The following is a 225,983-nucleotide window of genomic DNA, read 5'->3' as shown; positions in this document are numbered from 1 at the left end:
CCCGGCGTAAGAGAGCCCGCGGACCTTGCGGGACGCATTCCGCGGCCGGAACATCGCACTCTGCCCCAGGGTGTGCGCGAGTCCCAGCGCGTTGCCGCGCCAGGCGTGCAGGTCGGCGGCGAAGTCGCCCGGGGCGATCGTGCGCCGCACGACGATGCGATCGGCGAGGTCCGGGATGCCGCACCACTCGGAGATCTGCTGGATCACGCGGTCCGCGGCCGTCTCGACCGCGGCGTCGCCGTCGCCGTCGAACCCGCCGCGCCCGATCGTCGGATCGGCGGGGATCGGCACCAGGACGAACAGGTTCTCGTGACCCGGCGGGGCCACGTTCGGGTCCGTGGCGCTGGGCCGGCACACGTACAGCGACGCGGGTGCCGGGATCCGGCTCGGCTCCTGGAAGATGTCCTCGAAGTTGGACCGCCAGTCCTCGGCGAACAGCAGCGTGTGATGAGCCAGCTGCGGCAGCTCGCCGTCCACGCCGAGGAGCAGCAGGAGCGCGCCGGGGCTGGGTGTCCGCTTCGCCCACCATTTCTCGGGGTAGGTCTGCAGATCCGGGGGCAGGAGCGCCGTCTCGGTGTGATGCAGGTCGGCCGTGGACACCACCAGCGGCGCCGCGATGTGGCGACCGTCGGAGAGACGGACTCCGGTGGCCGCGGCATCCGTCGTGGTGATCTCGACGACCTCGCAACCGGTCTGGATCGTCGCGCCGTTCGCGAGCGCCAGTCGTTTCACCGCCGCGATCACCTCGGTGAATCCGCCGCGCGGGTAGAGCACGCCGTCGTCGAGGTCGAGGTGACTCATGAGGTGGTAGAGGCTGGGCACGCCGTACGGCGAGCCGCCGAGGAACACCGCCGGGTAGCCGAGGATCTGGCGCAACCGCGGGTCGGTGAACCGGCGCTCGACATGGCTGGCGAGCGAACGCGTGAGCAGGGGGGCGAGTTGGCCGGCGCGGCGCAGAAGCACGGGGTCGCGCAGGCCGGCCGTCGTCTCGTAGGTGTCGTAGAGGAACCGCGACACCGACAGCTCGTAGGCGTCGGCGGCCGAGTCCAGATACACATCGAGCTTGGCGCCCGCGCCCGGCTCGATCTCCTCGAACAGTGCGGTCGCGGCATCCCGCCCGGAACGGACGTCCGTCGGCGGGAGGGTGCGCTCGGCAGAAGGCTCGCTGTACACGCGATAGGCCGGGTCCAGGCGGACGAGATCCAGCTCGCGTGCGGCGGACGTGCCCAGCAGCCGGAAGAAGTGGTCGAAGACCTCGGGCATGAGGTACCAGCTCGGCCCGGTGTCGAAGCGGAAGCCCTCGTGCTCCCAGGATCCGGCGCGCCCGCCGACTTCATCCCGTGCCTCGAGAATGGTCACCTCCCAGCCCTCCGCGCCGAGCAGCGCGGCCGTTGCCAGCCCCGCGATCCCGGCACCGATCACGATGGCGGCGCCCTTCTGGTCGTCAGCCATGTGCCGATCCTCCGTCGTCTGGTCACTCCTAGTCTTGCTCATGCTCGTGGGGCACCGGACCGCGGTGCGAAACCCAGCCAGGCGCGGGCGGCGAGGGCCGCCTTCACAGGGTCGGGGACGCGCACGCGCGCGGTGGATGCCGATTCCCGGCGCAGCCGGGTGGACAGCGACGCGAACAGATCGTGAGCCGCGGTCACTGCGCGACGGCTGTCGGCGGGCAGCCGCGGGATCACGGCCGCCGCAGCGGCGAGGTCGGCGTCGATGCGATCCAGAACGTGAGCTCGCGTGGCCCCGCCGGACGCCAGACCCAGATAGTCGCGACCCAGTGCGTCTTCGTCGTGGTGCTGGTCGCGCAGGAAATTGACGTCCTGGAAGGCGGCACCGAGGCGTCGGGCTCCGTCGACGAGATCCGCATCGGGAACGGTGGGATGCCGCGCTCCGGCGTTGACGAAGACCTGAAGGCACATCAGCCCGACCACCTCGGCAGAGCCGTACACGTAGTCGTCGTGCGAGGCCCCGTCGTGACGAGTGGTGAGCAGGTCGGTGCGCATCGAGCGGAAGAACGGCTCGATCAGCGCCTCGCCGATGCCGCATTCGCGCGCCGTGCGGGCGAAGGCATGCACGACGAGATTGGAGCTGAAGCCGCGTTCGATCGCCGCGATCGCCTCCGTTTCGAGTTCGTCCAGGACCGCGGCCACCGCGACGGAATCCAGTCCTGCCGCAGTGGCGGGCCCGTCCACGATCTCGTCGGCGATGCGCACCAGAGCGTAGACGTTGCGCACGTGCGGCCTCGGTCGCGGGCCGAGGAGGCGCGTCGCCAAGCCGAAGGACGTGGAGTAGGAGGAGATCACTGCGGCCGCGGCATCCTCGGCCGTCTTGTCGTACACGGCCAGCCCGGTCGGCTCGTGGCTCACGGAATGCGCTCCTGCACGCGGTCCGCCAGTTCACGCAGCAGCGAACGGGCCGCGGGCGGGAACGCCGGAGCCTCCACGGCTGCGCGGACCTCGCCGAGCGTGTCGTCGATCAGCGTGCGCACACTCCGCCGGGCACCGCTCTCCTCGAGAGCGAGCTGCGCCTCTCGCACCGCGATCGGCCCCGTGTAGGCCAACGCCAGCGCGTCGTTCACCCGGGCCCAGGACGGCGTCTGGCGCGCGAGCTCGATCAGCGGCGTGCGCTTGGATTCGCGGAGGTCGCCTCCCTCGTCGCGTCCGGCCTGCTCGGCCGATCCGAACGCGCCGATGAGGTCGTCGACGAGCTGGAAGGCCAGCCCGAGCCGACCGCCCTCGGTCTCCAGCGCAGCGAGCGCCTCCGGGGGTGCCCCGGCCAGCAGCGCGCCCGCGCAGAGCGGAGCGCTGAAGGAGTACACCGCCGTCTTGTTGAACGTCGCGTCGAAGACCGCCTCGGCCTCTGCATAGTCCGGCATGACGGCGTGCTCGACGTCGGCGAGCTCGCCGGCGGCGGAGACGTACATCGCTTCGTCGAGCAGCCCGTAAAGGCCCGCCCGGACGTCGGCGGGGACGTCCGCCAGAGCGACCAATCGGGACGCCTCGTGCAGCAGCAGATCGCCCGCCAGGATCGCCGCCGCGTCGCCGACGAGCGCAGCGTCCTCGGCATCCGCACCCCGCGCGCGAGCGCGCGCACGGAACTCTCCGGCCACGTTCGGGATGCCGCGGCGCACCGTGTCGTGGTCGATGACGTCGTCGTGCACGACGAATGCCGTGTGCAGCAGTTCGAACGCCGCCGCGATGGAATAGAGCGCGGAGGAATCTGCCGGATCTCCGTCGAATGCCTGGAAGGATGCCGCCACCAACGCCGGACGGGTGCGCTTGCCCCCCCCGGTGGCGCGGCCGATCGCGTCGGCGAGCTCTTGGAAGCCGCCGCCGAGGTCGATCGCGCGCCGGCGCAGCCTGCTCAGCGACCCATCGATCGTGTCGTCGATGGCTGCGCGAGTGGCAGGGGAGATCATGACGCCCGTCGCCGGGGGAGTGCGGGTTCGGAGTCGAAGAGGTGCAGCTGCTGCGCCTGCAGGACCAGCCATGGGCTGAACGCCCACGGGGTGGCCGTCAGAGAGGTGCCCAGATCGTGCGGGTCGACCCACTTGGCCTCGCTGACCTCCAACGGGTTCAGAACGGGTTCCGTCGCCGTGCGGGCGATGTAGACGGGGCAGACCTCGTGCTCGACGATGCCACTCGCGTCCACGGCGCGGTAGCGGAACAGCGGCAGCGCCAGCTCGATATCGGCCAGCGTGATGCCCAGCTCGTACTCGGCGCGGCGCTGCACGGCGTTGATCACCGGCTCGGCCGGCCGGGGGTGCCCGCAGAACGAGTTGCTCCAGACCCCCGGCCACGTCGTCTTTCCGAGGGCTCGACGAGTGACCAGTATCTGTCCGCGGTCGTTCATCACATGACACGAGAACGCGAGGTGCAGCGCGGTGTCGGTGCCGTGCACACTGCTCTTGGGTGCGGTGCCGATTGCTCGGCCCTCGTCGTCCAGGAGAACCACGTGGTCAACATCGATCATGAATCCTCCTCATTTCGCTAGTTTAGCTAGCGATAACCTTTCGCTGATGATACAAGGGGAGGGAGGGAGTGTCCACATGTCACAGCCTTGGTTGGCTGAATCATCGCACGATCAGGTCGTCACGGACGTCTTGCAGGGCGTTCGCGCGCTCAGCGACGCCATGGATCGCATGCACAGCGGCATGAAGGGCGACATGGAGATGAACTCCACCGACCTCGCCGCCCTGCGCATGCTGATCGTTCGCGAAGGGCGCGGCGAGGCGGTCAGTCCCCACGAGGTCGCGAGCCATCTGCGGATCTCCACCGCGTCGACGACGAAGCTGCTGGACCGCCTCACCAGATCCGGGCACATCGAACGACGACCACATCCCAGCGACGGCCGAGCGCGAATCGTCGTTCTGACGGACGAGTCACGCAGCACCTTCTTCCGCCACTTCGGAGAACGTCTCCGGGTGATGCGCGGAGTGGCGGCGCGCTACGACGAGGAAGAGTTGGCGGTGATCGCCAGATTCCTCGCCGAGCTCAGCGACGCGCTGGATCCGCGATAGAACGAAGCGGCAGGCCCGCGAGGGGGACAGGATTTGTCCCCACGCCTACCCCACACGTCGCTTCGCGACGCGCGGGGCCCCTCGGCGCGTGGGCCCATCTGGACCAGGCTCACTGCGCCGGTCTCGAAAGGGAAACGAAGAAGGCGCCCCCGGAGGGGCGCCTTCTTCGTTTCGTTGCGGGGACAGGATTTGAACCTGCGACCTCTGGGTTATGAGCCCAGCGAGCTACCGAACTGCTCCACCCCGCGCCACAAGGAAAAGCTTAGCACGGGGAAACGGGGGCGGAGTTCGGGGTGCTCGGAGTTGCCGATGTGAGGCGCTGACGGCAAGGATGAACGCATGCACGCCGCGCGAGACACCGACCAGCACGACCTGCAGGACGGACGCGACGAAACGCCCGAAGAACGCGCCGATCGCAATTGGAATGAGGTGCTCCAAGAGCTGCGCGTCATGCAGACCGGAACCCAGATCCTGACCGGATTCCTGCTGGCCCTGGCTTTCCAGCCCGCGTTCGCCGACCTCGACGCCGACCAGCGCGTCTTCTACCTGGCGCTCATCGTGCTCTCCGCTCTCACCTCGATCGTTGCCCTGGCCCCGGTCGCGGTCCACCGATTCCTCTTCCAGCGGCGCGCGAAGGCCAAGGTCGTCGCATACGGCCACGCCGCACTGGTCACTGCCTTCGTGACGGTATCGATTCTGCTCGTCGGAGTCGTCGGCTTCGTCTTCGACGTCGTGGTCGACCGGCCGGCGGCGATCGTCGCGATCCTGGCCTTGACCGCCGTCGTCCTGGCCCTGTGGGTCGTCGGCCCTGCGATGATACGGGCGAAGCTCGGCAACGGGGTGGACCAGTGACCGCGCCGGGCTCGGAGACGACGGCCATCGCCGTCGCCCAGTTCGCGCCCAGCGCGGACAAGCTGGCGAATCTCGCGCTCATCGAGCAGCTCGTCGCCACCGCGTCCGGTCGGGGCGCCTCCCTCGTGGTGTTCCCCGAATACTCGAGCTACTTCGTCGACCCGTTCGACGATTCGCTCGCCGAGAACGCCGAGGAGCTGACCGGCCCCTTCGTCCGTGCGCTCACCGAGCTCGCGTCCGAGCACGCGCTGCACATCGTCGCCGGGCTCCTCGAGCGTGCCACCGACGGCCGTCGCGTGCGCAACACGGTCGTCGCGGTGGATGCGACGGGCGTCGTGGCGACCTATCGCAAGCTCCACCTCTATGACGCGTTCGGTCAGCGCGAATCCGACTGGGTCGAGGCCGGTGACCTCGTTCCGCCCGAGACCTTCGACCTCGGCGGCCTGCGGTTCGGACTCATGACCTGCTACGACCTGCGATTCCCCGAGGTCGGCCGGACGCTGGCCGACGCCGGAGCCGACGTGTTCCTCGTCCCTGCGGAGTGGGTGCGCGGTCCTCTCAAAGAGCACCACTGGCGCACCCTGGTGCATGCCCGCGCGATCGAGAACACCGTCTTCGTCGCCGCGGCAGACCACCCGCCGCCCCTCGGCGTCGGCAACTCGATGATCGTGGACCCGCAGGGCGTGGAGATCGCCGCGGTCGGCACGGCGACCGACGTCGTCGTCGCGCATCTCGACAGGGACGCGGTTCAGCGGGTGCGTCGGGTCAATCCGGCGCTGCGCCTGCGCCGCATGGGGGTCGTGCCGCGCGAGTAAGTGCGGCCCCGGGAACCACGACCCGGCCCGACCACTCCGGCGTGCTCGTCAGGCGGCGAGAGCAGCCAGGCGAACAGCAGCGTCCTCCAGGACCGCAACGCGCTTGCACGCGGCGAACCGCACGAGCGTGGCATACTCCGTGCGCCGCTCCGGCGTGACGAACGCGGTCAAGGGAATCGCGACGACCCCCACCCGTTCCGGGAGCGCACGACAGAACTCATCGGCATCCGTTGCGCCCAGGGAAGCGGCATCCGCAATCGTGAAGTACGAACCCGCAGCGAGCGAGACATCGAAGCCCGCCGATCGAAGGCCGCTGCCGAGCAGGTCCCGTTTGTCTCGGAGAGTCCGCGAGATCTCACCGAAGAAGGCATCGGGCATGCGCAACCCGGTGGCGATGGCCGGCTGGAACGGGGCGCCGTTGACGTAGGTGAGGAACTGCTTCACGGCCAGCACGGCGTCGATCAGGCGGGCGGGTCCGGTGATCCAGCCGATCTTCCACCCGGTCACCGAGAAGGTCTTGCCGCACGACGAGATCGTGAGGGTGCGCTCCCATGCGCCGGGCAGTGATGCGATCGGCACGTGCGGTCCGTCGAAGACGAGGTGCTCGTAGACCTCGTCGGTGATGATGAGCGCGTCGTGGAGATGCGCGAGACGCACGACTTCGTCCTGCAGCTCCCGGCTGAAGACAGCCCCGGTGGGGTTGTGCGGATCGTTGACGAGGATCACCCGCGTGCGGTCCGTCACAGCGGCGCGCAGCTCTTCGAGGTCGGGCTGGAAGTGCGGCCACCGCAGCGGCACCGTCACGAGCCGGGCGCCGGTGAGCGCGACGACCGCCGCGTACGAGTCGTAATACGGTTCGAAGACGACGACCTCGTCCTGCGGTCCGTCGATGAGGGCGAGCAGCGCGGCGGCCAGCGCCTCGGTCGCGCCCGCCGTCACGAGCACGTTGCGCTGCGGGTCGAGATCCAGCCCATAGAAGCGATGCTGATGCTCCGCGATCGCCAGCAGCAGATCCGGCATGCCGCGGCCGGGCGGGTACTGGTTCACGCCATTGGCGATCGCCGCTCGCGCCACCTCGAGCACTTCGGGCGGACCGTCTTCATCGGGAAAGCCCTGGCCGAGGTTGATTGCCCCGGTTCGTGCCGCCAGGGCCGACATCTCGGCGAAGATGGTGGGACGGGCCGAACCGTCGGGAGCGAGCAGGCCTGCGCCCCTCGCCGTGCGGCGCCACGCTCCTGGAACTTCTTGCATCCGGTTCACGCTACTCGCATAGTCGACGCCCATCCGCGGCATAAGAAATCCACAGAATCCGGGGCCACAGTGGTCTCAGTCGGCAAAAGGAGCAACCATGAGCGACATCCAGGGCGAGCGCCCCGCAGATTCCACACCCCAGAACCCGGTCGACGCGACGCCCGAGGCGGCAGCGCCCGAGACCCCCACATCCGAGAACACCACCGCGGAGGCCACGGCATCCGAGTCGAAGCCTGACGCTTCGCAGCCGGTCTTCCCCGTAGCCCCGCCCCTTCCGGAGCGAGTGGCACCCGATGCCGCATCGGCGACCCCCGCGGCGCCCGCGCAGCCTGTGCCGCCCGCGTGGCAGGCGCCGCAGGGCGTGCGCCCCGCAGGCGCGCCGGGCGGGTACCCCCCATACCCGCCGCAGGCGCCGCCCTACGGCCACCCGAGCGCACAGGGCTATGCGGGTCAGCCCGCGGCAGGATCGCAGTACGCGTCGGCATTCGGGGCAGCCGCGGGGCGACCCGATCCGAGCCGGACGCAGCCCACGACGCCGCTGGACCCCGGCGCTGCGACGAAGACGAACACGGACGCGGCGCCGAAGAAGAAGTCCGGCGCGGGCAAGGTCGTGGGGCTGCTTGTCGCAGCCGCGATCGTCGGCGGCGCCGCGGGCCTGGGCGGGTCTTACGCGGGAGTCAATCTCTTCACGCCCGCGTCCACGACCCCGGCCGCAGGTCCTGCGACCGTGACGGTCAACAACTCCGATGACGTCAACCAGACCACGGCGATCGCCGCGAAGGTGCTTCCCAGCGTGGTCACGATCCAGGCGTCGGGCACGAATGGGGCCGGCACCGGGTCGGGAGTGATCTTGACCAGCGACGGCTACGTCGTCACCAACACCCACGTCGTCACGCTCGACGGTGCGACCGCCGACGCGACCATCCGCGTCAACACCTCTGACGGCCGCGTGTACAACGCCGAGGTCGTCGGCACCGATCCCACGTACGACCTCGCCGTCATCAAGCTCGAGGATGCCGAGGATCTGACTCCGATCGCGTTCGCGGACTCGTCGGAGCTCAACGTCGGAGACGAGACGATCGCTGTCGGTGCGCCGCTCGGCCTGGAGAACACGGTCACCACGGGCATCGTGAGCGCGCTGAACCGTTCGATCCAGATCGCCTCGTCGGCCGCGCCGGATTCGAGTGACACCCCGCAGGACTCCGAAGACGGCCAGGCGCCGGATTCCGAGGAGACGCCGCCCTTCTTCTTCGATTTCGGACAGGGCGAGAACTCGACGCAGGCGCCGACCGAGTCCATCTCGATCGCCGTCATCCAGACGGACGCCGCGATCAACCCGGGCAACTCCGGGGGAGCGCTGGTCGACGTCCAGGGCGAGCTCATCGGCATCAACGTCGCGATCGCGACCGCCGGCGGTGCGAGTGGTGAATCCGGGTCGATCGGTGTCGGTTTCTCGATCCCGTCGAACATCGTTCAGCGCGTGACCGACGAGATCATCGAAAGCGGGGCGGCGACCCACGGTCTGCTGGGTGCGAGCGTTCGCGACGCGTCAGCGGTTGAGGACGCGACGATCACCGGCGCCTACATCGCCGAGGTCGTCGACGGCGGCGCGGCCCAGGCAGCGGGACTGGCTGAGGGCGACGTCGTCACTGAATTCAACGGAGTCCCGATCACGGACGCCACGGATCTGACGGCCCAGGTGCGTGCCGCTGCTGCCGGCAGCGACGCAACCCTGTCCTTCGTCCGGGACGGCCGGACTCAGTCGGTCGATGTGACGCTGGGGCAGCTGCAGCCGTAGCCCGCCGAGGCACGAGTCCAAGACGCCACTCCGCGATGGAGTCGCGGGCCGGTGGTAGGCACGAGTCCAAGACGTCACCCCGCGATAGAGTCGCGGGGTGGCGTCTTTCTCGTTCGGCGCGGGAAACGCGCTGAAGATCGCGGGCATCCCGCTCTACCTGCTCGGCCGCCTCGCCACGCTCCTCATTCCCCGCCGGCGCGGCACCTGGGTGTTCGGCTGCGGCGTCGGCATCGGAGACGGTGCCCTTGCGCTGTGGGACGAGGTCGCTGAACATGGCCATCCGTCGCTCTGGCTCGTCGGTTCGGCGCGGGAGGCGAGGGATGCCGCAGCCCGAGGCATCCCGTACGCGCGCAAGCGGTCGCTGCGAGGGTTCTGGCGCACTGCCCGCGCGGACATCGTCGTGGTCACGCACGGCTTCGGCGACGTGAACCGCTACGCGGTCACGGGTGCTCTCGTCGTTCAGCTGTGGCACGGCATCCCACTCAAGCGGATCGGCTTGGACTCGCCCGAGACGGTGCGCAGCGGCATCCTTCCCCGATCCCGGGTCCTGCCCGTCCTGATCGGCCGGATGTATCGGGCCGCCGCTCGTCGCATTCGCGTCCTGCCGGCCGCATCTGACCTCGTCCGCGGCAGACTCGAGTCGGCCTTCGGCCTGCCGGACACGCATGTCCCGGTCACGGGCGAACCCCGCGTGGATGTCCTTTCGCGCGGGACCCCTGAGACGCGTCGGTCCGAAGCCCGCGCCGCGATCGCGGCCGCGACGGGAACGGTGGATCCTCCGACCCGAATGGTCCTGTACGCGCCGACGTGGCGTGACGGTGCGCCCGACCCGGCCGTTCCCTCCGCGGAGGAGTGGCGGCTGATCGTCGAGGTGCTGACCCGGCAGGATGCTGTGCTGCTGGTGCGATCGCATCCGCTCGGGGCGGGCGAGTACGCGCCACCCCGCGCGACCGATCGGGTGCGAAGCCTGGGCAGCGACCTCGTCGCCGACGTGACACCGCTGCTTGCGGGAGTGGACGCTCTGGTCACCGACTACTCGTCGCTCGTCTTCGATGCGGGGCTCGTGCCGCTCCCCGTCGTCTTCCTCGCTCCTGATGTCGCGGCGTACGCGCGCACCCGCGGCTTCTACGGCTCGTACGCCGACGTTGCCGGCGATGACTGGGCCGAGGACTGGACGCAGGCCGCGGCGCAGCTGGACGCGCTGCTCGGTGACAGTGCGGTCCGGGGCGAGAGCATCACGCGGTCCGCGCGGCTGAGCTCCCGCGTGCACGCGTTCCGAGACGGAGAGAACACGCGCAGGGTGTACCGTGCGATCCTGGCGAGCGTGCGCGCGGATGCGCGTGGATCTGCGGTGCCGCGAACGACAAGGGGAACTCGATGACCGACGCCCGTTTCTCCACCGACGGAGGCGCGACACTGATCGTGTCGGGTTCCGGTGCGCGACCGGAATCGGTCGAGCTCGTCGGCCCTCGCGCCCGCGTCGTCGGATCGACGTCCGGTCGTGGCAAGACGTGGAAGGCGGTGCTGCCGCTTCGGACCTCGCGCTGGGGCGCGGCGGAGCTTCCGCTGCCGGTGGGCAGCTACGAGCTGCGCATCGCGCACGCGGATGGCGTCGAGGTCGACGCACCGGCATCCCTTCCCCTCACCCAGCTCGGAACGCTTCGCGCGGCGCTGGAGGGCAGCGTGCTCACGATCGGGCCGCCGGTCGACCCCGCCTACGACTCCGGGGATGGCCAGGCCGCGCTCGAACGCCGGTACGCGACACGGCCCACGGCCCTGGAGAATGCCGTGTTCTTCGAGAGTTTCTACGGCCGCAACGCCAGCGACAACCCGCTCGCGATCGATCGTGAGCTCGCCCGTCGCGCCCCGGACGTGACGCGCTATTGGAGCGTCGTGGACCTCTCCGTCCAGGTTCCCGAGGGTGCGATTCCGGTGGTGGACGGCAGCCCGGATTGGTGGCGTGCCCGCGGCTCGTCGCGGCTGCTCGTGGTCAACGACTGGCTCCGGCGCACCTTTTCGCGCCGGCGTGGGCAGGTCGTGGTGCAGACCTGGCACGGCACTCCGCTCAAGCGCCTCGCGCTGCATCGCCCCGGATTCGACCTGCGGCGGATGGCGGCCGTTCTGAAGGAGTCGCGCCGCTGGAACGTTCTGCTCGCGCAGAACCCCTACGCGGCCGGCATCCTCGGCAAGGCGTACGCCTTCCTCTCGCGGCCGATCTGGGTCGAGGGCTACCCGCGTAACGACATCCTGGTGGCCGGCGACGACGGAGCGACCAGAGCCGCCCTCGGGATCCGTCCCGGCGAACGGGTACTGCTGTACGCGCCGACCTGGCGTGACGATCGCAACGAGATCGTCGACTTCATCGACCCGGCTGTCCTGGCGGCCGCCACCGATTCCGTCGTGCTCGTGCGCGGTCACTCGCGAACCCTGCTGGCCGGCCGGGATGCCGAGGGCCCACGTGTGCTGGATGTCACAGGTTTTCCCGACACCGCCCGTCTGCTGCTGGCCGCGGACGCCCTGATCACGGATTACTCGTCGGTCATGTTCGATTTCAGCGTGACCGGCAAGCCGATGTTCTTCCTCGTTCCGGACATCGCGCACTATCGCGGTGAGCTGCGCGGGTTCTACTTCGACCTGGTAGCCCACGCCCCGGGCCCGGTGGTGCACACGCAGGACGAGCTGGTCGCCGCGCTGCGCGACGGCGACCCCGCGGAGTACGCGGCGAAGTACGCGCAGTGGCGCGACAAGTTCAATCCTCGCGATGACGGGCACGCGGCCGAGCGGGTGGTCAACCGGATCATCGATCAGCGCTTCATCGATCCGACCGTTCCGGCGCAGAGCGACCGGTTGCGCGCGAACTAGGGCAGCGGGGTGTTGCGGTCGCCCAGGCGCGACGTGTCGACCGTGTCGTGTGCGCCACGGACCACGCCGGTGAGGAATCCCGTGCCCCAGGAGAAGTGCATCGTGGGCAGTACGACGAGCGTCCACAGCTTGTCGCGCCAGCCGGTGCCGCCCCCTCTGCCGACTGCCATCGCGAGGATCAGCACTGCGTAGACCACCAGAGGCAGGTAGACGGCCGATGCGGCGAGCGACCACCATCCGTTGAGAACGCCCGTGAGCTGCAGAAGTCCGACGATCACGCTGAGCGCCAGGTCGATCACGAGGGCCGGCGGCGCGAAGAACCGCAGGGAGTTGCCTCGCCCGAAGCGGCGGACCAGTTCGCCCCGCCATCGACCTGTCGCGGAGAACTGGCGCACGAGTCGCGTCCAGCTCTCGCGAGGCCAGTACGTGACCGCCAGCGCCGGGTCGAACCATACGCGGTAGCCGGCACGGCGGATCCGCAGGTTCAGTTCCCAGTCCTCGCCACGCCGGATGCTCTCGTCGAAGAGTCCGACTTCGTCGAGCACATCGCGACGCATCACTCCGAGATAGGCGGATTCGGCCTCGCCCTCGGACGTGCCGCCGTGGTAGGCGCCGCCGCCCAGGCCGATGGGGGAGTTGTAGGCGCGCGCGACGGCGCGCTGGAAGGGCGTGCGGCCATCCGCCTTCATCACGCCACCGACGTTGGCCGCCCGCACGCGGTCGAGCGTCTCGAGCGCGCGTGTGGTGTAGCCCGGTTCCAGCTCGGAGTGGGCGTCGACCCGCACGATCGTGGGATAGCGGCCGGCGCGAATCGCCCGATTCAATCCGATCGGGATGTCGGCGTCGGGGTTGTCGACGAGCACGATGCGCTCATCGGCAGCGAGCTCGCGCGCCAGCTCCGTCGTGCCATCGGTCGAGGGGGCCAGTGCCAGGATCAGCTCGGTGGGGCCCCCGACATCCTGTGCCAGAACGGTCTCGACCGCTCGGCGAAGGTACGCCCGCTCGTTCAGCACCGGCATGACGAAGGTCACTCCGGCGCCTTCGGCGACGACCGGCGCATCCTTGCGTCCCGGGTGGTCGACATGCACCCGTCGATCATGTCACGCGGCCCCCTCGGTATCCTGAAGGTGTGGGTCTTGTCACGGATGTGAAAAAAGCCGCGGCACTGCTGCGCAAGGCGGTTGTGAGCCGCGGCGCCGTCCGTGAGGTCCGGCAGACGATCGAGCAGATGCCGCCGCACCCGCAGAATCACTATCGCGTCGCCGTCTACTTCGCGGACGGCGTTGTGAACATGTACCAGCTGCGGCAGTGGTACAAACCGCTCGCCGAGCTCGGCAAGACCTGGCCGGTGGTGGTGATCAGCCGCGTCGCGACCGCGGCCCGCGCCCTCCTGGCCGAAGACGCACCGCCCGTCGCGTTCGTTCCGACCGTTCGCGACGTGGAGAACTTCATCTCGGAGCAGGACATCCGCGTGGTGCTCTACGTCAATCAGAACACGCGCAACTTCCAGATGTTCCGGTACGGCCGGCGCTGGCACGTGTTCATCAACCACGGCGAGTCGGACAAGATGTACATGACGACGAACCAGTACAAGGCCTACGACTACGCCTTCATCGCCGGTGAGGCCGCGCGCGAGCGGCTCGGCCGGGTGCTGTGGGACTACGACCTCGACAAGCGGACGATGCAGATCGGACGACCCCAGGCGGATCACTACTCGGGGCTCTTGCCGTACACGCCGGATGACCGCATCGTCGTCCTGTACGCACCCACCTGGGAGGGCGATCGGCCGTCCGCCCACTACGGGTCGATCCTCTCGCACGGCGAGACGTTGATCGCCGCGCTGCTTGCCACCGGCCGCCACCGTGTCATCTACCGCCCGCATCCGCGCTCGGGCGTGGTCAACCCCGAATACGGCGCGGCGAATCGCCGCATCATCTCCGCACTCGCGTCGGCCAACGCCGCCGACCTGGGCGCGCACCACGTCTTCGATGACGGTCCCGAGCTCGGCTGGCAGCTGTCAGCAGCCGACGTCGCGATCGTCGACATCTCGGCGATGGTCTACGACCGGCTGGCGGCCGATCGCCCGCTGATGGTCACGCGTCCGGCCGATCCGGAGGCCGTCATCGACACGCACGGCTACCTCTCGGCCTGTGAATGGCTCGATGGGACGGATGCCGCCGGCATCGTCGCGGAGACCGATCGCGTGCTGGGGGATGCCGATGCCGTCGCCCGATTGGAACAGTGGGTGACCTTCTACTTCGGAGACACGACTCCCGGTGCGGCGACGCATCGTTTCCATGCCGCGGTCGGGCGGCTCATGGATTCTTGGGAGGCGTGGCACGGCCAGGGGTCCGCGGACGACGACGAGGAGCCCGAGTCGGACGAGGCGGAGTTCGATGACTGATCACCGCCGTCTCAGGTGACCGCGGCGGGTTTCTCCACGAGCCGCGCGATCGCGCGCAGCGGGATCGTGACCCAGGTCGGCCGGTTGCGGCACTCGTAGATCGCCTCGTATACGGCCTTGTCGAGTTCGAGCGCGGCCAACAAGGCGCTTTCGACGTCGAGCTCGACACCGGATGCGCCCGCATAGCCCTGAACGAACGAGCGCCGAGCGGCCCGCGCCCAGTCCCGCACGGCATCACCGGAACGGTCGGGGTGATCGAGCCGGATGGATCCCGCGACATAGTCGAACGAGCGCAGCATCCCCGCGACGTCGCGCAGGGGGAGATCCGGGCGCACCCGTTCGGCCATCGGGCGCAGCGGCTCTCCCTCGAAGTCGAGCAGCACCCATCCGCGATCGGGAACCTGCAGCACCTGACCGAGATGGTAGTCGCCGTGGATGCGCTGAAGCGGTGGCCAGGCGACCTCGAGTGCGCGCGCGTAGACGGCCTCGATGGCCTCGCGTCGTTCGGCGATCGCGGGAACCTCTGCGATCGCCGTCGTCAGCCGTCGAGCCCACGTCTTCGCCATGGCGTCGCGGTCCTCCGGCTGAGCAGGTCGGGTGGGGAACAGACCTGCGAGCGAGAGGTGCACCTCCGCGGTGGCTGCACCGAGCGCGCGCGCCCGGTCGCGAAAGTCCTCGCCTTGCGCCGCGGCACGCAGCGCCACGCGCCACGCGTCTTCGACGCCCGGCAGGAATTCCTGCGCGAAGGCGAGCGAGCCGGTCACGGTTCCGCGTGCGGTCATCTGGTCGGGCCACGAGCCCTCGATCGAGCCGATCGCCCGAGGAACGTGCGGCGATCCCGCATCGGCAAGCGCCGTCTGCAATTCGATGTCGGGGTTCAGCCCGGGGTGCAGCTGTCGGAACACCTTGCAGATGATGGGTGTCGACCCGTCGTCGGCGCGGTAGATCAGCGAGGTGTTCGACTGTTCGCCGGCGAGTACGCTCGCCGTCCGTGGTTCCTGAGTCTCCGGCACGGCCGACGTGGGTCGACCGGTGGCGAGGGCGCGGGGGCCGGTGCCCTGGCCGCCGACCGTCACCATGGTCAGCAGTGCGGCCGTGTACGCAGGGTCGAAGGGTCCATCGATGAACGTGGTGCCCGGTTCGGGGCTCCCGATGATGTGAGCGGGGGAGGCATCCACCGTCGCGGTCGCCCGGGAAACGACCGGTATCTGGTAGAGCACTGCCGGCAGGGCACCCTCGTCGGCGACGAGGAACGTTCGGACGCGGACGCCGGGCGTGGATTCCTCGGCCTCGCCGGCCGGGACCCCGACCTGCGAGGCGGGAGGATCCCACCACGCCACCAGGCGCAGGCTGGGCGGCCGGCCCTTCGCGGCGTACCACCGTTGCCGGGGCATCCATGCCGCAAGGCAGGCCAGAGTGCTGTCCATGTTCCCGAGGCTATGCCCGCCTGGGGAGCGTGTCGAGTGAGCGGAGGAAGCGCTTGCACTCGAGCGCGGACCCCGCCCCCGCGGAGACGGCCGACCTCAATTCTCCGCGGACTCGGGCGGTTCGCCGGCAGCCGGGTCGGACGCGGTCCGGGCGATCTCCGCGGCGGGGAGAACCGGGATGACGATGGACTCCACCGCCGGCCCGAGAATGCCCAGCGGATCCGAATACCCGGTCGGAGAACCCAGGCTTTCTGCGCCCGAGCCGGGCTCGAGGGGTTCCGAGGGGAGCCCGGCCCACTCGGCGGGTTCCTCGGGACGCGGCGTGAATAGACCCATCCCACCATTGTGCGCTTGCGAGCGCGTTTGCGCGTCTGCGCTGTCACACGAGGAATCGCCACACGTACTCGATTCCCGTCTCGGGGCGGAACCAGCACAGCGTCACGACCACATCCTCCAGGTCGTGATCGCAGAGGCACAGTTCCACCGTCTCGCCGGGGAGCATCTGCCCCCACAGTTCGGTCTGCGGCGCGAAGCTGCTGCTGTCCACGAAGACGCGCACGAAATCCAGTGCGGTGTCGCCGGCGTTCGTGACGAGCGAATGCGTCCCGTACACGTGATCGACGCGCCACGGCACGCGGTAGGCGGACGGGAACTCTTCGGGATCGACGACTCTCAGCATGCCCGGAACGCTAGGAGCGGCATCCGACGACGACACAGCCGATCCGCTGGGTCGGACCGCTCGTGTGAGGGGAGCGGTAATCCGGGCGGCTGTGGAGGAGAGGTGGAGAGGTGGCCTCAGCGGTCCGCGGGGCCGTCGTCGAGAGAGCTCTCGGATGCCGCGGCATCCGGACCCTCGATCGCCTTGCGCCGGCGCGGCGTCACCGCGCCACCCACCCTGCGTCCTGCGGTCCCGACCGCGGAGACACCCCGGGTCACGCCGCCGGCGATCGCCCCGCCGGCTCGGCGGATTCCGCGGGTGGCGGCGTGCTCCAGACGCAGGGTGTCCGGGCCCGGCTCGAGGTCGGCCGGCAGTTCCATCGGCGGCAGCCCGAACGCCCGGCGGGAGCCGACCAGCACCCGTCGGCCGAGGATGTGGTTGCCGGCCCCGCCGACGGCCGCGCCGATGCCGAACGGCAGCGCCTTGCCCAGAAAAGAGGCGCCGCCGCGCGCGGCGAAGGAGCGCACGAAAGCCTTCTTCAACCGATCGACGAGGGGACCCACCGCGGCGCGGGGGAGCGTCTTGGTGATCAGCTCGCCCCAGTAGCGGTCCCGGCCGGGGCCCTTGCCCGTCGCCTGGCCGGCCAGCTGCGCGACCAGATCCACGCCCTCTTTGCCCAGCATCAGGGCCAGCACGAGCGCTCGCGCCCGGTCGGGATCTGCCACGGGGATGCCGTGCACCTCAGCGACGGACTGTGCGAACAGGGTCGTCGCTTCGAGGAAGCCGACGGTCTCGACTCCGCTCAGCGCGAGCGTCACACCGGTGCCGATGCCGGGCACGACCGCGGTGGCCCCGACCGCCGCGCCACCGGTGGTGACGGCGGCGAGATAGCGCCGTTCGAGGATGCGTACGATCTCGCCGGTCGTCGCCTGCGGATGGCGCAGGCGGATGCTGCGCAGGTGCGCCAAGACGACCGGTCGTTGAATGGCCAGGACGCGGTCGAGCATGCGAACAACCAGCGGGTGCTCGTCGGAACCGGCAGGCGGCAGACCTCCCGTCCACGGCGAATCTTCCGGGAGGGAGTGGATACGGTGCACCTTGTCGGCCATCAGGCCGATCCTATGCGCGCTCTACGGGAGGAAGGCTGGGGCTTGACAAGCCGGCCACGCTCAGACGTAGAGGTTCGCGCGTTCCAGGTCTTCAGCGAAGTCGACCTCGACGGCGTAGAGATCGGAGATGTCCAGCGGCTCCAGCAGCACGCCGTCCTCGACGATCGCGAGCTCGAGGCCGCGTTCGAAGTAGTCCTGGTCGTCCACCCGCGACAGCTGGCGGATGAACGCGCTCTTGTCGGTGCTGGAGATGTAGTTGATCCCGACCGCTTCGCCGATCCCGCCCTTGACCGTCTTGGAGAGCTCGTTGATGAAACCCTCGGCGGTGACGGTGTACTTGACCTCTTCGTCGCTGACCTTGGACGTGTTGACCGTGACGAAGGACTGGTCGCGCTCGATCAGGTCGATCGCACGCCCGAGCACGCGTGGGTCGAAGACCACGTCGCCGTTCATCCACAGCACGCCGCCCTTGCCGCTCTTGGTCAGGGCGCGCAGCAGGCTCTTGGAGGTGTTGGTCTGGTCGTAGCGGTCGTTGTAGACGTAATCGACGCGGGGGAATGCCTCGACGATCGCCTCGGCCTTGTACCCGACGACCGTCGTGATGCGCGCGTCGGTGCCGAATGCGGCGCGGATGTTCTCATGCTGCTGCTGCATGATGCTGCGTCCGTCGCTGAGCTCGGTCAGCGGCTTCGGCAGGCTGCGGCCTAGCCGCGAGCCCATTCCGGCTGCGAGAATCACGGTCTGAAGGGTCAAAAGTCTGCTCCTGGGATGAGTGTCTTCACTGTCGGTTCACCGACGCGACACTCCCTTGTGCCGAAATTCATGGTAGCGACGACACCTGGGAACCCGCATGAAGAGCGCCTGCCGTTGCAGATTTGTGACAAAGAGGCGGTTGCCCGGACGCGGTCACGCGTTGCCTCCTCGTCGGAACCCCTTGGTAAGTTGTATCGGTGACAGCCCCGCTGCCTCTGCCGCAGGACGCTCATCCGAACCCACCGGATGGCGAAGCCGGTAGCGCACGCGGGCAGGTGAGGCCTGTTCCGCCGAAGCCGCAGGTCGCCGCCGATGTCGCGGCCGCGCGGGGCACGAAGCCCCGCCCCACCCCGAAACGGCCATCGGTGAAGAGCCCGAGCGAAGGCACGAGCAAGAGCACCGCGAAGAGCGCGGTGAAGAAGACGCCGCGGAACATGCCGGATCCCGGACCGCCGCCGCCGTTGCCCGCCGACCTGCTCATCCCGCCCAGGCCCCCGCTGCCTCCGTCACCGTCACCGTCCCGCGTCACGACGTCGGCGGAGTCCGCGAGCGAGCCGCCTGCCGAGCCTGTGGTGGAGACGGAATCCGCGGTCGAGGCACTCGCCGAGACCCTCGTGGAACCCTCCACCGACACGCCCACTCCGCCGTCGGTTGACTCGCCCGTCGAGCCCGTCGAGCCCGTCGAGCCCGTCGAGCCCGTCGGGTCCGTCGAGTCCGTCGAGTCCGTCGACCCCGTCGACCCCGTCGAGCCCGTCGAGCCCGTCGACCGTGCTCCGGTCGAAACGCCCGAGGCGCGTGAACCCGAGGTGGAGTCATCGGCCGAGCTGTTCGTCGAGGCGCGCGCGCCACGCAACGACCACACGTCCGAAGTCATCGCGCCGCGCCTCGAAGATCGCACCTTCCCGCTCACCGCAATGCCGCTCCGACCAATGGCCGCCGAGGCACCGGTCGCACTCGCACCCGACGCCGTCGTCGTGCGGCCGCGACCGCTCGAGGTGCCGGACCCAGTGGTCGCGGCATCCGTGGATCCGGCCACCGCTGCGCTGGTCGTGAAGGGCATCACCAAGAACTTCGGCGAGACCCGAGCCGTCGACGGGATCGACCTGACGGTTCCCGCCGGCATCTTCTACGGGCTGGTCGGACCGAACGGCGCCGGCAAGACCACGACGCTGTCGATGATCGCGGGGCTGCTGCGCGCAGACCGTGGGAGCATCCGCGTGAACGGGATCGACGCGGCATCCGACCCGATCGGCGCGAAGCGGCAGATGGGCGTGCTGCCCGACCGCCTGCGCACCTTCGACCGCCTGACCGGACGACAGCTGCTGCACTACTACGGCGTGCTGCGGGGGCTTCCCTCCGCCGTGGTCGAGCGCCGGACGGCGGATCTGGCGCGGGCGTTCGATCTGTCCGACGCCCTCGGCCGCGCCGTCTCGGACTATTCCGCCGGCATGGTGAAGAAGGTCATGCTGGCAGGCGCCTTGATCCACTCGCCCCGGCTGCTGGTTCTGGACGAGCCGTTCGAGTCGGTGGATCCGGTCTCCAGCGCGATCATCCTCGACATCCTCTCGACCTACGTCGCACACGGCGGGACGGTCATCCTCTCCAGTCACGGAATGGAGCTGGTCGAACGCGTGTGCGCGAGGCTCGCGGTCGTCGTCGCCGGCCAGGTGTTGGCCGAGGGGACGGTGGACGAGGTGCGTGGTGAGCTCACGCTCGAGCAGCGCTTCATCGAGCTCGCGGGCGGCCTGAGCGACGTGGAGGGCCTCGAGTGGCTGCACACGTTCTCCGACTGAGGATCGCGCTTCTGCTGGGTGCTGTGCGCGGCGACTCCGGCCACGTGACGCGGGTGCTGCTGGGGCTGCTCCTGCTGGTGATGGCGGCCGTCATCGCGTGCTGGGCGCTCCTCACCCTGCGGGATGCACCCACCGAGGTGGTGCTTGCCGTGACGGTGCTCGGGGGATCGGCGGTGACCCTCGGGTTCGCCCTCGCCCCGCTGATCGCGGGGGCGACCGATCCGCTGGATCCTCGTCGATTCATCGTGCTCGGCCTGCCCGGCGGGAGGCTGGCTGCGGTCCTCGCTGTCGCCGGCTTCCTCAGTGTTCCCAGCTTCGCCCTCATCGCCGTCGCGGTGTGCGCGGCCGTCGTCTGGGCCGATCGCGGCGTGCCAGGGTGGGTCACCGCTGTCGGGGTCGTGCTCGGCGTCGCGACGTGCGTCCTGCTCGCGCGGGTGTGCATGGCGCTGACGGCTCTGTTCCTGCGCGAGCGCCGCTCCCGCGAACTCGCGGGTGTGTTCGCCTTGCTGGTCCTCGTGGTCGCGGTGCCGGTAGGCGTGTTCTTCGGCTCGCTGGAGTGGCGCGGCCAGGTGCCGTCACAGCTGGCCGAGGCCGTCTCGGTCCTGGCGCTGACACCGCTCGGCGCGGCATGGGCCTACCCGGGTGCTGTCGCGCAGCACCAGACAGGCGCGGCCGCGCCGGTGCTGCTGGTCGCTCTGGGCACCCTCGTCGCACTCGGCCTGATCTGGGTTCTGCTCGTGCGTCGACTCCTGTCGACCACCGAACGGCCGGTGGCTGTGCGCGTGCGGGGTGGGCTCGGCTGGTTCGCCGTGGCACCGGGAACGCCCGGCGGGGCGATCGCCGCGCGAAGCCTGATCTACTGGCTGCGCGACCTCCGCTACCTCGTCAACATCGCCGTCATCCCCGTCGCCGCCGTTCTCACCACGGTCCCCCTCCTGTTCGCGGGGGTGCCGCCCGAGATCGTGGCACTGGTGCCCGTCCCGATCATCGCGCTGTTCCTCGGCTGGTTCCCGCACAACGATCTCGCCTACGATTCGACGGCGATCTGGATGCACATCGCCAGCGGCGTTCGCGGCGTCTCCGATCGGGTCGGCCGGCTCGTCCCGGTGCTGCTGATCGGCATCCCGCTGCTGGCGGTCGCCGTCCCTGTCGCCGTCGCCCTGCACGGTCGCTGGGCTTTCCTGCCGGCGATGGCCGGCGCGTGTGCCGCGCTCTTCCTGACCGGTCTGGGGTTGTCCAGCATCTCTTCGGTTGCCGCCCCGTACGCGGTGTCGCGCCCCGGTGAGAGCCCCTTCCAGCAGCCTCAGCGGGTGGGCTCGGGCGCAGCCATCGCCCAGGGCGCAGTCATGCTGGGCGGCATCCTGATCAGCGCCCCGGCGCTGTGGTGGGCGTGGCTGGCGCTGAACGGCGACCCCGACGCGGCGATGCTCGCCCTGTGGGGCGGACTGGCGATCGGAGCGGTCGTGCTGGTGGTCGGCATCGCGATCGGATCCGCCGTGTTCCGGCAGCGCGGTGGTCGGCTCATGGAGTTCGCCGAGTCCGTCTGACGCCGGATGCGGGGGTGGTCGCCGCGGCATCCGGCCCCTCCGGTTCTGTCGGCGCGATACACTGACTGACCATGAGCACCCCCCTCGACACCCCGGATCAGGGTGGCACCGCGACCCTAGATCGAGAACTCGAAGAGCTCATCCGGGAGGAGAACCTCGAGCCCGGCGATCACGAGCGCTTCTCGCATTACGTGAAGAAGGAGAAGATCCTCGAATCGGCGATCACGGGCAAGCCGGTTCGCGCGCTCTGCGGCAAGAAGTGGACGCCCGGACGCGATCCGGAGAAGTTCCCGGTGTGCCCCACGTGCAAGGAGATCTACGAGTCCCTGGTCGGCTGAGGTCCGCCGGCCCGTGTGCCCCGGGCTGAGGATCAGGGCTTGGCGTTGACGAACACCGTCGTAATCGCCGGATCTGAGCGGCTCAGCGCGAGTCCTCGAACGGGAAGCTCCTCGCGCACGCGCGCATGGTGGGCACGCGCGACCTCGACACCCGCGGGGCCTTGGAACGCAGCATCCGCCTGTCCGTCCAGAACGAGCTGAACCTGGAGGGGACGCGCGCCGGGGTGTTCTGCCGGCGTGTCCACCTGCTCGAACCCGTCGGAGATCGCCACGACCTCTGAGGTCGCGATGCCGTTCTTGAGCGTGCGGAAGGCCGCCTTGCGGCCGCCTTTCGAGCTCTTTTCGGTGGAGGATTTCGCGACGGCGACCCAGGATCCGTCGGACGCCTGCCGGGCGACGAGCTTGTAGACCATACCCGCGGTCGGCGTGCCTGAGCCGGTGACGACCGAGGTGCCCACTCCGTAGGAATCGACGGGGGACGCCGCGAGCGCGGCGATCGCGAATTCGTCGAGGTCGCTGGTGACGGTGATCTTCGTCGCGGTCGCACCGAGTGCGTCCAGATGTTCGCGGACCTGGCTGGCCATGGTGGGCAGGTCGCCGGAGTCGATCCGCACGCCGCCGAGTGAGGTGCCCGCGACACGTACGGCGGTCTCGACGCCCTCGTGGATGTCGTACGTGTCGATGAGGAGAGTGGTGTCCACACCGAGGGCCGCGATCTGGGAGCGGAAGGCGTCCTCTTCGCTGTCGTGCAGCAGCGTCCACGCGTGCGCGGCGGTGCCCATCGTGGGGATGCCCCAGCGTCTGCCGGCCTCGAGGTTGCTGGTCGCGCCGAAGCCCGTGATGTATGCGGCGCGAGCGGCGGCGACCGCGGATTCCTCACCGGCACGCCGCGATCCCATCTCGGACAGCGGACGGTCACCGGCGGCGATACTCATCCGGGCGGCGGCGGTCGCGATCGCCGAGTCGTGGTTCAGGACGCTGAGCGCGAGGGTCTCGAGCACCACGGCCTCGGCGAACGTGCCTTCGATCGTGAGGATGGGGGAGCCCGGAAAGTACAGCTCGCCCTCCTGGTATCCCGTGATCGACCCGCTGAACCGATAGCCGGCGAGAAACTCGAGTGTTGCGGCATCCACCACCCGTCCATCGCGGAGGAATCGCAGCTCATCGTCGCCGAAGCGGAAATCCTGGATGAGCGAGAGCAGACGCCCGGTGCCCGCCACCACGCCGAAACGGCGGCCGCCGGACAGACGCCTGCCGAACAACTCGAAGACGCAGCGGCGTTGGGCGGTGCCGTCGCGGAGGGCGGCATCGAGCATGGTCAGCTCGTACCGGTCGGTGTGCAGCGCGGTGCTGCGCGGGGCCTGGGCGCTCATGCGCTCAGCCTACTGAGGGCGTCACCGGCTCATCCGTCGGATCGATGGGGAATGGGCGACCAGCTGCGGCGCGGGGACGCCTGCACGTCGCCCCCGCCGTCCGACGGCTCTGCCCGCCCGAGCCGCGGGTAGGCTGGGCTCTCGTGAATGACGCGCCGATCGGCATCTTCGACTCCGGGGTCGGCGGGCTCACCGTCGCACGGGCGATCTCGGCGCAGCTGCCGCGGGAATCGCTGCTCTACATCGGCGACACCGCCCGCTCGCCCTATGGGCCGAAGCCGATCGCCGACGTGCGGCGCTACTCTCTCGAGATCCTCGACACGCTGGTCGAGCAGGGCGTCAAGATGCTCGTGATCGCCTGCAACACCGCGTCGGCCGCGATGCTCCGCGACGCACGCGAGCGCTACGACGTACCAGTGGTCGAGGTCATCGGACCCGCGGTCCGCACCGCGATGTCCACGACCCGCAACGGACGCATCGGTGTCATCGGCACGGCCGGCACCATCGGCTCCGGCGCCTACCAGGACATGCTCGAAGTGAACGAGCGTCTCACCGTGTTCGCCGAGGCATGCCCCCGGTTCGTCGAATTCGTCGAGGCCGGCGTGACCGACTCGCCCGAGGTGCTCGCGGTTGCCGAGGGTTACCTCGCCCCCCTGCGGCATGCCGGAGTAGACACCCTCGTGCTCGGCTGCACCCACTACCCGTTCCTCGAAGGCGCCATCAGCTACGTGATGGGCTCGGACGTGTCGCTGGTCTCCAGCGACACCGAGACCGCGAAGGACGTCTACCGCCAGCTGGTGAGCCGTGATCTGCTGGCCGGGCCGGATGCCGATTCCCGACACGTCTACGAGGCCACCGGCGCCTCCGCCGACGAATTCCTGCGCCTGGCCCATCGCCTGATGGGTCGCGAGATCAGCGAAGTCCAGCTCGTGCAGACCGGCGCCATCGACCTGCCGACGCCCCACTGAGGCCCGCGACTCGGCATCCATTCCCCGCATCCGTGTCCCGACCCGCCGGGTCATCGGTGTGAAAGTCGGACACCCACACAGAAGAGAGACTCATGACTGACATCGTCCGCGCCGACGGCCGCACCGTCGACCAGCTGCGCCCCATCACGATCGAGCGCGGCTGGAGCAGCCACGCCGAAGGGTCCGCGCTCATCTCGTTCGGCGAGACCAAGGTGCTGTGCACGGCGTCGTTCACCAACGGCGTCCCGCGCTGGCTCACCGGCAAGGGCAAGGGCTGGGTCACCGCCGAGTACGCGATGCTGCCCCGCGCCACCAACAGCCGCAACGACCGTGAGAGCGTCAAGGGCCGCATCGGAGGCCGCACGCACGAGATCTCCCGCCTCATCGGCCGCGCGCTGCGCGCCGTCGTGGACACCAAGGCGCTGGGTGAGAACACGATCGTCATCGACTGCGACGTGCTGCAGGCCGACGGCGGCACGCGCACCGCGGCGATCACCGGGGCGTACGTCGCGCTGGCCGACGCCATCGAATGGGGGCGGGCGAAGAAGTTCATCGCTCAGAAGGCCACGCCGCTGATCGATTCCGTCTCGGGCGTCTCGGTCGGGATCATCGACGGCGAGCCGATGCTCGACCTCGCCTATGTCGAGGACGTCCGCGCCGAGACCGACATGAACCTCGTCGTGACCGGCCGCGGCCTGTTCGTCGAGGTGCAGGGCACTGCCGAAGGAGCACCGTTCGACAAGCGCGAGCTGGACGCCCTGCTCGAGCTGGGCGTGGCTGGATGCGCCGACCTCCGTGACCTGCAGATCGCGGCACTCGAGCCGTCGCCGGCTGCCGAGTAGGAGACTCGAGCATGGTTGTCGCGCCCAGGTCCGTCGTGCTGGCCACCCACAACACGCACAAGATCGAGGAGTTCCGCGCGATCGTCGCCGCGACCCGCCCCGACCTCGAGGTGATCGGCTATGACGGACCCGAGCCCGTCGAAGACGGCGTGACCTTCGCCGAGAACGCGCTGATCAAGGCCCGCGCGGCCGCGGCCCACACCGGGCTGCCTGCCCTCGCCGACGACTCCGGCATCTGTGTCGACGTCCTGGGCGGGGCTCCCGGCGTGTTCTCGGCCTATTGGGCAGGACACGCGAAGGATGCCGCGGCCAACCTGAACCTGCTCCTGGACCAACTCGCCGATATCCGCGACCCGCACCGCACCGCCTCGTTCGTCTCGACGATCGCCCTGGTGATTCCAGGGGAGGCCGGCGGCACCGAGCACGTCGTCGAAGGACGCTGGCTCGGCCGCCTCGCGGAATCGGCCTCGGGCGGGGGTGGCTTCGGGTACGACCCGATCTTCCTGCCCGACGGTCAGCCGCAGGGCGCCGAGCGCACGGTCGGCGAGTGGAACGCGACCGAGAAGAACGCGGCATCCCACCGGGCGCGGGCATTCCGAGAGCTCGGGCCGCTCCTCGCGTCGGTCTGAAGGGGCGCCGGCCGGTCCGGGCGTCGGATCGTCGGGCGCGCGGGCGTCGCGGGCTGAGTCTGCGGCTATCGAGAAGCAGACTCATTCCCGACTGGCGCGGAAACGATCGCGTCCCCACCCTGCGGTCGTAGCCTGGGGGCATGCACGACCACGCTCCCGGCATCCGAGGCTCCGGCAATCGCCGGCTGCTCGGAATTTCACTGGCCATCACCGCCGTGGTGATGGTCGTGCAGATCGTCGGCGCCGCGCTGTCGGGATCCCTGGCGCTGCTGGCCGACGCGGCGCACATGTTCACGGATGCCGCCGCCCTCGTGATCGCGCTCATCGCGAGCGCCGTCGCGGCACGCCCGGCGACAGACCGGCGTACGTTCGGTTTTCAGCGGGCCGAGGTGTTCGGTGCCCTCGCGAACGGGGTGATCCTCATCGTGCTGTCGGTCTGGGTCGCCGTGGAGGGAGTCCAGCGGCTGATCAACCCCAGCGAGGTGGGAGTCGCGGGCGGGCTGATGCTCGTCGTGGCGATCGTCGGCCTCGTCGCGAACGCGGTGGCGATGTGGCTGCTCAGCGCCGCGCAGCGCACCAGCATCAACGTGCGCGGTGCCTACCTCGAGGTGATGGGCGATCTGATCGGGTCTGCGGCGGTCATCACCGCGGCCATCATCATCGTCACGACCGGGTGGGTGCAGGCCGATGCGATCGCATCCCTGTTCATCGCCGCGATGATCATCCCGCGGGCCGTTTCGCTGCTGCGGGAGGTGATGTCGGTGCTGAGCGAGTCGACACCGAAGGGGATGCACGTCACCGAGATCCGCGACCACATCCTCTCCACGCCCGGAGTCGTCGACTGCCACGACGTCCACGTGTGGCAGCTCACCCGGGGAGCCCCGGTGTTCACCGCGCACGTGGTCGTCGATGAGGAAGCGCTCGCCGACGGCCGTGCGGGCGCCATCCTGCAGCGACTGCAGTCGTGCCTGAGCGAGCACTTCGACGTCGAGCACTCCACGTTCCAGCTGGAGCCCGCGGGACACGTCGAGCACGACGCGCACGCCTGAGCCCTCAGGCGGCAGGGTTTCGGTGGCCCTGGACGTTGCGCCCCCACGTAGGGCCGCTCGCCTGTCGCATTCTGCGGCCCGGCTCGACGTGTTGTGACAGGGGAGCGAAGGGGGCGGGGTGGGCAAGGGGCTCGCCTGTCGCATTCTGCGGCCTGGCTCGACGGTTGCGACGGGGGAGCATCCCGGCGGCGGGACCTATGACTCGCGCGCGACCTCGTTCGGCGACTTGTCAGGGCGCAGGCCGCGCCAACGCGAGTGGCGGAGGATCCCGCCGGGCGTGAACTCGCCGAACTCCACTTCGCCGACCAGTTCAGGCCGCAGCCACTGCACGCCCCGCGCGTCCAGCGAGGGCACGCCGACCAGCGGGTTCTCGGCACTGTGAAGCGGTGCGAGGGTACGCATGAGCGAACGCAGGGTCGAATCGCTGAATCCCGTTCCGACCCGGCCCGCGTACTGCAGGCCGCCCGGTCCCGGGATGCCGAGCAGCAACGACCCGAACGTCGCGGCCCGACCGCCTTGACCGGGCCGGATGCCCGCGAGCACGACCTCCTGGGTGCGCGTCAGCTTCACCTTCAACCACGACTCGCTCCGGATGCCGCGGCGATAGGTGGAGGCAGGATCCTTCACCACCACGCCCTCCAGGTCGAACTGCTCGCTGGTCGCGAGTGCGCCGGCGACGTCGTCGAAGACGGGCGGGACGACGATCGGCGGCGCTGCCGCCGCCGCGAGTTCCTCCAGGATCCGTCGACGCTCCCGAAGCGGCCGCGCGGTGAGGTCGAGGCCATGCGCGCCGAGCACGTCGAACACGTAGTACTGCACGGGGGTTCGTTTGGCCTCCCGCGCGACATCACCGGCGCGCTGCAGATTCATCCGCGTCTGCAGCAGCGGGAAGCTCGGCCGCCCGCGCTCGTCCAACGCGACGATCTCGCCGTCCAGGATCGCCGGGTCGGCGCCGAGCCCGGCGTCGACGTCGGTGATCTCCGGATACTTCATCGTCACGTCGTTGCCGCTCCGCGCGAACAGCGTGAGCCTGCTGCCGTCCCATACCCCGACTGCTCGGATGCCGTCCCACTTCGCCTCTGCCCAGGCCGGGTCGCCCCACTGCCGGGCCGCGAGCGTGGCGCGCTCCGGGGTCGCGCTCGTGGAGAGCATCGGCCGCAGGGATTCGGGAGTCGGCGGCCACGCGAGGGGCACGTCGACCGCCGGTTCGACACGCGTGCGTCGCGGCGCCCCCGACGCGGGCCCGCCGGTCCCTGACCGCGTATCGCCCCCCGACCCCGCCCCCGCCCCCGCGCCGGGGCGCGAGGACCCTGCGGTTCGCGCGGCGTCGCGCCGCGGCATCCGTCGTTCGTCCGCCTGAGCCGACGCCTCGACGGGTGCACCGTCCGGCTGCACGTGACCGTCGAGGTCGGTCTTCATGCGGTGCAGGAGCCAGCTGGACTTCTCGCCCTCGCCCCCGGTGCGGATCAGCGCGAGGCGGACGCGACCGAGCGGGCCCCCGGGGCGACCTTCGAGGGTCGCGATGATCTCGTCGTCGCGCCACTTCTCCAGCTCGTAGCGGCCGTCGTCCCAGATGGTCACGCTTCCGCCGCCGTATTCGCCCGCGGGGATCGCGCCCTCGAACGACGCGTAGTCCATGGGGTGGTCCTCCGTCTGGATCGCGAGGTTGTTGCGTTTGTACGAGGGCGGCACGCCGCGCGGCACCGCCCAGCTGACCAGCACGCCGTCCCGCTCGAGGCGGAAGTCCCAGTGCAGCGCCGTTGCATGGTGCTCCTGGATCACGAAAACGGGCAGCTCGCCGGCCGCCGTCGCGGCAGCAGCCGGGTCGGAGGGCACCGGCTCCGGGGTCTTGCCCGCGGTGCGCTTGGCGATGTACGTGCTGAGCGGCCCCTCGTGGGCGCTCCGGCCACCGGCGTGATAACCGAGCTCGGACAGCGGGTCGCCGATCCGCTCGACGCGGTCGAGCACATCCTCGAACGACAGCTGCGCGAGATCGGGATCATCCAGCTCCTCCCACGTGCGGGGAGCCGCGACGTTGGGGTGCGCGCGCCCCCGCAGCGAGTACGGCGCGATCGTCGTCTTGGATCCGTTGTTCTGGCTCCAGTCGATCAGCACGCGGCCACCGCGGATCGCCTTCTTCATGCTGCTGACGACGAGATCGGGATGATCGGCCTCGATCGCCTTCGCGAGTTCGTGTGCGATCGTCGACGCCGCTTCGCTGCTCTGCCCGGGCGGCAGGGCCGAGTACAGCTGGATGCCCTTGCTGCCGCTGGTGACCGGGAACGGCTCCAGACCCATGGGGGCCAGGATCTCCCGCGCCCACCGAGCCACCTGCGCGCACTCGGCCAGCCCCACACCGGGTCCGGGGTCGAGATCCAGCACGAGGCGATCGGCATCCCCCCGCTCGCCGTCGGGAGCGAACCGCCACTGCGGGACGTGCAGCTCGAGGCTCGCGACCTGGGCGAGGTACACCAGGGTGGGCACGTCTCCGACGAGCGGATAGTCCTTGGGCCCGCCGGAGTGGGGGATGGGCAGCCGCCGCACCCACTCGGGCGCGCCGCGCTCGAGGTCCTTCGCGAAGAACGACTGCTCCGGGTGCTCCTCGGTGCCGACGCCGTCCGGCCAGCGTTTGCGGGTCACCGGGCGACCGATGACGTGCGGGATCATCGTCGGGCCGATGCGGGTGTAATAGTCGATCACCTCGCCCTTCGTCGTCCCCGTCTCGGGATAGAGGACTTTGTCGAGGTTGGTGATGCGCAGACGTCGGCCGCCGATGTTCACCAGCTGGTCGTTCGTGCCACGCACGTTCGGCCGGCTCTTGGCCGCGGCATCCCCCATGCCTTCATCCTGCCGTCATCGCGGGCGTGCGCGCAGGATTCGCAGGCGCGCGAGCCGATATGCGACACCGACGAGCACGACTCCGGTCCCGATGATCACCGCCGCAATCGGCAGGGTGATGACCAGAACCGTGCAGCCGAGCATGCCCACCAGCTGAAGGGCGCGGGGGTATCGGCGCGCCCCCGGCCGTTGCCGGAATGCCGCCGCGTTGGCGATGAAGTAGTAGATCAGCACGCCGAACGACGAGAATCCGATCGCTCCGCGCAGGTCCGCCACCGCCACGATCGCGATCACCACGGCTCCGATCGCGAGCTCGGCGCGATGCGGCACGCGATACCTCGGGTGGACGGCGGCCAGGAATCGCGGCAGGTCGTCCTCACGCGCCATGGCGAGCGTCGTGCGGCCGACTCCGGCGATCAGCGCGAGGAGCGCACCGAGGGATGCCGCGGCTGCACCCCCGCGCACCACGGGCTGGGTCCAGCCCCACCCCGACGCAGCGGCCGCATCGGCCAGCGGCGCGGTCGAGTCCGCGGTGCCGCCCGGGCCGAGAACGGCCAGCACCGTGACCGCGACGATCGCGTACACGATGACTGCGACGATCAGCGCGAGCACGATCGCGCGGGGAATCGTCCGGGCGGGATCTCGCACCTCCTCGCCCATCGTCGCGATCCGCGCGTATCCGGCGAACGCGAAGAACAGCAGGCCAGCCGACTGCAGGATGCCGTAGCCGCCGCCCGTGGACGCCGCGGCGCCGCCGACCCCATCCGGCGATGCCCCGGCGGCGACCCCCGCGGCCACGACCACCGCGAGCGAGAGCAGCACGACCACGACGATCACGCGGGTCAGCTGGGCGGTGCGAGTGACGCCGAAGTAGTTCACCGCGACGAGACCGACGACCGCGGCGATGGCGACCGGCCGCTCCCAGCCCGCCGGAGCAGCGTAGGCGGCGAAAGTGAGTGCCATCGCGGCGCAGCTGGCGAGCTTGCCGATCACGAAGCACCAGCCGGCGAGGAACCCCCACCACGGGCCGAGCTCGGCGCGGCCGTACGCGTACGTTCCCCCGGAGGTCGGGTAGGCGGCCGCGAGCTGTGCGGACGCGGTGGCATTGCAGAACGCGACGCCCGCCGCGATCGCCAGGCCGACCAGAAGCCCTGCCCCCGCCGCCGCGGCGGCCGGGGCGAACACCGAGAACACACCGGCGCCGATCATCGAGCCGAGACCGATGAAGACCGCGTCGCCTAACCCGAGGCGCCGGACCAGGGCAGGGGGAGGCGGCACGAGCCGACTTTACGGCCGCGCGGCTCTGGTTGCGAGTGCCCGCTCACACCCGCGGGTGAAGCGCAAGTGGCGGGCCCCGACTAGCCGCGACGGGTGTGGCAGGTGTGTACTGGTGCGATGAGAGCGATCTGGAAGGGCGCGCTGACGTTCGGACTCGTGAATGTCCCGGTCAAGGTGTACTCCGCGACCGAAGACCACGACGTGTCGTTGCATCAGGTGCACAACAAGGATGGGGGGCGCATCCGCTACCAGCGGATCTGCGAGATCGACGGCGAGGTGGTGCCGTACTCCGACATCGACAAGGCCTACGACGACGGCGAGCGCACGGTCGTCCTCACCAAGGAGGACCTCGATTCGCTCCCCGCCGAGCGCAGTCGTGAGATCGACGTGGTCGAGTTCGTGCCGACCGAGCAGGTCGATCTGCTGACCTTGGATCGCGCGTACTACCTCGAGCCGGACTCGACCTCGCCGAAGGCGTACGTCCTGCTGCGCAAGACCCTCGAGCAGACCGACCGCACGGCGATCGTGCGGTTCTCGCTGCGACAGAAGACGCGCCTCGCGGCACTGCGGGTGCGCGGGGACGTGCTCGTCCTGCAGACGCTGCTGTGGGCCGACGAGGTGCGCGAGGCGGCGTTCCCGGCGTTGGATGAGCCGGTGCGAATCTCGGCGAAAGAACTGGAGATGTCGGCATCCCTCGTGGAGAGCTTCGCGGCGGACTTCGATCCGTCCGAGTTCTCGGACGAATACCAGGACGAGTTGCGGACGCTGATCGAGGCGAAGCTCGAAAAGGGCGATGCGCTCGACACGTCCGAGACCTTCGGCGAGCAGGAGGAGGAGGCAAAGGGAGGCGAGGTCATCGACCTCATGGAGGCGTTGCGCGCGAGCGTCGAGCGCAGCCGCGCGGCACGGTCCGGCGGGGGAAAGGATGCCGGCGCCAAGAGCCCAGCGAAGACGTCGGCCGGTGGCGGCGAGAAGTCGACGGCGAAGACCCCGGCGAAGAAGACGACGGCCAAGGGTGCATCGGCGAAAGGCACACCGGCGAAGAGCGCGCCGGCGAAGAAGGCTCCGGCCAAGAAGGCCGCCAAGGCGTCCTGAGACCCGGTCCGGATGCCGCGGTCGCGGCATCCGATCGTCAGACCTTGGGGGCGCCGGGCGTGCCGTCCTCGGGCTGCTCGGGGCCGCGCTCGAACACCTCGGGGTCGAGCACGAGCTCGCGGGCCTCTTCGGGGTCGGTGACGATGTCGACTCCGGCTGCGGCGAGCTTCTTCGCCTTGCGCCGCTCGCTGAAGTAGTGCCACACGGTCACCAGCGCCGTGCCACCCACGGCGATGAGAAGAATGATGTCGATGTATTCGGTGACCAGGTCCGCGACCCACGGGATGAATCCGATGAGGTACCCGAGCATCGTGAGACCGAAGCCCCACAGCATGGCGCCGATGAAGTTGTAGAGCGTGTACCGGCGCCACGGCATGTGGCCGACACCGGCCGCGACCGGGGCGAAGGTGCGAACGATGGGAACGAAGCGCGCGAGGATGATCGTCAGTCCGCCGAAGCGCTCGAAGAACGCGTTCGTCCGCTCGACGTTCTTGACGCTGAAGAGGCCGGACTCCTTGCGTTCGAAGACGGCCGGACCGCCCTTGTGGCCGATCAGGTAGCCCACCTCACCGCCGACGAACGCGGCCAGCGCGATCAGCAGCGAGACGACCCAGATGTTGATGCCGAAGATGTTGCTCGTGTTGGTGAGCAGACCCGCGATGACCAGGAGCGTGTCGCCGGGCAGCAGGAAGCCGATGAGCAGACCGGTCTCGGCGAAGACGATGAAGCACACCACCAGCAGTGCCCAGGGGCCGGCCGCGGCGATGATCGTCTCGGGGTCGAGCCAGGGGATGAGGGCGGTGGGGTGCAAGAGGGGTCCCGTCGGTCGTTCGGTCGGCGGTCAGGATGCGCAGCCCACGAAGGTGGATCGCGTGCGAATACGCGTGCGGAAGGTGGGACTTGAACCCACATGCCCGAAGGCACAGGAACCTAAATCCTGCGTGTCTGCCAATTTCACCACTCCCGCGGGTGCGATCAGTCTATCGGCGCGGCTGGGGGGTCGCTGGGGGGCTGCCACCCCAGCGCCGGCTGGCCAGCACGAGCCCTTTCGAGCCCGCTCGGCTGTCGCAGAATGCGGACCCGCCCGGCGTGTTGTGACAGCGGAGCGAGGGCAGTGCGGGGTCAGCGGGCCCGGTGGACGAAGAAGTACGCGGTGGGGCCGATCCAGTTGATGAGGATCACCGGTATCCATATCGGCTTGGGCCCTCGCACCTGGTCGTCGGGCCGATGGGCCAGATCCCAGAACGCGAGAAAGGCGTACGCCGCCTGGATCACCCCCAGGATGCCGAGTGCAACCCGCCGGCCGGGCTCGATCTCCTTCTTGCTGAGCGTGGTCATGGTGCCCCTTTCGCTGATTTCCCCATCCTGCCCTTCTGCGCGCAACTCCGCATCTGTGGATAACTTCCCCGGCCGGCAGCGGGTGCTTGCGAGGATGCTCGGGTGACTCTCGCGTACGCTCCCGCCGGCACCGCCGCTGCGGTTGTGGCCGAGCGCGTGCGCGACCGGCTGCGGGCCGAACTGACCGACCCCGCTCGGGACCCCGAGTCGGCCGCACGCATCGCCCGCGCCGAGGTGCGTCGCCACAACGATTTCGCCCTCGCCCGCGGACTCGCCCCGGTCGATGACGAGGCCTCGTGCGTCCGCGAGGTGCTCGCCGCGGTGGCCGGATACGGACCCCTCCAGCCCTACCTCGATGACCCGAACGTCGAGGAGCTGTGGATCAACGCCCCGGATCGCATCTTCATCGCCCGAGGGGGCGTCGCCGAACGCGTGCCGCTGGCGTTGACGGATGCCGCGGTGCGAGATCTCGTCGAACGGATGCTGCATGCCACCGGCCGCCGAGTAGACCTGAGTCAGCCGTTCGTCGATGCTTCGCTTCCGGACGGCAGTCGGCTGCACGTCGTGATCCCCGATATCACGCGCCGACACTGGTCGGTGAACGTCCGCAAGTTCCTGCCCGCCTATCGGGACCTCGAGCGGCTGGTCGAAGTCGGCTCCATCGCGCCCGCCGCCGCGCGGGTGCTGCGGCGGGCGATGGAGACCGGACGCAGCATCCTGATCTCTGGAGCCACGCACGCCGGCAAGACCACGCTGCTGAGCGCGTTGATCGCCGCATGCCCGCCGCAGCATCGGATCGTGACGGTCGAGGAGACGTTCGAGTTGGCCGTCGACGCCGCTGACCTGGTCGCTCTGCAGGGCCGGCAGCCGAGTCTGGAGGGTACCGGGGAGGTGAGCCTGCGCCGTCTGGTCAAGGAGGCGCTGCGCATGCGCCCCGATCGGCTCGTCGTCGGCGAGGTGCGCGATGCCGAAGCGCTCGATCTTCTGCTGGCGCTGAACACCGGGGTCCCCGGTGCTGCGACCATTCATGCGAACTCGGCACGTGAGGCCCTCGCCAAGCTCGCCGCACTGCCGCTGCTGGCCGGGCGCAACATCGACTCCGGATTCGTGCTGCCCGCGGTCGCGGCATCCGTCGATCTGGTCGCCCACTGCGAGCGAGACGCTTCCGGCCGACGCCGGGTCGTGGAAATCGTCGAGCCGACCGGTGTCGTGGGCGGGGCGGTCGAGGCGGCCACGGTGTACCGTGCGGAGCCGTCGTGACGTTCGTCTGGGGCGCCGTCCTCGCCGCCGGCATCCTGCTCCTCGTCTCGCCGTGGGTCTGGCCGTCCCGTGCGCTCGCGCCCAGGGTCCCGGCATCCGGCCACCTCGCGCGCCTGCTCGAGTCGGCAGGTCTCGTGCGGGTCCCGCCCGCCGGAGCGATCGCGGCATCCGCCGGCTGCGCGGCCCTGCTCGCCGCGGCCGCGTGGCTGTTCACGCAGGTCGGAGCTTTCGTCCTGGTCGCGGCTGTCGTGGGCGGCCTGGCGCCGTTCGCGTGGCTGCGCGCGCGCCGGTCGCGCCTGATGCGTTCGCGTCGCGCTCTCTGGCCGGACGTCTGCGATCTGCTCATCGCGTCCATGCGCGCCGGGATGTCCCTTCCGGATGCTGTCGCCAGCCTCGCCGAGTCCGCTCCCGCCCCGCTTCGACCGCCGTTCGCGGGCTTCGCCCGCGACGTCGCGGCATCCGGGCATTTCGACTCGAGCGCCCAGCGGCTCAAGCACGCGCTCGCGGATCCGGTCGGCGATCGGATCGTCGAGACACTCCGGATGGCACGTCAGGTCGGCGGCACCGAACTGACCCCGGTGCTGCGCGCCCTCGCCGCCTCGGTCCGCGCGGATGCCGCGCTGCGTGCCGAGGTCGAGTCGCGGCAGTCGTGGATCCGCGGCGCGGCCGTGCTCGGCGTCGCGGCGCCGTGGGTGATCCTCGCGCTCCTTGCGATGCGACCCGAGGGTGCGCGGGCGTACAGCAGTCCGGAGGGCGTCGCCCTCATCCTGGCCGGGGCGGCGGTGTCGTTCGTGGCGTACCGCGTGATGCTGCGCATCGGCCGTCTGCCCGAGCCGCGGCGGTGGTTCGGGTGAGCCCGTGGGGCGGCACCGATATCGCGTTCGCGGTCGTGCTCGGCGGCGCCTTCGGCCTCGGCGTCTGCTTGCTCTTCTCGCTCGCACCGCGGTGGGGCGCGCCTTCGCTGGCCCGGCGGATCGCGCCGTACATCCGCGACGTGACCGACCCGCGCGGCCTGACACCGAGTTTCGACCCGCGCGGCGCCGCGCTCGGCGAGCTGTGGCAAGGGCTGCGGAGCCGTGTGGCGCGCATCGCGGGCGGGTCCGCCTCGGTCGACCGGCGTCTTCACCAGGCGGGGTGGACGATGGATGCGACGGCCTTCCGCGGCCGACAGCTCGCGTGGTCCATCGCCGGCGTCGCTATCGGCGGGGGAGGCGTGGTCGTCCTCATCCTCCTGGGTCGTGCGTCCGGCACCGTCGCTCTCCTGCCGCCCGTGGTCGGCGTGACGGCCGCCTTCCTCTACGACGCGCGGCTCACGCGGGCGGCGCGAGTTCGCGTCGGGCGCATCCAGGAGGAGCTGCCGACGGTGCTGGAGTTCCTGGCACTGTGCCTTTCCGCGGGCGAGGGCATCCTCGATTCTCTCCGCCGGGTGAGCGTCGCGGGCGTGGGCGAGCTGGCCGCGGAACTGCGCGGCGTCGTGCTCGCCGTCGGCACCGGATCGCCGCTCTCCGAAGCGCTGAGCAGGCTCGCGGCGCGACTCGAGATCCCCGCGCTCGCGCGCAGCATCGACCAGCTCGTCGCAGCGATCGATCGTGGCGCCCCCCTCGCGCACGTCCTGCACTCCCAAGCGCTCGATGCGCGTGAGGACGCCAAACGCGGACTCATCGAGCGTGCAGGGCGCAAAGAGATCTACATGCTCATCCCGCGCAGTATTGGATAGGCATACTGCGAGAGGTGGCCCCCGGCGGCAGATCTAAGGACGAGTTGCCCGCGCCGGCTAGGCAGGAGGGTGCTGTCGCTTGCGCCTGATAGCTTCCGCCTTCAGGTCCCTCGCGATGCGCTCGTGAACCTTTCGTGACGCCGTCTTCGAGTCACCAGCTGCCGGGAACACGATTGAGGCGTGGGAGTCAGGCAGGTCGCCTGTGCCGCCGTCCTTCAGGACTTCGATCTCCTCATGACACTCCAGGATGGCACCGACACCGAGACCCCACGTCCCCTCGGGCGCGTGTCCGACCCGCTTCTTATAACTGGCAAACGCATCTGCCGCACTGATTCCGTAGTCCGTCGATAAGTGATCCTCGTCCTTCGGCGTGGGCCTGAAGGCGACCGACTTGGGCGTCTCGTCTTCATTCGTCCATTGAGGAATGACATTCCGTAGAAGCACGTCGTCGGGCGCGGTCAGGCGCGGGATACCGAGCGGAAGAACCTCATCACTCACTTAGCACCCCCTGGAAGAAATCGATGAGCGCGCGATCGTCATAGCTATCGAGCTGGCGATCGGCGTCGCTGACCGAATCGGCTCCAAGCCTGCACAGGTAAAGGCCACCGTCGGCCTCGATCTCGACCACGAAGTCGATTCCGTCGCGGGTCCACTCGAGGCGGACTCCGCCATCCGGCAAGGGTGCGGGAGAGATTCCGGCTGGCACGCTTTGCAGCCTTTGGAGTGCCTTGTATGCGAAGTCAATGGCTTCGGGCAGGATAGCGACGCTCTCTGCACCCATCCACCCGTCCTGCAGAGCACGCAGACGATCGACGCTGTCAAGCAGGTTTTCCAGTCCAGCGGGACGCACCTGATCAACGGAAAGGAACCGCTGAATCTCGCCGTCGTCACTTACGAGAGCCGAACCGATAACGCTCACGAGCGGGCCCTCGCCCGACTCATCCACAAGCCAAATACTCGGAATGCTGACGTCCGAAACCCCATAGAAACCGGGAACACGGTAGTCCTCGGCGGTTCGCAAATGGAAGATAGAACGCTCCGGATCCAACTCCACTATGCGCCCGGAAATTTCTTGACGGACGGCCCGCGAGTTGTCTGCGATGAGGTCGAGAAACCTTGACCGCACACTCTCCGTGTAGGTCGCGGTGTTCCCGTTTAGGTCGCCGACGCGAAGTGTGTCGGCGCGGGAGAGGGAGCGACCGAACGCTCGAAAGCGAGGAAGGGACTTCCTCGGGAACCGGGCTGGGAGTTCGTACGCCTTCGACACGTTGCGAATCGCTTCGGTTACGAGGTCGCGGCTCTCCTCCAGCAAGTCGGAGATGGGCCGGCCATCGTCGCCTGCGAGCTCGTCATCAGCGGTGGCACGTGTCAGGAGAAGGTCAGCACTTCCCTCCTTCACCTCGAGCAAACGAAGGTCCAGCTTCTTGTCGAGGTTCCTAAGCGACCGTTCTCGGTCCGGGTGGTCCCTCAAGTACAACTGGCGGGCGACGTCAACCACAATCTCTCGATAGACGACCAGTTCTTCCAGCGCCTCAACTGGCACGCCCCTCGCGCCGAATCGCGGGCCGTCAAGCACAAAAGTGCCGAACCGCTCCGTCCCTGCGCTCATGGTCGAAATGTAACACAGGGCACCCTTGCGCCTTCGGCTGGCGCCCCGGCGCGCGGACGGAGGATTGCCGCCGCGCGGCAGCCATGAGCGGTTGCGCGACGCAGGCCAGCAAGATCGGGCGACGAAGACGGCCGTCCGCTCCCATTTGGAAAGCGGACGGCCGTGTCTTTACGGTTCAGGCTAGGCGCTGAGGCTCACCTTGACGAAGTCGAAGGGCTTCTTGACGCGGAAGCCGTAGCGGCCTTCGAACATGAGCAGGAATGTGTTGTCGTCGGTGCGCTTCTTGCCGTCGAAGACCAGCTCGTCATCCCCGAGGGGGAGCAGCTCGGACTGGTTCCAGTCGGCGGCGATAGCCTCACCGGTGGGAAGGCCCAGGGAGGTCACGATCGGTGCGGCGAGGAAGTCCTCGATCTCGGCGCGGGACTTGAACAGGAACGCGCCTGTGCTGCCGTTCTCGCGCAGCATCTCCAGCGCCTGCAGGTCGAACGGATTGAAGGCCCACCCGGTGAGCTTCCGGTCCTGCGCGAGCAGCTTGTACTTTGCCGTCGACAGGGTGGTGAGCAGGTCGGTGGTGAACGCCTGCGACTGGATGCCGGAGGTCTCCAGGATGCCGGTGAACCGGTCCTCCTCGCCGTCTCCGGAGAGCACGTCGGCCTCGATCGCGGCCAGCGTGTCCTCGCGCAGCTGCACGCTGACGATGTCCACGAGGTCGCGGAAGTCGTCCAGGTAGCGCCAGGGCAGGTGCTCGGTCTTGTTCGCGTACACGCGGTAGGTGTCATCCACCTGTCCGAAGGTGTACTGCGAGGTCGGCTTCGCGCCGCCGTCAGGGACGGCCCCGGCGTTGTTGGTGCGCACGTTCTGGCGGATGAACGAGAACCCGTTGCCGGTGCGACCGATCGACGGGCGACCGATGAAGCCGAGCTCGTCGTTCTGGTCGGGGCGGCTGATCGAGCCGTTGCTCTGGCGCGGGTCCAGGACCGGGATCAGGTCGAGCAGCGTGCGCGGTCGGGTGTCGATCAGCACCGGCGACAGGATCGCCGGAACGGACACGGACCCGGAAGTGAGGGACTTCACCCCGCCCGCGCTCCGGGCGAGGAGGGAGAGGCCGTCGACGGCCTTCTGTGCCCAGCGGTTGCCGGTGTTGGACTCGACCGGGTTGCCGTCCATGTCGTAGGCGTCGTACTTCTGCCCGCCGATGCGTTCCAGCAGCTCGGCGGACTTCTCCGCGCGCTCGATCTTGGCCTTCAGTTCGACGGCTTCTGCGGCCTTCGCTTCGAGGGTGGACATTTCCGGGTCCGTCAGGTCGCGGTGCGCCTCCTTCGCGCCGTCCACGATGCCCTGCATCGACGTCTGCAGGGACTTGAGCTGTTCCTTGAGGTTCACTGGGCTACTCCTAGTGGTGTGTGGCCGTGGGCGCTGTGCGAAGCGCCTGCCGGGCCGGTGAATGTGAGCACGGCACCACAGAGGCGGGCAGGTCGGCTTACCCTCGCGGGTCTCGCCGGATGACCGCTGGTGACGTTGCGCTCGGACGGGTCGGGCTGACGCTGCAGGCGCTGACGGGGGAGGTTTCGAAGCACCTCGCCGCTGCGCCCGGCTTGACCGCCGGTCTTCACTCGCCCCGTCCCATGTCGACCGCTCGAACTTGGCCCGAAGGCTCCTCGTTCTTCACCCGACACGTCCCGAAGGCGTGCCCAGACATTAACACGACGCGCCGACACAGGGGGAGTCGACCCAACACTGCGCAGTTGCGGGTGAGACGGGCCACTGCACTGCGCTGTCCTCCTGGTTCGTTGGTGCGCGCGGAACGGCCCCGTCTCCGTGTGGAGGCGGGGCCGTTCGGCGCGCGTGGTCTAGGCGGTGGCGGTCACCACTGCTCGGGCATCTGGACGTCCGGTTCATGCTGGTACACGACGCCCTCCTGGTCGCCCACGGTGAGGACCGTGTGCGGGTTGAGGTTCAGGGTGTCGCCCGCGTACAGGTCCATGATCCAGCCGGTGCCCTCCGGGAACGGGTCGGGCCACACGTAGCCCTCGACCGTCTGGGGCTCCACGTACACGTCCGTGCGACGGACGCTGTTGAGCAGGCTGAGGTAGCCGGGAGCCGCGCAGAACCGCGCCTCGATGCCGGTCTGCGTGTCGCCGTCCGCGACGACGTATGCGGCCGGGTCACCGCTACCGTCGAGGACCGTCTGCCCAGTCGCGCCGGGCTGCGCGCCGTGGTCGTGCAGCACAACCCCGTCCATGAGGCTGACGCCCACAGACAGGCCGTCGTAGGCGAGCGGGAAGGTGCACTGCTCGGTCGACTGCGTCCCGGCGGGCTCGGGTGCCGGTGTCGCCGTCGGCTCGACCGGCGTCGGTGTCGGCGTCGGTGTGGACACGGCCTCGCGGGTCGCCTCCGTGGTCGGTGACTCGGCGCTCGCGATCATCGGCACGGCGGCGAGCGCGATCAGGCCGGCGACGGTCAGACCGGATACGCCGAGGGCGATCTTGGCTGCACGGTTCATGCTTTCGACCGTAGCGTCACGCCGCGGAGGGCCGCATCTCCGCCCACAAGCCGACAGTCAGGCGTTGAATGGCGGCCTCCGATGGAGCGGATTCCGGCGCGGCGGTAGGCCAGGAGGTCGACAGCGGCCGCCACATCGCCTTCCGCAAGCAATTTCTCCAACCGGGTCAGCTGCCACCTGCTGCGCTTTGACCGCCGTGTGAGGCGGTCTGCCTCAGCCTCGGCAAGAGCTGCGCGCTCCTCCGCATCGAGCGCGCGTGCCTCTGCGTCAGCCGCACGCCGGTTTGCTTCGCCCATTCGCTCACGCAGCCCACCAGCGAACCGCCTCCACGCGACGGCGTCATCGTCCCAACTCGGCTGCTCCACCGTCCACCTCCTCCACGCTGGCGGCGAGCATCGCCATGTTCAGCGCATCTCGCCAGTCCTCGCCGTGCAGCTCCTCCAGTGCCGCGGCTGCGGTGTCCGCGAGGGCGAGGATCAGCGCCACGTTCCCGCAGGGGGCGAACCCGCGCAGCGCGTCGAGCACCTGTCCCATGTCCTGATCGGCGGCGGCGTAGATCAGCCGCCCTGCGACCTGCTTCACGTCAGCCACGGGCCACCGCCTCGCGCGCGTGCGCGCGTGATGGGGTACCCCCTCCGGGGAGGGAGGATTCACTGCGAGGCGGGTGGCGCTGCGCGGGGGTTGTGGAAGCGTGAACCCCCTTACCCCTGGGGCTTGCTGCGCCAAGTTCCCTGTCGTGGCGGTCGAGCTGGTCGGCGTAGTCATGGAGCAGGTCGCACAATGCACGGAGGTCGCCGCGAGCGATCCGTTCGAGCGGGGCATGGTATCGGCCGCGGTTACGGCCGCGACGGCGTCTGCGTTCGACGTTCAGGTAGACCGCGCCGTGGGCGTGATCGTAGGTGAGGCGGAGGTCGCGCTGAAGGTTCATGGTGTCTCCTATCGGGTCGGACGGGTGGTTGCGGATGCTGGTTTGGCGGGCTGCGGGGCGGGCACATCGCCCACCTCGCCCCCCCTTAAGGGGTGGGGCGAGGGGCGAGGTCGTGGTGACGTCGCCCGGGGCGAGGTTGGGCGAGGTGGGGCGAGGTGGGCGAGGTCGCCCTAGTCCATGTGATTCGGGGGTTCCTCGACGTTCGACCTCGCCCCGGCCGTGACCGGCCAGTCGAGGTCGCCGTTGATGACCTCGCCCCGCGTTCGGGGCGAGGTGGTGAAGGGTCGGGACAGCGTGTGCACCAGCGCCCCACGAGCGCCATGCGAGCGGGTCACGTTCCCTTCATCCACGAGGAGCGTCAACGCACGACGCACGACTTCCCGCCGCCCAGTCACCGACTGTTCGATGCGGGCGCTTGACAGCGCTCCTTCTCGTTCCAGCAGGCTGCTGATTCGCTCCATGAGCATCGTGGGACGGAATCCACCGTGATCGGCACGCTCGGTTGGCTCCGGGGCAGCAAGCGTGATGCGGAGGCGGTCGCCCGGCGTGACGTGCAGGGTAGCGACCTGCTGTCCCACGATGTACCGCCCGTGCCGGTCTTTCGCGCAGACGAGTTTCGCGGCACCAGGGCGGTCCCGCCCGAACGGCGACAGCGTCTCGATGTAGTACTGAGCACCGTTTACCGCGGCCCGCTTCCGCTGTGACCCGATCGGCCACAGCTCTCCGCCCGCGGCCTTCGCCGAGTGGTCCAGCAGCAGAACGCTGGGGCCGTGATCCGCGATCCGGCGAGGCACCTCCCGGAACCAGCGGGCGACCTCGTCATCTGCGTTCGGTTTCGCGCCTGCAAGCGCCAGGCCCTCGCCGGTGGAGTCGATGACGACCAATCGGACCTCCTCGTCCTGCAAGCCCGTCAGAAGCAGGCCTGCCCCGTCTGAGAAAGGTGTCTCAGGCTGGGAGTACCGGAAGTGTCGGACGATCTGGTCTGCGGTCACCTGCAGATCCATGAGCCGTGCGACGATGCTGCGCGGGTCGCCTTCGTGGTCGATGTACGCGACCGCGTGCCCTGCCCGCATCTCCTGCGCGCAAGCGTGCAGTGCAAGCCACGTCTTGCCGGACCCGGATTCGCCGTGCAGCCCATTGACCATGCCGGGGTAGAGCAGTCCGGCCCCGTCCTCGCGGGTGAGCAGTGCGGGCTCCGGGCGACCGTCGATCCCGGCCGCTACCTCGTCCGTGATTCCGGACAGGTCGATCGGTTCCCAGGTCATGCGCGGCCCTCCGCTGCTGCAGAGCGCCAGCGGATGAGAGTCTGAGCGTCGGAGGCGACGATCTGCACCCTCACGCCGTGAGGGATGCGCGGGTCGTAGAGCGGTGTCTCGGGTCCGACGATCAGCTGGAGTGTGACGTCGGGCGGCATACCGACGCAGGCGCGATAGATGCGTCGGCCGACCTCGCCCAGCTCGAAGCTGTCACCGCGCTGCGGGCGGGACACATCTACGCGGATGCACCCGGGGATGTCTACGGGCTGGAATACGCTCGTGGAGGACCGCCGCCCAGCAGTCCCGTGCGCCGCTCCTCTGGGGCGGCGTTCGGCATTCACGAGGCACCTCCGCGAAGGAGCGTCCGCAGCTTCGCCTTCTGCTCGGGCGTGAGCGGCGGCGGCGGGTTCTCGACCATGCGGCGAGCGACGTGCTCGGCGATCGTCTCGCGGCTGATGGCGCTCACTCGTCCACTCCTGCGACAATGCGCTCGTCAATGGACTCGGAACGCTTGATCGTGCGCGGTGCGGCGGGCCCGAGCGGCTGCCGCTTGACGCTCGCGAGGTCGACGCGGATCAGGCGCGGGCCTACGCGCTCGGCGTAGACGTCGCCACGGTCGATCATGCGGCGCACGGTGGCGGGGTTGACTTCGAGATGGCGCGCGGCCTCTGCCACCGATCCCCACTGGGGCTCTGCGGATGCTTCCATGCGTTGGCTCCTTAACGCAAAAGGGGCGCAGCTGTGAGCTGCGCCCCTGGTTGGGCAGAGTCCCCCCGTGGTGACAGGGAGACTCCGGAAGGTGGGTGTCGCCCCGTCACGGGGCTTGGTTCATGTTCAGTTGTGGGCAAGCAAAAAGCCCCGGTCCGTGGACCAGGGCTTCTACTTGGGTATAACTATCACTACTTTACGACACTTAGTGTGTCACATTTCTCACATTATTCGCAACTCCGTACGAACAGTCAGGGCCCGTCGCGGCGGGTTCAGATCGCCGCCATGCTGTTCAGGCAGTCAGCCAGTCCACTCGGATCAAGTCGGGATCGAAGCTGCGACCCGGTCCGGTCGGCAAGATCGTCACCCGCATGAGCGTCGAGATGATCAGGCGACGACGGTGGATGTCAAAGTCTGCCCACGCCGCCCGCGCCCCTGACCCGACCGCACCGCTTGGGAGCACCGTCGGGAGGGCAGCTGTGAGCCGTGTTTCGAGCTTCTCGCGTTCGGCGCGACCCGCGGCAGTAATCCTTGCGAGCTGGTTGCCGTCGATGCTGCCCGCGGCGAACAGGTCGGCAGCGGACGCGAGACGCGCCGTGACCGCATCTACTGCTTCGCGGGCCTGCCGGACCGCCTCGGGGTCGCCGGTGGTGAGCAGGTCCGCGGTATCGTCGCGCTCCAGTCGCTGCAGCAGCCACTCCGTTACCAGCTCATCGACGGGGGCCTGCAGGCGGCGCACCTTGTGGCAGGTGCCGCAAGCGTACGCGGCCTTTACGGGCTTGGACTTCTGCCCGGGTTTCGGCGTCCACGGGGCAAGGCGGACCATTCGCCCGCCGAGCGTCGCGCCGCACCGTCCGCACCAGGCGATTCCGGACAGGAGGTGCTTGGGAGGGTGGCCGACGCGACTGCTGGCTGAGCGGGTGGGGTCGTCGAACAGGGCGGTCAGCCGGTCGTAGGTGCTGCGGTCGAGGATCGCCGGGTGCAGCTCGAAGTCAAACTCTCCGACGACGTGCCCGCGGTGGACGCGCAGCCCCGCAAGTGAAGGGCGGCGGATGAGCTGTCGAAGCGTGACGCCCTGCCAGGGTGCCCCCGCGGGGGAGGGGATAGCGCGCGCGTTGAAGTCCGCGGCAATCGCACGCAGGGACTCGGCGTCGAGGACTCGGCGGGCTGCTTCGCGGATCACCGCCCCCTCGGGTTCGTGGATGACGTCCCGACCGTCGACGCGCCGGTAGCCGTAGCCGGGGCGGGCGGTGGGTGTGCCGCGGGATGCCCGCTGGTCGGACGCGGACCGTTGCCGCTCCACCTTGTGCTCGACCTCGGCAGCGGAGGCAGCGGCGAGAATGCGCGCGACCATGCGGCCGGATGACGTGTTGAGGTCGATCTCTGATGCTGTGACGGTGAGGAACCGCAGCGGGCGAGTGTCGGCCAGCTCGATGAGGGGCTCCAGGTCGCGGGGGAGCCGGTACAGGCGGTCTGTGTGCCAGATGACGACAGTGTCGATGAGGTCGGAGCGGATCAGTTCCAGGACGCGCTCGAAGCTGGGGCGGCGCTTGCCGCTGGTCGCGCTCAGGTCGTTGTCGATCAGTTCCTCGACAACGGTGACGCCGCGCGATTCAGCGAGTGTTCGGCACTCCTCGGTCTGGCGTTCGACACCCGCCGCCTTGCCGGTCGGGTCGTCGCTGATCCGCGCGTAAATGACGCCGTGCATGAGGCGGTCGTCCGTCCCCAGAGCGTGGCGGCCGTGGTGAGGGACTCCGGCGGGGGGTGTTGTGCTCATGAATAAAGATTACTATCCAATGCTGGTCCCGCTCGTCTTCCTCATCCTTCCCCTGAGCGTGCTGTTCGCAGTTTTTCCGGGGATCTTCATGCTTCGACTCGGAATCGGCTGACGCCGGAAGGAGAACACCATGCTTCGCACCGCTCTCGCACGCGCCGTGCATCGGCTGCGCGCTGTGACACAGGACGCGCACGACGACGAGACCGGGGATGTCCCCGGCTGGGTGCTCATCACGCTCATGACCGCCGGGCTGGTCGTCGTGATCTGGGCTCTCGCCGGTCCTGCGCTCGCCGACCTGTTCCAGCAGGCGATCGAGCGGGTATCGGGCCTCTAGCCCGTGCCTGCAGTCGGGGGCGGCGGCATCCGTCGCCGGTTCGCCGCCGCGGTGGCGGGCGAGCACGGGTCGAGCCCCGTCGAGTTCGTCCTCGTCGGCACGTTGCTGACGCTGCTCACGCTCGCGGTGATGCAGTTCGGGCTCGCCGTGTACGTCCGCAACGTCGTGCACGACGCCGCGGTCGAGGGCGCGTATCACGCGGCTCTGGCCGACACCTCGCTGGAGGAGGGCATCGAGCGGACCCGGCAGATCGTGAGCCGCACGGTCGGCAGCGACTACGCCGCAGACATCGCGGTGCGCGAGACCAGCGAACTCGGACAAGCGGCGGTGCGGATCAGCGTCCGGACGACGCTGCCCCTCGTCGGGCTGCTCGGCCTTCCCCGCATGATGGAGGTGAGCGCGCATGCACCGACGGAGTCCTTCGACTGACACCCGGGGCTTCGCGCCCAGCGGGACGTGCACGGGCGGTGCGGCCGTCGAGCCGTGCGACGACGACCGGGGGTCGGCGGCGCTGGAATTCATCATGATCGGGATGCTGCTCCTCGTGCCGCTCGTGTACCTGATCGTCTCGCTCGGCCTGATCCAAGGACAGTCCCTCGGCGCAGAGGCGGGTGCCCGCCACATCGCACGCGCCCTCTCGACCGCCGAGGACGCGGATGATGCGCGCGTGAGCGCGGACCGGATCCTGCGGTCCGTGGTCGACGAATACGCGCTGGATCCTGACTCGGTGCGCATTTCGATCGAGTGCCGGCCGGCCGGCGCGGCGTGCCCGCAAGCCGGCGCGACGCTGGTGGTGAGCCTCACCACCAGCGTCGCGCTGCCGCTGGTGCCACCCGTGCTCGGCTTGGATCGACTGGCGGCGATTCCGGTTCAGGCATCCGCCGTGCAGAAGGTGTCGCGTTTCTGGGAGGCGGAATGAGAGCGCGGCGGCAGTCCCCGACGGTGCGGATGCTGCGGACCCGGGTCGCCGATGATGAGGGAAGCATCCTGATCCTGACCCTCGGCTACGCCGTCCTGGCGATCGTGGTCGTCCTCATCTGCGTGGACGCGACGAGCCTGTACCTCGCACAGAAGCGGCTCGATGCGCTCGCCGATGCCGCAGCCCTCGCCGGCGCGGACGGCTTCACGTTCCTGGTCGAGGGAGACGAGCCGAAAGCGGAGTTGACGGCTGACGGTGTCCGCGAGCAGGCGGAGGCTGTCGTCGGCGAGTTGGGCGGCGACGTCGTGGTGGTGGACGCAGGGACTCCCGACGGCGTGTCGGCGCGGGTGACGGTCGCCGGAACCTGGCGGCCGCCGGTGATCACCCTGTTCGTGCCCGACGGCGTCGCGCTGGAGGCGACGGCGACCAGCCGAACGGCGTTGCGCTAGACCATCTCGCTCTGCGGCGTCGAGCGGACCCGCGGTGCGCGCGTGGCAGCCACGATCCCCAGAACCGGGATCGCCCAGATCACGATGGAGACGACCAGCTCGAACGCGGCGATGGCGAAGCCCGGAACGCCGATGCCTCGTCCGGTGGGTTCGAGCGAACCGGGCTGGACCAGCGACTCGGGCATCGGCGACAGCAGCGCCTGCAGCGCAGAGGTCGTCCAGTGCGTGGCGCCAGAGGTGTAGAGGATCCACGCGACCAACGACGCCGCCGCGATCGCCACGGCGCTGATGCCGCACACCACCGCTGACCGTTTGCGCCGTGTGACCCCGACGACGATGCACCCGACGCCGAGAGCGACGTACAGAGCGAGAAACACGAACAGCATGGCTTTCCCCTCCGCCGGATCGTCAACCCCCGAGTATAGGTGCCCGCACGGTCAGCAGGAGATGCCCGGACTGCGGGCGCTGACGCCGTGGTGTCACTGCCGCACCCGCGGCACGAACCGCGGAACCCACCGCACGAACGCGACCGCGCCGAGCAACGCCATGACACCCACCGCGCCGGTTGCGACCGACAGGGAAAAGACCGCCGTGATTCCCGACACGAGAAGCGGAGACAGCGCGCCGCCGGCGTCGGTCAGAGTCCGCCACGAGCCGAGGAAGGGTGCCGGGTCGGCTCTGGGCGCGACATCCGCCCCGAGTGTGAGGAGGATGCCGCTGGAGAGCCCGTTGCCCACGCCGAGGACCGCGGCGAACATCGCGAACCACATCGCCGAGGAGCCCAGGTCGTGCGTGACGGCGAGGGCGAGGAAGCCCAGCCCCATCAGCACCATGGCCGGCAGCGCGGCCCAGAGGCGTCCGAACCGGTCCATCACCTGACCGCTCGCGTAGAAGAGCGCGAAGTCGATCGCGCCCGAGATGCCGACGACCAGCGCGATCGTCTGGGCGTCCAGGCCGATCGAGAATCCCCACAGCGGCAGGACGACCTGCCGTGCCGAGCGGACGGCGGAGAGGGATGCCGCAGCCAGACCGAGCCGGGACAGTACGCGGCGGAACAGCCACATCGTGCGGAACACGCCGACGCGCTCGAACGTCGGGATCGCACCGGTGACCGCCTCACCGGTGTCTTCGGCGAGCGACGCGCCGGAGTCGAAGTTGGCGCGGGATGGCACCGGCACCTGCTTCTCAGGATCGGGGCCGAACAGGACCAGCAGCACCGTGGCGACCAGGCATCCGCCGAAGAACCAGATCGCCGCGTGCTCGTCGCCGAACAGGGCGAGCAGGCCGGCGGCGACGAAGGGTCCCAGGAACATGCCGAGCCGGAAGGTGCCGCCCAGCAGCGAGAGGGCTCGAGCGCGGAACGCGAGCGGCACGCGGGTCGTCATGAACGAGTGCCGCGCGAGCCCGAAGCCCGCCGCGCAGAAGCCGATGAGGAACACGGATGCCGCGAAGACGCCCAGGACGGGCGCGAAGACCATGCCCACCACCCCGAGGAGCGAGAGCGTGCCGGCGATGGCCATGGTGAGACGCTCGCCGATGCGAGCGACCGCCCACCCCGCCGGCAGGTTGCCGCAGAGCTGACCCACGACCAGGGCCGAAGCGACGAGGGCGGCGAGCGCGATATCGGCGCCCAGCCGCGCGGCGATGATGGGGATCAGGGGGATGACGGCGCCCTCGCCGAGCGCGAACAGCACCGTGGGGCCGTAGATCATGGGGCCGAAGCGCAGAAGAACGGAGGCTGCGCGGTCTGTCACTGCATCCACGTTAGTCTGGACTGTCATGCTTGACTTCGATCTTTCCGCCGACATCCAGGCGCTGCGCTCCACTTTCACCGACATCAAGACGGTGGTCGATGTCGACGCGCTGGCCGCCGACATCGCGCGGCTCAGCGACGAGGCCGGCGCCCCCGATCTGTGGGATGACACCGACAAGGCGCAGAAGGTCACCAGCGACCTCAGCCACCGGCAGTCCGAGCTCGCCCGCATCAACGGCATCGATCGTCGCCTCGACGACCTCGAGGTCATGGTCGAACTGGCCAACGAGATGGACGACGAGGACGCCGCCGAAGAAGCCCGTCACGAACTGGCCGAGCTCGAAGACGTGGTCGGCCAGCTCGAGGTGCAGACGCTGCTGGACGGCGAGTACGACGCACGGCCGGCCGTCATCACGATCCGGGCAGGTGCCGGTGGAGTGGATGCCGCGGACTTCGCCGAGATGCTCCTGCGGATGTACCTGCGCTGGGCGGAGCAGCACAAGTATCCGGTCACCGTCATGGACACCTCGTACGCGGAAGAGGCAGGCATCAAATCTGCGACTTTCGAGGTGGATGCCCCCTACGCGTTCGGCACGCTCAGCGTCGAAGCCGGCACGCACCGACTGGTTCGGATGAGCCCCTTCAACTCGGCGGGCAAGCGTCAGACGAGCTTCGCCGCGGTCGAGGTCATCCCGCTGCTGGACGAGGCCGTCGAGGTCGACATCCCCGAGAACGACCTTCGCGTCGACGTGTACCGCTCGTCCGGCCCCGGTGGTCAGTCGGTCAACACGACCGACAGCGCCGTGCGCCTGACGCACCTTCCGACCGGCACCGTGGTGTCGATGCAGAACGAGAAGTCGCAGATCCAGAACCGCGCCGCGGCGATGCGGGTCCTCCAGTCGCGCCTGCTGATCCTCCAGAAGGAGCAGGAAGCGGCGATCAAGAAGGACCTCGCCGGCGTGATCACCGCCAGCTGGGGCGACCAGATGCGCTCCTATGTGATGGCGCCGTACCAGATGGTCAAGGACCTGCGCACCGACTATGAGGTCAACAACCCTTCCGCCGTGTTCGACGGCGACCTCGACGGTTTCATCGCGGCCGGCATCCGCTGGCGCAAGCGTCCCACCGACGACTGACGAACCGGATGCCGCAGGGCGGGTGTCGCTCGTCGCGCACGCGTCCGGCCCGCTTAGGCTCAGTAGGCCATGATCCGGTTCGAGAACGTCACGAAACGCTTTCGCGGCACGGCGAAGCCAGCCCTCAGCAACGTGGACTTCGAAGTGCTGCGCGGGGAGTTCGTCTTCCTCGTCGGCGCTTCAGGCTCGGGCAAGTCGTCGTGTCTGCGCCTCATCCTGCGCGAAGAGACGCCGAGCGACGGCCGGGTCGTCGTCCTCGGCCGCGACCTGCGCTCGCTCTCGAACCGCAAGGTTCCGTACTTCCGCCGGCACGTCGGCGCGGTGTTCCAGGACTTCCGGCTGCTGCCGAACAAGACGGTGTTCCAGAACGTCGCGTTCACGCTGCAGGTGATCGGCTCTTCGCGGGGGTTCATCCAGCAGGCCGTCCCCGAGGTCCTGGCCCTGGTCGGTCTCGCCGGCAAAGAGAAGCGGTTCCCGCACGAGCTCTCCGGCGGTGAGCAGCAGCGCGTGGCGATCGCCCGCGCGCTCGTGAACCGGCCACAGGTGCTGCTGGCGGATGAGCCGACCGGAAACCTCGACCCTGCGACATCCGTCGACATCATGCAGCTGCTCGCGCGCATCAACTCGAGCGGCACCACCGTGGTCATGGCCACGCACGAGGCGGGTTTCGTGGATCAGATGAAGCGCCGCGTCATCGAGCTCGTCGACGGCGAGCTGGTGCGCGACGAACGGCACGGCGGCTACGGCGACACCTCCAGTCTGCCCAGCCTCGCCCCCGGACCCGAGCAGGGCGCCGCGGCGGTCGCCGCTCTGACCGCGGTGCTGGAAGTGCAGCGCGAGACGGCGATGTCGGCATCCGCGGCCGTCTCCTCGGCCTACGGCCACGATGTGACGCCCGTGGCAGTCGAAGAGCCGGTGATTCCGGTGGATGCCGCTCCCTCCGCTCCCGAGCCGGTCGAACAGCCCGCGCCCTCCGCCGAGTCCGCCTCTGCTCCGCAGCACGCCGAGCCCGAGCCCGAGCCCGATCCCGAACCCGCGCCTGAGACGCGCGCTCCGCGCACGCAGCCGGTTCCGATCGCGGACATCGCCGAAGTCGACGTCGCCGAGCTAGGACTGGCAGACCGGCTGGGTCTTGGCCAGACGCCTCCCGAAGACGAAGTGGGGCCCACATCGTGAGGGTCGGTCTGGTTCTGTCCGAGGCGCTGTCGGGTCTTCGCCGCAACGCGTCGATGGTGATCTCGGTCGTCCTGGTGACGTTCGTCTCGCTGACGTTCGTCGGCGCGGCGATTCTGATGCAGATGCAGATCGGGCAGATGAAGGACTACTGGTCCGACCGTGCCCAGGTCGCCATCTACATGTGCACCGCGATCTCGCAATCGCCCACCTGCGTGGACGGCGTCGCCTCGGAGGAGCAGCTGGCGGAGGTCAACGCGAAGCTCGAGGGTCCCGCACTGGCGCCGCTGATCCGCGATCTGCGCTTCGAGAACCGCGACGAGGCGTACGCGAACGTGATCGACCTGCTCGGCGAGGATTACGCCAGCGTCATCACGGCCGAGCAGCTGAACGAGACGTACTGGATCAACCTCGTCGACCAGAGCCAATCCGAGGTGCTGGTCGAAGCGTTCAAGGGCATGAACGGGGTCGAGGAGGTCAAGGACCAGCTCCAATATCTTGAGCCTCTCTTCTCAGCGCTGACGGTGGCGACGTACATCGCGGTGGGGATCGCGGTACTCATGCTGATCGCCGCGGTGCTCCTCATCGCGACCACCATCCGGCTCTCCGCATACGCCCGACGGCGGGAGATCGGCATCATGCGCCTGGTCGGCGCGTCCAACCGCTTCATCCAGACCCCGTTCATCCTGGAGGGCGTCTTCGCGGCGCTCCTGGGATCCATGCTGGCCGGGGTGGCGGTGCTGGCGGGCGTGCACTTCGGTGTCGATCAGTACCTGCGTCAGCGGGTCGACTTCGTCACGACGTGGGTCGGTGTCAGCGACGCGTGGCTGGTGGTGCCGTTCCTGATCCTCATCGGCGGGGTGCTCGCCGCCTTCTCGGCGGGCTTCGCCATCCGCAGGTGGCTCCGGGCCTGAGGTCTCGCGGGCCGGTCCGCGAGATGCCAGAGCACAACGTCGCCACTCCGGTGCCGCGTGGGCCGCATCACGCGGCTTCGCGGCTCCGGGCGCACGGATTCGCGACGCTGTGCACGCCCACCCCGGCGGCCGCACGCTGCCCGGCCGTTCGTCCGATGTATGCTGGTGGGCTGCCGACCCGCGACATGCGGCGCCGGTGCCCCAACGTCGAAGCCAGGAGTGGCCATGCCCAAGGAACGCGGTGAGAGGGTCGTCGCGACCAATCGTCGCGCTCGTCACGAGTACTCGATCGAGAAGACGTACGAGGCCGGACTGGTCCTGACCGGCACCGAGGTCAAATCGCTGCGGCAGGGTCGTGCGAATCTCTCCGACGGGTACGCCTACATCGACGGCGGAGAAGCCTGGCTCGACGCGGTGCACATCCCCGAGTACTCCCAGGGGCACTGGACCAACCACGCCACGAAGCGTGTCCGCAAGCTGCTTCTGCACAAGGACGAGATCGTCAAGCTCTCGCACGCCGTCTCGGCCGGCGGCTACACGCTCGTGCCGCTGAAGCTGTACTTCTCCGACGGCCGGGCCAAGGTCGAGATCGCGATCGCCAAGGGCAAGCACGAGTGGGACAAGCGTCAGACCCTCCGCGAGCGGCAGGACAAGCGCGAGGCCGAACGCGCGATGCGCTCGAAGAACCGCCTCGGCGACTGACCGACCGCCCCGCCGGCTGAGGCAGCACCGCGCCTACGGCACCGCCGGCTCCGATGCGGCCTCGGCGACCGCCCGATCGGTGAACGCCGTCTTCGGCACGAACGCGAGGGCGATGGCCGCGACCAGCGCCGTCAGGCCGCACACGATCCATACCGTGAAGTATCCGGCGAGCGATCCGGCGGTGTCTTCGCTCACGCCGGAAACAGCACCCTGCAGCAGCGCGATGCCGAACACGCACGATGCGATCGCGCCGCCGACGGTCTTGACCGAGTTGGTCAGGCCGGTCGCGACCCCGGTCTGCGTCGCAGGAGCAGCGGATGCCGCGGCCGCCGGCAGCGCGGCCACCAGCGCACCCGAGCCCAGACCCACGATCACCATGTTCACGATGACCTGGACGTACGTGTCGTGGAAGGGCAGGAACAGCAAGAAGCCGATTCCCACCAGTGTCGACGCGCCCATGAGGGTGAGCCGCGGGGCGGTGAGACGCGCGATCAGGGGGAACAGCAGCGCTCCGGTGATCATCGCGATGAGGTACACGCCGATGATGAGCGAGGTCGCAAAGCCCGTGGTGCCCAGCCCGTAGCCGTACTGGCCAGGATCCGTGCGTGCGAACGTGGACAGCGGTGCTTGGGCGCCCAGGACGCTGACTCCGAAGAGCCCGGCGGTGAGGAACACCGGACCGAGGGCGGGGGAGCGGAACATCCGCACGTCGATGAGCGGGTCCTCGTGGCGCAGCTCCCACAGTGCGAACGGCACGACGAGCGCGATGCCGAGCACGACGACGCCCCACGACCACGGGTTGGCCATGCCGCCCTCGAGGCGCAGCATCCCGAGTCCGCCGGTGAAGCAGATCAACGCGAGCGAGATGAGCACCAGGCCGACGGTGTCGAACAGGCCGCCGGTGGGCTCCGGCGACTCCTGAACCCCGAACAGGATCACGAAGAAGCACACCACGATCAGCACGGCGGGCACCAACAGCACCACGGTCAGCGGCAGCGCGTCGATGAGTGCGCCGCCGACCAGGGCGCCGACGATCGCGCCCAGTTCCAGCGCGGCCACGAGCAGGCCCGCCGCGCGCGCGGTGATGATCGAGCGCCCCTCCATCCGCCGCGACCGAGACCAGATCAGCGCGATCTCCAGCGGCAGCCAGACGACGTAGAAGCCCATCAGCGCCCACGCTGCCAGGAAGACGCCGAACGAGTCGGTGAACGGCAGCACGAGCGCGGCCGCCGCGGTCAGCGCCGTCGAGATCAGCAGCATTCGCTTGTGGCCGATCATGTCGCCGAGCTTCGCGAACGCGGGCACCACCAGCGCCGACAGCATCAGCTGCGCGCCTTCGAGCCAGTTGACATCGGCGTCGTGGATGTCCAGGTGCCGGGCGATGTCCGTGAGCATGGGCGTGTAGTAGCCCTGCAGTACTCCGCTGGTGAACTCGACGAACGCGAGGAAGCCGACGACGGTGGCGAGGGTGCCCAGGGCGGCGGCGCGCTTCATCGCGGCTCCTTCGTTCCGAGTGCGGTGATTCCGGATGCTGTCATCCAGGATTCGGGTGCGCTCACTGTAGTCGCTGCAGGAGCGCGCGATGAAACTTCTCGCCGCGTTGCAGCGACGCCACTTCAACGCGCTCGTCCACGCCGTGGATCGAGGCGCGTTGAGCGCTCGTCATCTCCAGCGGGGCGAAGCGGTACACGGCGGGGGAGAAGCGGTGGAAGTGGCGGGAATCGGTGGCTGCCATCATCACGTAGGGGACGGTCGCGGCATCCGGGTACGACTCCTTCACCGCCCGGGTGATCAGTGCGAACTGCGCGTTGTCGGTGGGCGACTCGGGAGAGGGCTCGCTCGCCTCGAGCACGGTCAGCTCGACCAGCGGATCCGCGATCCGGCGGCGCACGCGCCGAACGGTCCCGGCGACGGTCTCGCCCAGCGCGATGCGCAGATTCAGCACCGCCGAGGCCTGCGAGGGCAGGACGTTCGCGGCCGTTCCGCCCTGCTGCATCGTCGCGGCGACCGTCGTGCGCACCAGCGCGGCCGGTTCGCCGCCCATCAGCGCGAACGCGCGGGCAGTCAGCCACGGGAACGTCGCAAGCGTGCGCAGGACGAGCTGGCCCCAGCCGCGCGCACGATCGGCGAAGAGGCTCATCATGCGGGTGATGCCGCGCGGGGTGCGGGCGCGGAAGGTACGCGGACCCAGGCGGTCCACCGCCCGGGCGATGCGGCCCACCGCCGTCAGGCGCGGCGGGGCCGATGCGTGGCCGCCGTCGCTGCGCGCGGTGAGGCGAACGGTGAGCACGCCCTTCTCGCCGACGCCGACCATCGCGGCGTCTCCGAGCGCGAACGGCAGCGGAGCGTCGACCACCGCACCGCCCTCGTCCAGGACGAGCCACGGCACGATGCCGCGCTGCTGCAGGGTCATCGCGATCGTGGCAGCACCGTCGCCGTAGGTCTCTTCGTTTCCCCCGAAGGACAGGTACACGTCACGGCTCGGCGTGAAGCCGGCCGACAGCAGGTTCTCGACCGCTTCGAGGATCACCGCCAGCGGACCCTTGTCGTCGAGCGCGCCGCGTCCGTATACCCAGCCGTCCGCGATCCGGCCCTCGAAGGGCGGAAAGGTCCACGGGTCGTCCTCGTCGACCGGCACCACGTCGTAGTGCGCCATCAACACCAGTGGTGCGTCGGATGCTGTCGCCCCGGGCCACCGGAACAGCAGACCGAACTCCGTGATGCGTTCGAGCTCGAGGTTCGCGTGCACGAGCGGGTACATCTCGGCCAGGAGGACGACGAAGTCCTCGAACGGCGGTGATCCGCGGGTCTCCAGCTCGGCGCTCACCGTCGGAAGCTGAATCATGCGGGACAGGCGTTCTTCGACTCCCGGTCGAGGGATGACGAGCGGGGGCCGTTCTGTGGCGTCGACCGTCATGCGGATCAGCGGGCGGCGAAGCGCGCTTCGACCGCGGCGGTGACCACGATGTCTTCGGGCTGGAATTGCACGGCGGGGCCGCCGTTTCCGGCATCCATCACACCCATCGCCATGGCGCGCATCATCTTCGGCGCCGGCGCGCTGTTATCCGGAGCGCGGGTGAGCAGGCCGAGGTCGGCGATCTCGAGGGGTGTGACCGAGGTCAGCCCGATCGCGCCGGCGTACGCGGTGGCCCGATCGACGGCGACCTGGACGGCGTGCGCGGCGACCTGAGCCTCGGTGGCTTTCGCGGTGGCGGGTGTGAGTCGCCAGGTCAGGCCGTCCACCTGGACGCCCTCCCGCTCAGCCACGTCGGTGATCCACCACGACAGCGCCGCGAAGTCGGTGAACGTCGCGGAGATCTCCACCGAGGCGTAGTGGACGAGCGCGAGCTGCTTGCCCTCGTTGTTCCACGGCCGGTTCGCCCACACGGACATGCGCTGACTGGACCAGTCTCTGACACCGCCGGTGTCCTTGCGGGTCGTGAGATCTTCCTGCAGGGGTGCCGCGAGCCCGGCCATCCGCTCGACGACGCTGTTTCGCTGCGGCCCCTCGGCGCGCACGGAGAGGTGCGCAACGACTTCTTCGGGGACGACACGCTGCTCGTGCTCGCCGCGGACGGTGATGGTCACTTCGCTCATGAAATCAGACTCTACGCGGAGCCCCGCGGGCGCTAGGGTCGGTTTGACGGCGACGCGCGCTGGTCTGGGGATCGGCAGGGGAGCCTGATGGCGGAGTCGTCGATGATCAGTCGCGGCCGACGACGCGCGCGGTGGGTGGTGCTTCCGTTGGCCATCACGGCGGTGCTCGCGGTTACCGGTTGCACGTTCGCATCCGGTTCGGCGGCCTCGACCGAGGTGGCGTCGGCGGCGCACGAACCGGTCGCGGGTTCCGCTGCGACGTGCGTGCCCGACCCTGAAGGTGTCGCGGCATCCGAGAACACGCAGTCGACCGAGCCGGTCGCCGACGAGTTGGCCGCGCAGTACGACATCGCCGTCGCCGCGGTGTTCGAACGGGTGCGCGAAGCGGCGCCGGCGGTGGTGGTCGGCGTGCGGAGCCCCGCCGGCTCATGGAGCGGTGCCTACGGGACCGATCTCGTCACGGGCGCGCCCGCCGGGGTCGAGGATCACCAGCGGGTCGCTTCGGTGACCAAATCGTTCGTGGGGACGGCGATCCTGCAGCTGGCCGACGAAGGCGCGCTCTCGCTCGATGATCCGGTCGATGACTACGTCCCGGACGTGCCGAACGGCACCCGCATCACGCTGCGACAGCTGATCACGATGACCAGCGGGTTGGGAAACTACTCCGATGACCCGGCCTGGGCCCTTCAGATGATCGGCGCACCGGAGGCGGAGTGGACACCGCAGCAGCTGCTGGCGTACTCGTGGTCGATGCCGCCCTCGTTCGCACCGGGCTCGAACATGGAGTACACGAATGCGAACTTCGTCCTCCTCGGGCTGGTCATCGAGCAGGTGACCGGGCAGAACCTCGCTGACGTCATCGACGAGCGCATCCTGTCACCGCTGGCGTTGACCGACACGAGCTATCCGACCGACAACACGCTGCCGGTGCCACGGTTGACCGGTTACACCCTTCCCGCTGTCGTCCACAGCGTGGCGGGCGGGTCCGGCCAGTGGGTGGATGCCACCGAGTGGAGCCCCAGTTCGGCCGGCGCTGCCGGTGCCATGACCAGCGACCTCGACGACATGCTCGTCTGGGGCCGGGTGCTGGCTACCGGTCAGGGCGTGCTCCCGGAATCAGCCCAGGTGCGGCGGCTGGAATCCTTCGGGTCCTCCGACCTGGCGCCGGGTGAGTTCTACGGCGACGCGCTGATGTGCAAGGCCGGCTGGATCGGTCACAGCGGGAACATGCCGGGATACAACACGATGGTGCGGTACCAGCCGACGGCGGACCTGACCATCGTGGTCTTGGCGACGGGGCTGTCGGGGTCGCCCACCCCGCCCCGCGAGTTCGTGATCGAGGCGTTCACCGCCGCGCTGGCGAAGACCGCGGGCGCCGACTACCCGGCGAAGGTCGTTCCCGACGAGGCGCAAGTGCAAGGACTCGTGCCCACGCTCTGACCGGTCGTCAGTCGGCGTGGTTCGGGGATTTCACGTACGCGACCACGTCCGCCTTGGTGGCCGCCCACCGCACGTCCTTGGGGGTGAAGAAGTAGGACTCGCCCCAGCCGTCGGGATCGGTGAGTCCGGCGGGTCCCTGCGCTGAGAGGTAGACGCCCTCGGGCGCGTCGATCCGGGTGAAGCCGCGTTCCGCGAGCGTCAGCATCGCGTCCACGGCGTTCTCCGGATCGATCGGCGCCCACGCGAGATCGATGATGTTGTCGGTTGCACGCTGAGGATCCGCACCCCACCGGCAGACGATCGCGCCGGGAGGGGCGCCGTCGTAGAAGACATCGAACGGGCGCGAGCCGGTCTGCTGGTCTTGGGTCGGCCATGACGCCCAGCCGTTCGAGGTCATCATCGAACGAAAGACTGCGGTGGCGATGTCATCGCACGTCGTGAGCGCTGCCGGCGGGGCGGTGCCCGTCAAAGAGGGGGTCGGGGAGGGCGCCATCGTGGCGGGGGCCGACGGTGCGGGAACGGATGCCGCCGCCGTCGGTGTGGGTGTCGGGGCGGCGTCCGATTCCTTCGGGGCGAAGACGCTCGCCAGGACGACGAGAAGGACCACGAGCGCGACCGCGCTCCCCGCGATCACCCAGAGGCGTTTTGTCGACACGCGTCGAACCTATCCGCGACGAGGGCCTGCACCGGGGAGGCGTGCGGAATGGTCGGGGCGCGGCATCCGTTGTAGACTGTGATGCTCGGCACCTCGCGGTTCCGAGAGTGAAAATTCAACAGCGCGTGACAGTGGCCCTCTGCACATGAGGGTTCATGGGGATGATCGGTTTCGACATCGCCTGAGCTCCTGCGAGAAGCGGGCCGAGGATGCAGGGTTATCTCGTAAACGATCTCTGCAAAACTACAAGTGCCGAAACTAAGCGCACTGAGTTCGCCCTCGCTGCATAAGCGAGCCTGAACTCCGTCAGACCGTAGGCGTTCCCGCTACGGAACCTGGCGTCATCTAGGGGACTTGCTTCGTGACGGCGTCTGGACGTCACGCGGGACTTTTTCCAGACTGGGCCTGTCGACCTAGATGCCTGTGGCAAAGGTTGGGGCCGAGTAGAACGTCTGCACAGGCTACGCCCGTAGAAGGCGCAGAGACACAGCGATGGACGGGGGTTCGATTCCCCCCATCTCCACCACTCCACTGTCACGTGTGAAGGGCCCGACTGCCGCGTTGATTCGCGGGGGTCGGGCCCTTCTCATTCGTTGCTGCGCCGGCGCAGAAGAGTTAGTACCCTACGGCTGCCAAACCGAACAGGATCTCGGCGTCGCTGAATCCTTCGTATGCGAGCTGCTCGTACAGTCCATCGCGGGAGAAGGATGTGTACGCCAGATAATCTGCAGCGGACTCCGCGGCCTCGGCGTTCCAGTCGGCTCCGGCGTTATCCGCGCCGAAGGTCGCCTCGTCAGTGGAGAAACCTTCGTACTCCAGCTGGCCGATCAAGCCGGGGCGGGAGAACCCCGTGTATTTCAGATACGACTGGGCCTGACGGATTGCGTTCTGTTGGGCCAGCGAGTACACCGGGGCGGCTGGAGTGGCAGGCTCGGCCGGCTCGGCCGGGGCGCCCGCGGCCTTCAGATCCTTGGTCTTAACGACCTGCACGACCACCGTGTCGCCGGTCTTCAGGCTCGCGCCGGCGGTCGGCGTGGTGCCGGTGACGGTCCAGTTGTCCCGGTCCAGCACCACGCCGGAGGCGGTTTGGAAATTTACCTTGAGGCCGGCGTTCTCCAGCAGGGCGGCGGCCTCCTTGGCTGTGATGCCGGCAACGTCGGGCACCGTGGTCTCAGTAGCTTCCTCGTCGTTCTGCTCGATCGTCTCGGCCACCACCGTGGCGGGTTTCTTGTCAGCGGAGCCGCCTGCGCCGGCGGCGGTGGCGATCGCGGGGATCAGGATCAGTGCGGCCACTGCGGCGCCCACGACCCACGGCCACTTGCGCTTCTTCTTGGAAGCTGGCTCGATCAATGAGGGTGCCGCCGCAGTGCCCGGCGGGGTTACAGTCGCCGTGATCGGTGCGGGTGCGGTAGCCGCGAGCGGACTCGTGTGCTCGGTCCACATGGTGCCGTCGTGGTAACGCTGGGTGCCGGGGTTCGAGTTGTCGGGGTACCAGCCCGCGGCATAGGGAGGCGTGTTCGGATCGTGCGACATAAAAATCCTCCTTGATAGAAATGTCCTTGCCCGGACGATCGGGCTTAGTCAAGGCGCACGAATGAAATTCGTTAATGACCGTTGGCGACTCCCCAGTCGACCGCGGTACAGAACCCGCATTTTCGATGGGGCTGCGCAATCACCTCACCGTAGCGCGCGCTGAATGACGGTTAGTGGCAAGATCAGGCATTCGAGGACTAATGCGCCAAATCATGAGGGAAAGCTAAGGCGACGCTCGCCGATGCTTGATATCAGCCTCCGCGCGAAGGAGGCTGCGCCCGGCGCCCGCGGTCACCCCCACGTGAACCGGAACCGCTCCACCCGCTCCTCGACCCGCTTATCGCCCCATGTGGCGTGCTCCATGCGCCGCACCGCTGCGATCGCTTCGATCAGATCGGGCCCGAGCGACCGCCGCGCTGCGGTCGACCCTTCCAGCCGCGCGACCTGATCTTCCGGCGACGTCGGCAGCAGGGGAGCCGAGTCGTCGCTGTGCGTGTCGACGGGCGGGGGCAGAGGAGGGGACGTCTCGATTCCCATGAGCGCCGCTTCGAGCACCACCGCCGTCGCCAGATACGGATTGGCGGACGCGTCGATCGGCTTGATCTCGATGTTCGCCCCGTCGGGGGTTCCTGGGGTGGCCGCCACGAACCGCAGGGCGGCTTCGCGGTTCTCCAGACCCCACGACGCGTGCGCGCCGGCCCACATGCCCGGCCTCAGTCTCTCGGCTGAGAGCGGCGAGCCCGACAGCACGGCACCGACACCGGGGAGCGCGGCCAGGATGCCGGCGATGGCGGCGGCTCCGGCATCCGTCACTCCATGTGGGCCTGTGCCACCGGACAAGAGCGGTCCACCAGCGGTGTGCAGCGAGAGGTGGGCGTGCGCTCCGTTGCTCGCACCGCCCGCGATCGGCACGGGGGAGAAGGATGCCGCGAAGCCCGTGTCACGAGCGGCGAGGCGGACGATCATGCGTGCGAGCACCAGATCGTCGGCCGCCTGAACAGGAGGACGCCGCGCCAGCGAGATCTCGAACTGCCTTGGCGCCCACTCGGCATGCAGCTGCAGGATTTCCAGGCCGGCGGAGCGAGCGCGCGCAACGACGCCCTGCAGGAAGGCGGCGTGATCCACGACGGCGCCGAAACCGTACGCGGACCATTCCGGGCTCAACACCTCCGGCGGCTCGGACCCGTGTGGCGGCTCGCTGCGGGGGAACAGCTGGAATTCGAGCTCGTGTCCGACCGATGCCGTGACGCCCGCGGCGGTCAGACGCTCGACGGTGCGGACCAGGGCGGTGCGGGTGCAGGATGCCGCGACCGTTCCGCCCAGAGTCCCCACCGTTACCGGGCCCCAGCTCAGCCCGCCGCCGATATCCCTGATCGCCGCCGGATCGATCCGCAGCCTGAGGTCCCCGATGACGGAGAAGCGCTCGGTGAAGGCGAGGCGGTCATCGGCGCAGAAGACGTTCCAACTGGGGGAGGCGCCCACTCCCGTGGCTGCGAATGCGTCAGCGCGCGACGCAGGCACGGCTTTCGCGCGACTCACCCCGCCCGGGTCGACGAGGGATCCGATGACAAGGGGCTCGGCGGCGAGGTCGGGCATGCGTTGAGGCTAGACCCCGGGGCGCCGTCGCGGTGCTTCCGGTGTTCCTTCCCGCGCGCCTGATCGCTCCGATTGCGCGTGGGGAACCGGCGACGGTCCCGCGTACCTCGACGGCGTCGCTCGAGTGGTCGGCACCGACATCTACGGACTTGATCGAAACGGCGATGGATACGCCTGCGAGCGGTAGCGCGTCGGGCGACGCCGCGCGTTCGCTACGGGACATGGGCGGCGACGCGGCTGCACGAACCGGCGCGGCAGCGCTCGAAAGCGGTGAGACTGGGTTCCGTAACCCGCGACGACGCGAAGGAGCAATCGATGCGCGCACTCATCCACTCCACGTTCGGTGATCCCGTCGAGGTGCTCGACGTGGCCGAGCGCCCCATGCCCGAACCCGGGCCGGGAGAGGTGCGCGTGCGCACGTTGCTCTCACCCATCCACAATCACGACCTGTGGACCATCCGCGGGACCTACGGATTCACACCGGAACTGCCCGCGGCATCCGGCAGCGAGGCGGTCGGCATCGTCGACGCGCTCGGCGAGGGCGTCGAAGGGCTGCAGGTGGGCCAGCGCGTCACCGGCGGCGCCTTCGGGGCGTGGGCCGAGTACTTCCTGGCCAGGGCGGCCGGGCTGATCCCCGTGCCCGAGGCGCTGAGCGACGAAACGGCCGCTCAGCTGATGTCGATGCCGTTCAGCACGCTCGCCCTGCTCGACTCGCTCGACGTGCAATCCGGCGACTGGATCGCGCAGAACACCGCCAACGGAGCCGTCGGCAAGCTGGTGGCCCAGTTCGCCCCGGCTCGCGGCATCCGTGTGCTGGGCCTGGTGCGACGCGACGCGGCAGTTGACGAGCTCGCCGCCCTGGGCATCCACGACGTCGTCTCCACGGAGAGGGCGGACTGGCGCGATCGCGCTGTCGAGATCCTCGGCGGCGCTGAACCGCGGGCGGCGGTCGACTCGGTCGGCGGGAGGGCGGCGGGCGAACTGCTCTCACTCCTCGGCGAGGGAGGGACACTCGTATCGTTCGGAGCGATGGGGTCAGAGACGCTCCAGATCTCCTCGGGCGACCTGATCTTCAAAGGCGCGACGGTGAAGGGCTTCTGGGCGAGCGCGGTCATCAGGACGATGGATGCCGCCACCCGCGGCGCCCTGTTCGGCGAGCTGATTCAGCGCATCGGGTCCGGTGAGGTCGCGCTGCCCGTGGAAGCTGTGTACCCCTTCGAGGAAGTCCGTGCCGCCGCCGCCGCGAGCGCCGTCCCCGGCCGAGCGGGCAAGATCCTCCTGCGCTTCTGACGTGTCGTGGAGCGCAGAATCACGCCGTCGTGGCCTGTGGAGAGCAGCTCCCGATGTCGTAGGTATTTACTAATCTGGTTCTATGTTCGAAGGCCCGGCAGAGCTCGACTCGCCGCATCCCAGCCCGCTCGACGTCGTGGTCGATCTCGAAGCGACGATGGCGATGTGGGCGGCGGAGCGGCTGGGGCAGATCGAGCTGCTTCGCCGCGCGTATCTTGCGGATGCGGCGGTGGCCGGGCGACGTTTCACCGACGTCGTGTTGCGCGGGCTGCGACTGGAGCTTGCCGCGGCAAGCCGGATCACCGAGCACGCGGCGGGCAACCTGATCGCATTCGCGGACGCGATGGTGAACCGTTACCCGAAGGCCCTGAGCGCCCTCGAACGCGCTTCGATCACGGAGCGGCATGCCGAGATCCTGGTCGGCGGTCTCGACGAACTGGAGTCCGAGCTGCGCGCCGGCCTGTTCGATCGGGCGCTGACGCTCGCCGAAGAGCAACCGCTGGGCGAGTTCCGTCGATCCCTCCGCAAGCTCGTCGACTCCGCACGAGTCGTGACGTTTGCCGAGCGACACGAGGCGGCGCTGTCGCAACGCCGCGTTCATGTCGAGCCGGTCGGGGACGGTATGGCATGGACGCACCTGTTCGGGCCCCAGGTCGAGGCTCACGCCGCGTACGGTCGGGCGACCGCGATCGCGAAGACGATCCTCGCCCAGGACGGCGAGACCCGCACCCTCGATCAGATACGTGCAGACGTGATGGCGGACCTCCTGATCGAGGGCACGATGGCTGCGCATCCCAGCGAGGCACGCGGCATCCGCGCCACGGTCGTCGTGACCGTACCCGCGCTGGCGCTGTTGGAGCAATCCGATGAAGCGGTCGCAGCGACCGGCGCGGACCCGGCAACCATCGAGGGCATCGGGCCGATCCCGATCGCACGGGCTCGCGAGCTGTGCGGGGGAGATGCGTCATGGATGCGGGTGCTCACCCATCCCGAGACAGGCATGATTCTCTCCGTCGGGCGGACGCAGTACGCACCGCCGGCGGCGCTGAAACGGTTGGTGAAGTGGCGGGCCGACCGGTGCATGGGGCCGGGATGCGGGATGCCGGCATCCCGGTGCGACGTCGACCATACGATCGCCTGGGAAGACGGCGGCGAGACCTCACTCGAGAATCTGGCGCCGCTGTGCAGGGGCCATCACAAGGTGAAACATCACGGCGGCTGGCATCTCGAACAATTGCCCGACAGCGGTGGTGCTGTCGAATGGACCTCACCCACCGGTCGAAGATACGTCGTCGCGCCGGAGCGCCGGGTCCCCGTCTTCACGGTCTCCGGGAACGACCCGGGCGTTCACGCGAGCCATCGTCCGCCGTTCTAGCTTCAGCCGGGCTGATGGCCCGAGAGACCGCACGGCCGACGGCCTGTCACAACATCGATTCGAGTTCTCGAAGGCGCGCAGCGCCGACGTCGGTGAGACGAACAGCCCTGTTACCCGGTCGTCGCGTGATCCACGCCTGTGACTCGAGCGCCCCGAGAATCTGAGCTCCGATCTGCCCGGCGACGTGCGGACGCCGGCCGGTCCAGTCCAGGCAGCCTCTCGCCCACGGGCGATGGCCCTCCGGACGCTGAATACCGAATGCGGCCACGATCGGTCCGTCCGGGAACGGCTCGGGCGGAGAGGAGGGTTCCCCGATCTGCAGTTCGCTCACCACTCCGGCGGCGATCAGCACGTCTGCGATTCGCAGCCCGAGGTCTCCGGCGAGGTGGTCGTAGCACGTTCTCGCCGCGCGGAGGGCTTCTGAAACTCCGTGCTGCCGCAGTGATCGCACCTCGGCTCGCGGTGCGATCGATTGAAGGGCTTCGATCGCGTGGGCGACCTCGGCATTGCTGAGCCGGAAGAAGCGATTGCGACCGCGGTGCTGAACAACCACGATTCCCGCGTCGAGCAGAACGCGCAGGTGTTCACTCGCCGTGGAGGCGGAGACACCCGCCTCTCGTGCGAGCTCGCCCGCGGGGATCGCCCGGTCACCCAGCAGAGCGCTGACGATGCGGGCGCGCGCCGGATCGCCCAGGGCCCGGGCTGGAACCGAAACATCAGGCTCGCCACTCATGCTTGCCGGGCTTCTCGGAGTGCCGCCCGAGTGGCCTGAACGTCGTCGACGATCAGAACCTTGCGGTTGCCATGGTCGCTGTACTGGCCATGCAAGACGACCCCGGCGGCGGTCAGCCGCTGCATCATTCGTCCCAGGGCTCCGGGTACGTCAGCGTCGAGGGTCTGCCAGCACCACTTCGCGGACGGTCGGGACGCCCAGATCGGCGGCGATGAGCGCCCGCGTTGCCGCGTCGGCATCGGCGACGAGGTAATGCGCGACACCTGACCACATGCCCCCACCTTCAAGCCCGACCCCGGCTTCGCCCAACGCGCGGCCGATCCGCGAGAGCGAGCCCGCGCCGTCCGGCGCCGGGATCTCGATGTCGAACATCACCGCACCTCGATGACGGGTTCGAGCGCCACATCGGTCGTCAGGCTGTTCGCGATGTAGCACTGCTGATGGGCTTTGTGCAGGAGCCTCTCCACTCGTTCCACCGTCGTGCCCTGGACGACGATTCGGGGTCGGAGCACGATCGTCGTGAGCCGCAGGGGACGCTGATCGTCCGGCATGACGCCCTCGGCCTCATCCCGGTACTCCAGAACCTGAACGCCGGCGAGAGCCGCCACCGCGAGAAACGAGAGCAGTTGGCACGAGCTCGCCGCGGCGACGAGTAACTGCTCGGGGTTGGGCAGCGCGCCATCTCCGCGGAACGCCGGATCGGCGCTGACCGCGACAGCGGTCCCGCTCAGAGTGAGGTCGTGCCGGCGGCTGTAGCCGTCGTAGTCGTCTGTCCGTCCGCTCCACTGCAGCGTGCTCGCGTAGGTGTGTGTTGTCATGAAAAACACGTTACGACGGCAATGCTTCGTCACGCACCGAAGTGTGGTTTCCGGTCCGCAAGGCTTCCGCGTTTTCCTGAGCGCACCATTGTCGCTGACATGGTATTCAGGTAGCCTGTAATTACTCCGGATCTACTCCCGTATCCCGGACTGCACCATCTCGCTGAAGAGATCAAAGGACACCAATGACGTTCCCACGCAAACGCACGCGCGTCGCAGCAGTCGCTGCGGCCATCACCGTTGTCGGCCTGCTCGCCGGATGCTCCGGCTCCGCCGCGCCCGGGGCGGGTCCTGACGCCAAGCAGACGTTGGATCCGGCTAAGCCGGTTGCGATCACGGTGGGCACTCTGCCCGCCGGTGACTACGCGCCGCTCTACGTCGCCGAGGCCGAGGGCTACTTCGAAGAAGAGGGCCTCGATGTCACCATCGAGATCATCGCGGGCGGCGCGGTCGGTGTCACCCAGCTCGTATCGGGCGACCTGCAGTTCAGCTCGGCCACCTGGACGAACGTGCTCAGCGCGGTGTCGCAGGGCCTGGAGCTCCAGGTCGTCCGTGAGGGCTCCGACTCCAACAAAGAGGGCATCAACGGCCTGATCGCCGCTGACGGCTCGGGCATCGAGTCCGTCGAGGACCTGCGCGGCAAGACGCTCTCGGTGAACACGCTGGCTTCCGCAACCGAGACCCAGATCCGCGACTGCCTCGCGACAGCGGGGCTGGATGAGGGCGACTACGAGCTCGTCGAGGTGCCGTTCCCCGAAGTCGGCGCGGCGGTCACACAGGGTCGCATCGCCGCCGGATTCGTGCCGGAACCGTTCATCACCATCGGCAAGTCGCAGGGGCTCAGCTCGATCCTCGCGACATCGGTGTGCAACGAGACTCAGCGCAACAGCACGATCGTGACCTGGAACACCTCGCGTGCCTACGCCGAGGAGAACCCCGCGGTGGTCGCGGCATTCGTGCGTGCGATGGACAAGGCGACCAAGCTCGTCATCGACGACCCGCAGGTGCTCATCGACATCCTGCCGACGTTCACGACGCTGACGCCGGACCTGGCCGCCGCCATCACCTCCCCGAGCTTCGTGGAGGACGGCACGCCCAACATTGACGGAGCCGAACGGGCCATGAAGCTGATGCTCAAGTACGGCCTGCTCGAGGAGCCGCTCGAGGACCTCTCGCAGTACGCCTGGCAAGGCGAGTGACGCATCCGGACGGAGGCCGGGACTCCCGGGTCTCCGTCCGGCATACCATTCCGGTCACGCCGGATTTCGCCCACCAGAACCACGGAGGCGGTGACCCTTGGCGGTCCTGACCCAGACCCCGAAGCCCGCGCGCGCTCGGCGTTCCCGCGCCGGCGGTGGCTCGGCCAAACGCACGTCGATCATCCGCGGGATGATCGGGCTCGTCGTGCTCTTCGTCGTCGCTGAGCTGATCTCGCGCTCCGGCATCGTGGACGAGGCATTCCTCCCCCCGACTTCCCTCGTGCTCGTCCGCACCGGCGAGCTGCTGGTCGACCCAGGCTTCATCGGCGCCGTGCTGGCGACCCTGCAAGCGTGGGCCATCGGCCTGTCGATCTGCATCGTCGTGGCGGTCTCGCTGGGTGTGGTGCTCGGCTCCTCGCGCGGCGCCTACTCGGCCAGTCGCGCCGTCATCGAGTTCCTACGCCCGATCCCGTCGGTCGCACTCATCCCGCTGGCCATCCTCGTGTTCGGAAACGACGCGGAGATGAAGATCGCGCTCATCGTCTTCTCGACCCTGTGGCCCGTCCTCTTCAACACGATCTACGGCATGCACGACGTCGACCCGATCGCCAAGCTGACGGCGCAGAGCTTCGGACGCGGACGTATCGCCACGCTGTTCTCGGTGTCGCTGCCGAGCGCCGCGCCCTTCATCTTCACCGGCATCCGCATCGCCGCGTCCGTCGCACTGATCGTCGCGGTCAGCGCCGAACTGCTGGCCGGGGCATCCGACGGACTCGGCCGATGGATGCTGGATGCCGGCGCCACCGGCAACCGACCCGACCTCGTGTACGCCGCGACCATCATCGCGGGCCTGTTGGGACTCGCGATCAACGGAGTGCTCGTGCTCATCGAGCGCCGCTTCCTGTCATGGCAGCCGGCGCTCCGTCCGACCGGAAAGGGTTCGGAATGACCGAGGCGACCACCAAGACCACGTGGATGGGCGTGGTCCGGCGCCCGCGCCGGGACTACCGCAGAGTCCGGGAATTCGGCATCCGCTGGGGCGCTCTGCTCGCTCTCGGGCTCGTGTGGGAGCTCGCCGCCCGCATCGCCGAGTCGCCGTTCTTCCCTCCGGTCTCGGCCATCATCGAGCGCTTCGTGGAGATCTGGTTCTCCGGGTCTCCGTCCTCGCTGTTCCTCACGGAACGGGTGGGGACCGACATCGTGCCGAGCCTCGTCCGCATGCTGGGCGGCTGGTCCATCGCGGTGGTCTTCGCCATCGTGCTGGGTGTCGCGATCGGACGCAGCCGCGTCCTCGGGGACTACGTCGAGCCGATCATCCACTTCGTGCGGGCGATCCCGCCGCCCGCCCTCATCCCCATCTTCCTGATCCTGCTCGGATTCGGAAACGAGATGCGGGTTGCGCTCATCGCTTTCGCGGTGATCTGGCCGGTGCTGCTGAACACGATCGACGGTGTGCGCTCGGTCGAGTCGCTGCACCTGGACACCGGACGCGTCTTCGAATTCGATCGACGCAAGGTGTTCTTCGGGGTCGTTCTGCCCAGCGCGGCTCCCAAGATCTTCGCCGGCCTGCGCGTGAGCCTGTCGGTCGCGCTCATCGTCATGGTGATCTCCGAGATGGTGGGCAAGCCCGACGGCATCGGCTTCGTCATCCTCGGCGCGCAGCGCAACTTCCGAATGCTGGACATGTGGGCAGGCATCCTTCTGCTCGGCATCCTCGGCTACGTACTCAACGCGATCCTCGCCCTGGTGGAATCACGCGTGACCAGATGGCACCGGGGCGCACGAGAGGGACTGTCATGACGATCACCACGACCGCCACCGACCTGCTGACGATCGAGGGGCTGGGTCACGTCTACGAAGGCCGCCAGCGTCACGAGGCGATCGGCCGGCTCGACTTCACCGTGCCCGAGGGGGCGTTCATCTCCATCGTGGGACCGTCCGGCTGCGGCAAGACGACGATGCTGCGCTGCCTCTCGGGTCTGATGAAGCCGACGCGGGGCACCGTGCTGCTGCAGGGCGAGCCCGTGCTCGGCGTCCCGCGCGACCTCGCCCTGGTCTTCCAGGACTACAGCCGCTCGCTGTTCCCGTGGCGCACCGTCGCGGGAAACATCGCGTTCGTGCTGCCCCGGCGCGGGCTGACCGCCGCGGAGCGCAAGGCGCGGATCGACGAGAGCCTGGATGCGGTGGGCCTGACCGGCTCGGCGGACAAGTACCCATGGCAGCTGTCGGGCGGCATGCAGCAGCGCGTCGCGATCGCTCGCGCACTGGCCTACCGGCCCAAGATCCTGCTCATGGACGAGCCGTTCGCATCCGTGGACGCGCAGACACGCGCCGAGCTCGAGGACCTCATGCTCGCGGTGCGCGAACGCTTCAGCATGACGATTCTGTTCGTCACGCACGACATCGACGAGAGCGTCTATCTCGCCGATCGTGTGCTGGTGCTCTCGAAGTCGCCGTCGACGATCGTCGCGACCATCGACGTGGACCTGCCACGTCCGCGTGACCAGGTCTCGACCCGCGAGCTGGACCAGTTCGTGCAGCTGCGCTCGGGCATCGCCCGCATGATCCGCGACCAGTCGACACGGCGACCGACGGCGACGGCGAGCACCGACGCTGCGGCGTGACCTCAGCTTCACGTCGACGAAACCCGCGTCGTCCACCGCGATCGACGATCCGCGATGACGCGCTGATATCCTCCGAGCACGGCGTCGGAAGGATTCGCATGGCTGCCAGGACTGGTCAAGGCCATCCCGGTCCACGTCCGTGAGGCGGGCCGGGACTTCTCGTTTGTCGTCTGAACCGAGGGGGTTTCGAATGGCGCGACTGTGCGTCGACTTCGGCGGCACCAACATCAAGATGGGCCTGGCCCGCAACGGTGTGCTGACCTCCACGCGCGAGTTCCCGGTAGGCGGCGCTGCGGGCGACCTCGACGCGGTGGTCGCTGCCGCCGCGTCGCTCGGAGCGGAGCCGGGCGAGATCGACGTCGTGGCGCTGGCCGTCCCTGGCCTCATCGACGCGGCGGGCACACGCCTCGCACTGGCGCATGGCAAGTACGACTGGATGATCGGCGCCGACCTGGTTGAGTGGGCGCAACGCTCCTTCGGCGCCGTCGGCATCGTCGAGAACGATGCGCGGGCTGCCCTGATCGGCGAGGTCGCATCCGGCAGCGCGGCGGGCGAGACGGATGCTGTCATCCTCGTGCTGGGGACGGGCATCGGGACGGCGGCCATGGTTGATGGACAGATGCTGCGGGGCGCGTCGGGCGCGGGCGGAAACCTCGGTGGGCACGTGACCATCGACTGGAACGGGCCGGCGTGCAATTGCGGGAACATCGGTTGCGCCGAGGTCTTCGGCGGCAGCTGGGCGCTACGCGACCGCGTGGCTGACCTGGTCGAGATATCGACCGACGGGGGCTCGCGTGCCCTGTGGCGGGAGAGGTTCGCGGATGCCGCACCCCTCGGGTTCGCGGAGCTGCTCGACCGCGCAGAATCGGGGGACACGATCGCCGTGCTCGCGCGTGATCAGGCGATTCGAGCGTGGGCGGTCGTCGCCGTGACGTGCTGCCACCTTGTCGAACCGAGCGCGATCGTCATCGCCGGCGGGGTGGCCCGCGCGGCCGGACACGTTGTCCCGGTTATTCAGGAGTATGTGCGCGAGCACATTTGGCGGGTGCTGCCGATGCCGCGCTTCATCGTGTCCGATGCCCCCGAGTTGTCGGTGCTGCGCGGACTGATGGCCTTGGGCGGTCCCGCCTGACTAGTCCGCAGCGTTCCCGAACCACCGCGGCAGTGTCGCGAGCAGTTCGCGCGGATCGTTGCCGGCCCACGCCACGTGGCCGTCCGGCCGTAGCAGCACGGCGGGCGGGGCCAACTCGTCACTGGTGTCGACGAAGTGATCGACGCGGTCCTCCCAGCCCGCGACCGAGAGCGCACCGGTCTGGTCCAGGAGAAGCCCGCGTCCGCGGTGCATCAGTTCGTACAGTCGACCGCGCGACAGGCGGATGTCACGCAGCCGTGTGCCGATCCGTTCGTCGCCCGCACCGAAGTCGTATCGGATTCCGATCCCGGTGACCTTCTCGATCAGGAAGCGGTTCACGTCATCGAAGTCCATCAGCTCGGTCAGCAGCTTCCGCACCGCCTGCGGGCCGGGTTCCGCAGAGATGAGCACGGACTGGGCGCGGGTCGTGGTCAGTACGTCGGACGCGATCGGCCGTCGCTCGGCGGCGTAGCTGTCCAGCATCCCGTCGGGCGCCCAGCCGTTCACCTCCGCGGCGAGCTTCCAGCCCAGGTTGAACGCATCCTGGATGCCGAGGTTCAGACCCTGGCCGCCCAAGGGCGGGTGGACGTGCGCCGCATCGCCGGCGAGGAACACCCGACCGGTGCGATAGCGCTCGGCCAGTCGGGTCGCGTCCGTGAATCGGGACAGCCACCGCGGGGAGTGGACGCCGAAATCCGTGCCCGCGTATGCGCGCAGCTGCGTGCGAAGCTCCTCCATCGTCGGCGGCGTGGTGCGGTCCTCGGACACGGTCGCGGCGGGCACCACGGCACGGTGCAGCCCGTCGCCGGCGGGACCGATGCCGAATCCCCGGTGGGTCTTGCGGACCTCGTTCATCACCGCGGTCAGCTCGTCGGGCGGCATCGTCACCTCGAGCTCCGCGAGAAGCCATTCGGTCTGAGCCGGCTCGCCGGGGAACTCGATGCCCAGCCGCCTGCGGACGACGCTCCGGCCGCCGTCGCAGCCGACCAGCCAGCGCGCGCGCAGCCGTTCGCCGGCTGCGAGGGCGACGGTGACACCGCCGTCATCCTGCTCGAGGTCGGTGATCTCTTGGCCGCGGCGGATGTGCGCACCCAGCTCGGCGGCGCGTTCGGCCAGCAGGCGGTCGGTCATCGGCTGGGGGATGCCGAGGACGTAGCCGTGCGCGGTGTCCAGATCCGGCGGCCAGGGCTTGTCGATCCCCGCGAACCGCGCGCTCGCGGGATACGGCTGCCCGTGCGCGAGGAACCGGTCCAGCAGCCCGCGCTGATCCAGGATCTCGATGCTGCGCGGATGCAGGCCCAGCGAGCGGACCAGCCGGCTCGGCTCGGCATCCTTCTCCACCACGAGCACGTCCACATCGTGGAGCCGCAGCTCGCTCGCCAGCATCGTGCCGGTCGGACCCCCGCCGGCGATGATCACGTCAGTCATGGATTACTCCGAGTTCGGGGTCAGGACCACGCTCCGTCGATCGGGACGTCGTGGTCGAGGATGCGCGATGCGGCGCGGTGGCCGGAGTACATCGCCGCCGCGACGGTCGCCGGATCATCCGTCCACGTCGCCTCGCCGGCGATGTGCAGCTTCCCGCCCACCGGTGTGGCGAGATCGTCGTGGTCGGCGGTCGTCGAGCCGACCGTCATGTAGGCGTACGACCCGAGCGCGAACGGGTCGTCATGCCACGCGGTGACGTGCACGTGCGTGGGCTGCTCGACGCGGTCGCCGTACAGCCGCCGCAGCTGCTCCAGGACCGACTCGACGACCCGTTCCGCGGACCAGCCGCGGATCTCGACGGCCGCGGGGCCCGCGGCGAAGGTCAACAGGGTCGGGGTGTCGTGCAGAGCGGTGAGGTCGTACCAGGAGTGCCACCAACGGCTCTGCGGACCCTGCTGCCGGATCGCGTAGACGCCGTCGTCCCAGAACTTCGTCGGGAAGCTCAGGAACACCTTCTCGAAGTCGTTCATCGTGAGCCGGCCGAGTGCGCTGGAAACGGACGGGGGGAGCGGCGGGTCGATCACGAAGCCGTCCGACTGGAGCACTCCGACAGGTACCGTCACGACAACGGTGTCGGCGGCGAAGGTGGCGCGGTCGGTCGTCACGACGACGCCCTCGGTCGACCACTGGACGCGTGAGACGACGTGCTGCAGGCGAACGTCGAGGCCCTCCGCGAGCCGCGCAGGAAGGCGGTCGTAACCATCGGGGAAGACGACTTCGTCGCCGTCGATGGAGTCGTCGTCGAGTCCGTGCGCGGCGAGATCCTCGATCCACGCGCCGTACTGCTCTTCCGAGCGGTGCTCCAGGTACTCGCGCACCCGATGGACGCGTTCCTGGTTCCAGCCCTGGGCCGCGAGCGCCTGTTCGGTGACGTCTCGGTAGGATGCCGCGGGGGCGGACGCCGCGACGACCACGAGAAGTGCGGCGTCGACGGCGTGGATGTCCTCCACGAAGCGCTGTGTCGCGGCATCCGACAGTTTCTTGCCGTCGGGATCGTAGTAGGCGATCGGGCGGCTGTCGGGCTGGTAGCCGCCGACGGTGAACTCGACCGTGCGCATGCCGAAGGCCTCGGCCGCCTGGGCGACGGGGGAGTCGTTGATGCCGTGGATCCACGAGGCACCGAGGTCGGTGACCAGCTCACCGGTGCGATCGGTCCAGACCCGGCCGCCGACCCGGTCGCGGGCCTCGATCACGACGACACGATGGCCCGCACTGTTCAGCAGGCGGGCGGCGGTCAGGCCTGCGATGCCTGCCCCGATCACGATGGTGTCGAACATGGTCGTGCTTCCTCCGGGGTTGGGTGTCTGCGCGCCTACGACGCTAGTGACCGCTTCCGCTGAGCGCGACACCGCCCGCACATCGCCCCGCGGGTCAGCGGGTGACCGTCGCCTCCTCGTCGAGCCATCCGAGCTTGTCCGGATTCGCGATCGAGTACACGTGCGTTACGCGGCAGGCCTCGACGGTGAGGCGCACGATCCCGACGAGCCGGCCGTCCAACTCCATCCGGATGCGTGCTCCGAGGGGCCGATGCGAATGCGCGGCTGCCGGGGATGCGGGTCCTCGCGACGGGCTAACTCGGATTCAGCGAATCAGGGCTCTGCGGGAATCGGAAGCCGCTGTCGCGCGGGCGCAGGTTCCCGCCCTGCTGCACGTGCCGGAGAAAGCCGACGAGCGCGCCGGCGGACTCCGAAGTGAGTCCTGCCTCGTAGCACTTGATCTGAAAGGCGCGCGGGTCAACCGGCATCCACCGCTCGCGGACATTCATCATGTCGGCCTTGAGCTGGTCTTCCTCGCGGCGGCGTACCCGTCCGCTCGGGGCGGCGGCCGCGCCGATGGATTCCAGGATCTCGTCGACGCTCGGCGGCAGCGGATCCGTCTCCATAACGGCACGGTAGACCGAACGGACGGCGGAGCGCACCCGGGACAGACCCCGTTCCTTTCGGGGTCGGTTGGGGGGAATCGGCGTTTCGAGGTGCATAGAAGGTAGGCCATCCGCCGACCGGGTCCGTACCGATCCGCGTTCAGCGTCGATTACCGAGGCATATTCTCAGTTCCACTGAATAAGCAAAGAAAACATTAAGGATTCCTTAGGTAAACCTTCTCTATGTATCTACTGTGAAAAATGGCTCACTTCGGGCCGTGCCCCCCGCATCTCTGGGGATGAGAAGGCGGTTCCCATGGGAGCCCACACGTCCAAACCCTCCCGGTCAACACACGCCCGGCGACCCTATCGAACCGGCGCCGCTGCGGCCGTCGCACTCGGGGTGACTCTGGCCAGCCTGACCGCTGTGATCCCGAGCGCCTATGCCATCGCGACCCCCGTCGGCCTCGGAACAGCAGACTCGTACGTCGTGCTCGGCGCTTCGACGGTGACCAACACCGGCCCCAGCGTGCTCCGCGGAGACCTGGGTCTGCACCCGGGCACGTCGATCACCGGCTTCCCGCCCGGCATCGTCGTCGGCGGCACCACTCACACGACGGACGCACATGCTCAGCAGGCGCACGTCGACCTGATAACGGCCTACAACAATGCGGCCGGACAAGCCCCGGATGAGACGATCAGCGCTGACCTCGGCGGCCGGACGCTGCCTGCGCGCGTGTACTTCTCGGCCGATACGGCGGCCATCACCGGAACGCTCACGCTCGACGCGGAGGGCGACCCGGACGCGGTCTGGGTGTTCCAGATCGGCTCCGAGCTCACCACCGCCTCCAGCAGCGTCGTCGCGTTGATCAACGAGGCGCAGGCGTGCAACGTCTTCTGGCAGGTCGGTAGCTCCGCGACACTCGGAACCGACTCCGACTTCGTCGGCACCATCATGGCGCTCACCTCGGTTACGGTCACGACCGGCACAACAGTCGAAGGCCGTGCCCTTGCACGCAACGGCGCTGTGACGCTCGACAACAATGTCTTCGTTGACCCGCGCTGCGACGGAGAGCCGGGCCCTCCCGGAGAGCCCGGCGAGCCTGGCCCTCCCGGGGAGCCCGGAGCACCTGGCGAGCCCGGCGCTCCTGGTGAGCCCGGCGCTCCTGGTGAGCCCGGTGCTCCTGGTGAGCCTGGCGCTCCTGGTGAGCCTGGCGCTCCTGGTGAGCCCGGCGCTCCTGGCGAGCCCGGTGCTCCTGGTGAGCCTGGCGCTCCTGGTGAGCCTGGCGCTCCTGGTGAGCCTGGCGCTCCTGGTGAGCCTGGCGCTCCTGGTGAGCCTGGCGCTCCTGGTGAGCCTGGCGCTCCTGGTGAGCCTGGCGCTCCTGGTGAGCCTGGCCTGCCTGGTGCTCCTGGCCTGCCCGGCGCTCCCGGCGCTCCCGGTGAGCCTGGTGAGCCTGGCCTGCCTGGTGCTCCTGGTGAGCCTGGCGCGCCCGGTGAGCCTGGCCTGCCTGGTGCTCCTGGTGAGCCTGGCGCGCCCGGCGCCCCGGGCCTGCCCGGCGCTCCCGGCGCACCGGGCGCACCCGGCACCCCGGCAGTGGTCGGCGACACCGTCGTCAACCCCTCCGTCGACGGCACCACGCGCGTCGTAGCGAGCAAGACGCTCGCGAAGACCGGCAGCGACGGATCGAGCATGTGGATCCTGCTGTCAGCCGCACTCGTCGCGATCGGCGGTGGCTTCCTGATCACTCAGGCCCGTCGTCGCAGCGCACAGCGCAGCTAGCGTCCACACCCACGGCACAGAACGCGTCATCCGGGATCGCACCGGGTGGCGCGTTCTGCTGTGCCGGCACGGGTGCGTCGCGGTGTTACGCCCCGGGTCGCGGGATTTCAGCGGATGCCGCGGTGCGCTCAGGCTGGGATGAGATGACCTGCGCGTCCTGCTCGGCATCCCCCCCACCCCCTTCGGAGAAGAAGCTCTTGAGCAACGACAACTCGACCCACGCCGAGATCGACGCGCACCTCGCAAAGAAGAAGTCCCGTCGCCGCATCGGCATCATCGTCGGTGTCGTCGCCGTCTTCGCCATCGTCGCGGCGATCACCATCCCGATTCTCGTGCAGAACTCCTCCGCGACCGCCGGTGGCGACACCGAGCTCATCCCGCTCACGATCGCCGACACCGCGCAGAGCGACTTCCAGGACGCGATCGTCAAGGTCGGGCGCGAGAACGGCCTGGACATCGAGTTCATCAACTTCGACGACCCGTACCTGCCCAACACCGCGCTGATCGAGGGTGAGGTCGATGCGAACTCCTTCCAGCACGTGGCATGGCTGAGCCAGTTCAACAAGGAGAACGCCGCCGACATCACGCCGGTGTTCTCCACCGTCATCTCCGCGTGGGGTCTGTTCTCGGACACGCTCGCCTCGGTCGACGACGTCCCGGCCGGTGCACGCATCGCAGTCCCCGACGACCCGGCGAACTTCTCGCGCTCGCTGTTCATCCTGCAGACCGCGGGTGTGCTCGAGGTCGACCCCGACGCCGGAGTCTTCCCCACCGAAGAGGACATCATCGCCAACCCTGACAACATCGAGTTGGTGCGCCTCGCACACGAATCCGTGCAGACCGCGTACACGGATCCGACCATCGACGCGGTCGTCGTCGCCACCGACGACTTCGACCCCGCGTTGAAGATCACCAGCGGCGACGCTCTCGTACTGGAGGACTCCTCGGCCTCGACATCCAGCCCGTACGTCATCGTCGTCGCGACGACGGCGAAGAACGCCGACAACCCGGCGTGGGTGCTGCTGGAGAAGACCTACCGCGATCAGCGGGTCGTGTCGGCACTCGAGACGGAGAAGCGCGGCGAGGCCACCATCGTCGAGCTGCCGGTCGAAGACCTGCGCGCTGCGCTCGCCGAACTGACTGCGCAGTAGTCGTCCGCGACGGGCGGCGGCTCCGGCCGTCGCCCGTCGCTTCGTCCTGTGTGCGTCGCCGATCGAAAGTCTGGAATGTCAGAGCGCATCCGCCTCACCGAGGTATCCAAGCAGTACGTCGCGAACAAGAAGGCGACCCCGGCGCTCGCGCTGGATGGCATCGACCTGTTGATCGAGGCGGGTGAGGTGTACGGCCTCATCGGACGATCCGGCGCCGGCAAGTCGACGCTGCTGCGGATGATCAACGGACTCGAGGCTCCTACCAGCGGGCAGGTGCTGGTCGACGGAGTGGACGTGCAGACGCTCTCGCCGGGCGAATTGCGGACCCTGCGTCACGGCATCGGGATGGTGTTCCAGCAATTCAGCCTCTGGAATTCACGCACGGTCTACGGCAACATCGCCACTCCGCTGAAGATCGCCGGCTGGAAGGATGCCGACATCTCCCGTCGCGTCGGCGAGCTGCTGGATTTCGTGGGGCTCGGCGGCAAGGCCTTCGCGCGACCGCGCCAGCTCTCAGGCGGACAGAAGCAGCGCGTCGGCATCGCCCGTGCCATCGCCAGCCGGCCCTCGATCCTGCTCGCGGACGAGGCCACCAGCGCGCTGGACCCGCAGACCACCACCGAGATCGTCGACCTGCTGCGATCGGTCAACCGCGAATTCGGTATCACGATCGTCGTCGTCACGCACGAGATGGATGTCATCAGTCGTCTCGCCGACCGGGTCTCGATCCTCAGCCAGGGACGCGTCGTGGAGTCCGGAGAGATCCATCAGATCCTTGCGCGCCCGAGTCACGCGGTCACTCAAGGGCTCGTCGGCTCGTACACGCGCACAGCGCTGACCGACGCCGAGAAGACCGCGCTGCGGGATCGATTCGGCGGGCGCAAGATCTCGGTCGCGGTGGATGACGTGCTGGTCAACAGCCCGGTGCTGTCCCGCCTCGCACGCGAGAACGGCGTCGACTTCGCCGTGATCCAGGGTGGTGTGGCCCGCGTCAAGGATCAGCCATATGGACAGCTGAGCCTCGCCCTGTATGGCGACGACGTCGCCATCGACCGCTTCACCGCCGACCTCAGTGCCCAGACCGAGGTTACGGCGTGGTGATCCCGCAGTTCATCGACGTGGACGTCGTCGTCCCCAAGGTCGCCAAAGCCCTCGGCGAGACCCTCTTCATGGTGACGGTCTCGTTCTTCTTCGCTGCCATCATCGGTCTCATCCTCGGCATCTTCCTGTTCGCCACCCGGCCCGGCCAGTTGCTGCACAGCCGCGCCACGCACACGGTGCTGAACATCGTGGTCAACACGCTCCGGCCGATCCCGTTCATCATCCTGCTGATCGCGCTGACACCGCTGACGCGCGCGCTCATCGGCACGAGCATCGGACCTGCCGCCGCGATCCTTCCGCTCACGATCGCCGCGTCCGTCGGCATCGCACGCGTCGCCGAGACGAACCTCGTCGCCGTCGATCCCGGTGTCGTCGAGGCCGCCGCAGCCGTCGGTGCGAAGCCGCTGCACATCCTGTTCGGATTCGTCGTCCGGGAGGCGTTCGGACCCCTCCTGCTGTCGCTGACCTTCATCTTCGTCGCGCTCATCGACGCGACCGCGGTGGCCGGCGCCGTCGGTGGAGGGGGACTCGGCAACCTGGCGCTGACCTACGGATACCAGCGGTTCGACTACGGCGTGATGATCCTGATCATCCTCGTCCTGATCGGTCTCGTTCAGCTGGTGCAGTTCCTCGGCAACCGGATCGCCCGCCGGTTCATCGACCGATGACGGGGTCGTCGTCGACCGCGATGTCCTCAGCGATCGCGCCCCCTACCGCCCCTGACCCCGAATGGATGCTGAACATGACTGAGACGTTGCAGGACGCGCGTTCACCCGAATCCCTCGCGGGCGCCAGTGCGCTTCTCGCGCACCTGCCGGAGCGGAAAGGGTTCGGCGATGCGACGCTCGTCAGACTCTCCGAGGGTTCGATCGACCTGGGCGGCGGCAATCCGTCCACCGACGTGCTTCCGACGGACCTCTACCGGGATGCCGCGGCCGCCGTGACAGAGAGTGCGGGCTTCGCCGAGACGCTGCGTTACTCGGCCTCTGCCGGCCTCCCCTCGTTCCGTGCCGCCATCGCCGCCCGCGAGGACGTGGACCCGGGCCGGGTCATCGTGACCGACGGGGGAGCGCACGGGCTGTCGCTGGCCGCCCTCGGCACGCTCGATCCGGGTGACACGATCGTCGTGGATGACCCGGTGTATCCGCTCTTCCTACGCGTGCTCGACCTCGTCGGCGTCAACGTCGAGGCGATTCCGGTCACCAGCGAGGGCATCGACGTCGATGCCCTGGCCGCGCGGCTGCGCGCGGGGCTCCGCCCGAAGGCGCTGTTCACCGTGCCGACCTTCCAGAACCCCTCCGGTACCACGCTCACCGCAGAGAAGTCGGCGGCGCTGGTGGATCTCGCCGAGCAGTACGGGTTCCTGATCCTCTCGGATGACCCGTACCGGCAGATCGCGTTTCCGGGCACGGTCGTTCCCGCGCGTCCGCGGCTGCGCGAGACGGACCGGGTGATCGCGGTGAACTCGTTCTCGAAGACCCTCGGACCCGGGCTCCGCCTGGGCTGGCTGACCGTGCCGACCGCGCTCGAAGCCGGGTTCACCAAGCTGCGCAACCGGCTGGACGGTCAGACCAGCGGCGTCCTGCAGGATCTCGTCGGCCGAATGCTGACCGACCCGCGCCTGGATCCCGCGATCGCCGCAGCGGGTGCCGTTTACCAGGACAAGGCGCGGGTGCTGACCTCGGCGCTGCGCGAGCAGTTCGGCGATGGCGTGGAGCTGACCGATCCGACCGGCGGCTTCTTCGTGTGGGCGCGTCTGGGCGGCGACCTCGACTTCGCGCGTGTCTTCGAGGCGGCGCAGGACCTCGGGGTCACCTACCAGCGGGGCGAGTGGTTCGCCGCCGGTGCACAGGAATTCCGCGGCTTCGTACGGCTGTCGTTCGCCGAGCCCGACGTCGAGTCCCTCCGCGAGGGGGTGGCCCGGCTCGCGCAGGCGTGGCGCGCCGAGGGCGGTCGCTGAGACTGCGACCGCGCCTCAGCCGGCGTCGATCAGCCGGGCGACGGCGCCGACGTTCTGCATGAAGCCGGTGAGGTCGGTCTCGCCCTCAGGCGGCTGCAGCACCACCGTGGTGGCGCCGGCCGTGAAGAACGGGTCGATCGCCGACGTCACGTCCACGGCATCGCCGACGACCATCAACGCGGGGTCGACGGTCCCCGCGGCGCGGCCCAGTTCTTCGGCGAGCCGAGCCCGCGCCGCCGCGCCGCCGAAACCGGTCGAGACGAAGACGATGAGTTCGTGCGAGCCGTCGCGTCCCGCACCGGCTCGACCCTCTCGAGCCAGGGCGAGGGTCCGGGCCACGCGATCGGGAGTGCTTCCGGCGGGCAGCACGGTGCCGTCGCCGACCTCACCGGTCAGTCGTACGGTCTTGGGGCCTTCGCCGGACACCACCACGCCGGGCGGCTGTACCGGTGGCCAGTTCAGTCGCACGCGGTCGAGCGAGACGTAGCGGCCCGTGGCGCTGACTTCTTCGCCGGCCAGAAGGGCACGCAGGGCGGGCACGTACTCGCGCATCAGGGTGAGCGGCGATGCGGCCCGTGCGCCCACCTGGCCCATCCACTCGAGTACCCCGTGGCCCACGCCGGGGATGAGCCGCCCCGGAAACAGCCGCTCGATCGTGGCGATCTCCATGGCTGTGGCGGCGACGTTGCGCAACGGGATCGGCGCGACGCCGATTCCGACACGCATCCGCGTGGTCCAGGCCAGGACAGCGGATGCTGTGGCGAACGCCGACTCGCGGAAACAGTCCTCCCACAACCAGAGTTCGGGCACGCCCGATTCGTCGGCGGTCTGCGCGGCGTCGCGCAGTGCCTCAGGCGGGAAGGAGGGGGTGAAGATCGCTCCGACGCGTCGCATGCCACAACCCTGCCATGTCCCTCCGACGTCTTGACCGGACTCGGCGGGCGCGGTAGTCGTAGGGGATGGCCGATGAACTGCAGAACTGGCTCGATCGCTATCTCACCGCGTGGTCCTCGAACGAGCCCGACGACATCCGCGCGCTCTTCGTCGAGGACGGCACCTACGCCGGTGGTCCCTTCGACCCGCACCCCTGGATCGGGCGCGACGCCATCGTCGACGGCTGGATCGCCCACAAGGACGAACCCGGCGAGTGGACCTTCAGCGGCGAGCCGATCGCGTACTCCGACGGCGTCGGTGTCATCGAGGGCCACACCGAATACAAGGACGGCAACGTCTATGCGAACCTGTGGGTCGTCCACCTCGCCGACGACGGTCGGGCGACCTCGTTCGTGGAGTGGTACATGGAACCCGGTCCGGTGCGCGAGGGTCAGGCCTGAGATTCCGCGGGATCCCGCACCTCACAAACTTTTTTCCATGCAGATGCATCCAAATTAGCGTCGGCACCGAAGTACTCCTTGCAGGGCGGAAAGAGCCGCCCCTCTGAAGGAGGACACAGTGCGCAAGACAATCGCAGCCGGCGTCGTCGCCGGCTTTGCCCTCGCGGCGGGTTTCATCGCCCCCGCCCAGGCCATCTCGGCAACAACGGCCGACCTTTCGGTGCTCCATGGCATTCCGGACACCCCGGTGGACGTCTACGTCAACGGCGAATTGACGCTCGATGACTTCCAGCCCGGCGACCTGGCCGGTCCGCTCGACCTTCCCGCCGGGGACTACGAGGTCGCTCTCACGGCGACGGATGCCGCGGACGCCAGTGCTCCGATTCTCGGACCGATCACGCTCACACTGGCTGCCGGCAGCAGCTACACGGCTGTCGCCTTCCTGGATGAGGCGGGCGACCCGACCGCCAAGCTGTTCACGAACGACATCAGCACCACCGCCGCCGGAGAGGGCCGGCTGACCGTGCGTCACGTCGCGGCCGCGCCCGCTGTGGACATCCTGGCCGGGGGAGCGCCCGTGGTCGAAGATCTCGTCAACCCGAATGAGGCGACGCTGAACATCCCGGCCGGCACCGTCTCGGCATCCGTCGCCCTCGCCGGCACGACCGAGCCCGTGCTCGGCCCGGCCGATGTCGCCGTCCAGGACGGCGTCCTGACGATCGTCTACGCATGGGGAAGCGCCGAGGGTGAGAGTCTCGCCCTTGCCGTCCAGAACATCACCGTCGGGCACACCGCGCCCGGAGGAGTGAACTCGGGCACCGCTGGTTACGCCGCGCAGCGGGACGCCATCGTCCCGGCACTGTGGATCCTCGGGATCGCCTTCAGCGCCGCCCTCGCGTCGCTCGGCGTCGTCACCGCCCGCCGCGCCCGCGCAGCGAGCGTCGAGTCCTGAGCGACCGACCGACCACGCGGAGGGTGATACCCGTGCTTCGACGACTGATCGCACCTGTGGCGCTCGTCCTCGCGCTCTCCGCGTGCGCACCCGCCCCGGCCACCACCGGGGCGGGTGCCCCCTCTTCGCCGGCGCCGTCGGCAACCCCCGCACCGGCGCCGACACCTGATTACGACGTGCCGGTCGTGCAGAGCACGCTGCCGCCGGTACGTGCGGCCGTCCCGCCGGTGCGCGTTCAGATCGGTGCGGCGGGCATCGACATCGACGTGATCCCGGTGGGCGTCGAAGCCGGCGGGTTCATGGAGTTGCCCGAGAACCCGGCGATCGCCGGGTGGTACCGATTCGGGTCGGACCCCTGGAGCCCGGACGGGAACACCGTCATCTCGGCACACATCGATGCGCCGGAGTATCCGATCGGGCCCTTTGCCGAATTGCGCGGACTGGTGCCCGGCAGCGAAGTGACCGTACTGGGACAGGACGGCGCCGCCGCCGTCTACGACGTGGCGTCGGTGACCTATTACCCGAAGCAGGACCTGCCCACGGACGAGATCTTCGCTCGCATGGGCACGAGGTCACTGGTCCTGATCACGTGCGGGGGAGCCTTCGACAGCTCCACCGGACGGTATGCCGACAACGTGGTCGTCGTGGCCGCACCCCGCATCTAGAGCCCGCTCGGGAGCGCGCTCACGACGAAGGCCACACGACCAGCAGCAGGCCCTGCTTGGTGTCGGCGTACTTCACCCAGCCGTCGCCGAAGAGATAGGTGAGACCGTAGCCGTCTTCGTCGGTCGCGACCGTCGTCTCCGAGCTCTCGGTGACCACAACGCCCTCCGGAACCTCTTCCGCGCGCCAGCCGATGTTCTTGAGGTACTTCTGCGCGTCCGCGGCCTGCTTGGCCGTGATCGGCGCCCAGCCGTAGATCTGCACGTGATCGGTGGCGATCGAGAAGTCGCCCCAGATGCACTGGACGCCTTCGGGGATCTCAAGCTCGCCGACGCGGAAGGGTTCGGCCCTCGCGGTCCACCCCACCGCCTCGAAGGCCGTGACGGTCTGGGCGGGGATGATCGTCTCGCACGTCGGATCGGCTGCCGGCGCCGTCGGCGCCTCGGTCTCGGGCGTCGGAGTCGGCGACGTCGCTGCCGGGACAGGAGTCTGCGACGCGTCGGGCTGTCCTGCGGGTGTGCTCGCACACGCGGTGGCGAACAGGAGCGTCGTGGCGAGCAGGATCGAGGCTCCGAAGAGGTGCCGGGCGTGCTTCATCGAGTGCTCTCCGACGGTGGTGTCGGACTCAGCAGATCGAGGAATGCGGAATGGAGAACGCCGTTGGTGGCCAGTGAGGACCTCTCCGCGATGGAGTCGTTCCCGGCGTACGAGGTGAAGCGGCCGCCGGCTTCGGTGATGATCGGTACCAGCGCGGCGATGTCGTACTCCTGCACGCCGAACTCGGCGACGAACTCGAGGCGTCCCTCGGCCAGCAGCATGTACGGCCAGGTGTCGCCGTACCCGCGGTCCCGCCACACCGAGCGGGACAGACGCACCAGCGCGTCCAGCTGTCCTGCCTCGTCCCACTGTCGAATGCTCTGGAAGCTGGCGCTGGCATCGGAGATCGCGCCGACCGATGAGACGGCGAGCCGCCGCGGGGGTCCGTCCGGTGTGTTCGTCCATGCGCCGAGGTCGGTCGCGGCCCACCACCGGCGGCCGAGAGCGGGCTGGCTGGCGACGCCGATCCGGGGCACGCCGTCGATCGACAGCGCGATCAGGGTCGTCCACATGGGGATGCCCTTGAGATAGTTGGCGGTGCCGTCGATCGGGTCGATGATCCACTGGCGGGCCGCGTCGCCGGAGATGCCGTACTCCTCACCGAAGACGCCGTCGGTGGGACGCTCGGTCTCGAGGATCGAGCGGATCGCGCGCTCGGTGGCCAGGTCGGCCTCGGTGACGTAGGACGAGTCGGCCTTCAGCTGCACGTCGAGGTCGGCGGCGTCGAATCGGGCCATCGAGACCGCGTCCGCGGCATCCGCGAGTTGCAGGGCCAAAGCCAGATCGGCCCGAAGATCCCCGTCGAAGGGTGCGTTGAAGGACACCGAAGAGGAGGGGGAGGTCACGGTGTCCACGATACCGGGCGGCGCCATCACGATTTCCGAGTGACGCAATCGTGATGGTAACGTTTAGCCTCGGTTCGCCCTCGTGAACCACGCACCTCTAGCTCAATCGGCAGAGCAACTGACTCTTAATCAGTGGGTTCTGGGTTCAAGTCCCAGGGGGTGCACGTTTTGCTGAAGGGCCCCTCTCCGGGGCCCTTCGTTTTTTTGCGTGATCGCACCCGGGAGGACCGAGTCATGAGCCGGTACACGGTCGCGACGGACGGTGCCTGCATGCGCAATCCGGGCCCGGCCGGATGGGCGTGGGTGGGCGAGGACGGACGCTGGGCCGCGGGTTCGCTCGAGGCCGGGACGAACAACATCGGCGAGCTGCTGGCGGTGCTCTACGCGATTCGCGATCACGCGCGGCTGGCGGAGCTGCACATCCAGGCGGACTCGATGTACGCGATCAACACCTACCAGTCCTGGATGGACGCGCACGCGCGGCGTGGCTGGAAGACCAGCACGGGACAGCCCACGAAGAACGCGGACATCCTGCGTGCGCTGATCGAGGCCCGCGACGCCCGGCGCGCGGCGAATCTGCCCGACGTCACGTTCGAACACGTCAAGGGGCACGCCGGCCACCGCCTGAACGGCTGGGCCGACGAGCGGGCGGTGCGCGCTTCGCAGCACGGCGACCGGGGTCTCGGGGCGATCTGGTCCACGGACCGTGGTCTGGCGCTGCTCGACGTCACCGTCGACGCGCCCAAAGCGGGCGGCGACAAGCCGAGGCGCAAGCGGACCGCCGCGTCCGACGCGTGAGCGCTGCGAGTGTCCCGAATCGGTAACGAGTGCGAGCCCGCCCGCGTCTCGGCTTGACAGCGGTCGCGCCGCTTCCTACGGTTGCCATTACCTGAATCAGGTTTCAGGTAATCCCTTCCAACGGTGAAAGGCACGCACATGCGGGTTACGAAGAAGTTGCTCCTGGGCTCCGTGGTCGCCACGGCAGCGCTCGTCCTGGCCGCCTGCGCGCCGCAGGCTGCTGCCCCGGGCGGTGACGCCTCGGAGACGCCGAGCGGCCCGGCCGAGATCACGGTCGGCATCGTCACGAGCGAGACAGGACCGCTCGCCGGCTATGGCAAGCAGTACCTCGACGCGTTCAAGGCCGGCATGGACTACGCGACCGACGGCACCAACGAGGTGGACGGCACCGCGATCACGGTCGAGTACAAGGACGACGCGGGCGACCCCGACAAGGCGGTGACCGCCGTCAAGGAGCTCATCGGAGCAGGCGTCAACATCATCGGCGGCAGCGCCTCCTCGGGGGTCGCGCTCGCCGTCGCCGAGCAGGCCGCGCAGAACAAGGTGCTGTTCGTGTCGGGCCCGGCCGCTGCCGATGCGATCACCGGGATCAACGAGTACACGTTCCGCTCCGGCCGCCAGAGCGCACAGGACGTCGCGACCGCCGGAACGTTCCTCGACGACATCGAGGGCAAGACCATCACCGTGTTCGCACAGAACAGCGCGTTCGGTCAGGGCAACGAGGCGGCTGTGAAGGCGATCCTGGGCGCTCAGGGCGCCACCGTCAACTCTGTGCTCGTCGCCGAGGACGTGACGGAGTTCACGCCGTTCGCGCAGCAGGTGCTCGCCGGCAGCCCCGATCTGGTGTTCGTCGCGTGGGCCGGCGCGACCTCCGGCGCGATGTGGCAGGCGATGAGCCAGCAGGGCGTGCTGGATGAGATCCCGGTCGTGACCGGCCTCGGCGACGCCGCGACGTTCGGGGCGTACGGCGAGGCATCCGAGAAGATCAGCTTCTTGAACCACTACTTCCCGGGTGCGAACGACAACGACGTGAACGAGGCGATGATCGAACTCATCGAGGACGCGGGCGGCACGCCCGACCTGTTCAGTCCCGACGGCTTCAACGCGGCCATCATGATCGTCCAGGCGATCAAGGAAGGCAAGGGCGACGTCGATGCGATGATCGCGGCACTCGAAGGCTTCGAGTTCGAGGGCCCGAAGGGCGCGATGACCGTGCGCGCGGGCGACCACGCCCTCATCCAGGAGATGTACCAGGCCAAGCTCGTCGCCGACGGTGCGACGTTCGTCGCCGAGCTGGTGGACACGGCCGCCGCCGACGCGGTCGCTCCCGCCGAAGCCAAGTAGCGACGGCAGCAGCATGAGCACCCCCGCCCCGTCCGCGTTGAAGATCGACGGCCTCGGCCTGCAGATCGGCGGCGCGACGATCCTCAAGGATGTCGAACTCGATGTCGCCGCCGGCTCGCTCGTCGGCGTCATCGGGCCCAACGGCGCCGGCAAGACCACGCTGTTCAACGTGATCTCCGGCCTGATGAAGCCCACGTCAGGACGCGTCCTGATGCACGGGAACGACATCACTTCAGCGTCCGTGCCCGCCCGGGCGCGGGCGGGGCTGGGGCGCACCTTTCAGACCTCGAGCCTGTTCCCGAGGCTCAGCGTCCTCGAGAACGTGCGCCTCGCGGCGCAGGTCTCGCTCGGCGGCGACTATTCGCTGCTGCGATTCCCGCGACGAACGGATGCCGCCACCGAGCTGGCACGGGCCAAGCTCGAGGCCGTCGGGCTCACGCACAAGCTCGACCACGCGGCCGGTGACATCTCGCACGGAGACAAGCGCAAGCTCGAGATCGCCGTGCTGCTGGTGACCAACGCGAGCATCGTCCTGCTCGACGAGCCGATGGCCGGCGTCGGCTCGGGAGACGTCTCAGGCCTCGTCGAGAACATCCGCGACATGCAGCGCGAGAACGGCTGCACGGTGCTGATGGTCGAGCACCACATCGATGTCCTCATGGGCCTGGTGCAGAAGGTCGCGGTGATGTACTTCGGCAGCATCATCGCCTACGACACTCCCCAGAACATCATGGACAACCCGCTCGTCCAGAGCGCCTATCTCGGAACGGCGGCCGCATGACCGCCGCCACCAGCATCCTGGAGGTGCGCAACCTGCGCTGTTCGATCGCCGGACAGCAGGTCGTCGAGGACGTCACGTTCTCGGTGCCGGCGACCGGCATCACCGCGGTCCTCGGACGCAACGGGGTGGGCAAGACCTCGACGCTGCGCGGCATCCTGGGCCTGATCTCCCGCCGCGGCGAAGTCACGCTGGCCGGTGAACGCATCGACGGCCTGCCGACGCACCGGATCGTGCAGCGCGGGGTCGGCTACGTACCCGAGGACCGTGAGGTGTTCGCCAAGCTGACGGTCGCCGAGAACCTCGCCATCGCCGAGCGCCAGAAGAATCCGCGCCGGGAGTTCGTCGATGCGCTGTTCCCCGACCTCGTGCAGCGTCGCGACCAGATGGCCGGCACGCTCTCGGGCGGCCAGCAGCAGATGGTGTCGGTGGCCCGCGCCCTGCTGAATGACAACCGTCTTCTTCTTGTGGACGAGCCCACCAAGGGGCTCGCGCCGAGGATCGTCACGGAGGTGACCGACGCGCTCCTGGAGGCATCCAAGATCGTGCCGATCCTTCTCGTCGAGCAGAACCTCGAGGTCGTCCGCCGCCTCGCGGACGGTGCGATCGTGATCGGCGGCGGCCGCGTCGTGCACACCGGCCGCGCCCGCGAGATCCTCGACGACGACGACCTGACCCGTCGGCTGCTCGGTGTGCATGCGGAGGTGGGCGCATGAGCATGCTCGTCCTCACCCTCATCACCGGCGTCGGACTCGGCGCGCTCTACTTCCTCGTCGCCTCGGGCCTGAGCCTCATCTACGGCCTCATGCACGTGCTCAACTTCGCCCACGGGGCCTTCCTCACCCTCAGCGCGTTCATCGGCTGGCTCGTGGCGCAGGCGCTCGGCACGGAGTCGTGGGTCTCGTTCCTCCTTTCGATCGGGGTCGGCGCCCTGGTCGGTGCCGTGTTCGCGACCCTCACCGAGCTGGTGCTGATCCGACCGCTGTACGAGAGGCACATCGAACAGGTGCTGGTCACCGTCGGTCTGTCCTTCGCCGCCGTCGCCCTGTTCGAGGGGATCTGGGGCACCGACCCGGTCAACATCGCCGGGCCGCCGTGGCTCAAGCAGACCACCGAGGTACTCGGCGCGCGCATCCCGAACACGTACTGGGTGCTCATGATCGCCGCACTGCTCGTCCTGAGCGCGCTGGTGATCTTCCTGCAGAAGACCCGCTACGGCATGATCATCCGCGCCGGCGTCGAGAACCGCTCGATGGTGACGGCGCTGGGCATCGACGTGCGGCGCTCGTTCACCCTCGTCTTCGCGATCGGCGGTGCCGCAGCGGGCATCGGCGGAGTGCTGGCGATGCACTACACGACGTTCGTCTCGGCGCACCTCGGTTCGACGCTGCTGATCTTCGCGTTCATCGTCACCGTGATCGGGGGCCTCGGCTCACTCACCGGCGCCGCGATCGCCTCCGTGCTGGTCGCCGTCCTGCAGCAATTCGCCAACTCGTACCTGAACGGGACCGGCGACTTCATCGTCGTCATCCTGCTCGCGCTCGTGCTGCTGGTGCGACCGTCCGGCATCCTCGGGAGGAAGGCATGACCCTTCGACAGGCTCAGGGACCGGGGAAGTGGATCCCCGTCGTCGTCGGCGCCTCCCTCGTGGTGCTCATGGCGGTGCTGCCGCTGCTGAACATCTCGATTCCCGGCATCCTGCCCACGCCGACGTACATGCCGGGCACACTGGCCCTGCTTTCGTTGTGCATGGTGTTCGCGGCCCTCGCGCTGTCGTACAACCTGCTGCTCGGCTCGGCCGGGATGCTGTCCTTCGGGCATGCGCTGTACTTCGGCGCCGGCGCCTACGGTCTGGGCATCGCGCTCGAGCACTTCGGCGTGCCGCTGTTTCCCGGCATCTTCGTCGCCCTCATCGGCGGAATGGGAATCGCCTTCGTCACCGGCGCCGTCGCGATGCGGGTGTCCGGCATCCCGTTCGCGATGGTCACCCTCGCCTTCGCGCAGGCAGGGTCGGTGCTGGTGCGCCGCAACTCCGGCATCACCGGGGGCGAAGAAGGCCTGAGCCTGAACACCGAGCAGGTGCCCGATCTGCTGGTCGGGGTGGTGAACACCCGCAACCTGTACTGGTTCGCGCTGGCCGTGCTGGTGATCGTCTACCTCGTCACGCTCTGGGTCGACACGTCGCGCCTCGGGCACCTGGCCCGCGCGACGCGGGAGAACGAGCAGCGTGTGCGCGTGCTCGGCCTGCGTCCGTACCGCGCGAAGCTTCTGGTCTTCGTGATCGCCGGCGTGCTGGCGAGCCTGGCCGGAGTCGCCTACATGCTGCTGCAGTCCGGCACCGTGCCCCGCTCCGTATCGGCCGACCTGACGATCACGATCCTCGTGATGGTCGTCCTCGGTGGCGTCGGGTTCCGGTGGGGTGCCATCGTGGGGGGCGTGCTGTACACACTGCTGGACCAGCGCCTCACGGTCGTGGCGGGGTCGGAGCTCGTCGCGGGGCTTCCCGACGTGCTGCGCATTCCGCTGTCCGAGCCGCTGTTCCTCCTCGGCGTCCTGTTCATCCTGGTGGTCATGTTCCTGCCGGGAGGCATCGCCGGCACGATCGATGCGTGGTGGCGTCGCCGTCGTGGCGAGCGCGTGCGTCTGTCGCTGCAGAGCATGGACGATGCGGATGCCGAGACCGACGTTCCCGCCGAGGTGCGCGTATGAGCGGGGACACGGCCGTCGAAGACGGGCCGCACACGATCGGGCGCTGGCTCATCGCCCGCGCCGCCCAGTCCCCAGCACGCATCGCGATCGACGACCGCGGCGTCACGATCGACTACGCGACCCTCGCCCTGCGCGCGACCGACCTGGCCGACGGGCTCCGCCGGGTCGGGTACGGGCCCGGCTCGCGGCTGGCGACCATCTCGGGCAACTCCACCGACCACGTCGTCGCGTTCTTCGCGTGCGCGCTCGCCGGCGTCGCGTTCGTCCCGTTGTCGTGGCGTCTGACCGCGCGAGAACTGGGTGAGGTGCTGCGTCGCACCGACCCCGCGCTCGTGCTCATCGACGACGAGTACGGCTCGCTCGCCGCTGAGGCGCTGCGGGCACTCGAGGTCATCCCGCCGCTGGCCCCCCTCGGCTCGACCGGTGTCGAGGCGGTCGTGCCGTCCCCGCGAGAGCCGCGTCCGATGCGGCATGTCCGCGATGACGACCCGCTGCTGATCATCTTCACCTCGGGCAGCGAGGCCGCCCCCAAGGGCGTCGTGCTGACCCATGCCAACTGCTTCTGGAACAACCTGGCGCTCTCGCAGGCGCTGCCGCTGACGCAGGACGACGTGGTCCTCGCGATGCTGCCGCAGTTCCACGTGGCCGCCTGGAACTGCCAGCCGCTCCTGGCCTGGTGGGTGGGTGCGACGGTCGTGCTCGAGCGGTCCTTCCAGCCGGCGCGGGTGCTGCAGCTGATCCACGAACGACGGGTGACGGCCATGATGGGCGTGCCCACGCAGTACGCGATGCTCACCCGCGACCGGCAGTGGGGCGTGACGGATGTCTCGTGTCTGCGCCTGGCGCTCGTCGGCGGGGCGACCTTGCCCGCCGAACTGCACGACGCGTGGGCCGCGCGCGGACTGGCGTTGACCCAGGGATACGGGCTCACCGAGGCGGCGCCGAATGTGCTGCAGCTGCCCGCCCACGACGCCACCGCGCATCCCGGCGCCGTAGGGCGCCCGTACCCGCACGTCACTGTGCGGATCGCCGACCCCGCGACCGGGCTTCCGCTCGAGGGAGAGGCCACCGGCGAGCTGTGGGTCCGCGGGCCGAGCGTGTTCGCGGGCTACCTGGACGATGAGGCCGCGACCGCAGCGGCGATGGTCGGGGAGTGGCTGCGCACCGGCGACCTGGTGCACCGCGACGCCGCGGGTGTCTACCGCGTCGTCGACCGGATCAAGGACATCTTCATCTCGGGCGGCGAGAACGTCGCCCCTGCCGAGGTCGAGCTCGCGCTCTGCCTGCATCCGCTGATCGAGTCCGCCGCCGTCGTCGGAGTGCCCGACCCGGTCTGGGGCGAGCGGGGAGTGGCCTTCGTCGTTCCGACCGCCGGCGCGATGCTCTCGACAGACGAGGTGCTCGCCCACGCGCGCCGGAACCTCGCTTCGTTCAAGATCCCCGTGCACGTGGAAATCGTCGAGTCGCTGCCGCGCTCGACCATCGAGAAGCTCGCGCGGCCGCGCCTGCGCGACCGCGCGCGACAGCTCCTGGAGGGTGTGCACCATGACGATTCCCGATGAGCTGATCGGTGGTGAACCCGGGTCGGTGTCGTCTGCGACCGGACGCCCGCTGACCAAGCGCGGTGAGGCGACCCGCCGCCGGCTGCTCGAGGCTGCCGAAGTCGTCTTCGCCGAGCAGGGATATCACGAGGCATCCATCGTGAAGATCACCGAGCGGGCCGGAATCGGACTCGGCACCTTCTATCTGTACTTCGACAGCAAGCAGTCGATCTTCGAGGCGCTCGTGATCGACCTCAACCGGCGGGTCCGCCATTCCATGTCCGAGGCGATGGCCGGCGCGTCCTCGCGTCTCGAGGCCGAGCGTGCGGGCTTCACCGGGTTCTTCCACTTCACGGCCGAGCATCCCGCGCTGTATCGCGTGGTGCGCGAGGCCGAGTTCGTCTCGCCCGAGACTCTGCGTCTGCACTACACGCGCATCGTCGAAGGCTATGAGGCAGGGCTGAGCGCCGCGCAGACGGCCGGCGACGTCGACCGTGCGCTCGACCCCGAGGTGACCGCGTGGGCGCTGATGGGCATGGGCGAGCTGATCGGCATGCGCTTCCTGCTCTGGGAGCGCGACGCGCAGGGAAAACCGCCGTCGGTGCTCGACCCGAAGGTCTTCGACGACATGATGAGGTTCATCGACAACGCACTCGCGCCGCGTCGCGAGCAAGGGGGGAAGCCATGACGGATCAGGATCTGGCGGGCAAACGCGCGGTCGTCACCGGCGGTGCCAGCGGCATCGGGCTCGCCTGCGTGCACGAGTTCGCGGCGCGCGGCGCGCACGTCGTCGTGGCGGACCACCACGTCTACCTGACCGAATCGATCGCCGACGAGGTCGGCGGGGACCCGTGGCTGATCGATCTGGCCGATACGAAGCAGCTCGAGGACCTCGCCCTCGACGCGGACATCCTCGTCAACAACGTGGGCATCCAGCGGGTGAGCCCGATTCCCGAGTTCGACCCCGAGACATTCCGGCTGATGCAGCGGCTCATGGTCGAATCCCCGTTCCTGCTCATCCGCGCCGTGCTGCCGGGGATGTACCGCCGCGGGTGGGGCCGAGTCGTCAATGTGTCGAGCGCGCACGGTCTGCGCGCGAGCGCGTTCAAGTCCGCGTACGTCACTGCCAAGCACGGGCTCGAAGGACTCTCCAAGGTCACCGCTCTGGAGGGGGCCGCGCACGGGGTGACGAGCAACTGCATCAACCCGTCGTACGTGCGCACCCCGCTGGTCGAGCACCAGATCACCGACCAGGCGCGGGTGCACGGCATCCCCGAGGACGAGGTGCTCGAGAAGGTGCTGCTGACCGAGAATGCGATCAAGCGGCTCATCGAGCCGGAAGAGGTCGCATCGCTGGTGGGGTGGCTCGTCTCCGACAAGGCCGGCATGGTCACCGGCGCGTCCTACACGATGGATGGCGGGTGGACGGCTCGATGAGCCGCTACCGCACCGCCGAGGTCCCCGTCGCCGGCGGCGACCTGCACGTAGGCATCTGGGAGCCGGAGAACGGCACAGCGGATGCCGCACCCGCCGTCCTGATGATCCATGGCGTGACGGCATCCCACCTGTCCTGGCCGCTGGTGGCCGACCGCCTGCCGTTCGCGCGCGTGATCGCGCCGGACCTGCGGGGGCGGGGCCGCAGCAACGAGCTCACCGGCTCGGCCGGACTGGACGCGCACGCCCGGGACCTGGTCGCCGTGCTCGACGCGCTCGGAATCGACCGTGCGGTCGTCGTCGGCCACTCCATGGGCGCGTTCGTCGCGCTGGTGCTCGGCGAGCGGTACCCGGAGCGCGTCTCGCGCCTGGTTCTCGTCGACGGCGGGCTGCCTCTGGACGTGCCGGACGAGCTTTCCGCCGACGAGGTCATCCGTCTCGTTCTCGGGCCCACCGCCGAGAGACTCGCGATGCGCTTCGCCTCGGTGGAGGCCTACCTCGACTTCTGGCGTGCGCACCCGGCGTTCACACGCGATTGGACGCCCGCGCTCGAGGCGTACTTCGCGTACGACCTGGTCGGCGAGGAGCCGGAGCTTCGCCCGGCGACTCGCTATGCGACCCTCGAAGAGGACTCGATGGACCAGAACACCGGGACGGCGATCGCCGAGGCGCTGGCCCGGCTGCGGCATCCGACGGCCCTGCTGACCGCCGAGCGCGGGCTGCTGGATCAGCTGCCGGCGCTCTACGCCGCGGACCGGCTGCCGGACCTGCTGTCCGCGCACCCCGGAATCACCCATGTCGCGGTCAGCGACGTCAATCACTACACGATCGTGCTGTCCGAGCGCGGGGCGGATGCCGTCGCCGACGTCGTCCGCGATCAGCTCGCGCTCGCGTCCGCTGCCGTCCTGTCCTGACGAGGTCAGCGGGCGGTCGCGGCGACGCGCGTCGTGAGCTGATGCGCGTGGGCGAGCAGCGTGCGACCCAGGTCGGCGAGCCGATCGGGTCCGAACCGGAACTGCACGCCGGTCAGGCTGAGCGCCCACTGCGGCTCGCCCGCGCGCGTGAACACCGCGGCGCCGAGACCGAAACTGCCCTCGACGATCAGACCGGGGTTCAGGGCGTAGCCGCGCTCCTGCGTCTCGCGCAGGCGGGTGCGGAGGCGCTTCTCGCCGTGCGCCGCACCCCACTTGGCCGGCAGTTCCGGATGCCGCTCGAAATAGGCGTCCACATCGTGGGGTGGCAGGAACGCGAGGATCGCCAGGCCGGCCGAGGCAACGCCGAGAGGGAACCGCACGCCCTCGGAGAGGACGAACGACCGGATCGGAAAGCTGCCCTCCTCGCGGAGCAGGCACACCGTCTCGTCTCCGCGTCGCACCGAGAGGAACGCGCTCTCTTCCGTCCGCACAGCGAGGGAGCGCACGATGTCGCGTGCGATTCCGGTGATGTCATACCGGGATGCCGCGGCCGTTCCCATGAGATACAGCTCGGGGCCCGGCATCCACCGCCCGCTCTTCTCGTCCTGATCGACGAGCCCTTCCTGTCGCAGCGCAGCCAGCAGCCGATGCGCGGTGGGGCGCGTCAGGTCGGCGTGGCGCGCGAGGTCCGCCGCCGTGAGCCCCTCGTCGCCAGCGCCGGTCACGAGGCGCAGCAGACGGGCGGCCCGCGCCACCGACTGCGCGCCGGGCACCGATCGTTCGCGCGGAGTGTCCACCATATGGACAGTATGCCGTGCGCGATCCACATGGCGACAGCATGCGTCGCGGTCTGCCGCAGTCGCGCACAGGATGGAAGCACGAGTTTCCCCCAGACACAGGAGTCGCACGTGATCGACAAGACTTACGCGTCCGCCGCTGAGGCGGTCGCCGACATCCCGGACGGCGCGACACTCGCCGTCGGGGGATTCGGGCTCTCGGGCAATCCGATCGCCCTCATCGAGGCACTGCTGGCACAGGGCACGGGTGATCTGAGCATCGTCAGCAACAACTGCGGCGTCGACGACTGGGGCCTGGGAATCCTGCTCAACGCGAAGCGGATCCGCAAGATGACCTCGTCGTACGTCGGAGAGAACAAGGAGTTCGAGCGGCAGTTCCTCTCCGGTGAGCTCGAACTCGAGCTCACCCCGCAGGGCACGCTGGCCGAGAAGCTGCGTGCCGGCGGGTCCGGCATCGGCGCGTTCTACACGCAGACCGGTGTCGGCACGCAAGTCGCCGAGGGAGGCTTGCCGCGCCGCTATGACGGCCACGGGGGAGTGGCGGTGGCATCCCCGGTGAAGGACGTGCGCACGCTGGACGTGTCGGGAGAGCCCCGTGAATACGTGCTCGAAGAGGCGATCCAGACCGACTTCTCGCTCGTGCACGCGCTGCGCGGCGACCGCTACGGCAACCTGATCTTCAACAAGGCGGCCCGCAACTTCAATCCGCTGGCCGCGATGGCGGGTCGGATCTGCATCGCTCAGGTCGAGGAACTGGTCGAACCGGGCGAACTCGACCCCGACCAGATCCACCTGCCGGGAATCTACGTGCACCGCATCGTCGAGGTCGGCGCCGACATCGACAAGCGCATCGAGCGACGAACCGTCACCGCGACGGAAGGGAACTGACATGGTCCTCACCCGCAACGAGATGGCAGCCCGCGCCGCCGCCGAGCTGAGCGACGGCTCCTACGTCAACCTCGGTATCGGCCTGCCGACGCTGGTGCCCAACTTCGTCCCCGACGGCGTGACGGTCATCCTGCAGTCCGAGAACGGCATCCTGGGGGTCGGTCCGTACCCGACCGAGGCGAACGTGGACCCTGATCTGATCAACGCCGGAAAAGAGACCGTCACCGTCCTGCCCGGCGCGGCCTTCTTCGACTCCGCGACCAGCTTCGGCATGATCCGCGGCGGCAAGATCGACGCCGCGATCCTCGGGGCCATGCAGGTCTCGGCATCCGGCGACCTGGCGAACTGGATGATCCCCGGAAAGATGGTCAAGGGCCCCGGAGGCGCGATGGACCTCGTGCACGGCGCGGCCAAGGTCATCGTGCTGATGGAGCACGTCGCCAAGGACGGATCCGCGAAGATCGTCGATTCCTGCTCGCTGCCGCTGACCGGCAAGGGCGTCGTGCACCGCATCATCACGGACCTCGCCGTGATCGACGTGACGGATGCCGGTCTGGTCCTGGTCGAGACCGCCCCCGGCGTGACCGTCGACGAGGTGATCGCGGCGACCGAACCGCCGCTGATCGTCGCGGAGCACCTCACCACGACCACGGTTAAGGTGGACGCATGAACACCGAGGACGTCGTCATCGTCGCTGCCGCCCGCACGCCGCAGGGCCGTCTGAAGGGACAGCTCGCTCCGCTCACCGCGGTGCAGCTGGGCAGCACCGCGATCCGCGGAGCACTCGCGGGGGGCGGGATCGCCCCCGAGGATGTCGACGCGGTGCTCATCGGACAGGTGCTTCCTGCCGGAGCCGGCCAGAACCCGGCGCGGCAGGCGGCCGTGGGCGCCGGCATCCCCTGGGACGTGCACTCGGGATCGGTGAACAAGGTGTGCCTGTCGGGGCTGACCGCGATCATCGACGGAGCGCGCATGATCGCCGTCGGCGACGCGACGGTCGTGGTGGCTGCGGGCATGGAGTCGATGACCCGCGCGCCGCACCTGCTGATGAACTCGCGTGAGGGCTGGACCTACGGTTCGGTCGAAGTGCTGGACCACATGGCGTACGACGGACTGACCGACGCGTATGACCGCGAGAGCATGGGCGCCTCCACCGAGCGTCACAACGAGCGACTCGAGGTGACCCGCGAGATGCAGGATGCTGTGGCCGCCCGCTCGCATCAGCGCGCCGCCCGCGCGACCGACGCGGGCGTGTTCGCGGCGGAGATCGTGCCGGTCGAGATTCCGCAGCGCAAGGGGGACCCGCTGGTCGTCACCACCGACGAGGGCATCCGCCCCGAGACCACGGTCGACACGCTCGGCAGGCTGCGCGCCGCGTTCGCCGAGGGCGGGTCCATCACCGCCGGCAACTCCTCGCAGATCTCCGACGGCGCATCCGCCGTCGTGCTGACGCGACGCTCGCACGCCGACGCCAACGGCTGGCCGGTGCTGGCGGTCGTGGGGGCCTCGGGTCAGGTCGCGGGACCGGACAACTCGCTGCACGCGCAGCCCGCTCGCGCCATCGAGAAGGCGTGCCAGAAGCAGGGGATCACGCCGGCCGACCTCGACATCGTCGAGATCAACGAGGCCTTCGGGGCGGTCGTCGCCCGCTCACAGCACGAACTCGGGCTGTCCGACGACGTGGTGAACATCCACGGCGGCGGCATCGCGATCGGACACCCGATCGGCGCGTCGGGCAACCGGCTCGTGGTCCACATGGTGCACGAACTGGTGCGCCGCGGCGGCGGAACCGCGGCTGTCGCCCTGTGCGGCGGCGGCGGGCAAGGCGAAGCGCTGATCCTGACTCGCTGAGCCGTAAGGCCCCGCTTCTCTCGCCGAGTGCACGACTTCGCGTCGAGTGCACGCCTTCTCGACGCGGCTGGGCCGTGCACTCGGCGCCAACCCGTGAGCTCGCGGGACGGAACGGAACGGGAGCCCGAGGTGCCCGGACTAGAGTTCTCGCTATGAACACGATCAGCGCGCTCACGGCCGCCGATCACGACGAGTGGCTCGCGCTGTGGCGGGGCTACCTCGAGTTCTACGAGACCGAGTTGCCGGCCGCACAGACCGAGCTCACGTTCGCGCGCCTGATCGACGGCACCGAGCTGCACGGCGCGCTCGCGCGCGACGGCGCCGGAACGGCAATCGGCCTCGTGCACTGGCTGACCCACCCGGCGACGTGGTCGGCCGGGTCGTACTGCTATCTCGAGGATCTCTTCGTCAGCGCGGATGCGCGTGGGGGCGGCGCGGGCGCGTCGCTGATCCAGCACGTGCGGACGTGGGCACAGGAAGCCGGATGCGCCAAGGTCTACTGGCTCACCAGCACGGACAACCGCAGGGCCCGGGAACTCTACGATCGCGTCGCACGCCACTCGGGGTTCGTGCAGTACGAGATCGCGCTTCCGGCTACGCCCGCAGCCTCTTCTTGAGCAGCTTCTGCTCCTTGCCGTGAACGGGGGAGTCGCTGGCGATGATCGCGCCGTGCGAGGCGCGTCGGGTGTCGATGACCGCGCCGATGGCGAGGGCGAGTGTGATGCCCCAGCTGAGCCACCCCAGGGCGGTGCGCCAGGTGAACGGGGCATCGTCTCGGAGCGCCCTCAGCAGGGTGATGCCGCCCGTGATCGCCGTGAGGAGGCCGGTGCCGAACAGATACTTGCGCATCCCCCCACGCTAGCGCGCGGCCGAAAATCACGCCGCCTCTTGACATCGGTCGCCGCCCGCGTCAACGGGCCGGTCGGGGCAAGTGCCGGACGGTAGCCTGGGAGCTCAGCGTCTCGTCCACCGTCAGGAGCCTCGTGACCAAGGCAGAGTTCGTCGTCGTCGCCAACCGTTTGCCGGTAGACCGGACTGTTGACGGTGAGGGCGCGGAGGCGTGGCGGCGTTCGCCGGGCGGCCTTGTCACGGCCCTCGAGCCGGTGATGCAGAAGGCGGACGGCGCCTGGGTCGGCTGGGCGGGCCAACCCGACCTGGATGTCGAGCCCTTCGACTTCGAGGGCACCCACCTGGTCCCGGTGACGCTGACCGCGGAGGACGTCGAGCTCTACTACGAGGGCTTCTCGAACGACACCATCTGGCCGCTGTACCACGATGTGATCTCCGAGCCGCGCTACAGCCGCGTCTGGTGGGACGCGTACGTGCGCGTCAATCAGCGGTTCGCGGAGGCGTCGGCGGCGGCGGCGGCCGAGAACGCGATCGTGTGGGTGCAGGATTACCAGCTCCAGCTGGTGCCGAAGATGCTCCGCGAGATGCGACCCGACGTCACGATCGGCTACTTCCACCACATTCCCTTCCCGGCATACGGCCTGTTCTCGCAGCTGCCGTGGCGACGTCAGGTGCTCGAAGGGCTTCTCGGGGCAGACGTGATCGGGTTCCAACGGGTGGCCGATGCCGGCAACTTCGCCCGCGCGGTCCGTCGCCAGCTCCGCTACGACACCAAGGCGTCGGGAATCTCCGTTCCGCACGGGGTCGGCACGACACGCCTCGCCCTCGCCAAGGCATTCCCGATCTCCATCGACGCGTCGTCGTACATCGAACTCGCCCGCAACGAAAATGTGAAGGCCCGCGCACGCGAGATCCGTGAATCCCTGGGCAATCCGAAGCGGATCTTCCTCGGAGTCGACCGGCTCGATTACACGAAGGGCATCAGCCACCGGCTCAAGGCCTATGGCGAACTGCTGGCCGAAGGGCGCATCAACGTCGAGGAGACCACGCTGGTGCAGGTGGCCAGCCCCAGTCGTGAACGCGTCGCTGCGTACATCCAGCTGCGCGACGAGATCGAGCTGACCGTCGGGCGCATCGACGGCGACTTCGACACGATGGGTCACACCGCGATCCGATACCTGCATCAGGCGTACCCCCGGGAGGAGATGGTGGCGCTGTTCCTCGCCGCCGACGTGATGCTCGTCACCGCGCTGCGCGACGGCATGAACCTGGTCGCCAAGGAGTACGTCGCCTCGCGTGTGGACAATCGGGGCGTGCTCATCCTGAGCGAATTCGCCGGTGCGGCCGACGAGCTGGGCACTGCGGTGCGGGTCAACCCGCACGACATCGAAGGGCTCAAGGACGCGATGATGCGGGCCGTGGAGATGCCGCCGGCCGAGCAGGGCCGCCGCATGCGCGCGGCGCGCCGGCGCGTGCTCGAGCACAGCGTCGAAGACTGGTCGCGCGAGTTCCTCGCCGCACTCGCGGTCTTCCGCAACAAGAGGGAGAAGGACTGATGAGCACACTCGATGACCCGACCGCGATCGAAGAGGCGCTGCGCAGGTCGGCGGCATCCGATCGCCTGTTGGTCGCCCTGGATTTCGACGGCACCCTCGCCCCCCTCGAGGACGAGCCGATGAACGCCCGCGCCCTTCCCGAGGCGGCCGCCGCAGTCGCCGCCCTCGCCGCCACGCCCGACACCCTGGTCGCGTTCGTCTCGGGGCGCAGCCTGCACGACCTGCGCGAGATCGCCGAGCACGCCGACGAATCGCCGGTGCACCTGGCGGGTTCGCACGGTGCCGAGTTCTGGATACCCGGGGAGGGCCCGGTCGCCACCGAGGACGACGATGAGGCGGATGCCCTCCGCGACGAGCTGCGCGACGCCATGGCGGCCGAGCTCGCGGACCTGGACGGGGTGTGGGTGGAGCCGAAGACATTCGGCTTCGGCATCCACACGCGCATGGCCAGCCCTGAGGACGCGCAATATTCGAGGGATGCCGCGGACCGGCTCGTCGAGAAGCGGGCGCCCCACTGGCGGCGTCGCACCGGCCACAACATCGTCGAGTACTCGTTCCGGCACGAAGGCAAGGACTCCGCGATCGCGACGCTTCGCCGGCGACTCGGTGCGACGGCCGTGCTGTTCGCCGGCGACGACGTCACGGACGAGGACGCGCTGGCGAGCCTCGGCGCGGATGACCTCGGCATTCGGGTGGGCGGCGGCGAGACGGCCGCGACCGTGCGTGTCGCCGGCATTCCGGAACTGGCAGCCGCTCTGCAGCTGCTCGCGCGGATCCGTACCGCCGCGCGGGAGTAGACCCGCTCTGCTCGGCGGGTCCGTCCCGCAGCGCGCGGGAAGCGGGCCGCTCTGGGGAGCGGGCCGCCGCGCGGCAATAGACTGGGCGAATGCCCTCTCACCCCGACAACAGCATCGATATCAAGCCGCGCAGTCGCGTCGTCACCGACGGCATCGAGGCCACGACGTCTCGAGGCATGCTTCGCGCTGTCGGAATGGGCGACGCCGATTGGGACAAGCCCCAGATCGGCATCGCATCCAGCTGGAACGAGATCACCCCGTGCAACCTGAGTCTGGACCGGCTCGCCCAGGGCGCCAAGGAGGGCGTGCACGCAGGCGGCGGTTACCCGTTGCAGTTCGGCACGATCTCGGTGTCCGACGGCATCTCGATGGGTCACGAAGGAATGCACTTCTCGCTGGTCTCGCGTGAGGTCATCGCCGACTCGGTCGAGACCGTCGTCATGGCCGAGCGGCTGGACGGCACGGTGCTCCTGGCCGGCTGCGACAAGTCCATCCCCGGGATGCTGATGGCCAGCGCCCGGTTGAACCTCTCCAGCGTGTTCCTGTACGCCGGCTCGATCGCCCCAGGCTGGGTCAAACTCAGCGACGGCACCGAGAAGGAAATCACGATCATCGACTCGTTCGAGGGAGTGGGCGCCTGCATCGCGGGCCGGATGACCGAGGCCGACCTCAAGCGGATCGAGTGCGCGTTCGCGCCCGGCGAGGGTGCCTGCGGTGGCATGTACACCGCCAACACGATGGCCGCGGTCGGCGAGGCGCTCGGTCTGAGTCTTCCCGGATCCGCTGCACCGGCCGCCGCGGACCGCCGCCGCGACTACTACGCGCACCGCTCCGGCGAAGCCGTCGTCAACCTGCTGAGGCTCGGCATCACCACCGGCGACATCCTCACCAAGGAGGCGTTCGAGAACGCGATCGCACTGGCGATGGCGCTCGGCGGCTCGACCAACGTGGTGCTGCACCTGCTGGCCATCGCCCGCGAGGCCGAGGTCGAGCTGAACCTGCACGACTTCAACCGCATCGGCGACAAGACGCCGCACATCGCCGACATGAAGCCGTTCGGCCAGTACGTGATGAACGACGTCGATCGGCACGGCGGCATCCCGGTCATCATGAAGGCGATGCTCGACGAGGGTCTGCTGCACGGCGATGCACTCACCGTAACCGGCAAGACGCTGGCTGAGAACCTCCGCGAGCTCAACCCCGACCCGGTCGACGGCACTGTGATCCACACCCTCGACAACCCGATCCACGCGACCGGCGGGATCACCATCCTGCACGGCACGATGGCCCCCGAGGGCGCTGTGGTCAAGTCGGCGGGCTTCGACGCGAACGTCTTCGAAGGACCGGCCCGAGTCTTCGAACGCGAGCGTGCCGCCATGGACGCCCTCGAGGCCGGCCGGATCGGCGCGGGCGATGTCGTTGTCATCCGCTACGAGGGCCCGAAGGGCGGCCCGGGGATGCGCGAAATGCTGGCCATCACCGCCGCGATCAAGGGCGCCGGGCTCGGAAAAGATGTACTACTCTTGACGGACGGCAGATTCTCAGGCGGCACAACCGGCCTGTGCATCGGCCACATAGCTCCCGAAGCGGTGGACGCAGGTCCGATCGCCTTCGTGCGCGATGGTGATCTGATACGGGTCGATATCGCGGCTCGAACTCTCGACCTACTCGTCGACGAGACCGAGCTGGGTTCCCGCCGCTCTGGCTGGGAGCCGCTTCCTCCGCGCTATACCCGTGGCGTTCTTGCCAAGTACTCGAAACTCGTCCGCTCCGCTGCGGAGGGCGCGGTTACGGGTTAGGCCTGCCCCAGACACCCATCTCTCGACAGAGGATCATCATCATGTCCGCCGAATCAGCCACGGCCATTCCCCGGCCACCCGCTCGCAGCGCATCCGCGCCTGTGCTCACGGGCGCTCAGGCGGTCGTCCGCTCGCTCGAACTGCTCGGCGTCACCGACGTCTTCGGTCTGCCCGGCGGTGCGATCCTGCCCGTATACGACCCCCTCATGGACAGCACCGAGCTGCGTCACATCCTCGTCCGCCACGAACAGGGCGCGGGTCACGCCGCCGAGGGTTACGCCGCGGCATCCAACAGGGTCGGCGTCGCGATCGCCACCTCCGGGCCGGGGGCGACCAACCTCGTCACCGCGATCGCCGATGCCTACATGGACTCGGTGCCGATCGTGTGCATCACCGGCCAGGTCTTCTCGAACCTGATGGGTACCGACGCGTTCCAGGAAGCGGACATCGTCGGCATCACGATGCCGATCACGAAGCACTCGTTCCTGGTCAAGCGGGCCGAAGAGATCCCCAGCGCGATCGCGGCCGCCTTCCACATCGCCGGCACGGGCCGTCCCGGCCCGGTGCTGGTGGACATCACGAAGGATGCCCAGCAGGCCGAGGTGCCGTTCATCTGGCCGCCCAAGGTCGACCTGCCCGGATACCGGCCGGTGACCAAGGCGCATGGCAAGCAGATCCAGGCCGCCGCGCAGCTGCTCGCACAGGCCAAGAAGCCCGTGCTCTACGTGGGCGGCGGGGTCATCCGCTCCCAGGCGTCGCAGGAGCTGCTCGCCCTGGCCGAGACGACCGGTGCGCCGGTGGTCACCACGCTCATGGCACGCGGGGCGTTCCCCGACTCGCACCCTCAGCACCTCGGCATGCCCGGAATGCACGGCACCGTCCCGGCGGTTCTGGCGCTGCAGGATGCCGATCTGCTCATCTCGCTCGGCGCGCGCTTCGATGACCGCGTGACCGGCAAGGCGGCCCTGTTCGCCCCCAACGCGAAGGTCGTGCACGTCGACATCGATCCCGCCGAGATCGGCAAGATCCGCACCGCGGACGTGCCCATCGTGGGCGACCTCAAGGACGTCCTGGTCGACCTCGAAGCCGCCTTCCGCGGCCAGATCGACGGCGCCGCGCCCGACACCGAGGAGTGGTGGTCGTTCCTCGACGGGCTCCGCGATGAATTCCCGCTCGGTTACACGCAGCCGACCGACGGTCTCATGTCCCCGCAGTACGTCATCTCCCGGATCGGCGAGCTGACCGGACCCGAGGGCATCTTCGCCGCGGGGGTCGGCCAGCACCAGATGTGGGCGGCGCAGTTCATCAAGTACGAGCGTCCGAACGCGTGGCTGAACTCCGGCGGGGCCGGAACCATGGGCTACTCGGTGCCGGCGGCCATGGGCGCCAAGGTCGCCGAGCCCGACCGTCACGTCTGGGCGATCGACGGCGACGGATGCTTCCAGATGACCAACCAGGAGCTCGCCACCTGCGCGATCAACAACATTCCGATCAAGGTCGCGATCATCAACAACTCCTCGCTCGGCATGGTGCGGCAGTGGCAGAGCCTCTTCTACGACGGCCGGTACTCGCACACCGACCTCAACACGGGACACGGCACCGTGCGCATCCCCGACTTCGTGAAGCTGGCGGAGGCGTACGGCTGCCTCGCGATCCGCGTCGAGAAGGAAGAGGATGTGGATGCCGCGATCAGACTCGCGCTGGAGACCAATGACCGCCCCGTCGTCATCGACTTCGTGGTGAGCGCCGACGCGATGGTCTGGCCGATGGTGCCGCAGGGCGTCAGCAACAGCTACGTCCAGTACGCCCGAGACCACTCCCCGACGTTCGATGAGGAGGCCTGAGTCATGCCGAGCCACGTGCTGAGCCTCCTCGTGGAGGACAAACCCGGTCTTCTGACGCGCGTCGCAGGGCTGTTCGCCCGACGCGGCTTCAACATCGAATCCCTCGCCGTGGGCGTCACCGAGGTGCCGGGTCTCTCGCGCATCACGGTCGTCGTGGACGTCGAGGAGCTGCCGCTCGAGCAGGTGACCAAGCAGCTGAACAAGCTGGTCAACGTCATCAAGATCGTCGAGCTGGACATGACCTCGTCGGTGCAGCGCGAGCACATGCTGGTGAAAGTGCGCGCCGACAACGCCAGCCGCTCAAACGTCCTCGAGGTCGTGAACCTCTTCCGCGGATCCATCGTCGACTACGCCTCGGACGCTCTCGTGGTCGAGGTGACCGGTGACAAGGGCAAGGTGGACGCGTTCCTCCGCGCTCTGGAGCCGTTCGGCATCAAGGAACTGGCGCAGTCCGGGCTCCTCGCCCTCGGCCGCGGCGGCAAGAGCATCACCGAACGCGTCCTGCGCGGCTGACCAGAGACCAGAAAACACAAGGAGACACATTCCATGGCCGAACTCTTCTACGACAACGACGCCGACCTGTCGCTCATCCAGAGCAAGAAGGTCGCGATCGTCGGATACGGCTCGCAGGGCCACGCTCACGCGCAGAACCTCCGTGATTCGGGCGTCGAAGTCGCCATCGCTCTCAAGGACGGCTCGAAGTCCGCTGCCAAGGCTCAGGAGGACGGCTTCGAGGTGCTCTCCGTCGCCGACGCGACGGCCTGGGCAGACGTCATCATGATCCTGGCGCCCGACCAGCACCAGCGCGGCATCTACAACGACTCGATCAAGGGCAACCTGGCACCGGGCAAGACGCTCGCGTTCGCACACGGGTTCAACATCCGCTTCGGCTACATCGACGCGCCCGAGGGCGTGGACGTCATCCTGGTCGCGCCGAAGGCGCCGGGCCACACCGTGCGCCGCGAGTTCGTCGCCGGTCGCGGCATCCCGGACATCATCGCCGTGGAGCGCGACGCGTCCGGTCAGGCGTGGGATCTGGCACTGTCGTACGCGAAGGCCATCGGTGGCACCCGTGCCGGCGTCATCAAGACGACCTTCACCGAAGAGACCGAGACCGACCTGTTCGGTGAGCAGGCCGTCCTCTGCGGCGGCACGTCGCAGCTCGTCCAGTACGGTTTCGAGACTCTCGTCGAGGCGGGCTACCAGCCCGAGATCGCGTACTTCGAGGTCCTTCACGAGCTCAAGCTCATCGTCGACCTCATGTGGGAGGGCGGCATCGCCAAGCAGCGCTGGTCGATCTCGGACACGGCCGAGTACGGCGACTACGTCTCCGGCCCCCGCGTCATCGACCCGCGGGTGAAGGAGAACATGCAGGCGGTCCTGGCCGACATCCAGTCGGGCGCGTTCGCGAAGCGCTTCATCGCAGATCAGGATGCCGGTGCCCCCGAGTTCCTCGCGCTGCGTGAGAAGGGCGCCAACCACCCGATCGAGGCGACCGGCAAGGAGCTGCGCGCGCTGTTCGCGTGGAAGCAGACCGACGAGGACTACACGGAGGGTTCAGCCGCGCGCTGATCCCACGGCCCGCGACGACCGCGGGCGGCAGATCGGAGGATCGCACTGGATTCGGATACGACCAGTGCGATCTTCCGATTCCGGCGGCCATTTCCGAATCTGGGACAGCGTCCCGGAACTCGCCCGGCCCACGGCGGGCGCATCCCTGCCGCGCGGCTACGCTGGCCTCATGGCCCGCGGCACAGACGACGACGCCCTTGCGTGGGGCGGTGACGACGACCCGACGCTGGACCTCGGCACCCCCACGGGAGATGCACGCGCGCCCGCTCCGGTGACGGAGCCCATCGACCAGCCGACGGATGCCGCCCCCACTGCACTGCCGGACGGCTACACCGCGGTGGGCAAAGGAAGCGCCGACGTCGGCCGCGTCCACAGTGACGGCACCGTCACAATGCCGCGCGATCGCGTCCCGATGGGCAACGCGACCCTGATCACGCTCGGCATCCTGGGTGGCGCCTATCTGCTCTTCGCGATCGGCTGGCTGATCGGCGGGCTGCGCCTGCAGGGCGCGCGGCAGTATCTCGTCAGCGATGTCATGTACCAGGGGAGTCTCTGGCTGGCCGTCCTCGCCCCGCTGCTGTGGTTCGGCACGGTCTTCCTGCTGACGGTCGCGTCGAAGCCCTGGGTGCGCTTCGCGTGGCTGATCGCGGGCGTCGCTCTGCTGATGCCCTGGCCGTTCATCATGATCGGAGCGGTGGGACTGTGAGCCAGACCGACGCACGTGCCGCGGCATCCGCCCGCCGGACCACGCCCACGTGGCTCATCGCCACCATCGCAGGCGCGCTCGGACTGTTCTACGCCTACGCGGCGTGGAACGCGCTCGGCAACCTGCTCCAGGCCGCTCCGCTCGGGCTCAACGCCCTGGGCTGGTTCGTCTGGATCTTCGCCATCGTCTTCCCGCTCCTGGTGTGGGCAGGGGCATTCGCCCTGGGCTACAAGCGTCCGCCGCATCACCTCCTGCTGGTCATGCTGACCGGACTCGCGTTGGTCGCCGTCTTCTGGCTCAACGTCGTCGCGTACACCACGCTGAACACGGCCTCGCTGCTGGCCTGAGGCCGGTCGGGTCGTCATGCGGCGGGGCTGATACAGGCAAGCCGATAGAGTGGCACGTGTATGCGCCCCGATGGCGTGCGGCGCAGCATCCACTCGTCTTCAGGCCGCATCTCGCGTGCCCACCGCTCCAAAGGATCCGCTGCCGTGCCGAAGCCTGTCGTGCTCATCGCCGAAGAACTCTCACCCGCAACCATCGACGCCCTCGGGCCGGACTTCGATGTCCGCCAGGTCGACGGCACCGACCGCCCCGCGCTTCTCGCCGCCCTCGCGGACGCGCAGGCCGTGCTGGTGCGTTCGGCGACCAAGATCGACGCCGAGGCCCTCGGAGCCGCGCCGCAGCTGAAGGTCATCGCCCGCGCGGGCGTCGGGCTGGACAACGTCGACATCAAGACCGCGACCACCGCCGGCGTCATGGTCGTGAACGCACCGACCTCCAACATCATCTCCGCCGCAGAGCTGACCATCGGCCACATCCTCAGCCTCGCCCGGCGCATCCCGGCCGCGCACGGATCCCTGTCGCAGGGTCAGTGGAAGCGCTCGTCGTTCACCGGCACCGAGCTGTTCGAAAAGACCGTGGGCATCATCGGCCTGGGCAGGATCGGTGCGCTGATCGCCGCCCGCCTGAACGCGTTCGACATGCGCGTCATCGCCTACGACCCGTATGTCACGAGCGCTCGCGCGCAGCAGCTCGGCGTCCAGCTGGTGAGCCTGGACGAACTGATCGAGCAGAGCGATTTCATCACGATCCACATGCCCAAGACCCCGGAGACCACAGGCATGATCGGTGCCGAGCAGCTGCGCCGCATGAAGCCGACCGCATTCGTGGTCAACGTGGCGCGCGGTGGGCTCATCGACGAGGGCGCTCTGTTCGACGCGCTCACCGCGGGTGAGATCGCGGGCGCCGGTCTGGACGTGTTCAGCGCCGAGCCCCCCGCATCCGACTCGGACGCGCACCGCCTGCTGGATCTGCCGAATGTCGTCGTCACTCCGCACCTCGGCGCGAGCACGGACGAAGCGCAGGAGAAGGCCGGCGTTTCGGTCGCGCGCTCGGTCCGCCTCGCGCTGGGCGGCGAGCTGGTCCCGGATGCTGTCAACGTCGCGGGCGGGATCATCGATCCGTACGTGCGTCCCGGTATCCCGCTGGTCGAGAAGCTCGGTCAGATCTTCGCGGCGCTTTCGCACTCACCCCTGACCAGCCTCGACGTCGAGGTGCACGGCGAGCTCAGTCAGTACGACGTGAGCGTGCTCAAACTCGCCGCGCTGAAGGGCCTGTTCACCAACATCGTGAGCGAGAGCGTCTCGTACGTGAACGCTCCGCTGCTCGCCGAGCAGCGCGGCGTCGACGTGCGCCTGCTCGTCGACGACGTCAGTGACGAGTACCGCAACGTGATCACGCTGCGCGGCGCGCTGTCGGACGGCTCCCAGCTGTCGGTATCGGGCACCCTCACCGGCACCAAGCAGATCGAGAAGCTGGTCAGCATCAACGACTACGCGCTCGAGCTGCCGATTGAGAAGCACCACGTGGTGATGCTGTACACCGACCGCCCGGGGATCGTCGCGATCTACGGGCAGAAGTTCGGCGAGGCGAGCATCAACATCGCCGGGATGCAGATCGCCCGCAAGAGCGCCGGGGGTCAAGCCCTCAGCATCCTGACCATGGACTCACCGGTGAGCGATGAGCTGCTCGACGAGGTGCAGAGCGCGATCCACGCCGACCTGTTCCGTCAGATCGAGATCACCGAGTCCTGAGCGGCGGCCGCTCACCGGCGGGCGGCACGCTCCACGAGGGCGATCAGGCGGTCCATGGCCTCGTCGCGGGGCACCGGGCCGGCGATCCCGTCGCCTTTGAGGGCGTTGTTGTAATACAACCCGTCGCTGACGAGCAGGATCAGGTCCAGCGACGCGTCGTCCTTCGCGTGCGGACGCATGGCTTCGCCCCATCGCTCGCGCACTCGGCGCAGCGCCGCGCTGGCAGGGGTGTGACCGCCCTGCGCGAGGCGCGACACGGCGACCAGGGCGCGGTCGAGCGGATCGTTCTCGAGGGCGGATGAACGCAGAAAGTAGGCGATCGGGCCCTCGGGCGCAGTGGTGATCGCGGCGATGTCCTCGTCCACCAGTGCCTGCAGGCGTTCGATGACGCCGGCCTCGAGCGCATCCTTCGAAGCGAAGTGGTACAGCAGACCGCCCTTGGAGACGCCGGCCGCTCGCGCTGTCGCCTCCAGTGTCGCCGCACGCTCGCCGTCGTCGATGAGGATCGTCTCGAACGCGTCGAGCACGCTTTCTCTGGCCCGCGGCGGACGGCTCATGGGCTCGATCGTATCCAGCAGGCAGTCAGCGGGGAGGGGATCACCGCTGTTACTATACCGGCTGGACGGTATGAATGAGTCCGACGACGAATGAGGAACGATGAGCGACACGCTGACCCGCATGCCGACGGTGGCCGGCCCGCGCGTCGGCTGGCGTGGCTGGGCCGCGCTGGTGGTGCTCATGCTGCCGGTGCTGCTGGTCTCGGTCGACAACACCGTCCTGAGCTTCGCGCTCCCGCAGATCGCGCTCGACCTCGAGCCCACCGCGACCCAGCAGCTGTGGATCATCGACGCCTACCCACTGGTCCTCGCCAGCCTCCTCGTCACGATGGGAGTGCTGGGGGACAGGTTCGGCAGGCGGCGGATGCTGCTGATCGGCGCCGCGGGATTCGGCGCGGTCTCGGCGCTGGCCGCCTTCGCGCCGAGCGCGGAGTGGCTCATCGCGGCACGCGCGGCAATGGGCGTGTTCGGTGCCATGCTCATGCCGTCGACGCTGTCGCTGCTGCGCACGATCTTCACCAATCGCGACCAGCGCCGCATGGCGATCGCGGTGTGGGCCGCCGGCTTCTCGGCCGGCGCCGCGCTCGGACCCGTCGTCGGCGGCATCCTTCTCGAGCACTTCGCCTGGGGATCCGTGTTCCTGATGGCCGTTCCCGTGCTCGTACCGCTCTTGGTGCTCGTCCCGATCCTGGTCCCCGAAAGCCGTGACCCGAACCCGGGCCGCTTCGACCCACTGAGCGTCGTGCTGTCGCTGGCGACCATGGTGCCGATCGTCTACGCGATCAAGGAGTTCGCCGTCCACGGCGCAGAGAGCCCGCTGCCGCTCGTCCTCATCGGGGCGGGATTGCTGTTCGGGGTCCTGTTCGTCCGGCGTCAGAACCGGCTTGAGACGCCGATGCTCGACATGGCGCTGTTCCGCCGCGGCACCTTCACCGGCTCGGTGCTGGTCAATCTGCTCAGCGTCATCGGGCTGGTCGGCTTCCTCTACTTCGTCGCGCAGCACCTGCAGCTCGTGCTGGGGCTGTCGCCGCTGCAGGCCGGGCTCGCCCTCGTGCCGGGGCTGTTGGCGATGATCGTGGCCGGCATCGGAATCGTGCCGATCGCCAAGCGCGCAGCGCCACGTCTCGTCGTGCCGCTCGCGCTCGGCTTCTCGGTCCTCGGGTACGTGCTGGTGGCCGTCAGCACCAGCGCGGGGGCGCTGCCGCTGCTGATCGCCGCGTTCGTATCCCTCGGGGTCGGCATCGGCGCGGCCGAGACCGTGTCGAACGAGCTCATCCTTGCCAGCGCGCCGGCGGCGAAGGCGGGCGCTGCAAGTGCCGTCTCCGAGACGGCGTACGAGCTCGGAGCCGTTCTCGGCACCACCATCATCGGCGGCCTGCTGGCCGCGTTCTACCGCGCCAACCTGGCCCTCCCGGACGGGCTGCCCGGCGCTGCCGCCGCGGCGGCCCGCGAGACTCTGGCCGGTGCCGTGGCGGCCTCGCACGACCTCGACGGCGCGCTCGGCCAGGCGCTTCGGGATGCCGCTGCGTCCGCCTTCGATGCCGGCGTGGGTGTGACCGCGCTCATCGGGGCGGGGCTCATCGTCGTCGCGGCGGTGATCGCCGCGTTCACGCTCGGTGGTCGCGCGAAGGCGGAGCGCTGACCTCGTAGCCACGTGGCGAGAATTGGGCCGCTCGCCCGCCGGTACGCTGGCAGGGACAAGAGGAGAGCAATGTCGCGCGCGTTCACGCTGGCCGTCATCCCCGGAGACGGCATCGGTCCCGAGGTCGTCGCAGAGGCCGAGAAGATCTTGGATGCCGCGACGGCGGGATCCGGCATCCGCTTCGAAAAGACGCGTTTCTCGCTGGGTGCCGGACGATTCCTCGACACCGGCGACACGCTGACCGACGACGACCTGGCGTCGATCAAGGCGCACGACGCGATCCTGCTCGGCGCTGTCGGGGGAGTACCCGGCGATCCGCGGCTCAAGGACGCGAACATCGAGCGCGGGCTGCTCCTGAAGCTGCGGTTCGAACTCGACCACTACGTCAACCTGCGACCCTCGAAGCTGTACCCCGGCGCGCCGGGCCCGCTGGCCGACCCGGGCGAGATCGACTTCGTCGTCGTTCGTGAAGGCACCGAGGGGCCTTACGTGGGCAATGGCGGATCGATTCGCAAGGGCACTGCGCACGAAGTGGCGAACGAGACGTCCGTGAACACCGCCTACGGCATCGAGCGCGTCGTGCGCTACGCCTTCGCACTGGCAGAGCGCCGCGGCAGCAAGCTCACCCTGGTGCACAAGACGAACGTGCTCGTGCACGCGGGCGGCATGTGGCAGCGGATCGTCGACGCCGTGGCGACGGAGCATCCGGACGTCGCCGTAGACTATCTGCACGTCGACGCGGCGACGATCTTCCTGGTCACAAACCCGTCCCGCTTCGACGTCATCGTCACCGACAACCTCTTCGGCGACATCCTGACCGACCTGGCCGGCGCCGTCACCGGTGGCATCGGCCTCGCGGCCTCCGGGAACATCAACCCGGACGGCGCGTTCCCGTCGATGTTCGAGCCCGTTCACGGTTCGGCGCCCGACATCGCGGGGCAGCAGAAGGCCGATCCCACTGCCGCGATCCTCTCCGTCTCGCTCCTGCTCGATCATCTCGGGCTGCACGACGAGGCACAGCGTGTCACCCGCGCTGTCGAGGACGACATCGAGGCCCGCGACGGCACCGCTCGTGAGACATCCGTGATCGGCGACGCGATCCTCGAGCGGCTCCGGGCGTAATCTGAGACATCGCTCACATCGTGAGCGCGCTACCCACCTTGGACGTGACATGACACTCATCGGAACCGACCCCGACACCGGACTCGCGCCACTCGAGTTCGCCGTGACGCGAAACCTCGCCGCCAAGAATCCCGCGCAGCGCGAGGAGATCCTCGCGGCCCCGGGCTTCGGCGTGAACTTCACCGACCACATGGTCGACATCTGCTGGTCGGTCGGCGGCGGCTGGCACCGTCCCCGCGTCCAGCCCTACGGCCCCATCACGCTCGACCCCGCCGCGGCGGTGCTGCACTACGGCCAGGAGATCTTCGAGGGCATCAAGGCCTACCGGCACCAGGACGGGTCGATCCACACCTTCCGGCCCGACCAGAACGGCCGCCGCCTGCAGCGCTCGGCACGTCGGCTCGCGCTGCCGGAGCTTCCGGTCTCGTACTTCATCCAGTCCCTGCGCGAACTGATCGCGGTCGACGGGGCCTGGGTGCCTTCGGGCGAGGACCAGAGCCTGTACCTGCGGCCGTTCATGTTCGCGAAGGAAGCGTTCCTGGGCGTGCGTCCGGCGCACAAGGTCAACTACTACGTCATCGCCTCGCCCGCGGGAGCGTACTTCCACGGCGGCGTGAATCCGGTGTCGATCTGGCTCAGCGAGGAATACTCGCGCGCGGGCAAGGGCGGCACGGGCGCAGCGAAGACCGGCGGCAACTACGCGGCATCCCTCCTCCCGCAGTCCGAGGCCTACGAGCACGAGTGCGACCAGGTCGTCTTCCTCGACCAGGACCGCAACGTCGAGGAGCTGGGCGGCATGAACATCGTGTTCGTCTACAAGGACGGCACGATCGTGACCCCCGAGTCCCCGTCGATTCTTGAAGGCATCACCCGCGATTCGATCCTGCAGCTCGCCCGTGACCGCGGTCACAAGGTCGAGGGCCGCGCGGTGTCGTTCGACGAGTGGCGGCAGGGCGTGGCATCCGGTGACATCGTCGAGGTGTTCGCCTGCGGTACCGCCGCCGTCGTCACCCCGATCGGCGTGCTCAAGGGCAAGGATTTCTTCGACGAGCAGCCCCTCGGGACCCTCGCGCTGGAGCTTCGCAAGGAGCTCACCGACATCCAGTACGGCCGCGCCGCGGACAAGCACGGCTGGCTGCTGCGTCTGGACGCCTGAGCCCGGTCGGATGCCGCGGCCTGAGTAGGCTGAGCGGGTGAGAATCGCACGCTTCAGCCATCAGGACGCCATCCGCTTCGGTATCGTCGACGACATCGACCTCGTGGTGCTCGAGGGCGACCCGATGTTCGCGGGTTTCGACACCACGGGGGAGCGGATTCCGCTCGGCGACGTGGTGCTGCTGGCCCCGGTCATCCCGCGCTCGAAGATCGTCTGCGTCGGCCGCAACTACCGCGCCCACGCGGAGGAGCTCGGCAACGAGGTGCCTGCTGAACCCCTGCTGTTCCTCAAACCGAACACCGCGGTGATCGGGCCGGGGGACACGATCGTGCGTCCGCCGCAGTCGACGTTCACCTCGTTCGAGGGAGAGCTTGCCGTGGTGATCGGCTCGATCGCGAAGAACGTCTCGGTCGAGCGCGCCTCGGAGGTCATCTTCGGCTACACGATCGCGAACGACGTCACTGCGCGGGACCTGCAGAAGACCGACGGGCAGTGGGCGCGTGCGAAGGGGTTCGACACCTTCTGCCCACTCGGACCCGCGATCGAAACGGACTTCGACGTCGCCTCCGCGACTCTCGAGACGCGCCTGAACGGCGAGGTCGCGCAGAGCGCACCGCTGACCGACATGATCCATTCCGTCGCGGACATCATCGCGTACGCGTCGGCGGCCTTCACACTGCTGCCGGGCGACGTACTGCTGACCGGGACCCCCTCCGGGGTCGGACCGTTCGTTGCCGGCGACACGATCGAGGTCCGGATCTCCGGACTCGGCACGCTCCGCAACACGGCGCGTGATGCCTGACAAGGATGCCGCCGCCGGTGACATCGCACCGGACGAGGTGGGCCGCGTCCGACGGCGCACGCTCTGGGTGCTCTCGATCGGGCAGGTGCTGGGCGGCATCGCCTTCGGCGCGACCATCTCGCTGGGCGCCGTGCTCGCGGCGGAGATCTCCGGCGACGAGGCGTTCTCGGGCCTTGCCACCGCGTTCATCACCCTCGGAGCCGCGGCCCTCGCGGTGCCGCTGGCTGCCTTCGCGCGTCGACGAGGCCGCCGGATCTCACTCGCTTCGGGCATGCTGCTGGCACTTGCCGGGGTCTTCGTGGTCGTCGTCGCCGCGGCGATCGGGTCCTTCCCACTCCTGCTGTTCGCCTTCGCGCTGATCGGCGCGGGGCAGGCGGCCAACCTGCAGACCCGCTTCGCCGCCGCCGACCTCGCGACGGATGCTTCGCGCGGTCGCGACCTGTCGATCGTGGTCTGGGCCACGACGATCGGCGCGGTCCTCGGACCCAATCTCGTCGGTCCGGGCGAGTTTCTGGGCCAGGCGGTCGGGATGCCGCCGCTCACCGGTCCCTACCTCTTCGCGGTCGTCGCGCAGGTCGCCGCGATCGCGGTCTACCTCGTCGGCCTGCGTCCCGATCCCCTTCTGCTGGCGCAGCGCGTCGCCCGGGCGCTCGCGGGCGGAGCGACGGCCATCGCGAGAACTGACCGCCCGGTCGCCGCGCGCTACGCGATCATCGCCATAGCCGGGGCGCACGGCGTGATGGTCGCGGTGATGGCGATGACGCCCGTGCATCTCCTGCATCACGGCGCCAGTCTGACGATCATCGGTCTGACGATCAGCCTGCACGTCGCCGGAATGTTCGCGCTGTCACCGGTCTTCGGCATCCTGGCCGACCGGGTCGGCCGGGTCGCGACCATCCTGCTCGGCCAGGTGCTTCTGGCCGCGTCGCTGGTGACCGCCGCGATCGGGCAGGACTCGGCATCCGCAGTAACCGTCGGACTGGTCCTCCTGGGCCTCGGCTGGAGCGCGTCGACGGTGTCCGGCGCCGCCCTCCTGACGGAGTCCTCGAGCGAGGCGCTCCGCACGCGTCGTCAGGGCCGCAGCGACCTGATCATGAACCTGGTCGCCGCCACGGGCGCGATCCTCGCCGGTTTGCTCCTCGGCTGGATCGGATACGGCGGACTGGCCCTGTGCGCCCTCGTGATCGTCGCGGTCGTCACGGCCCTGTCGTTCCTCGGACGGGCGCCCCGGGTCGTGGCGATGCCGGAGCGCGTCAGCGGCTGAGGACCGAGCGCCGGCCGCGGAGCGCCCGCACGGCGTCCGTCACGTCCTGCTCGTCGTTGAACACGTGGAAAGCCACGCGCGCGCGACCCGCGCGTCCGGACGCGACGATGCCGGCATCCGCGAGTCGAGCCAGGTCCGAACCGTCCGGGTCGGACCACGTGACGATCGCGCTCGCGCGATCCGGCTCGGGAAGCCCCGCACCATCGCGGAACGCGGCCGCCAGTCCGGTCGCGTGGTCGTGGAGCGCCGCAGCGTCCAGCGACGCGAACAGCTCCAGCGCGGGTTCGGCGCCGACGAACGCCTGCCATGCGGGGGAGACGTCGAACCGCGTGGCGTCCGGGGCGAGGGCGACCTCGTGCCCGTAGCACGACACCCACGGGTCTTCGCCGGCGTACCACCCGGCGAAGACGGGCTTCACCGTCGCCGCGAACGCCTCGGTGATCGCCATGAATGCGACGCCGCGTGGCGCGCACAGCCACTTGTAGGCGTGGCAGATGACGGCGTCGTAGTCCGCGGCGTCCACCGGCATCCATCCGACCGCCTGCGTCGCATCGCACAGGGTGCGGGCGCCGTGGCGCCGTGCCGCCGCACGGATGGCGGCGGCGTCCGCGACCTCCCCGGTGGCGGACTGCACGACCGAGAACGCGACAAGGGCGGTGTCGGGCGTGATCGCGGTGGCCAGCTCGTCCAGGGGCGCGGTGCGCAGACGGATGCCGCGGCCGGCGTGCGCGAACGGCAGGACCATCGATGAGAAGTCGCCGTCGGCGCACAGCACCTCGGCGCCGTCGGGAACGGATGCGGCGATCAGCCCGGCGAAGACCGACGCCTGGGACCCGATCGCGATCCGCGACGGCTTGACGCCGACCAGGCGGGCGAAGGAGCCGCGCGTGCGCTCGACGGTGGCGGTGTAGGCGCGGGCGGACGCGCCGCCCGCGCCCGCGGCATCCAAGTCGGCGATCACGGCGGCGCGCGTGCTGCGCGTCGGCAGCCCCACGGTGCAGGCGGCGAGGTAAGAGCGGCCGCCCGCGAACTCGGCGCGGGCGGCGCGCAGGTCAGGCGAGGCGAGAGTGGCCATGAACCCAGGGTCCTCGCCCGGCGGGCATGCGTCTAGGGCACGTGTTCGATGCGAATCATGCGCGGAGGTTATGCTTTCGGCGTGAGCGATCGCGGACTGGATGATCCCTACTTCGACGTGCAGACCCTGCGCGTGATCAAGGCGATCGGCGACGAAGGCTCGATCACCGCGGCGGCGGCGGCACTCGGCTACAGCCAGCCGGCGCTCAGCCAGCAGATGAAGCGACTCGAAGCCCGCCTCGGAGTGCCCGTCATCGAGCGCGTGGGACGCAGCGTCCGGCTCACCGAGGCGGGACGGGTACTGGCCCGCCACGCACCGGCCGTGACCATGGCACTGGATGCCGCGGCCGGCGAGCTCGCCGAGCTGCAGGGGCTGCGCGCCGGGCGGGTGCGTCTGGTCGGATTCCCCTCCGCATCCCCGACCGTCGTGCCCCGGCTGCTCGCAGACCTCCGCGAGAGTCACCCGGGCGTCACGATCACCTATGTCGAAGCCGAACCGCCCGAGGCCGTGGAAGCGGTGCGCGCAGACCGCGCCGACATCGCGCTGACCTTCAGCTATCCGGGCGATCGCGACGACCCGCACGGATCGAGCGCGAGCGGTCTCGCGGTGCGGGCGATCGGGACGGACGAACTGCTGGCCATCCTGCCGGCCGGCCATGCGGGGGCCGGCGGCGAGGTGGTGGACATGTCGACGCTGGCGGAGGAGAACTGGATCGCCGGGTGCCCTCGCTGCCGTGGTCACCTGCTCGAGGTCTGCGGCAGGGCGGGGTTCGAACCGCGGATCGGGTTCGAGACCGACAACTTCGTCGCCGTCGAAGGGCTCGTCGCTCAGGGAATCGGCGTGGCGACCCTGCCGCGGATGGCCGTGGAGTCCTTCCCGCTGCTGCCGGGAATCGTGACGGCGCCGCTGCCCGCGGCCGAAGCGCGCACGATCCACATCGTGACCGCGCACGGCGCCGAGCGGGTCCCTGCCGTGCGCACGACACTCGCCGCGCTGACCCGGGTGCTTCGCTAGCACCGACGACGCGGGGACGCGATACTCGCCGCGAACTAAGCTGGGACACGATGTCTATCCCCGATCCCCGCACCACGACCGCCTCCGGCGTCGACGTGCGCGTGCGCTTCTGCCCGTCGCCTACCGGCCTTCCGCACGTCGGTCTCGTGCGCACCGCCCTGTTCAACTGGGCGTACGCTCGCCACACCGGTGGCACCATGGTCTTCCGCATCGAGGATACGGATGCCGCGCGCGACAGCGAGGAGAGCTACCTGCAGCTGCTTGACGCGCTGCGGTGGCTCAAGATCGACTGGGACGAGGGTGTCGAGGTCGGCGGACCGCACGCCCCGTATCGTCAGTCTCAGCGCCACGACCTCTACCGCGACGTGCTCGCCAAGCTCGTGGCGGCCGGTGCGGTGTACGAGAGCTATTCGAACGCGGCAGAAATCGACGCGCGCAACGAGGCGGCCGGCCGCGCAAAACAGCTCGGCTACGACAACTACGACCGCGATCTCACCGAAGCGCAGCGCGCGGCGTTCCGCGCGGAGGGCAGGGAGCCTGCGTACCGCCTGCGCGTCCCCGACGAGGACCTCACCTACGTCGATCTCATCCGCGGCGAAGTGACCTTCCCGGCCGGGTCCTTTCCGGACTTCGTGATCTTCCGGGCAGGCGGCATCCCTCTCTACACGTTCGTGAACCCGGTGGACGACGCGCTCATGGGGATCACGCACGTGCTGCGCGGTGAGGACCTCATGCCGTCGACCGCCCGGCAGCTCGCGCTGTACCGAGCGCTGATCGACGCGGACGTCACCACCTTCGTCCCGCGTTTCGGTCACATGCCTCTCGTGCTCGGCGATGGCAATAAGAAGCTGTCCAAGCGCGACCCGCGCGCGGATCTGTTCCTGCAGCGCGACAAGGGATTCATCCCCGAGGGACTCCTGAACTACCTCTCGCTGCTCGGTTGGTCGATCGGCCACGACCGTGACATCTTCACGCTCGACGAGATGGTGGCCGCCTTCGACATCGTCGACGTCAACCCGAACCCGGCCCGCTTCGACCAGAAGAAGGCCGAATCGATAAACGGCGACCACATCCGGATGCTGGAGCCCGCCGACTTCGCGGAGCGCATCGTCCCGTATCTCGCGTCTGCCGGCGTGCTCACCGTGCCGCTGAGCGTCGCCGATGCGGAGCTGCTGGCCAAGGCTGCGCCGCTGATCCAGGAGCGTCTGCCGCTGCTGGGCGACGCGCCCGGGCTCCTGCGGTTCCTCTTCACCGATGACATCTTCTACGAGGACGATGCGCTGGCCGGACTGCCGGAGAATACCGGTGTCGTGCTGGCGGCGTCGGTCGGCGCGCTCGAGGAGGTCCGCGAGGAGGAGTTCACGGCGGCCGCGGTGCAGGAGGCGCTGTCATCGGCGCTGATCGGGGGTCTTGGGCTCAAGCCGCGCGTCGCGTACGGACCGCTGCGGGTCGCGGTGAGCGGTCGCCGCGTGTCGCCTCCGCTGTTCGAGTCGATGGAGCTGCTCGGCAAGGCCGAGTCGATCCGGCGTCTCGCCGCGTTCCAAGCCTTCCGCGCGAGCTGAGGGCGGCCGCGCCTCGGTTTGGTCGGGGCGCTCGAGTCGTCTAGACTTGACCTTTGGCACCGGCTTGCACCGAGCGCCTTGGGGTATGGTGTAATTGGCAACACGGCGGTTTCTGGTACCGTTGTTCTTGGTTCGAGTCCAGGTACCCCAGCACTGTTTTTCGCAGGATTCCGCATCAGAATCCACCCTCGTTTAGAGGCTTCTCGACCTGTCTCACCGGGTCCGGGACCAGAAACGGGACCAAATACCCGCGCGCCGTGGTGCGCGGGGGGTCGGCATCCCGGACGAGACGTGGTTCTCGGCCGTCACCATCGGCGACTCGTCAGCCTGTCACCAGTCCGAGGGACGGGCCTGCGGCCGGCGGTCGTCGCCCCCTGTCGTGCTCCACCGGCTACCAATCAGATCTCGGAGCGATTCTCACGAATGCAGACGTGTGCGGGTCCGACCTGCGCGAGCGCTTAGATGCGCCGCCGCCTCCCGGGCGTCACTGCGGCCCCCACAACCGCTGCTTTCGCAACGGGAGACGGGCCGGGACTCACTGCTGAGGCGACGACCGCAGCTTTGGCGACGGGTGCGCCGACCACGCCGACCCGTCCCACGCGTGCAGCTCTGAGTGGCATGTCACGCTCCTCTCGATTCGAGCGCTTCGTCAGCCTCGAGCGAGGCGATGATCGCTTGGATGGGAATGCGGCCGTTGGCGATGAGCTGACCGCCGGCGCGCCGTGCGGCCGAAGCGAACGGCGCAGCCCAGGTGTTCTCGTACACGAGCACGCCCGCGACGCTGCCCGGATCCATCGCGTTCGCCAGGTGTTCGACATCGTCCGCCGCGAGCAGCTCGGCCAGCTCCGCTTCGAGTTCGACGAGCGCTCCGAGATCGCCCGCATCCGACAGCTCGAGCGCGTCGACAGTCCCATCGTCGTCCTTGGTCAGGATGACGGCGTCGATCACGCGGATTGTGCCCGCTTCGACCAGCTTCAGCAGCTCCTCGACGACTTCGCCGCTGAAGCTCTGCTGCCCTTCGGGGAACTCGATGACAAGGTAGTCAACCGGCCCCAGCTTCGACAGTTCGTATTCACTCATGTGATCCGTCCTCGTGCTCGATGGAGAGAAGGTGCGGTCGCACCACCGCCACGTTCCTCGCCTCACGGGGGTGGCCGCATCATCCGTTCTGGGTGAATCGGTCCAGGCTGGTCGATGTCGCTCCGCGGGGACGACGATGAGGTCGATTCCTACTCGACATCGACATCGACGTCCAAGCCGAGTGCCAGCGCGAGTCTGGACGCAGCGGAGACGACGCGCGGAATCCCCACGACTGATCCGGTTCCGATCAGCACATCCACCATCTCGTCACAGGTTGCGCCCTCGCTCAGTGCCGCGTCGGCATACTCGCCGAAGGTGGACTCCGCCCCCCCGACGGCGATCAAGGAGGCGAGTCTCGTCAGCGCCAGCGTCTTGCGATCCAGAACCTCCGGGCCCCGCGCCGCGCCGAGTTCCTCCTCGAGCTGGTGCGGATCGTTGACAGCGAGTCGGCGCAAGCGCTCGTGGTAGTTCGCCATGGGTGGTCCTCTCACCGGTGGTTTCCCCGCCCCCCTCAGGTGAAGGTACGTCCTTGCGGAAGCGACCCGCATCACACAGATCAGGTGACGCGGCGGAGACACCCTGAGCGCTACCTTGCTGTCGTCGACCCAGAATCCAGGAGCCTTGTCATGAACGCTGATCGCCATGCCCGCACGATGCTGCCGATTCCCGACCGTCCGGCGCCGGGTCTGACCACGTACGACGCGAAGGATGCCGAGACAGCGTTTGCTCCGATCCAACCGCTGTTGCCCCCCGAGGGCGCTCCCAATGTCTTGATCGTGCTGATCGACGACACCGGCTTCGGTGCAGCCAGCGTGTTCGGAGGTCCGTGCGCGACACCGAATGCCGAGAAGCTCGCCGCCGGCGGCTTGAGGTACAACCGCTTCCACACGACCGCACTGTGCGCGCCGACGCGCGCAGCGATGCTCAGTGGACGCAATCACCACTCCGTGGGGATGGGCAGCATCACCGAGACCGCCACGTCGGCGCCGGGAAACAGCTCGCTGCGCCCGAACACAAAGGCACCGCTGGCGATGACGCTGAAGCTCAACGGCTATTCGACGGCGCAGTTCGGCAAGTGCCACGAGGTGCCGGTGTGGCAGTCCTCGCCGATGGGACCGTTCGACGCGTGGCCCTCGGCGGGAGGCGGGTTCGAAACGTTCTACGGCTTCATCGGCGGCGAGAACAACCAGTGGGAGCCCGCCCTCTATGACGGCACGACGCCGGTCGAGCCTCCGGCGAGCCCTGACGAGGGGTACCACCTCACTGAAGACCTCGCAGACCATGCGGTCGGTTGGATCCGCACGCAGAAGGCGCTCATGCCCGACAAGCCGTTCTTCGTCTATTTCGCCCCGGGTGCGACGCATGCGCCGCACCACGTCCCGGCGGAATGGGCGGACAAGTACAAGGGCCGGTTCGCCGACGGCTGGGACGTCCAGAGGGAGCGCACCTTCGCGAGGCAGAAGGAACTCGGTGTGATCCCGGCAGACACGGAGCTCACGCCGCGTCACGCCGAGATTCCGGCGTGGGAGGAAATGCCTGAAGCGCTCAAACCCGTTCTGGAGCGTGAGATGGAGCTGTATGCGGGCTTCCTCGAGCACACCGACCATCACGTCGGACGGGTGATCGATGCGATCGAGGATCTCGGCCAACTCGAGAACACCCTGATCTACTACATCATCGGCGACAACGGGGCGTCAGCGGAGGGCACCCTCAATGGCGCCTTCAACGAGATGGCGAACTTCAACGGAATGGCCGCGCTGGAGACTCCCGAGTTCATGCTGTCGAAGATCGACGAGCTCGGGTCCCCGTCGTCTTACAACCATTATGCGGTCGGCTGGGCGTGGGCGATGAATGCCCCATTCCAGTGGACCAAGCAGGTCGCCTCGCACTGGGGCGGCACCCGTAACGGCACGATCGTGCACTGGCCGGAGGGGATCCAGGAGCGGGGCGGGCTGCGCAGCCAGTTCACGCACGTCATCGATGTCGCCCCCACGATCCTCGAAGCGGCGGGCCTACCTGAACCGACCGTCGTCAATGGTGTGCAGCAGTCCCCGATGGAGGGGACCAGCATGCTCTACACCTTCGACGAGGCCGACACCCCCGAACGGCACGACCTGCAGTACTTCGAGATGTTCGGAAACCGGGGGATCTATTTCAAGGGAACCAGTGCCGTCACGAAGCACCGCACACCATGGGAGTTGGTCGGCGGCACCCTCGCCGCGTTCGACGACGACGTGTGGGAGTTGTACGACGGCCACTCCGACTTCAGTCAAAGCCGCAACCTTGCTGCCGAGCATCCCGAGAAGCTTCACGAACTCCAGCGTTTGTGGCTCATCGAAGCGGTCAAGTACAACGTGCTCCCGATCGACGACCGCACCGGTGACCGACTCAATCCCGAGATCGCCGGGCGGCCGACGCTGATTCACGGGACATCCCAGACGCTCTTCCCGGGCATGGGCCGGTTGTCCGAGAACAGCGTGATCAGCATCAAGAACAAGTCCTTCTCCGTGACAGCAGAGGTAGACGTCCCGGAGCGCGAACTGTCAGGAGTGATCATCGCCCAAGGCGGCCGATTCGGAGGATGGACCCTGTACTTCGCCGAGGGCAGGGCGACGTTCGTCTACAACGTCCTCGGCATCCATCTCTTCTCGACACAAGCCGACTCGGTCCTGGAAGCCGGCACGCATCAGGTGCGAATGGAGTTCGCATACGACGGCGGCGGTCTGGCCAAAGGCGGCGATGTGACTCTCTACTACGACGGCAACCCCGTCGGCACCGGCCGCGTCGGAGCGACGCAGGCGATGATCTTCTCCGCGGACGAGACCACCGACGTCGGGTACGAATCCGGAACCTCTGTCAGCAACGACTACACCGCCGAGAGCAGCCGATTCACCGGCAAGATCCACTGGGTCCAGATCGACACCGGCCACGACGGTCATGACCACCTCATTGATCCTGACGAACGACTGCGTATCGCCATGGCTCGCCAATAGCGGGAACCCGCCGATAGCGCGACACGTTCCACGGTCGTAGGATGCGGCTATGCCAGGGCCTCCCGCCGTCTCAGTGGTGGCGCCGCTTCTGCTGGATGAGCGGTTGCTCGACGCCAAGCTGTCGATTCCGCTCGCCCGCCCGTGCTTCGTCAGTCGTGGGTCGTTGATCGCCGACGCGACGGGCAGCGACTGTCGCGTGGTCGCGGTGGTCGCCCCGGCCGGGTATGGCAAGACCAACCTCCTTGCGCAGTGGGCGGCCGACGAGCCACGTTCGTCGGGTTGGGTTTCTCTTGATCGGTTCGACGACGACCCGGTCGCCCTGCTCACTCTTGTGGCGGCGGCCTTCGTGCGCGCGACAGGTGAAGCTTCGGATCTCATCGCCGACATGCGCGTTCACTCACTGGCCACGCTCGGCCGCGCGGCGCCGCGTCTTGCGGCCGCCCTGCGCGGATCGGCGCAGTCGTTCGTGCTCTTCCTCGACGACCTGCAGGTGCTGGGGCCGGCAGCGAGTGACGTGCTGGGGGTGGTGCTGCGCGGGGTGCCCCCGGGCTCCCAGGTCGTGGCCGCCAGTCGTGTTGCCCAACCTCATGTTCCCGGCTTGCGCGCTGCGGGTGATGTGCTGGAGATCGGCGTCCGGGAATTGGCCCTCGGTGCCGCGGCCGCGCAGCAGATCTTCCGACAGGCGAACATCGAGCTCACGCCGGAACTGGCGAGCGCGGTCACGGCGCGCACCGAAGGATGGCCTGTGGGCCTGCATCTCGCAGCGACGATCGCACACGATGCGCATGATGCCTCGGCGGTCATCGTCGGCAATGACAGATACGTCGCCGACTACTTGTACGGCGAGTCTTTCGCGGCGCTCCCAGAGACCACTCGGATGTTCCTGCGCCGCACCGCAGTGCTCGATCACATGTGCGACGAACTCTGCAGTGCCCTGATGGCGGATACGCCCGTCCCGAACAGCCTGCGGGACCTTGAGAGCTCGAATGTCTTTTTGATCCCGGAAGACCGTACGCGCAAGTGGTACCGGTATCACGCGTTGTACCGGGAGTTCCTCTTGGACGAGTTGGAGCGGGAGGAAGCATCCGCCGTTCCCCGGCTCCACCAACTCGCGGCGGGGTGGTACGAGGCGAACAGCTCGCCGGCCAACGCGATCGAGCATCTGCTGCAGTCACCGGATCACGAGCGGTGCGTGAGCTTGGTCGGCTCGCTCGGACTCATCACGTATCAGGCCGGTGAACTGGCCACGATCCGACGCTGGCTCACGGCGTTGGGCGACGATGTCGTGGAGTCCTGTCCACCGCTGGGAGTCTTGTCCGCGTGGATCGCGGTCCTCTCCGGGCAGCCGCTCGAGGCCGAGCGGTGGCGTGGCCTGCTGGACACGGTGACCTTCGAGGGGCCGCCTGTCGATGGGACCGCCTCCTTCGCGTCCGGTCGTGCGATGCTGCAGGCGGCAATGTGCGCGAACGGACCGGAGCAGATGCTGGTGGATGCGTGTCTCGCGCTCGACGCGGAACCGTCTTGGAGCGTGTGGCGCGACTTCGCGCTGAGCATGGCTGCGGAGGCTTATCTCACGGCGGGGGACATCGCCGCGGCCGCCGACTACTTCGCGCAGGCTTCCGAGCGTGCGGGCATGGTCGGAAACAACGATGTGCGCATCCGCACCGACACCCAGCTCGCGTTGATCCACATGGACCAGGGTCGCTGGAGCGAGGCTGCGGACTTGCTTGCCGGAGCTCTCGACGCGATTCGGGACTTCAGGCTCAACGACTACGCCTCCGCGGTGCTGACGTTCGCCGCCGCTGCCCGGATGGCTCTGCACCGCGGCGACCTGGAGCAGGCGGATCGGGAGCTCACGCGGGCGATGCGGGCGCGTCCCGTCTGCACGTACGTGATGCCCACGGTCGCCCTGAAGAGCCGCCTGAGCCTCGCCGGGACCTACTTGTTGATGGCCGACAATTCGACCGCACGCCACTTGGTCAGGGAGATCGATGATCTGCTGATGCACCGCCCGGACATGGGCGTGTTCGTCGATCAGCAGCGAGCCATGAAGGAGTTGCTCAGCGCGTCGGGTACCGCCAGCTTCAGTGTCACTCCTCTTACCCCTGCGGAACTGAGGCTGCTGCCGTACCTGCAGACGCATCTCACCGTGCCCGAAATCAGTGCCCGGTTGTTCATCTCCCGCAACACCGTGAGCACGGAGGTGGGATCCATCTATCGCAAGCTCGGGGCCTCTTCGCGCAGTGAAGCGGTGGAACGCGCCGTCGCCGTCGGTTTGCTCGGCGCCTGACGGCGTCCGGGTGGCAAACCGACGAGGGCGATCACGCTGTGGCGAGGGCGCGTGTCTTGAGAGTGTCGAACTCGCTCTGCGAGATGGCGCCCGAGTCCAGCAGCCGCTTGGCGGATTCGATTTCGGCGCCCGGAGAGGACGTTTGGGCGACCTCCCGGATGTAGCTGTCGGTTTCAGCGCGCGCCGCTTGTGCCTGCTCGACGCGACGTTCCGCCATCCCCTTGCCCCGGGCGATGAGGTAGATGAACGCGGCCAGGAAGGGTAGGAACACGAGGAAGAGGACCCAGAGAGCCTTACCTCCACCATTGAGGCTCGGGTCGCGGAAGACGTCGATGATGATGGTGATGAAGATCCAGATGCAAGCAATGGTGACGTACACCCAGAACATCCACACTAAAAAGTCCCAGATACTCACGATGGTCGCCGTTTCTGTCGGGCGGATGCGTGGTTGCGCCCGCTTTGTTGGCGACAACGTATCGGGCAGCTCTCGTCGGGGGCATCACCCAGATCGCGTGATGTGCACGCCGCTCACCCGTCGTGTGCACAGCGGAAGCCGATATGAGACATCCCGGTGTCCTCCGCCTGCGGCGACCGCGCGGCGGGCCGGAAGCGCAGACAGTAGTCGGGCGAGCACAGGTGCGAGCCGCCCTTCAGCACTCGCCGCGGCTGAGCGAAGCCCGGCTCCGCGCTCGCCGTGGCGAGGAGCATCGGCCGTCCGCCGGCGTCGACCGGACCGTCGGAGGGGAGGAGATGCCGCGGGGAGTAGTAGTCGGTCGTCCACTCCCACACGTTGCCGGTCATGTCATAGAGACCGTATCCGTTGGGCGGATACGCTCCCACTGGGGCCGTGCCGCCCCGCCCCAGGTTTTCGTAGGGGAATCGGCCGAGCCACGAGTTCGCTTGGGGGATCCCCCCGGGGTAGGGGTCATCGCCCCACGCGAATCGCGCGCCGACCAGACCGCCCCGGGCCGCGTACTCGTGTTCGGCTTCGGTGGGGAGGCGTTTGCCTGCCCACGCCGCGTAGGACACGGCATCCTCGAAAGCGATATGGACGACCGGATGCCGCATTCGTTCATCGATCGACGAGCCGGGGCCGGACGGCTCCCGCCAGTACGCGCCGCGCTGCCACCGCCACCACTGTCGCCAATCGTCGAGGTCGACCCGATCGACAGTCGGGGTGAACACCATCGCGCCGGGGACGAGATCGACCGGATCTGCGCCGGGGAAGTCCGCCGGGTCCAGCTCGCGTTCGGCCACCGTGACATAGCCGGTGTCAGCGACGAACACGGCGAAGTCGGCATTGGTGACCTCGTAGGTTTCCATCCAGAACGCGGCGACCGGGCGCTCGTGCACGGGACGCTCATCGGGATAGAACTCGTCGGAGCCCATCCGCAAGACGCCCTCGGGGATCAGCGCCATCTCGCTCACGGGATCCACGGTAGCCCCTGACGGAAACGCCGCGCGGGCTACGAGGCGACCTCCGGGTCGATCGTGATGATCACCGACTTCGACCTGGTGAACGACTCCAGAGCCTCCGGCCCGCTCTCGCGACCCCATCCCGAGGACTTCACACCGCCGAACGGGACTGCGGGATCGAGCATCGCCCAGCCGTTGACCCAGATGATCCCGGCGTCCAGTCGGTTCGCGACTCGGTGGGCGCGGCTGATGTTGCCGGTCTGGACGCCTGCCGCCAGCCCGTACGCCGTGCTGTTGGCCAGGGTGATCGCCTCCTCCTCGGTGTCGAAGGGCTGGACGGTCAGCACCGGGCCGAACACCTCCTCCTGCACGGCGACCGCGTCGTTGCCGAGCCCGGCGATGACGGTGGGAGCGAAGTAGAAGCCTCCGTCCAGATCGACGCGATGACCGCCCGTGATGATCGAACCACCCGACGCAACGGCATCCTTCACCATCTCCTCGACCTTCTCGAGCTGGGCCTGGCTGGCCAGTGGCCCGATCACGGTGCCGGGATCGCTCGGACGGCCGAGCGGCACGCCGCCGACGGCTTGCCCGAGAATGCCCACGACGGTGTCGTACAGGGGGCGCTCCACGAGCAGTCGCGGCCCCGCCATGCAGAATTGGCCCGTGTTGAACACGAATGCGTTGATCACGGCGCCGATCGCCTTGTCCACGTCCGCATCGGCGAAGACGATGTTGGCCGCGTTGCCGCCGAGCTCCGCCACGATCGGCTTGAGATGCTCGCCCGCGGTGCGCGCGACGATCCGACCGACGGCCGTGGAACCGGTGAAGGCGACCATGTCGACGTCCGGATGCCGCACCAGTGCGTCGCCGAGCTCGGGTCCGGGTCCGACAACGAGGTTGTAGACCCCATCGGGGACGCCGGCGTCGCGCAGGATCTGGGCCATCACCAGGGCGCTCAACGGCGTCTGCGGCGCCGGTTTGTGCACGACGGTGTTGCCGGCGGCGAGAGCGGGGGCGAGTTTGGAGCTGGAGAGGATCAGGGGGAAGTTGAAGGGACTGATCGCCGCGACTACCCCCCGCGGTTCACGACGGGTGAATGCGAACGCGGGGAGGGGGGTTTCCCGCACGGATCCGTCGAGATGCTGGGCGAGGCTCGCGAAGTACTCGAATTGATCAGCGGACGTCGGCACGTCGATCATCCGCGCGAACAGGATCGGTTTGCCGACGTCCATGCTCTCGGCCTGCGCGAGCTCTTCCGCACGCTCGCGAATCAACGCGGAGACACGCAAGAGGACGCGCGAGCGCTCTCGTCCCGAGATCCGCGACCAGCGCCCGTCATCGAACGCGACCCGCGCGGCTTGGACCGCGGCATCCACATCGGCGATCGAAGCCGACGCCACTTCGCCGAGCGTCTCGCCGGTCGCCGGGTTCGTGACCTCCATGCGGGCGCCGCCCGATGCCTGCTGCCAGCGACCGGCGATCATCAGATCCGTGCGGATCTCCGGCGCGGTCGTTGCCGATGTCTGTGTCATTTCGTCTCCTCTTCGAGAGCCGTCACGGGAGTTACCGGTCGTGCGCAGCGTCCGATGTCGATCGGCGCGTCTTTCGTGTCGTGGACAGCGATCCGGGGTCTTGTCAGTCTCGCTGAAACGAGTCGACGTGACAAGCCGTCGCGCGTTCGTCACGTCCGCGGCCGACCACCACGTCGCACCTCTCGCCGGGACAGCTGCGTGCGCGGACAATAGGTGCATGGGCGCGACGAGAGGCCCGCACTCCCGAGCCGAGGCAGCAGAACTGGCAGACCTGAGGCGGCGCGCGTACGGTCCGGGTGCCGACATCCACGGCGACGTGGACGCGATCTCGCGCTTGGCCGAACTGGAGGCACAGCTCGGTCACGGCACGCAGCCCATGACCGGGGAAACTGCGCCATCGGTGCGCGCGGCCGAGCCGGTCATCCAGCACATTCCGTCCGACCCGACCCGTACCGCTCGTCCCACCCACCGCCGCGCAGCCGTCATCTCCGCGGCTACCGCGGCGATCGCGTGCGGTGCGGTCGTGTGGACGCTCACCGCCGGGCCGACGGATGAAACTCTCTATCCTCGCGCCGATGTCCCGTGGACCGCCGCGGCGCAGCTCAGCAGAACGGGGGACCTTGACTACCTGGGTATCACACCGAGCGATGCCCGATTGTATGACTCGTTCCGGGGATTTCACGTGTGGAGCGCCCACAGAGGGGCCACCTCGACGTGTTTGTTCGTGACCTCTGCGACGCCGCCGCGGTGGCGGGTCGACTGCGCGCCACGCAGCGGCGAGCCGATGATCGACCTCGTACGATACCGCGATGCGTCGCGGCTGGCCGGTTTCGAGGCCATAGGCGACGCGCCTTCCGGCAGTGTGCTGCGGCTGGTTCTGCGAAATGGCGTCGTCGTCGTCCAGATCGTGGCGGCCCCGGATTCGGCGGGCCGACCGCGGTGACCGCACATCAGGAGTCTCGGTCGTCGAGGAGGCGGCGGCCGGATGCTCCGGCCCCCGCCTCCTCGACGGTTCTCGAGCTACGCCGTCGCCGTGGCGCGGGCACCGAACCGGCTGCGGTGGCTCACCCGATGACCGATCCAGAAGCCGATCGCGATGATGCCCGCCAGCGAGATGCCGAGCAGCCACGGCAGGATCATCGGCGCGGCGCCGGACGCGCCGGTCGCCAGCATGTCCGAGCCGTCGGCGATCTGTCCGTTGCCGTCCGCGAGAGTCGCGGCGCCGGCAGCGAGGTCACCGGAGCCATCGGCCAGTGCATCCGAGCCGTCCGCGAGCGTTGTGGCTCCGGTGGACAGCTGAGTGACGCCCGAAGCCAACGTCGCGGCACCCTGCGAGAGCGTCGACGTGCCTGCGGCGAGGTTCGCCGCTCCCTCTTCGAGCGTCACGGCACCGGAGCTGAGACTCTGCGTCCCCGAGTTGAGCGTCGCTGCGCCGCTGGCCAGGGTCTGCGCACCCGCAGACAGCGACGATGCGCCGCTGGAGAGCGATTGCACGCCGGTGGCGAGCGCACCCGCTCCCTCGTTCACCCTGGTGATCCCGGCACTCAGCGATGCGGCGCCGGCGGCGAGGGCTGGAGCGCCGGTCTCGGCATCCGCGATCGCGACCGTGCCCGGCCATCCGACTGCCGCATCACCGTGGACGAGTCCGTTCACGCCTCCGGCCACCTGCGCGGCGCCACCCGCTGCCTGCATGAGACCCTGGGCGAGCTTCGGCGCGGCGGCGGCCGGAGCCGCCAGGCCGTCGACCTGCGCCTGCACATCCAGCGCGAGGGCCTTCAGACTCTGCAGGCCGGTGTTCGTCGGATCGCCGTCAGCCATGGCCGAGAGCGCGTCGGCGAGGTTTTTCGCGTTGACCGGCGCGTTGGCGGCGGTCGCCGTCAACGCGGCATCGGTCTCCGCTGCCGCAAGATGCTGCACGGTCGGCGTGACGCCCCCGGCCAGCAGGTCGCTGAATCCCTGAGCCTTGCCCAGCAGCGTGGTGGCATACGTGTCAGCCCCGACCACACCGGCGGCCAGCAGCTGCGCCTTCGAGGCGAGCACCACGGCACCGGCAGCGGCATCGCTCGCGCCCTGAGCGAGGGTGCCGGCTCCGGCGGCCGCGTTCTGTGCGCCGGCCGACAGCGTGCCTGCGCCGTTCGCTGCGGAGGAGGCGCCGGCACTGACGCGCTCTGCGCCCGTCGCCGCGGACCAGGCCCCCGTCGACAGCGAAGTCGCACCACTGGAGAGCGAGGCGGCTCCGGAAGCGGCCGAGGTCGCTCCCGCAGCGAGGGAGCTCGCACCGCTCGCCGCGGTGGCGGCGCCGCTGTCGAGTGTGCCGGCGCCGGCGGACAACTCACCCGCACCGGCGGACAGGGACCGAGCACCCGCGGCGACTTCCTGCGAGCCGTCATCGGCGTCCGAGGCGCCCGAGGCGAGCTGCTGCGCCCCGTCGGCGATCTTCGCCGTCGTCGCGAAGTACAAGAAGACCATCGCGGCCAGCAGGACGGTGAGCACGATGACCGCGATGCGCATGCCGCGGCCGTGCGTGTGGATGTCAGTTCTCGTCATTGAGGTCTCCAGAGTGTCGCGCGAACGCGCAGGAAAGTGAGCAGCGGCGTGCTGCTGATCGGGGTGGTGAGAGGCAGTGCGCCGCACCGTCTTTGGTGCGGCGAGGGGATCGCCGAGAGAGCGGTGTGAATCTAACAGGCGTTCTGCGCCGAACGGGCAAGAGCAGTGTCGGTCCTGGGGAAGGGACCAAGTCTCACGGTGGGTGAAACTCAGTATCTGTCGTTTGTATACAGATGGGTGCAGGGCAAGCGCTGGGCAGACGGGCCCGGTCGCCGTCGCGCCGGACCATAATGAAACCATGGATGCTGGGCCGACGTCATCCGAGCGCGGGGGAGAACTCGCTGCGCTGCGGACCCGGGCGTACGGTCCGGATGCCGACATCCATCACGACTCCGCAGCACTCGCGCGACTGCTCGAGTTGGAGGATCTGGCCCGTGCGGACGTCGCCTCCTCGAGCCCGGACGTTCCCGTCGCCGCGTCCCGCGACGCCGACCCTCCAGCCGACCACGACCCGCGCGCCGAGGACCCGCCGGCCGCGGCGTCTCCCGCCACCGGCGCGCCCGCCGCACCGCCGCGCAGGAGGCGCAGAATCCCGACGTGGGCCCTCGTCGCGGCAGCGGCCGCAGCCGGCATCGGCCTCGGGCTCGCACTGCCCGGTGCGGTGCCGCCGCATCCTCAGGCGGTCCTTCGCGCCATTCCCCTTGACGGTGCCACCGTCGACCTCGATATGTTCGGTGCGGCCACGACATCACCCGTCCGGTACGCGCCGTTCCATGATCTGAATGTGTGGTCGGCCCAGACCGATGCAGGTTCGACGTGCGTGTTCGTGACGACCGAGAGCGGCGAGTGGATGGCCGCGGGCTGCGCGCCCGAGCAGCTCGCTCCGACGGCAGACCTGACCCTCTACCCGAGCATGTTCGAGGTCGAGGGCCTGGAACTGCCGGATTTCAGCGTCGTGCGCTTCATCCTGCGCGGTGCAGCGGTGGAGGTGTGGATCGCCGAAGCCGACGAAGTGGCGTGATTCCGCTGCTCAGAGCGACATCTCCTGCATCGCGTCGGCAGCCAGCGCCGCATACTCGGGGTTGTCGTCGCTCTGGTCCAGCAGCAGGAGAGCGAACGCGGCCGCCCATCCGTGCGCGCGCGTCCACGTCGCTCCGTCGTAGCGGTCGCCCGTGGCAGCGATGAACGCCGCCCGGCCGATCGCGTCGAAGGCGAGCCAGGCGACCGCCAGGTCGTAGGCAGGGTCCCCGGCGGTGACATCGCCGAAATCGATGATCGCCACCAGCTCCGAGCCTCGCGCAACGATGTTCCCGGGGTGGAGGTCGCCGTGGATCCAAACGGGACGGTCGGCCCATGCGGGAGCGTGCAGCGCGGCATCCCACAGCAGCGAGGCGCGCACCAGCGCCGCGGCGGGTGCCCGCCCTCGCAGCGACTCGAGGCGGGCGGCCACCGCGGACGCGCGATGCGCCAGGGGCACGCCGCGTACCGGGTTGACCGGATGGTCTGCAGGCGCGGGAACGTGCAGCGCGATCAGGGCGGACGCGAGGGGCACGGCCCAGCCCGCGCGTTCGGGACGGGGGATGCCGAGGCCCGCGTACCCGTCGAACCAGGGAACGATCGACCATGGCCAGGGGAACGCGAACTCAGGGCGACCATGGACCAAGGGTGCAGGAACACCGACGCCCGTGCCCGCGAGACGTGCCGCGATCGGGCCGAGCACCTCCTGCTCGTGCAGCACGAGTGGTGCGGATCGTGCGCGCCGGGGCAGTCGCACCGCGAAGTCCTCACCCAGGCGCCACACCGAGCAGTCCCACCCGTCCGCGGCGTGGGAGAGGGGCAGGTTCGCCGCGTCGGCCAGAGCGCGCGCCTGACTCGAGGCAAGCGCCCGCACCAGCTCCTCCGAGATGAGCAGCTCGGCGGACGGCTTGTCAGGCATTCCTCGACCCTACCGACGACCTTTGCGCCGAACGTCTTGTGTATGTGTGGGTTTGTGTTGTAATCTGTGGGAAATTCGAGGAGGAATGCGTGTACGCGATGGAGCGGCAAGACCTGATCGAGCGGCTGCTGCTCGACGAAGGACGCGTCAGCGTCGTCGAACTGGCCCGCCGCTTCGAGGTGACCACCGAGACCGTGCGTCGTGATCTGGACCACCTGGACCGCCTCGGGGCCCTGCGGCGCGTTCACGGCGGCGCTGTCGCGCGGGATCGCGAGAGCACCGTCGAGCCGACGCTCACGGAACGCTCGCATCGGCGCAGCGAGGCGAAGGTGGCCATCGCCCGTCGCGCGCTCGGGATGATCGGCGACCGTTTTCGTGGATCGCTCTACCTCGACGCGGGAACCACCACCCAGGCGGTGGCTTCGCAGCTGTCGGATCGTCTGATCGCCGCCGGCGGCCACGCCGAGGTCGTCACCCACGCCATGACGCTCGCCAACACGCTCGCGGGCGTGCCGGAGTCCTCGCTCACGGTCATCGGCGGACGCGTGCGCACGGCGACCGCCGCCGCGGTGGGCGCCGACACGGTGCGCGCGATCGAGAGACTGCGACCTGATATCGCCTTCCTCGGCACCAACGGAATCTCCGCCGCATTCGGCCTGAGCACTCCCGATCCGGATGAGGCCGCAGTGAAGTCCGCAATCGTGCGGGCCGCGCGCCGGGTCGTCGTCGTCGCCGACGTCGAGAAGCTCGGGCGCGAGCTGCTCGTGAGCTTCGCCGCACTCGATGAGATCGACGTGCTGGTGACGGATGCCGCCCCCGACGCCGATCTCGGCGCCGCACTGGCCGACGCGGACGTGGAGGTGTGGGTCGCATGAGGGCGGGAGAGCCGAACAGCGGCAGAATCGTGACCCTCACCGCGAACCCTTCGCTGGACCGCACGATCACCTTGGGCGGCGCCCTGCGTCCGGGTGAGGTGCAGGCCGCAGCATCCGCCCGCGAGGACGCGGGAGGAAAGGGCATCAACGTCGCGCGGGTGATCGCAGCGGCGGGGATCGACGCCGTCGCGGTTCTGCCGCTGGCCGGCGACGACCCCTTCGCCGTCGTGCTGCGCGCGAGCGGGGTCGTCGCACGACCCGTCGAGGTCGAGGGGCATGTGCGCGCCAACGTGACGATCACCGACCCCGCCGGCATCACCACCAAGCTGAACCTCCCCGGTGCCGCCCTGTCGCCGCGCGATGCGAGTGCGCTGATCACGGCTGTGGTCGCCGCGAGCGAAGGCGCCGCCTGGCTCGTGCTCGCGGGGTCGCTTCCTCCCGGTGCCGACGACCGGTTCTACGTCGACGTGATCCAGGCGGTCCGCCAGCGGTGGGGCACGGATGCGCCACGTGTCGCCGTGGACACCTCGGGCGCCGCGCTGCGAGCGGTCGTGGATGAGGCAGCCCCGGATCTGATCAAGCCGAACGACGAAGAGCTGGCCGAGCTTGCCGGGGTCGCGCTCGGGAACGGGACCGACCTCGCCGCGGCCGTGCTTCGGGTCGCTCGCGCGCTCGTGCCCTCGCGCGTCGCTGCCGCCCTGATCACCCTGGGGGCCGAGGGCGCAGTGCTCGTCACCGCGGACGGTGCCTGGCAGGCCACCCCGCCCCCCATCCGCGTCGTCAGCACCGTGGGCGCGGGCGACAGCGCACTCGCCGGGTATCTCATCGCCGATGTCGACGGGTACCTCCTCTCCGATGCGGCCGGCGACGACCCCGCGGACCGCCTGCGTCGAGCCGTCCGCTACGGCGCCGCGGCGGCGTCGCTGCCCGGCACCCAGGCTGCCGCTCCGGACGACCTGCCGCCCGGCGCCGTCGTCGTCCGCACTCTCTGACCGCCCCCGCCACAACTGCACCGCACTCCCGACCATTGGAGGTCATCGTGTCCCAGACCATCACCCCGGAGCTGGTGTCACTCGACACCCCGCTCGGCGCCGACAAGGCGTCGGTGATCCGATCCCTCGCGGCGCGCGTCGCCCAGGAGGACCGCGCCACCGACGCGGAAGCGCTCTTCCAGGACGCCTGGGCGCGCGAGCAGAAGGACGAGACCGGGCTCCCCGGCGGCATCGCGATTCCGCACGCCAAGAGCTCCGCCGTCACCGTGCCCTCACTCGCGTTCGCCAGGCTGACGCCCGGTGTCGACTTCGGGGCACCGGACGGCCCCGCCGACCTGGTGTTCCTCATCGCCGCACCGGAGGGTGCCGCAGAGGCTCACCTGGCCGTGCTCTCCAAGCTCGCCCGCAGCTTGATGCAGGACGAGTTCACCAGCGGTCTTCGCGCCGCCACGAGCGCCGACGAGGTCGTCGCGATCGTGCGCAGCGCGATCGGCGAGGGGGATGCCGCGCCCGAGGCCGCACCGACTGCGGCCGCGGCCGCGCCGGCCGAGGAGACAGCGTCGGCGCATGCTGTCGCCGATGCACTCAGCGTCGATGGTCGCCCCGCCCGCATCGTCGCAGTGACGGCGTGCGCGACCGGCATCGCCCACACGTTCATGGCCGCCGACGCGCTCACCGCTGCCGGCCGGAAGGCCGGGATCGATCTCGTCGTCGAACCACAGGGTTCCAGCGGCTACCAAGCGCTGTCCGGTGACGTGATCGACAATGCCGACGCCGTCATCTTCGCCACCGACGTCGACGTGCGAGAACCGCAGCGCTTCGCCGGCAAACCCGTCATCCGCTCCGGCGTCAAGCGGGGCATCGAGCAGCCCGACCAGATGATCCGCGAGGCGGTCGCGGCGGCGAACGATCCGAGTGCCGCGCGCGTGAGCGGCACCGCGACCGCCGCGACGGCGACCGCGGCGACGCAGCTCTCCTGGGGTGCACGCATTCAGCGGATCCTGCTCACCGGTGTCAGCTACATGATCCCGTTCGTCGCCGGTGGTGGGCTGCTCATCGCGTTGAGCTTCCTCCCCTTCCTCGGCGGCGTGGACGTCAACGCCGATGACCAGGCATTCGATGTGGTCATCAACAACGCACTGTGGGCGCTGCCCGCCGGCGGCCTCGGGCAGTACCTCGGATCGATGCTGTTCGTGATCGGTGTGACCTCGATGGGCTTCCTCGTCGCCGCGCTCTCCGGGTACATCGCGTTCGCGATCGCCGACCGGCCGGGACTCGCGCCGGGGTTCGTCGCCGGTGCCGTCGCAGTGTTGATGAATGCGGGCTTCATCGGTGGCATCGTCGGCGGACTGCTCGCGGGCCTCGCGGCCTGGTGGCTCGCACGCCTTCCCGCGCCGCGTTGGCTGCGCGGACTCATGCCTGTCGTGATCATCCCACTGCTCGCATCGATCTTCGCTTCAGGGTTGCTGGTCCTGTTCCTCGGCCGCCCGATCGCGACGCTCATGGAATGGCTCAACACCTGGCTCACCGACCTTGCGGGCACCTCGGGAATCGTCATCGTCGGCGTCATCCTGGGTCTGATGATGTGCTTCGACCTCGGTGGCCCGGTCAACAAGGTCGCCTACGCATTCGCCGTCGCGGGCCTCGCCTCCGCCTCGGCCGAGAACCCGACGCCGTATCTCATCATGGCGGCGGTGATGACGGCCGGAATGGTCCCCCCGCTCGCGATGGCTCTCGCATCAACCGTGCTCGCGCGGAACATCTTCACCCCCGTCGAGCGAGAGAACGGCGTAGCCGCCTGGCTGCTGGGTCTGGCCTTCATCTCCGAGGGCGCGATCCCCTTCGCGGCGGCCGATCCGCTCCGGGTGATCCCGGCCTCGCTGGTCGGCGGCGCGGTGACCGGCGGTCTGAGCATGCTGTTCGGTGTGCAATCCCTCGCCCCGCACGGAGGCATCTTCGTTCTCTTCGCGATCAGCCCGATATGGGGGTTCCTCGTGGCGCTTCTGGCCGGAGTGGTGGTCACCGCGTTCCTCGTGGTCGCCTTCAAGCGCTTCATCGCCCCGAAGGAGTTGCGGGAGGCCGAGGCCGAGTCCGCCGTCGCAACCGCCGTTCCGGCCTGAGCACGCCCCACCGGCATGCCGGATGCGGAATGCTGGAGTCAGCCGTCTTCTACGAAAGGTGAATACCCATGGCAGAACGTCAGGCAACAATCGCGAGCAGCTCAGGTTTGCACGCGCGGCCCGCGAAGCTCTTCGTGCAGGCCGTCCAAGAGAAGAAGATCCCCGTCACCATCGCGGTCGAGGGCGGTGCGGACCTGAACGCGGGCAGCATCCTCTCGCTCATGGGCCTGGGTGCCTCGCACGGCACAGTCGTGACCCTCAAAGCCGAGGGCGACGGATCGGAGCAGGCGCTGGACGAACTGGTGACGCTGCTCGAGACCGACCTCGACGCGGAATGATGATCGCCCGGCGCGCGGATTCGGGGAACTGAGTTCGCTCACGCGCTGAGCGCGTCGATACGACGGATGCCGCGGCTCTCGGGTCGCGGCATCCGTCGTCCTCGCTCCTACAGATCCGTCGAATCGCCCGATTCGAGCTCGAGGAACTCGCCGTCGTTCTTCTCAGTCGCCCAGCGCAGCCGGGCGCGGTGCATGGTGCGACCGATGACCGAGAGAGTCATGTCGTGCGTCCCGAATGCCTGCTGCGGGGCGACGGCCAGCACGAAGTCCATCGCTTCGCCGATCTTCAGCCACGGCGCACCGAGCGGTGCGGCGAGCAGCCGCACATCCACGCCCTTCGGCACGGCGTAGGAATCACCCGGGTAGTAGAGCTGATCGTTCACGAGCACGCCGACGTTGTCGATCACCGGGACCGTCTCATGGATGACGGCGTGCTGTCCGCCGAAGAACCTGAGCGTGAACGGCTCGACGTGCACCGTGTCACCCGGGTTCACGACCGTGATGTCATAGCCCGCGGCGGCCTTTGCCACACCCTCGGGCGCGAGGATCGGGATGCCGGGCGCGTTGCGCAGCAGTCGGTCGAGGTGGTCGGGTGTCCAGTGGTCGGCGTGCTCGTGCGTGAGGACGATCGCGACGACGTCGCCCACGTCCACGAGCGGGTCTGTGTATGATCCGGGGTCGATGACCAGCGTCTTCCCGGAGTCCTGGACGGTGAGCGCGGCGTGGAGGTGCTTGGTGACTCGCATGCTCCGAGTCAACTGGGCGGGAGCGGTCTGAGCAAGTTCTTGACGGCCCCGCTCGGATTTGTTGGGTGCGCCGGACGCATGGCATACTTATACGGTTGTCCTGTGCGGCCCCATCGTATAGAGGCCTAGTACGCCGCCCTCTCACGGCGGTAACGCGGGTTCGAATCCCGCTGGGGTCACCAACGAAAACCCCCGGTCATCCGGGGGTTTTCGTCATTTCTGGAGGAGGTCATCGTGGCTGATTATTCGATCTGCCCACAGTTTGCCCACGGATACTAGAGGCGTTACTTGCAGATGGTCGGCTTGAAACGCCGATTCGGGCGCGCTTTTGCAGGCTTTTGACCATCACTCCGTCTCGCCTTCAGATGGCGCGAGGCACGGCGATCGCACGCTGTCGGGCCCTGCTCGCCGGGGCGATGAGGCCCAAAGCGAGGTTCGTCTAGTCGCTCTCGGACACAGCGTAGAATTCGCCGACAGCCGTCAGGAGTGCAGCCGCGTTGAGCGAGATCGCGACGGCATCGAGATCCTCCTCGAACAGGTCCGCGTACACGTCGAGAGTAACGCTGGCCTTGGCATGGCCGAGCATTCGCTGCACCGCTTTGACGTTTGCACCCGCGGAGATCGCCAGAGACGCCGCCGTGTGGCGCAACTCGTGCGGGGTCAGACCCGTCAACCCGATACTGACGGCCGCCTCGTTGAACCAGCCGAGCCGAAAGACAGCGTTGCGCAACCACGTCCCTGTCCGCTGGCCGTAGAACACCGGTGAGTTGGGGGACCGGCCGGCGATCTGACGAGCGAGGTGCGGGCGGAGGAAAGCAGGAATGGGAATCGACCGGTGTTCGTAGTCCTTCGGCGCTTCTTGCCGCTGGTGGCCCTTCACCATGACGACCGTGACTTCGATGTTGAGTCGGCTGCGTTCCAGGTCGACGTCCTTCACGCGGAGCCCGGATGCCTCGCCCCAGCGGAGCCCGCAATACGCCAGCACGAGCACGAGGATGTCGTAGCCCAACTGCGCGCCGTTCGGTTGTCGGCCGACCGCTTGAGCAAGCGCTCCGACCTCGGCATGGCTGAGGTACCGCTTGCGCTTCTGTACCGTCCTTGCGAGTCGCAGCGTCGCGGCGGGGTTATGAGAGAGACGACCATCCTCCACAGCGAGCTGAAGAGCGCCAGAGAGGACGAGGACGATCTTTCGCACGGTGGCTGGTTCACCGGGAAGCTTCGACGCCCATTGCTGGACCCCCAGTCGGGTCAGGTCGCCTAGCGGCAGGGGGCCCAGCTTCGGATTCACATGCTTGGTGACGATCCCCTCGATGCGATCGCGGGTGGTCGCGCGCACGTCGGTTCGCGACGAGAGCCAGATGTCCATCCACTGCTCGATCGTGACGCGCGCCCTGCTCGGATCGATGTACCCGCCGCGAGCCTTGTCCAATTCAACTGAGGCCAGAAAAAGCTCTGCCTCACGCTTCGTTCGGAAGCCGCGCTTGTCCGTTTGCGTCTGGTCCGGCTTGCGGTATCGCACTCGGTACCGGCGCCCCTGCGCCGAATCGTATGGGGAGATGCTGCCCATGCTCGGGAGTGTAGACCGGGCGCGCGACATCGCCGCAGTTCTAGATGGACTGCATCGGGGGTTTGCCAGTGGGTGCCCGCAGGTGAGATCCGTGGGATTCCGCGGTATTTCCGCTGTTGTGGGACTGGCCTGAGGGGCGTGCGCGAAGGATTCTGCGGACTTTTTGCGGCCTGGACGCGGACTCGCATTCGCAGTGCCGCGCCGTCTTGGCTGATTTCGCCGGCGCCATTCGAGGGTACCCACTTGCCCCGCTTCCGTGCCCGCGCTTTCGCGGCATAGCGCCGACGCTGCGCGCCGACGTATTCCACGACGCGAGCACTCACGCGTGCCGAGCGGGTTGATGGGCAAGGGCGGCCGGCTCGGGGCAGACTGCCGAGCTGGGGTAGTCCACGGTGACGCGCCAAGGCTCTTCCACCCTCACTCATCTTCGCGACTCGAACTTCGTCCCAAGCCTTGTTGCCAACGGCCGACTCGCCGTGCCGTCCGGAAGCAACACTGTCTCGTATGCCATGGGTTTTGAGACGCCGAGGCTACGAGACACGTCCGGCGCCTGCCCGAGCGGGCCAACTGACGATCAGCACAAAGAAACCCGCGCAAGGCCAGCCCGCGCACGATAATCCGCATGATCCGCAAGCGGATCCACAAGTGCGACCCTCGGCGTCGAGTCGCGGTCAGCGCTGCTCAGGCGTGTCGGTGGTGAACGATTGGTCGAGGTAGATCAGCTCGTCCCTTGGCAGCACGGCAGTGACGACGACGTCTTCGCTGAGCGGGAAGCCGATTGCGTAGACGGAGGGGTCGGTGTCAATCTCCACCGCGTCGATCTCGGCGCCGTCGAGCCGTGCGGTTGCCCCTGCGCGTACGGCGGATGTGGTGATCATCCAGTCACTGCTGGTGTCGTGGGGTCCGGGCGCCAAACCGAGCTGCTCGCGGTACCGATTGCGAAGGACGTGGTTGGCGTGGTCCACGAGCTGCTGCGCGAGCGTGGCGCGCTCAGATGCGTCGCGGTTCCAGCTGGTGCGGACCGCTTCCCATAGCATCGGGTACCTCATCAGCTGCGCCGCTTCGATCAGCCAGGCCGGCCGCGGCCACGGCGGCTCGGTGTCAAGTGACGCACGGGTGCGCTCGTCGAGGTCAGCGAGATTCACGGGGTCGGAATGGTCCTCCGGGTTGCGCCAGAGCGTGTAATTCCGGGATACCGCGACAGAGGTGCGGCCGGAGGTGCCACTGGTCTCCTGGAACCCAAACCCACTGGGATCGGCAATCGAAGGCTGGGGGACGAGACCGACAACCGGGAAAGGAAGGGCGCGTACGCGCGCTACTGACTCGACACGCGGATCCGGGGCATCTTCTGGCACCACTCCAGCGAACTGCATATCTCGAGACTCTCACGCTGGCTACAAAGAGAGTAGAGATCTGCTCACGCTCCGGGGCACGACGACTCAGCCTGGCCGCCCGCATATGGATCCTCCAGTGGTCTCGCAGCTCGGCTGTTTCGTATGCCATGGGATACAAGGCACCGAGGTTACGAGACACGTCCGCCGGCTGCCGGAGCAAGCCAATTGACGATAAGCACAAGGAATCCGCGCAAGGCCAGCCCGCGCATGATAATCCGCGATCCCGCAAGCGGATCGTTGAGCGGGGCACGGGATCAGCTCAGGAATTCTGGCCACACTTCCGCGACCCCGTCCAGCTCCGCTTGGATGTAGGCGCGGTGCTTACTTCTTTGAGTGAGTGGACGGAGCCCTCTGCGCGTGCTGGCGCATATCGGTTAAGACCCGAACGATCCCGGCAGCGCCGATAAGAACGGTCGCACCAATCACGAGCGGGCTGCGAGCCCCATGCAGGAAGAGCTGTACGAAGTCAGCGGGAAGTGGTGCGGCAAAAAGGTTCGCGTTCGAACCCAGTATGAGACCCATCACGACAAGGATCACCATTGCTGATGACGCGACAATCGGCGAGCCTGCGCGTAGACCGACCACGATCCCGAGGGCGCAGCAGATCGCGGCGGTGAGCAGCAATGACCAGAGGTAGTCCAGGGGAGCAAGTCTCGCCACCCAAAAAGCAGACGCAAGGCTCAGCCCGTAGAAGGCTACAAGTCCAATTGGGATCCCAACGGCGAAGTCTGATCGCGTCATTTGTTCAGTCTCAGGAGTATCCGAGTTCAGTACCGGCACGACAAGTTGGCGGTTGGTCCTGTTACCGAACCACCAGTACCCCAGGCTGCGATTCCCTTATAGGGCGTGCTCGCGGTGGAGTTACAGGGTCCCGAGGTCCCTGAACCGAAGGTGGAACCGTTGTTTACGGCACTCCATGAATTGCTGCTGATCATGTACCAACCGTCATAAAGCCCGAGCGTGATGGTGTCGCCACGGCTGCATCCCGATGAGATTGTAGCCCAGGCGGACACTCGCGACTGGGGGTAGCTTGTCTTATAGGGCGTGTCCACTGTAAGTGACTTGGTGCAGGAAAGGGCCACCCTGCTCGCAGGGTCCGTCGAGTCCGTGCTCACTTCGGTCACGGCATCCGTATAGACGATTTGGACAGTTTCGCCCGGCTCCGGGATGACTGGGAAATCGTTCCCTTCGGTGATCCGGACTTCGGTCCCTGCAGTGGACCACTCATAAGCCACAGGCGCATCATCGGACGGGGCGTGGAACCGGCTGATCGATGTAAATGATGCGGTCAGGCTCATCGTCAGGCGTGTTGTAGTCGGTCCCCGGTGTTGCGTACGCAGAGGTGGCGGCCGTCGAGGTCAGCAAGAACAGTGCTACGCCGACAGCTATTGCTGCGCGCTTGGCGGTTTTCTTCATTGAATTCCCTCTTCTCTTGAACAGATTGTGGCGAGGGCAGGACACTCAACTTTGAGTGATCCTGCCAAAATTGCAGGTACCAACGAGGCGCGATGTCTGTTCCCCTTTGGGGGCCAGACAGACCGGTGATGTTGTACAAATCTCGGCCAGGTCGTGCTTTCATCCTGACTATCGGCTGCGGGGACAGATCCTGACAGAATGTCGCGAAGTCATATCGCGTTCCGATGTGAGATGCCTAGAGGCACAGTCGCTGCCGACGACTGACAGATTTTTATTGTCAGGATCTGGCTGTGGCTCCGATAGACATGGCGAGACACCCGAACTTGGTTAGGAACCCTTACACGCGTGGATGGTCAGCCGGATTCGTTCGACGAGGTCTTCTCGGCGAACTACGCGCTGATCGTCCGGTATGCGGAACGCCGTCTGCCGACTACTTCTCTCGCGGAGGACGTCGCTGCGGAAACCTTCGCGGCGGCATGGATCCGGTGGTCTGTCGGGGAGGGTGTGGAGTTGCCGTGGTTGTACCGTGTGGCCGCGAACAAAGTCGTGGACCACTACAGGTCCAGCTCACGACGACAGGCGATCGAGGAAGCTTTGGCACGAGCGGCTGGGGAGGCGCACGGTGAGCTGGATTGGCTGGACAGGATCGCGTTGCAACGGGCGCTTCTGAAGCTTGCCGCGCGCGACCGGGAAGTGATCATGCTGACGTATTGGGAGGGACTCTCCGCGTCAGATATCGCTGTCGTCATTGACGCTTCGGTCGCTTCTGTTTGGGCGACCCTCAGCAGGGCGCGTAAGAAGCTACGAGCCGCACTCGAGGATTCAGCAGACCACCCGATCGCTCGGAAAGGGGGTATTGATGGACATCAACGATGATCCGCTGGCTCCCCTGATGTCGAGCATCGACCCTGCCCGCACGCCGTCAGGCGCGGACCTGACGCCACCTCAACGTGCTCTTCTCGAGCGCATCAAGACCGGGGACGATCACGTCAGCCCAAACCGGATCGGGGGCCGGAAGTGGTGGGGCGCGGGGGTCGCCTCTGCCGTCATCGCCGCGTGCGTCGTGATGGCATTCGTGATCGTCCCCAACCTCTTCAGCCCCTCGCGCGCGACCGCGATGACTCCACCACCCCTCGAATACTCCCCGCTCTCCCAGACAGCCGAGCAGGTTCTCGACATGGCAATCACACGACTCTCCGGTTCGGCCGGACTCGACTCACCACGTCGATCCGCTGACTACACCGGCTGGTACCTCCAAGTTGACAATCTCCCGAAAGGAGACACTCGCGTGGCGATCAGCCCGCAAGTCACAAACCTGACCTGGTGGGAAGATCGATCCGGTCAACTCACGGTCGTTACCGGTGAGCCTTACTGGGCCGATGAGGCGATGGGCACCGTCCCCGCATCCGCAGCGCCGCCCCCAGGCGAAGTACTCACCGACGTCACGTTCGCGGCCGGGGAATTCGACGTCCCTAATGCCGAGCTCCCCGGCCCCTCATCCGCCGAGCTTTTCAACTATCTGACCGACATCGGGCTGGCGCCGGATGCTGACGCATTCACGCTGATAGAGACGTACAAACGTCTTCTCACTTTATGGACGCTCACCAACGACCAGCACGCAGCCCTCCTGGGAATGATCCTCAAGCGCAATGACGTCGAGATTCTGGGAGGGACGACAGACCGCCTTGGTCGTGACGTTGTCGGCGTGGCCGCGGAAGCCGCCGCAGGATCAGGTCTGCAAGCCACCCTGCTCATCTCCTCGACCACCGGTCGCATCGTCGGAATCGAGACCAACCGCCTCACACCGCTCGACGGTGTTCCCGCAGGATCCGTCGTGTCATACACCGTCTGGAAGGACAGCATCGAATGAAGAAGCTCACCATGCTCGCCGTCGGCGTAGTATCAGCCGCGGTGGTGTTCTCTGCGCCAGCGGCGCACGCCAGAGAGATCACCCCCGACCATGAGATCGCGTACGCGCTGGAACAGGTGCCCGACGGGTACGCGACCAGTGAGCACACCGCTTCCTGGCCCAGGATAGGCATGGAAATGGTCTCCAGCCTCGCAATCACATCTTTCGCGGTGGGTTCCTGCGCCACCGGTGCCATCTGCGCGTACAGCGGGTACTCGCTCACGGGATCCAAACTGTCCTGGTCATCATGTTCGACCTACTCCACCGCCGCGCTACCCTCTGTCGGGTCGATCGCGAACGCACGGTCCTCCGGCACTTTACGAGCGCGCAACGGCACAACGGTCGTCGCAACCGCCGGCGCGGGCGGGCAGGCAAACGTGTGGTCAGCGGTCACCAACGTGCAATGCAGTTAGCTTCGGCGGCGAGTGCTACACGGCACGGGGCTCAGCCGCCGCGGCCCCGTGATGATGGATCTCTACGCCGGCGAGCATCCAATTAGCCCCGAGGAAGCGATCCGACAGCAAGACCATCCATCCAAAAGGCAAGATCGAAGCCGACTGGATTTGGTTGGACGTCAGCAGCCGCCGTGGGCAGGACTTCTGTGCCTTCCACAAACGCGACAGCCTCGTGGTCTTCGACACCCGCGGCACGCTCATCATCAAGTCCCTCTGGCCAGCGAGCAGCGTCCGATACGTGGCAACCGCAAACCCTGCGAGATCACCCGAGTGTCACTAATGTCCTGAGACATCACAAATCGGGCTCCGCTCGTCAACCAGAGCCAGACCGCGGGAATGATCGCGGAGGTCACCGTTGATCTGGTGGGACGGATCGGCGCGGCGGTGCTCGCCGATCTGATGCCCGCCCGGCGGGTCCGCACCCGCCGCCGAGTGGTCAAACGCGCGATCTCGAAGTACCGCGCGAAGGGCCGCGACATCGACCGCCGTACCTATCCCGCGACACTCCACACCAGAATCTTGACACCAGACCCCGACGACTAACCGAATGGCATTGCGGCTAACGGGTTGATGGCTTCAGTTGGATGTGAAGCCGACCAGTAGTCCGCCGGTCACTTTCACGGCGAGGTTGTAGATGCCGGCTATGACGGCGCCGAGCACGGTGATGGCGACGAGGTTGAGGATCGCGAGGGTCGCGGAGAAGGCGAGTACCTGCGAGAGGCTGACGAGTTGTGAGATCAGGATGCTGCCGTCCGAGAAGCTCGCTGAGAATTCGTCCGCTTGCGCGATGAGGCCTGTCGAACGTACGACGAGATAGATCATCACCAGAGTCACGACGGTGATCACGGCGATTGCGATCGCGGCGAGAAATGCCAGCTTCACGGCTGACCAGAAGTGGACGCGGCCGAACGCAGCCGGATCGGGGACGTCCTAAACGCTGCGCTGCCACCCCGGACAACTCCAGCAGGGGAGTAGCTGACCGCTCCAGCGTTCGTCGCGGGGGAGCTCCCCTCACGGCGAAAGAGCACACCCACTGAGGACGCCGCTTCGCGGCGCAGGACTTATCTGTTTCGGGCCTTCCTGGCCGTTCACCGTAGTTCCCGCCGGCCGCGCCGCGCCCTCCGATCGCTATTTGCAGACTCCGCCCTAGTGACGGAGTGCGAGGCATGTGGCTGGACCTCTTCAGCCTGGCGCGCTGTGGTCATTAAGGACCAGCAGCAAAGGATCCTCCGTCGCGCCGCTGATCGGTAACGCCGTACCCGTATTGCTGGCCGGGCTCGCGGCCGTCTGCCGGCCGCGCCACGCGAGTCTCGTAATTCTCTGGCTCGGGGCGAAACTTTCGCTTTATCCTCAGCCAGAGCGATTTCTCCTTGTCCATATCGCCACCCCTCGGTCCTTCGCCTCAGGCTACCTCGGGTTCGGAACGCGGGTCCAGCCCTGAAACTGCCGCTGTATCGTCTTCCACCCGGGTGCAATTCTGGTCTTTACTGAGCAATGCGTACGGCGCTGCTACAGCTTTTCCACCACGTAAGGTCGCCCGAGTAGCGTATTCCACCCCACGCCATGTTGAGCCCGGTGTTGTACCCATGCGTGCCCGGAGTGCTCATGACTGCCTTCGGTGAACCATGCCAGTTTGACGAGGTGGTGCCCCAGAAGATGTAAGCCGGTGCGGTTATATTCGTGTAAGTAAAATTCATGACTACTACTTGACCAACCGGACAAACCATTTGTCCGGTTGGGAAGCTACTTTCAGCATGTGCCGCAGTCGGCGCTAGAGCAACAACAGCCGCTAGACCGAAAACTGTTGCTGCACCAGCGATAATCTTTCGAAATGATTTTGGCATTTCAGTTCTCCTCGTCGTGAACTTGAACTCGAATTTGACTCGGATTTGATCCTTTGGAATGAAGTTCAAGGGCATGGACTGCATAACTCTCATCGATGTTGTGAGGTTCTTGGAACCCTCAACTGACCAAATCGCGGAACGATTACGTGAGCCAGATCACAAGTGCTCTTGCTCTTGCAGACAAGGCATGGACGAATCGGCGACGCGAAGTTCAGCACTTGCCGCAGGTGGGCTGTCCCCCATTCTGCCTACAGACATTCGACAACCTGCATGCGAGCATCGGCATTATGCGCGTACATGCGGTTGATGACGAGGAAGCGGCCGCCTTTTCTCTCGCCCAGTGGCTTCGGGGGGTTCGTGATCGCCGAGGGATGTCGCAGGAATCGGTGGCACACTCGGCGGATCTGGCTGTATCCACATACAGCAGACTCGAGCGAAGCACCCTCAGCAAGAAAACGGCCAACCCAACATTGGCAACGTTCGTGCGCTCTGTGTGGCGCTGGGAGTAACAGTTGATGAGCTGGGGGAATTGGCCGATCCTTGCGCGACCTCGCCGAGCGGGCCAACTCCTCTGCGGGACTGACCTTGGACGTGTCCGCCGGCCTACAAGCCGACCTGGACAACCTGCCCACCCTGGTCCCCACACACGCCACCTAGACGGTCAGGGATGCCGAGACAACAGAAGGTCGCCATCGTGATGTGGACTGCGGCGTTCGGGATACTCGCCGCCGCAGGCGTCGCGGTGGTCCACCAGGCATAGGTCGGCCCCGACGTCTCAGCCTCGAAGACTCGACTGCGACCCTCACCGGGATCTGGAACGTCCAAGATCCCGACCGGAGCGACACACCCGGTGTGACGCTCGCAAGCGGGGCGGTCATCGCGCGGCTGGTCTCCTGATCGAAGCGCCGCAGGGTCTTCATCGCTCTGATGCCCCGATAGTTGTGGAGATCGGCGATTCTTGGCGGCGTTCTGTGATAGCTCCACGTCGCTAGTTTCCCGTCATCGTCGTAATCACCGTGCTCGCTCTGTCAGCGTCAGCCGCACCCTCCAGGGCAACCTAAACACGTCCCGTGCTCCCAAAACCGCAGCCCCTCAGCGACAGAAAGCCGAGGGACCACTTGGTGCGATCAGTGCCAACAGAACTGCGAATCAGCGCCGATCATAGGCGATCGCTGCCAGATTTCCAGAGATCTAGTCATTTCTCCTCATGCTGGTTCGTCCCGTGTGCGGGTGGGTTGTTGAACTTCACAAAACTGCCTAGCCGAGGTTGCCGTTCGCGCGCGGGACCCCAAGCCTTGAGAGTAGTAAAGCCCTGCAAGAGTCGTAGGAAAGACGGTGACAGTTCAGTATCAACTTGCTAGATCATTCAAATGCGCAGCGGCCCGAGCAGCGGCCCGAGCTTGCGTAGCGCATCTCAACCCCCCGTGAGATTTGAAAGTGTATAGATGAAGATTCAAAGAAGAATCCGCCGAGCAGCTGCCAGCACTCTGGCAGCCCTTACTGTTGTGGCGTCGGCCTTGGTTGCGGCGCCGCCCGCCAGCGCGGCGAATGGGGGTCCCTGTGATTTCGCCGTACTCATCGGCGTTCGCGGCTTCACAGCCCCGGGTGGAACCGGTACGTCAGCCGGGGGATACGGCTGGACGGCGGGCGGGTACGGAGATGTCCCCCAAGCGGTAGTAAACAAGTACAACGAAGAGTTCAGCTGGCCCACCTACGAAATCAGCCTGAACTACGACGCCGGCGGCGTGACTCCCTCTCACGTGTGGAACGGCGCTCAGAATCTCGCGAACGAGATCAACTGGTATGCGAACAACTGCACATACGGTCCGGCCATTCTTCTTACGGACCATTCTCTCGGCGCGGCCGTAATTGTCAACTTGTTGGTGAACGCCGACGACTACCTCACTGCGAAGGCTCGCAGCATGGTTCGCAGCGTTCAGCTGTACGGGAACCCTCTCTTCTACGCCCCTGGGAGATCTTGGAGTTCGGGCACATACTCAGGCCAGGGGATCATCTCGGCTCTCTCATCAGCGGCCTCGAACGAGGCGGCAACCGCGAGTATCAATTCGATGTTCGGAACAGAGTTCATCGAAGACAACTGCTACGCCCAGGACGGATACTGCCAAGCGGGCAAAGCTCTCGATGGCGCCGCTCACAACTCATACACGGGTGGCGCAGCCACCCTCGGAGGATACAGCTTGGGGGAAAGGCTGATTATCTGGAGTCGTGGTGCGGAAGATGACGGGGAAGCACCCGAGTACTCGCTTCCTGCCCCAGGCTCAGGTGAACTGCCCAACCTCGCGTTCATCACGCCCAGCAATGCGGACGAGTACGCCGTAGAAATCGAAGAGATGACACAGCTTCTCGAGGATGAGTTGCAGTAGATGCTCGTGGCAGAACCCGTGAACGGCCGATGGCAGCGCTTCGGGTACGTACTCGGAGCGCTGCCGGGCGTCATTCTCCACCTGCTCGGATCGGCCGTAGCGTGGACCTTTGTCCAGCTGAATGGGCTCATGGTGGCAGGGTGCGGAACAGACCGGCCATGCAACTTTACCGTCACTGATATAGCGGTGAACGGCATTCAACCCGTGCTCATCGTCACGTGGGCGGTCACAACCGCTCTTGCGTTCGCTCGGCCACTTGCGTGGGGGCGTAACCCTTGGCCAGTGCTCGGCGTTGGCGTCGCCGTCTCTGCTCTGATCACCGTAGCGGCCTACGTGACACTCAGAATCGGCGCAGGAGTTCTCTGACCCTCGCAAGGGTAGCCTCCTGGCGCGGAGCGCTGCGGAACGGTGGGCGTTACCATCCGGACCGAGCCTTCGTGCGAACGCGGCCGCTGGAACCAACCGGTTGCAGGGCCTCACGATTCAAGACCCACCTCTGTGGCGGCGCCGGACGCCAATCAGCAAGCCGGGGAGTAGACATCGCCCTGTGTGAAAGCGGTGGCGTCCCGCTGGTTGCCGCGCATGAGCGGATCTCTCGTGACCGTGGGTCGACCAAGGGCGGGGCCGAGATCGGACATGGTCTGTCTGCGCCATGGCCCCGTGCGGCGTGCTCCGGCAAAAGCCGACGACTGCTCTTGCCGCTAGGTTTCCGCATGGATGGGATCGAGTCCGATGTCTCGGATAAGTACAGCTTTCTGAGACAGCACACCGATGCCCGAGGGAAGGGTCGATGTCACCCGGGCGCCAGAGTGCAAAGTGTCTCAAGAACTTGTCTTACCGTAAATCGTCTCGGTGGGGTGTTGGCAGAGGCTTTTTGAGTCAGACTGTCGGATGTGAGGCATCTTGGGTACACACGGGTGAGCACCTCGAGTCAGGATGCGCAGCTGCAACTCGACGCTCTCGTCGCGGCAGGCGTCCAGACGCGCGACGTGTTCGCCGACGTCACGTCCGGGAGTAAGACTGCGGTCGAACGCCCAGGCATGAGGAAGCTCCTCGAGTACGCGGAGCCCGGTGACACCGTTGTGGTGTGGCGCGTGGATCGATTGGGTCGATCACTGATCGACGTTCTCCATACCGTGAACCTGCTGCGCGAACGTGGCGTGCATGTCCGCTCCATCTCGGATGGCATTGACCCGGCGACATCCACCGGGCGGTTGATGCTGAATATGCTCGCCACCCTGGCCGAGTACGAGCGCGAGCTGATCGTGGAGCGAGTCAACGCCGGCATCGCCGCGGCGAGACAGAACGGGACCCGTTTCGGCCGTCCGTTGTCTGATCCGGCCGTGATCGCCGAGAAGCTTGCGATCGCGGCGGACGCCCGCGCGAAGGGTCGGACCGCCGAAGCCGCGGCACGCCTCGTGGGCTGGAGTCGCGCAACGCTGTACCGCCATCAGCAGGCGCACGCGACCGGCGAGAGCCCCACGATGTAGCTGCGTCATGGACGGCGATCAGCGGTGGCAGGTCCTTCGATTGCACGTCGAGGATCAGGTCCCGCTCGCGGCCCTCGCCCGCGAAACCGGGATCGCCGCGCGCACGCTGCAGCGTTGGCACCGGCTCTACCGGGACGGTGGAATCAAGGCGCTTGACCCGCACCCGCGGGCCGACAGCGGAACACGACGCACCGAGCCTGAGACCGTGGCATTCGTCGAGCGACTCGCGTTGACGAAGCCTCGCCCGAGCCTCGCAACGCTGCACCGGCTCACCCGGGCGGAGACGAAACAGCGGGGCGCGGCACCGCCAAGCTATTCGACCGTCCGGGAGATCGTGCAGGCACTGGACCCGGCCCTCGTCACGCTCGCGTTGGAAGGGCCGGCTTCGTATCGGGATCGGCACGAACTCGTGTTCCGGCGACGCGCCGACCGCCCCAACCAGATCTGGCAGGCCGACCACACCGAACTCGACATCCTCATTGTCGGCGGCGACGGAAAACCGGACCGGCCCTGGCTGACCACCGTGATCGACGACCACGCCCGCGCCATCTGCGGCTACACCGTATTTTCTGGCGCGCCGTCCGCACTGAACACGGCGCTCGCACTGCGGCAGGCGATCTGGCGCAAGACCGATCCGGCGTGGGCAATGTGCGGCATCCCCGACATCCTGTACATCGACCACGGCTCCGACTTCACCAGCCACCACCTCGAGCGGACCGCCGTCGAACTGCACATCCGCATCATCCACTCAACCATCGGCCGGCCCCAAGGGCGCGGGAAGGTCGAGCGGTTCTTCGGCACCATCAATACCGAACTGCTCGCCACCCTCCCCGGTCACATCGGCCCGGGCAGCCGGAAGCCACAGCCCGTGCTCGATCTTCCCGCGCTTGACCGCAAAATCGGCGACTTCATCGGCACATACAACGATCGGCCGCACAGCGAGATCGGTACCTCCCCGCGGGACGCATGGGTCGCCGACGGCTGGCTTCTCCGGATGCCCGACAGCCTCGAACAGCTCGACGGGCTCCTGCTCACCGTCCCCAAGCACCGCACCGTTCAGCGCGACGGCATCCACTTCCAAGGCCAGCGATACCTCGCACCCACCCTTGCCCCATTCGTCGGACACACCATCACAATCCGCTATGACCCGCGCGACGTCTCCGAGATCCGGGTCTACGACCATGACACCTTCATCTGCGTCGCCGTCGACGAAGCACACCCCAACCTCCGGCTCAGCCTCCGCGACATCGAAGCCGCCCGCCGCGCGCGTCGCCGAGAGCTGCGCCGCGCCATCAACGACCGCGTCCCGACCGTCGCCGCCCGCGCGGAGCCCCGCGACGTGGCGCCGCCGCGGCGCCGCCCGCGGCTGCGGACCTACGAAGAGGATGAGTGATGACCAAGGACTTCATCGTCACCAAGGAACACCGCCGGTTCGCTGAGTTCGCTACCGCGGTGCGCAAAGAACAGACGATCGGCATCTGCCATGGCGACGCCGGGGTCGGCAAGACCCAGTCGGCACGCAGATACGCCCACTGGGACACCCTCGGCCCCTTCATCGCCGAGTGGGGTCCGCGCACCGAAGACGACGCCACCCACTACGCGGCCGCGAACCGGTCCCGCACGGTGTTCTACACCCCTGAAGTGCTTCCCAGACACAAAGACCTCATGCGGGAGATCGAGCACCTTCGGATGAGGCTCGGGATATGCGTCGACGAACACCAGCGCAACATCGGCAAGGTCACCGGTTCCCGCGCCGTCGACATGACCAGGTGGATCGAGCTGCTGATCATCGACGAAGCCGAACGCCTCACCCCCACTGCTCTCGAACTCCTCCGCGATCAGCACGACCGCCACCAACTCGCGATCATCCTGATCGGCATGCCGGGCATCGACCAGCGATTCCGGCACTACCCACAGCTCTACAGCCGACTCGGATTCTCGCACCGCTACCGGGCACTCGGCCGGGAAGAACTGCTGTTCGTCCTGGACCGGCACTGGAAACGCCTCGGCCGCATCCTCGACCCCGACGACTTCACCGACGCGCAAGCCATCGCCGCGATCGAACGCATCACCCGCGGCAACTTCCGGCTCCTCGAACGACTCTTCCCCCAGATCGCCCGAGTGCTAAGAATCAACCAGCTCGAAACCATCACAGACGACGTCATCGAAGCAGCCGCGAGCATCCTCGTCATCGGAGACTAGCGACAGCGAGCGATCACAGAACGCCGACACAAAGCACCAAACTCCACACCCGATAGTCCGCCCGCTGAACCTGACCGCGCGGTCGCCTTATCTGCGACATCGTAGACGTCTCGAAACCCTAGAGATACGAGGCGTCTCACGTCTGTTCGGTTGTCGAGCCGCTACGTAGCCGGGTCGAGGCTCTAGTCGATTCTCACAACTATGTCTCGTAACCCATCAGCCAGATTCGCGTACGCATCGTTAGTTATGCGACACCCATTCGGACATCGTGCCGCGGCGGCACTTCGGATCGCCACGCGCGGCCGGCGGACAGTTTTGCGAGCAGCCGGAGACCTCAAGGGGCACCTCCGAGAGTCCTCGCATTAGCCGACGACGGCGACGCGACTCAGACCCTTCGCCGTCGTCCGAGCTCCCACCTGCCAACGACGAGATGAAAGCAATGCACGCAGGCACCCAACGAAGTGGGTGTCTGATCGGCGACCTTGAGGCGCATTCCGATGCATGTACCAGCAACGGGTAAAAAGTCCTGGCCAAATGGCAAATCCGGTCCTACTCTGGCTGCATGCGAGGTGGCCTTGAGCGGTGGAAGAGGGGTGTCGAATCCCGTGGGGTGCGGCACGCGATTGCTTACGCCCTGGAGGGCACATGTGACGCTCACCTCCGGCACTCGTCCGGTGCTGATGCGCTTGAAGTGTACGGTCTGGAATCTGGCTCGACGGTCGCGCGATTCATCGTCGACCTTGGCCGCATCTCCACCGACGAGCTATCGCCTGGCGGCCTGCGTGTGTGGCTCACGGGCCATGACCCGGTCAGTGGTGAGGAGCGGGGTCGGCTACGGCTGACCGCCGACGCCGACCTCGTGCTGGACGGCACGCTCAATCACCCGAAGTCGTACAGCATTGCCGCGTTGCTGCATCCCGAACTCGCGGCCGAGTTCGAGGCGTTGCAGGATCGGTTGCGGGATCAGATCCTGCTCACGTGGCAGCGGGAGCTTAACGCGCGGCGGGGGCACGGTGGGCTGATCCGTGAGGACATCACCCTGATCGAGGTCGTGGAGCTGCAGCATCGTCGCTCGCGGGCGCTGGACCCGCACGCTCACCGTCACATGTGGTTGAACGTCAAGGTCCTCGGTGAGGACGGTAAGTGGTCGAACGTGGACTCGCGCGTCGCAATGAAGCTGCACACGGTGATCAATGCCGAAGGCGATCTCGCTGCTCGCACCGACCCGCAGTGGATGGCCGCCCTCGCGCGCCATGGATTCACTCTCGATGACGACGGGGAGGTGGCGCAGCTCGCCGGAGCAGTACGGCCCTTCTCGCGACGGTCGGCGCAGATCGAGCGGAACCGAGCGAGGTTGGCTGCCGAGTGGACGGTCGAGCACAATGGTGCGAGCCCCAGCATCCGCGTCGTGACGCAGATCGACCGTCGCGCATGGGCGATGTCGCGCCCGAACAAGCCGGCCCACCTGGACGAGCAGTCCTGGGAAGAGGCCGTCCGCGACGAGCTCGAGAGTATCGATCCTGGGCTCACCGGCTATCGGTCCCCGGTCGTCCACGTCGCGACACCTGTGGAGGCTCTGGACCTGGATCTGCTGTCGGATGCCGCGGTCGTCGATGCGGACACGCGGTCCACCCGTTCCGGGGGTCGGTTCGGCTCGTTCGATCTGCGCGCCGGCGCCATGCGCGCTCTCTCGCGCAGCGGCGTGATCGCGCCGCGCGACGCGCTCACCGCGACGATCGATGAGATCACCGATCGAGCGCATCGCAAGTGCGTGCATCTGGTGGCAGATGCCAGCATTCCCGGTCATGTGAAGGGGTTCATGGCGACCGATACGATGCGCTTGAAAGTCCGCCTCGCAGGGCGCCTCGATGCTCTCGCCTCGCCCGGCCGCGCACTCCTGCCGAGCGAGCTACGTCGAGCGGCAGTAGCCATCGAGGACATCGAGACCCTGGATGCTTCGCAACTCGCCGCGGCGGGTGCGATCGCGGGGACGGGTGGGCTCGTGGCGATCACCGGCCCGGCCGGCGCAGGGAAGACCACCATGTTGCGCGTCGCACACGCGGGACTGGTAGGACAAGGGCGACGGATGCTGGTGGTAGCGCCGACCCGGAAGGCCGCCTCGGTCGCGTCTCGCGAGGTCGGTGCCGCGGCGTCGAGCCTGCACGCGCTGCTGGCGGACCACGGGTACCGGTGGGCCACCGACCCGGCCGGAGCGCAAGTGTGGACGCGTCTGTCGCGCGGCGAGGCGGATCCGACGACGGGGATCGTTTACGACGGCCCGGCCAAGTTCGTCCTCCGGCGGGGCGATCGGATCGTCGTGGACGAGGCCGGCATGGTCGACCTCCAGACCGCGGTCGCGCTTGTCGATCTCACTCTCGAGCACGGCGTCGGCGTCGCGATGGTAGGGGACCCGCACCAGGCTCTCCCGGTCGGGCACGCAGGGGCGATGGCAACGGCGGTCCGCTACGCGACAGCATCCGTCGAACTCGACACCGTGCACCGGTTCAGCGATCCCGAGTACGCCGCGCTCACGCTGCGCCTCCGCAACCCCCGCGACCTCGACGACGCCCTGGACGTCGCGGGCGAGCTGCTCGAACACGGGCACGTGCAACGGGTCGCCAGCACAGAGGAAGCGCGCGACGCAATGGTCGCCGCCTACTTCGATTTGCACGCAAGCGGCAAACGAGTTGCACTGGTCGCCGGTACCAATGATGAGGCGGACGCGATCAACGACGCCGTCCAGCAACGACGCGTCGATGACGGCGAGCTGGACCCCACGACTCTCGCGCTGGGAATGGGGGAGCAGCGCATCCTCGTCGGCGACAGAGTGCAGACCCGCCGCAACGATCCGCGCACCGGAGTCGAGAACCGTGCGCAATGGGTGGTGCGCAACATCTGGGACGAGAGCATTGACCTCACCTCGGTCAGTGACAGCGGTGAGATCCGTCGCGTCAGCCGCGACTACGCGCTCGACCATCTGCAACTGGCCTACGCGTCGACCGTGCACGGCATTCAAGGGGAGACCACGGATGCCGCCGTGGTGGGATCGGACGTCGACGCGGCCGGCCTCTACGTTGGACTGACCCGTGGCCGGCACCAGAACGTGGCCATCACGATCGCGCGTACCGACCAGGATGCGATCGGCAACATCGGCGCGACGATGATGCGCGGAACGACGGAGCTGACGATCCAGGACGCGATGCGCGCGGCGGACGCCGAGCTGCGGCGAGCCGCACGCTCGCGGGCGCTTCAGGCGACCGGACCTTGGGTCGCCCCGCACTCATCGGCCTCGCGCGGCGGGCTGTCGCTCTGATCGAGGCGGTGATGCGGAGTATCCCGTCGGGCGGCCCGGCGGGGCCTCATGAGGCCGGGAGCGCTGAGAACCAGTGCGGATGCGTCGGGCTCCGCGAGCGACCGCGTACGACGTGACTATTGGCTCAGCCGATCCGCCCGGAGTACTTTCGATGCGCTGCCTGTCGCGACGTCCCGAGGACGTGTTGCCGATGGCCGCTCGCGCGTCAACCAAACGATGACATCCCGAGGTCCAGATGGTCTTGGCGCGCCGCACCGTCAGTGATCAGGTTTCGACTCCGAACACGCGCAGCAGTGCGGCTCGGGGGATCATCCGCCGCGGCCCCAGTTCGACCGACGGAATCGTCCCGTTCTCCATGCCCAACTTGATCGTGCGGTAGTCGACGCCGACGAGCTTTGCGGCATCCTTCATCGTCAGAGCCAGACAGTCCGATGAGCGATTCATAGCCTTTCCTCACACTTGAGCCAACAGCGTCAGTCTCCCTTCGATGCAAAGTACCACAGGTGTGAGCCAAGATCGACAGTCATCTTCGTAAAATCTCCGGCGGAGTGGAATAGTGGGTGCTATGGCGGAGCTGCAGACGTACGACATCAGCGACGAGCGCATCGATCTCGGGAGCGGAGTGAGCGTGCCGAGATCGTGGCACGCGCGGGTATCGGGTGAGCAGGATGTGCCCGGCACGATCACGGTACGCGTGGAGTGGGATGCCGCGCTCGGTCGCTCCGCCGTCGCGTTCGCCGCCCTCGAGCGCGAGGGGGGAGGAGTCGACATCACGAGCCAGGTGCTGCGCGAAGTTCGCACGCACTGGATCATGACGAACTCAGCACTCGATGTCGTCACGGTCGATGTGGGTGAGAGCCAACCCATCGGAGCCCGGGTGTTCCTCGCTCGCCAGCTTGCTCGAGAAGGACGTGAGCAAAGAGACTCCATCCTCGACGCGATCGCGATCTACCGTGTCGCAACGGCTCTCAGCTACCCACCGCTCAAGCTCGTCTCCGACACTCTGAAGATCAGTCAGAGCACTGCGACCCGCTTCATGAGTCGCGCGCGCGATGTCGGTCTCGCGCCGGAGGTCCGAATTCAGGAGCCCCGGCGAGCACCAGCCGTCGACCCGTACTTCCCCGGGTTCGGACCGTACGACCCCAGCCGGCCGCACACCGGACCCTCCAGACCCAGCGGGCCATCAATCGGCCGATGATTCCAGGTGGCGCGCTCCTCGAGGGTGACGTCCCCTGGAGTGGTGTAGTTCTCGGCGGTGGTGTCGACGTCGTAGACGTTGGTGAGCCATCGTGCGATGGTCAGTGAGAACCGATCAAAGTCACTCACAGAAAGACACAACGCACGATGGCTCTAGACCAGTCTGCCCTCCTCGAGCTCCTCGGGGAACTGAAACTCACCGACGTCACCGACCGGATCCGGACAGCGACCGAGACGCTCTACCAGGAGCTGATCGACGCGGAAGCGGCCGCGTTCATCGGCGCCGCCCCGTACGAGCGGTCCGGCGCACGGGTCGCTCAACGCAACGGCACCCGACCCCGACCGTTGCTCACCACCGCCGGTGAACTCGATCTGCGGATCCCGAAGCTGCGGGCGGGGACCTTCTTCCCGTCACTGCTGGAACGCCGCCGACGGGTCGATCAAGCCTTGTTCGCGGTCGTGATGGAGGCGTACGTCCACGGCGTGAGCACCCGCAAGGTCGACGACCTGGTCAAAGCGCTGGGCGCCGACACGGGGATCTCGAAGTCGGAGGTGTCGCGGATCTGCGCGAACCTCGACGAGGACGTCGCCGCGTTCCGGGACCGGCCGCTCGCGGACACCGGCTACCCGTACGTGTTCCTCGACGCGACCTACTGCAAGGCCCGCGTCGGCCGGCGGGTCGTCTCCCAAGCGGTCGTCGTCGCGGTCGGCGTCGCCGCGGACGGGCGTCGGGAAGTGCTCGGTTTCGAGGTCGGCGACACCGAGTCGCAGCCGTTCTGGACCACGTTCCTGCGCTCGTTGAAAGCGCGCGGGCTGGACGGGGTGAAGCTGGTCATCTCCGATGCTCACACCGGCCTGATCGCCGCGATCGAGACCGTATTCCAAGGCTCCAGCTGGCAGCGATGCCGGGTTCACTTCATGCGCAACGTGCTCGCCAACGTGCAGAAGACCGCCGGACCGATGGTCGCATCGATCATCCGCACGATCTTCGCGCAACCCGACAAGAAGCACGTCCACGCCCAGTTCGACGAAGTCGTGCGGATGCTCGGCCGCTCCCACCCGAAGGTCGCCGAGATGCTCGAAGACGCCCGCGACGACCTCCTCGCGTTCGCGGCGTTCCCCTACGCGCACTGGCGGCAGATCTGGTCCACCAATCCGCTGGAGCGGGTGAACAAGGAGATCAAGCGTCGCACCGACGTCGTCGGCACGTTCCCCAACCCGGCCGCGCTGCTGCGCCTGGCAGGGCACGTCCTGATCGAACAGCACGACGAATGGGACGGCGCCGACCGCCGCTACTTCAGCGAGCACTCCATGAAGCTCCTCGACGTCACCGAAGAGGAGGTCGCAATCCCAGAACTCGCTGCGGCATAATCACAACAGCTGAACTCGCACGGTGTCGAGAAACTCCACCACTCAGAGGGACGCCACCCTCCTCGAGCGTCGTGTGACATCCCAGAGGTCACCGAGATGGGGCGGTAATTTACCGTTTGCCCACATTTTGCCCACATTCCAAAACGACAGGCGTCGATACGTAGGTGCAAAGAACCGCTAAAGACAAGGATTCTCGGCCGCAAGAACCTGCCGATTTGGCCCGAAAACGCCCTCTCACGGCGGTAACGCGGGTTCGAATCCCGCTGGGGTCACCAACGCGAAATCCCGGTCTTCGGACCGGGATTTTCGCTTTTCTCCAACCACGACCTTGAGGAGAAGCATGCCGCGCACGATCGTCATCACCGGAGCGAGCGACGGCATCGGCGCGGCCTCGGCCCGGCAATTGCGGGATGCCGGGGAGGAAGTCGTCATCGTCGGTCGCGACCCGCAGAAGACGGCTGCCGTCGCGGGGGCTCTGGGCGTCGCATCGTTCGTCGCCGACTACAGCGACCTCTCCCAAGTGCGCCGGCTGGCGGAATCCCTGCTCGAGGCGTATCCGCGCATCGACGTCTTGGCCAACAACGCCGGGAGCGTGTTCGGGAAGCGGGCGACCACGGTCGACGGATACGAGTTGACCTTCCAGGTCAACCACCTGGGCGGATTCCTGCTGACCTCGCTCCTGAGAGACCGGCTCGTCGAAAGCCGCGCCACGGTCATCCAGACCGCGAGCGAGGCTGCGCGCCGCTTCGCGCGGTTCGACATCGACGACCTGCAGGGCGTCCGGACGTATTCCGCAGCTGCGGCGTACGGCAACGCCAAACTCGAGAACATCCTGTTCACGAAGGAGCTGAATCGTCGTTTCGGGCACGCCGGTCTGAGCGCGGTCGCCTTTCATCCGGGCGCGATCGCCAGCGGTTTCGCCGCGGGCACCCGGGGTTCGTGGCACTTCATGTACACCAACCCGCTCATGAAGAGGCTTCTGGACTCCGTCGAGGTGGGCGGCTCGCGGTTGACGTGGCTCGCTCTCGGCACACCCGGCCTGGACTGGGTGCCCGGCTGAGTATTCGGACGTTTGAGGGCCAGTGATTATTGCGGTTCGGGGCCAGGGGATATTGCAGTTCAGGGCCAGGCGATATTGCCGGTGAGCGCCAGCCGAGGTGACGGGCGCTCACCGGCGCCGGGTCAGCTGGCGGTGGCGGTGTGTTCGCGCATGTTGGTGCTGCCGGTCTCGATCCAGATGGTGTTGTGCACGATGCGGTCCATGATCGCGTCGGCGTGGACGTCGGAGCCGAGCCTCTGGTGCCAGTCCTTCTTCGCGTATTGGGTGCAGAACACCGTCGAGGTGGTGTCGTAGCGCCGTTCGAGGAGCTCGAGCAGCATGCTGCGGACGTCATCGGCGGGTGGGTCGAGGAGCCATTCATCGATCACGAGCAGCGTGAACGCAGCGTATTTGCGGAGCCATTTCTCCTTCCCGCCGGGCCGATCCCGGGCCGCGGCCCAGGTCTCTTCGAGATCGGGCATGCGGACGTAGTGCGCCCGGTAGCGGTGCTGACAGGCCTGCTTCGCGAGAGCGGATCCGAGGTAGGACTTCCCCGATCCGGTGAACCCTTGGAACACGACGTTCTGCTGCCTCGTGATGAACGCGCAGGTCCCGAGCTGCGCGATCACACCCCGATCGAGGCCGCGCTGCTCTAGCAGATCGAGCCGGCGCAGGTCCGCGTTCGGGTAACGCAACCCCGCGCGCCGGATCAGCCCCTCGACCTTGGAATGGCTGAACGTGGCGTGCGCGTCATCGACGGCGAGCTTGATGCGTTCCTCGAACACCATCCCCAGCGTCAGGGTGTCGTCCTGGACCTCGAACGCGTCGACCAGTGCCGTAACGCGCATCTCACGGAGCTTCCGCTTCGTCTCCGAATCGATGCGGCTCATCGGGTGCCTCCCGCGTAGTAGTCCGCGCCGCGAACATACCCGGCCGGCTCCGCCGTTCTCGCTGGTGTCGACCAGGCGTCACGGGAGTCGGGGTCGTCCTGTCTGGTCTCGAGGATCGGCCGCAGGTGCGCGTAGCGCGGAGACCGAACCCGGGATGTCAAGGCGATCCCGGCGGCGGCTTCGACCCGGGCCGCGGAGTAGCGGCGGGTCAGTCGCAACACCGCCAACGCCGCGTCCAGGCCCTGCTCCTCGACGGGCACGGACTCGAAGATCCGGTTCACCACCGTCGTGGTGTTCACCCCGATCCGGGCCGCCCATTCCCTGACCCGAGCGGCGTCCCATTGCCGGTAGCGAGGGCCGTCAGGTAGGTCACCGTCATGTGTCCGATACTCGTTCACGACGCCGATCGGGGCGAGGACGTGGCTAGTCAGCCGCTGGTCCCCAGCGAAGACCTCGAGCGTGGTGTCGGTGACCCGCAGATCAACACCGCGGCCGATGTGCGGGTAAGGGACGGAGTAGAAGTTCCGCTCCCAAACCACGTGCCCGTTCTTCTGAACCCGGCGCCTATAGACCCACCGGGAGATCTCGAACGGCGTCGCCGGCAACGGCCGCAGCAGCGGCTTCTCCTCCGCCTCGAACACCCCCTGTCGGGAGCCCTGCCGCTTCTGGAACGGCTCAGCGTTGTATGCGGCGACGCGCTGATAGACCGCCGCGCGCAACTCCGGCAAGGTGCCGAACTGCGTGTCGCGGAGGGACGCGATCACCCAGGTCGCGATGTTGCCGACGGTGTTCTCGACACTCGCCTTGTCCTTCGGCTTCTTCACCCTCCCCGGCAGCACCGCCGCCGAGTAGTGCGCCGCGAGCTCTCGATACGCGTCGTTGAGGACCACCTCGCCCTCGGCAGGGTGTTTGATCACCCCGGTCTTCAGGTTGTCCGGGACGACCCGAGGGACGCTCCCGCCGAACCAGTCGAACATCGCAACATGCGCGCGCAACCAGGTGTCCTGCTTCATATCCAGGGTCGGCTCGACGAACGCGAACCGCGAGAACGGCAGACACCCGACGAACACGAACACCCGAGTCTGTTGCCCTGTGGCCGGGTCGGTGAGCTGCATCGTCTTGCCCGACCAGTCGACCTCGACCGTCTGACCCGCCTTGTGGCCGACCCGCGACGCCGCCCCGGCGACGAGGACGTGCTGCTGGTAGGACTTGCAGAACCGGTCGTAACCCATCGCCGGGGACCCCTCGACCCGGCAGGCGTCGAGATACTCGCCGTGCAACAGTTTGAGCGTCACCCCGACCCGAGCCAACTCTCGGTGCATCCTCTCCCAGTCCGGCTGTGCGTAGACGCTGTCGTGCTCACCACGACCCGGGAACAGGCGTGCATAGACCGCCGCCTCCTCAAGATCGGCGATGTCGTCCCAACCCACGTCTTCACGAACAGCGGCGTCGATGACCGCCGCCACGCTCGTGCGCGACATGCCCTGCGCTGCGATCTGCCGCCCCGAGAGCCCCTCCGCCCGAAGCCGGAGCACCAGCTTCGCTCTGATCTTGCGTACCATCCGAATCACTCCTTCTGCCGCGTGATAGGCCACGCGGCAGAAGGAGCCTAGAAACGATGGCCCTCAACCCGAACATCGGGTGGCCCTCACGGACACGAACGCGTCGACGCAAGCCCGGCCCCCGACCTCAATAACGGCGGCCCTCAGAAGACCGAATACTCACCCGGCGGCTACTACGCGAAGAATCGCCTTGCCCGTCCGATCCGTGCGGCAGATGATCCGATCGCTGCCAAGCTGCTGTGGGATCGCAGCGCCGAGATGGTGGGTCTGAAGAGCGACGACCCGCCCGGTTGATGCATACGCTCGCGCAACACGCGGCGACGTGAGCTTGGTCCTGCCGGTTCACCCGAACGCCGGCGGGAAGGTCACACCATGAGCCACGCCACCGCCCCCGCGCGCCGCGGCATCCGCATACTCGCCGCCGCGCTGGCCGCGGTCGCCGTCACGGTGCTCACGCTTGCACCGCGCTGGATCGTCGCGCCGGCGCGCGGTGCATTCATGCAGTTCATGGGTGATCTCACCGCCCCGTTGCTCCTGTGGATTCCCTACGGCCAAGCCGAGCGAGTCCTGAACACGCTCCTGTTCCTGCCGCTGGGAGCGACGATCGCGCTGCTGCTGAGCCGTCGAGTCTGGCCCGTCGCGATCCTTGCGGGCTTCGTGCTCTCGACCGCGGTCGAGTATGCGCAGGCGTCGATCCCCGGACGTGTGCCGGACGCTGATGACGTGCTCTGGAACACCGTCGGCGGTGCCATCGGCGTCCTCGCCGTGACCATCCCGCGGATCATTCTGGCCGCGGTCACCCGCAGGCGTCAGCGCGGCAGGGTGATCCGCACCTGAAGCCCTCCCGGCTCCAGCGGGGTGACGGAGAGGGTGCCGTTGTGGACGCGCACGATGGAGGCGACGATGGCCAGCCCCAGCCCCGATCCGTCGTGCGCCTGGGCGGTGCGCACGCGTCCCGCTCCACGGACGAACGGTTCGGTCAGTGTCGCCACGACCTGCGGATCCAGCCGCACGCCACTGTTCTCCACGACCAGCTCGGCCATGGCCGGGCGGGCGGTGACCAGAACGCGGACCCACCCACCGTCGACATTGTGGACGACCGCGTTCTGCAGCAGGTTCCCCGCGAGTTGCCCGAGCAGGGTCGCATCGCCCCTCACGAGGACCGGTCCCAGCGACGTGTCGAGGCGGATCCCGTGGGTTGCGGCATCCGGTCGCACGTCCTCGACCGCCGCGGCCAGTAGCGACGCGAGGTCCACCGGCGATGTCTCCAGCTCCACGCCCCGGCCGACACGCGCAAGAGTCAGCAGCGCTTCGGTGGAGGCGATCGCCCTCTCGTTGGTCGCACCGATTCGCTGCAGGACGACATCGACGTCCCGTCCGGCGGGGTCGGCTCGAGCCACTTCGACGACGGTGCGGATGATCGCGTGCGGCGTGCGCAGCTCGTGAGAGGCATTCGCGGCGAAACGACGCTCCTCGTCGATCGTGTGCTCAACACGGTCGAGCATCGCATCGAAGGTGTCGGCGAGGTCGGTCAGCTCATCGCGCCTTCCCGGCAGGTCGATGCGCTGGTCGAGCTCCCCATCGCCGGCGCGGCGCGCGGCGTCCGTGATGCGATCGAGTGGACGCAGCACGATTCCGGCAAGCAGCCATCCCCCCACGAGGCCGAACAGGACCAGCAGGGCCATCGCCCACCAGGCGTACCGGACGAAGACTTCGACCAGGTCGCGGCGACTCGGAACGAACCCGCCGCCGTTCATCGAGAGGTTGCCGTCGGGCACGAACCGCAGCAGCAGGAAGCCGACCGCGAACAGCGCGATCCCCGCGACGACGAGGAACCCCGCGTAGCTGAGCGCGAGCTTGATCCGCACCGAGAGTCCGCGCGGGCGCGCGCTGCCGCTCACGTGCTCATCCGGTAACCGACGCCCGGGACGGTGTCGATGACCCACGGCTCGCCGAGCCGTTTGCGCAGCGTCGAGATCGTGATCCGGACGGCATTGGTGAACGGGTCGGCATTCTCGTCCCAGGCGCGCTCGAGCAGATCCTCCGCACTCACCACACCGCCACCCGCGGTCATGAGAACCTCCAGCACCGCGAACTGTTTGCGGGTGAGTGCGACATAGCGCCCATCGCGGAACACCTCGCGACGGAAACGATCGAGTCGGATGCCGGACACCTCGACGATCGGCGGACTGCCCGCCGCCGGGCGACGCTCCAGCGCGCGGAGGCGCAGCACGAGCTCCCGGAGCGCAAACGGCTTGGTGAGGTAGTCGTCGGCACCGCTTTCGAAGCCGCTCTCCTTGTCATCGAGCCGGTCAGCGGCGGTGAGCATCAGCACCCGGGGGCTCTCGGGTTGCGTCGCAAGGTGCCGGGCGATCTCGTCGCCGTTGGGGCCGGGAATGTCGCGGTCGAGAACGACGACGTCGTAGGCGTTGATCGCGAGCTGCTCGAGCGCGAGGTCGCCGTCGCCGGCGATATCGGCCGCGATCGCCCCGAGGCGCAGTCCATCACGTATCGCCTCGGCGAGATACAGCTCGTCCTCGACGATCAGTACGCGCATGCGCTCAGCCTAGAGGTGGACGCATATCGCGGGCGTATGCGGTTGTGCGTACGCCCCGGCAACACACTCCTGCGTGGAATGGGGACCATGCAGCCTTCTCTCGCAGCCACGTCCCCCGTCCGGCAGCCGTTACGTGCACGCCGTCTCTCGCTCCTCGTCGTCGGCGTCTGCATCGCTGCGCTCCTGGCGGCCCTCGTGGCGGCGCTGGTGCACGGAACGTTCGCCTCGGCCGTGGCCGGGTTCGCGCCCGCCGCCGCCGACGGTCTCATCGCCGAGGGCACCGTCGTCACTCTCGCCGATGACGACGTGCCCGCGATCGCCCGCCTGGACAGCGACCTGAGCGCTGCGATGCTCCAGGCGGAAACGGATGCCGCGGCCGAGGGTCTGGCCTTCCAGGTGACGAGCGGGTGGCGCAGTCCGCAGTATCAGCAGTGGCTGCTGCAGGACGCGATCGAGCTCTACGCGAGCGAAACGGTTGCGCGCCAGTTCGTCGCGACTCCGGATCGCTCGAGCCATGTCACGGGCAAGGCCGTGGACATCGGACCGATCGACGCGCAGTTGTGGCTGATCGAGCACGGCGCCCGCTACGGGATCTGCCAGACCTACGCGAACGAACGCTGGCACTTCGAGCGGGCAACCGAGCCGGGCGGCGTGTGCCCGGAGATGAAGGCGGATGCCGCGGGGTGACGCGCACAGCGTGGCGAGTCCCTTTTTCCGGCACACCGCTTTTTCCGGCACACCGAGGCGGGGTAGGTTCGCCCCATGACGCACCACGACGGAACCGAAGAGCCTGGTGGAGCCGATGAGGTACGAGCCGCGCGGGACGCCCTCGACGGTCGGCATACTCCGCTCGACGAGCAGCTCGCGCCGGCCGGCGCGCCGGCCAGAGGCACGGCGGATCGTGCCGTTCCGAACCTTCCCGCGCGCGACTTCGACGCGACGATCGAGTTCTACGGTGGGTTCGGGTTCGCGGTGTCGTACCGAGACGGCGGGTGGCTGATCATCCGCCGGGGCGGCGTCGAGCTGGAGTTCTTCCTCGCGCCCGAGCACGACCCGTATTCCAGCTGGTTCATGGCCAGCATCCGCATCGGCGACCTCGAAGGGTTCTACTCGGCGGTGCGGGCGAGCGGCGTGCCCGAGGTGATCACCGGCATTCCGCGGCTGATCCCGGTCGCTCTGCGGGAGTGGGGACAGCGCGCCGGCTACCTCATCGACCTCGACGGAACCCAGCTTCACCTGATCGAGAGCGGCTGATCGGACCCAGTGGATCGAGAACAGATGATCGATCCCCCCGACCCGGAGGTCAGGCCCGCGTGCTCACCCAGCCCAGCGCGGGTGCCACGTGGGTGGCGAAGGATTCGATGACCCGGAGGTTGAACTCGACACCCAGTTGACTGGGGATCGTGAGCATGAGCGTGTCGGCACTGCGGATCGCGGCATCCTGCAGGAGCTGTTCGACGAGCACATCCGGCGCTGCGGCATACGTCTTGCCGAAGGTGGAGCGGATGCCGTCGATCACGCCGATCTGGTCGCCGTCCTGGCGTCCGCCGAAGTACAGCTCGTCCTCGGCCGTGGTGAGGGGGAAGATGCTACGGCTCACCGAGACACGCGGTTCGCCGGAGTGGCCCGCCTCGCGCCAGGCGGCGCGGAAGGTCTCGATCTGCTGCGCCTGCAGCTCGTCGAAGGGCTGCCCACTGGCTTCGGTGAGCAGAGTCGAGGACATGAGGTTCACTCCGGTGCGTCCTGCCCACGCGGCCGATTCGCTGTTGCCGGCTCCCCACCAGATGCGAGACCTCAGGCCGGGGGAGTGCGGCTCGATGCGCTGCAGTCCCGTGCCGCCGCCGAAGGGGCTCGCGGAGTCGCGTTCGGCGAGTCCATCGCCTTCGACCGCACGCAGGAACGTGGCGAAGTGCTCGCGGGCCAGGTCGGCGCCGCGCGGGTCCTTCGACCCGGTGTAGCCGAACGCCTCATACCCGCGCACCACCGTCTCGGGTGAACCCCGGCTGACGCCCAGCGCCAGTCGGCCATCGCTGATGAGGTCCAGGGCCCCGGCCTCCTCGGCCAGATACAGCGGGTTCTCGTAACGCATGTCGATGACGCCCGTGCCGACCTCTATCCGCTCGGTACGCGCGGCGATCGCTGCGAGCAGCGGCATCGGCGAGGCCTGCTGGCGGGCGAAGTGATGCACGCGGAAGTAGGTGCCGTTCACACCCAGGTCATCCATCCCCTGGGCGAGATCGATCGCCTGCTTCAGCGAGTCACCCGCTGAGAGGATCCGACCGCCACCGAGGCGGCCGTAATGTCCGAACGAGAGAGTTCCGAATCGTTGCATGTCGAGTGCAACGGTACTGGGGACGACTCCATTCCGGTGAATGCGATTCGGTCGCGAGCCGGCGTGCGACCGCGAACGCAATCGCTGCGGTGGTCCGCCACCGCGCCCCAACTCCCGGGAAGAGGGAATACGCGCGCGCCGGACCCGTTGCCGCTCTGTATGACGCGCATCGGAAACAGTTCCCTCGACATCCTTCCCCTCTCGCTCGGCGGCAACGTCTTCGGCTGGACCGCCGACCGGGACGCCTCCTTCGCGATCCTCGATGCCGTCACCGCGGGCGGCGGCGATTTCATCGACACCGCCGACAGCTACAGCGCGTGGGTTCCCGGCAACTCGGGCGGCGACAGCGAGCGGATCATCGGCGAATGGCTCACCTCACGTCGCCCCGACAACGTCGTGGTGGCGACCAAGGTCAGTCAGCACCCCGACTTCAAGGGCCTCTCTGCCAAGAACATCCGCGCGGCCGCCGAGGCATCCCTCCAGCGCCTCGGCGTGGACGCGATCGACCTCTACTACGCGCACTACGACGACGCGACCGTGCCGCTCGAGGAGACCGTCGCCGCGTTCGGTCAGCTCGTCACGGACGGGCTCGTGCGGTACACCGCGGTCTCCAACTACAGTGCCGACCGCATCCGCGAGTGGATCGGCATCGCGCAGGCATCCGGCAGCCCCCTGCCCGTCGCCATCCAGCCGCACTACAACCTCGTCCATCGCAACGTGGTCGAAGAGTCCATCGTCCCCGTGGCCGAGGAGTTCGGCCTGAGCCTTGTCCCGTACTCGGCGCTGGCGAGCGGCTTCCTCACCGGCAAGTACCGGTCGACGGATGCCGCGGGCCAGGCATCCCCGCGTGCCAAGGGCGCGGCGAAGTACGCCACCGCACAGGGCCTGGAGATCCTGGACGCGCTCGAGGGGATCGGCAGGGCGCACGGCGTCTCGATCTCGGCGACGGCGCTGGCCTGGCTGCGCGTCCAGCCGACCGTGGCCGCGCCCATTGCCAGCGCCTCGCGCGTCGGACAGGTCGCCGATCTTCTCGACGGCGCCCGGGTGGCGCTAACGGGCGAAGAGATCGCCGAGCTGACCAGGGTGTCGACCTGGAGTGCGGTCGCCGCCTGACGGCAGCCGTTGGAGGGCCGGGCGGCGACGATCCGCGCGGGTTTAGTCTCGTCGTGTGACGCACGAGCTCACCCGCGACCAGGCACGTCGCATCGTCGTGCGCGCGCAGCTGCTGGACGCGCAGCGCCCCGGCGATGTGGTCGAGGTCGCGGAGCAACTCGGCTCCATCAAGATCGATCCGACCGCGGCGATCGCGCCTTGCGAACACACCGTGCTGTGGTCGCGGATCGGGTGGTCGTACGAGGCCGGGCAGCTCACCAAGGCGGTGGAGGGGGACCGCCTGCTCTTCGAGTTCGACGGCACCTTCCGCCCGATGAGCATGCTCCCGCTGATGCGGCCCGCGATGCGGCGCTGGCCCACGCGGGAGAGCAGCCGGCAGTGGCTCGCAGCCAACGACCGGTTCCGAACCGACGTGCTGGCACGCCTGCAGGCGGAGGGTCCCCTGCTGGCGAGCCAGATCCCCGACACGGCACAGGTGAGCCGTCCGCCCGACGGGTGGTCGGGTTCGAATCAGGTGCCGCTGATGCTCGAGTTCTTGATGCGGCAGGGCGTGGTGGCCGTGGCCGGACGCGACGGTCGGCACCGAAGGTGGGACCTTGCTGAGCGGGTCTACCCGAGTGGCCTGCCCGAATACGCCGACGACGAGGCGCAGCGACTGCTCGCCGAACGGCGGCTGCAGGCAGCGGGCATCGCCAAGCAGAGATCTCCGTGGACGCGCGTCGGTGAGGCGGGGGAGCCTGCCACGGTAGAGGGCAGCCGGTGGAGGTTCCGCGTCGACCCCGAGGCGATCGCCGCGCTGGAGCAGGACGACGACGGCGGGCGCGTGGCGCTGCTCAACCCCTATGACGGATTCCTGTTCGACCGGCCCCGCCTGAGCGAAGTGTTCGAGTTCGACTACGTTCTGGAGCAGTTCAAACCGAAACCGCAGCGGCGGTACGGCTACTTCGCGCACCCGATCCTGATGGGCGACCGCTTCGTCGGGATGCTGGATGCCGAAGCCGACCACCAGCGGGAGGTTCTGCGGGTGAACGCCGTACACGAGTTCCTCCCCTTCGAGCCTGAGGAGGACGACATGGTGCGGGCCGAGATCGCTGAGCTTGCGGAGTGTCTCGGCCTGGGGGTCGCCGACGCGCGGTGACCGAACGGATGCGCTACGTTCGCGCCATGACTGACGCCCCCGCACCCGACGTGCCCGACACTCGTCGCCGCGACATCCCTCTCGCCGTGATCTCCGTGGGCATGGCAACCGTCGTCTGGTGGCCGGCTTTCACGCTCGGCGCCTGGGGAGACCTGTTCTTCGACCAGGTCCTGACGCTCTGGGCCGCATCCACAGCGGCGTTCGTGTTCGTGCTCTTCGAACGGCGGCCGATGGGACGCCGCCTGCTGCGCGCGCTGCTCCTGCTGCTGCCGTCTACGTGGCTGGTCTTCAGCTTCGTCGATCTCGACACGACGGACCTGTTCGCCTTCGTGGCGACCGCGTTCGCGCTGCTGGTCGTTCTCATCGCCAGTCCGCTGACGGTCTGGGTCCTCGCTCGCATCATGTGGCCCGACTTCAGCGAGAACTCCACCGCCCGGCAGCGGTGGCTGATCGTGGGGGTGGTGCTCGGGATCGGAATCGCGTCCTTCGTCCTCGGACTCAACCAGGCCCACTTCCTGACCTGCGAGGAGTTCGCGATCAGCGGCAACTCCGAGCCGCCGGGCTGTGTGCACGAGTCGGAATGAGCGGTGCCACGGCAGCCGGTCGCGTTTAGCCTGGAAATGGAACGCGTGGAGGTGAGCGTGACGCACGACAGCCGGGAAGCAGCGATGCGGTACCGCCTGCGCAGGGAGGCGCTCGAGCGGGGCGAGGATGACCCGGAACAGGTGGAGCCGGACGGCGGATCCCCGATCATGAGCGAGGCGGAACGCGCCGCGGTGGTCGATGTGGCGATCGACCAGGCGATCCGCCGGGGCGACTTCGAGAATCTGCCCGGTGCGGGCAAGCCGATCCCCGGGTTGGGCACGTCGCACGATCCGGACTGGTGGATCAAGCGCAAGATCGAGCGCGAGCGTCTGACCGGGCTCGGGCCGCCGGCCTTGACCCTGCGCACCGAGTACGCGACGCTCGCCGCGCGAGTGGACGAGTTCGGCACGGAAACCGAGGTGCGCGAGTACCTCGATGACTTCAACCACCGCGTCATCGAGGCGCGTCGCCAGCTGTTGGGCGGACCGCCGGTGGTGACGCCCACGGTGGAGATCGACCAGTGGGTGCGCGATTGGCGTGGCCGGCGGGATGCCGCGGCTCGTCGCGCCTCGGCGGACGAGGGGCCCCGGACGCGACGTCGTCCGAGGCGGCGGTTCTGGTGGAGGGGCCGCGCGTAGTCGGGTCAGTCGTCGAGGACGAACGTCACCTCGAGGACGACGTCGAAGCTCGTGATGGCACCGTCGGTGCACTCGACCTTCTGGTCCTTGACCCAAGCCCCGCTGACGTTGCGCAGGGTTGCGTGCGCTCGCGCCACGCCTTCCCGGACCGCGTGGTCGAAACTCTCGGTCGAGCGCGAGCTGATCGTGGTGATCCGGGCGACAGTGCTGCTCATGGCAACCTCCTTGTTGGATGTGCCGAGTCTTCTCCCGCCCGATCGCGCTCACAAGGGAGTTGCGCGACCACGCCTTGGTCGCTACGTGCGGCTCATGGGGATCGGCTCGAGCCCGGCCTCGAGCGCTGCCACATCGTCGGGACGGCACAGTTCCGTCGCGGGCAGCATCGCCGTGGCGCTGCCCGCCGCGACGGCAGCCCGGAATGTGGAACGAATGTCCCTTCCCTGCGCAAGACGCAGGACGAAGGCGCCGAGGAAGGCATCCCCGGCTCCGACCGTGCTCTGCACACGGACCTCCGGCGTAGGCAGACGCAGCGCACCGTCGGCCGTGACGAGCAGGGCCCCCGCTGCTCCCAGCGTGAGCGCGACGACCTCGCAGGCTCCCGCGTCCACGAGTTCGTGGGCGGCATCCAAGAGGCTCTGCTCGTCCTCGAGCTGCGCGCCGACGAGCTCGCCGAGCTCGCGTCGACTCGGTTTGATCAGATAGACGCCCTCATCGAGGGCGCGACGGAGGGCCGTACCTGAACTGTCGACGACGCAGCGCGTGCCGCGATCGCGGGCCAGCCGTGCGATGCGGGCGTAGAGGTCGTCGGGCGCACCAGGGGGCAGGCTCCCGCTCGGCACGACGTAACCGCCCACCGGCATGTCGTCCGCGACGGCCGAGAGGAAGGCCCGCCACTCGGGCTCGCGCACCTCCGGCCCCTGCAGCACGAACCGGAACTGCTCACCGGTCTCGGTCTCGTCGACGGTGAAGCTCTCGCGGGTGCTGGCGGCGATCCGAACGGCGCGGCCCACGACTCCTTCGCGTTCCAGAATCTCGCGATACGCCTGCCCGGTGGGACCGCCGACCGCGTAGACCGCGACGGAGCGGCCGCCCAGATTGCGCACGACGCGAGAGACGTTGACGCCGCCACCGCCGGGATCGAGCCGCGTCGGTCCGCATCTCAGCTTGTGTTCGGGCACCACGCGGTCGACCGACGTGCTGACGTCGAGCGCCGGATTGGGGGTCGCCGTGACGATGGGATCGTGCAGAAGGGGGTGCTGCCCGAGGGCCGATGCCGCCATGGCCTCAGTGTAGGAGCGTGCGGACACCGCGGAAGGGGCGGCGGATCACTCCGAAGCGTTGTGCCTCGGAGCGGGCTCTGTCGTTTCCGTCGACGTCGGAAGGGTCTGCGTCCGGTCGCTCCGGCGGCTTCGACGGCGACGGCGAACCAGCGCCACGATCGCCCACGCGAGAAGGCCGGCGACCGCGAGGACCCCGAGCCAGGGGATCAAGAATCCGAGGGCGAGGACGATGCCGTTGAGCGTGGCGACCAGCCCGTTCCAGCCCGCGACGAGTCCGTCGCCGAATCCCGCAGGATTTGCCTCGACGGTCTCAGCGGGTTCGGTCAGTGTGACGGTCAGGGTCGAGAGAGCGACCTGCTCGTCGTAGTACTTCAGCTGCTGCTGGTAGGACTCGAGGGTCGCCTGCCGCTCGGCCAGCGCGGACTCCGCCGCGATCAGATCGGCGACACTCCCCGCCTGCGCCATCAGCTGCGTGAGGCGATCGACGGACGCCTGGGCCGCATCTACGCGCGCCTGCAGATCCAGGGTGACCTCGGTCACGTCCTGCCGGTTCACCGTCGAGGCCGTGACCTCGCCGAGCCCCGACAGCTGATCGATCAGCGACTGAAGTCCCTCGGCGGGAACACGGACGGTGACCCACGCGCTGTCAGACGGATACGGGTACGGCATTGTCGAGTCGTAGACGACGCCCGAACCCGGGTCGACCGGAACGACCTGACCGGACCGGCCGATGCTCATCGACTCGACGTACCCGTCGCGCGACTCCGCGGCATCCGTGATCATGGCCGCGGCGGCGGAAATGTCCGTCACCTCGACCGTCGCGGATGCGGTCGTGATGATGTCGCGATCGCTCGCTGCGCCGTCCGTCCCGGCCCGCTTCGTCGAGTCGAGGTCGGTCATACTCCGGGTGTCCGCCGTGTCGCTCGACTCGGTGCCCACCGCGCCCTGGGCGGGGAGGAAGTCGGGGGCCGGAGCGTCCGCGGACTGATACGTCGAGGTACCGCCCACGAGCGTGCCGACGGTCGGTGCGATCACCGCGGCGACGACGATGACCGCGCCGGCGGCCCCGCCGATGAGCCATCCCCGGCTGCGGCGAGCACGGCGCACGGATCGGTCGCGTGAGATCTCGGCGAACAGCGAGTCCTCCATCTCGTCGATGCGATCCTCGCTCAGCGGAGGAAGCTCAGGCAGCGGTGCGGAAGCGCCGGGACGCTGATCGGTGTTCATGTGCTCTCCTTGGCAACGGTCCGCAGTCGCGTGCGGATGCGGGAGAGACGATTGCGGACGACCCCGTGTGCAACGCCGAGCTCTTCGGCGGCGGCCTGGTAGGCGTACCCCTCGGTCGCGCACAGGCGGAAGATGTCGCGATCGAGCGGGCTCAGCCCGGCCACTTCCCTCAGGATGCGGTCGGCGAACTCGGTGTCGATCACCTGCTGCTCGACGTTCACCGTGGACGGGATGCCGTCATCCGGCGCGGGTGCGGTGTTCTGACGTTCCCGCCGCTGGGTGCGGATGCGGTTGGCCGCCTGAAAGCGGCACACCGTCACAAGCCACGGCAATAGCGAGTCCCCGGCCAGTTCGAGGCCCGGCAGCTTGCGCCACGCGACCAGGAACGTCTCCTGCGTCACGTCCTCGGCATCCGACGCGTTGCCGACGAGCCGGTGGGCCAGCCAGTACACGGGTCGGACATACGCGCGATAGAGCGCGCGGAACGCATGCTCGCTCCCGCTCGCAGCCTGCGCCACGAGGGTCGAGTCATCCGTTGCTGCAGGCTCCGGCATCCCTTTTCCTTCCCGCCGGCCCAGGACCGCCGGCGCCTCATTGTCTCTCACCCTGTGAGTGTCGCGGTGGCCCCGATCGTCTCAGAAAGAAGTCCGCACCCTGTATCGTTGCGGGAGCGAGAGGGAGTATCCCGTCATCGCGTGTCCGTCATCACGGGAGCCGTCGAAGCATCCCCGGGCACGCGCCGCAGCATTCCGAATCCGGATGCCGCGGGGGAGAGACTTTCGGGAATCGACCGACCCCGCCCTCTCCCGAAAGGCCCTGCATTGGACCTCGTTCTCCCCGTCTGGTTCGAAGTCGGTTCGCTGGTCGTTCTGACGCTGATCCTGGCCGCCGATCTGCTGCTGATCCTCAAGCGACCGCACATCCCCTCCACCAAGGAGTCGACGCTCTGGGTCGTGTTCTACGTCGTGCTCGCGCTGATCTTCGCGGGGCTCATGTGGATCTTCGCAGGCGGCGAGTTCGCCGGGCAGTTCGTCGCCGGATGGCTCACCGAGTACAGCCTGTCGATCGACAATCTGTTCGTGTTCGTGCTGATCATGGGACAGTTCGCGGTCCCGCGGCGCTACCAGCAAGAAGTCCTGATGGTGGGGATCATCATCGCCCTCGTCCTTCGTGGTGCGTTCATCCTCGTCGGCGCCGCGGTGATCGAGAACTTCAGCCCGATCTTCTACATCTTCGGTGCCTTCCTCGTGTGGACGGCGTGGCGGCAGGCGTTCCCCGGTGGCGATCACGACTCGGACGTCAAACAGGAGAATTTCATCGTCCGCCTGCTGCGCCGCACCATCGACATCAGCGATCACTACGACGGTGCGAAGCTGCGCACCGTCGTGGACGGCAAGAAGTTCTTCACGCCGATGCTGATCGTCTTCGTCGCGATCGGCATCACCGACCTGCTCTTCGCCATCGACTCGATCCCGGCGATCTTCGGCATCACGACCAGCCCCTTCATCGTCTTCACGGCGAACATCTTCGCCCTGATGGGACTTCGTCAGCTGTACTTCCTGCTCGGCGACCTGCTCGACCGCCTGCGGTATCTGCACTACGGCATCGCGTTCATCCTCGCCTTCATCGGGCTGAAGCTCGTCTTCCACGCGATGCACGTCAACGAGCTGCCGTTCATCAACAACGGAGAGCACATCGAGTGGGCGCCCGAGATCTCCACCTGGATGTCATTGGCCGTCATCGTCCTGTCGATGGCCGTGGCCACCATCGCGAGCCTCGTGGCCTCGTCGCGGGACAAGCGGGCGCAGCGGCGGGACGCCGCCCCCGTCGTGGAAGGTCCGGGCGACGCTGAGGCGTAGCGGCGCTCCAACCTGAGAGGCATTCAGATTCGGCGCGTAGCGTCGGTGACGAGCGGGCGAGTCTGTGTCCGCCGAGGAACGACCCTAGGAGGTCGTTATGTCTCCAGGCATAATTTCCACCAAGCCCCAGACCCCGGCTCCCACAGGCAGTGATTTCACCGAGCTCGCCGCGATCGTTCGCGGCTCCGGCTTGATGAGGCGCCGCTATGGCTACTACTGGACGAAGCTGATCGCCGTCCCCGTCACGGTGGCCGCCGCCGTGCTCGCGTTCATCTGGATCGGCGACACCTGGTGGCAGCTGTTCACGGCGGTCGCGTTCGCGGTCCTGTTCACGCAGATCGCCATGCTCGGACACGACGCCGCACACCGGCAGATGTTCGTCTCGGGCAAGTGGAACGACTGGGTCAGCCTCATTCTGGGCGACCTCTTCGTGGGCATGAGCTATGGGTGGTGGCGGCACAAGCACACCAGGCACCACGCCAACCCCAACAAGATCGGTGTGGATCCGGACATCGACCTGCCCGTCATCTCCTTCACACCGGAGCAGGCGCGTGCACCGCGTCCGCCGATCGCCCAATGGCTCGTGGCGCACCAGGGGCTGTTCTTCTTCCCGATCCTCCTGTTGGAGGGGCTCTCGCTGCACGCGTCCGGCGTGCGCCGCATCTTCTCCAGAGAGAAGCTGGAGCGACGCTGGGTCGAGATCGCGTTCATCACGCTGCGCATAGCGGGGTTCCTGACGCTCGTCTTCGTGGTGCTCTCGCCCGGCATCGCGGTCGTGTTCCTCGCAGTGCAGCTGGGCATCTTCGGGGTGTACATGGGGATGGCCTTCGCCCCCAACCACAAGGGCATGCCGCTCGTGCCGAAGGACGCCAAACTCGACTTCCTCACCCGTCAGGTGCTGATGAGCCGCAACGTCCGCGGGACCTGGGTGCTGGATGTGGCGATGGGCGGCCTGAACTACCAGATCGAACATCACCTGTTCCCCTCGATGCCGCGCCCCCACCTGCGGCACGTCTCGCCGCTGGTCCGCGAGTACTGCGCCCGGCACGGCGTGCCGTACACGGCCACCGGACTCTTCGAGTCGTACGGGATCGTCATCCGGTACATCAACCGGGTCGGACTGGGCGAGCGCGATCCCTTCGCGTGCCCGCTGGTGGAGCAGCGTTCGGCGATCTAGCCGTGTGGCCCCCTGCCACCGGCGCCGTGTTCTCCGGCGCCGGTGGTATTCTTACCCGATGCGGTGGGCTCTCCTTCTCCTTAGCGGCCGCGGCGAGTCCTAGTTCTCGGGCCTTCCTCGTCGCGGAGTTCGTCACGGCCTCGATCCGCCTTCCTTGGAGAACGACAGACCATGAGCATTGCTTCGACAGACGCGTCCGGCATACCCGATTCCCCGCGCACCCTCGCCGAGAAGGTGTGGGACGACCACCTGGTGGTCAAGGGCGAAAACGGCGAGCCCGACCTGATCTACATCGACCTGCACCTCGTGCACGAGGTCACCAGCCCGCAGGCCTTCGACGGGCTGCGCGCGGAAGGGCGACCACTGCGACGGCTCGACCTGACGATCGCGACCGAGGACCACAACACCCCGACGCTGGACATCGACAAGCCGATCGCCGACCTGACCAGTCGCACGCAGATCGAGACGCTGCGTCGCAACGCCGAGGAATTCGGCATGCGCCTGCACTCGCTCGGCGACAAAGAGCAGGGCATCGTCCACGTCGTCGGACCGCAGCTGGGTCTCACCATGCCGGGCATCACCGTCGTCTGCGGCGACTCGCACACCTCCACGCACGGCGCGTTCGGCGCGATGGCCCTGGGCATCGGGACGAGCGAAGTCGAGCACGTGATGGCGACGCAGACACTGCCGCTCACGCCGTTCAAGACCATGGCGGTCACCGTCGAAGGCACGCTCAAGACCGGCGTCACCGCGAAGGACATCATCCTCGCGGTGATCGCGAAGATCGGCACCGGCGGTGGTCAGGGCTATGTGCTCGAGTACCGAGGCAGTGCGATCCGCGCCCTCTCCATGGAGGGGCGCATGACGATCTGCAACATGTCGATCGAGGCCGGCGCTCGGGCAGGCATGATCGCCCCCGATGAGACCACGTTCGCGTACCTCGAAGGCCGCCCGCACGCCCCGAAGGGCACGGATTGGGAGGATGCTGTCGCCTACTGGCGCACCCTCCCCACCGACGAGGGCGCCGTGTTCGACGCCGAGGTCTACCTGGACGCCGACGAGCTCGAGCCGTTCGTGACGTGGGGGACCAACCCCGGTCAGGGCGTCTCGCTGAGCGACGTCGTTCCCGACCCCGCCGACTACGCCGACCCGAACGACCGGGCTTCGGCTGAGCGCGCGCTGGAATACATGGCACTCACGCCGGGCACCCGGTTGAAGGATGTTCCGGTCGACGCGGTCTTCATGGGCTCCTGCACGAACAGCCGCATCGAAGATCTGCGAGCCTTCGCCTCGATCGTTCAGGGGCGCACGAAGGCAGAGGGCGTGCGTGTGATGGTCGTCCCGGGGTCTGCTCGCGTGCGTCTGGAGGCGGAAGCGGAGGGCCTGGACAAGGTCTTCATCGAGTTCGGGGCCGAGTGGCGATTCGCCGGCTGCTCGATGTGCCTGGGGATGAACCCCGACCAACTCGCCCCGGGCGAGCGCTGTGCCTCCACGAGCAACCGCAACTTCGAGGGGCGCCAGGGCAAGGGCGGTCGCACGCACCTCGTCTCGCCGCTGGTCGCGGCGGCCACCGCCGTGCGGGGGACGCTGTCCAGTCCGAGCGATCTGGAGGAGACGCCGATCTACGACAGTGTCGAACCGGCGATGACCGCCGCCGGCGGAGCTCTCGACCGGACCAGTGGGGAGGCCTGACATGGAGAAGTTCATCACCCACACCGGCATCGCCGTGCCTCTGAAGCGCGCGAACGTCGACACCGACCAGATCATCCCGGCGGTGTATCTGAAACGCGTGACCAAGACCGGTTTCGAAGACGCACTCTTCGCGGCGTGGCGTCAGGACCCCGAGTTCGTGCTCAACCAGCCCGTCTTCCAGGGTGCGAGCGTCCTGGTCGCCGGGCCCGACTTCGGCACCGGATCCAGCCGCGAACACGCGGTCTGGGCGCTGCGCGATTTCGGCTTCCAGGTGGTGCTGAGCCCCAAGTTCGCCGACATCTTCCGCGGCAACTCGGGCAAGCAGGGGCTGCTGACCGGAGTCATCTCCGAGCAGGACCTCGAACGGATCTGGGCGGCGATCGACGCCGAGCCCGGCATCCGCATGACTGTCGACCTGCAGGCCCGTGAGGCGTCGATCGGTGATCTCCGGGTTCCTTTCGACATCGATGATTACACTAGGTGGCGGCTTCTCGAAGGGCTCGACGACATCGGGCTCACTCTGCGAAATGAAGACAAGATCGCGGAGTTCGAGGCTCGCCGAGAGGCGTGGCGCCCTCGGACATTGCCTGTTCCTTGAGTTCAGGCGGTTCCGTAGGCTCGGGCGGCCCGCCCCAGAAGGGTGGATCGTCAGCAGCTGTTCCCTCCAAGACACAAGTGAGGTTCCACCGGATGAAGACGCTCCTAGGCGACGCAGCAGGTTCGAAGGCGGGAGACCAGGAGTTGTCGGGTGAGACACTCGCGATCCGCGGAGGCCGGCCGCTCAGCGGCCGCGTCGAGGTCAAGGGCGCGAAGAACCTTGCGACCAAGGCGATGGTCGCAGCGCTGCTCGGCGAGACGACGAGCGTGCTCCGGGACGTCCCGGGTATCAGCGACGTGCAGGTCGTCAGGTCACTTCTCGAAGTGCATGGTGTCACTGTCGTCGAGGGCGACGAAGAGGGCTCGCTCGTCTTCGACCCGAGCGGCGCCGTATCGGCGCACTTCGAGGAGATCGACGCTCACGCCGGGGCCTCCCGGATCCCGATCCTGTTCTGCGGACCCCTGCTTCATCTGCTGGGCGAGGCGCTGATCCCGGACCTCGGCGGATGTCGCATCGGCGACCGTCCGATCAACTTCCACATGGACGCGCTGCGTGCGTTCGGCGCGATCGTCGACAAGACCTACGAGGGAATCCGCATCACCGCGCCGAACGGGCTGACCGGCGCGAAGATCTCCCTGCCCTACCCGAGTGTCGGCGCCACCGAGCAGGTGCTGTTGACCGCGGTGAAGGCCAAGGGCGTGACCGAGCTGCGCGGGGCAGCGATCGAGCCCGAGATCATGGACCTCATCGCGGTGCTGCAGAAGATGGGCGCGATCATCTCGTACGAGCCCAACCGCGTCATCCTGATCGAGGGCGTCGACACGCTGCGCGGATACGACCACCGTTGCATCTTCGACCGCAACGAGGCCGCGTCCTGGGCGTGCGCGGCATTGGCCACCGACGGCGACATCTTCGTCGGCGGGGCCAAGCAGCAGGAGATGCTCACGTTCCTCAACGTCTACCGCAAGGCCGGCGGCGAGTTCGACGTGCACGAGGACGGCATCCGCTTCCGCCGTGGCGGGCCGCTCAAGCCGGTCATGGTCGAGACCGACGTGCACCCCGGGTTCATGACCGACTGGCAGCAGCCGCTCATCGTCGCACTCACGCAGGCCGAGGGACGCTCGGTGGTCCACGAGACCGTCTACGAGAACCGCCTCGGCTTCACCGAGGCGCTCGTCCAGATGGGCGCAGACATCGTCGTGCATCCGCAGGGTATCGACAGTCCCGAGCGACGCGTGCCGCGTCGAGCGCTCGAGCAGGCCGCGGTCATCACCGGCCCGACCCCGCTGCACGGCGCGGACGTCATCGTGCCCGACCTGCGCGGCGGATACAGCTATCTGATCGCCGCCCTCGCCGCCGAGGGGGAGTCGGTCGTGCGCAACGTCGGGATCATCCGCCGCGGCTACGAGAAGCTCTTCCTGAAGCTCGACGCCCTCGGCGCTGACTTCGACGTCATCGGATAGCGCGTGACACCTTCCTCCACCAGGCGGCGTGGGTCCGCCGAGACGTCGCGGCCGAGCGTCTTCTGGCCGCTCGCCGCGGTCGTCGTTCCCCTGGTCAGTGCTCTGGCCCGGATCGAGATCATCGACGGCGACAAACTGCCCCGCGAGGGACCTTTTGTGCTCGCGCCCAGTCATTCGTCCGAGTTCGATCCGCTGATCGTGGCGGTCGCGGTCTGGCGCTTGGGGCGGGGCCCGCGATTCATGGTCAAGGAGAGCCTGTTCAAGATTCCCGTGTTCGGCTGGGCCCTGCGCGCCACGGGCATGGTTCCGGTGGCACGCTCGTCTTCGGCCACGGCCGCGCGCCAGACCATCGCAGCGTCCGAGAAACTCGTGAAGAGCGGTGGCGGTGTCATCGTCTACCCCGAAGGCACGCTCACGCGCGACCCCGATCTGTGGCCCATGCGCGGCAAGACGGGTGCCGCCCGCCTGGCGCTCACCGACGGCATCCCGCTCGTCCCCATGGCCCACTGGGGGGCGCAGGAGATCCTGCCGCGGTATGGCAAGCTCAGCCTCTGGCCGCTGCGCCGTCGCGTCCGTGTGATCATCGGCGACCCGGTGGACCTGTCGGATTTCACCGCGACGCCCACCCAGCCCGCCGTCCTCGCCGCCGCCACCGACCGTCTGATGAACGCCATCGCGGCGTTGCAGTCTCAGCTGCGCGGCGAGCCCGCGCCGTCGAAGCGCTGGAATCCGGCCGAGCACGGGCAGAGAGAGACGGGTCGCCTTGAGTCGTAGGCAGGAGGCCGGGCTGCCGCGCGTGGCCGTGATCGGCGCCGGCAGTTGGGGCACGACGTTCGGCAAGATCCTCGCCGATGGCGGTGCCCATGTCACGATGTGGGCGCGTCGTCCCGAGCTGGCGCACGAGATCAACGAGGCCAAGCGCAACAGCCAGTACCTGCCGGGCATCAACCTCCCGCGCGAGATGTACGCGACGCATCACCTGTCCGAGGCGCTCGAGGGTGCCGAGCAGGTGTATCTGTCGATTCCCAGCCAGGCGCTGCGGCAGAACCTCAAGGCGGTGCGTGCGCTCGTCACCGGCACGGACGCGCCGATCGTCTCCCTGATGAAGGGCGTCGAGCGGCGCAGCGGACTGCGGATGAGCCAGGTCATCGAGCAGGAGCTGAACTGCGATCCGTCGCGCATCGCGGTGGCCTCGGGCCCCAACCTCGCTCTTGAGATCGCGCGCGAACAGCCCACGGCGGCGGTCATCTCCTCGACCAGCCAGGAAACCGCGGATGCTGTGGCCCGCCGTGCGCGCAACCGCTACTTCCGCACCTTCGTGAACACGGACGTCATCGGCACCGAGTTCGGCGGCGTCCTGAAGAACCTCATCGCGGTCGCGATCGGCATCGTCGACGGCGTCGGCTACGGCGAGAACACGAAGGCCTCGATCATCACGCGGGGTCTGATCGAGATGACCGACTTCGCCGTCGCTCAAGGCGCCCAGGCGGAGACGCTGCAGGGCCTGGCGGGACTGGGCGATCTGATCGCGACGTGCCAGTCCCCGCTCAGCCGCAACAACACGGCCGGCCGGCTCCTCGGCCAGGGCTACAGCTTCCAGGACGTGGTCAAGCAGATGGACCAGACTGCCGAAGGACTGGCTTCGGTGGCACCCATCCTTCACCTGGCGCGCGAGGCCGGAATTCAGATGCCGATCGTCGAGCAGGTCAAGCGAGTGCTCGACGGAACGATGAACCCCCGTGAGATCGCACCGCACCTCACGACGGACGAAGATCAGCCCCAGGGCGAGAGGACGCAGAATGGACAGGCCGGCGGTGGTGGTGCTCTTTGGAGGTCGCTCCAGCGAACACTCGATCAGTTCCGCAACAGCGGGCGGCGTCCTTCGCGCGATCAGTCGTGACCGCTACCGGGTGATCCCGGTGGGGATCACCCGCGAGGGCGTCTTCGTCCTCGAAGACGACGATCCCGACAAGTTCGCGCTCGATGCCGACCGCCTGCCCGAGGTGATCGACAACGGCACCCGCGTCCTGTGGCCCGAGGGGGGCGCCGACCGTTCGCTGCGCGTGCGTCGCCCGGACGGGACGCTGGAAGAGCTCGGAGCCGTCGACGTCGTCCTTCCGATCCTGCACGGCGTGCACGGCGAGGACGGGACGGTTCAGGGATTCCTCGACACTCTCGGCATCCCGTACGCGGGCGGTGGCGTTCTGGATTCGGCCCTGTGCATGGACAAGCACTTCATGAAGATCGTGCTGCAGGCGGCCGGAGTGCCGGTGGCGCCGTGGGCCACCGTCACACGCGCCGGCTGGGATCGCGACGCCACGAGCGTGCGAGCGGATGCTGCGGCTCTGGGCCTGCCGGTCTTCGTCAAACCTGCGCGCGGCGGGTCGAGCGTCGGCGTGTCGAAGGTGTCCGACCCCGCGGAGCTCGAGGAGGCGCTCCAGCTCGCCTTCGCCGAGGACGAGAAGGTGCTGATCGAGGCGGCCATCGTCGGGCGGGAGATCGAGGTCGCGATTCTGGAGGGACGTCGGGGGGCTGCCTCCCGCGCCTCGCTTCCCGGGGAGATCGTGCTCACGACGCGAGAGTTCTACGACTTCGAGGGCAAGTACTTGGGAGGCGACGGCGCCGATGTCGTATGCCCCGCGGATCTCAGCGGCGCCGAGATCGCTGCAGTCCAGGCCCTGGGCATCCGGGCGTTCGACGCCGTGGACGGCCGCGGGCTGGCGCGCGTCGACTTCTTCCTCACCGCCGACGCGGTGTACGTGAATGAGCTGAACACGATGCCCGGGTTCACGCCGATCTCGATGTTCCCCAAGTGCTGGATCGCATCGGGCATGACCTACGCCGAGCTCATCTCCGAGCTGATCGACACCGCGTTGGAGCGCACTGCGTAAGCCCGTGTCGCTAGGGCGCCGTCTCGGCATCCGTGCAGGCCGATCCGTCGGTCGGCAGGATCGAGACGACGCGCGAGAGCGTGTCGAGCACCGCGGCGCTGGAGACCAGGTCGTTGTCGAGGTAGACCTCGACCGCGGGCGTGCGGCCGAACGTGGTGACCCGGTAGCGCGGTGCCTCGGACTCGTCGATGATCCAGTCGACGCCGTTCACGCTCTGGCAGGGCAGCGTCGTGGGTCCGGGCGGCGTCACGCCGCAGCTCAGGATGATGGATGCCGGATCACCCCACGCCCCGGTCGCCTGGGCGTCGGTCCAGCGACGCTCTTCGCCGTCGACCAGGGCGGGCAGTCGCACGGTGACATCGGCGCAGGTCGGGTCGTTCGCGTCGTCGGCGGGCTGAAGCGACACGGTCGAGGCGCAGCCGGTCAGCGCGACAAGGCCTGCGAGAAGCAGGACCAGCGCGGCGGGGGATCGGGGCACTCCTCCAGGCTACCCAGCGCTAGCGTGGGAGGGTGACCCCGCCTCCCACCGACCCGACCGTGGGCGAGTTGTCGGAGGGAGCGATCCTGGGGCGGATCCTCGCCAGACTCGGAGGATCGGACGCGCTGGTCGGACCCGGTGACGACGCCGCCGTGCTCGCCGCACCCGACGGGCGCGTGGTGGCGACGACCGACACGCTCGTGCACGGTCCCGACTTCCGCCTCGCGTGGTCCAGCGGATACGACCTGGGGTGGAAGGCGGCCGCGGTGAACCTCGCCGACATCGCCGCGATGGGCGCGCGCCCGACCGCGCTGCTGGTGGCACTCGCGATGCCGAACGACACCAGGGCGTCGTTCGTCGAGCAGGTGGCCGAGGGACTTCGCGCCGCCTGCGATGCCCTTGCGCCCGGCTGCGCGGTCGAGGGCGGCGACCTGACCGTCTCCGACACCCTGACGATCGCCGTGACGGCTCTCGGCTCGCTGGACGGACGTGCACCGATCCTTCGCAGCGGGGCGCGAGCCGGAAACGTGGTGGCCGTTGCCGGCCGTCTGGGCGCCGCGGGCCGTGGGCTCGCGATCCTGTTCGACCGATTCCGGGATGCCGCCGGCGAGCCCGTGCGGGTCGATCACGACGCGCTCGGTGACGACGATGCGGCGGCCCTCGCCGCTCAGCTGCGCCCGACGCCGCCCATCGTCGACGGCATGGCTGCGGCCGATGCCGGGGCCACCGCGATGATGGACGTTTCGGACGGACTCGTGCTGGACGCGTCCCGCATGGCCGCGGCATCCGGGGTGACGATCGACATCGACTCCGCGGAGCTCGGCGCCGGCCCCGCCGCCGCGCTCACGGGCGGAGAAGACCACGCGCTGCTGGCGGCGTTCCCGTCGGCTGACGCGCTGCCGGAGGGATTCCGGGTCATCGGACGGGTCGTGGAACGGGGTTCGCACGCCGTGCTGGTGGACGGCGCCGCCTACGCCGGCCCGGGCGGCTGGGATCCGTATCGCGACTGGGACGCGCACGGCGGGTAGCGTCACGCGGTCGCGGTATCGATCCACCACAGCACGGTGTCGCCGTACTTCTTCTCGCGGACGTGCGTGAGGCCGGCCGGGAGCGTCGGCTGGGGTGAGTGCCCCGCCCGTTCCACGATGACCCTCGCGTCCGCAGCGAGCGATGGGACGAGCAACGTGAGCGCATCGGTCAGTTCGCTCTCGCGCAGGTCGTAGGGGGGATCGATGAGCACCAGATCGAACGGGCCCCGCCGGCCGCCCAGGAACGCGGACACCGTGCTGCGGTGCACCCGGATCGCGGCGTCCCGTCCGACCGAGCGGCTCACTTTCGCCGCGTTGCGCTCGACGATCGCGGCGGCGCGCGGGGACTTCTCCACCAGATCGGCGGATGCCGCGCCCCGGCTCACCGCTTCGAGCGCGAGAGCGCCGGAGCCGGCGTACAGGTCGAGCACCGCGGCACCCCGCAGCGCATCGGCCGATTCCAACGCGCCGAAGAGGGACTCGCGGACACGATCGCTCGTCGGCCGAGTGCCCGCATCGGGGACTTCGAGCGGAATCGACCCAGCGCGTCCCGCGATGATCCGTGTCACACGAACACGATAGTCGCGCGAAGTGAGGCGCGCGTTCGGCCGACCCCTATGCTCAGCTCTAACAGTCAACCTGAGAGATGCGGAAACCGTCGATGCGTCGAGCGAGCACACGTACCCTGTCCACCATCGTGCTCGCCGGCATCCTCGCCCTGGCCGTGACCGCGTGCGCGGGAGGCTCGGCCTCACCCACCGCCTCGCCGACGCCGACGCCCATCCCGACCCAGACGACGCCGCCCGAGCCGGAGCCGACCGAGCCGCCGGCTCCGACCGTGGCGCCCGCGAACATTCCGTCGGATTGCAACACCCTCGGCACGGACATGTCTCGCCAGGACACGGTGGGCGACATGACGCTGCAGAGCGACGGTACGGGCTTCGTGCGCGAGGCGCCGCAGAACGCGCAGTTCGTTTTCGGCTGCGACTGGATCATCGACGAGGTCGCCGGCGTGCTCCTGCTGATCAGCACGGCCGACGCGGGCGATGTCACGGCTGCGGTGGACGCGCTTCCCGGGCAGGGCTGGACCTGCGGGGTGGCGGATGACTTCGGTGCGAGCTACTGCGAAACCGAGCCGTCCGGCATGGCCGGGGTGCAAGAGGCCGTGGTCGCCCGCGACGGCGTGTGGGTGTACTTCGAGACGTACCAGCGCAACGGCAATGCGTTCCTGTCCGACATCGCCGGCCAGATCTGGAGCTGATCACCCGGCTCGCCTGTCGCAACACGCCGGCGTGCCCGGCGGATTGCGACAGGCGAGCGCACTCGCCGCGCCGCTGAGCGCTAGGCGGGCGGAGCCGTGTCCTCCTCGCGGAGCCGCGGCTCCGTCCGCCGCTCCGGGCGGAGTCCTGACTTGTCCGCGTAGAACGCGCGGATGAGGTCCATGTCGGTGCGCACATCGCCGGTCAGCTCGATTGTGGGCCCCAGCCCCGCCGTCATGGTGGTGCGGTCGACGTAGCCGAGCGTGACCGGCAGACCGGCATCCTGTGCGATCCGGTAGAAGCCCGACTTCCAGTACGACCCGGAGCCGCGGGTGCCCTCCGGAGTGACGACGAGCCCGAAGTCCTCGCCGTGCCGGATGCGTGCGACGACCTCCTCGACGACACGCGACGGGTCCGCGCGATCCACGGCGATGCCCCCGAGGCCGCGCATGATCCGGCCTCGCCAGCCCCGGAACAGGCTCTCCTTGCCCAGCCATCGGAACGGGATGCCGAGACGCCAGGCGATCGCGAGCATGAGGACGAAGTCCCAGTTCGAGGTGTGGGGGACGCCGAGCAGCACGGTCGGACGCGCGGGGGCCGGTTCTGTGGACAGCGTCCATCGGCTGAGCGCCCAGTACGGGCGCGCGAGGAGGCGGAGCATCCGACAAACGTACGCCGCCACCCTGGTGATGTTCGGCACCGCCCTCGTCGCCGGTCCTGCCTAGACTCGGAGGATGCCCGCCTTCGCCCTCGAATCGCGCCTCGACGGCGCCGTGGGCGGCAAGACGGCGACCGCGCTGGCGAAGGCGTTCGGCATGCGCACCGTCGGCGACCTGCTCGCGCACTACCCGCGCCGCTACGCGCGCCGCGGTGAGCTCACCCCCATCTCGTCGCTTCCGGTCGGCGAGCCGGTGACGATCGTGGCGGAGGTGCGCCGGGCGAGCGAGCGACGGATGCAGAACCGCAAAGGCTCGCTGCTGGAGGTCGTGATCAGCGACGGCCAGGGCGAACTGTCCCTCACGTTCTTCAACCAGTCCTGGCGTCTGAAGGACCTGCAGCCCGGGCGCCGTGGGGTCTTCGCCGGCAAGGTGGGGGAGTACCGCGGCGCAAAGCAGCTCGCGCATCCCGACTACGAGCTGTTCGATGACGAGGAGACCGCGCGGCTGACCGCAGAGGCCAACGCGAACCTCCCGATCCCGATCTATCCGGCCACCAGCTCGATCGCAAGCTGGCAGCTGCGAAAGATCGTAGAGCTCGTCCTGGACGGTCTCGGACCGGTCGCCGACCCGCTCCCGGAGGAGCTGCGTCGACGGGACGGACTTCTGGACGCGCGCACGGCGCTCGAGCGCATCCACCGCCCCGACTTCGAGGACCAGATCGAGCAGGCTCGCAGCACTCTGCGCATGCACGAGGCGTTCGTCCTGCAAGTCGCACTCCTGCAGCAGCGGCAGTTCGTGCGCGCACTGTCGGCGACCCGCCGGATGCCGGGCCGACTGCTGGCGGAGTTCGATGAGTCCCTTCCCTTCGCCCGCACACCCGACCAGGTGTCGGTCGGGGATCAGATCTCCTCCGACCTCGTCGGCGACTGGCCGATGAACCGCCTCGTACAGGGTGAAGTGGGGTCCGGAAAGACGCTGGTCGCGCTGCGGGCGATGCTCCAGGTCGCCGAAAGCGGCGGTCAGGCGGCGTTGATCGCCCCCACCGAGGTCCTCGCAGGGCAGCACCTGCGCTCGATCGCACGGGTGCTGGGGCCTCAGCTCGCGCCCGAACTCATGCCCACGCTGCTCACGGGGCAGATGCCCGCCGCTGAGCGTCGCAAGGCCGCGTTGCGGACCGCCTCGGGTCAGGCGCGCATCGTCATCGGAACCCACGCCCTGCTGAGCGAGACCACCACGTTCGCCGACCTGGGCCTGGTCGTCGTCGACGAGCAGCACCGCTTCGGTGTCGAACAGCGCGAGTCGCTGCGCGCGAAGGGCGCTGCGCCGCACGCACTGGTGCTGACGGCCACGCCCATTCCGCGCACGGTGGCGATGACCGTCTTCGGCGACCTCGACGTGTCGACGATCCGCACGATGCCGGAGGGCCGCGCCGGGATCGAGACGTTCGTCGCGCCGCTCGCCGAGAAGCCCGGCTGGTTCTCGCGGGTGTGGGATCGCATCGCCGAGGAGGTGTCCCAGGGGCACCAGGCGTTCGTGGTGTGTGCGGCCATCGACGCTGAGGCGTCCGTCAAGGACGACACGGCCGATGAGCCGGTCGCCGTCGTCGCCGGCGAGGCTCCGCGCACGCGATGGGGCGTGGCGCAGGTCATCGACCTGCTGTCTCGGCATCCGGCGTTCGCCGATCTGCGGGTTGCGCCTCTGCACGGCAAGATGCCCTCGGACGAGAAGGACGCGATCATGCAGTCGTTCGCGCGCGGCGATATCGACGTGCTGGTGGCCACGACCGTCGTCGAGGTGGGTGTGGACGTCGCGAACGCGTCGACCATGGTGATCCTCGAAGCAGACCGCTTCGGCGTGTCACAGCTGCACCAGCTGCGCGGCCGGGTCGGCCGGGGTGCGATCGCAGGTCTGTGCCTGCTCGTGACCGAGGCACCCGCAGGGACGCCCGCGCGGGAACGCGTGGACGCGGTGGCGAGCACGCTCGACGGGTTCGCCCTCGCCGAGGTCGATCTGGACCTCCGCGGTGAAGGCGATGTGCTGGGCGATGCGCAGTCCGGCGTCCGGTCGTCGCTGCGCCTTCTGCGGGTGGTGACGGATGCCGACATCATCGCGGCGGCTCGCGTGGCCGCCGAGCACGTGCTCGACGAGGACCCTGCTCTGAAGGAACACGCCGGGCTGGCAGCGGCGCTCGAGCGCCGCCTGGGTATGGAGGAGCGCGCGGCCCTGGCGAAGAATTGACGCGGCGAGTGCTTCGACGGACCGCCGATAGGCTCGTCCCATGAGCAGTCGGATCGCCGTCGTCCCCGGATCCTTCGACCCGCCGACGTTGGGTCACCTGGATGTCATCCGTCGCGCCGCCGCGCTCTACGACGAGCTGCACGTGCTGGTCGTGCACAATCCGGGCAAAGAGGCGATGCTGCCGATCGCCCAGCGACTCAGTCTGCTCGAGCAGTCGATCGCAGAGGATGGGGTCGTTGGCGATGTGACCGTCGCGTCGTGGAGCATGGGCCTGCTCGTGGACTACGCCACGGACGTCGGTGCCGGCGTGCTGGTGAAAGGTATTCGCTCGCAGGTCGATGTCGCCTACGAGACGCCGATGGCGATCGTGAATCGGCACCTCGCCCACGTGGAGACCGTGTTCCTGCTTCCTGACCCCGCACATGCCCTGGTGTCGAGCTCGCTCGTGCGACAGGTCGCCGCGCTCGGCGGCGACGTCTCGCCCTTCGTTCCCCCCGCGGTCGCCCGCTTCCTGGACACCGGGGCGCGCGACATCTGAGCCGATCGCGGCCGATCCGCCGTATTCAGCCGTCGCCCATCCGCATCCCGGTAGCATTGACGACCGTGAGAAAGCACCGTTCCGGCCCCTTCGTCGTCCCTGCGCGCGACATCGTCCATCACCCCGGCGAGATGCGCGAGTTCACCCTCGACGTACCCGCTCCGCAGAAGTGGGGCGAGGGTCTGGTGAGCGTTCCCGAGGGCGAATCCGTCCTCGTCGATGTGCGCCTCGAGTCGGTCCACGAGGGGATTCTCGCCACCGGTCGCATCGAAACCGAGTACTCCGGAGTCTGCGGCCGATGCCTGACGGATATCGTCGAGCCTGTCGAAGTCGAGTTCCAGGAGCTTTTCGCGTATCCTGAAATGGAAGCAACTGACTTCGGGGTTCAAGACGACCACGTGGATCTTGAAACTCTGGTCAGGGATGCGACCGTACTGGCGCTTCCGTTTCAACCGGTGTGTCAGCCGGATTGCCCCGGCCTCGATGCGGCCACGGGTGAGCGGCTGGCCGTGAGCACCGGAACAGAGCAGCGCACGCCCCTCGATTCTCGCTGGGCTGCGCTCCAGCAATTCACCCCAGACCACGACGACGAAGAGCCGCGCAACTAGCGGAATCCGACGCCGAGAACACAGAAGAGAGCAAGCCATGGCAGGTAACCCCCCGAAGCGGAAGGTCTCCCGCTCCAACACCCGTTCGCGTCGTGCCCAGTGGAAGGCGGCGCCCATCACGCTGACGACCACGATCGAGAACGGCAAGGTCGTCTACAGCCGTCCGCACCAGGCGAAGGTCGTCACCGACTCGCAGGGCACGGAGCTGTTCCTCGAGTACAAGGGCCGCAAGGTCGCTGACGTCTGAGCCGCTCGCTGCTGCCGTGAACGACGTGTCAGCACAGCGCACCGAACTCACCGACAAGCTCGGCGTCGTCATCGACGCCGAGCTTCTGTCGCTTGCGTTGACCCACCGATCGTGGGCGTACGAACATGGCCAGGTGCCGCACAACGAGCGACTCGAGTTCCTCGGCGATTCGGTTCTGGGCCAGGCCGTCACGGTCCGACTGTTCACGTCCAATCCGGGGCTCGATGAGGGCGCGCTGGCGAAACGACGTGCGAGCGTCGTGTCCACTGTCGCTCTGGCCGAGGTCGCCCGCGGTATCGGTCTCGGCGAATACGTGAAGCTCGGCCGCGGCGAAGAGCAGACCGGTGGCCGGAACAAGGACTCGATCCTGGCCGACACCATGGAAGCCGTCATCGGCGCCACCTACCTGTCGGTCGGTCCGGATGCGGCGACAGCGCTGGTCCTGCGCCTCATCGATCCGCTGCTGGATGACCCCGACCGCGACGGCGCATCGGTCGATCCGAAGACCACGCTGCAGGAGCTCGCCTCGCACATCGGGGCGGCACCGCCCGTCTACGAGGTCTCCTCGACCGGGCCGGACCACAGTCGCGTGTTCGCCGCCACCGTCACGGTCGCCGAATACTCGGCAGCGGGCACCGGGTCAAGCAAGAAGCAGGCGGAGATGGCAGCCGCCCTGATCGCGTGGCGCGAGCTCAGCGGCCGCACCTGAATCGTGACTCCACGCTGCACCGCTGTCTGAGCTGAAACGTGTCTGAGCTGAATCATGTCTGAGCTGAATCATGCCTGAGCTGCCCGAGGTCGAGGTCGTGCGCGCGGGGCTGGATCCGGCGGTGACCGGGGCGACCGTCCTGGGGGTCACGGTCCTGGACGAGCGCGCCCTGACCCGGTATTCCGGCTCGGCGGCGCAATTCGAGGCTGCGCTCACCGGGCGCGTCGTGCGCAGCGCGGCACGGCGGGGCAAGTTCTTGTGGATGCCGCTGCAGCCAGGACCGGACGATGCGCCCGCCGCCGACGCGCTCGTCGCCCATCTGGGCATGAGCGGTCAGCTCCTGCTGCGGACGCCGGGCACCGCGGCGGAGCGGCACGAGCGCGTGCGCCTGGACATCCAGCATCCTGAGCATGGCGAGTTCACGGTCGTGTTCGCCGACCAGCGCACCTTCGGCTCCCTGACCCTGGACACGCTGGTGCCGACACCGGATGCCGCGCCCGGTGGCCTCGGATCGCCTGACGCGACGGTGCCGAGTCAGGTGGCCCACATCGCACGCGACCCCCTGGACCCCGCATTCCGGGATCTAGAGTTCCGAACGACGCTGGCGCGCAAGAAGTCTGCGATCAAACGGGTTCTCCTGGATCAGTCGGTACTCAGCGGTGTCGGCAACATCTACGCCGATGAAGCGCTGTGGCACTCCCGCATCCACCCCGGAACACCGGCGAGTGCACTGTCCACCCGCGCGGTCAACCGACTCCTCGCCGATGTGCGAGGAGTGCTGGAGCGCGCGCTGGCAGAGGGCGGTACGAGCTTCGACGCGCAGTACGTGAACGTCAACGGTCAGGCCGGCTACTTCGCACACTCCCTCAACGCGTACGGCCGGACCGGCGAGCCGTGTCCGCGCTGCGGCAGGCCCATCGTCCGAGTGTCGTTCATGAATCGCTCCAGCCATTACTGCGCGCACTGCCAGCCCTTCGACAAGCGCAGGGACCGGTCACGCCCGGTCAGCTGAGCAGCTTCTGCCAGGCGCCGGCGTAGGAGGCCGGGATGAAACCGATCGCCTCGTTGATGTCCAGCATGTGCCGGTTCTCTTCGGCGTTGAACGTCGAGACCCGGGGGGATTCAGGGACCAGCTCCCGCCAGCGCAGCAGGTTGGCGCACTTGACGACGGTACCGAGTCGGCGTCCGCGGTGATCCTTCAGGACGAGCGTGCCGTACTGCTGCGTCGCACCGGTGTGGTCCTCCGCGATCACCAGCTCGTTGTACGCCGCGATCGTTCCGGTCGACACGTGCTGTGCGGCGGCGACGGAGACCGTGAGACCCTGCGCCTTCAGCCGGGCGTCACGGCGCTGCACGCGGGCGGCATCCCAGTGCTGTTCGTCCATGGCAAGTCCCGCCGTCGGCGCGTCGGTCGACATCCGCGAGATCGCATACGCGAACCCGTCGAGGTGCTCGGGCGGCGTGGGGGAGGTCCACATCACGAGCCGGTAGTCGTCGCCGGCGACGGTCTGCGCCGCCGCGAGCATCTGCTCCAGGACGTCGAAGTCTGCACGCAGGTCGAACACGCTGTTGCGCTCGACCTGCTCGAGCGTGAATCCGGTGTCGCGCAGGAACGCCGTCTGGGGGTCATCGGCCGGGACCGACCCGTACCCCGTGGGCGGTGCGATGCGGGGTCCCGGCGCGTCCGGACGGTGCAGGGTCCAGGTCTGGATCGTCCGGATGCCGCGGGCGCGGGCCTCGTCCTCCACAACAGTCAGCAGCGCCTGCTCCGCGCCTTCGCCTCGGTGCACAGGGTCGATCATCAGGTCGAACTCGACGGAGCTCACGTCGTCCTGGTTGGCGATCAGGATCTTGACCGCGCCGAGGATCTGCCCGTCCCGTTCTGCGACGTAGCCGAGCTGGGTCCAGTCGGTCTGGTCCTGCCAGAAGCCGAAGACCTCTTCGGCGTCCTCGCGCAGGTCGTCGTGTCCCGCGTCGGCAAGACACACCGCGTTGCCGATCCGGACCATCTCGAGGAAAGGACCCGCGTCGGGTGCCTCGAGGCTGGCCGGCACAGCGAGACGTGACACCGTCAGGCGGGTCTCCTGGGTCAGGTCGTTCATTCCAGGACCTTCTTCCACGCACCCTCGTACGCGATCGGCGCGAAGCCGATCGCCTCGTTGATATCCAGCATCGGGCGATTCTCCTCCGCGTTGTAGGTGATGACTCGGGGGGACTCCGGCGCGACCTCGCGCCAGGACAGCAGGCCGGCGCACTTGACGAGCGTGCCCAGCTTGTGACCGCGATGCTCCTTCAGCACCAGCGTGTCCTCCTGACTGGAGGCCTCCGTACGGTCCTTGCCGATGACCAGCTCGTTGAAGGCGCACAGCTCACCCGTCGCGACGTGCTGCGCGGCCGTCACCTGCAGCGTGCGGCCCGCCGCCGTGTAGAGCGAGTCATGCCGAGCGACGCGCGCGGCGTCCCAGACCTCCTCATCGAATTCGAGGTTCGCGGCGGGGGCGTCCGTGATCATGCGCGACTTCATCCACGCGTATCCATCAGCGAACTCCGGTGGGGTCGGTGCGAACCACCGCACCAGCCGGTAGGCGGTCGACGGGGCGGTCGAGTCGGCGAGCAGCCGCTCGACCTTCTCGAACGATCCGTGCAGGTCGAACGCGCTGCTGCGCTCCACCTGTTCGAGCGTGTAGCCGTGGCGAGCGAAGAACCGCGCGATGTGGTCGCGCGGGATCGATCCGAAGCCGGTGGGCGGTTCCAGCCGCGGGCCGGGAGCTTCGGGATGCTCCGCCCAGGACTGCAGAACGCTGCGCCCGGAGCGTCGCGCAACATCTTCGACGTGCGCGTACGCCGCCGCGCCGATGCCGCGGCCCCACACTTCGTGGAGGAGTTCGATGAGCCAGAACGCGTTGCGCGATCCGCCTTCCAAGGGGAAATCGATACCGACGCGCCCGACGTACCGGCCGTCGACCTGGACCAGCCAACAGCGCCGTTCCTGATAAGGATCAGGCTGATAGTGGGGGAGCAGTTCATCGGGTGCGATGCGGTGATCGTCGTGGCCGGAGATCTCGCGATAGATGAGGTTGCGCAGACGGACCATCTCCACGAAGTCGGCGGCATCCGGCGCATCGATCGTCGTCGGGATCGTCAGCGGACGCAATGCGACGTCGACGGGTGCGGTGATCATGGTCGGTCCGTTCGTTAGTGGTGGGTTCCCGGGGCCGCCCTGGACGGCCCCGGGAGGGATCAGGTGCGAACGCTGCTCAGAGCGTGCGAACGCAGGGTCACGTGAAGTCGGTCGTCGTGGGACCGGGAGTTCGCGAGTCGGCGGGCGTGGCCGTCGTGGTCACGCGCGCTGTCGAGGCGACGGGCGCTGCGAAGCAGCAGCCAGAGGCCGACCCGCAGCCCGAGCCGGTCGGTGAGCGCCAAGCGCACACCGTCCGTCGCCGAGGCGGGAAGCAGCCTGTCCGAGCCGAGAGACCGGACGGGCGCCAGCGTGTCGTTCATGGTGGTCTCTTTCGAGTGAAGGTGGTGGTGGGTGCCCGAGCGGGCGGTGTCGCTGAGACGCGACAAGAGGAGAGCTCAAGGAAAAGCTGCCTTCGCGGGCCGCTGATACACGGACCGAGCGGACGGAAACGTCCGGTGGGCAGAGTCCTCCTGGGCGGCGATCAGCCGGCGGTGGGAGCAGCGGCGTCGAACGTCGAGGTCACCGGAGCGATTCCGCAGAACGGGGAACGGTGAACGGGCGCGAAGCCTGGGTTCATCATGTGCATCATCGGTGACCTCCCTTCAAGAGTTGGACGCGAGAAGAGACGATAGCGCGGGCCGCGGGTTGCGTCAAGGGAATTCGCAGACTCGACACCCGACGGGCGTGTCGCGACATGTCGGCGACCGCTCCCCTCGAGCGCCGGGTCCGGCCCGCCTGCGCGGATCCGCCGGCGTCCTCGGGTAGCGTGAACCCGTGAATCGACCGGGCCGGAGGACGCTTCCATGCACCTGAAGAGCTTGACGCTCAAAGGGTTCAAGTCGTTCGCCCAGCCGACGACCTTCGCCTTCGAGCAGGGCGTGACCTGCATCGTCGGCCCGAACGGCTCGGGCAAGTCGAACGTGGTCGACGCGCTCGCATGGGTGATGGGTGAGCAAGGAGCCAAGACTCTACGCGGCGGCAAGATGGAAGACGTCATCTTCGCCGGTACCGCGACGCGAGGACCACTCGGCCGGGCCGAAGTCCAACTGACGATCGACAACGGCGACGGCGCCCTGCCGATCGACTACTCCGAGGTCACCATCAGCCGGACGCTGTTCCGCAACGGGGCCAGCGAATACGCGATCAACGGCGGCGTGTGCCGGCTGCTGGACGTGCAGGAGCTGCTGAGCGACTCCGGGCTGGGCCGGGAGATGCACGTCATCGTCGGTCAGGGTCGGCTCGACAGCGTGCTGCAGGCATCTCCGGAGGAACGCCGCGGTTTCGTCGAAGAGGCGGCCGGCATCCTCAAGCACCGCCGCCGCAAAGAGAAGACCCTCCGCAAGCTCGAGGCGATGCAGGCGAACCTGACGCGCCTCAGCGACCTTGCCGGCGAGCTGCGCCGCCAGCTCAAGCCGCTCGGCCGGCAGGCCGAGATCGCCCGGGAGGCGGCGACCATCGCCGCCGTCGTGCGGGACGCCCGTGCGCGGCTGCTCGCCGATGAGCTGGCCGGTCTGCGGTCGGAGCTGGCCGCCCATGCGCGCAGCGAGCAGGAGCGGCACACCGAGCGGCTGGTGCTGCAGGATCAGGCGGAGAGCCTGCGCACCCGCATCGCCGCACTGGAGGAGCAGCAGCGATCCGAAGGAGTGGACGAAGCGCGCAGCATCGCCCACGGTCTGGAGCGTGTCCAGGAGCGCTTGCGCAGCCTCTACGCCCTGACCGGGCAGAGGCTCGCCCTTCTCGGCGAGGCCGCGGACGATCAGGGTCTGGAGCTCACGACGGTCTCGCAGGCGATGATCGACGATGTCCGGGCAGAGATCGAAGAGATCGCCGCGGGGCTGGGCTCTGCCCAGGATGCGGCGGTCGAGGCATCGCGCGATGTCGTGCGCTCACGCGGCGAACTGGATGCGCTCGACGCGGACATCGCTGCCCAGAGTGCGCTGGTCTCGGAGCACGACATGCGACTGACCGCCTTGCGCGGCTCGGCGGAGGCCGCCGCGTCGGCGCTGACCGCGGTGCGCGCCGGCGTGGAACGCCAGCAGCGGGCGCTGGATGCCGCGCTGGCCCGTCGCGCCGAAGCCGAGGCCGAGCTGGCCGGCGTCGGTCCCGACGTGGTTCCCGAAGGTTCCGCCGCCGAGTTCGCCTCTGCGTACGAGCGCGCCCAGCGGGACGCGACGGATGCCGAAGCCGCCGTCGGTCTTCTCCGCGAGCGACTGCATGCCGCGGAGCGGGAGAGCGAATCCCTTGCCGCTCAGACCACCGCCCTCGGTCGCGCCCTGGATGTCCGCAACGCCGCGGCAGAGCTCGTCGCGCGCGGCGGCTCGGGTATCCGTGGCCTGCTCGGAGACTCCATCAAGGTCACGCCCGGGTACGAGTCGGCGATCGCCGCCGCGCTGGGCCCGTTGGCCGAAGGCGTGCTCGTGGACAGCCGCGACGATGCGTTCACGGTCGCCCACACGGTCAGCGGCGGCGACCTCGGCGTCGTGGACATCGCCATCGCCCTTGCACAGGCGCCGGCGCCGGCCTTTCCGTCGACGGCGGGCGTCGTTCCGGCCCGGGACGTCGTCACCGCACCCGACGGGGTGCTCGGCATCCTGTCGCATGTCGTGGTCGCCGAGGATCTCGAGGCGGCCCGCGCGGCCGGGCGCTCTCTCGCCGCCGCCGACCTCGGTGGCCCCGTCACGATCGTGACGCGCGCCGGTGAGGTCTACACCGAGTACACGCTGCGCTCCGGTTCGGGACAGGGTCGTTCCCGGCTCGAACTGGCGGCCGAGCGGGATGCCGCGGCGGAGCGCCGGAGCGAGATCGTGATGGTCGCCGACTCACTGCGTGAGGCCCTGGCTGACGAAGTGCGTGGGCTGGAAGACTCCCGGCAGCGCACGAAGTCGGCGCTCGCCTCCCTTCGGGAGCACGATGCCGCACTGGCCGCGCACGCGGAGAAGGCCAACCGGGCCACCGTCCGGCACGAGGCTGCCATCGCCGACTGCGAACGCCTGGCCATCGGTCTTGCGCAGGCCGCGGCGGCCGTCGACGAGGCCGAGCGCGCGGTGGACGCGGCCGAGGAGCGACTGATGCGTGCCCGTGAGGCGCCGCGCCCGATCCTCGACGCGTCCGCCCGCGAGGGCATGCTCGCCGAGCTCGAAGCTGCCCGGGACGCGGAGATGCGCGCGCGCCTGGATGTCGAGACGCTCAAAGAGCGGGTTCGCGCGGGCGAGGCGCGGGTGGTGCAGCTCGAACGGCAGCGCGAGCGGGAGCGTGCCGCGGCGGCCGAGGCCGCGCGGCGTGCGGTTCTGCGGCGGGCGCAGCGCGAGATCGCCGCCGGTGTGGCCGCCCAGTTGCCCGCAGTGCTGGATTCGGTCGACCGCTCCGTCAGCCTCGCGCGGGTCCAGCTCGCGTCGGCCGAATCGGCTCGCACCGCGGTCAGCACCGAGCTGGCCGACCTGCGGCGACAGGAGACAACGATCCGTGATCGACTGTCCGGTCTGACCGAGAGCGTGCACGGACTGGAACTGCAGATTCACGAGAAGCGGCTGCACGTCTCGAGCCTGCTCGAGCGCGTCGCGTCAGAGCTCGGCCTCGATGAAAATATTCTCCTTTCGGAATATGGCCCGGATCAACCGGTTCCGAGTGCCGTGAGCGTGGCTGAGGCTGAGGCTGAGGCTGAGGCTGAGGCTGAGGCTGAGGTTGAGACTGAGGCTGAGACTGAGGCGGAAGGGAAAGAGGGACGGGCCGATGCCTCCGCAGCAACATCCGTCCCGTTCGATCGTGCTCAGCAGCGCCGCCGACTGCAAGACGCGGAACGCAAGCTTGCGCAGCTCGGGCGCGTGAACCCGCTCGCGCTGGAGGAGTTCGCCGCACTCGAGCAGCGCCACAAGTTCCTCGTCGAGCAGCTCGCGGATCTGACACAGACCCGCTCGGACCTGCTCACGATCATCGACGAGCTGGACGAGCGGATGCAGACGATATTCCTGGCGGCGTTCGAGGACACGCGGGTGGCGTTCGGTGAGGTGTTTCCGGTCCTGTTCCCGGGCGGCACAGGCAGCATCAGCCTGACCAATCCGGGCGATCCGCTGACGACCGGCATCGAGGTATCCGTGCGGCCCGTCGGCAAGAAGATCGAACGTCTCTCGCTGCTTTCCGGCGGCGAGCGGTCACTCGCGGCCGTCGCGCTGCTGGTGGCCATCTTCATGGCACGCCCGAGCCCGTTCTACATCCTCGACGAGGTGGAAGCCGCGCTCGACGACGCGAATCTCGGTCGCTTGCTGGGCGTCTTCGAACGGCTGCGCGAGAGCAGCCAGCTCATCGTCATCACTCACCAGAAGCGCACCATGGAGATCGCCGACGCGCTCTACGGCGTCTCGATGCGTCAGGACGGCGTGTCGGCGGTCGTCGGTCAGCGCGTGGGCGAGCGCGCCTCGGCCTAGGAAGTCGGCGCGTCCTCGACGTCGTGGCGAACGAGGCCGAGCGCATCCTTCATGCGCATCTCGTGCCCGGCCGCGTACGCGGCATCCCACTCCTCCGGGTCGACCTGCTCCGACATGCGGGCGCGCAGATCGGCCTCGCCCCGCCGCGAGTTCGGCCATGGCACTCTGCCGGCCCGAGCGCGGAGCCCGTCCATGGCACCGATCGCGGTGACGGCCGCAGCAGGAACGGCCTCGGCGGCAGACAGACGACCGAAGGCATAGAGGATCTGGCACGCCGTCAGAGTCGCGGTACGACCCGTGTCGAGGTCGGCCATCACGCGGCGGAGCTGACGCCGCGCGGCATCATGATCGCCGGCCTGCACGTCGATGACCGCGAGGTGGGTGCGCGCGCTCGATGTGAGCCACTGCAGGTCGAAGCGGGATCCGAGCTGGTCCACCTCCAGGAGATACGGCCGCGCTGACTCGTCATCGCCCAACGACATCCTCACCATCCCGACCGTGAGTGCCGCGGCGGCGACGAACGGGTCGCGATTCCCGGCGAAACCTTCGTACGCCGCGTTCGCCGCGTTCAAGGCGCCGGTGACGTCACCGGTGATCGGCAGCGCCCAGGAGACGGCGAGCCACAAGAGGCTGCGCAGTCCCGGGTCATCCACCTCGCCGATCAGCCGCTGCAGGGGCTCGATCGTCCCGAGTGCCCCGTCGTCATCGCCGACCTCGACCGCGGTGACGGACGTGATGAAGGTCAACTCGGCGGCTGCGCGGAGGTCCAGCGCGCGCAGATCGACGCGGCCGTAGAGTTCGCGTGCCCAGTCGCGTCCTTCGGACATCCGATCGTGCATCTGCCAGAACAACCACAGGGTGCGCAGCAGGTGCGGGAGCCGGGTCACGTCGTGGGCGAACAGCCAGCGGATCGCGACGCGGATGTTCTCCTCGTCCGCGGCCAGTCGATCGGTCCATTCGACGAGCTCTTCCGGCGGGCCCTCGCTCTCCACGAGCCTGGAGAAGCACTCGGCGTGGCGAAGCTCCACCTCATCTCGCGCCGGGCCCCGCAGCAGCTCACCGGCGAACTCGCGCACCGTCGACAGCATCCGGAAGCGCGGCTCCGCTCCGGCCGCGTCGACGCTGACCAGGCTGTGGCCGGCGAGGGCATCCAGCAGATCGAGCGTGCGGTCCTCGTCTTCGCTGCACACCTCGGCGGCCGCGGCGATGGTCCAGCCGTCGGCGAAGACGGACAGTGTCGCCAGCAGGCCCCGCTGCGCCTCGTCGAGCAGTCCGACGCTCCACTCGACGGTGGCACGCAGAGTCCTCTGCCGCTCGGGCAGGTCGACAGGGCCGGCGCCGAAGGCGTCCAGCACGTGCTCCAGGCGCGAGAGCAGCGCGTCAGGCTCCAGCAGTCGGATCCGCGCCGCCGCGAGCTCGATCGCCAGCGGAACGCCATCCAGCCGCCGGCAGATCTGCAGCACGGCGCCGCTGTTCTCGGCAGTCAACACGAAGCCCCGACGGACGGCGACGGCGCGATCGACGAACAGCTGCACGGCAGGAAGCGCCAGCGCCTCGTCCCGCGTCAGCTGCTCAGCGGGCGCGGGCACCGCGAGCGGTCCGACTGCGTATTCATGCTCTGCGCGAATGCGAAGAACGGTGCGGCTGGTGGTCAGGATCTTCAGCCCCGGGCAGTGTGCGAGAAGATCGTGCAGCTCGGGGCCGACGGCCGCGACCTGCTCCAGGTTGTCCAGGATCAGCAGCGTGCGTTCGTCGGCAATCCGGTCGATCAGTGCGTCTCGGGCTGACCGCATCCCCTCGATCGAGGCGCCTGCGGCCGACGCCACGCGAGGGATGACCGCGGAAGCCTCGGCCGTCGCCGCGAGCGGCGCGAACACCACGCGCATCTCGTTACGCGCGTCGATCGCCTCGCCGACCGCGATCGCGATCCGTGTCTTGCCCAGGCCGCCTGCGCCACTGAGAGTCACCATCCGAACGTCGGGCGCATCCAGCAGCGCGAGGACGGCCTCGATGTCGTCCTCGCGTCCGATCAGCGAGGTCGAGGTGATCGGCAGTGTGCGGTCGCTGTGCGTCTCCGGCTCGGAAAGCGGTCTTCCGGCTCGGGCGCCGGCGCCGCTGACGAACCGCTCGCTCAGCAGCAGCGCAAGATCGCTGCGCACCAGGCGGCGCAGCTCCTTCGCCGTGTGGAACGTGCGGTAGGCATCCGTGCCCTGTTCACGGATCTCGTCGATCATCGCGCTCAGCCGCGGCTGCCGAGCCGGCGCCGGCGCCTTGAGATACAGCAGTCGGGGGCGGGGGCCGGAGAGACGGAACTCGTCCTCGAGGCCGGAGATGTCCATGTTCGGCCCGATCCATCCGTAACTCTCCCAGTACAGCCCGATGAAGATGTCCGACTGCGCCAGATATGCCCGGTACAGCTCCTGCGGCGGGTGGGGCCTTGCGCCCAGCTCGAACATCACGGGACTCAGGCCCAGCGACTCGATGGCTCGGGCGACCGCTGCGCGCTCCTCGGCGAGTTCCGCGAGCGTGGAACTGACGAACACGCGAAGCCGCTGATCGGGCGTCCTGATCTCGGGCGGCGCTGGCGTCCCTGATGACATGACCTTCATCATGCTCTGCAAGCCGCGCTGTACGCGAGCGCGACTGCAGGCGGGCCGGCGCCGAGTTCCCCGGATACCAGAGCCTAGGCTTGACGCATGGCAGAGAAGTGGTCCCTGGGCGGCGCATTGCGCGGCATGTTCGTGCGCCCGACGATCGATGAGACGACGTGGGACGACCTCGAGACGGCGCTGCTGACCGCGGACTTCGGTCCCGACATCACGGAGCGCATCGTGGACGAGCTGCGTGAAAAGGTCGAGCGCTATCGGACGACCGACCCGCGCGACCTGCAGCGGATGCTCAAGGAAACGCTCGAAGAGCACTTCGCGAAGTTCGACACCACCCTGCATCTGACCGAGCGCCCGGCGGTGGTGCTGGTGGTCGGCGTGAACGGCGTCGGAAAGACCACGACGATCGGCAAGTTCGCCAAGTTCCTGCAGCGCTATGGCCGCAGCGTGGTCGTCGGCGCGGCCGACACCTTCCGGGCCGCCGCCGTCGACCAACTCGCGACATGGGCCGAGCGCGGGGGAGCGGCGATCGTCCGCCCGCAGCACGAAGGGCAGGACCCGGCATCCGTCGCCTTTCAGACGATCGAATACGCACAGCGCACCGGGACCGAGATCGTGCTCGTTGACACCGCCGGCCGCCTGCACACCAAGGGCGGCCTGATGGACGAGCTCGGCAAGATCCGGCGCGTGATCGAAAAACGGGCCCCGATCAGCGAGGTGCTGCTCGTGCTGGACGCGACCACCGGGCAGAACGGGGTCCTGCAGGCACAGGCGTTCCTGGAGCACGCCGGTGTCACCGGGCTGGTGCTCACCAAGTTGGACGGTTCGGCGCGGGGCGGGTTCGTCCTCGCCGTGCAGGAGCGGACAGGCATCCCGGTCAAGCTCCTCGGGCAGGGCGAGGGCATCGGCGACCTCACCGGCTTCACCCCGCACGTCTTTGCCGCGGCCCTGGTCGATTGACCGGTTCCTGATATCCGACCGCGAACCTCGCGGCTCGCCGCAGCGGGATAGCGCCGATGCCGCCGTGCTGGTTTCATGGGGATATGGCGATTGAGCACGATTACTTCGGACTCCTGGAGTCCGGCCCCGACGGGTCGATCTTCTGGTCCGAGAACGTCGATCTCGGGGATCAGACGGTGACCGTCGATCTCACGGCGCCCGACCAGGACGATGTGTCCGAGGCTGCCCTGGATGTCGCGGCGAGCCTGATCTCATCGATCGAGTCGATCGATCACACGGCCCGCAACGCGATGGTGTCCGAGCTCGATGACCGCACGAGTGAGGTGATCGAGTACATCCTGCACCAGCAGGCGACGCTCGGTGACGACCTCGAAGAGCTGCTGGTCGACATCTCCGGCGACACGCAGGTCGATGTGATCCGTTCCCTGCAGCTGATGAGCATGACGATCCTCGCCGATGAGCACGGCGGGGCCGACCCGTTCGCGGTACTCGAGTACGCGCTGGACCCCGACGCCACCGACGATGTCCTCCTGGTCAATCTGGACTCGGACGGCGCGATCCTCTCGGTCACCAGCGCCGACTGAGAGCGGCATCCCCGGCTCGCATGCTGCCCTGCACGGCGATGGGCGAAGGAAAGGATCCGGTTCGTGTCCACTCCTGTGAACGCCGACAACTTCGCTCGCGCCGAGACGGACCGCATGTTCCGCGAGCTGCAGGACAGCGCGGGCGGGGTCAACCGCTTCCTCCACAATCGCAAGCCTGCCGCGATCGACGAGCAGACCGTGATCCGGCTCAACCGGGACACGCTGTACAGCTTCGCGGTCGTCGACGTCCGTCGGGGAGCGACGCTCACTCTGCCTGAGCATGGCGACCGATATCTGTCGGCGATGGTTGTCCCCGTCGACGGGTTCTGGTCGATCTCGGTGTACAACGCGAAGGGGTACTTCGAGCCCAACGAGCGCGAGGCCCACACCGCGAACAACATCACGGGAGTGAAGAACGCGGACGGGTCCACGACGGTGCGGTTCGGCGACTACCCGCGGGACGTTCCCAACGCCATCCCGGTCACCGAGGGGTGGAACTATCTGGTTCGGCTGTATCGGCCCCGTCCTGAGGTGCTCGACGGCAGCTGGGTGTTCCCGCACATCGCCGCGTAGCCCCGCGAGGGTGTCCGCGCAACCCGCCTCACACCGCCTGGGAGAACGTCAGGCCCTCGTGCGCGATGTCCTGCGCCAGGTGCGAGAGGCCCTGGGGGATGTCGCGCCCCTTCGAGATCATCGACTGCGCCCACAGGCGTCCCGCACGATACGACGAGCGCACCAGCGGGCCGGCCAGGACACCGAGGAAGCCGATCCGCTCCGCCTCCTCCTTGAACTGGACGAACTCCGCGGGCTTGACCCACCGGTCCACGGGCAGGTGGCGGGGCGACGGGCGCAGGTACTGCGTGATCGTGATGATGTCGGTCCCCGCATCATGCAGGTCCTGCAGCGCCTGTACGACCTCGGCGGGCTCCTCGCCCATACCCAGGATCAGGTTCGACTTGGTGATGAGTCCGAACTCGCGGGCCCGCGTGAGAACGTCCAACGAGCGCTCGTAGCGGAACGCCGGTCGGATGCGCTTGAAGATGCGCGGCACCGTCTCGACGTTGTGCGCGAACACCTCCGGCCGCGATTCGAACACGGTCCGCAGCAGATCGGGATTGCCCGAGAAGTCCGTCGCGAGGATCTCGACGCCGGTGCCGGGGTTGTCGGCGTGGATGCGGCGCACCGTCTCGGCGTGCAGCCACGCGCCCTCGTCCGGCAGATCGTCGCGCGCGACGCCGGTCACCGTGGCGTAGCGCAACCGCATCTTCTGCACGCTCTCGGCCACCCGGCGCGGCTCGTCCGTGTCGTAGTCGGCGGGCTTGCCGGTGTCGATCTGGCAGAAATCGCAGCGTCGCGTGCACTGCGATCCGCCGATCAGGAACGTCGCCTCGCGATCCTCCCAGCATTCGTAGATGTTGGGGCAGCCGGCCTCCTGACACACCGTGTGCAGGCCTTCCTCCTTGACCAGGGAGTGCAGCGCCGTGTACTCGGGACCCATCTTCGCGCGGGTCTTGATCCACTCCGGTTTCCGCTCGATGGGTGTCTGCGCATTGCGCACCTCGAGCCGGAGCAGCTTGCGGCCGCCGGGCGCGGCGGCGGGAGTGGATGCCGTGCTTCCGGTCGCGCAGCCGCTCACGCCGGTACCCCGGCGTACTCGGCTTCGAAGACGGAGACGATCGAGTCGATCAGGTCTGCGGGCGCGACATCCCGCGCGACCACCTCGCTGACGGTGGTGACCCCGGCGTCGGTGATCCCGCACGGGATGATGGCGCGGAACCCGGCGAGAGTGTTGTCGCAATTGACCGCGAAGCCGTGCATGGTGACGCCCTTCTCCACGCGGACGCCGATCGCCGCGACCTTGTCCTCTGACAGCGGCCGCCGTACCCACACGCCGCTGCGGCCCTCGATGCGGTATCCCGACACCCCGTGCTCCCGCAGGGCGTCGATCAGCAGTCGCTCGAGGCGACGGACGTGGGCGACCACGTCGACCGGCTCGGGCAGGCGCACGATCGGGTACCCGACGAGCTGCCCCGGGCCGTGCCACGTGATCTTGCCGCCGCGGTCGACGTCGATGACCGGCGTGCCATCGCTCGGTCGTTCCTGCGGCTCGGTTCGCCTGCCGGCTGTGTAGACGGCCTCATGCTCGAGCAGGAGCAGCGTGTCGGGTCGGTCACCGCAGAGCACATCGGCGTGGATCCGCCGTTGCAGCTCCCACCCGTCGTGATAGGGCACGTAATCCGGAGCAAGGCCGGCGGAAATGATCTCGAGCACGAGGGGTCCCTTCGCGAGTGTTGTTGTACTCGGTACAAATACTATGCGCGCGGCAACCGTAAGGTGGGGTCATGAATGCCGATTCGCGAACCGGCCGGCCCCGCGCCTCTTCTCGAGAGACTCTCGCCGAAGCCGCGTGCGAACTGTTCCTCGAGCAGGGGTACGAAGCGACGTCGATCGCAGACATCGCCCAGCGCGCGGGCGTCAGCCGCTCCAGCTTCTTCAACTACTTCGCCTCCAAAGGCGACATCCTGTGGGCGGGTCTGGACGAACGCATCGCACAGCTGCAGCAGCGCCTCGCGGAGGATCAGACGACGGATGCCGGGGCCGACGTGCGCGCGGCGACCGCGGCCATCGCCGCGGACTTCGCGCCGGACAGCCTCGCCCTGGCGCTCGTGAACGCAGCCGCGATGGGACTGGTCGACGAGCTGGAACGGGAGGCCTCGTTGCGCCGGTCGCGGATCGCGCGCGCCGTGTCCGAGCGGCTGCGGCGCGGGGGCGCAGATCGGCTGCGCGCCGACGTGATCGGCGCCGCGTTCGCGGGCGCCGTGCTCGCGGCCCTGGACGCGTGGGCTGAGGACGGTGCGGGGCGCACGCCCCTGCCTCGTATGCTCGACGCGGCTCTCGGTGCGGTGCACAGCGTTGCTGCGGAGGCATCGTCGACGGTGCGTCAGCTGCGCGTCGTGGTCCAGGCTCCCGACTTCGACTCCGCGGTCCGGTTCTACCGCGACGAGCTGGGCCTGCCCGAGCGAGAGTCCTACGAGGGAGACGGCGACGCCCGCGTGGTCATCCTCGGCGCGGGCGAGGCGACCCTGGAGCTGGCCAACCCGGGCCAGGTCTCCCTGATCGATCGGGTCGAGACCGATGGCGGTTCCAGCGCTCGGATCCGCGTCGCGTTCGAGGTCGAGGACACCCCCGCCACCGTGCAGCGGCTCGTGCGGGCCGGTGCTCGGGTCGAGGCATCCGCTCGTGAGACGCCGTGGCGCTCGATCAACGCGCGCCTGCGCGCGCCGGCCGACCTGCAGCTCACGATCTTCCAGGAGCTCGGCGAAGACTGAGCGGACGATCCGCTCACGTAAACTTGGAGCACTATGGCAACCTTCGGCACGCTCTCAGATCGCCTCACCGATACCTTCCGCAACCTCCGCACCAAGGGCAAGCTGACGCCCGCGGACGTGGACGGAACGGTCCGGGAGATCCGCCGCGCCCTGCTGGACGCGGATGTCGCGCTGCCCGTGGTGAAGGACTTCACCGCGAAGGTACGCGAGCGCGCGCTGGGCGATGAGGTCAGCAAGGCGCTCAACCCCGCCCAGCAGGTCGTGCAGATCGTCAATGAGGAGCTCGTCGCGATCCTCGGTGGTCAGCAGCGCCGCCTGCAGTTCGCGAAGACGCCGCCGACGATCATCATGCTCGCCGGCCTTCAGGGCTCGGGCAAGACGACCTTCGCCGGCAAGCTCGCCAAGCTGCTGGAGAAGGACGGGCACACGCCGCTGCTGATCGCGGCAGACCTGCAGCGACCGAACGCGGTGAACCAGCTTCAGGTCGTCGCCGGCCAGGCCGGCGCCGCGATCTACGCCCCCGAGCCCGGCAACGGCGTCGGCGACCCCGTGAAGGTCGCCCGCGACGGCGTCGAGGTCGCACGGCGTCAGCAGCACGACGTCGTCATCATCGACACCGCGGGACGCCTCGGCGTGGACGCGGAGATGATGAAGCAGGCATCCGACATCCGCAAGGCCACCGATCCCGACGAGGTCCTGTTCGTCATCGACGCGCTGACCGGTCAGGATGCCGTCAACACGGCCAAGGCCTTCCAGGAGGGCGTGGACTTCACCGGCGTCGTGCTCTCCAAGCTGGACGGCGACTCGCGGGGCGGCGCAGCGCTGTCGGTGGCTTCGGTGACCGGACGCCCCATCATCTACGCGTCCACGGGTGAGGGACTGGACGACCTCGAGCCGTTCCACCCCGACCGTATGGCCTCGCGGATCCTCGACCTCGGCGACATCCTGACCCTCATCGAGCAGGCTCAGCAGGCCTTCGACGAGACCGAAGCCATGAAGATGGCAGAGAAGCTCGCGACCGACAGCTTCACGCTCGAGGACTTCCTCGATCAGATGCAGCAGCTGAAGAAGATGGGCTCGATGAAGAAGATGCTGGGGATGCTCCCCGGCATGGGCTCGATGAAGCAGCAGCTCGAGGACTTCGACGAGAAGGACCTGGACCGCACCGAGGCGATCATCCGCTCGATGACGCCCACAGAGCGCCGCAACCCCAAGGTGCTGAACGGATCGCGCCGCCTGCGCATCGCACGCGGCTCAGGAATGACCGTGACCGATGTCAATGCGCTGGTCAACCGGTTCGAGCAGGCCGCCAAGATGATGAAGACCGTCGCCCGCGGCGGAACGCCCAACATCCCCGGCATGGGCCCGATTCCGGGCACTCGTCCGGGCGCGTCGACGAAGCGGGGCAAGCAGCAGAAGGCGAAGGGGTCGCGGTCGGGAAACCCGGCCAAGCGCGCCGCCGAGAACGCCGGCATTGCGGCATCCGTCCCCGCGGCGCCCAGCGGTTCGGGGTTCGGTCTCGGGGCAGCCAAGGGTGCGCCCAGCGAAGCCGAGCTGGCCGAGCTGCAGAAGCTCCTCGGTCGCGGCTGAGTCCCCCTCCGCGGCATCCCCGCTCCGGGTAGGCGCCCCGGTGCTCAGTGGCCGAGCGACGCGAGGTGCTCGCGCAGGGTGGGACCGGCGCGGAACTCGCGGATCAGATGCTGCACGACCTCTCGAAGGTCTCCGTCCGCGGCATCGGCCACCAACTCCTGACGGGCGTAGCTGGCACCCTGCGTCATGATCGTCTCCAGGCCCGCGAACTCGCGCGCGCATTTGAGTTCCGCCGCGACATCCTCGAGCTGTGCCATCGTCTCGCGGAGATGATCGCGGACCGGACGCTGCGTGCCCTCGCTGTCCACGATGATCCGCGCGTCGAGGCCGTAGCGCGCGGCTCGCCACTTGTTCTCGCGTACGAACCAGGGCTGGATCGACGGCAACGGGCGTCCTTCGTCCAGCTCGCGCGAGAAGTGCTCCACGAGCACCTGCACCAGCGAGGCGACAGCCGCCAGTTCGGGCAGCGTGGACATGCCGTCGCAGGCGCGCACTTCGATCGTTCCCCAGCGCGGGGCGGGGCGGATGTCCCACCGCACCTCGGTGGCGTCGGCGATGACGCCGGTCGCGACCATGTCGTGCAGGTATGACTCGAACTCCGACCAGTTCTGCAGCGGCCAGGGGAGACCCGCCGTGGGAAGCTGCTGGAATACCAAGGACCGGTTGGACGCGTAACCGGTGCGGTCGCCCGCCCAGAACGGGCTCGATGCCGAGAGAGCCTGAAGGTGCGGCAGGTAGACCGCGAGGGCGTTGATGATCGGGAAGACCTTGTTGACGTCCTCGACACCGACGTGGACGTGGATGCCCCAGATCATCATGTTCCGCCCCCACCACTGCGTGCGCTCGATGAGCTTGTGGTAGCGGGTCTTGTCGGTGACCTGCTGGTCGAACCACTGAGCGAACGGGTGGCTACCCGCGCAGAGCAGCTCGACCTCCATGGGGTTGGTCACGGTCCGGATCGCGGCGATCGCATCCGCGATGTCGTCGACGGCGGCGGCGACGGTGCTGCCGATGCCGCTGGTGACTTCCACCGTATTCGTGAGAAGCTCTCCGGTCACCGTGTAGCGCTCGAGGGCGGTGCTGTCCTCGAGCGCGGCGATCAGCTCGGGAGCCCGGGGAACCAGGTCCCCGCTCTCCCCATCGGCGAGCATCAGCTCCCACTCCAGACCCACCGACGAGCGGGCGGAAGTCGCGAAGGGCACCGTCATTCGCACAGTTTGCCATGTGGATGCCGTGATCCCACGCATTCGGTCCCTCCGACCAGTCTGTTGCGGGCGGGGCCGTCTGTTCGCGGGTGGGGCCGCGATGTGGGAGAATAGGGGGTCGGATCACCCGCTCGACCCTCTATCCAGCGCGGAGATCCTCCTTAGAGCTTCCGCCGGGTGTGCACCCCACGCTCCAGGCGATCAGTTCGTTTCCTCTTTCACACAGTTCTGGAGAATCGTGGCTGTCAAGATCCGTCTCAAGCGCCTGGGCAAGATCCGTGCGCCGTACTACCGCATCGTCGTCGCCGACTCGCGCACCAAGCGCGATGGCCGAGTCATCGAAGAAATCGGTCAGTACCACCCGACCGAGGAGCCCTCGTTCATCGAGGTCGACTCCGATCGCGCGCAGTACTGGCTCAGTGTCGGCGCCCAGCCGACCGAGCAGGTTGCCGCGCTCCTGAAGCTGACCGGCGACTGGGGCAAGTTCAAGGGCGACCCCGACGCAGTCTCGACCGTCAAGGTCAAGGAGCCGAAGGCTCCGTTCGAGATCGACGCGAAGAAGAAGGTCGTCATCAAGCCCAAGGCTGACAAGGCGCCCGCAGCCGAGGCCCCGGCAGCGGCTGACGCCGACGCCGCGACCGACGCAGAGTAATCGTGGTGCTCGCCGCCGCGCTCGAGCATGTCGTCAAGGGGATCGTGGATCACCCGGACGACGTGGCCATCCGCTCTTCGACGTCCCCGCGTGGCGACGTCCTGGAGGTTCATGTGCACCCGGATGATCGGGGTCGCGTGATCGGGCGCGGCGGCCGCACGGCGAAAGCCCTGCGCACGCTGATCACTGCACTCGCAGACGGCCGGCGCGTTCGCGTCGACGTCGCGGACGACTGACGTGGCCGACTCCGAAGACTCTGCTCAGGCCCGTCCGCCGAAGTCCGCCAAGACTCAGCTGCGTGTCGGCCGTCTGGTCAAAGCGCACGGGCTCAAGGGAGCGCTCAAGCTCGAGCTGTATACGGACGATCCCGAGGGTCGGTTCACTCCTGGCGCGTCCTTCACCCTGCAGGTTCCCGAGTCATCGCCCTGGCACGGCAAAGTCCTCACGGTGCGCGAGTTCCGGTGGATGAACACGCACGCCGTCGCCTTCTTCGAGGGAGTCGATGACCGCGCGGGGGCAGAAGAACTCGTCCGGGCGATCCTCTGGATCGATCAGGATCCCGCCGAGATCCCCGCCGAAGACGACGCCTGGTACGACCACCAGTTGATCGGGCTCGACGTCGTCCGCGACGGCGAGGTCGTGGGCCGCGTCATCCGCATCGATCACTTCCCCGCGCAGGACCTGCTGACCGTACGGGTCCGCGGCGACCAGGAAGTGCTTGTGCCTTTCGTCAAGGCCATCGTGCCCGAGGTCGATATCGCCGCCGGCCGCGTCTACGTGACGCCCCCGGCCGGCCTGTTCGAGGATCTCCCCGCCGAGGACGGCGATGAGACGCCCGAGGAGCCCGCTGGTTCCGGCGCAGAAGCGACGCCCGCCGACGAGGACGATCCCGCGGAGGCCTGACGTGCGCATCGACGTCGTCTCGATCTTTCCGGCGTTCTTCGACGTCCTCGAGGTGTCGCTGCTGGGCAGGGCCCGCGGCAATGGCCTGCTGGACGTGCGTGTGCACGATCTGCGTGACTGGGCGCACGACCGGCACCGCACCGTCGATGACACACCGTACGGCGGCGGCGCCGGCATGGTGATGAAACCCGAGCCCTGGGGTGAGGCGCTGGAGGCGATCGCCGTCGATGCGGGGCTCGCCGCGGAGACCGATTCCCGCCCGCTCTTCCTCTTTCCCTCGCCGGCCGGTGAGGTGTTCACCCAGGCGACGGCCCGTGAGCTCGCCGGACGCCGGCATCTGGTCTTCGGCTGCGGCCGCTACGAGGGGATCGACGAGCGCGTGTTCGCACACGCGGCATCGCTGGGCGAGGTGCGGCTCGTGAGCCTCGGCGACTACGTGTTGAACGGGGGCGAGGTCGCGGCGATGGCGATGATCGAGGCGATCGCGCGGCTCATCCCGGGTGTGGTGGGAAACCCCGCGAGCCTGGTCGAGGAATCCCACGAGGACGGACTGCTCGAGTATCCGTCCTACACCAAACCCGCCTCCTGGCGGGGCCTGGAGGTGCCGCCGGTACTGCTGAGCGGCAACCACGGCGCAATCGCCGCGTGGCGTCGCGAGCAGCAACTGGTGCGGACGCGGGATCGCCGACCGGACCTGCTCTCCGACGAGGACTGAACCGCCGCGGGCGTTCGCGCAAGCCCCCGGTACCTCGCATCCGCGACCACTAATGTGGGACTCCCCGCCGGTGCTGGATGAGCCCGTGCCGCGAGACGACGGAGACGATGTGCAGACCTGGCCCGGTTCGAGCTACCCGCTCGGCGCGACTTTCGACGGCAATGGAACGAATTTCGCGCTCTTCAGCGAAAGCGCCCAGCGGGTCGAGCTGTGCCTCTTCGGCGAGCGGGGCAAAGAGACGCGCGTCGAGATGATCGATGTCGACGCATACGTGTGGCATGCGTACCTGCCGCAGGTGCGTCCTGGCCAGCGATACGGATACCGGGTGCACGGCGAGTACGACCCGTCGACCGGGGCTCGATTCAACCCGAACAAGCTTCTTCTGGATCCCTACGCGAAGGCCGTCGAGGGCCAGGTCGAATGGAGCCAGGCCGTCTTCGGGTACGACTTCGGAGACCCGGACTCACGCAACGACGAGGACTCCGCGACAGCCATGATGAAGGCCGTCGTCGTGAACCCCTTCTTCGATTGGGCGGGCGACCGGCTGCCGAAGACGCCGTACTCGGAGACCTTCATCTACGAGGCGCACGTGAAGGGCCTGACGGAGCGGCACCCGGGGATCCCCGAGGAGATCCGCGGCACGTACAGTGCGGTCGCTCACCCGGTGATCATCGATCACCTCAAGAAGCTCGGGGTGACCGCCATCGAGCTCATGCCGGTCCACCAGTTCGTCGACGACTCGACGCTGCAGGAGAAGGGGCTGTCGAACTACTGGGGCTACAACACGATCGCGTTCCTGGCGCCGCAGAACACCTATGCCGCCACCGGCGAGCAGGGGCAGCAGGTCGAGGAGTTCAAGGGCATGGTCCGGGCCCTGCATGCGGCGGGCATCGAGGTCATCCTCGACGTTGTGTACAACCACACCGCCGAAGGCAATCACATGGGTCCGATGCTGTCGATGCGCGGCATCGACAACGCCGCGTACTACCGGCTCGAAGACGACGACAAGCGGTATTACACCGACTACACCGGCACCGGAAACAGCCTGAACGTCGGCAATCCGCACGCCCTGCAACTGATCATGGACTCCCTGCGCTACTGGGTGCTCGAGATGCACGTCGACGGGTTCCGCTTCGACCTGGCTTCCACGCTGGCGCGAGAGTTCTACGACGTCGACAAGCTCGCGACCTTCTTCGAGCTCGTACAGCAGGATCCGGTCGTCTCCCAGGTCAAGCTCATCGCCGAACCGTGGGATGTCGGCCCCGGCGGCTATCAGGTCGGCAACTTCCCGCCGCAATGGACCGAGTGGAACGGTCAGTACCGTGACACCGTGCGCGACTTCTGGCGCGGCGAGCCGCAGGCGCTCGGCGAGTTCGCCTCACGGCTGACCGGCTCCGCCGATCTCTACGAGCACTCCGGCCGCCGGCCGGTGGCGTCGATCAACTTCGTCACCGCCCACGACGGCTTCACGCTGCGCGACCTGGTCAGCTACGAGCACAAGCACAACGACGCGAACGGCGAGGACGGCAACGACGGCGCCGACGACAATCGCGCGATGAATTTCGGCGTCGAGGGCCCGACGGACGATCCCGAAGTCAACACGATGCGCGCGCGGCAGCAGCGCAACTTCATCGCGACCCTGCTGCTCTCGCAAGGGGTTCCGATGCTGCTGCACGGAGATGAGCTGGGCCGGACGCAGCAGGGGAACAACAACGGCTACGCGCAGGACAACGAGCTGACCTGGGTCGACTGGGACAACGTCGATCAGCCGCTCGTGGAGTTCACCGCCGCTCTGGCACGACTGCGACGCGACCACCCCACCTTCCGTCGCCGTCGGTTCTTCAACGGCCGTCCGGTGAAGATGGAGGTCGGGCAGGGCCTCCCCGACATCGCCTGGCTGCGCCCGGATGGCAGCGTCATGCAGCCGGAGGATTGGGACTCCGGCTTCGGTCGGGCAGTGGGTGTCTTCCTCAACGGCCGCGGCATCCGCGAGCGGGATCACCGCGGCGAGCCCATCGTCGACAAGCACTTCATCATCCTGTTCAACGCCGGCGAGGACGGCATCGACTTCCACATCCCCGAGACCGCGTTCAGCCCGAAGTGGGACGTTCTGGTCGACACGGCCGGGGAGCAGGCCGACAGCGAGCCCTTGCAGCCCGGAACCTCCGTGCGCCTGCCGCCCAAAGCACTCATGGTGCTCTGCGAGCACGAACTGCCCGAGCCGGAGATCGACCACTCGGTGGCAGCCTCGCTGGCGGCGCTGACCGACACCATCACGATGCCCGGCCATGCGCCCAAGTCGGAGCTGGAGCGGTAGGACGTGGTGGCGCAGCCGAAGTCGACCTATCGTCTGCAGATCCGCCGGGATTTCGATCTGGATGCCGCGGCCGGAGTCACCCGCTATCTGCGTGACCTCGGGGTGTCGTGGGCCTATCTTTCTCCGCTGCTGCGCGCGACGGAGGGATCCGACCACGGATACGACGTCGTCGACCCTTCGATGGTCGACCCGGTCCGGGGCGGCTCTGCAGGACTGGAGCGGTTCGCCGCGGCCGCACGTGCGGCCGGCCTGGGGATCCTGATCGACATCGTTCCCAACCACATGGGCATCTCGCAGCCGGGGCAGAATCCGTGGTGGTGGGACGTTCTGACGCGCGGTCGCGACTCCCGATACGCCGAGGCGTTCGACATCGACTGGGAGTACGGCGCCGGCCGGATCCGCGTGCCGATCCTGGGTGCCGGCCTCGATGACGTGATCACGGCCGGTGATGTGGTCATCGAGCCGGGTGCGACGGTGGCGGGGGCCCACGGGATCGTACGCTTCTACGGCGAGCACACCCTCCCGCTCGCCTCCGATTCGATTCCGTTCCCCGTGGTCGGCCTCGGCAGCGCCGCACTGGATGACCCTGAGGTCATCCGGCAGATCTTGGATGCTCAGCATTGGGAGGCCGTCTTCTGGCGGCGCGAGGCCGCGGAACTGAACTACCGGCGATTCTTCGCAGTGACGACGCTTGCCGGGGTGCGGGTGGAGATTCCGTGGGTGTTCGACGAGTCCCACGCCGAAGTGCTGCGCTGGCTCCGCGAAGGTCTGGCCGACGGCATCCGGGTGGATCACCCCGACGGGCTGCTCGATCCCGGTGGGTACCTCGAACGACTCGCCGCCGCGACCGGACATGCCTACGTGCTGGTCGAGAAGATCCTCGAGCACGGCGAGGAGTTGGCCGGATGGTGGGAGACGGACGGGACGACCGGGTACGACGCACTCGCCCTGATCGACCGCGTCCTGATCGATCCCCGAGGAGAAGCGCCACTGAACGCGCTGGAGACCCGATTGCGGGGAGGCGACGCGCCCGCCTACCCGGATCTCATCCATGAGACGAAGCGGATGATCGCGGACACGATCCAGGGCGCCGAAGTCGCACGGCTGGTGCGCGAGCTCCCGGCCGCATCGACGACCGGCCCGGTCGACGCGTCTCAGGCGACCGACGCGATCGCCGAGCTGCTCGCGTCCTTCCCGGTGTACCGCTCCTACCTGCCCGCCGGCCGTGAGCACCTCGATCTGGCGGCTGCCGAGGCCACGGTCCGCCGTCCCGACCTCGCCGAAGCGATCGCGGGGCTGGTTCCCGTGCTCGCCGATCCGTCCCTCGAGGTCGCCCGCCGCTTCCAGCAGACCACCGGGCCGGTGATGGCGAAGGGCGTGGAGGACACCGCGTTCTACCGGTACACGCGGCTGGGGTCGCTGACCGAGGTCGGCGCCGACCCGTCCGTCTTCTCGCTCTCGGTCGACGGCTTCCACCGCGCGCAGGCTGCGCGGCAGGCGTCATGGCCCATCGCCATGACGACGCTGTCGACACACGACACCAAGCGCGGCGAAGATGTCCGCGCCCGCCTGGACGTGCTGTCGGAGATGCCGCAGCGCTGGAGCGACGTGCTCCTGGATCTGACCCGCCGCGCCTCGACCGGGAACGGCCCGTTCGACAACCTGCTCTACCAGGCGATCATCGGCTCCTGGCCGGTATCGAGGGACCGGTTGCACGCCTATGCCGAGAAGGCGTCGCGCGAGGCGGCCGAATCAACCGGTTGGTGGGATCCGGATGCCGCGTTCGAAGCCCGCATGCATGCGGTCGTGGACGCCGTTTTCGACGATGCCGTGGTGAACGCCGGGGTCACCGACTTCGTCGCGGAAGTCGAACCCGCCGGATGGTCCAACGGGCTGTCCGCAAAGCTGCTGCAGCTGACCTCTCCCGGCGTGCCCGACGTCTACCAGGGCTCCGAACTGTGGGAGACCTCGCTCGTAGACCCGGACAACCGACGGCCCGTGGACTTCGATGAGCGGGCTCGGCTGCTGAAAGCACTGGATGAGGGGTTCCCACGCGGTGAGCTCCCGACCGTGGATGCATCCGGGGCCGCGAAACTTCTCGTCACCTCGCGTGCGCTGCGCCTGCGGCGCGAACGTTCTGAGCTCTTCACGCGCTACACGCCGATGACCGTCGTGGGGGAGGCCTCCGACCACGCGGTCGCGTTCGACCGCGGTGGCGCGCTCACCGTCGCGACCCGTCTGCCTGTCGGCCTGCAACGTCGCGGCGGCTGGGCTGAGACCGTGCTGCTGCGGCACTCGGGCGCGACGACGGATGCCCTGACCGGACGCCGCTATGAAGGTTCCACCCTGCGCATCGCCGACGTGCTGGCGACCTATCCGGTGGCGCTGCTGGTTGCAGAGGGAGGAATCGCATGACCCTCGAGGTGTGGGCCCCGCGCGCTGAGCGCGTGCGCCTGCGACGACCGGGCGTGGACGACGTGGAGCTCGCGCGTGGCTACGACGGGTGGTGGGCCACGGCATCCGTCGCCTTGAACGATGGAGACGCGTACGGATTCGTGCTCGGGGACGCCGAGGACCTGCGGCCCGACCCGCGCTCGCGCCGACAGCCGCGCGGTGTGCACGAGGCATCGGCGTGGTTTGCCGCCGATGCGCACTCGTGGCGCGATCAGGCTTGGACGGGCCGCCAGCTCACCGGTTCGGTGATCTACGAGATGCACGTCGGCACGTTCACCGCTGCGGGCACGCTCGATTCGGCGATCGCGCGCCTCGACGATCTTGTCGATCTGGGCATCGGCTTCGTCGAACTGCTGCCGGTCAACGCCTTCAACGGCACACACAACTGGGGGTATGACGGCGTCCTCTGGTACGCGGTGCACGAAGGCTACGGCGGCCCGGCCGCCTACCAGCGATTCGTCGAGGCGTGTCATGTGCGCGGCCTGGGGGTCATTCAGGACGTCGTCTACAACCACCTCGGTCCGAGCGGCAACTACCTGCCCGAGTACGGGCCGTACCTGCGCGACGCGGAACAGAACACGTGGGGCGCGTCGGTCGATCTCGACGAGCCGGCGGTCCGCAGCTTCATCGTCGAGAACGCGCTGATGTGGATGCGCGACTACCACGTCGACGGCCTGCGACTGGATGCCGTGCACGCCCTTCGTGATTCGTCGGACACTCACATCCTGCAGGAGCTTGCCGAGGCGACCGAGGCGCTGAGCGCCCACCTCAACCGGCCGTTGACGCTGATCGCCGAGTCCGATCTGAACGACGCGAAAGTGATCAGCGCCCGGGAGGCGGGCGGCTACGGACTCACCGCGCAGTGGAGCGACGACTACCACCATGCCCTCCACGTGGCGGTGTCGGGCGAGACGCAGGGCTACTACGCCGATTTCGCGCCTCTCGCCGCGCTGACCAAGGTCGCGACGCGGGGGTTCTTCCACGACGGCACCTGGTCCTCGTTCCGCCGGCGGGAGCACGGTCATCCGATCGACGCGCGCATACCGATGTCGCGGCTCGTGACGTTCAGCCAGGACCATGATCAGATCGGTAATCGAGCCGCCGGCGACCGCCTGTCGCAGACGCTCGACGAGGGCGGGCTGGCGATCACCGCGGTGCTCACGGTCCTCTCGCCGTTCACCCCGATGCTCTTCATGGGCGAGGAGTGGGCGGCATCGACACCGTGGCAGTTCTTCACGTCGCATCCCGAACCAGAGCTCGGACGCGCGACCGCTGAGGGTCGCATCGCCGAGTTCGCCGCGATGGGCTGGGATCCGGCCGTCGTTCCGGATCCCCAGGACCCCGAGACGTTCGTGCGCTCCACGCTGCACTGGGACGAGCGCACGGAGGGCATGCACGCCCGCGTCCTCACGCTCTACCGCGACCTGATCTCGCTCCGCCGAGACGTGCCCGACCTCACCGACCCGGCGTTCGGCTCCGTGCAGGCGGAGGCCGATGAGATCACTCGCGTCTTCCGCCTCACGCGCGGGCTGACACAGATCCTTGTGAACTTCTCCCACGTCCCGGTGAGGCCGCCCGTGCCGGCGACCTCTGCCGTCCTCCTGACCACCGACGCCGGCGGCACGGTCGCCTACGGCTTCGCCGCGCTTCCGGCGCGGTCGGCGATGGTTCTCGCGGTTGAGCGGCGCGGCCGCGTCGAGCCCGCCCATTAAGCTTCGGGGGTGCCCTTCGCCCTCGCGCTCACTGTGATCCTCGCCGCCCTCGCGATCTTCCAGCTCGCGCTGGCGCTCGGCGCTCCGCTCGGCCGGTTCGCGTGGGGCGGGCAGCACGAGGTGCTCCCCGCGCGGCTGCGGGTCGGGAGCCTGATCGCGATCGTCATCTATGCCGTCATCGTCGTCATCGCATACGGCCGCCTGGACGCGATCGACGTCCTTCCGCTCGCTTTCGCCACCGTTGCGATGTGGGTGGTGTTCGCGTACTTCCTGATCGGGATCGCGATGAACGCCGTTTCGCGCAGCAGGCCCGAGCGCTTCGTGATGGTGCCGGTGACGATCGTGCTGACCGTGCTCAGCTTCTTCATCGCGCTGGGGTACGGCTCGATGGCGATGCCCGCCTGAGCGACCTGCTCACCGGTCCTTCGGCTTCCTCCACGTTCGCGCTCCGTGGCCGAACGCGGACACGCTCATCTCAGCTGACGCCGAGCCAGGAGCGGTCGGTCAGCACGAGGGGGCCGTCGTCGGTGATTGCGATCGTGTGCTCGGAATGCGAACCGCGGGAGCCGTCCGCGCTGCGCAGCGTCCACCCGTCCGGATCGGTGATGAGCTCGTCGGTGGTCTCCAGGAGCCAGGGCTCGAGGGCGACGACCAGACCCGACCGCAGCGGGTAACCGCGCCCGGGCTTGCCGTCGTTCGGGATGTGCGGGTCTCCGTGCATGATGCGCCCCACGCCGTGACCGCCGAAGTCCGTGTTGATCTCGTAACCGCCGGAGCGGGCCACCTCGGCGATCGCGTGCGAGATGTCCCCGATCCTGTGGCCCACGGTCGCGGCATGGATGGCGGCATCCAAAGCCCGTTCGGTGGTGTCGATGATGGCGAGGTCCTCGTCGCGGGCGGTGCCGACGACGAAGGAGACGGCCGAATCCGCGACCCAGCCGTCAACCGATGCGGCGAAGTCGAGCGAGACGAGATCGCCGTCCCGCAGCACGTAGTCGTGCGGCAGCCCGTGCAGCACGGCGTCGTTGACCGAGGTGCAGATGACCTTCCCGAACGGGCTCGCTCCGAACGAGGGGTGGTAGTCGATATAGCACGAGACCGCACCGGCGCGCCGGATGAGATCGTGCGCGCGGCGGTCGAGGGCCAGCAGGTTCGTGCCCACCTTCGTCTCGTCGCGCAGCGTGGCGAGCACCTCGGCCACGAAGCGGCCGGCGGGTCGCATCGCCTCGATCTCGGTGGGCGTGCGCAATTCGATCATCGGGTTCCTTCCGTCGGACCCATTCTGTCAGCGCTGCAGGTGGGCCATCCCGCCCATGCTGTGAGGATGCCTCGTCCTCCCTGCTCACGCCGTGCAGAGCGAATGACCGGCGTACCATCGGCGTATGTGGGTTCGGCGCGCGTTCTACAAGTGGTTGGTTCCCGCGGCGTTCCTCCTGCCTCTCTGGCTGCTGGTGGGGTGGGGGGTCTTCAACGCCGGTGGCTGGGCGTTCCTGTGGGTGCTCTTCCTCGCGATCCCTTCGGTGTTCGTGGGTCAGCTGCTGCTGACTCTGCTCGTCCGAGCGCGCGGCACGGTGCGCGCTGAACGCGCGGTGTCGTGGTGGGACGTTCTGGGCTTCACGGTGTGGCATTCGCTGACGATCGCGCTGGGCTTCTTCAATCAGGCGTGGTGGGCGCCGGTGCTGGTCCTGACGGTTGCGGTGGGACTCGCACTCTTCTGGCTGGAGCTCGCGCAACTGTGGCGCGAGGCGAAACCGGCGAGCATCCTGCTGCGCACGACCGAGGGCATCGGGTTCATTCCCGCGCAGACCCCGCGGTCCGCGCCGTCCGAGCGCGACGTCATCGTGATCACGGAGAAGCCGCCGACCGTCTGAGGGCCGTTTTGGCCGGTCGCGGCATCCGTGGCAGAATGATCCTTTGTGTCCTGACAGGTTCTGCCTCAGGGGGACCGGCCGCCCGGCGTCACGCCCGGAGGGCCTCGGACACGCTCATCCTTCCCACCAGTACCCGCGGTCGACCTGTGGCGGCCGCAGAGAGCAAAGATCATGCAGATCCTCGACTCCGTCGACGCAGCCTCGCTGCGTTCCGACATTCCCGCCTTCGGCGCTGGCGACACCATTCGCGTGCACGTCAACATCACCGAGGGCAACCGCTCTCGTGTGCAGGTCTTCCAGGGCGTCGTCATCGGCCGACAGGGCGACGGCGTGCGCGAGACCTTCACGGTCCGCAAGATCAGCTTCCAGGTCGGCGTGGAGCGCACGTTCCCCGTGCACAGCCCGGTGATCGATCACATCGAGATCGTCACCCGCGGTGACGTCCGCCGCGCGAAGCTGTACTACCTGCGCAACCTTCGTGGCAAGAAGGCCAAGATCAAGGAGAAGCGCGACAACTGACGCGTCGTCTTCGACAATGCCCCGGGCTTCGGCCTGGGGCATTTCGTCTTTCCCCGCGCTGAGAAGCACCCGGGGTATCTACGCGTGCCGCCGAGTGTGCGACCCTTGAATGCAGCGGCCCGACGACTTGCGGCACGCCCGAAGAAGGACCCCTATGACCACCGAGCAGACCGCAGCCGCCGCGCCGACGCCCACCTCCCGCGCCGCGCGGAGTCAGCCGCGCGACCGACGGCGAGGATGGCTCTCGTTCCTGCGGGACGTGCTGATCATCGTCCTGGTGGCGGTGCTCGTCTCGTTCCTGGTCAAGACCTTTCTGGTCCGCTCGTTCTACATCCCCTCCGGATCGATGGAGTCCACGCTGCTGGTCAACGACCGCATCCTGGTCGATGAGATCACGCCGCGCTTCAGCGGTTACGACCGCGGTGACATCGTCGTGTTCCGCGATCCCGGCGGCTGGCTGCCGCCGCGTGCGGAGACCGAGCGCTCGTTCCTCCTCGAGGGTGTCGACTGGATGCTGTCGCTGGTCGGTCTGGCCGCGCCCGACAGCGATGATCATCTTGTGAAGCGGATCATCGGGGTCTCCGGCGACCACGTCGTATGCTGCAACGCGATCGGACAGATCACGGTCAACGGCGTCCCCCTGGATGAGACCGACTACATCCGGCTTCCCACCCCGGACAGCCCCGCCTCCGACCAGCTCTTCGACGTGATCGTGCCCGAGAACCGCCTCTGGGTTCTGGGCGACAACCGCTACTCCTCCAAAGACTCGCGCTACAACCAGGACCAGCCCGGCGAAGGATTCGTCCCGGTCGACAACGTCGTCGGCCGCGCGTTCCTGACCACGTGGCCCTTCGACCGATTCGGGATGCTGGACTTTCATCCCGAAGTGTTCGCCGGGATCCCCGAGGCGTCCGACGACAAGGCCGAGGTCCCCACCCCAGAGCCCACCGAGAACCCGCTGCCGTGACATGAGCCCGGTCGAACCCCGTCTGACTCTCGAACGCCGTCTGCTGAGGGAGCACGCGATCCTGATCGCGTGCGACGAAGTGGGCAGGGGCGCACTCGCGGGGCCGGTCGCGGTGGGCGCGGTGGTGATCGATGCGGCCCGCTCGCGCAAACGCGTCCCGCAAGGACTGCGCGACTCCAAGCTGGTGCCAGAGCATCGGCGCGCGGAGGTCGCCGCGCGCGCGGCGTCGTGGGTGTCGGCCAGCGCCGTGGGGTGGGCCAGCTCCGTCGAGATCGACGAGATCGGCATCATCCGGGCGCTCGGACTTGCGACGATGAGAGCACTGGCCGACCTGCGCGCGCACGGTGTGGTGCCCGAAGACGCGATCGTCGTCCTGGACGGCAACTACGACTACATCACCCCGGCCGGCGGCACGGGACTGACCATTCGCCCGGTCACCAAGGCCGATCGGGATTGCGCGAGTGCGGCCGCGGCATCCGTCATCGCCAAGGTCGCGCGGGATGCACTGATGACCGAGCTGCACGACGAGTTGCCCGCCTACAGCTGGGCGCGCAACAAGGGTTACGCGAGCCCCGAGCACCGCGAGGCGATCAGAGACCACGGCATCAGCCACCACCATCGCGCATCGTGGGCGTTGCTGGGCGAGCCGACGCTGTTCTGAGGGCGCGCCTCACGTGTCGAGCGAGAGCTCCTCAGGCAGGTGGAAGTCTCGGCGCGAGAGCTCTTCGACGTTGACGTCCTTGAACGTGAGCACACGAACCGACTTGACGAACCGGTCGGCGCGGTAGATGTCCCAGACCCATACGTCGGTCATGGTGATCTCGAAATAGAAGTCGTGCTCGGTGTCGCGGCGCACGACATTGACCTCGTTGGCGAGGTAGAACCTGCGCTCGGTCTCGATCACGTACTGGAACTGTGACACGACGTCCCGGTACTCGCGATAGAGAGCGAGCTCCAGTTCGCGGTCATAGTCTTCGAAGACTTCGTCATCCATGGTGCCTCCCATCCTAGAGGCGAGGTGGATCAACACCGGTCGTAGCCTGACGTTGATGCGCCTGCGCCTCCAGATCGAGCAGCCGGCGAAGCCGGCGTATCGAGATCCACGCATCCGATTCTCCTCCCGGCACGGCGTGCCAGCACCTCTCATCGGCTCCTCCCCAGCCCGACACCGCCCCGGCTTGTACCCGCACGGCGGGGACCGGCGCCTGCATCCGCACGCCCGCGCGTCACGATGCCTACATGGCAGCGAAGGATGTTCTCGGGCGCGCGGGCGAGGAGCGCGCGGCGCGGTACCTGGAGACGTGCGGGTACACCGTGCTGGACCGCAACTGGCGGATCCGCGACGGCGAGATCGACCTCGTCATCGCCCGCCCCGGTGAACTGGTGGTCGTGGAGGTGAAGACCCGCAGCGGCGACGGGTTCGGCCACCCTTTCGAGGCGGTCGATGGCCGCAAGCAGCATCGCCTCTGGCGCCTCGCCGTGGCGTGGATCGCCGCGCACCCGGATCAGGCGCAAGGGCGCCGGCTTCGCCTGGATGCGATCGCGATCACCGGGCCCGATCCGCAGACCGCCAGGCTCGAGCATCTTCAGGACCTCCGATGACCACGGCACGCACGTGGGCGGTCGCCCTGACCGGGCTGGACGGTGCGCTCGTGGAGGTGGAGGCGGACCTTTCGAACCAGACACCGGAGTTCCGCATCATCGGTCTGCCCGACAAGGCGCTGGCCGAGGCGGTGCAGCGCGTGCACAACGCCAGCGCGAACTGCGGCCTCGAACTGCCACGCCGACGTCTGACCGTCAACCTCTCGCCGGCGAGCCTGCCCAAGCACGGCTCGTCGTTCGATGTGGCGATCGCGATCGCATCGCTTGCCACGGACGGACGAATGGATGCCGCCTCGATCGCGCAGACCGTGCACATCGGCGAGCTCGGACTCGACGGGCGTCTCCGTCCCGTTCCCGGGGTGCTGCCCGCCGTGATGACGGCCGCCCGCGAAGGGATCCGCCGCGTCATCGTGCCGCACGCGAACGCATCCGAAGCCGCGCTCGTGGAGGGTATCGAAGTGTTCGGCGCGATCTCTCTCGCCGACGTCGCCCGCCGGCACGGCGCCGACGTCGAAGATCGTCCGCTCGAACCGGTCCCCGCCCCTGCCGCCGTCGGCGAACCGCGCAACGCGGCCGAACTGGCCGAGGTGATCGGTCAGCGGGAAGCGGTCGAGGCGCTGATCGCGGCCGCGGCGGGTGGACACCACATGCTGATGAGCGGTCCGCCGGGGGCGGGCAAGACGATGCTGGCCAGCCGGCTTCCCGGCATCCTTCCCGCGCTCGATGACGCTGCCGCGCTCGAAGTGGCCGCGATCCGTTCGCTCTCGGGCGACTCCGTGGGTGCACTCGTGCGTCGGCCCCCGCTGGAGTCGCCTCACCACAGCGCGAGCATTGCGGCGCTGGTCGGTGGCGGGTCACGTGTCGTGCGACCCGGAGCGATCGCGCGCGCCACCCACGGGGTGCTGTTCCTGGACGAGGTGGGCGAGTTCGCGCCCAGCGTGCTGGACGCGCTGCGTCAGCCGCTGGAGGACGGGAAGATCACGATCCATCGCGCCGGGGTCGCCGCATCCTTTCCAGCATCGTTCCAGCTGATCCTCGCGACGAACCCCTGCCCCTGCGGCAACTACGGCGTGCGCGGGGCGAACTGCGTGTGCCCGCCGATGGCCATCCGCCGCTACCTGGGCAGGCTCTCCGGGCCGCTGCTCGACCGCGTCGACATCGAGCTCGCCCTCACCAGGGTCTCGGTCGCGCACACGACGGCGTCGGCTGTCGACACGGTGACCACGGATGCCGCCGCAGCTCGTGTCGCCGAAGCGCGGGAACGTGCCGCTCACCGGCTGCGTGACACTGCCTGGCGTCTCAACGCCCGTGTGTCCGGTCCCTGGCTCCGCGAGGGACCTCGGGCGCTCACCCCGGTGGTACGCCGCCCGATCGACGTCGCGCTGTCCCGCGGTTCGCTGACCCTGCGCGGCTATGACCGCGTGCTGCGCGTGGCCTGGACGCTCGCTGACCTCGCCGGCCGCGCGAGCCCGACCGTCCACGACATCGGTCGCGCTCTGTTCATGAAGAAGGGCATTACGACATGACGGACTTCCTGCCATCCCCGCACGTGGCTCGGACGCTGCTGATCGGCCTCGGGCAGGGCGAGCCGGACGACGAGGCCGCACGGCGGTTGTTCGCCCGCCACACCTGGAGCTGCCTGGCCGAGCCCGGCGATGGCGTGGCAGGGCGCATCGTCGCCGCCCTCGGCCCGGAAGAGGCACTCGCCGCCGTATCGGCCGAGAAGGCTCCGCTCGCCGCGCTGCGCGCCGCGGGAATCACTGCCACGCAGTGGCAGCAAGCGCGAGACCGGTGGCGACCGCGTCTCCTCGCCCAGCCCGTGCGGAGCGCCCTGGAAAGCGCCCGGCATTCCGGACTGTCGATGCTCGTCCCCGAGCACCGGCAGTGGCCGGCCGCGCTCACGGACCTGGGCGATCACGCGCCCTTCCTGCTGTGGGTCCGTGGCGACCTCGGCGTGCTGACCGGCCTCACTCCCTCGGCGGCGTTGGTCGGAGCGCGCGCGGCGACCAGCTACGGCGAGCACATGGCCATGGAACTGTCCGCCGACCTCGTCGGCCGCGGGGTCGCGATCGTATCGGGAGCGGCGTACGGAATCGACGGCGCCGCGCACCGCGCGGCGCTCTCTGCGGGCGGACGAACCGTCGCGCTGCTGGCCGGGGGAGCGGATCGCTCCTACCCGCGCGGGCACTCGGATCTGATCCGGCAGATCGCCGAATCGGGCGCGGTCCTCAGCGAGGTGCCGTGCGGCTCGGCACCGACCAAATGGCGATTCCTGCAGCGGAATCGGCTGATCGCCGCACTGGCGGATGCGACGGTGGTGGTCGAGGCGGGCTGGCGGAGCGGGTCGCTCAACACGGCCGCACACGCCGCCGCGCTCGGGCGACCCCTCGGCGCCGTGCCCGGCCCGGTGACCAGCGCGGCCTCGGCGGGCTGTCACCGAATCCTTCGGGAGTTCGACGGGCGATGCATCACCAACGCCGACGAGGTCATCGAACTGCTCGGCGGTCCCCACCCGACCTTGTTCGATCTGGCATCCTCGGCGAGCGGTGACGAGCACACCGACGATCTGACCCGCATCGCCGACGCCATGAGCTTTCGAGCGTGGCGCGAGACGACCGAGATCGCCCGCCGTTCGGGGCTGGCCCCCGCCGAGGTCGCCGCACTGCTCGGACTCCTCTCGTTGGAGGGCACCGTCGTACGAGGCGAGAGTGGGTGGCGGCGAACGCGACCGGCGCAGCAGGTGGGCTGAGTGCCGTGCGCCGTCGTCGGTCAACGACCGGGCGAGGGCATGCTGGAGCGATGGAGTTGGATACTGCGGCGGACGCGTACGCGAGTCATCTCGCTCGGGTGCGCCGGCTGTCGCCAGCGACCGTACGCGCGTATCGGGCAGACCTGCGCGATCTGTCCCGCACGATGCCGGGCGCCGACGTGGCCGATGTCGACCTGGAGGCGCTGCGTGAGTGGCTCTGGAAGGCGACGCAACGCGGCGACGCGCGGTCCACGCTGGCGCGGCGGACCGCCGCAGCGCGCGGCTTCTTCGGATGGGCGACCGAGGACGGGCTGATCACCTTCGACCCGAGCCTGCGACTGGTCGCGCCCAAACGCGGCCGCACGCTGCCGAAGGTCGCAACAGCCGAGGGTGTGCGGGGCATGCTCGATGACCTCGCCGGCCGCGCGGGTCACGGTGAGCCGACCGATCTGCGTGATCACGCCATGCTCGAGGTCCTCTACGGGTCGGCGCTGCGCGTGTCGGAGCTGACCGGGCTCGACGTCGACGACGTGGACCTCGAGCGGGCGACCGTGCGGGTATTCGGAAAAGGATCGAAAGAGCGCGTCGTCCCGTTCGGAGTGCCCGCACGACGAGCGCTGGAGGCCTACCTCGCGCGCGGGCGCCCTGTTCTGGCCCGCGCCGCTCCGTCCGGAGAGGAGGGGCCGGCGCTGTTCCGCGGCACCCGAGGGGGACGCATCACACCGCGGGCCGTGTACGACGTCGTCGCTCGCGAGCTCGGTCGGGTGCTGGGCACCTCAACGGTCGGCCCCCACGCGCTGCGGCACTCCGCGGCGACTCACCTGTTGGACGGCGGAGCGGACCTGCGGGCGGTGCAGGAGCTTCTCGGGCACGCCAGTCTCGGCACCACTCAGATCTACACCCATGTGTCATCCGAGAGACTGGCCGCGACCTATCGACTCGCGCATCCGCGGGCCTGATCCACGCGCCGAACAGGCTGGATCCACCCCGTCAGTCGCAGCAGGGGAGCAGCACCGCGCGCGGAACCCCTCCCAACAGCAGCATCGGGTTGACGTACGCGCCGTCCGACCGCACCCCGAAGTGCAGGGTCCCCGGCAGCGCGTGACCGCCGACCGCGAGGGCCGCCACGTCCTCGCCTCTCCGCACGGGAGTTCCCGGTTCGAGCGCGGACTCGACCGGTTCGAGGGTCGTGATGAGTCCTCCGCCGTGATCGATCGTCAGGATGCCGCGGCCGGCGACGCTTCCCGAGAACGCCACGACACCGTCGGCCGGCGCGCGCACGGCAGAGCCGCCAGTGGGTTCGAGATCGATCCCGCGGTGCCCCGGGGCGTATTCGTGCGCGGGTGCGACGAACGGCCGTACCAGCCGGAACCGCGCTGCCGGCCACACCCAGCCCAGCGTTGACAGATCCACCGCCGGCGACGCCTCGATCGCTCTCGAGACCGCGGCGGCCGGTGGGGTCAGGCCGGTTGCCGACAAGACGACCGTCGCCGTCCAGATCGCCAGCCATCCGCTCAGTCGCCGCCGAACGACGGTGCGGGCAGCGGGTGTGCGAGGGACGGGCAT

General features: G+C 68.3%; 220 protein-coding genes, 5 tRNA genes, 1 other RNA gene and 2 pseudogenes (1 of these 228 only partly in view). 143 read left to right on the top strand and 85 right to left on the bottom strand.

The genetic code is table 11. The annotated features are described in order from the left end of the window. The 4 genes in view from crtI to idi are tightly spaced (at most 38 nt apart) and all read right to left on the bottom strand, a layout consistent with a single transcriptional unit that may run on beyond the window. Positions 1-1,452: the 5' portion of a phytoene desaturase family protein gene (gene crtI / locus ABD655_RS11360; protein ID WP_344714029.1), read on the bottom strand. Its footprint begins 117 nt before the window's first position; only the first 1,452 of its 1,569 coding nucleotides appear in the window; it begins with the start codon at positions 1,450-1,452; its stop codon lies beyond the left edge, outside the window. A gap of 38 nt (positions 1,453-1,490) precedes the next feature. Next, the gene (locus tag ABD655_RS11355; protein WP_344714027.1) at positions 1,491-2,366 is read right to left on the bottom strand and encodes a phytoene/squalene synthase family protein; all 876 of its coding nucleotides are present in this window, start codon (positions 2,364-2,366) and stop codon (positions 1,491-1,493) included. After that, on the bottom strand, positions 2,363-3,418 hold the full coding sequence (locus ABD655_RS11350) for a polyprenyl synthetase family protein (protein ID WP_344714025.1): 1,056 nt from the start codon (positions 3,416-3,418) through the stop codon (positions 2,363-2,365). Before ABD655_RS11350 ends, ABD655_RS11355 begins: the two co-directional genes overlap by 4 nt. Then, the gene (idi, locus tag ABD655_RS11345) at positions 3,415-3,972 is read right to left on the bottom strand and encodes an isopentenyl-diphosphate Delta-isomerase (RefSeq protein WP_344714024.1); all 558 of its coding nucleotides are present in this window, start codon (positions 3,970-3,972) and stop codon (positions 3,415-3,417) included. Before idi ends, ABD655_RS11350 begins: the two co-directional genes overlap by 4 nt. 91 nt (positions 3,973-4,063) lie before the next feature. On the opposite strand from idi, the gene ABD655_RS11340 reads away from it, so the two are divergent. Continuing rightward, a complete protein-coding gene (locus tag ABD655_RS11340) occupies positions 4,064-4,519 on the top strand; it encodes a MarR family winged helix-turn-helix transcriptional regulator (RefSeq protein WP_344714022.1) in 456 nt (151 codons plus the stop codon). Positions 4,520-4,693: 174 nt separating this feature from the next. Here the strand turns inward: ABD655_RS11340 and ABD655_RS11335 are convergent. Beyond that, positions 4,694-4,767: transfer RNA gene (locus ABD655_RS11335), tRNA-Met, on the bottom strand. Positions 4,768-4,858: 91 nt separating this feature from the next. Here ABD655_RS11335 and ABD655_RS11330 point away from each other — a divergent pair. Continuing rightward, entirely contained in the window at positions 4,859-5,371 is a 513-nt protein-coding gene (locus ABD655_RS11330) for a DUF6328 family protein (RefSeq protein ID WP_344714020.1), read from the top strand. Further along, on the top strand, positions 5,368-6,186 hold the full coding sequence (locus ABD655_RS11325; RefSeq protein ID WP_344714018.1) for a carbon-nitrogen hydrolase family protein: 819 nt from the start codon (positions 5,368-5,370) through the stop codon (positions 6,184-6,186). The genes ABD655_RS11330 and ABD655_RS11325 overlap by 4 nt, the downstream gene beginning before the upstream one ends. Before the next feature lie 48 nt (positions 6,187-6,234). Here ABD655_RS11325 and ABD655_RS11320 read toward each other — a convergent pair whose 3' ends face one another. Beyond that, positions 6,235-7,437: an aminotransferase class I/II-fold pyridoxal phosphate-dependent enzyme gene (locus tag ABD655_RS11320; RefSeq protein ID WP_344714016.1), complete on the bottom strand. Its 1,203-nt coding sequence runs from the start codon at positions 7,435-7,437 to the stop codon at positions 6,235-6,237. A gap of 97 nt (positions 7,438-7,534) precedes the next feature. Between ABD655_RS11320 and ABD655_RS11315 the strand changes: the two genes are divergently transcribed. The 3 genes from ABD655_RS11315 (at position 7,535) to ABD655_RS11305 (ending at position 12,097) form a co-directional block, all read left to right on the top strand. After that, a complete protein-coding gene (locus ABD655_RS11315) occupies positions 7,535-9,235 on the top strand; it encodes a S1C family serine protease (protein ID WP_344714015.1) in 1,701 nt (566 codons plus the stop codon). A gap of 97 nt (positions 9,236-9,332) precedes the next feature. Further along, on the top strand, positions 9,333-10,616 hold the full coding sequence (locus tag ABD655_RS11310) for a CDP-glycerol glycerophosphotransferase family protein (protein WP_344714013.1): 1,284 nt from the start codon (positions 9,333-9,335) through the stop codon (positions 10,614-10,616). Further along, positions 10,613-12,097: a CDP-glycerol glycerophosphotransferase family protein gene (locus ABD655_RS11305; protein WP_344714011.1), complete on the top strand. Its 1,485-nt coding sequence runs from the start codon at positions 10,613-10,615 to the stop codon at positions 12,095-12,097. The genes ABD655_RS11310 and ABD655_RS11305 overlap by 4 nt, the downstream gene beginning before the upstream one ends. Here ABD655_RS11305 and ABD655_RS11300 read toward each other — a convergent pair. Then, positions 12,094-13,185, bottom strand: a complete 1,092-nt coding sequence (locus tag ABD655_RS11300) for a glycosyltransferase family 2 protein (protein ID WP_486348127.1) — start codon at positions 13,183-13,185, stop codon at positions 12,094-12,096. The two genes, ABD655_RS11305 and ABD655_RS11300, sit on opposite strands and share 4 nt — an antisense overlap. Before the next feature lie 41 nt (positions 13,186-13,226). On the opposite strand from ABD655_RS11300, the gene ABD655_RS11295 reads away from it, so the two are divergent. Continuing rightward, positions 13,227-14,501 (top strand): CDP-glycerol glycerophosphotransferase family protein, encoded by a 1,275-nt coding sequence (locus tag ABD655_RS11295; RefSeq protein WP_344714009.1) that lies wholly within the window; start codon positions 13,227-13,229, stop codon positions 14,499-14,501. 11 nt (positions 14,502-14,512) lie between these two features. Here ABD655_RS11295 and ABD655_RS11290 read toward each other — a convergent pair whose 3' ends face one another. From ABD655_RS11290 to ABD655_RS11270, 5 genes are all read right to left on the bottom strand, one after another. Next, the gene (locus ABD655_RS11290; RefSeq protein ID WP_344714007.1) at positions 14,513-15,928 is read right to left on the bottom strand and encodes a phosphotransferase; all 1,416 of its coding nucleotides are present in this window, start codon (positions 15,926-15,928) and stop codon (positions 14,513-14,515) included. A gap of 96 nt (positions 15,929-16,024) precedes the next feature. Beyond that, the gene (locus tag ABD655_RS11285) at positions 16,025-16,264 is read right to left on the bottom strand and encodes a hypothetical protein (RefSeq protein WP_344714005.1); all 240 of its coding nucleotides are present in this window, start codon (positions 16,262-16,264) and stop codon (positions 16,025-16,027) included. 43 nt (positions 16,265-16,307) lie between these two features. After that, positions 16,308-16,607 carry a hypothetical protein gene (locus ABD655_RS11280; protein ID WP_344714004.1) on the bottom strand — a complete coding sequence of 100 codons (300 nt, stop codon included), beginning with the start codon at positions 16,605-16,607 and terminating at the stop codon, positions 16,308-16,310. A 116-nt stretch (positions 16,608-16,723) separates the two neighbouring features. Continuing rightward, on the bottom strand, positions 16,724-17,695 hold the full coding sequence (locus ABD655_RS11275) for a hypothetical protein (protein WP_344714002.1): 972 nt from the start codon (positions 17,693-17,695) through the stop codon (positions 16,724-16,726). Between the two features lie 60 nt (positions 17,696-17,755). After that, positions 17,756-18,448 (bottom strand): phosphocholine cytidylyltransferase family protein, encoded by a 693-nt coding sequence (locus tag ABD655_RS11270; protein ID WP_344714000.1) that lies wholly within the window; start codon positions 18,446-18,448, stop codon positions 17,756-17,758. Between the two features lie 365 nt (positions 18,449-18,813). On the opposite strand from ABD655_RS11270, the gene ABD655_RS11265 reads away from it, so the two are divergent. The 3 genes from ABD655_RS11265 to ABD655_RS11255 all read left to right on the top strand — a co-directional run bounded on the left by ABD655_RS11265 (position 18,814) and on the right by ABD655_RS11255 (position 22,126). Further along, positions 18,814-20,241, top strand: coding sequence for an ABC transporter ATP-binding protein (locus tag ABD655_RS11265; protein ID WP_344713998.1), 1,428 nt, complete (start codon positions 18,814-18,816; stop codon positions 20,239-20,241). Continuing rightward, positions 20,217-21,788: a hypothetical protein gene (locus ABD655_RS11260; protein WP_344713996.1), complete on the top strand. Its 1,572-nt coding sequence runs from the start codon at positions 20,217-20,219 to the stop codon at positions 21,786-21,788. Before ABD655_RS11265 ends, ABD655_RS11260 begins: the two co-directional genes overlap by 25 nt. Positions 21,789-21,859: 71 nt before the next feature. Next, the gene (locus tag ABD655_RS11255; protein ID WP_257501875.1) at positions 21,860-22,126 is read left to right on the top strand and encodes a DUF3039 domain-containing protein; all 267 of its coding nucleotides are present in this window, start codon (positions 21,860-21,862) and stop codon (positions 22,124-22,126) included. 32 nt (positions 22,127-22,158) lie between these two features. Here ABD655_RS11255 and ABD655_RS11250 read toward each other — a convergent pair whose 3' ends face one another. Beyond that, complete coding sequence (locus tag ABD655_RS11250; protein WP_344713994.1) at positions 22,159-23,499, bottom strand: nicotinate phosphoribosyltransferase; 1,341 nt, start codon at positions 23,497-23,499, stop codon at positions 22,159-22,161. 143 nt (positions 23,500-23,642) lie between these two features. Here ABD655_RS11250 and murI point away from each other — a divergent pair, with 143 nt between their 5' ends. From murI to ABD655_RS11230, 4 genes are all read left to right on the top strand, one after another. After that, positions 23,643-24,467 (top strand): glutamate racemase, encoded by an 825-nt coding sequence (gene murI, locus ABD655_RS11245; protein WP_344713992.1) that lies wholly within the window; start codon positions 23,643-23,645, stop codon positions 24,465-24,467. A gap of 92 nt (positions 24,468-24,559) precedes the next feature. Further along, a complete protein-coding gene (gene rph / locus ABD655_RS11240; protein WP_344713990.1) occupies positions 24,560-25,309 on the top strand; it encodes a ribonuclease PH in 750 nt (249 codons plus the stop codon). Between the two features lie 11 nt (positions 25,310-25,320). Continuing rightward, a complete protein-coding gene (gene rdgB, locus ABD655_RS11235) occupies positions 25,321-25,938 on the top strand; it encodes an RdgB/HAM1 family non-canonical purine NTP pyrophosphatase (protein WP_344713988.1) in 618 nt (205 codons plus the stop codon). A 140-nt stretch (positions 25,939-26,078) separates the two neighbouring features. Continuing rightward, positions 26,079-26,987 carry a cation diffusion facilitator family transporter gene (locus ABD655_RS11230; protein ID WP_344713987.1) on the top strand — a complete coding sequence of 303 codons (909 nt, stop codon included), beginning with the start codon at positions 26,079-26,081 and terminating at the stop codon, positions 26,985-26,987. Positions 26,988-27,182: 195 nt separating this feature from the next. Here the strand turns inward: ABD655_RS11230 and ABD655_RS11225 are convergent, their stop codons facing one another. Both ABD655_RS11225 and ABD655_RS11220 read right to left on the bottom strand, forming a co-directional pair. Further along, positions 27,183-29,825 (bottom strand): ATP-dependent DNA ligase, encoded by a 2,643-nt coding sequence (locus tag ABD655_RS11225; protein ID WP_344713984.1) that lies wholly within the window; start codon positions 29,823-29,825, stop codon positions 27,183-27,185. 15 nt (positions 29,826-29,840) lie between these two features. After that, complete coding sequence (locus tag ABD655_RS11220; protein WP_344713982.1) at positions 29,841-31,103, bottom strand: APC family permease; 1,263 nt, start codon at positions 31,101-31,103, stop codon at positions 29,841-29,843. A gap of 117 nt (positions 31,104-31,220) precedes the next feature. On the opposite strand from ABD655_RS11220, the gene ku reads away from it, so the two are divergent. Next, a complete protein-coding gene (gene ku, locus ABD655_RS11215) occupies positions 31,221-32,198 on the top strand; it encodes a non-homologous end joining protein Ku (RefSeq protein ID WP_344713980.1) in 978 nt (325 codons plus the stop codon). A 37-nt stretch (positions 32,199-32,235) separates the two neighbouring features. Here ku and ABD655_RS11210 read toward each other — a convergent pair whose 3' ends face one another. From ABD655_RS11210 to ABD655_RS11200, 3 genes are all read right to left on the bottom strand, one after another. Continuing rightward, positions 32,236-33,009 (bottom strand): DedA family protein, encoded by a 774-nt coding sequence (locus tag ABD655_RS11210; RefSeq protein WP_344713978.1) that lies wholly within the window; start codon positions 33,007-33,009, stop codon positions 32,236-32,238. 74 nt (positions 33,010-33,083) lie between these two features. After that, positions 33,084-33,165: transfer RNA gene (locus ABD655_RS11205), tRNA-Leu, on the bottom strand. Between the two features lie 155 nt (positions 33,166-33,320). Beyond that, the gene (locus tag ABD655_RS11200) at positions 33,321-33,536 is read right to left on the bottom strand and encodes a PLDc N-terminal domain-containing protein (RefSeq protein WP_344713976.1); all 216 of its coding nucleotides are present in this window, start codon (positions 33,534-33,536) and stop codon (positions 33,321-33,323) included. Between the two features lie 102 nt (positions 33,537-33,638). Here ABD655_RS11200 and ABD655_RS11195 point away from each other — a divergent pair, with 102 nt between their 5' ends. Genes ABD655_RS11195 through ABD655_RS11185 form a run of 3 tightly spaced genes read left to right on the top strand, consistent with a single transcriptional unit; the run spans position 33,639 to position 36,513 of the window. Then, the gene (locus ABD655_RS11195) at positions 33,639-34,796 is read left to right on the top strand and encodes a TadA family conjugal transfer-associated ATPase (protein ID WP_344713975.1); all 1,158 of its coding nucleotides are present in this window, start codon (positions 33,639-33,641) and stop codon (positions 34,794-34,796) included. Beyond that, on the top strand, positions 34,793-35,650 hold the full coding sequence (locus ABD655_RS11190; protein ID WP_344713974.1) for a type II secretion system F family protein: 858 nt from the start codon (positions 34,793-34,795) through the stop codon (positions 35,648-35,650). The genes ABD655_RS11195 and ABD655_RS11190 overlap by 4 nt, the downstream gene beginning before the upstream one ends. Further along, a complete protein-coding gene (locus ABD655_RS11185) occupies positions 35,638-36,513 on the top strand; it encodes a type II secretion system F family protein (RefSeq protein ID WP_344713972.1) in 876 nt (291 codons plus the stop codon). Before ABD655_RS11190 ends, ABD655_RS11185 begins: the two co-directional genes overlap by 13 nt. Positions 36,514-36,570: 57 nt before the next feature. Here ABD655_RS11185 and ABD655_RS11180 read toward each other — a convergent pair whose 3' ends face one another. The 10 genes from ABD655_RS11180 to ABD655_RS11135 form a co-directional block, all read right to left on the bottom strand. Further along, positions 36,571-37,011: a hypothetical protein gene (locus tag ABD655_RS11180; RefSeq protein ID WP_344713970.1), complete on the bottom strand. Its 441-nt coding sequence runs from the start codon at positions 37,009-37,011 to the stop codon at positions 36,571-36,573. Continuing rightward, positions 37,004-38,122: a hypothetical protein gene (locus tag ABD655_RS11175; RefSeq protein ID WP_344713969.1), complete on the bottom strand. Its 1,119-nt coding sequence runs from the start codon at positions 38,120-38,122 to the stop codon at positions 37,004-37,006. Before ABD655_RS11175 ends, ABD655_RS11180 begins: the two co-directional genes overlap by 8 nt. Before the next feature lie 180 nt (positions 38,123-38,302). Then, positions 38,303-39,505: a phage major capsid protein gene (locus ABD655_RS11170; protein WP_344713968.1), complete on the bottom strand. Its 1,203-nt coding sequence runs from the start codon at positions 39,503-39,505 to the stop codon at positions 38,303-38,305. Between the two features lie 481 nt (positions 39,506-39,986). Continuing rightward, the gene (locus ABD655_RS11165; RefSeq protein WP_344713966.1) at positions 39,987-40,625 is read right to left on the bottom strand and encodes a hypothetical protein; all 639 of its coding nucleotides are present in this window, start codon (positions 40,623-40,625) and stop codon (positions 39,987-39,989) included. Positions 40,626-40,964: 339 nt separating this feature from the next. After that, positions 40,965-41,216, bottom strand: coding sequence for a hypothetical protein (locus tag ABD655_RS11160; RefSeq protein WP_344713964.1), 252 nt, complete (start codon positions 41,214-41,216; stop codon positions 40,965-40,967). Between the two features lie 507 nt (positions 41,217-41,723). Beyond that, positions 41,724-42,818 carry an AAA family ATPase gene (locus tag ABD655_RS11155; RefSeq protein WP_344713962.1) on the bottom strand — a complete coding sequence of 365 codons (1,095 nt, stop codon included), beginning with the start codon at positions 42,816-42,818 and terminating at the stop codon, positions 41,724-41,726. Continuing rightward, a complete protein-coding gene (locus tag ABD655_RS11150) occupies positions 42,815-43,042 on the bottom strand; it encodes a hypothetical protein (RefSeq protein ID WP_344713961.1) in 228 nt (75 codons plus the stop codon). Before ABD655_RS11150 ends, ABD655_RS11155 begins: the two co-directional genes overlap by 4 nt. Positions 43,043-43,146: 104 nt before the next feature. Next, complete coding sequence (locus ABD655_RS11145) at positions 43,147-43,275, bottom strand: hypothetical protein (protein ID WP_344713960.1); 129 nt, start codon at positions 43,273-43,275, stop codon at positions 43,147-43,149. Continuing rightward, complete coding sequence (locus tag ABD655_RS11140) at positions 43,272-43,517, bottom strand: helix-turn-helix domain-containing protein (RefSeq protein WP_344713958.1); 246 nt, start codon at positions 43,515-43,517, stop codon at positions 43,272-43,274. The genes ABD655_RS11145 and ABD655_RS11140 overlap by 4 nt, the downstream gene beginning before the upstream one ends. Positions 43,518-43,809: 292 nt before the next feature. Beyond that, complete coding sequence (locus ABD655_RS11135) at positions 43,810-45,294, bottom strand: recombinase family protein (protein WP_344713956.1); 1,485 nt, start codon at positions 45,292-45,294, stop codon at positions 43,810-43,812. A 130-nt stretch (positions 45,295-45,424) separates the two neighbouring features. On the opposite strand from ABD655_RS11135, the gene ABD655_RS11130 reads away from it, so the two are divergent. The 4 genes from ABD655_RS11130 to ABD655_RS11115 are packed head-to-tail and all read left to right on the top strand — an operon-like array spanning position 45,425 to position 46,996. Further along, positions 45,425-45,628, top strand: a complete 204-nt coding sequence (locus ABD655_RS11130) for a hypothetical protein (protein ID WP_344713955.1) — start codon at positions 45,425-45,427, stop codon at positions 45,626-45,628. A gap of 3 nt (positions 45,629-45,631) precedes the next feature. Continuing rightward, positions 45,632-46,057, top strand: coding sequence for a TadE/TadG family type IV pilus assembly protein (locus ABD655_RS11125; RefSeq protein ID WP_344713953.1), 426 nt, complete (start codon positions 45,632-45,634; stop codon positions 46,055-46,057). After that, the gene (locus ABD655_RS11120) at positions 46,032-46,547 is read left to right on the top strand and encodes a TadE/TadG family type IV pilus assembly protein (RefSeq protein WP_344713951.1); all 516 of its coding nucleotides are present in this window, start codon (positions 46,032-46,034) and stop codon (positions 46,545-46,547) included. The genes ABD655_RS11125 and ABD655_RS11120 overlap by 26 nt, the downstream gene beginning before the upstream one ends. Next, positions 46,544-46,996 carry a pilus assembly protein TadG-related protein gene (locus tag ABD655_RS11115; RefSeq protein WP_378721042.1) on the top strand — a complete coding sequence of 151 codons (453 nt, stop codon included), beginning with the start codon at positions 46,544-46,546 and terminating at the stop codon, positions 46,994-46,996. Before ABD655_RS11120 ends, ABD655_RS11115 begins: the two co-directional genes overlap by 4 nt. On the opposite strand, the gene ABD655_RS11110 is transcribed toward ABD655_RS11115, so the two are convergent. Both ABD655_RS11110 and ABD655_RS11105 read right to left on the bottom strand, forming a co-directional pair. Continuing rightward, the gene (locus ABD655_RS11110; protein WP_344713949.1) at positions 46,993-47,382 is read right to left on the bottom strand and encodes a hypothetical protein; all 390 of its coding nucleotides are present in this window, start codon (positions 47,380-47,382) and stop codon (positions 46,993-46,995) included. The two genes, ABD655_RS11115 and ABD655_RS11110, sit on opposite strands and share 4 nt — an antisense overlap. 93 nt (positions 47,383-47,475) lie before the next feature. Continuing rightward, on the bottom strand, positions 47,476-48,777 hold the full coding sequence (locus ABD655_RS11105) for an MFS transporter (protein WP_344713947.1): 1,302 nt from the start codon (positions 48,775-48,777) through the stop codon (positions 47,476-47,478). Between ABD655_RS11105 and prfB the strand changes: the two genes are divergently transcribed. From prfB to smpB, 4 genes are all read left to right on the top strand, one after another. Then, positions 48,776-49,885 (top strand): peptide chain release factor 2, encoded by a 1,110-nt coding sequence (gene prfB / locus ABD655_RS11100; RefSeq protein WP_344713946.1) that lies wholly within the window; start codon positions 48,776-48,778, stop codon positions 49,883-49,885. The two genes, ABD655_RS11105 and prfB, sit on opposite strands and share 2 nt — an antisense overlap. A 69-nt stretch (positions 49,886-49,954) precedes the next feature. After that, positions 49,955-51,061, top strand: a complete 1,107-nt coding sequence (gene ftsE / locus ABD655_RS11095; RefSeq protein ID WP_344713945.1) for a cell division ATP-binding protein FtsE — start codon at positions 49,955-49,957, stop codon at positions 51,059-51,061. Next, positions 51,058-51,972, top strand: a complete 915-nt coding sequence (gene ftsX / locus ABD655_RS11090) for a permease-like cell division protein FtsX (protein WP_344713944.1) — start codon at positions 51,058-51,060, stop codon at positions 51,970-51,972. Before ftsE ends, ftsX begins: the two co-directional genes overlap by 4 nt. A gap of 225 nt (positions 51,973-52,197) precedes the next feature. Further along, complete coding sequence (gene smpB, locus ABD655_RS11085) at positions 52,198-52,674, top strand: SsrA-binding protein SmpB (protein WP_344713943.1); 477 nt, start codon at positions 52,198-52,200, stop codon at positions 52,672-52,674. Between the two features lie 33 nt (positions 52,675-52,707). Here smpB and ABD655_RS11080 read toward each other — a convergent pair whose 3' ends face one another. From ABD655_RS11080 to ABD655_RS11070, 3 genes are all read right to left on the bottom strand, one after another. Beyond that, positions 52,708-54,168, bottom strand: coding sequence for an MFS transporter (locus ABD655_RS11080; RefSeq protein ID WP_344713942.1), 1,461 nt, complete (start codon positions 54,166-54,168; stop codon positions 52,708-52,710). A 61-nt stretch (positions 54,169-54,229) separates the two neighbouring features. Beyond that, entirely contained in the window at positions 54,230-55,519 is a 1,290-nt protein-coding gene (locus tag ABD655_RS11075) for a M20/M25/M40 family metallo-hydrolase (RefSeq protein ID WP_344713941.1), read from the bottom strand. A 77-nt stretch (positions 55,520-55,596) separates the two neighbouring features. Continuing rightward, complete coding sequence (locus ABD655_RS11070; protein ID WP_344713940.1) at positions 55,597-56,271, bottom strand: SIMPL domain-containing protein; 675 nt, start codon at positions 56,269-56,271, stop codon at positions 55,597-55,599. Positions 56,272-56,358: 87 nt separating this feature from the next. Between ABD655_RS11070 and ABD655_RS11065 the strand changes: the two genes are divergently transcribed. Continuing rightward, entirely contained in the window at positions 56,359-57,711 is a 1,353-nt protein-coding gene (locus ABD655_RS11065; RefSeq protein WP_344713939.1) for a serine hydrolase domain-containing protein, read from the top strand. A 7-nt stretch (positions 57,712-57,718) separates the two neighbouring features. On the opposite strand, the gene ABD655_RS11060 is transcribed toward ABD655_RS11065, so the two are convergent. Continuing rightward, the gene (locus ABD655_RS11060; protein ID WP_344713938.1) at positions 57,719-58,366 is read right to left on the bottom strand and encodes a hypothetical protein; all 648 of its coding nucleotides are present in this window, start codon (positions 58,364-58,366) and stop codon (positions 57,719-57,721) included. Between the two features lie 157 nt (positions 58,367-58,523). On the opposite strand from ABD655_RS11060, the gene ssrA reads away from it, so the two are divergent. Continuing rightward, positions 58,524-58,892: a transfer-messenger RNA gene (ssrA, locus tag ABD655_RS11055) on the top strand. A gap of 89 nt (positions 58,893-58,981) precedes the next feature. On the opposite strand, the gene ABD655_RS11050 is transcribed toward ssrA, so the two are convergent. Further along, positions 58,982-59,899, bottom strand: coding sequence for an Ltp family lipoprotein (locus ABD655_RS11050; RefSeq protein WP_344713937.1), 918 nt, complete (start codon positions 59,897-59,899; stop codon positions 58,982-58,984). Positions 59,900-60,190: 291 nt separating this feature from the next. Beyond that, positions 60,191-61,495, bottom strand: a complete 1,305-nt coding sequence (locus tag ABD655_RS11045; RefSeq protein ID WP_344713936.1) for a type I glutamate--ammonia ligase — start codon at positions 61,493-61,495, stop codon at positions 60,191-60,193. A gap of 315 nt (positions 61,496-61,810) precedes the next feature. Between ABD655_RS11045 and ABD655_RS11040 the strand changes: the two genes are divergently transcribed. Further along, complete coding sequence (locus ABD655_RS11040) at positions 61,811-62,785, top strand: zinc-binding dehydrogenase (protein ID WP_344713935.1); 975 nt, start codon at positions 61,811-61,813, stop codon at positions 62,783-62,785. A gap of 82 nt (positions 62,786-62,867) precedes the next feature. Continuing rightward, on the top strand, positions 62,868-64,160 hold the full coding sequence (locus ABD655_RS11035) for an HNH endonuclease signature motif containing protein (protein WP_344713934.1): 1,293 nt from the start codon (positions 62,868-62,870) through the stop codon (positions 64,158-64,160). A gap of 46 nt (positions 64,161-64,206) precedes the next feature. Here ABD655_RS11035 and ABD655_RS11030 read toward each other — a convergent pair whose 3' ends face one another. The 3 genes from ABD655_RS11030 to ABD655_RS11020 all read right to left on the bottom strand — a co-directional run bounded on the left by ABD655_RS11030 (position 64,207) and on the right by ABD655_RS11020 (position 65,711). Continuing rightward, positions 64,207-64,893 (bottom strand): ArsR/SmtB family transcription factor, encoded by a 687-nt coding sequence (locus ABD655_RS11030; protein WP_344713933.1) that lies wholly within the window; start codon positions 64,891-64,893, stop codon positions 64,207-64,209. Between the two features lie 150 nt (positions 64,894-65,043). Then, positions 65,044-65,265, bottom strand: a complete 222-nt coding sequence (locus tag ABD655_RS11025) for a hypothetical protein (protein WP_344713932.1) — start codon at positions 65,263-65,265, stop codon at positions 65,044-65,046. Beyond that, positions 65,265-65,711, bottom strand: coding sequence for an OsmC family protein (locus ABD655_RS11020; RefSeq protein WP_344713931.1), 447 nt, complete (start codon positions 65,709-65,711; stop codon positions 65,265-65,267). Before ABD655_RS11020 ends, ABD655_RS11025 begins: the two co-directional genes overlap by 1 nt. A 185-nt stretch (positions 65,712-65,896) precedes the next feature. Between ABD655_RS11020 and ABD655_RS11015 the strand changes: the two genes are divergently transcribed. From ABD655_RS11015 to ABD655_RS10995, 5 genes are all read left to right on the top strand, one after another. Then, positions 65,897-66,910 (top strand): ABC transporter substrate-binding protein, encoded by a 1,014-nt coding sequence (locus ABD655_RS11015; RefSeq protein WP_344713930.1) that lies wholly within the window; start codon positions 65,897-65,899, stop codon positions 66,908-66,910. A 97-nt stretch (positions 66,911-67,007) separates the two neighbouring features. Further along, a complete protein-coding gene (locus ABD655_RS11010; RefSeq protein WP_344713929.1) occupies positions 67,008-67,859 on the top strand; it encodes an ABC transporter permease in 852 nt (283 codons plus the stop codon). After that, a complete protein-coding gene (locus tag ABD655_RS11005; protein WP_344713928.1) occupies positions 67,856-68,710 on the top strand; it encodes an ABC transporter permease in 855 nt (284 codons plus the stop codon). The genes ABD655_RS11010 and ABD655_RS11005 overlap by 4 nt, the downstream gene beginning before the upstream one ends. Then, a complete protein-coding gene (locus ABD655_RS11000; protein ID WP_344713927.1) occupies positions 68,707-69,534 on the top strand; it encodes an ABC transporter ATP-binding protein in 828 nt (275 codons plus the stop codon). Before ABD655_RS11005 ends, ABD655_RS11000 begins: the two co-directional genes overlap by 4 nt. A 190-nt stretch (positions 69,535-69,724) precedes the next feature. Further along, positions 69,725-70,666, top strand: a complete 942-nt coding sequence (locus tag ABD655_RS10995; RefSeq protein WP_344713926.1) for an ROK family protein — start codon at positions 69,725-69,727, stop codon at positions 70,664-70,666. Here the strand turns inward: ABD655_RS10995 and rox are convergent, their stop codons facing one another. The 4 genes from rox to ABD655_RS10975 all read right to left on the bottom strand — a co-directional run bounded on the left by rox (position 70,667) and on the right by ABD655_RS10975 (position 74,036). Next, positions 70,667-72,094 (bottom strand): rifampin monooxygenase, encoded by a 1,428-nt coding sequence (gene rox / locus ABD655_RS10990; protein ID WP_344713925.1) that lies wholly within the window; start codon positions 72,092-72,094, stop codon positions 70,667-70,669. A gap of 20 nt (positions 72,095-72,114) precedes the next feature. Next, positions 72,115-73,431 carry a flavin monoamine oxidase family protein gene (locus ABD655_RS10985; protein ID WP_344713924.1) on the bottom strand — a complete coding sequence of 439 codons (1,317 nt, stop codon included), beginning with the start codon at positions 73,429-73,431 and terminating at the stop codon, positions 72,115-72,117. A 94-nt stretch (positions 73,432-73,525) separates the two neighbouring features. Continuing rightward, positions 73,526-73,657: a hypothetical protein gene (locus ABD655_RS10980; RefSeq protein WP_344713923.1), complete on the bottom strand. Its 132-nt coding sequence runs from the start codon at positions 73,655-73,657 to the stop codon at positions 73,526-73,528. Positions 73,658-73,724: 67 nt separating this feature from the next. Further along, entirely contained in the window at positions 73,725-74,036 is a 312-nt protein-coding gene (locus tag ABD655_RS10975; RefSeq protein ID WP_344713922.1) for a hypothetical protein, read from the bottom strand. Positions 74,037-74,331: 295 nt separating this feature from the next. Between ABD655_RS10975 and ABD655_RS10970 the strand changes: the two are divergent. The 6 genes and pseudogenes from ABD655_RS10970 to ABD655_RS10945 form a co-directional block, all read left to right on the top strand. Then, positions 74,332-75,003: pseudogene (locus ABD655_RS10970) on the top strand (ice-binding family protein); the annotation flags it as partial. Positions 75,004-75,058: 55 nt separating this feature from the next. Then, the gene (locus ABD655_RS10965) at positions 75,059-75,664 is read left to right on the top strand and encodes a hypothetical protein (RefSeq protein WP_344715897.1); all 606 of its coding nucleotides are present in this window, start codon (positions 75,059-75,061) and stop codon (positions 75,662-75,664) included. A gap of 328 nt (positions 75,665-75,992) precedes the next feature. Continuing rightward, positions 75,993-76,946, top strand: coding sequence for a MetQ/NlpA family ABC transporter substrate-binding protein (locus ABD655_RS10960; RefSeq protein WP_344713921.1), 954 nt, complete (start codon positions 75,993-75,995; stop codon positions 76,944-76,946). Positions 76,947-77,021: 75 nt separating this feature from the next. Further along, positions 77,022-78,047, top strand: coding sequence for a methionine ABC transporter ATP-binding protein (locus tag ABD655_RS10955; RefSeq protein WP_344713920.1), 1,026 nt, complete (start codon positions 77,022-77,024; stop codon positions 78,045-78,047). Beyond that, positions 78,041-78,715, top strand: coding sequence for a methionine ABC transporter permease (locus ABD655_RS10950; RefSeq protein WP_344713919.1), 675 nt, complete (start codon positions 78,041-78,043; stop codon positions 78,713-78,715). The genes ABD655_RS10955 and ABD655_RS10950 overlap by 7 nt, the downstream gene beginning before the upstream one ends. Positions 78,716-78,789: 74 nt before the next feature. Continuing rightward, positions 78,790-80,007, top strand: coding sequence for an aminotransferase-like domain-containing protein (locus tag ABD655_RS10945; RefSeq protein ID WP_344713917.1), 1,218 nt, complete (start codon positions 78,790-78,792; stop codon positions 80,005-80,007). Positions 80,008-80,022: 15 nt separating this feature from the next. On the opposite strand, the gene ABD655_RS10940 is transcribed toward ABD655_RS10945, so the two are convergent. Then, positions 80,023-80,901, bottom strand: coding sequence for an LLM class flavin-dependent oxidoreductase (locus ABD655_RS10940; RefSeq protein WP_344713916.1), 879 nt, complete (start codon positions 80,899-80,901; stop codon positions 80,023-80,025). Between the two features lie 65 nt (positions 80,902-80,966). Between ABD655_RS10940 and ABD655_RS10935 the strand changes: the two genes are divergently transcribed. The 3 genes from ABD655_RS10935 to ABD655_RS10925 all read left to right on the top strand — a co-directional run bounded on the left by ABD655_RS10935 (position 80,967) and on the right by ABD655_RS10925 (position 82,958). Next, positions 80,967-81,341, top strand: a complete 375-nt coding sequence (locus tag ABD655_RS10935; RefSeq protein ID WP_344713915.1) for a nuclear transport factor 2 family protein — start codon at positions 80,967-80,969, stop codon at positions 81,339-81,341. A 118-nt stretch (positions 81,342-81,459) separates the two neighbouring features. Next, positions 81,460-82,293: a DUF4397 domain-containing protein gene (locus ABD655_RS10930; protein WP_344713913.1), complete on the top strand. Its 834-nt coding sequence runs from the start codon at positions 81,460-81,462 to the stop codon at positions 82,291-82,293. A gap of 32 nt (positions 82,294-82,325) precedes the next feature. After that, on the top strand, positions 82,326-82,958 hold the full coding sequence (locus ABD655_RS10925; RefSeq protein ID WP_344713911.1) for a class F sortase: 633 nt from the start codon (positions 82,326-82,328) through the stop codon (positions 82,956-82,958). 19 nt (positions 82,959-82,977) lie between these two features. On the opposite strand, the gene ABD655_RS10920 is transcribed toward ABD655_RS10925, so the two are convergent. Then, positions 82,978-83,553 carry a hypothetical protein gene (locus ABD655_RS10920; protein ID WP_344713909.1) on the bottom strand — a complete coding sequence of 192 codons (576 nt, stop codon included), beginning with the start codon at positions 83,551-83,553 and terminating at the stop codon, positions 82,978-82,980. Then, a complete protein-coding gene (locus tag ABD655_RS10915; RefSeq protein ID WP_344713908.1) occupies positions 83,550-84,398 on the bottom strand; it encodes an inositol monophosphatase family protein in 849 nt (282 codons plus the stop codon). The genes ABD655_RS10920 and ABD655_RS10915 overlap by 4 nt, the downstream gene beginning before the upstream one ends. 91 nt (positions 84,399-84,489) lie before the next feature. Between ABD655_RS10915 and ABD655_RS10910 the strand changes: the two genes are divergently transcribed. The 11 genes from ABD655_RS10910 to ABD655_RS10860 all read left to right on the top strand — a co-directional run bounded on the left by ABD655_RS10910 (position 84,490) and on the right by ABD655_RS10860 (position 93,916). After that, positions 84,490-84,562 (top strand) — tRNA-Lys (locus ABD655_RS10910). 70 nt (positions 84,563-84,632) lie between these two features. Further along, positions 84,633-85,196 (top strand): ribonuclease H family protein, encoded by a 564-nt coding sequence (locus ABD655_RS10905; protein WP_344713906.1) that lies wholly within the window; start codon positions 84,633-84,635, stop codon positions 85,194-85,196. Between the two features lie 138 nt (positions 85,197-85,334). After that, positions 85,335-86,540 carry a substrate-binding domain-containing protein gene (locus ABD655_RS10900; protein ID WP_344713904.1) on the top strand — a complete coding sequence of 402 codons (1,206 nt, stop codon included), beginning with the start codon at positions 85,335-85,337 and terminating at the stop codon, positions 86,538-86,540. Positions 86,541-86,553: 13 nt separating this feature from the next. Further along, positions 86,554-87,321, top strand: coding sequence for an ABC transporter ATP-binding protein (locus tag ABD655_RS10895; protein WP_344713902.1), 768 nt, complete (start codon positions 86,554-86,556; stop codon positions 87,319-87,321). Continuing rightward, a complete protein-coding gene (locus tag ABD655_RS10890; protein WP_344713901.1) occupies positions 87,318-88,034 on the top strand; it encodes an ABC transporter ATP-binding protein in 717 nt (238 codons plus the stop codon). The genes ABD655_RS10895 and ABD655_RS10890 overlap by 4 nt, the downstream gene beginning before the upstream one ends. After that, the gene (locus tag ABD655_RS10885) at positions 88,031-88,906 is read left to right on the top strand and encodes a branched-chain amino acid ABC transporter permease (RefSeq protein ID WP_344713899.1); all 876 of its coding nucleotides are present in this window, start codon (positions 88,031-88,033) and stop codon (positions 88,904-88,906) included. The genes ABD655_RS10890 and ABD655_RS10885 overlap by 4 nt, the downstream gene beginning before the upstream one ends. Then, positions 88,903-90,027: a branched-chain amino acid ABC transporter permease gene (locus tag ABD655_RS10880; RefSeq protein WP_344713897.1), complete on the top strand. Its 1,125-nt coding sequence runs from the start codon at positions 88,903-88,905 to the stop codon at positions 90,025-90,027. The genes ABD655_RS10885 and ABD655_RS10880 overlap by 4 nt, the downstream gene beginning before the upstream one ends. Next, positions 90,024-91,589, top strand: coding sequence for a class I adenylate-forming enzyme family protein (locus tag ABD655_RS10875; RefSeq protein ID WP_344713895.1), 1,566 nt, complete (start codon positions 90,024-90,026; stop codon positions 91,587-91,589). Before ABD655_RS10880 ends, ABD655_RS10875 begins: the two co-directional genes overlap by 4 nt. After that, positions 91,573-92,256 carry a TetR/AcrR family transcriptional regulator gene (locus ABD655_RS10870; RefSeq protein WP_344713893.1) on the top strand — a complete coding sequence of 228 codons (684 nt, stop codon included), beginning with the start codon at positions 91,573-91,575 and terminating at the stop codon, positions 92,254-92,256. Before ABD655_RS10875 ends, ABD655_RS10870 begins: the two co-directional genes overlap by 17 nt. Further along, a complete protein-coding gene (locus ABD655_RS10865; protein ID WP_344713891.1) occupies positions 92,253-93,005 on the top strand; it encodes a 3-hydroxybutyrate dehydrogenase in 753 nt (250 codons plus the stop codon). Before ABD655_RS10870 ends, ABD655_RS10865 begins: the two co-directional genes overlap by 4 nt. Further along, complete coding sequence (locus ABD655_RS10860) at positions 93,002-93,916, top strand: alpha/beta fold hydrolase (protein ID WP_344713890.1); 915 nt, start codon at positions 93,002-93,004, stop codon at positions 93,914-93,916. Before ABD655_RS10865 ends, ABD655_RS10860 begins: the two co-directional genes overlap by 4 nt. 5 nt (positions 93,917-93,921) lie before the next feature. Here the strand turns inward: ABD655_RS10860 and ABD655_RS10855 are convergent, their stop codons facing one another. Further along, positions 93,922-94,716, bottom strand: coding sequence for an IclR family transcriptional regulator (locus tag ABD655_RS10855; protein WP_378721027.1), 795 nt, complete (start codon positions 94,714-94,716; stop codon positions 93,922-93,924). Positions 94,717-94,824: 108 nt separating this feature from the next. Here ABD655_RS10855 and ABD655_RS10850 point away from each other — a divergent pair, with 108 nt between their 5' ends. The 4 genes from ABD655_RS10850 (at position 94,825) to ABD655_RS10835 (ending at position 98,069) form a co-directional block, all read left to right on the top strand. After that, positions 94,825-95,601 carry a CoA transferase subunit A gene (locus ABD655_RS10850; protein WP_344713888.1) on the top strand — a complete coding sequence of 259 codons (777 nt, stop codon included), beginning with the start codon at positions 94,825-94,827 and terminating at the stop codon, positions 95,599-95,601. Between the two features lies 1 nt (position 95,602). Next, the gene (locus tag ABD655_RS10845; protein ID WP_344713886.1) at positions 95,603-96,271 is read left to right on the top strand and encodes a CoA transferase subunit B; all 669 of its coding nucleotides are present in this window, start codon (positions 95,603-95,605) and stop codon (positions 96,269-96,271) included. Next, on the top strand, positions 96,268-97,452 hold the full coding sequence (locus ABD655_RS10840; RefSeq protein ID WP_344713884.1) for an acetyl-CoA C-acetyltransferase: 1,185 nt from the start codon (positions 96,268-96,270) through the stop codon (positions 97,450-97,452). Before ABD655_RS10845 ends, ABD655_RS10840 begins: the two co-directional genes overlap by 4 nt. Before the next feature lie 152 nt (positions 97,453-97,604). After that, entirely contained in the window at positions 97,605-98,069 is a 465-nt protein-coding gene (locus ABD655_RS10835; RefSeq protein WP_344713883.1) for a GNAT family N-acetyltransferase, read from the top strand. On the opposite strand, the gene ABD655_RS10830 is transcribed toward ABD655_RS10835, so the two are convergent. Next, positions 98,047-98,301 (bottom strand): hypothetical protein, encoded by a 255-nt coding sequence (locus ABD655_RS10830; protein ID WP_344713882.1) that lies wholly within the window; start codon positions 98,299-98,301, stop codon positions 98,047-98,049. The two genes, ABD655_RS10835 and ABD655_RS10830, sit on opposite strands and share 23 nt — an antisense overlap. Before the next feature lie 134 nt (positions 98,302-98,435). Between ABD655_RS10830 and ABD655_RS10825 the strand changes: the two genes are divergently transcribed. From ABD655_RS10825 to serA, 9 genes are all read left to right on the top strand, one after another. After that, positions 98,436-99,857 carry an alpha,alpha-trehalose-phosphate synthase (UDP-forming) gene (locus ABD655_RS10825; RefSeq protein WP_344713880.1) on the top strand — a complete coding sequence of 474 codons (1,422 nt, stop codon included), beginning with the start codon at positions 98,436-98,438 and terminating at the stop codon, positions 99,855-99,857. Then, positions 99,857-100,654 (top strand): trehalose-phosphatase, encoded by a 798-nt coding sequence (gene otsB / locus ABD655_RS10820; protein WP_344713879.1) that lies wholly within the window; start codon positions 99,857-99,859, stop codon positions 100,652-100,654. The genes ABD655_RS10825 and otsB overlap by 1 nt, the downstream gene beginning before the upstream one ends. A gap of 89 nt (positions 100,655-100,743) precedes the next feature. Further along, on the top strand, positions 100,744-102,453 hold the full coding sequence (ilvD, locus tag ABD655_RS10815; RefSeq protein WP_344713877.1) for a dihydroxy-acid dehydratase: 1,710 nt from the start codon (positions 100,744-100,746) through the stop codon (positions 102,451-102,453). A 41-nt stretch (positions 102,454-102,494) separates the two neighbouring features. After that, positions 102,495-104,297: an acetolactate synthase large subunit gene (locus ABD655_RS10810; protein WP_344713876.1), complete on the top strand. Its 1,803-nt coding sequence runs from the start codon at positions 102,495-102,497 to the stop codon at positions 104,295-104,297. A gap of 3 nt (positions 104,298-104,300) precedes the next feature. Further along, positions 104,301-104,810 (top strand): acetolactate synthase small subunit, encoded by a 510-nt coding sequence (gene ilvN, locus ABD655_RS10805; RefSeq protein WP_344713875.1) that lies wholly within the window; start codon positions 104,301-104,303, stop codon positions 104,808-104,810. 33 nt (positions 104,811-104,843) lie between these two features. Further along, a complete protein-coding gene (gene ilvC / locus ABD655_RS10800) occupies positions 104,844-105,869 on the top strand; it encodes a ketol-acid reductoisomerase (protein WP_344713873.1) in 1,026 nt (341 codons plus the stop codon). Between the two features lie 169 nt (positions 105,870-106,038). Further along, positions 106,039-106,575: a DNA polymerase III subunit gamma/tau gene (locus ABD655_RS10795; RefSeq protein ID WP_344713871.1), complete on the top strand. Its 537-nt coding sequence runs from the start codon at positions 106,039-106,041 to the stop codon at positions 106,573-106,575. Further along, positions 106,572-106,922: a bacitracin resistance protein gene (locus ABD655_RS10790; RefSeq protein WP_344713869.1), complete on the top strand. Its 351-nt coding sequence runs from the start codon at positions 106,572-106,574 to the stop codon at positions 106,920-106,922. Before ABD655_RS10795 ends, ABD655_RS10790 begins: the two co-directional genes overlap by 4 nt. A 144-nt stretch (positions 106,923-107,066) precedes the next feature. Then, the gene (serA, locus tag ABD655_RS10785) at positions 107,067-108,671 is read left to right on the top strand and encodes a phosphoglycerate dehydrogenase (RefSeq protein ID WP_344713867.1); all 1,605 of its coding nucleotides are present in this window, start codon (positions 107,067-107,069) and stop codon (positions 108,669-108,671) included. An 11-nt stretch (positions 108,672-108,682) separates the two neighbouring features. On the opposite strand, the gene ABD655_RS10780 is transcribed toward serA, so the two are convergent. Then, entirely contained in the window at positions 108,683-109,228 is a 546-nt protein-coding gene (locus tag ABD655_RS10780) for a TetR/AcrR family transcriptional regulator (RefSeq protein WP_344713866.1), read from the bottom strand. Between the two features lie 100 nt (positions 109,229-109,328). Between ABD655_RS10780 and ABD655_RS10775 the strand changes: the two genes are divergently transcribed. From ABD655_RS10775 to ABD655_RS10755, 5 genes are all read left to right on the top strand, one after another. After that, complete coding sequence (locus ABD655_RS10775; protein WP_344713865.1) at positions 109,329-110,870, top strand: MFS transporter; 1,542 nt, start codon at positions 109,329-109,331, stop codon at positions 110,868-110,870. 69 nt (positions 110,871-110,939) lie between these two features. Continuing rightward, the gene (locus tag ABD655_RS10770; protein WP_344713864.1) at positions 110,940-111,992 is read left to right on the top strand and encodes a 3-isopropylmalate dehydrogenase; all 1,053 of its coding nucleotides are present in this window, start codon (positions 110,940-110,942) and stop codon (positions 111,990-111,992) included. Between the two features lie 49 nt (positions 111,993-112,041). Beyond that, positions 112,042-113,148 carry a branched-chain amino acid aminotransferase gene (locus tag ABD655_RS10765; protein WP_344713862.1) on the top strand — a complete coding sequence of 369 codons (1,107 nt, stop codon included), beginning with the start codon at positions 112,042-112,044 and terminating at the stop codon, positions 113,146-113,148. Between the two features lie 37 nt (positions 113,149-113,185). After that, a complete protein-coding gene (locus ABD655_RS10760; protein ID WP_344713861.1) occupies positions 113,186-113,950 on the top strand; it encodes a fumarylacetoacetate hydrolase family protein in 765 nt (254 codons plus the stop codon). After that, positions 113,943-115,214: an MFS transporter gene (locus ABD655_RS10755; RefSeq protein ID WP_344713860.1), complete on the top strand. Its 1,272-nt coding sequence runs from the start codon at positions 113,943-113,945 to the stop codon at positions 115,212-115,214. The genes ABD655_RS10760 and ABD655_RS10755 overlap by 8 nt, the downstream gene beginning before the upstream one ends. Here the strand turns inward: ABD655_RS10755 and ABD655_RS10750 are convergent. Next, entirely contained in the window at positions 115,204-116,289 is a 1,086-nt protein-coding gene (locus ABD655_RS10750; RefSeq protein WP_344713859.1) for an aminotransferase class V-fold PLP-dependent enzyme, read from the bottom strand. The genes ABD655_RS10755 and ABD655_RS10750 overlap by 11 nt on opposite strands. 81 nt (positions 116,290-116,370) lie before the next feature. Here ABD655_RS10750 and ABD655_RS10745 point away from each other — a divergent pair, with 81 nt between their 5' ends. The 3 genes from ABD655_RS10745 to ABD655_RS10735 all read left to right on the top strand — a co-directional run bounded on the left by ABD655_RS10745 (position 116,371) and on the right by ABD655_RS10735 (position 119,016). Next, positions 116,371-117,303, top strand: coding sequence for a LysR family transcriptional regulator (locus ABD655_RS10745; RefSeq protein ID WP_344713858.1), 933 nt, complete (start codon positions 116,371-116,373; stop codon positions 117,301-117,303). A 50-nt stretch (positions 117,304-117,353) separates the two neighbouring features. Beyond that, positions 117,354-118,865, top strand: coding sequence for a glutamate--tRNA ligase (gltX, locus tag ABD655_RS10740; protein ID WP_344713857.1), 1,512 nt, complete (start codon positions 117,354-117,356; stop codon positions 118,863-118,865). Between the two features lie 79 nt (positions 118,866-118,944). Beyond that, positions 118,945-119,016 (top strand) — tRNA-Gln (locus tag ABD655_RS10735). A 470-nt stretch (positions 119,017-119,486) separates the two neighbouring features. Here ABD655_RS10735 and ABD655_RS10730 read toward each other — a convergent pair. Both ABD655_RS10730 and ABD655_RS10725 read right to left on the bottom strand, forming a co-directional pair. Further along, positions 119,487-119,945, bottom strand: a complete 459-nt coding sequence (locus ABD655_RS10730) for a DUF6325 family protein (protein WP_344713856.1) — start codon at positions 119,943-119,945, stop codon at positions 119,487-119,489. 149 nt (positions 119,946-120,094) lie between these two features. Continuing rightward, entirely contained in the window at positions 120,095-120,421 is a 327-nt protein-coding gene (locus ABD655_RS10725) for a carboxymuconolactone decarboxylase family protein (RefSeq protein ID WP_344713855.1), read from the bottom strand. A 150-nt stretch (positions 120,422-120,571) separates the two neighbouring features. On the opposite strand from ABD655_RS10725, the gene ABD655_RS10720 reads away from it, so the two are divergent. Beyond that, entirely contained in the window at positions 120,572-122,938 is a 2,367-nt protein-coding gene (locus tag ABD655_RS10720) for an arylsulfatase (protein ID WP_344713854.1), read from the top strand. 49 nt (positions 122,939-122,987) lie between these two features. Then, complete coding sequence (locus ABD655_RS10715) at positions 122,988-125,228, top strand: winged helix-turn-helix domain-containing protein (RefSeq protein WP_344713853.1); 2,241 nt, start codon at positions 122,988-122,990, stop codon at positions 125,226-125,228. 31 nt (positions 125,229-125,259) lie between these two features. Here ABD655_RS10715 and ABD655_RS10710 read toward each other — a convergent pair whose 3' ends face one another. The 3 genes from ABD655_RS10710 to ABD655_RS10700 all read right to left on the bottom strand — a co-directional run bounded on the left by ABD655_RS10710 (position 125,260) and on the right by ABD655_RS10700 (position 128,179). Beyond that, a complete protein-coding gene (locus tag ABD655_RS10710) occupies positions 125,260-125,643 on the bottom strand; it encodes an SHOCT domain-containing protein (protein WP_344713852.1) in 384 nt (127 codons plus the stop codon). A 113-nt stretch (positions 125,644-125,756) separates the two neighbouring features. Beyond that, on the bottom strand, positions 125,757-126,647 hold the full coding sequence (locus ABD655_RS10705) for a formylglycine-generating enzyme family protein (protein ID WP_344715808.1): 891 nt from the start codon (positions 126,645-126,647) through the stop codon (positions 125,757-125,759). A 47-nt stretch (positions 126,648-126,694) separates the two neighbouring features. Continuing rightward, positions 126,695-128,179 (bottom strand): aldehyde dehydrogenase family protein, encoded by a 1,485-nt coding sequence (locus tag ABD655_RS10700; protein WP_344713850.1) that lies wholly within the window; start codon positions 128,177-128,179, stop codon positions 126,695-126,697. A gap of 217 nt (positions 128,180-128,396) precedes the next feature. Here ABD655_RS10700 and ABD655_RS10695 point away from each other — a divergent pair, with 217 nt between their 5' ends. Next, positions 128,397-129,122 (top strand): hypothetical protein, encoded by a 726-nt coding sequence (locus ABD655_RS10695; RefSeq protein WP_344713848.1) that lies wholly within the window; start codon positions 128,397-128,399, stop codon positions 129,120-129,122. Positions 129,123-129,199: 77 nt separating this feature from the next. Here ABD655_RS10695 and ABD655_RS10690 read toward each other — a convergent pair whose 3' ends face one another. After that, positions 129,200-130,726: a hypothetical protein gene (locus ABD655_RS10690; RefSeq protein ID WP_344713847.1), complete on the bottom strand. Its 1,527-nt coding sequence runs from the start codon at positions 130,724-130,726 to the stop codon at positions 129,200-129,202. Between the two features lie 298 nt (positions 130,727-131,024). Here ABD655_RS10690 and ABD655_RS10685 point away from each other — a divergent pair, with 298 nt between their 5' ends. Beyond that, entirely contained in the window at positions 131,025-131,747 is a 723-nt protein-coding gene (locus tag ABD655_RS10685) for a hypothetical protein (RefSeq protein WP_344713846.1), read from the top strand. A gap of 9 nt (positions 131,748-131,756) precedes the next feature. On the opposite strand, the gene ABD655_RS10680 is transcribed toward ABD655_RS10685, so the two are convergent. Further along, positions 131,757-132,662, bottom strand: coding sequence for an aminoglycoside phosphotransferase family protein (locus tag ABD655_RS10680; protein ID WP_344713844.1), 906 nt, complete (start codon positions 132,660-132,662; stop codon positions 131,757-131,759). Between the two features lie 89 nt (positions 132,663-132,751). Here ABD655_RS10680 and ABD655_RS10675 point away from each other — a divergent pair, with 89 nt between their 5' ends. From ABD655_RS10675 to ABD655_RS10660, 4 genes are all read left to right on the top strand, one after another. Then, positions 132,752-133,537: a DeoR/GlpR family DNA-binding transcription regulator gene (locus ABD655_RS10675; RefSeq protein WP_344713843.1), complete on the top strand. Its 786-nt coding sequence runs from the start codon at positions 132,752-132,754 to the stop codon at positions 133,535-133,537. Next, entirely contained in the window at positions 133,534-134,529 is a 996-nt protein-coding gene (locus ABD655_RS10670; protein ID WP_344713841.1) for a 1-phosphofructokinase family hexose kinase, read from the top strand. The genes ABD655_RS10675 and ABD655_RS10670 overlap by 4 nt, the downstream gene beginning before the upstream one ends. 47 nt (positions 134,530-134,576) lie before the next feature. Further along, the gene (locus tag ABD655_RS10665; protein WP_344713840.1) at positions 134,577-136,649 is read left to right on the top strand and encodes a PTS fructose transporter subunit IIABC; all 2,073 of its coding nucleotides are present in this window, start codon (positions 134,577-134,579) and stop codon (positions 136,647-136,649) included. A 68-nt stretch (positions 136,650-136,717) separates the two neighbouring features. Beyond that, complete coding sequence (locus ABD655_RS10660) at positions 136,718-136,987, top strand: HPr family phosphocarrier protein (protein ID WP_344713838.1); 270 nt, start codon at positions 136,718-136,720, stop codon at positions 136,985-136,987. Between the two features lie 107 nt (positions 136,988-137,094). On the opposite strand, the gene ABD655_RS10655 is transcribed toward ABD655_RS10660, so the two are convergent. Further along, positions 137,095-137,733: an MBL fold metallo-hydrolase gene (locus ABD655_RS10655; RefSeq protein ID WP_344713836.1), complete on the bottom strand. Its 639-nt coding sequence runs from the start codon at positions 137,731-137,733 to the stop codon at positions 137,095-137,097. A gap of 106 nt (positions 137,734-137,839) precedes the next feature. Between ABD655_RS10655 and ABD655_RS10650 the strand changes: the two genes are divergently transcribed. Beyond that, positions 137,840-137,915: transfer RNA gene (locus tag ABD655_RS10650), tRNA-Glu, on the top strand. 257 nt (positions 137,916-138,172) lie between these two features. On the opposite strand, the gene ABD655_RS10645 is transcribed toward ABD655_RS10650, so the two are convergent. The 3 genes from ABD655_RS10645 to ABD655_RS10635 form a co-directional block, all read right to left on the bottom strand. Further along, positions 138,173-139,300: a tyrosine-type recombinase/integrase gene (locus ABD655_RS10645; protein ID WP_344713834.1), complete on the bottom strand. Its 1,128-nt coding sequence runs from the start codon at positions 139,298-139,300 to the stop codon at positions 138,173-138,175. 671 nt (positions 139,301-139,971) lie between these two features. Continuing rightward, on the bottom strand, positions 139,972-140,445 hold the full coding sequence (locus ABD655_RS10640; RefSeq protein ID WP_344713832.1) for a hypothetical protein: 474 nt from the start codon (positions 140,443-140,445) through the stop codon (positions 139,972-139,974). Positions 140,446-141,015: 570 nt separating this feature from the next. Then, a complete protein-coding gene (locus ABD655_RS10635) occupies positions 141,016-141,435 on the bottom strand; it encodes a hypothetical protein (RefSeq protein WP_344713830.1) in 420 nt (139 codons plus the stop codon). 1,020 nt (positions 141,436-142,455) lie between these two features. On the opposite strand from ABD655_RS10635, the gene ABD655_RS10630 reads away from it, so the two are divergent. The 4 genes from ABD655_RS10630 to ABD655_RS10615 all read left to right on the top strand — a co-directional run bounded on the left by ABD655_RS10630 (position 142,456) and on the right by ABD655_RS10615 (position 145,017). After that, the gene (locus ABD655_RS10630) at positions 142,456-142,986 is read left to right on the top strand and encodes an RNA polymerase sigma factor (protein WP_344713828.1); all 531 of its coding nucleotides are present in this window, start codon (positions 142,456-142,458) and stop codon (positions 142,984-142,986) included. Next, positions 142,970-143,980, top strand: a complete 1,011-nt coding sequence (locus ABD655_RS10625; RefSeq protein WP_344713825.1) for a hypothetical protein — start codon at positions 142,970-142,972, stop codon at positions 143,978-143,980. Before ABD655_RS10630 ends, ABD655_RS10625 begins: the two co-directional genes overlap by 17 nt. Further along, positions 143,977-144,432 carry a hypothetical protein gene (locus tag ABD655_RS10620; protein WP_344713823.1) on the top strand — a complete coding sequence of 152 codons (456 nt, stop codon included), beginning with the start codon at positions 143,977-143,979 and terminating at the stop codon, positions 144,430-144,432. The genes ABD655_RS10625 and ABD655_RS10620 overlap by 4 nt, the downstream gene beginning before the upstream one ends. A 378-nt stretch (positions 144,433-144,810) precedes the next feature. Next, positions 144,811-145,017 carry a hypothetical protein gene (locus ABD655_RS10615; RefSeq protein WP_344713822.1) on the top strand — a complete coding sequence of 69 codons (207 nt, stop codon included), beginning with the start codon at positions 144,811-144,813 and terminating at the stop codon, positions 145,015-145,017. Between the two features lie 33 nt (positions 145,018-145,050). On the opposite strand, the pseudogene ABD655_RS10610 reads toward ABD655_RS10615, so the two are convergent. Continuing rightward, positions 145,051-145,368, bottom strand: a pseudogene (locus tag ABD655_RS10610) (DUF3566 domain-containing protein); the annotation flags it as partial. Positions 145,369-146,605: 1,237 nt separating this feature from the next. On the opposite strand from ABD655_RS10610, the gene ABD655_RS16980 reads away from it, so the two are divergent. The 6 genes from ABD655_RS16980 to ABD655_RS10585 all read left to right on the top strand — a co-directional run bounded on the left by ABD655_RS16980 (position 146,606) and on the right by ABD655_RS10585 (position 155,707). Further along, positions 146,606-146,827 carry a helix-turn-helix domain-containing protein gene (locus tag ABD655_RS16980; protein ID WP_378721203.1) on the top strand — a complete coding sequence of 74 codons (222 nt, stop codon included), beginning with the start codon at positions 146,606-146,608 and terminating at the stop codon, positions 146,825-146,827. Between the two features lie 936 nt (positions 146,828-147,763). Continuing rightward, on the top strand, positions 147,764-148,702 hold the full coding sequence (locus tag ABD655_RS10605; RefSeq protein ID WP_344713819.1) for a cutinase family protein: 939 nt from the start codon (positions 147,764-147,766) through the stop codon (positions 148,700-148,702). An 893-nt stretch (positions 148,703-149,595) separates the two neighbouring features. Further along, positions 149,596-150,192 (top strand): recombinase family protein, encoded by a 597-nt coding sequence (locus tag ABD655_RS10600; protein WP_344713817.1) that lies wholly within the window; start codon positions 149,596-149,598, stop codon positions 150,190-150,192. Between the two features lie 7 nt (positions 150,193-150,199). Beyond that, positions 150,200-151,585, top strand: coding sequence for a Mu transposase C-terminal domain-containing protein (locus ABD655_RS10595; RefSeq protein WP_344713815.1), 1,386 nt, complete (start codon positions 150,200-150,202; stop codon positions 151,583-151,585). Next, the gene (locus ABD655_RS10590) at positions 151,585-152,394 is read left to right on the top strand and encodes an AAA family ATPase (RefSeq protein ID WP_344713813.1); all 810 of its coding nucleotides are present in this window, start codon (positions 151,585-151,587) and stop codon (positions 152,392-152,394) included. The genes ABD655_RS10595 and ABD655_RS10590 overlap by 1 nt, the downstream gene beginning before the upstream one ends. A gap of 691 nt (positions 152,395-153,085) precedes the next feature. Beyond that, positions 153,086-155,707, top strand: coding sequence for an AAA family ATPase (locus tag ABD655_RS10585; protein WP_344713811.1), 2,622 nt, complete (start codon positions 153,086-153,088; stop codon positions 155,705-155,707). Between the two features lie 264 nt (positions 155,708-155,971). On the opposite strand, the gene ABD655_RS10580 is transcribed toward ABD655_RS10585, so the two are convergent. Then, entirely contained in the window at positions 155,972-156,151 is a 180-nt protein-coding gene (locus ABD655_RS10580) for a helix-turn-helix domain-containing protein (protein WP_344713810.1), read from the bottom strand. A gap of 121 nt (positions 156,152-156,272) precedes the next feature. Between ABD655_RS10580 and ABD655_RS10575 the strand changes: the two genes are divergently transcribed. The 3 genes from ABD655_RS10575 (at position 156,273) to ABD655_RS10565 (ending at position 159,335) form a co-directional block, all read left to right on the top strand. Then, positions 156,273-156,905, top strand: coding sequence for a hypothetical protein (locus ABD655_RS10575; protein ID WP_344713808.1), 633 nt, complete (start codon positions 156,273-156,275; stop codon positions 156,903-156,905). A 146-nt stretch (positions 156,906-157,051) separates the two neighbouring features. Further along, the gene (locus tag ABD655_RS10570) at positions 157,052-158,275 is read left to right on the top strand and encodes an IS256 family transposase (RefSeq protein ID WP_344713540.1); all 1,224 of its coding nucleotides are present in this window, start codon (positions 157,052-157,054) and stop codon (positions 158,273-158,275) included. Between the two features lie 340 nt (positions 158,276-158,615). Continuing rightward, positions 158,616-159,335 carry an SDR family NAD(P)-dependent oxidoreductase gene (locus ABD655_RS10565; protein WP_344713806.1) on the top strand — a complete coding sequence of 240 codons (720 nt, stop codon included), beginning with the start codon at positions 158,616-158,618 and terminating at the stop codon, positions 159,333-159,335. A gap of 122 nt (positions 159,336-159,457) precedes the next feature. Here ABD655_RS10565 and ABD655_RS10560 read toward each other — a convergent pair whose 3' ends face one another. Both ABD655_RS10560 and istA read right to left on the bottom strand, forming a co-directional pair. Further along, the gene (locus ABD655_RS10560; RefSeq protein ID WP_344710375.1) at positions 159,458-160,204 is read right to left on the bottom strand and encodes an ATP-binding protein; all 747 of its coding nucleotides are present in this window, start codon (positions 160,202-160,204) and stop codon (positions 159,458-159,460) included. Continuing rightward, a complete protein-coding gene (istA, locus tag ABD655_RS10555; RefSeq protein WP_344710377.1) occupies positions 160,201-161,766 on the bottom strand; it encodes an IS21 family transposase in 1,566 nt (521 codons plus the stop codon). Before istA ends, ABD655_RS10560 begins: the two co-directional genes overlap by 4 nt. 372 nt (positions 161,767-162,138) lie before the next feature. On the opposite strand from istA, the gene ABD655_RS10550 reads away from it, so the two are divergent. Further along, positions 162,139-162,603 (top strand): VanZ family protein, encoded by a 465-nt coding sequence (locus ABD655_RS10550; protein WP_344713804.1) that lies wholly within the window; start codon positions 162,139-162,141, stop codon positions 162,601-162,603. Here the strand turns inward: ABD655_RS10550 and ABD655_RS10545 are convergent. Together ABD655_RS10545 and ABD655_RS10540 are read right to left on the bottom strand one after the other, a co-directional pair. Beyond that, complete coding sequence (locus tag ABD655_RS10545) at positions 162,576-163,667, bottom strand: sensor histidine kinase (RefSeq protein WP_344713802.1); 1,092 nt, start codon at positions 163,665-163,667, stop codon at positions 162,576-162,578. The genes ABD655_RS10550 and ABD655_RS10545 overlap by 28 nt on opposite strands. Continuing rightward, a complete protein-coding gene (locus ABD655_RS10540) occupies positions 163,664-164,323 on the bottom strand; it encodes a response regulator transcription factor (RefSeq protein ID WP_344713800.1) in 660 nt (219 codons plus the stop codon). Before ABD655_RS10540 ends, ABD655_RS10545 begins: the two co-directional genes overlap by 4 nt. Positions 164,324-164,410: 87 nt before the next feature. Between ABD655_RS10540 and ABD655_RS10535 the strand changes: the two genes are divergently transcribed. Together ABD655_RS10535 and ABD655_RS10530 are read left to right on the top strand one after the other, a co-directional pair. After that, a complete protein-coding gene (locus tag ABD655_RS10535) occupies positions 164,411-165,010 on the top strand; it encodes a M15 family metallopeptidase (protein WP_344713798.1) in 600 nt (199 codons plus the stop codon). A 75-nt stretch (positions 165,011-165,085) separates the two neighbouring features. Then, complete coding sequence (locus ABD655_RS10530) at positions 165,086-165,577, top strand: VOC family protein (RefSeq protein ID WP_344713797.1); 492 nt, start codon at positions 165,086-165,088, stop codon at positions 165,575-165,577. A 49-nt stretch (positions 165,578-165,626) separates the two neighbouring features. On the opposite strand, the gene ABD655_RS10525 is transcribed toward ABD655_RS10530, so the two are convergent. After that, positions 165,627-166,655 carry an LLM class flavin-dependent oxidoreductase gene (locus ABD655_RS10525; protein WP_344713795.1) on the bottom strand — a complete coding sequence of 343 codons (1,029 nt, stop codon included), beginning with the start codon at positions 166,653-166,655 and terminating at the stop codon, positions 165,627-165,629. 159 nt (positions 166,656-166,814) lie between these two features. Between ABD655_RS10525 and ABD655_RS10520 the strand changes: the two genes are divergently transcribed. Genes ABD655_RS10520 through ABD655_RS10505 form a run of 4 tightly spaced genes read left to right on the top strand, consistent with a single transcriptional unit; the run spans position 166,815 to position 170,129 of the window. Next, positions 166,815-167,768 (top strand): aldo/keto reductase, encoded by a 954-nt coding sequence (locus tag ABD655_RS10520; RefSeq protein ID WP_344713794.1) that lies wholly within the window; start codon positions 166,815-166,817, stop codon positions 167,766-167,768. Positions 167,769-167,823: 55 nt separating this feature from the next. Beyond that, positions 167,824-168,906: a DNA glycosylase AlkZ-like family protein gene (locus ABD655_RS10515; RefSeq protein WP_344713793.1), complete on the top strand. Its 1,083-nt coding sequence runs from the start codon at positions 167,824-167,826 to the stop codon at positions 168,904-168,906. 26 nt (positions 168,907-168,932) lie between these two features. Beyond that, positions 168,933-169,490, top strand: coding sequence for a hypothetical protein (locus ABD655_RS10510; RefSeq protein ID WP_344713791.1), 558 nt, complete (start codon positions 168,933-168,935; stop codon positions 169,488-169,490). Positions 169,491-169,526: 36 nt separating this feature from the next. After that, on the top strand, positions 169,527-170,129 hold the full coding sequence (locus tag ABD655_RS10505) for a DnaJ family domain-containing protein (protein WP_344713789.1): 603 nt from the start codon (positions 169,527-169,529) through the stop codon (positions 170,127-170,129). 5 nt (positions 170,130-170,134) lie between these two features. Here the strand turns inward: ABD655_RS10505 and ABD655_RS10500 are convergent, their stop codons facing one another. From ABD655_RS10500 to ABD655_RS10485, 4 genes are all read right to left on the bottom strand, one after another. Then, positions 170,135-170,344, bottom strand: coding sequence for a dodecin family protein (locus ABD655_RS10500; RefSeq protein WP_344713787.1), 210 nt, complete (start codon positions 170,342-170,344; stop codon positions 170,135-170,137). Positions 170,345-170,425: 81 nt separating this feature from the next. Then, the gene (locus tag ABD655_RS10495; protein WP_344713786.1) at positions 170,426-171,409 is read right to left on the bottom strand and encodes a 1-phosphofructokinase family hexose kinase; all 984 of its coding nucleotides are present in this window, start codon (positions 171,407-171,409) and stop codon (positions 170,426-170,428) included. Positions 171,410-171,454: 45 nt separating this feature from the next. Further along, positions 171,455-172,636: a DUF4349 domain-containing protein gene (locus ABD655_RS10490; protein WP_344713785.1), complete on the bottom strand. Its 1,182-nt coding sequence runs from the start codon at positions 172,634-172,636 to the stop codon at positions 171,455-171,457. Continuing rightward, positions 172,633-173,190: an RNA polymerase sigma factor gene (locus tag ABD655_RS10485; protein ID WP_344713784.1), complete on the bottom strand. Its 558-nt coding sequence runs from the start codon at positions 173,188-173,190 to the stop codon at positions 172,633-172,635. The genes ABD655_RS10490 and ABD655_RS10485 overlap by 4 nt, the downstream gene beginning before the upstream one ends. 267 nt (positions 173,191-173,457) lie before the next feature. Here ABD655_RS10485 and ABD655_RS10480 point away from each other — a divergent pair, with 267 nt between their 5' ends. The 8 genes from ABD655_RS10480 to ABD655_RS10445 all read left to right on the top strand — a co-directional run bounded on the left by ABD655_RS10480 (position 173,458) and on the right by ABD655_RS10445 (position 182,316). Further along, positions 173,458-174,495 carry a TerC family protein gene (locus tag ABD655_RS10480; protein ID WP_344715805.1) on the top strand — a complete coding sequence of 346 codons (1,038 nt, stop codon included), beginning with the start codon at positions 173,458-173,460 and terminating at the stop codon, positions 174,493-174,495. Between the two features lie 97 nt (positions 174,496-174,592). Then, the gene (locus ABD655_RS10475) at positions 174,593-175,672 is read left to right on the top strand and encodes a fatty acid desaturase family protein (RefSeq protein WP_344713783.1); all 1,080 of its coding nucleotides are present in this window, start codon (positions 174,593-174,595) and stop codon (positions 175,670-175,672) included. A gap of 171 nt (positions 175,673-175,843) precedes the next feature. Continuing rightward, the gene (leuC, locus tag ABD655_RS10470; RefSeq protein WP_344713782.1) at positions 175,844-177,364 is read left to right on the top strand and encodes a 3-isopropylmalate dehydratase large subunit; all 1,521 of its coding nucleotides are present in this window, start codon (positions 175,844-175,846) and stop codon (positions 177,362-177,364) included. Position 177,365: 1 nt separating this feature from the next. Continuing rightward, positions 177,366-177,962 carry a 3-isopropylmalate dehydratase small subunit gene (gene leuD / locus ABD655_RS10465; RefSeq protein WP_344713780.1) on the top strand — a complete coding sequence of 199 codons (597 nt, stop codon included), beginning with the start codon at positions 177,366-177,368 and terminating at the stop codon, positions 177,960-177,962. Positions 177,963-178,054: 92 nt separating this feature from the next. Then, positions 178,055-179,425 carry a UDP-N-acetylglucosamine 1-carboxyvinyltransferase gene (gene murA / locus ABD655_RS10460; protein WP_344713778.1) on the top strand — a complete coding sequence of 457 codons (1,371 nt, stop codon included), beginning with the start codon at positions 178,055-178,057 and terminating at the stop codon, positions 179,423-179,425. A gap of 3 nt (positions 179,426-179,428) precedes the next feature. Continuing rightward, positions 179,429-180,199 (top strand): lysophospholipid acyltransferase family protein, encoded by a 771-nt coding sequence (locus tag ABD655_RS10455; RefSeq protein WP_344713776.1) that lies wholly within the window; start codon positions 179,429-179,431, stop codon positions 180,197-180,199. After that, complete coding sequence (locus ABD655_RS10450) at positions 180,189-181,325, top strand: NAD(P)H-dependent glycerol-3-phosphate dehydrogenase (RefSeq protein WP_344713774.1); 1,137 nt, start codon at positions 180,189-180,191, stop codon at positions 181,323-181,325. Before ABD655_RS10455 ends, ABD655_RS10450 begins: the two co-directional genes overlap by 11 nt. Beyond that, the gene (locus ABD655_RS10445; RefSeq protein WP_344713773.1) at positions 181,225-182,316 is read left to right on the top strand and encodes a D-alanine--D-alanine ligase family protein; all 1,092 of its coding nucleotides are present in this window, start codon (positions 181,225-181,227) and stop codon (positions 182,314-182,316) included. Before ABD655_RS10450 ends, ABD655_RS10445 begins: the two co-directional genes overlap by 101 nt. A gap of 10 nt (positions 182,317-182,326) precedes the next feature. On the opposite strand, the gene ABD655_RS10440 is transcribed toward ABD655_RS10445, so the two are convergent. Continuing rightward, complete coding sequence (locus ABD655_RS10440; RefSeq protein WP_344713772.1) at positions 182,327-182,794, bottom strand: DUF3515 family protein; 468 nt, start codon at positions 182,792-182,794, stop codon at positions 182,327-182,329. A gap of 32 nt (positions 182,795-182,826) precedes the next feature. Between ABD655_RS10440 and thiL the strand changes: the two genes are divergently transcribed. After that, the gene (thiL, locus tag ABD655_RS10435; RefSeq protein WP_344713770.1) at positions 182,827-183,822 is read left to right on the top strand and encodes a thiamine-phosphate kinase; all 996 of its coding nucleotides are present in this window, start codon (positions 182,827-182,829) and stop codon (positions 183,820-183,822) included. Between the two features lie 2 nt (positions 183,823-183,824). Here the strand turns inward: thiL and rsmD are convergent, their stop codons facing one another. After that, complete coding sequence (gene rsmD, locus ABD655_RS10430; RefSeq protein WP_344713768.1) at positions 183,825-184,391, bottom strand: 16S rRNA (guanine(966)-N(2))-methyltransferase RsmD; 567 nt, start codon at positions 184,389-184,391, stop codon at positions 183,825-183,827. A gap of 128 nt (positions 184,392-184,519) precedes the next feature. On the opposite strand from rsmD, the gene ABD655_RS10425 reads away from it, so the two are divergent. Beyond that, positions 184,520-185,083 (top strand): hypothetical protein, encoded by a 564-nt coding sequence (locus tag ABD655_RS10425; protein ID WP_344713766.1) that lies wholly within the window; start codon positions 184,520-184,522, stop codon positions 185,081-185,083. Positions 185,084-185,163: 80 nt separating this feature from the next. Here the strand turns inward: ABD655_RS10425 and ABD655_RS10420 are convergent, their stop codons facing one another. Continuing rightward, positions 185,164-185,742, bottom strand: coding sequence for a 1-acyl-sn-glycerol-3-phosphate acyltransferase (locus tag ABD655_RS10420; protein ID WP_344713765.1), 579 nt, complete (start codon positions 185,740-185,742; stop codon positions 185,164-185,166). A gap of 73 nt (positions 185,743-185,815) precedes the next feature. On the opposite strand from ABD655_RS10420, the gene ABD655_RS10415 reads away from it, so the two are divergent. From ABD655_RS10415 to mutM, 6 genes are all read left to right on the top strand, one after another. Then, the gene (locus ABD655_RS10415) at positions 185,816-187,978 is read left to right on the top strand and encodes an ATP-dependent DNA helicase RecG (protein ID WP_344713764.1); all 2,163 of its coding nucleotides are present in this window, start codon (positions 185,816-185,818) and stop codon (positions 187,976-187,978) included. 40 nt (positions 187,979-188,018) lie between these two features. Continuing rightward, a complete protein-coding gene (gene coaD, locus ABD655_RS10410; RefSeq protein WP_344713763.1) occupies positions 188,019-188,516 on the top strand; it encodes a pantetheine-phosphate adenylyltransferase in 498 nt (165 codons plus the stop codon). Positions 188,517-188,647: 131 nt separating this feature from the next. Next, positions 188,648-189,124, top strand: coding sequence for a YceD family protein (locus ABD655_RS10405; protein WP_344713762.1), 477 nt, complete (start codon positions 188,648-188,650; stop codon positions 189,122-189,124). A gap of 37 nt (positions 189,125-189,161) precedes the next feature. Further along, positions 189,162-189,371 (top strand): 50S ribosomal protein L32, encoded by a 210-nt coding sequence (gene rpmF, locus ABD655_RS10400; protein ID WP_243075058.1) that lies wholly within the window; start codon positions 189,162-189,164, stop codon positions 189,369-189,371. 16 nt (positions 189,372-189,387) lie between these two features. Beyond that, positions 189,388-190,080, top strand: coding sequence for a ribonuclease III (rnc, locus tag ABD655_RS10395; protein ID WP_344713759.1), 693 nt, complete (start codon positions 189,388-189,390; stop codon positions 190,078-190,080). A 70-nt stretch (positions 190,081-190,150) separates the two neighbouring features. Next, positions 190,151-191,092: a bifunctional DNA-formamidopyrimidine glycosylase/DNA-(apurinic or apyrimidinic site) lyase gene (gene mutM / locus ABD655_RS10390; protein ID WP_344713757.1), complete on the top strand. Its 942-nt coding sequence runs from the start codon at positions 190,151-190,153 to the stop codon at positions 191,090-191,092. Here the strand turns inward: mutM and ABD655_RS10385 are convergent. Genes ABD655_RS10385 through ABD655_RS10375 form a run of 3 tightly spaced genes read right to left on the bottom strand, consistent with a single transcriptional unit; the run spans position 191,085 to position 193,581 of the window. Then, the gene (locus tag ABD655_RS10385) at positions 191,085-192,182 is read right to left on the bottom strand and encodes a GNAT family N-acetyltransferase (protein ID WP_344713755.1); all 1,098 of its coding nucleotides are present in this window, start codon (positions 192,180-192,182) and stop codon (positions 191,085-191,087) included. The two genes, mutM and ABD655_RS10385, sit on opposite strands and share 8 nt — an antisense overlap. After that, a complete protein-coding gene (locus ABD655_RS10380) occupies positions 192,179-193,261 on the bottom strand; it encodes a GNAT family N-acetyltransferase (protein ID WP_344713754.1) in 1,083 nt (360 codons plus the stop codon). Before ABD655_RS10380 ends, ABD655_RS10385 begins: the two co-directional genes overlap by 4 nt. A gap of 59 nt (positions 193,262-193,320) precedes the next feature. Next, positions 193,321-193,581, bottom strand: a complete 261-nt coding sequence (locus ABD655_RS10375) for a hypothetical protein (protein WP_344713753.1) — start codon at positions 193,579-193,581, stop codon at positions 193,321-193,323. 483 nt (positions 193,582-194,064) lie between these two features. On the opposite strand from ABD655_RS10375, the gene smc reads away from it, so the two are divergent. After that, the gene (gene smc, locus ABD655_RS10370; RefSeq protein ID WP_344713751.1) at positions 194,065-197,682 is read left to right on the top strand and encodes a chromosome segregation protein SMC; all 3,618 of its coding nucleotides are present in this window, start codon (positions 194,065-194,067) and stop codon (positions 197,680-197,682) included. Here smc and ABD655_RS10365 read toward each other — a convergent pair. Next, on the bottom strand, positions 197,679-200,225 hold the full coding sequence (locus tag ABD655_RS10365) for a DUF4062 domain-containing protein (protein WP_344713749.1): 2,547 nt from the start codon (positions 200,223-200,225) through the stop codon (positions 197,679-197,681). The genes smc and ABD655_RS10365 overlap by 4 nt on opposite strands. A 153-nt stretch (positions 200,226-200,378) precedes the next feature. On the opposite strand from ABD655_RS10365, the gene ftsY reads away from it, so the two are divergent. The 3 genes from ftsY (at position 200,379) to ABD655_RS10350 (ending at position 202,405) form a co-directional block, all read left to right on the top strand. Then, the gene (gene ftsY / locus ABD655_RS10360) at positions 200,379-201,248 is read left to right on the top strand and encodes a signal recognition particle-docking protein FtsY (RefSeq protein ID WP_344713747.1); all 870 of its coding nucleotides are present in this window, start codon (positions 200,379-200,381) and stop codon (positions 201,246-201,248) included. A gap of 83 nt (positions 201,249-201,331) precedes the next feature. Then, a complete protein-coding gene (locus ABD655_RS10355) occupies positions 201,332-201,832 on the top strand; it encodes a DUF2004 domain-containing protein (RefSeq protein WP_344713745.1) in 501 nt (166 codons plus the stop codon). Between the two features lie 63 nt (positions 201,833-201,895). Then, complete coding sequence (locus ABD655_RS10350) at positions 201,896-202,405, top strand: DUF1214 domain-containing protein (protein ID WP_344713743.1); 510 nt, start codon at positions 201,896-201,898, stop codon at positions 202,403-202,405. A 28-nt stretch (positions 202,406-202,433) separates the two neighbouring features. On the opposite strand, the gene lipA is transcribed toward ABD655_RS10350, so the two are convergent. Next, entirely contained in the window at positions 202,434-203,468 is a 1,035-nt protein-coding gene (gene lipA, locus ABD655_RS10345; protein ID WP_344713741.1) for a lipoyl synthase, read from the bottom strand. After that, on the bottom strand, positions 203,465-204,103 hold the full coding sequence (lipB, locus tag ABD655_RS10340) for a lipoyl(octanoyl) transferase LipB (protein ID WP_344713739.1): 639 nt from the start codon (positions 204,101-204,103) through the stop codon (positions 203,465-203,467). The genes lipA and lipB overlap by 4 nt, the downstream gene beginning before the upstream one ends. A gap of 71 nt (positions 204,104-204,174) precedes the next feature. On the opposite strand from lipB, the gene ABD655_RS10335 reads away from it, so the two are divergent. Then, complete coding sequence (locus ABD655_RS10335) at positions 204,175-205,161, top strand: TetR family transcriptional regulator (protein ID WP_344713738.1); 987 nt, start codon at positions 204,175-204,177, stop codon at positions 205,159-205,161. Positions 205,162-205,194: 33 nt separating this feature from the next. Then, positions 205,195-206,751 (top strand): signal recognition particle protein, encoded by a 1,557-nt coding sequence (ffh, locus tag ABD655_RS10330; protein ID WP_344713737.1) that lies wholly within the window; start codon positions 205,195-205,197, stop codon positions 206,749-206,751. A gap of 44 nt (positions 206,752-206,795) precedes the next feature. Here ffh and ABD655_RS10325 read toward each other — a convergent pair whose 3' ends face one another. Then, complete coding sequence (locus ABD655_RS10325) at positions 206,796-207,959, bottom strand: glutamate--cysteine ligase (RefSeq protein ID WP_344713735.1); 1,164 nt, start codon at positions 207,957-207,959, stop codon at positions 206,796-206,798. Between the two features lie 235 nt (positions 207,960-208,194). On the opposite strand from ABD655_RS10325, the gene rpsP reads away from it, so the two are divergent. From rpsP to ABD655_RS10285, 8 genes are all read left to right on the top strand, one after another. Beyond that, a complete protein-coding gene (gene rpsP / locus ABD655_RS10320; protein ID WP_344713732.1) occupies positions 208,195-208,608 on the top strand; it encodes a 30S ribosomal protein S16 in 414 nt (137 codons plus the stop codon). A gap of 5 nt (positions 208,609-208,613) precedes the next feature. Further along, positions 208,614-208,844: an RNA-binding protein gene (locus tag ABD655_RS10315; RefSeq protein ID WP_257502050.1), complete on the top strand. Its 231-nt coding sequence runs from the start codon at positions 208,614-208,616 to the stop codon at positions 208,842-208,844. Between the two features lies 1 nt (position 208,845). Next, entirely contained in the window at positions 208,846-209,511 is a 666-nt protein-coding gene (rimM, locus tag ABD655_RS10310; protein WP_344713730.1) for a ribosome maturation factor RimM, read from the top strand. Position 209,512: 1 nt separating this feature from the next. Next, complete coding sequence (gene trmD / locus ABD655_RS10305) at positions 209,513-210,226, top strand: tRNA (guanosine(37)-N1)-methyltransferase TrmD (RefSeq protein ID WP_344713728.1); 714 nt, start codon at positions 209,513-209,515, stop codon at positions 210,224-210,226. 109 nt (positions 210,227-210,335) lie between these two features. Continuing rightward, complete coding sequence (gene glgX / locus ABD655_RS10300) at positions 210,336-212,543, top strand: glycogen debranching protein GlgX (protein ID WP_344715803.1); 2,208 nt, start codon at positions 210,336-210,338, stop codon at positions 212,541-212,543. A gap of 6 nt (positions 212,544-212,549) precedes the next feature. Then, complete coding sequence (gene treY / locus ABD655_RS10295; RefSeq protein WP_344715802.1) at positions 212,550-214,958, top strand: malto-oligosyltrehalose synthase; 2,409 nt, start codon at positions 212,550-212,552, stop codon at positions 214,956-214,958. Continuing rightward, positions 214,955-216,709 (top strand): malto-oligosyltrehalose trehalohydrolase, encoded by a 1,755-nt coding sequence (treZ, locus tag ABD655_RS10290; RefSeq protein WP_344713726.1) that lies wholly within the window; start codon positions 214,955-214,957, stop codon positions 216,707-216,709. Before treY ends, treZ begins: the two co-directional genes overlap by 4 nt. A gap of 9 nt (positions 216,710-216,718) precedes the next feature. Beyond that, the gene (locus tag ABD655_RS10285) at positions 216,719-217,114 is read left to right on the top strand and encodes a hypothetical protein (protein WP_344713725.1); all 396 of its coding nucleotides are present in this window, start codon (positions 216,719-216,721) and stop codon (positions 217,112-217,114) included. Positions 217,115-217,184: 70 nt separating this feature from the next. On the opposite strand, the gene map is transcribed toward ABD655_RS10285, so the two are convergent. Further along, positions 217,185-217,967, bottom strand: coding sequence for a type I methionyl aminopeptidase (gene map / locus ABD655_RS10280; RefSeq protein WP_344713723.1), 783 nt, complete (start codon positions 217,965-217,967; stop codon positions 217,185-217,187). A gap of 124 nt (positions 217,968-218,091) precedes the next feature. On the opposite strand from map, the gene ABD655_RS10275 reads away from it, so the two are divergent. The 4 genes from ABD655_RS10275 (at position 218,092) to ABD655_RS10260 (ending at position 220,727) form a co-directional block, all read left to right on the top strand. After that, entirely contained in the window at positions 218,092-218,580 is a 489-nt protein-coding gene (locus ABD655_RS10275) for an MFS transporter permease (protein WP_344713721.1), read from the top strand. Positions 218,581-218,751: 171 nt separating this feature from the next. Next, positions 218,752-219,099, top strand: coding sequence for a 50S ribosomal protein L19 (gene rplS / locus ABD655_RS10270; RefSeq protein ID WP_344713720.1), 348 nt, complete (start codon positions 218,752-218,754; stop codon positions 219,097-219,099). A gap of 154 nt (positions 219,100-219,253) precedes the next feature. Then, complete coding sequence (gene lepB, locus ABD655_RS10265; protein ID WP_344713718.1) at positions 219,254-220,066, top strand: signal peptidase I; 813 nt, start codon at positions 219,254-219,256, stop codon at positions 220,064-220,066. Between the two features lies 1 nt (position 220,067). Beyond that, the gene (locus ABD655_RS10260) at positions 220,068-220,727 is read left to right on the top strand and encodes a ribonuclease HII (protein ID WP_344713717.1); all 660 of its coding nucleotides are present in this window, start codon (positions 220,068-220,070) and stop codon (positions 220,725-220,727) included. 9 nt (positions 220,728-220,736) lie between these two features. Here the strand turns inward: ABD655_RS10260 and ABD655_RS10255 are convergent, their stop codons facing one another. Next, positions 220,737-221,060, bottom strand: a complete 324-nt coding sequence (locus ABD655_RS10255; RefSeq protein ID WP_257502062.1) for a DUF2469 family protein — start codon at positions 221,058-221,060, stop codon at positions 220,737-220,739. Positions 221,061-221,305: 245 nt separating this feature from the next. Between ABD655_RS10255 and ABD655_RS10250 the strand changes: the two genes are divergently transcribed. Genes ABD655_RS10250 through ABD655_RS10235 form a run of 4 tightly spaced genes read left to right on the top strand, consistent with a single transcriptional unit; the run spans position 221,306 to position 225,376 of the window. Then, positions 221,306-221,668, top strand: coding sequence for a YraN family protein (locus ABD655_RS10250; RefSeq protein WP_344713713.1), 363 nt, complete (start codon positions 221,306-221,308; stop codon positions 221,666-221,668). Next, complete coding sequence (locus ABD655_RS10245; RefSeq protein ID WP_344713711.1) at positions 221,665-223,194, top strand: YifB family Mg chelatase-like AAA ATPase; 1,530 nt, start codon at positions 221,665-221,667, stop codon at positions 223,192-223,194. The genes ABD655_RS10250 and ABD655_RS10245 overlap by 4 nt, the downstream gene beginning before the upstream one ends. Then, positions 223,191-224,417: a DNA-processing protein DprA gene (dprA, locus tag ABD655_RS10240; protein WP_344713710.1), complete on the top strand. Its 1,227-nt coding sequence runs from the start codon at positions 223,191-223,193 to the stop codon at positions 224,415-224,417. The genes ABD655_RS10245 and dprA overlap by 4 nt, the downstream gene beginning before the upstream one ends. A gap of 50 nt (positions 224,418-224,467) precedes the next feature. Next, positions 224,468-225,376: a tyrosine recombinase XerC gene (locus ABD655_RS10235; RefSeq protein WP_344713709.1), complete on the top strand. Its 909-nt coding sequence runs from the start codon at positions 224,468-224,470 to the stop codon at positions 225,374-225,376. A gap of 31 nt (positions 225,377-225,407) precedes the next feature. On the opposite strand, the gene ABD655_RS10230 is transcribed toward ABD655_RS10235, so the two are convergent. After that, positions 225,408-225,983 carry a murein hydrolase activator EnvC family protein gene (locus ABD655_RS10230; protein WP_344713707.1) on the bottom strand — a complete coding sequence of 192 codons (576 nt, stop codon included), beginning with the start codon at positions 225,981-225,983 and terminating at the stop codon, positions 225,408-225,410.

It is taken from the genome of Microbacterium terregens (genome assembly GCF_039534975.1).
Lineage (GTDB): Bacteria > Actinomycetota > Actinomycetes > Actinomycetales > Microbacteriaceae > Microbacterium > Microbacterium terregens.
The sequence above is the reverse complement of the archived record's forward strand: the minus strand, read 5'-3'. Positions and strand labels throughout refer to the sequence as shown.

Excerpts from the sequence above, each read along its gene's own strand:
- ABD655_RS11350 (WP_344714025.1), bottom strand. The coding sequence starts at position 3,418 with ATGATCTCCCCTGCCACTCGCGCAGCCATCGACGACACGATCGATGGG.
- idi (WP_344714024.1), bottom strand. The coding sequence starts at position 3,972 with ATGATCGATGTTGACCACGTGGTTCTCCTGGACGACGAGGGCCGAGCA.
- ABD655_RS11330 (WP_344714020.1), top strand. The coding sequence starts at position 4,859 with ATGCACGCCGCGCGAGACACCGACCAGCACGACCTGCAGGACGGACGC.
- ABD655_RS11320 (WP_344714016.1), bottom strand. The coding sequence starts at position 7,437 with ATGCAAGAAGTTCCAGGAGCGTGGCGCCGCACGGCGAGGGGCGCAGGC.
- ABD655_RS11315 (WP_344714015.1), top strand. The coding sequence starts at position 7,535 with ATGAGCGACATCCAGGGCGAGCGCCCCGCAGATTCCACACCCCAGAAC.
- ABD655_RS11305 (WP_344714011.1), top strand. The coding sequence starts at position 10,613 with ATGACCGACGCCCGTTTCTCCACCGACGGAGGCGCGACACTGATCGTG.
- ABD655_RS11290 (WP_344714007.1), bottom strand. The coding sequence starts at position 15,928 with ATGGACAGCACTCTGGCCTGCCTTGCGGCATGGATGCCCCGGCAACGG.
- ABD655_RS11285 (WP_344714005.1), bottom strand. The coding sequence starts at position 16,264 with ATGGGTCTATTCACGCCGCGTCCCGAGGAACCCGCCGAGTGGGCCGGG.
- ABD655_RS11280 (WP_344714004.1), bottom strand. The coding sequence starts at position 16,607 with ATGCTGAGAGTCGTCGATCCCGAAGAGTTCCCGTCCGCCTACCGCGTG.
- ABD655_RS11275 (WP_344714002.1), bottom strand. The coding sequence starts at position 17,695 with ATGGCCGACAAGGTGCACCGTATCCACTCCCTCCCGGAAGATTCGCCG.
- ABD655_RS11255 (WP_257501875.1), top strand. The coding sequence starts at position 21,860 with ATGAGCACCCCCCTCGACACCCCGGATCAGGGTGGCACCGCGACCCTA.
- ABD655_RS11250 (WP_344713994.1), bottom strand. The coding sequence starts at position 23,499 with ATGAGCGCCCAGGCCCCGCGCAGCACCGCGCTGCACACCGACCGGTAC.
- rph (WP_344713990.1), top strand. The coding sequence starts at position 24,560 with ATGACTGACATCGTCCGCGCCGACGGCCGCACCGTCGACCAGCTGCGC.
- rdgB (WP_344713988.1), top strand. The coding sequence starts at position 25,321 with ATGGTTGTCGCGCCCAGGTCCGTCGTGCTGGCCACCCACAACACGCAC.
- ABD655_RS11230 (WP_344713987.1), top strand. The coding sequence starts at position 26,079 with ATGCACGACCACGCTCCCGGCATCCGAGGCTCCGGCAATCGCCGGCTG.
- ABD655_RS11225 (WP_344713984.1), bottom strand. The coding sequence starts at position 29,825 with ATGGGGGATGCCGCGGCCAAGAGCCGGCCGAACGTGCGTGGCACGAAC.
- ku (WP_344713980.1), top strand. The coding sequence starts at position 31,221 with ATGAGAGCGATCTGGAAGGGCGCGCTGACGTTCGGACTCGTGAATGTC.
- ABD655_RS11200 (WP_344713976.1), bottom strand. The coding sequence starts at position 33,536 with ATGACCACGCTCAGCAAGAAGGAGATCGAGCCCGGCCGGCGGGTTGCA.
- ABD655_RS11175 (WP_344713969.1), bottom strand. The coding sequence starts at position 38,122 with ATGAGCGCAGGGACGGAGCGGTTCGGCACTTTTGTGCTTGACGGCCCG.
- ABD655_RS11165 (WP_344713966.1), bottom strand. The coding sequence starts at position 40,625 with ATGAACCGTGCAGCCAAGATCGCCCTCGGCGTATCCGGTCTGACCGTC.
- ABD655_RS11155 (WP_344713962.1), bottom strand. The coding sequence starts at position 42,818 with ATGACCTGGGAACCGATCGACCTGTCCGGAATCACGGACGAGGTAGCG.
- ABD655_RS11140 (WP_344713958.1), bottom strand. The coding sequence starts at position 43,517 with ATGGAAGCATCCGCAGAGCCCCAGTGGGGATCGGTGGCAGAGGCCGCG.
- ABD655_RS11135 (WP_344713956.1), bottom strand. The coding sequence starts at position 45,294 with ATGAGCACAACACCCCCCGCCGGAGTCCCTCACCACGGCCGCCACGCT.
- ABD655_RS11130 (WP_344713955.1), top strand. The coding sequence starts at position 45,425 with ATGCTTCGCACCGCTCTCGCACGCGCCGTGCATCGGCTGCGCGCTGTG.
- ABD655_RS11120 (WP_344713951.1), top strand. The coding sequence starts at position 46,032 with ATGCACCGACGGAGTCCTTCGACTGACACCCGGGGCTTCGCGCCCAGC.
- ABD655_RS11115 (WP_378721042.1), top strand. The coding sequence starts at position 46,544 with ATGAGAGCGCGGCGGCAGTCCCCGACGGTGCGGATGCTGCGGACCCGG.
- ABD655_RS11110 (WP_344713949.1), bottom strand. The coding sequence starts at position 47,382 with ATGCTGTTCGTGTTTCTCGCTCTGTACGTCGCTCTCGGCGTCGGGTGC.
- prfB (WP_344713946.1), top strand. The coding sequence starts at position 48,776 with ATGCTTGACTTCGATCTTTCCGCCGACATCCAGGCGCTGCGCTCCACT.
- ABD655_RS11105 (WP_344713947.1), bottom strand. The coding sequence starts at position 48,777 with ATGACAGTCCAGACTAACGTGGATGCAGTGACAGACCGCGCAGCCTCC.
- ftsE (WP_344713945.1), top strand. The coding sequence starts at position 49,955 with ATGATCCGGTTCGAGAACGTCACGAAACGCTTTCGCGGCACGGCGAAG.
- smpB (WP_344713943.1), top strand. The coding sequence starts at position 52,198 with ATGCCCAAGGAACGCGGTGAGAGGGTCGTCGCGACCAATCGTCGCGCT.
- ABD655_RS11080 (WP_344713942.1), bottom strand. The coding sequence starts at position 54,168 with ATGAAGCGCGCCGCCGCCCTGGGCACCCTCGCCACCGTCGTCGGCTTC.
- ABD655_RS11075 (WP_344713941.1), bottom strand. The coding sequence starts at position 55,519 with ATGATTCAGCTTCCGACGGTGAGCGCCGAGCTGGAGACCCGCGGATCA.
- ABD655_RS11070 (WP_344713940.1), bottom strand. The coding sequence starts at position 56,271 with ATGAGCGAAGTGACCATCACCGTCCGCGGCGAGCACGAGCAGCGTGTC.
- ABD655_RS11065 (WP_344713939.1), top strand. The coding sequence starts at position 56,359 with ATGGCGGAGTCGTCGATGATCAGTCGCGGCCGACGACGCGCGCGGTGG.
- ABD655_RS11050 (WP_344713937.1), bottom strand. The coding sequence starts at position 59,899 with ATGTCGCACGATCCGAACACGCCTCCCTATGCCGCGGGCTGGTACCCC.
- ABD655_RS11045 (WP_344713936.1), bottom strand. The coding sequence starts at position 61,495 with ATGCCCGACCTCGCCGCCGAGCCCCTTGTCATCGGATCCCTCGTCGAC.
- ABD655_RS11040 (WP_344713935.1), top strand. The coding sequence starts at position 61,811 with ATGCGCGCACTCATCCACTCCACGTTCGGTGATCCCGTCGAGGTGCTC.
- ABD655_RS11035 (WP_344713934.1), top strand. The coding sequence starts at position 62,868 with ATGTTCGAAGGCCCGGCAGAGCTCGACTCGCCGCATCCCAGCCCGCTC.
- ABD655_RS11030 (WP_344713933.1), bottom strand. The coding sequence starts at position 64,893 with ATGAGTGGCGAGCCTGATGTTTCGGTTCCAGCCCGGGCCCTGGGCGAT.
- ABD655_RS11025 (WP_344713932.1), bottom strand. The coding sequence starts at position 65,265 with ATGTTCGACATCGAGATCCCGGCGCCGGACGGCGCGGGCTCGCTCTCG.
- ABD655_RS11020 (WP_344713931.1), bottom strand. The coding sequence starts at position 65,711 with ATGACAACACACACCTACGCGAGCACGCTGCAGTGGAGCGGACGGACA.
- ABD655_RS11015 (WP_344713930.1), top strand. The coding sequence starts at position 65,897 with ATGACGTTCCCACGCAAACGCACGCGCGTCGCAGCAGTCGCTGCGGCC.
- ABD655_RS11005 (WP_344713928.1), top strand. The coding sequence starts at position 67,856 with ATGACCGAGGCGACCACCAAGACCACGTGGATGGGCGTGGTCCGGCGC.
- ABD655_RS11000 (WP_344713927.1), top strand. The coding sequence starts at position 68,707 with ATGACGATCACCACGACCGCCACCGACCTGCTGACGATCGAGGGGCTG.
- ABD655_RS10995 (WP_344713926.1), top strand. The coding sequence starts at position 69,725 with ATGGCGCGACTGTGCGTCGACTTCGGCGGCACCAACATCAAGATGGGC.
- rox (WP_344713925.1), bottom strand. The coding sequence starts at position 72,094 with ATGACTGACGTGATCATCGCCGGCGGGGGTCCGACCGGCACGATGCTG.
- ABD655_RS10985 (WP_344713924.1), bottom strand. The coding sequence starts at position 73,431 with ATGTTCGACACCATCGTGATCGGGGCAGGCATCGCAGGCCTGACCGCC.
- ABD655_RS10980 (WP_344713923.1), bottom strand. The coding sequence starts at position 73,657 with ATGGAGTTGGACGGCCGGCTCGTCGGGATCGTGCGCCTCACCGTCGAG.
- ABD655_RS10975 (WP_344713922.1), bottom strand. The coding sequence starts at position 74,036 with ATGGAGACGGATCCGCTGCCGCCGAGCGTCGACGAGATCCTGGAATCC.
- ABD655_RS10965 (WP_344715897.1), top strand. The coding sequence starts at position 75,059 with ATGTCTTCGTTGACCCGCGCTGCGACGGAGAGCCGGGCCCTCCCGGAG.
- ABD655_RS10955 (WP_344713920.1), top strand. The coding sequence starts at position 77,022 with ATGTCAGAGCGCATCCGCCTCACCGAGGTATCCAAGCAGTACGTCGCG.
- ABD655_RS10945 (WP_344713917.1), top strand. The coding sequence starts at position 78,790 with ATGACTGAGACGTTGCAGGACGCGCGTTCACCCGAATCCCTCGCGGGC.
- ABD655_RS10940 (WP_344713916.1), bottom strand. The coding sequence starts at position 80,901 with ATGCGACGCGTCGGAGCGATCTTCACCCCCTCCTTCCCGCCTGAGGCA.
- ABD655_RS10935 (WP_344713915.1), top strand. The coding sequence starts at position 80,967 with ATGGCCGATGAACTGCAGAACTGGCTCGATCGCTATCTCACCGCGTGG.
- ABD655_RS10920 (WP_344713909.1), bottom strand. The coding sequence starts at position 83,553 with ATGAAGCACGCCCGGCACCTCTTCGGAGCCTCGATCCTGCTCGCCACG.
- ABD655_RS10905 (WP_344713906.1), top strand. The coding sequence starts at position 84,633 with ATGAGCCGGTACACGGTCGCGACGGACGGTGCCTGCATGCGCAATCCG.
- ABD655_RS10900 (WP_344713904.1), top strand. The coding sequence starts at position 85,335 with ATGCGGGTTACGAAGAAGTTGCTCCTGGGCTCCGTGGTCGCCACGGCA.
- ABD655_RS10895 (WP_344713902.1), top strand. The coding sequence starts at position 86,554 with ATGAGCACCCCCGCCCCGTCCGCGTTGAAGATCGACGGCCTCGGCCTG.
- ABD655_RS10890 (WP_344713901.1), top strand. The coding sequence starts at position 87,318 with ATGACCGCCGCCACCAGCATCCTGGAGGTGCGCAACCTGCGCTGTTCG.
- ABD655_RS10885 (WP_344713899.1), top strand. The coding sequence starts at position 88,031 with ATGAGCATGCTCGTCCTCACCCTCATCACCGGCGTCGGACTCGGCGCG.
- ABD655_RS10880 (WP_344713897.1), top strand. The coding sequence starts at position 88,903 with ATGACCCTTCGACAGGCTCAGGGACCGGGGAAGTGGATCCCCGTCGTC.
- ABD655_RS10875 (WP_344713895.1), top strand. The coding sequence starts at position 90,024 with ATGAGCGGGGACACGGCCGTCGAAGACGGGCCGCACACGATCGGGCGC.
- ABD655_RS10870 (WP_344713893.1), top strand. The coding sequence starts at position 91,573 with ATGACGATTCCCGATGAGCTGATCGGTGGTGAACCCGGGTCGGTGTCG.
- ABD655_RS10865 (WP_344713891.1), top strand. The coding sequence starts at position 92,253 with ATGACGGATCAGGATCTGGCGGGCAAACGCGCGGTCGTCACCGGCGGT.
- ABD655_RS10860 (WP_344713890.1), top strand. The coding sequence starts at position 93,002 with ATGAGCCGCTACCGCACCGCCGAGGTCCCCGTCGCCGGCGGCGACCTG.
- ABD655_RS10855 (WP_378721027.1), bottom strand. The coding sequence starts at position 94,716 with ATGGTGGACACTCCGCGCGAACGATCGGTGCCCGGCGCGCAGTCGGTG.
- ABD655_RS10845 (WP_344713886.1), top strand. The coding sequence starts at position 95,603 with ATGGTCCTCACCCGCAACGAGATGGCAGCCCGCGCCGCCGCCGAGCTG.
- ABD655_RS10840 (WP_344713884.1), top strand. The coding sequence starts at position 96,268 with ATGAACACCGAGGACGTCGTCATCGTCGCTGCCGCCCGCACGCCGCAG.
- ABD655_RS10835 (WP_344713883.1), top strand. The coding sequence starts at position 97,605 with ATGAACACGATCAGCGCGCTCACGGCCGCCGATCACGACGAGTGGCTC.
- ABD655_RS10830 (WP_344713882.1), bottom strand. The coding sequence starts at position 98,301 with ATGCGCAAGTATCTGTTCGGCACCGGCCTCCTCACGGCGATCACGGGC.
- otsB (WP_344713879.1), top strand. The coding sequence starts at position 99,857 with ATGAGCACACTCGATGACCCGACCGCGATCGAAGAGGCGCTGCGCAGG.
- ilvD (WP_344713877.1), top strand. The coding sequence starts at position 100,744 with ATGCCCTCTCACCCCGACAACAGCATCGATATCAAGCCGCGCAGTCGC.
- ABD655_RS10810 (WP_344713876.1), top strand. The coding sequence starts at position 102,495 with ATGTCCGCCGAATCAGCCACGGCCATTCCCCGGCCACCCGCTCGCAGC.
- ilvN (WP_344713875.1), top strand. The coding sequence starts at position 104,301 with ATGCCGAGCCACGTGCTGAGCCTCCTCGTGGAGGACAAACCCGGTCTT.
- ilvC (WP_344713873.1), top strand. The coding sequence starts at position 104,844 with ATGGCCGAACTCTTCTACGACAACGACGCCGACCTGTCGCTCATCCAG.
- ABD655_RS10795 (WP_344713871.1), top strand. The coding sequence starts at position 106,039 with ATGGCCCGCGGCACAGACGACGACGCCCTTGCGTGGGGCGGTGACGAC.
- ABD655_RS10780 (WP_344713866.1), bottom strand. The coding sequence starts at position 109,228 with ATGAGCCGTCCGCCGCGGGCCAGAGAAAGCGTGCTCGACGCGTTCGAG.
- ABD655_RS10775 (WP_344713865.1), top strand. The coding sequence starts at position 109,329 with ATGAGCGACACGCTGACCCGCATGCCGACGGTGGCCGGCCCGCGCGTC.
- ABD655_RS10770 (WP_344713864.1), top strand. The coding sequence starts at position 110,940 with ATGTCGCGCGCGTTCACGCTGGCCGTCATCCCCGGAGACGGCATCGGT.
- ABD655_RS10765 (WP_344713862.1), top strand. The coding sequence starts at position 112,042 with ATGACACTCATCGGAACCGACCCCGACACCGGACTCGCGCCACTCGAG.
- ABD655_RS10755 (WP_344713860.1), top strand. The coding sequence starts at position 113,943 with ATGCCTGACAAGGATGCCGCCGCCGGTGACATCGCACCGGACGAGGTG.
- ABD655_RS10750 (WP_344713859.1), bottom strand. The coding sequence starts at position 116,289 with ATGGCCACTCTCGCCTCGCCTGACCTGCGCGCCGCCCGCGCCGAGTTC.
- gltX (WP_344713857.1), top strand. The coding sequence starts at position 117,354 with ATGTCTATCCCCGATCCCCGCACCACGACCGCCTCCGGCGTCGACGTG.
- ABD655_RS10730 (WP_344713856.1), bottom strand. The coding sequence starts at position 119,945 with ATGAGTGAATACGAACTGTCGAAGCTGGGGCCGGTTGACTACCTTGTC.
- ABD655_RS10725 (WP_344713855.1), bottom strand. The coding sequence starts at position 120,421 with ATGGCGAACTACCACGAGCGCTTGCGCCGACTCGCTGTCAACGATCCG.
- ABD655_RS10720 (WP_344713854.1), top strand. The coding sequence starts at position 120,572 with ATGAACGCTGATCGCCATGCCCGCACGATGCTGCCGATTCCCGACCGT.
- ABD655_RS10715 (WP_344713853.1), top strand. The coding sequence starts at position 122,988 with ATGCCAGGGCCTCCCGCCGTCTCAGTGGTGGCGCCGCTTCTGCTGGAT.
- ABD655_RS10705 (WP_344715808.1), bottom strand. The coding sequence starts at position 126,647 with ATGGCGCTGATCCCCGAGGGCGTCTTGCGGATGGGCTCCGACGAGTTC.
- ABD655_RS10700 (WP_344713850.1), bottom strand. The coding sequence starts at position 128,179 with ATGACACAGACATCGGCAACGACCGCGCCGGAGATCCGCACGGATCTG.
- ABD655_RS10695 (WP_344713848.1), top strand. The coding sequence starts at position 128,397 with ATGGGCGCGACGAGAGGCCCGCACTCCCGAGCCGAGGCAGCAGAACTG.
- ABD655_RS10690 (WP_344713847.1), bottom strand. The coding sequence starts at position 130,726 with ATGACGAGAACTGACATCCACACGCACGGCCGCGGCATGCGCATCGCG.
- ABD655_RS10685 (WP_344713846.1), top strand. The coding sequence starts at position 131,025 with ATGGATGCTGGGCCGACGTCATCCGAGCGCGGGGGAGAACTCGCTGCG.
- ABD655_RS10680 (WP_344713844.1), bottom strand. The coding sequence starts at position 132,662 with ATGCCTGACAAGCCGTCCGCCGAGCTGCTCATCTCGGAGGAGCTGGTG.
- ABD655_RS10670 (WP_344713841.1), top strand. The coding sequence starts at position 133,534 with ATGAGGGCGGGAGAGCCGAACAGCGGCAGAATCGTGACCCTCACCGCG.
- ABD655_RS10660 (WP_344713838.1), top strand. The coding sequence starts at position 136,718 with ATGGCAGAACGTCAGGCAACAATCGCGAGCAGCTCAGGTTTGCACGCG.
- ABD655_RS10655 (WP_344713836.1), bottom strand. The coding sequence starts at position 137,733 with ATGCGAGTCACCAAGCACCTCCACGCCGCGCTCACCGTCCAGGACTCC.
- ABD655_RS10645 (WP_344713834.1), bottom strand. The coding sequence starts at position 139,300 with ATGGGCAGCATCTCCCCATACGATTCGGCGCAGGGGCGCCGGTACCGA.
- ABD655_RS10635 (WP_344713830.1), bottom strand. The coding sequence starts at position 141,435 with ATGACGCGATCAGACTTCGCCGTTGGGATCCCAATTGGACTTGTAGCC.
- ABD655_RS10625 (WP_344713825.1), top strand. The coding sequence starts at position 142,970 with ATGGACATCAACGATGATCCGCTGGCTCCCCTGATGTCGAGCATCGAC.
- ABD655_RS10620 (WP_344713823.1), top strand. The coding sequence starts at position 143,977 with ATGAAGAAGCTCACCATGCTCGCCGTCGGCGTAGTATCAGCCGCGGTG.
- ABD655_RS10615 (WP_344713822.1), top strand. The coding sequence starts at position 144,811 with ATGATCGCGGAGGTCACCGTTGATCTGGTGGGACGGATCGGCGCGGCG.
- ABD655_RS16980 (WP_378721203.1), top strand. The coding sequence starts at position 146,606 with ATGCGCGTACATGCGGTTGATGACGAGGAAGCGGCCGCCTTTTCTCTC.
- ABD655_RS10605 (WP_344713819.1), top strand. The coding sequence starts at position 147,764 with ATGAAGATTCAAAGAAGAATCCGCCGAGCAGCTGCCAGCACTCTGGCA.
- ABD655_RS10595 (WP_344713815.1), top strand. The coding sequence starts at position 150,200 with ATGGACGGCGATCAGCGGTGGCAGGTCCTTCGATTGCACGTCGAGGAT.
- ABD655_RS10590 (WP_344713813.1), top strand. The coding sequence starts at position 151,585 with ATGACCAAGGACTTCATCGTCACCAAGGAACACCGCCGGTTCGCTGAG.
- ABD655_RS10580 (WP_344713810.1), bottom strand. The coding sequence starts at position 156,151 with ATGAATCGCTCATCGGACTGTCTGGCTCTGACGATGAAGGATGCCGCA.
- ABD655_RS10575 (WP_344713808.1), top strand. The coding sequence starts at position 156,273 with ATGGCGGAGCTGCAGACGTACGACATCAGCGACGAGCGCATCGATCTC.
- ABD655_RS10570 (WP_344713540.1), top strand. The coding sequence starts at position 157,052 with ATGGCTCTAGACCAGTCTGCCCTCCTCGAGCTCCTCGGGGAACTGAAA.
- ABD655_RS10565 (WP_344713806.1), top strand. The coding sequence starts at position 158,616 with ATGCCGCGCACGATCGTCATCACCGGAGCGAGCGACGGCATCGGCGCG.
- ABD655_RS10560 (WP_344710375.1), bottom strand. The coding sequence starts at position 160,204 with ATGAGCCGCATCGATTCGGAGACGAAGCGGAAGCTCCGTGAGATGCGC.
- istA (WP_344710377.1), bottom strand. The coding sequence starts at position 161,766 with ATGGTACGCAAGATCAGAGCGAAGCTGGTGCTCCGGCTTCGGGCGGAG.
- ABD655_RS10550 (WP_344713804.1), top strand. The coding sequence starts at position 162,139 with ATGAGCCACGCCACCGCCCCCGCGCGCCGCGGCATCCGCATACTCGCC.
- ABD655_RS10540 (WP_344713800.1), bottom strand. The coding sequence starts at position 164,323 with ATGCGCGTACTGATCGTCGAGGACGAGCTGTATCTCGCCGAGGCGATA.
- ABD655_RS10535 (WP_344713798.1), top strand. The coding sequence starts at position 164,411 with ATGCAGCCTTCTCTCGCAGCCACGTCCCCCGTCCGGCAGCCGTTACGT.
- ABD655_RS10530 (WP_344713797.1), top strand. The coding sequence starts at position 165,086 with ATGACGCACCACGACGGAACCGAAGAGCCTGGTGGAGCCGATGAGGTA.
- ABD655_RS10525 (WP_344713795.1), bottom strand. The coding sequence starts at position 166,655 with ATGCAACGATTCGGAACTCTCTCGTTCGGACATTACGGCCGCCTCGGT.
- ABD655_RS10520 (WP_344713794.1), top strand. The coding sequence starts at position 166,815 with ATGACGCGCATCGGAAACAGTTCCCTCGACATCCTTCCCCTCTCGCTC.
- ABD655_RS10510 (WP_344713791.1), top strand. The coding sequence starts at position 168,933 with ATGACTGACGCCCCCGCACCCGACGTGCCCGACACTCGTCGCCGCGAC.
- ABD655_RS10505 (WP_344713789.1), top strand. The coding sequence starts at position 169,527 with ATGGAACGCGTGGAGGTGAGCGTGACGCACGACAGCCGGGAAGCAGCG.
- ABD655_RS10500 (WP_344713787.1), bottom strand. The coding sequence starts at position 170,344 with ATGAGCAGCACTGTCGCCCGGATCACCACGATCAGCTCGCGCTCGACC.
- ABD655_RS10495 (WP_344713786.1), bottom strand. The coding sequence starts at position 171,409 with ATGGCGGCATCGGCCCTCGGGCAGCACCCCCTTCTGCACGATCCCATC.
- ABD655_RS10490 (WP_344713785.1), bottom strand. The coding sequence starts at position 172,636 with ATGAACACCGATCAGCGTCCCGGCGCTTCCGCACCGCTGCCTGAGCTT.
- ABD655_RS10485 (WP_344713784.1), bottom strand. The coding sequence starts at position 173,190 with ATGCCGGAGCCTGCAGCAACGGATGACTCGACCCTCGTGGCGCAGGCT.
- ABD655_RS10475 (WP_344713783.1), top strand. The coding sequence starts at position 174,593 with ATGTCTCCAGGCATAATTTCCACCAAGCCCCAGACCCCGGCTCCCACA.
- leuC (WP_344713782.1), top strand. The coding sequence starts at position 175,844 with ATGAGCATTGCTTCGACAGACGCGTCCGGCATACCCGATTCCCCGCGC.
- leuD (WP_344713780.1), top strand. The coding sequence starts at position 177,366 with ATGGAGAAGTTCATCACCCACACCGGCATCGCCGTGCCTCTGAAGCGC.
- murA (WP_344713778.1), top strand. The coding sequence starts at position 178,055 with ATGAAGACGCTCCTAGGCGACGCAGCAGGTTCGAAGGCGGGAGACCAG.
- ABD655_RS10445 (WP_344713773.1), top strand. The coding sequence starts at position 181,225 with ATGGACAGGCCGGCGGTGGTGGTGCTCTTTGGAGGTCGCTCCAGCGAA.
- ABD655_RS10420 (WP_344713765.1), bottom strand. The coding sequence starts at position 185,742 with ATGCTCCGCCTCCTCGCGCGCCCGTACTGGGCGCTCAGCCGATGGACG.
- ABD655_RS10415 (WP_344713764.1), top strand. The coding sequence starts at position 185,816 with ATGCCCGCCTTCGCCCTCGAATCGCGCCTCGACGGCGCCGTGGGCGGC.
- coaD (WP_344713763.1), top strand. The coding sequence starts at position 188,019 with ATGAGCAGTCGGATCGCCGTCGTCCCCGGATCCTTCGACCCGCCGACG.
- ABD655_RS10405 (WP_344713762.1), top strand. The coding sequence starts at position 188,648 with ATGCGCGAGTTCACCCTCGACGTACCCGCTCCGCAGAAGTGGGGCGAG.
- rpmF (WP_243075058.1), top strand. The coding sequence starts at position 189,162 with ATGGCAGGTAACCCCCCGAAGCGGAAGGTCTCCCGCTCCAACACCCGT.
- mutM (WP_344713757.1), top strand. The coding sequence starts at position 190,151 with ATGCCTGAGCTGCCCGAGGTCGAGGTCGTGCGCGCGGGGCTGGATCCG.
- ABD655_RS10385 (WP_344713755.1), bottom strand. The coding sequence starts at position 192,182 with ATGAACGACCTGACCCAGGAGACCCGCCTGACGGTGTCACGTCTCGCT.
- ABD655_RS10380 (WP_344713754.1), bottom strand. The coding sequence starts at position 193,261 with ATGATCACCGCACCCGTCGACGTCGCATTGCGTCCGCTGACGATCCCG.
- ABD655_RS10375 (WP_344713753.1), bottom strand. The coding sequence starts at position 193,581 with ATGAACGACACGCTGGCGCCCGTCCGGTCTCTCGGCTCGGACAGGCTG.
- smc (WP_344713751.1), top strand. The coding sequence starts at position 194,065 with ATGCACCTGAAGAGCTTGACGCTCAAAGGGTTCAAGTCGTTCGCCCAG.
- ftsY (WP_344713747.1), top strand. The coding sequence starts at position 200,379 with ATGGCAGAGAAGTGGTCCCTGGGCGGCGCATTGCGCGGCATGTTCGTG.
- ABD655_RS10355 (WP_344713745.1), top strand. The coding sequence starts at position 201,332 with ATGGCGATTGAGCACGATTACTTCGGACTCCTGGAGTCCGGCCCCGAC.
- ABD655_RS10335 (WP_344713738.1), top strand. The coding sequence starts at position 204,175 with ATGAATGCCGATTCGCGAACCGGCCGGCCCCGCGCCTCTTCTCGAGAG.
- ffh (WP_344713737.1), top strand. The coding sequence starts at position 205,195 with ATGGCAACCTTCGGCACGCTCTCAGATCGCCTCACCGATACCTTCCGC.
- ABD655_RS10325 (WP_344713735.1), bottom strand. The coding sequence starts at position 207,959 with ATGACGGTGCCCTTCGCGACTTCCGCCCGCTCGTCGGTGGGTCTGGAG.
- treZ (WP_344713726.1), top strand. The coding sequence starts at position 214,955 with ATGACCCTCGAGGTGTGGGCCCCGCGCGCTGAGCGCGTGCGCCTGCGA.
- map (WP_344713723.1), bottom strand. The coding sequence starts at position 217,967 with ATGATCGAATTGCGCACGCCCACCGAGATCGAGGCGATGCGACCCGCC.
- ABD655_RS10275 (WP_344713721.1), top strand. The coding sequence starts at position 218,092 with ATGTGGGTTCGGCGCGCGTTCTACAAGTGGTTGGTTCCCGCGGCGTTC.
- rplS (WP_344713720.1), top strand. The coding sequence starts at position 218,752 with ATGCAGATCCTCGACTCCGTCGACGCAGCCTCGCTGCGTTCCGACATT.
- lepB (WP_344713718.1), top strand. The coding sequence starts at position 219,254 with ATGACCACCGAGCAGACCGCAGCCGCCGCGCCGACGCCCACCTCCCGC.
- ABD655_RS10260 (WP_344713717.1), top strand. The coding sequence starts at position 220,068 with ATGAGCCCGGTCGAACCCCGTCTGACTCTCGAACGCCGTCTGCTGAGG.
- ABD655_RS10255 (WP_257502062.1), bottom strand. The coding sequence starts at position 221,060 with ATGGATGACGAAGTCTTCGAAGACTATGACCGCGAACTGGAGCTCGCT.
- ABD655_RS10250 (WP_344713713.1), top strand. The coding sequence starts at position 221,306 with ATGGCAGCGAAGGATGTTCTCGGGCGCGCGGGCGAGGAGCGCGCGGCG.
- ABD655_RS10245 (WP_344713711.1), top strand. The coding sequence starts at position 221,665 with ATGACCACGGCACGCACGTGGGCGGTCGCCCTGACCGGGCTGGACGGT.
- dprA (WP_344713710.1), top strand. The coding sequence starts at position 223,191 with ATGACGGACTTCCTGCCATCCCCGCACGTGGCTCGGACGCTGCTGATC.
- ABD655_RS10235 (WP_344713709.1), top strand. The coding sequence starts at position 224,468 with ATGGAGTTGGATACTGCGGCGGACGCGTACGCGAGTCATCTCGCTCGG.
- ABD655_RS10230 (WP_344713707.1), bottom strand. The coding sequence starts at position 225,983 with ATGCCCGTCCCTCGCACACCCGCTGCCCGCACCGTCGTTCGGCGGCGA.